This window comes from Pseudomonas sp. AP3_22 TE3818 (genome assembly GCF_053628995.1).
This window is the reverse complement of record NZ_JBRJHL010000001.1, coordinates 2475632-2704844: the sequence shown is the minus strand read 5'-3', so window position 1 is coordinate 2704844 and position 229213 is coordinate 2475632. Positions and strand designations below refer to the sequence as shown.

General features: G+C 62.1%; 205 protein-coding genes and 5 pseudogenes (1 of these 210 only partly in view). 110 read left to right on the top strand and 100 right to left on the bottom strand.

The genetic code is table 11. The features are described from left to right. Positions 1 to 68: 68 nt before the first annotated feature. Genes AB7M25_RS12290 through AB7M25_RS12280 form a run of 3 tightly spaced genes read right to left on the bottom strand, consistent with a single transcriptional unit; the run spans position 69 to position 3045 of the window. Entirely contained in the window at positions 69 to 1577 is a 1509-nt protein-coding gene (locus AB7M25_RS12290) for a tripartite tricarboxylate transporter permease (protein ID WP_104448621.1), read from the bottom strand. 15 nt (positions 1578 to 1592) lie between these two features. After that, on the bottom strand, positions 1593 to 2078 hold the full coding sequence (locus AB7M25_RS12285; RefSeq protein ID WP_429384831.1) for a tripartite tricarboxylate transporter TctB family protein: 486 nt from the start codon (positions 2076 to 2078) through the stop codon (positions 1593 to 1595). Between the two features lies 1 nt (position 2079). Further along, positions 2080 to 3045: a Bug family tripartite tricarboxylate transporter substrate binding protein gene (locus tag AB7M25_RS12280; RefSeq protein WP_429384833.1), complete on the bottom strand. Its 966-nt coding sequence runs from the start codon at positions 3043 to 3045 to the stop codon at positions 2080 to 2082. A gap of 359 nt (positions 3046 to 3404) precedes the next feature. On the opposite strand from AB7M25_RS12280, the gene AB7M25_RS12275 reads away from it, so the two are divergent. The 5 genes from AB7M25_RS12275 to AB7M25_RS12255 all read left to right on the top strand — a co-directional run bounded on the left by AB7M25_RS12275 (position 3405) and on the right by AB7M25_RS12255 (position 8674). Further along, entirely contained in the window at positions 3405 to 3662 is a 258-nt protein-coding gene (locus tag AB7M25_RS12275) for a DUF2790 domain-containing protein (RefSeq protein ID WP_429384835.1), read from the top strand. A gap of 85 nt (positions 3663 to 3747) precedes the next feature. Then, positions 3748 to 4419, top strand: coding sequence for a heavy metal response regulator transcription factor (locus AB7M25_RS12270; protein ID WP_007979096.1), 672 nt, complete (start codon positions 3748 to 3750; stop codon positions 4417 to 4419). Between the two features lie 8 nt (positions 4420 to 4427). After that, a complete protein-coding gene (locus AB7M25_RS12265; RefSeq protein ID WP_454237362.1) occupies positions 4428 to 5858 on the top strand; it encodes a heavy metal sensor histidine kinase in 1431 nt (476 codons plus the stop codon). A gap of 107 nt (positions 5859 to 5965) precedes the next feature. Further along, the gene (locus AB7M25_RS12260) at positions 5966 to 8353 is read left to right on the top strand and encodes a DUF3772 domain-containing protein (RefSeq protein ID WP_429518780.1); all 2388 of its coding nucleotides are present in this window, start codon (positions 5966 to 5968) and stop codon (positions 8351 to 8353) included. 198 nt (positions 8354 to 8551) lie between these two features. Next, positions 8552 to 8674, top strand: coding sequence for a hypothetical protein (locus tag AB7M25_RS12255; protein ID WP_454237361.1), 123 nt, complete (start codon positions 8552 to 8554; stop codon positions 8672 to 8674). A gap of 119 nt (positions 8675 to 8793) precedes the next feature. Here AB7M25_RS12255 and AB7M25_RS12250 read toward each other — a convergent pair whose 3' ends face one another. Together AB7M25_RS12250 and AB7M25_RS12245 are read right to left on the bottom strand one after the other, a co-directional pair. Further along, positions 8794 to 10284, bottom strand: a complete 1491-nt coding sequence (locus tag AB7M25_RS12250) for an aldehyde dehydrogenase family protein (RefSeq protein ID WP_429384842.1) — start codon at positions 10282 to 10284, stop codon at positions 8794 to 8796. A 101-nt stretch (positions 10285 to 10385) separates the two neighbouring features. Next, complete coding sequence (locus AB7M25_RS12245; protein ID WP_429384845.1) at positions 10386 to 10775, bottom strand: c-type cytochrome; 390 nt, start codon at positions 10773 to 10775, stop codon at positions 10386 to 10388. 283 nt (positions 10776 to 11058) lie between these two features. On the opposite strand from AB7M25_RS12245, the gene AB7M25_RS12240 reads away from it, so the two are divergent. From AB7M25_RS12240 to AB7M25_RS12215, 6 genes and pseudogenes are all read left to right on the top strand, one after another. After that, on the top strand, positions 11059 to 12381 hold the full coding sequence (locus tag AB7M25_RS12240) for a hypothetical protein (protein WP_454237360.1): 1323 nt from the start codon (positions 11059 to 11061) through the stop codon (positions 12379 to 12381). 15 nt (positions 12382 to 12396) lie between these two features. Next, positions 12397 to 13164: pseudogene (locus AB7M25_RS12235) on the top strand (cache domain-containing protein); the annotation flags it as partial. A 372-nt stretch (positions 13165 to 13536) separates the two neighbouring features. Continuing rightward, positions 13537 to 14562 (top strand): annotated as a pseudogene (locus AB7M25_RS12230) (methyl-accepting chemotaxis protein); the annotation flags it as partial. A 760-nt stretch (positions 14563 to 15322) separates the two neighbouring features. Then, positions 15323 to 16636, top strand: coding sequence for an amino acid permease (locus AB7M25_RS12225; RefSeq protein WP_454237359.1), 1314 nt, complete (start codon positions 15323 to 15325; stop codon positions 16634 to 16636). Continuing rightward, positions 16629 to 17909, top strand: coding sequence for an aspartate aminotransferase family protein (locus AB7M25_RS12220; RefSeq protein WP_454237358.1), 1281 nt, complete (start codon positions 16629 to 16631; stop codon positions 17907 to 17909). Before AB7M25_RS12225 ends, AB7M25_RS12220 begins: the two co-directional genes overlap by 8 nt. A 9-nt stretch (positions 17910 to 17918) precedes the next feature. Further along, positions 17919 to 18935, top strand: coding sequence for a phosphotransferase enzyme family protein (locus AB7M25_RS12215; protein WP_454237357.1), 1017 nt, complete (start codon positions 17919 to 17921; stop codon positions 18933 to 18935). Positions 18936 to 19111: 176 nt separating this feature from the next. Here the strand turns inward: AB7M25_RS12215 and AB7M25_RS12210 are convergent, their stop codons facing one another. Beyond that, positions 19112 to 19408 (bottom strand): DUF6124 family protein, encoded by a 297-nt coding sequence (locus AB7M25_RS12210; RefSeq protein WP_454237356.1) that lies wholly within the window; start codon positions 19406 to 19408, stop codon positions 19112 to 19114. Between the two features lie 595 nt (positions 19409 to 20003). Further along, on the bottom strand, positions 20004 to 21086 hold the full coding sequence (locus AB7M25_RS12205; RefSeq protein ID WP_429384862.1) for a sigma-54 interaction domain-containing protein: 1083 nt from the start codon (positions 21084 to 21086) through the stop codon (positions 20004 to 20006). Between the two features lie 400 nt (positions 21087 to 21486). On the opposite strand from AB7M25_RS12205, the gene AB7M25_RS12200 reads away from it, so the two are divergent. The 7 genes from AB7M25_RS12200 to AB7M25_RS12170 all read left to right on the top strand — a co-directional run bounded on the left by AB7M25_RS12200 (position 21487) and on the right by AB7M25_RS12170 (position 30690). Beyond that, positions 21487 to 21669 carry a hypothetical protein gene (locus tag AB7M25_RS12200; protein WP_454237355.1) on the top strand — a complete coding sequence of 61 codons (183 nt, stop codon included), beginning with the start codon at positions 21487 to 21489 and terminating at the stop codon, positions 21667 to 21669. Positions 21670 to 21723: 54 nt separating this feature from the next. Next, positions 21724 to 22797 carry an ABC transporter substrate-binding protein gene (locus AB7M25_RS12195; protein ID WP_429384865.1) on the top strand — a complete coding sequence of 358 codons (1074 nt, stop codon included), beginning with the start codon at positions 21724 to 21726 and terminating at the stop codon, positions 22795 to 22797. Between the two features lie 14 nt (positions 22798 to 22811). Continuing rightward, the gene (locus AB7M25_RS12190; protein WP_454237354.1) at positions 22812 to 24035 is read left to right on the top strand and encodes a lipase family protein; all 1224 of its coding nucleotides are present in this window, start codon (positions 22812 to 22814) and stop codon (positions 24033 to 24035) included. A gap of 15 nt (positions 24036 to 24050) precedes the next feature. Next, positions 24051 to 25259, top strand: a complete 1209-nt coding sequence (locus AB7M25_RS12185; protein ID WP_454237353.1) for an LLM class flavin-dependent oxidoreductase — start codon at positions 24051 to 24053, stop codon at positions 25257 to 25259. A gap of 4 nt (positions 25260 to 25263) precedes the next feature. Next, positions 25264 to 26850: an ABC transporter substrate-binding protein gene (locus AB7M25_RS12180; protein WP_454237352.1), complete on the top strand. Its 1587-nt coding sequence runs from the start codon at positions 25264 to 25266 to the stop codon at positions 26848 to 26850. Positions 26851 to 26980: 130 nt separating this feature from the next. Continuing rightward, positions 26981 to 29563: a TonB-dependent receptor plug domain-containing protein gene (locus tag AB7M25_RS12175; RefSeq protein WP_454237351.1), complete on the top strand. Its 2583-nt coding sequence runs from the start codon at positions 26981 to 26983 to the stop codon at positions 29561 to 29563. A 41-nt stretch (positions 29564 to 29604) separates the two neighbouring features. Continuing rightward, a complete protein-coding gene (locus AB7M25_RS12170) occupies positions 29605 to 30690 on the top strand; it encodes an LLM class flavin-dependent oxidoreductase (RefSeq protein ID WP_429398709.1) in 1086 nt (361 codons plus the stop codon). 138 nt (positions 30691 to 30828) lie between these two features. Here the strand turns inward: AB7M25_RS12170 and AB7M25_RS12165 are convergent, their stop codons facing one another. From AB7M25_RS12165 to AB7M25_RS12130, 8 genes are all read right to left on the bottom strand, one after another. Next, positions 30829 to 31287, bottom strand: a complete 459-nt coding sequence (locus AB7M25_RS12165; RefSeq protein WP_429519686.1) for an REP-associated tyrosine transposase — start codon at positions 31285 to 31287, stop codon at positions 30829 to 30831. Between the two features lie 371 nt (positions 31288 to 31658). Further along, entirely contained in the window at positions 31659 to 33461 is a 1803-nt protein-coding gene (locus tag AB7M25_RS12160) for a dipeptide ABC transporter ATP-binding protein (RefSeq protein ID WP_454237350.1), read from the bottom strand. Beyond that, positions 33458 to 34303: an ABC transporter permease gene (locus AB7M25_RS12155; protein ID WP_429389894.1), complete on the bottom strand. Its 846-nt coding sequence runs from the start codon at positions 34301 to 34303 to the stop codon at positions 33458 to 33460. Before AB7M25_RS12155 ends, AB7M25_RS12160 begins: the two co-directional genes overlap by 4 nt. Before the next feature lie 10 nt (positions 34304 to 34313). After that, the gene (locus AB7M25_RS12150) at positions 34314 to 35375 is read right to left on the bottom strand and encodes an ABC transporter permease (protein WP_429389896.1); all 1062 of its coding nucleotides are present in this window, start codon (positions 35373 to 35375) and stop codon (positions 34314 to 34316) included. Continuing rightward, positions 35368 to 36939 carry an ABC transporter substrate-binding protein gene (locus AB7M25_RS12145; RefSeq protein WP_454237349.1) on the bottom strand — a complete coding sequence of 524 codons (1572 nt, stop codon included), beginning with the start codon at positions 36937 to 36939 and terminating at the stop codon, positions 35368 to 35370. Before AB7M25_RS12145 ends, AB7M25_RS12150 begins: the two co-directional genes overlap by 8 nt. Positions 36940 to 36950: 11 nt before the next feature. After that, positions 36951 to 38138 (bottom strand): LLM class flavin-dependent oxidoreductase, encoded by a 1188-nt coding sequence (locus AB7M25_RS12140; RefSeq protein ID WP_454237348.1) that lies wholly within the window; start codon positions 38136 to 38138, stop codon positions 36951 to 36953. 171 nt (positions 38139 to 38309) lie between these two features. Beyond that, positions 38310 to 39056, bottom strand: coding sequence for a class II aldolase/adducin family protein (locus tag AB7M25_RS12135; protein WP_429389901.1), 747 nt, complete (start codon positions 39054 to 39056; stop codon positions 38310 to 38312). A gap of 15 nt (positions 39057 to 39071) precedes the next feature. Beyond that, positions 39072 to 40127, bottom strand: a complete 1056-nt coding sequence (locus AB7M25_RS12130) for an ABC transporter substrate-binding protein (RefSeq protein WP_429389902.1) — start codon at positions 40125 to 40127, stop codon at positions 39072 to 39074. 978 nt (positions 40128 to 41105) lie between these two features. On the opposite strand from AB7M25_RS12130, the gene AB7M25_RS12125 reads away from it, so the two are divergent. From AB7M25_RS12125 to AB7M25_RS12095, 7 genes are all read left to right on the top strand, one after another. Continuing rightward, positions 41106 to 42374, top strand: coding sequence for an acyl-CoA dehydrogenase family protein (locus AB7M25_RS12125; RefSeq protein WP_429389904.1), 1269 nt, complete (start codon positions 41106 to 41108; stop codon positions 42372 to 42374). 960 nt (positions 42375 to 43334) lie between these two features. Next, positions 43335 to 45116 (top strand): ABC transporter ATP-binding protein, encoded by a 1782-nt coding sequence (locus AB7M25_RS12120; protein ID WP_454237347.1) that lies wholly within the window; start codon positions 43335 to 43337, stop codon positions 45114 to 45116. Beyond that, complete coding sequence (locus tag AB7M25_RS12115) at positions 45109 to 46977, top strand: ABC transporter ATP-binding protein (protein ID WP_429561709.1); 1869 nt, start codon at positions 45109 to 45111, stop codon at positions 46975 to 46977. Before AB7M25_RS12120 ends, AB7M25_RS12115 begins: the two co-directional genes overlap by 8 nt. Positions 46978 to 47410: 433 nt before the next feature. Beyond that, a complete protein-coding gene (locus AB7M25_RS12110) occupies positions 47411 to 48571 on the top strand; it encodes an LLM class flavin-dependent oxidoreductase (protein WP_429389908.1) in 1161 nt (386 codons plus the stop codon). A 20-nt stretch (positions 48572 to 48591) separates the two neighbouring features. Then, positions 48592 to 49644 (top strand): ABC transporter substrate-binding protein, encoded by a 1053-nt coding sequence (locus tag AB7M25_RS12105; protein ID WP_429389909.1) that lies wholly within the window; start codon positions 48592 to 48594, stop codon positions 49642 to 49644. Between the two features lie 36 nt (positions 49645 to 49680). Then, positions 49681 to 50739, top strand: a complete 1059-nt coding sequence (locus AB7M25_RS12100) for an ABC transporter substrate-binding protein (protein ID WP_429389911.1) — start codon at positions 49681 to 49683, stop codon at positions 50737 to 50739. A gap of 385 nt (positions 50740 to 51124) precedes the next feature. After that, a complete protein-coding gene (locus tag AB7M25_RS12095) occupies positions 51125 to 53395 on the top strand; it encodes a TonB-dependent receptor (protein ID WP_454237346.1) in 2271 nt (756 codons plus the stop codon). Here AB7M25_RS12095 and AB7M25_RS12090 read toward each other — a convergent pair. Further along, complete coding sequence (locus tag AB7M25_RS12090; RefSeq protein ID WP_454237345.1) at positions 53343 to 53966, bottom strand: hypothetical protein; 624 nt, start codon at positions 53964 to 53966, stop codon at positions 53343 to 53345. The genes AB7M25_RS12095 and AB7M25_RS12090 overlap by 53 nt on opposite strands. 145 nt (positions 53967 to 54111) lie before the next feature. On the opposite strand from AB7M25_RS12090, the gene AB7M25_RS12085 reads away from it, so the two are divergent. The 7 genes from AB7M25_RS12085 to AB7M25_RS12055 all read left to right on the top strand — a co-directional run bounded on the left by AB7M25_RS12085 (position 54112) and on the right by AB7M25_RS12055 (position 61229). Continuing rightward, complete coding sequence (locus AB7M25_RS12085) at positions 54112 to 56574, top strand: TonB-dependent receptor plug domain-containing protein (RefSeq protein WP_429390024.1); 2463 nt, start codon at positions 54112 to 54114, stop codon at positions 56572 to 56574. A gap of 236 nt (positions 56575 to 56810) precedes the next feature. Beyond that, a complete protein-coding gene (locus AB7M25_RS12080; protein ID WP_454237344.1) occupies positions 56811 to 57572 on the top strand; it encodes an ABC transporter permease in 762 nt (253 codons plus the stop codon). 9 nt (positions 57573 to 57581) lie between these two features. Then, complete coding sequence (locus tag AB7M25_RS12075) at positions 57582 to 58343, top strand: ABC transporter permease (protein ID WP_429519715.1); 762 nt, start codon at positions 57582 to 57584, stop codon at positions 58341 to 58343. 11 nt (positions 58344 to 58354) lie between these two features. Then, a complete protein-coding gene (locus AB7M25_RS12070; protein WP_454237343.1) occupies positions 58355 to 59149 on the top strand; it encodes an ABC transporter ATP-binding protein in 795 nt (264 codons plus the stop codon). 57 nt (positions 59150 to 59206) lie between these two features. After that, positions 59207 to 60019 (top strand): energy transducer TonB, encoded by an 813-nt coding sequence (locus AB7M25_RS12065; RefSeq protein WP_454237342.1) that lies wholly within the window; start codon positions 59207 to 59209, stop codon positions 60017 to 60019. A gap of 84 nt (positions 60020 to 60103) precedes the next feature. Then, positions 60104 to 60826 (top strand): MotA/TolQ/ExbB proton channel family protein, encoded by a 723-nt coding sequence (locus tag AB7M25_RS12060; RefSeq protein WP_429390032.1) that lies wholly within the window; start codon positions 60104 to 60106, stop codon positions 60824 to 60826. 1 nt (position 60827) lies between these two features. Further along, a complete protein-coding gene (locus tag AB7M25_RS12055) occupies positions 60828 to 61229 on the top strand; it encodes an ExbD/TolR family protein (RefSeq protein WP_103395705.1) in 402 nt (133 codons plus the stop codon). A 96-nt stretch (positions 61230 to 61325) separates the two neighbouring features. On the opposite strand, the gene hpaC is transcribed toward AB7M25_RS12055, so the two are convergent. Next, on the bottom strand, positions 61326 to 61838 hold the full coding sequence (gene hpaC, locus AB7M25_RS12050; RefSeq protein WP_007978142.1) for a 4-hydroxyphenylacetate 3-monooxygenase, reductase component: 513 nt from the start codon (positions 61836 to 61838) through the stop codon (positions 61326 to 61328). 259 nt (positions 61839 to 62097) lie between these two features. Between hpaC and AB7M25_RS12045 the strand changes: the two genes are divergently transcribed. Then, the gene (locus AB7M25_RS12045; protein WP_007978139.1) at positions 62098 to 62727 is read left to right on the top strand and encodes a response regulator transcription factor; all 630 of its coding nucleotides are present in this window, start codon (positions 62098 to 62100) and stop codon (positions 62725 to 62727) included. 144 nt (positions 62728 to 62871) lie between these two features. On the opposite strand, the gene feaR is transcribed toward AB7M25_RS12045, so the two are convergent. The 9 genes from feaR to AB7M25_RS12000 form a co-directional block, all read right to left on the bottom strand. Beyond that, entirely contained in the window at positions 62872 to 63789 is a 918-nt protein-coding gene (feaR, locus tag AB7M25_RS12040; protein WP_454237341.1) for a transcriptional regulator FeaR, read from the bottom strand. A gap of 152 nt (positions 63790 to 63941) precedes the next feature. Then, on the bottom strand, positions 63942 to 64892 hold the full coding sequence (locus AB7M25_RS12035) for a PDR/VanB family oxidoreductase (RefSeq protein ID WP_454237340.1): 951 nt from the start codon (positions 64890 to 64892) through the stop codon (positions 63942 to 63944). Positions 64893 to 65387: 495 nt separating this feature from the next. Continuing rightward, positions 65388 to 66128 carry an SDR family NAD(P)-dependent oxidoreductase gene (locus AB7M25_RS12030; protein ID WP_102675694.1) on the bottom strand — a complete coding sequence of 247 codons (741 nt, stop codon included), beginning with the start codon at positions 66126 to 66128 and terminating at the stop codon, positions 65388 to 65390. Between the two features lie 10 nt (positions 66129 to 66138). Next, positions 66139 to 66639, bottom strand: a complete 501-nt coding sequence (locus AB7M25_RS12025; protein WP_429389991.1) for an aromatic-ring-hydroxylating dioxygenase subunit beta — start codon at positions 66637 to 66639, stop codon at positions 66139 to 66141. Then, complete coding sequence (locus AB7M25_RS12020; protein ID WP_429389993.1) at positions 66636 to 67919, bottom strand: aromatic ring-hydroxylating oxygenase subunit alpha; 1284 nt, start codon at positions 67917 to 67919, stop codon at positions 66636 to 66638. The genes AB7M25_RS12025 and AB7M25_RS12020 overlap by 4 nt, the downstream gene beginning before the upstream one ends. Before the next feature lie 23 nt (positions 67920 to 67942). Beyond that, positions 67943 to 69067 (bottom strand): amidase, encoded by a 1125-nt coding sequence (locus AB7M25_RS12015; RefSeq protein ID WP_429519455.1) that lies wholly within the window; start codon positions 69065 to 69067, stop codon positions 67943 to 67945. Further along, positions 69064 to 69549 (bottom strand): nuclear transport factor 2 family protein, encoded by a 486-nt coding sequence (locus tag AB7M25_RS12010; RefSeq protein WP_429519457.1) that lies wholly within the window; start codon positions 69547 to 69549, stop codon positions 69064 to 69066. The genes AB7M25_RS12015 and AB7M25_RS12010 overlap by 4 nt, the downstream gene beginning before the upstream one ends. A gap of 3 nt (positions 69550 to 69552) precedes the next feature. Then, complete coding sequence (locus AB7M25_RS12005; RefSeq protein ID WP_008002590.1) at positions 69553 to 69924, bottom strand: hypothetical protein; 372 nt, start codon at positions 69922 to 69924, stop codon at positions 69553 to 69555. Positions 69925 to 69954: 30 nt separating this feature from the next. After that, positions 69955 to 71112 carry an acyl-CoA dehydrogenase family protein gene (locus AB7M25_RS12000; RefSeq protein ID WP_454237339.1) on the bottom strand — a complete coding sequence of 386 codons (1158 nt, stop codon included), beginning with the start codon at positions 71110 to 71112 and terminating at the stop codon, positions 69955 to 69957. Positions 71113 to 71181: 69 nt separating this feature from the next. Between AB7M25_RS12000 and AB7M25_RS11995 the strand changes: the two are divergent. The 9 genes and pseudogenes from AB7M25_RS11995 to AB7M25_RS11955 all read left to right on the top strand — a co-directional run. Further along, positions 71182 to 71259: pseudogene (locus AB7M25_RS11995) on the top strand (outer membrane lipoprotein carrier protein LolA); the annotation flags it as partial. 187 nt (positions 71260 to 71446) lie between these two features. Further along, positions 71447 to 72919 carry a sensor histidine kinase gene (locus AB7M25_RS11990; protein WP_429519460.1) on the top strand — a complete coding sequence of 491 codons (1473 nt, stop codon included), beginning with the start codon at positions 71447 to 71449 and terminating at the stop codon, positions 72917 to 72919. Between the two features lie 395 nt (positions 72920 to 73314). After that, a complete protein-coding gene (locus AB7M25_RS11985) occupies positions 73315 to 74463 on the top strand; it encodes an amine dehydrogenase large subunit (protein WP_429519461.1) in 1149 nt (382 codons plus the stop codon). 11 nt (positions 74464 to 74474) lie between these two features. Further along, positions 74475 to 75014, top strand: a complete 540-nt coding sequence (locus AB7M25_RS11980) for a MauE/DoxX family redox-associated membrane protein (protein ID WP_454237338.1) — start codon at positions 74475 to 74477, stop codon at positions 75012 to 75014. A gap of 5 nt (positions 75015 to 75019) precedes the next feature. Next, a complete protein-coding gene (mauD, locus tag AB7M25_RS11975; RefSeq protein WP_454237337.1) occupies positions 75020 to 75640 on the top strand; it encodes a methylamine dehydrogenase accessory protein MauD in 621 nt (206 codons plus the stop codon). Between the two features lie 18 nt (positions 75641 to 75658). Beyond that, on the top strand, positions 75659 to 76180 hold the full coding sequence (locus AB7M25_RS11970) for a methylamine dehydrogenase light chain (protein ID WP_007978110.1): 522 nt from the start codon (positions 75659 to 75661) through the stop codon (positions 76178 to 76180). A gap of 228 nt (positions 76181 to 76408) precedes the next feature. After that, positions 76409 to 76960 carry a cytochrome C gene (locus AB7M25_RS11965; protein ID WP_429519465.1) on the top strand — a complete coding sequence of 184 codons (552 nt, stop codon included), beginning with the start codon at positions 76409 to 76411 and terminating at the stop codon, positions 76958 to 76960. Positions 76961 to 77011: 51 nt separating this feature from the next. Next, a complete protein-coding gene (locus AB7M25_RS11960; RefSeq protein WP_007978105.1) occupies positions 77012 to 77224 on the top strand; it encodes a DUF4287 domain-containing protein in 213 nt (70 codons plus the stop codon). A 14-nt stretch (positions 77225 to 77238) separates the two neighbouring features. After that, the gene (locus AB7M25_RS11955) at positions 77239 to 77910 is read left to right on the top strand and encodes a class I SAM-dependent methyltransferase (RefSeq protein WP_454237336.1); all 672 of its coding nucleotides are present in this window, start codon (positions 77239 to 77241) and stop codon (positions 77908 to 77910) included. 913 nt (positions 77911 to 78823) lie between these two features. Here AB7M25_RS11955 and metE read toward each other — a convergent pair. Beyond that, positions 78824 to 81112 carry a 5-methyltetrahydropteroyltriglutamate--homocysteine S-methyltransferase gene (gene metE, locus AB7M25_RS11950; RefSeq protein WP_454237335.1) on the bottom strand — a complete coding sequence of 763 codons (2289 nt, stop codon included), beginning with the start codon at positions 81110 to 81112 and terminating at the stop codon, positions 78824 to 78826. A 397-nt stretch (positions 81113 to 81509) separates the two neighbouring features. Between metE and AB7M25_RS11945 the strand changes: the two genes are divergently transcribed. The 5 genes from AB7M25_RS11945 to AB7M25_RS11925 all read left to right on the top strand — a co-directional run bounded on the left by AB7M25_RS11945 (position 81510) and on the right by AB7M25_RS11925 (position 85669). Beyond that, positions 81510 to 82493, top strand: a complete 984-nt coding sequence (locus tag AB7M25_RS11945; protein WP_429389554.1) for a FecCD family ABC transporter permease — start codon at positions 81510 to 81512, stop codon at positions 82491 to 82493. Continuing rightward, on the top strand, positions 82493 to 83260 hold the full coding sequence (locus AB7M25_RS11940; protein WP_429389467.1) for a heme ABC transporter ATP-binding protein: 768 nt from the start codon (positions 82493 to 82495) through the stop codon (positions 83258 to 83260). Before AB7M25_RS11945 ends, AB7M25_RS11940 begins: the two co-directional genes overlap by 1 nt. Positions 83261 to 83315: 55 nt before the next feature. Next, positions 83316 to 84200 (top strand): ChaN family lipoprotein, encoded by an 885-nt coding sequence (locus AB7M25_RS11935; RefSeq protein WP_429389469.1) that lies wholly within the window; start codon positions 83316 to 83318, stop codon positions 84198 to 84200. Between the two features lie 352 nt (positions 84201 to 84552). After that, positions 84553 to 85158 carry an SCO family protein gene (locus tag AB7M25_RS11930; RefSeq protein WP_429389471.1) on the top strand — a complete coding sequence of 202 codons (606 nt, stop codon included), beginning with the start codon at positions 84553 to 84555 and terminating at the stop codon, positions 85156 to 85158. A gap of 1 nt (position 85159) precedes the next feature. Continuing rightward, complete coding sequence (locus AB7M25_RS11925) at positions 85160 to 85669, top strand: copper chaperone PCu(A)C (RefSeq protein WP_429389472.1); 510 nt, start codon at positions 85160 to 85162, stop codon at positions 85667 to 85669. 85 nt (positions 85670 to 85754) lie between these two features. Here AB7M25_RS11925 and AB7M25_RS11920 read toward each other — a convergent pair whose 3' ends face one another. Both AB7M25_RS11920 and AB7M25_RS11915 read right to left on the bottom strand, forming a co-directional pair. Beyond that, positions 85755 to 86174 carry an organic hydroperoxide resistance protein gene (locus tag AB7M25_RS11920; protein WP_429389474.1) on the bottom strand — a complete coding sequence of 140 codons (420 nt, stop codon included), beginning with the start codon at positions 86172 to 86174 and terminating at the stop codon, positions 85755 to 85757. A gap of 124 nt (positions 86175 to 86298) precedes the next feature. Further along, positions 86299 to 86628, bottom strand: coding sequence for a hypothetical protein (locus AB7M25_RS11915; protein WP_429389475.1), 330 nt, complete (start codon positions 86626 to 86628; stop codon positions 86299 to 86301). Between the two features lie 181 nt (positions 86629 to 86809). Between AB7M25_RS11915 and potE the strand changes: the two genes are divergently transcribed. The 8 genes from potE (at position 86810) to AB7M25_RS11875 (ending at position 95994) form a co-directional block, all read left to right on the top strand. Then, complete coding sequence (gene potE, locus AB7M25_RS11910; protein ID WP_104448685.1) at positions 86810 to 88219, top strand: putrescine-ornithine antiporter; 1410 nt, start codon at positions 86810 to 86812, stop codon at positions 88217 to 88219. Beyond that, a complete protein-coding gene (locus AB7M25_RS11905; RefSeq protein ID WP_429389478.1) occupies positions 88216 to 90501 on the top strand; it encodes an Orn/Lys/Arg family decarboxylase in 2286 nt (761 codons plus the stop codon). The genes potE and AB7M25_RS11905 overlap by 4 nt, the downstream gene beginning before the upstream one ends. A 180-nt stretch (positions 90502 to 90681) precedes the next feature. Continuing rightward, positions 90682 to 91083: a hypothetical protein gene (locus tag AB7M25_RS11900; protein WP_015094584.1), complete on the top strand. Its 402-nt coding sequence runs from the start codon at positions 90682 to 90684 to the stop codon at positions 91081 to 91083. Continuing rightward, positions 91083 to 91622, top strand: coding sequence for an HD domain-containing protein (locus AB7M25_RS11895; RefSeq protein ID WP_454237334.1), 540 nt, complete (start codon positions 91083 to 91085; stop codon positions 91620 to 91622). Before AB7M25_RS11900 ends, AB7M25_RS11895 begins: the two co-directional genes overlap by 1 nt. A gap of 202 nt (positions 91623 to 91824) precedes the next feature. Continuing rightward, positions 91825 to 92103 carry a DUF3303 domain-containing protein gene (locus AB7M25_RS11890; RefSeq protein ID WP_116583166.1) on the top strand — a complete coding sequence of 93 codons (279 nt, stop codon included), beginning with the start codon at positions 91825 to 91827 and terminating at the stop codon, positions 92101 to 92103. 218 nt (positions 92104 to 92321) lie between these two features. Continuing rightward, positions 92322 to 93935, top strand: coding sequence for an arylsulfatase (locus AB7M25_RS11885; protein WP_429519469.1), 1614 nt, complete (start codon positions 92322 to 92324; stop codon positions 93933 to 93935). A 69-nt stretch (positions 93936 to 94004) separates the two neighbouring features. After that, entirely contained in the window at positions 94005 to 95273 is a 1269-nt protein-coding gene (locus AB7M25_RS11880) for an OmpP1/FadL family transporter (RefSeq protein WP_429389486.1), read from the top strand. Between the two features lie 46 nt (positions 95274 to 95319). Next, entirely contained in the window at positions 95320 to 95994 is a 675-nt protein-coding gene (locus tag AB7M25_RS11875; RefSeq protein WP_454237333.1) for a DUF3313 domain-containing protein, read from the top strand. Between the two features lie 67 nt (positions 95995 to 96061). Here AB7M25_RS11875 and ligD read toward each other — a convergent pair whose 3' ends face one another. Together ligD and AB7M25_RS11865 are read right to left on the bottom strand one after the other, a co-directional pair. Continuing rightward, positions 96062 to 98644, bottom strand: a complete 2583-nt coding sequence (gene ligD / locus AB7M25_RS11870) for a DNA ligase D (RefSeq protein ID WP_454237332.1) — start codon at positions 98642 to 98644, stop codon at positions 96062 to 96064. Positions 98645 to 98880: 236 nt separating this feature from the next. Next, positions 98881 to 99621, bottom strand: coding sequence for a tellurite resistance TerB family protein (locus tag AB7M25_RS11865; RefSeq protein WP_454237331.1), 741 nt, complete (start codon positions 99619 to 99621; stop codon positions 98881 to 98883). A gap of 259 nt (positions 99622 to 99880) precedes the next feature. Between AB7M25_RS11865 and pcsA the strand changes: the two genes are divergently transcribed. Further along, complete coding sequence (pcsA, locus tag AB7M25_RS11860) at positions 99881 to 100603, top strand: phosphatidylcholine synthase (protein ID WP_218484123.1); 723 nt, start codon at positions 99881 to 99883, stop codon at positions 100601 to 100603. A 2-nt stretch (positions 100604 to 100605) separates the two neighbouring features. Beyond that, entirely contained in the window at positions 100606 to 100992 is a 387-nt protein-coding gene (locus AB7M25_RS11855) for a DUF488 domain-containing protein (RefSeq protein ID WP_454237330.1), read from the top strand. A 138-nt stretch (positions 100993 to 101130) separates the two neighbouring features. On the opposite strand, the gene AB7M25_RS11850 is transcribed toward AB7M25_RS11855, so the two are convergent. Beyond that, complete coding sequence (locus tag AB7M25_RS11850) at positions 101131 to 101943, bottom strand: class I SAM-dependent methyltransferase (protein ID WP_429389502.1); 813 nt, start codon at positions 101941 to 101943, stop codon at positions 101131 to 101133. Positions 101944 to 101987: 44 nt separating this feature from the next. After that, a complete protein-coding gene (locus AB7M25_RS11845; RefSeq protein WP_218479992.1) occupies positions 101988 to 102257 on the bottom strand; it encodes a DUF4242 domain-containing protein in 270 nt (89 codons plus the stop codon). A 177-nt stretch (positions 102258 to 102434) separates the two neighbouring features. Here AB7M25_RS11845 and AB7M25_RS11840 point away from each other — a divergent pair, with 177 nt between their 5' ends. After that, on the top strand, positions 102435 to 103412 hold the full coding sequence (locus AB7M25_RS11840) for an AraC family transcriptional regulator (RefSeq protein WP_454237329.1): 978 nt from the start codon (positions 102435 to 102437) through the stop codon (positions 103410 to 103412). A 76-nt stretch (positions 103413 to 103488) separates the two neighbouring features. Continuing rightward, positions 103489 to 103950 carry a GNAT family N-acetyltransferase gene (locus tag AB7M25_RS11835; protein ID WP_429519478.1) on the top strand — a complete coding sequence of 154 codons (462 nt, stop codon included), beginning with the start codon at positions 103489 to 103491 and terminating at the stop codon, positions 103948 to 103950. A 17-nt stretch (positions 103951 to 103967) separates the two neighbouring features. Here AB7M25_RS11835 and AB7M25_RS11830 read toward each other — a convergent pair whose 3' ends face one another. From AB7M25_RS11830 to AB7M25_RS11820, 3 genes are all read right to left on the bottom strand, one after another. After that, positions 103968 to 105185, bottom strand: coding sequence for a cytochrome c biogenesis protein DipZ (locus AB7M25_RS11830; protein ID WP_454237328.1), 1218 nt, complete (start codon positions 105183 to 105185; stop codon positions 103968 to 103970). A 154-nt stretch (positions 105186 to 105339) separates the two neighbouring features. Further along, positions 105340 to 105552, bottom strand: coding sequence for a hypothetical protein (locus tag AB7M25_RS11825; RefSeq protein WP_104448699.1), 213 nt, complete (start codon positions 105550 to 105552; stop codon positions 105340 to 105342). Positions 105553 to 105600: 48 nt separating this feature from the next. Continuing rightward, positions 105601 to 105864, bottom strand: coding sequence for a DUF2790 domain-containing protein (locus tag AB7M25_RS11820; protein WP_104448700.1), 264 nt, complete (start codon positions 105862 to 105864; stop codon positions 105601 to 105603). Between the two features lie 299 nt (positions 105865 to 106163). Here AB7M25_RS11820 and AB7M25_RS11815 point away from each other — a divergent pair, with 299 nt between their 5' ends. Both AB7M25_RS11815 and AB7M25_RS11810 read left to right on the top strand, forming a co-directional pair. Further along, entirely contained in the window at positions 106164 to 106904 is a 741-nt protein-coding gene (locus AB7M25_RS11815) for a response regulator (RefSeq protein ID WP_102701714.1), read from the top strand. Beyond that, on the top strand, positions 106901 to 108211 hold the full coding sequence (locus AB7M25_RS11810) for an ATP-binding protein (protein WP_454237327.1): 1311 nt from the start codon (positions 106901 to 106903) through the stop codon (positions 108209 to 108211). The genes AB7M25_RS11815 and AB7M25_RS11810 overlap by 4 nt, the downstream gene beginning before the upstream one ends. Before the next feature lie 1294 nt (positions 108212 to 109505). Here AB7M25_RS11810 and AB7M25_RS11805 read toward each other — a convergent pair. Next, positions 109506 to 110264 (bottom strand): HvfC family RiPP maturation protein, encoded by a 759-nt coding sequence (locus AB7M25_RS11805; RefSeq protein ID WP_429561505.1) that lies wholly within the window; start codon positions 110262 to 110264, stop codon positions 109506 to 109508. Continuing rightward, positions 110257 to 111099: an HvfB family MNIO-type RiPP peptide maturase gene (locus AB7M25_RS11800; protein WP_429389515.1), complete on the bottom strand. Its 843-nt coding sequence runs from the start codon at positions 111097 to 111099 to the stop codon at positions 110257 to 110259. The genes AB7M25_RS11805 and AB7M25_RS11800 overlap by 8 nt, the downstream gene beginning before the upstream one ends. A 450-nt stretch (positions 111100 to 111549) precedes the next feature. Between AB7M25_RS11800 and AB7M25_RS11795 the strand changes: the two genes are divergently transcribed. Both AB7M25_RS11795 and AB7M25_RS11790 read left to right on the top strand, forming a co-directional pair. Continuing rightward, on the top strand, positions 111550 to 112596 hold the full coding sequence (locus AB7M25_RS11795; RefSeq protein ID WP_429389516.1) for a class I SAM-dependent methyltransferase: 1047 nt from the start codon (positions 111550 to 111552) through the stop codon (positions 112594 to 112596). A 112-nt stretch (positions 112597 to 112708) separates the two neighbouring features. After that, entirely contained in the window at positions 112709 to 113551 is an 843-nt protein-coding gene (locus AB7M25_RS11790; RefSeq protein WP_429519637.1) for an NAD-dependent protein deacetylase, read from the top strand. A 114-nt stretch (positions 113552 to 113665) separates the two neighbouring features. Here AB7M25_RS11790 and AB7M25_RS11785 read toward each other — a convergent pair whose 3' ends face one another. After that, positions 113666 to 114562, bottom strand: a complete 897-nt coding sequence (locus tag AB7M25_RS11785; protein WP_429389519.1) for a LysR family transcriptional regulator — start codon at positions 114560 to 114562, stop codon at positions 113666 to 113668. Positions 114563 to 114850: 288 nt separating this feature from the next. Between AB7M25_RS11785 and AB7M25_RS11780 the strand changes: the two genes are divergently transcribed. The 3 genes from AB7M25_RS11780 to AB7M25_RS11770 are packed head-to-tail and all read left to right on the top strand — an operon-like array spanning position 114851 to position 117444. Continuing rightward, positions 114851 to 115549, top strand: coding sequence for a CoA transferase subunit A (locus AB7M25_RS11780; protein WP_007975747.1), 699 nt, complete (start codon positions 114851 to 114853; stop codon positions 115547 to 115549). Between the two features lie 36 nt (positions 115550 to 115585). Further along, entirely contained in the window at positions 115586 to 116251 is a 666-nt protein-coding gene (locus tag AB7M25_RS11775) for a CoA transferase subunit B (RefSeq protein WP_007975748.1), read from the top strand. Positions 116252 to 116262: 11 nt separating this feature from the next. Beyond that, the gene (locus tag AB7M25_RS11770; RefSeq protein WP_104448707.1) at positions 116263 to 117444 is read left to right on the top strand and encodes an acetyl-CoA C-acetyltransferase; all 1182 of its coding nucleotides are present in this window, start codon (positions 116263 to 116265) and stop codon (positions 117442 to 117444) included. A gap of 211 nt (positions 117445 to 117655) precedes the next feature. On the opposite strand, the gene AB7M25_RS11765 is transcribed toward AB7M25_RS11770, so the two are convergent. Then, the gene (locus AB7M25_RS11765) at positions 117656 to 118978 is read right to left on the bottom strand and encodes an Nramp family divalent metal transporter (protein WP_429389523.1); all 1323 of its coding nucleotides are present in this window, start codon (positions 118976 to 118978) and stop codon (positions 117656 to 117658) included. Between the two features lie 57 nt (positions 118979 to 119035). Further along, positions 119036 to 119158, bottom strand: a pseudogene (locus tag AB7M25_RS11760) (chalcone isomerase family protein); the annotation flags it as partial. A gap of 229 nt (positions 119159 to 119387) precedes the next feature. On the opposite strand from AB7M25_RS11760, the gene AB7M25_RS11755 reads away from it, so the two are divergent. The 3 genes from AB7M25_RS11755 to AB7M25_RS11745 all read left to right on the top strand — a co-directional run bounded on the left by AB7M25_RS11755 (position 119388) and on the right by AB7M25_RS11745 (position 121799). Further along, the gene (locus AB7M25_RS11755; protein ID WP_454238348.1) at positions 119388 to 120182 is read left to right on the top strand and encodes a hypothetical protein; all 795 of its coding nucleotides are present in this window, start codon (positions 119388 to 119390) and stop codon (positions 120180 to 120182) included. Between the two features lie 182 nt (positions 120183 to 120364). After that, positions 120365 to 121036 (top strand): glutathione S-transferase family protein, encoded by a 672-nt coding sequence (locus AB7M25_RS11750; RefSeq protein WP_429389526.1) that lies wholly within the window; start codon positions 120365 to 120367, stop codon positions 121034 to 121036. 196 nt (positions 121037 to 121232) lie between these two features. Next, the gene (locus tag AB7M25_RS11745; protein WP_429389528.1) at positions 121233 to 121799 is read left to right on the top strand and encodes a DcrB/PsbP domain-containing protein; all 567 of its coding nucleotides are present in this window, start codon (positions 121233 to 121235) and stop codon (positions 121797 to 121799) included. Between the two features lie 3 nt (positions 121800 to 121802). Here the strand turns inward: AB7M25_RS11745 and AB7M25_RS11740 are convergent, their stop codons facing one another. The 3 genes from AB7M25_RS11740 to AB7M25_RS11730 form a co-directional block, all read right to left on the bottom strand. After that, a complete protein-coding gene (locus tag AB7M25_RS11740) occupies positions 121803 to 122519 on the bottom strand; it encodes an alpha/beta hydrolase (protein ID WP_429389530.1) in 717 nt (238 codons plus the stop codon). Between the two features lie 190 nt (positions 122520 to 122709). Beyond that, positions 122710 to 123822 carry a succinylglutamate desuccinylase/aspartoacylase family protein gene (locus tag AB7M25_RS11735; protein WP_454237326.1) on the bottom strand — a complete coding sequence of 371 codons (1113 nt, stop codon included), beginning with the start codon at positions 123820 to 123822 and terminating at the stop codon, positions 122710 to 122712. Between the two features lie 198 nt (positions 123823 to 124020). Beyond that, the gene (locus tag AB7M25_RS11730) at positions 124021 to 124800 is read right to left on the bottom strand and encodes an ABC transporter substrate-binding protein (protein ID WP_007975754.1); all 780 of its coding nucleotides are present in this window, start codon (positions 124798 to 124800) and stop codon (positions 124021 to 124023) included. A gap of 330 nt (positions 124801 to 125130) precedes the next feature. Here AB7M25_RS11730 and AB7M25_RS11725 point away from each other — a divergent pair, with 330 nt between their 5' ends. Continuing rightward, positions 125131 to 125772 (top strand): type 1 glutamine amidotransferase, encoded by a 642-nt coding sequence (locus tag AB7M25_RS11725; protein WP_429389533.1) that lies wholly within the window; start codon positions 125131 to 125133, stop codon positions 125770 to 125772. Positions 125773 to 125862: 90 nt separating this feature from the next. Here the strand turns inward: AB7M25_RS11725 and AB7M25_RS11720 are convergent, their stop codons facing one another. After that, positions 125863 to 126297: a rhodanese-like domain-containing protein gene (locus tag AB7M25_RS11720; protein WP_429519645.1), complete on the bottom strand. Its 435-nt coding sequence runs from the start codon at positions 126295 to 126297 to the stop codon at positions 125863 to 125865. A gap of 101 nt (positions 126298 to 126398) precedes the next feature. Here AB7M25_RS11720 and ftrA point away from each other — a divergent pair, with 101 nt between their 5' ends. Further along, a complete protein-coding gene (gene ftrA, locus AB7M25_RS11715; RefSeq protein WP_429389536.1) occupies positions 126399 to 127373 on the top strand; it encodes a transcriptional regulator FtrA in 975 nt (324 codons plus the stop codon). A 115-nt stretch (positions 127374 to 127488) separates the two neighbouring features. On the opposite strand, the gene cobF is transcribed toward ftrA, so the two are convergent. Together cobF and AB7M25_RS11705 are read right to left on the bottom strand one after the other, a co-directional pair. Continuing rightward, positions 127489 to 128244 carry a precorrin-6A synthase (deacetylating) gene (gene cobF, locus AB7M25_RS11710; protein WP_429517225.1) on the bottom strand — a complete coding sequence of 252 codons (756 nt, stop codon included), beginning with the start codon at positions 128242 to 128244 and terminating at the stop codon, positions 127489 to 127491. Further along, positions 128244 to 128816, bottom strand: coding sequence for a histidine phosphatase family protein (locus AB7M25_RS11705; protein WP_454237325.1), 573 nt, complete (start codon positions 128814 to 128816; stop codon positions 128244 to 128246). The genes cobF and AB7M25_RS11705 overlap by 1 nt, the downstream gene beginning before the upstream one ends. Before the next feature lie 563 nt (positions 128817 to 129379). On the opposite strand from AB7M25_RS11705, the gene AB7M25_RS11700 reads away from it, so the two are divergent. From AB7M25_RS11700 to AB7M25_RS11690, 3 genes are all read left to right on the top strand, one after another. Further along, positions 129380 to 130396, top strand: a complete 1017-nt coding sequence (locus tag AB7M25_RS11700; RefSeq protein WP_454237324.1) for an arginine N-succinyltransferase — start codon at positions 129380 to 129382, stop codon at positions 130394 to 130396. A gap of 55 nt (positions 130397 to 130451) precedes the next feature. Then, the gene (astA, locus tag AB7M25_RS11695; RefSeq protein ID WP_454237323.1) at positions 130452 to 131486 is read left to right on the top strand and encodes an arginine N-succinyltransferase; all 1035 of its coding nucleotides are present in this window, start codon (positions 130452 to 130454) and stop codon (positions 131484 to 131486) included. 142 nt (positions 131487 to 131628) lie between these two features. Further along, a complete protein-coding gene (locus AB7M25_RS11690) occupies positions 131629 to 132498 on the top strand; it encodes an isocitrate lyase/PEP mutase family protein (RefSeq protein ID WP_007975765.1) in 870 nt (289 codons plus the stop codon). A gap of 327 nt (positions 132499 to 132825) precedes the next feature. On the opposite strand, the gene AB7M25_RS11685 is transcribed toward AB7M25_RS11690, so the two are convergent. Beyond that, complete coding sequence (locus AB7M25_RS11685; RefSeq protein ID WP_429389546.1) at positions 132826 to 133899, bottom strand: diguanylate cyclase; 1074 nt, start codon at positions 133897 to 133899, stop codon at positions 132826 to 132828. 199 nt (positions 133900 to 134098) lie between these two features. Here AB7M25_RS11685 and AB7M25_RS11680 point away from each other — a divergent pair, with 199 nt between their 5' ends. The 3 genes from AB7M25_RS11680 (at position 134099) to hglS (ending at position 138080) form a co-directional block, all read left to right on the top strand. Further along, complete coding sequence (locus AB7M25_RS11680; RefSeq protein ID WP_454237322.1) at positions 134099 to 135553, top strand: flavin-containing monooxygenase; 1455 nt, start codon at positions 134099 to 134101, stop codon at positions 135551 to 135553. Between the two features lie 22 nt (positions 135554 to 135575). Further along, positions 135576 to 136532, top strand: a complete 957-nt coding sequence (locus AB7M25_RS11675) for an alpha/beta fold hydrolase (RefSeq protein WP_429389550.1) — start codon at positions 135576 to 135578, stop codon at positions 136530 to 136532. A 120-nt stretch (positions 136533 to 136652) separates the two neighbouring features. Further along, positions 136653 to 138080: a 2-oxoadipate dioxygenase/decarboxylase HglS gene (gene hglS / locus AB7M25_RS11670; protein WP_454237321.1), complete on the top strand. Its 1428-nt coding sequence runs from the start codon at positions 136653 to 136655 to the stop codon at positions 138078 to 138080. A gap of 1541 nt (positions 138081 to 139621) precedes the next feature. Here the strand turns inward: hglS and AB7M25_RS11665 are convergent. The 4 genes from AB7M25_RS11665 to AB7M25_RS11650 all read right to left on the bottom strand — a co-directional run bounded on the left by AB7M25_RS11665 (position 139622) and on the right by AB7M25_RS11650 (position 144531). Beyond that, positions 139622 to 140200 carry a hypothetical protein gene (locus tag AB7M25_RS11665; protein WP_429390013.1) on the bottom strand — a complete coding sequence of 193 codons (579 nt, stop codon included), beginning with the start codon at positions 140198 to 140200 and terminating at the stop codon, positions 139622 to 139624. Positions 140201 to 140317: 117 nt separating this feature from the next. Further along, positions 140318 to 141400, bottom strand: a complete 1083-nt coding sequence (locus AB7M25_RS11660) for a lipocalin-like domain-containing protein (RefSeq protein ID WP_429561643.1) — start codon at positions 141398 to 141400, stop codon at positions 140318 to 140320. Beyond that, positions 141390 to 143861, bottom strand: coding sequence for an ABC transporter permease (locus AB7M25_RS11655; protein ID WP_454237320.1), 2472 nt, complete (start codon positions 143859 to 143861; stop codon positions 141390 to 141392). The genes AB7M25_RS11660 and AB7M25_RS11655 overlap by 11 nt, the downstream gene beginning before the upstream one ends. Before the next feature lies 1 nt (position 143862). Next, entirely contained in the window at positions 143863 to 144531 is a 669-nt protein-coding gene (locus AB7M25_RS11650; RefSeq protein ID WP_429390017.1) for an ABC transporter ATP-binding protein, read from the bottom strand. A gap of 137 nt (positions 144532 to 144668) precedes the next feature. Here AB7M25_RS11650 and AB7M25_RS11645 point away from each other — a divergent pair, with 137 nt between their 5' ends. Further along, complete coding sequence (locus AB7M25_RS11645) at positions 144669 to 146642, top strand: alkyl/aryl-sulfatase (protein WP_429517213.1); 1974 nt, start codon at positions 144669 to 144671, stop codon at positions 146640 to 146642. Between the two features lie 613 nt (positions 146643 to 147255). Here the strand turns inward: AB7M25_RS11645 and AB7M25_RS11640 are convergent. The 4 genes from AB7M25_RS11640 to AB7M25_RS11625 form a co-directional block, all read right to left on the bottom strand. Beyond that, complete coding sequence (locus AB7M25_RS11640; RefSeq protein ID WP_429517211.1) at positions 147256 to 148641, bottom strand: DUF1254 domain-containing protein; 1386 nt, start codon at positions 148639 to 148641, stop codon at positions 147256 to 147258. Then, on the bottom strand, positions 148638 to 149987 hold the full coding sequence (locus tag AB7M25_RS11635; protein WP_429390022.1) for a DUF1254 domain-containing protein: 1350 nt from the start codon (positions 149985 to 149987) through the stop codon (positions 148638 to 148640). Before AB7M25_RS11635 ends, AB7M25_RS11640 begins: the two co-directional genes overlap by 4 nt. 143 nt (positions 149988 to 150130) lie before the next feature. Then, positions 150131 to 151468, bottom strand: a complete 1338-nt coding sequence (locus tag AB7M25_RS11630; RefSeq protein ID WP_429382826.1) for a DUF1329 domain-containing protein — start codon at positions 151466 to 151468, stop codon at positions 150131 to 150133. An 11-nt stretch (positions 151469 to 151479) separates the two neighbouring features. Beyond that, positions 151480 to 153306, bottom strand: a complete 1827-nt coding sequence (locus AB7M25_RS11625; protein ID WP_454237319.1) for a DUF1302 domain-containing protein — start codon at positions 153304 to 153306, stop codon at positions 151480 to 151482. A 222-nt stretch (positions 153307 to 153528) separates the two neighbouring features. Here AB7M25_RS11625 and AB7M25_RS11620 point away from each other — a divergent pair. Further along, positions 153529 to 153609, top strand: a pseudogene (locus AB7M25_RS11620) (outer membrane lipoprotein carrier protein LolA); the annotation flags it as partial. Positions 153610 to 153688: 79 nt separating this feature from the next. Here AB7M25_RS11620 and AB7M25_RS11615 read toward each other — a convergent pair. Both AB7M25_RS11615 and AB7M25_RS11610 read right to left on the bottom strand, forming a co-directional pair. Next, complete coding sequence (locus AB7M25_RS11615; protein WP_429517208.1) at positions 153689 to 155095, bottom strand: FAD/NAD(P)-binding protein; 1407 nt, start codon at positions 155093 to 155095, stop codon at positions 153689 to 153691. Between the two features lie 14 nt (positions 155096 to 155109). Next, on the bottom strand, positions 155110 to 155673 hold the full coding sequence (locus tag AB7M25_RS11610; RefSeq protein ID WP_429382832.1) for a helix-turn-helix domain-containing protein: 564 nt from the start codon (positions 155671 to 155673) through the stop codon (positions 155110 to 155112). Between the two features lie 15 nt (positions 155674 to 155688). Between AB7M25_RS11610 and AB7M25_RS11605 the strand changes: the two genes are divergently transcribed. From AB7M25_RS11605 to AB7M25_RS11575, 7 genes are all read left to right on the top strand, one after another. Further along, positions 155689 to 156690 (top strand): DMT family transporter, encoded by a 1002-nt coding sequence (locus tag AB7M25_RS11605; protein WP_429382834.1) that lies wholly within the window; start codon positions 155689 to 155691, stop codon positions 156688 to 156690. A gap of 266 nt (positions 156691 to 156956) precedes the next feature. Continuing rightward, complete coding sequence (locus AB7M25_RS11600) at positions 156957 to 159875, top strand: monovalent cation/H+ antiporter subunit A (protein WP_454237318.1); 2919 nt, start codon at positions 156957 to 156959, stop codon at positions 159873 to 159875. Then, a complete protein-coding gene (locus AB7M25_RS11595) occupies positions 159875 to 160219 on the top strand; it encodes a Na+/H+ antiporter subunit C (protein ID WP_007973781.1) in 345 nt (114 codons plus the stop codon). The genes AB7M25_RS11600 and AB7M25_RS11595 overlap by 1 nt, the downstream gene beginning before the upstream one ends. Further along, positions 160216 to 161901: a monovalent cation/H+ antiporter subunit D gene (locus tag AB7M25_RS11590; RefSeq protein WP_429561647.1), complete on the top strand. Its 1686-nt coding sequence runs from the start codon at positions 160216 to 160218 to the stop codon at positions 161899 to 161901. The genes AB7M25_RS11595 and AB7M25_RS11590 overlap by 4 nt, the downstream gene beginning before the upstream one ends. Next, positions 161898 to 162386, top strand: a complete 489-nt coding sequence (locus AB7M25_RS11585; RefSeq protein WP_116583265.1) for a Na+/H+ antiporter subunit E — start codon at positions 161898 to 161900, stop codon at positions 162384 to 162386. Before AB7M25_RS11590 ends, AB7M25_RS11585 begins: the two co-directional genes overlap by 4 nt. Beyond that, entirely contained in the window at positions 162383 to 162661 is a 279-nt protein-coding gene (locus AB7M25_RS11580) for a K+/H+ antiporter subunit F (RefSeq protein WP_007973773.1), read from the top strand. Before AB7M25_RS11585 ends, AB7M25_RS11580 begins: the two co-directional genes overlap by 4 nt. Next, on the top strand, positions 162658 to 163020 hold the full coding sequence (locus tag AB7M25_RS11575; RefSeq protein ID WP_429382841.1) for a Na+/H+ antiporter subunit G: 363 nt from the start codon (positions 162658 to 162660) through the stop codon (positions 163018 to 163020). Before AB7M25_RS11580 ends, AB7M25_RS11575 begins: the two co-directional genes overlap by 4 nt. A 123-nt stretch (positions 163021 to 163143) precedes the next feature. Here the strand turns inward: AB7M25_RS11575 and AB7M25_RS11570 are convergent, their stop codons facing one another. The 4 genes from AB7M25_RS11570 to AB7M25_RS11555 all read right to left on the bottom strand — a co-directional run bounded on the left by AB7M25_RS11570 (position 163144) and on the right by AB7M25_RS11555 (position 165484). After that, complete coding sequence (locus AB7M25_RS11570) at positions 163144 to 163581, bottom strand: DUF3995 domain-containing protein (protein ID WP_429382843.1); 438 nt, start codon at positions 163579 to 163581, stop codon at positions 163144 to 163146. Positions 163582 to 163699: 118 nt separating this feature from the next. Then, on the bottom strand, positions 163700 to 164713 hold the full coding sequence (locus AB7M25_RS11565; RefSeq protein WP_454237317.1) for an ABC transporter substrate-binding protein: 1014 nt from the start codon (positions 164711 to 164713) through the stop codon (positions 163700 to 163702). Between the two features lie 118 nt (positions 164714 to 164831). Continuing rightward, complete coding sequence (locus tag AB7M25_RS11560; RefSeq protein ID WP_454237316.1) at positions 164832 to 165035, bottom strand: hypothetical protein; 204 nt, start codon at positions 165033 to 165035, stop codon at positions 164832 to 164834. Next, complete coding sequence (locus AB7M25_RS11555; protein WP_454238347.1) at positions 165035 to 165484, bottom strand: hypothetical protein; 450 nt, start codon at positions 165482 to 165484, stop codon at positions 165035 to 165037. The genes AB7M25_RS11560 and AB7M25_RS11555 overlap by 1 nt, the downstream gene beginning before the upstream one ends. Before the next feature lie 434 nt (positions 165485 to 165918). Between AB7M25_RS11555 and AB7M25_RS11550 the strand changes: the two genes are divergently transcribed. The 3 genes from AB7M25_RS11550 to AB7M25_RS11540 all read left to right on the top strand — a co-directional run bounded on the left by AB7M25_RS11550 (position 165919) and on the right by AB7M25_RS11540 (position 166928). Next, complete coding sequence (locus AB7M25_RS11550; protein ID WP_454237315.1) at positions 165919 to 166167, top strand: hypothetical protein; 249 nt, start codon at positions 165919 to 165921, stop codon at positions 166165 to 166167. Positions 166168 to 166328: 161 nt separating this feature from the next. After that, positions 166329 to 166559 carry a hypothetical protein gene (locus tag AB7M25_RS11545; RefSeq protein WP_007973761.1) on the top strand — a complete coding sequence of 77 codons (231 nt, stop codon included), beginning with the start codon at positions 166329 to 166331 and terminating at the stop codon, positions 166557 to 166559. A 132-nt stretch (positions 166560 to 166691) separates the two neighbouring features. Beyond that, positions 166692 to 166928 (top strand): DUF2789 domain-containing protein, encoded by a 237-nt coding sequence (locus tag AB7M25_RS11540; protein ID WP_429382851.1) that lies wholly within the window; start codon positions 166692 to 166694, stop codon positions 166926 to 166928. Positions 166929 to 166933: 5 nt separating this feature from the next. On the opposite strand, the gene AB7M25_RS11535 is transcribed toward AB7M25_RS11540, so the two are convergent. The 3 genes from AB7M25_RS11535 to AB7M25_RS11525 form a co-directional block, all read right to left on the bottom strand. Further along, on the bottom strand, positions 166934 to 167137 hold the full coding sequence (locus AB7M25_RS11535; protein WP_429382853.1) for a hypothetical protein: 204 nt from the start codon (positions 167135 to 167137) through the stop codon (positions 166934 to 166936). A gap of 273 nt (positions 167138 to 167410) precedes the next feature. Then, positions 167411 to 168634 (bottom strand): methyl-accepting chemotaxis protein, encoded by a 1224-nt coding sequence (locus AB7M25_RS11530; RefSeq protein ID WP_454238346.1) that lies wholly within the window; start codon positions 168632 to 168634, stop codon positions 167411 to 167413. A 620-nt stretch (positions 168635 to 169254) separates the two neighbouring features. Further along, positions 169255 to 169659, bottom strand: coding sequence for a TraR/DksA family transcriptional regulator (locus AB7M25_RS11525; protein WP_007935965.1), 405 nt, complete (start codon positions 169657 to 169659; stop codon positions 169255 to 169257). Positions 169660 to 170041: 382 nt separating this feature from the next. Between AB7M25_RS11525 and AB7M25_RS11520 the strand changes: the two genes are divergently transcribed. Further along, positions 170042 to 170647: a glutathione S-transferase gene (locus AB7M25_RS11520; protein WP_454237314.1), complete on the top strand. Its 606-nt coding sequence runs from the start codon at positions 170042 to 170044 to the stop codon at positions 170645 to 170647. 244 nt (positions 170648 to 170891) lie between these two features. Here the strand turns inward: AB7M25_RS11520 and AB7M25_RS11515 are convergent, their stop codons facing one another. After that, a complete protein-coding gene (locus AB7M25_RS11515) occupies positions 170892 to 171821 on the bottom strand; it encodes a hypothetical protein (RefSeq protein WP_454237313.1) in 930 nt (309 codons plus the stop codon). A gap of 282 nt (positions 171822 to 172103) precedes the next feature. Between AB7M25_RS11515 and AB7M25_RS11510 the strand changes: the two genes are divergently transcribed. The 4 genes from AB7M25_RS11510 to AB7M25_RS11495 all read left to right on the top strand — a co-directional run bounded on the left by AB7M25_RS11510 (position 172104) and on the right by AB7M25_RS11495 (position 174586). Next, positions 172104 to 172226 (top strand): hypothetical protein, encoded by a 123-nt coding sequence (locus tag AB7M25_RS11510; protein ID WP_454237312.1) that lies wholly within the window; start codon positions 172104 to 172106, stop codon positions 172224 to 172226. Next, positions 172216 to 172449, top strand: coding sequence for a hypothetical protein (locus AB7M25_RS11505; RefSeq protein WP_454237311.1), 234 nt, complete (start codon positions 172216 to 172218; stop codon positions 172447 to 172449). The genes AB7M25_RS11510 and AB7M25_RS11505 overlap by 11 nt, the downstream gene beginning before the upstream one ends. A 72-nt stretch (positions 172450 to 172521) precedes the next feature. Further along, a complete protein-coding gene (locus tag AB7M25_RS11500) occupies positions 172522 to 173205 on the top strand; it encodes a response regulator transcription factor (RefSeq protein ID WP_020796732.1) in 684 nt (227 codons plus the stop codon). Continuing rightward, on the top strand, positions 173183 to 174586 hold the full coding sequence (locus AB7M25_RS11495) for a sensor histidine kinase (protein ID WP_454237310.1): 1404 nt from the start codon (positions 173183 to 173185) through the stop codon (positions 174584 to 174586). Before AB7M25_RS11500 ends, AB7M25_RS11495 begins: the two co-directional genes overlap by 23 nt. Positions 174587 to 174726: 140 nt before the next feature. Here AB7M25_RS11495 and AB7M25_RS11490 read toward each other — a convergent pair whose 3' ends face one another. Genes AB7M25_RS11490 through AB7M25_RS11480 form a run of 3 tightly spaced genes read right to left on the bottom strand, consistent with a single transcriptional unit; the run spans position 174727 to position 176980 of the window. Then, on the bottom strand, positions 174727 to 175137 hold the full coding sequence (locus AB7M25_RS11490; RefSeq protein WP_454237309.1) for an SRPBCC family protein: 411 nt from the start codon (positions 175135 to 175137) through the stop codon (positions 174727 to 174729). A 26-nt stretch (positions 175138 to 175163) separates the two neighbouring features. Next, on the bottom strand, positions 175164 to 175961 hold the full coding sequence (locus AB7M25_RS11485) for an SDR family NAD(P)-dependent oxidoreductase (RefSeq protein ID WP_429382865.1): 798 nt from the start codon (positions 175959 to 175961) through the stop codon (positions 175164 to 175166). 2 nt (positions 175962 to 175963) lie between these two features. Next, positions 175964 to 176980 (bottom strand): aldo/keto reductase, encoded by a 1017-nt coding sequence (locus tag AB7M25_RS11480; protein WP_454237308.1) that lies wholly within the window; start codon positions 176978 to 176980, stop codon positions 175964 to 175966. A gap of 223 nt (positions 176981 to 177203) precedes the next feature. Between AB7M25_RS11480 and AB7M25_RS11475 the strand changes: the two genes are divergently transcribed. The 3 genes from AB7M25_RS11475 to AB7M25_RS11465 all read left to right on the top strand — a co-directional run bounded on the left by AB7M25_RS11475 (position 177204) and on the right by AB7M25_RS11465 (position 180051). Beyond that, the gene (locus tag AB7M25_RS11475) at positions 177204 to 178100 is read left to right on the top strand and encodes a LysR substrate-binding domain-containing protein (RefSeq protein ID WP_429395422.1); all 897 of its coding nucleotides are present in this window, start codon (positions 177204 to 177206) and stop codon (positions 178098 to 178100) included. A 489-nt stretch (positions 178101 to 178589) separates the two neighbouring features. After that, on the top strand, positions 178590 to 178952 hold the full coding sequence (locus tag AB7M25_RS11470; RefSeq protein ID WP_454237307.1) for a DUF6124 family protein: 363 nt from the start codon (positions 178590 to 178592) through the stop codon (positions 178950 to 178952). Between the two features lie 178 nt (positions 178953 to 179130). Then, on the top strand, positions 179131 to 180051 hold the full coding sequence (locus tag AB7M25_RS11465) for a LysR substrate-binding domain-containing protein (protein ID WP_104447676.1): 921 nt from the start codon (positions 179131 to 179133) through the stop codon (positions 180049 to 180051). On the opposite strand, the gene AB7M25_RS11460 is transcribed toward AB7M25_RS11465, so the two are convergent. Continuing rightward, positions 179972 to 180568 carry a DinB family protein gene (locus AB7M25_RS11460; protein WP_102675765.1) on the bottom strand — a complete coding sequence of 199 codons (597 nt, stop codon included), beginning with the start codon at positions 180566 to 180568 and terminating at the stop codon, positions 179972 to 179974. The two genes, AB7M25_RS11465 and AB7M25_RS11460, sit on opposite strands and share 80 nt — an antisense overlap. A gap of 72 nt (positions 180569 to 180640) precedes the next feature. Further along, positions 180641 to 181750 carry an NAD(P)/FAD-dependent oxidoreductase gene (locus AB7M25_RS11455; protein ID WP_454238345.1) on the bottom strand — a complete coding sequence of 370 codons (1110 nt, stop codon included), beginning with the start codon at positions 181748 to 181750 and terminating at the stop codon, positions 180641 to 180643. Between the two features lie 131 nt (positions 181751 to 181881). On the opposite strand from AB7M25_RS11455, the gene AB7M25_RS11450 reads away from it, so the two are divergent. Continuing rightward, a complete protein-coding gene (locus AB7M25_RS11450; protein WP_007973734.1) occupies positions 181882 to 182202 on the top strand; it encodes a DUF2388 domain-containing protein in 321 nt (106 codons plus the stop codon). Here AB7M25_RS11450 and AB7M25_RS11445 read toward each other — a convergent pair. Together AB7M25_RS11445 and AB7M25_RS11440 are read right to left on the bottom strand one after the other, a co-directional pair. Beyond that, on the bottom strand, positions 182196 to 183188 hold the full coding sequence (locus tag AB7M25_RS11445; RefSeq protein WP_429382873.1) for a pyridoxal-phosphate dependent enzyme: 993 nt from the start codon (positions 183186 to 183188) through the stop codon (positions 182196 to 182198). The two genes, AB7M25_RS11450 and AB7M25_RS11445, sit on opposite strands and share 7 nt — an antisense overlap. A gap of 101 nt (positions 183189 to 183289) precedes the next feature. Then, positions 183290 to 184081, bottom strand: a complete 792-nt coding sequence (locus AB7M25_RS11440) for an SDR family NAD(P)-dependent oxidoreductase (RefSeq protein WP_429382875.1) — start codon at positions 184079 to 184081, stop codon at positions 183290 to 183292. A gap of 124 nt (positions 184082 to 184205) precedes the next feature. Here AB7M25_RS11440 and AB7M25_RS11435 point away from each other — a divergent pair, with 124 nt between their 5' ends. Together AB7M25_RS11435 and AB7M25_RS11430 are read left to right on the top strand one after the other, a co-directional pair. Next, complete coding sequence (locus AB7M25_RS11435; RefSeq protein ID WP_429382877.1) at positions 184206 to 185153, top strand: GlxA family transcriptional regulator; 948 nt, start codon at positions 184206 to 184208, stop codon at positions 185151 to 185153. 112 nt (positions 185154 to 185265) lie between these two features. After that, on the top strand, positions 185266 to 185925 hold the full coding sequence (locus AB7M25_RS11430; RefSeq protein WP_429382879.1) for a methyltransferase family protein: 660 nt from the start codon (positions 185266 to 185268) through the stop codon (positions 185923 to 185925). 107 nt (positions 185926 to 186032) lie between these two features. Here the strand turns inward: AB7M25_RS11430 and AB7M25_RS11425 are convergent, their stop codons facing one another. The 7 genes from AB7M25_RS11425 to AB7M25_RS11395 all read right to left on the bottom strand — a co-directional run bounded on the left by AB7M25_RS11425 (position 186033) and on the right by AB7M25_RS11395 (position 194276). Continuing rightward, positions 186033 to 186695 carry an HAD-IA family hydrolase gene (locus AB7M25_RS11425; RefSeq protein WP_454237306.1) on the bottom strand — a complete coding sequence of 221 codons (663 nt, stop codon included), beginning with the start codon at positions 186693 to 186695 and terminating at the stop codon, positions 186033 to 186035. 61 nt (positions 186696 to 186756) lie between these two features. Continuing rightward, positions 186757 to 187164: a response regulator gene (locus AB7M25_RS11420; protein WP_429382883.1), complete on the bottom strand. Its 408-nt coding sequence runs from the start codon at positions 187162 to 187164 to the stop codon at positions 186757 to 186759. A gap of 114 nt (positions 187165 to 187278) precedes the next feature. Further along, entirely contained in the window at positions 187279 to 188889 is a 1611-nt protein-coding gene (locus AB7M25_RS11415; protein WP_428607834.1) for a GMC family oxidoreductase, read from the bottom strand. A gap of 164 nt (positions 188890 to 189053) precedes the next feature. Continuing rightward, positions 189054 to 190271, bottom strand: a complete 1218-nt coding sequence (locus AB7M25_RS11410; protein WP_429382886.1) for a mandelate racemase/muconate lactonizing enzyme family protein — start codon at positions 190269 to 190271, stop codon at positions 189054 to 189056. Position 190272: 1 nt separating this feature from the next. Next, the gene (locus tag AB7M25_RS11405) at positions 190273 to 191595 is read right to left on the bottom strand and encodes an MFS transporter (RefSeq protein ID WP_429395434.1); all 1323 of its coding nucleotides are present in this window, start codon (positions 191593 to 191595) and stop codon (positions 190273 to 190275) included. A 192-nt stretch (positions 191596 to 191787) separates the two neighbouring features. Beyond that, the gene (gene aldA / locus AB7M25_RS11400) at positions 191788 to 193212 is read right to left on the bottom strand and encodes an aldehyde dehydrogenase (protein WP_429383212.1); all 1425 of its coding nucleotides are present in this window, start codon (positions 193210 to 193212) and stop codon (positions 191788 to 191790) included. 134 nt (positions 193213 to 193346) lie between these two features. Next, positions 193347 to 194276, bottom strand: a complete 930-nt coding sequence (locus AB7M25_RS11395; RefSeq protein WP_429382890.1) for a LysR substrate-binding domain-containing protein — start codon at positions 194274 to 194276, stop codon at positions 193347 to 193349. Positions 194277 to 194460: 184 nt separating this feature from the next. Here AB7M25_RS11395 and AB7M25_RS11390 point away from each other — a divergent pair, with 184 nt between their 5' ends. Together AB7M25_RS11390 and AB7M25_RS11385 are read left to right on the top strand one after the other, a co-directional pair. After that, on the top strand, positions 194461 to 195639 hold the full coding sequence (locus AB7M25_RS11390; RefSeq protein ID WP_454237305.1) for a hypothetical protein: 1179 nt from the start codon (positions 194461 to 194463) through the stop codon (positions 195637 to 195639). A gap of 206 nt (positions 195640 to 195845) precedes the next feature. Next, positions 195846 to 196712: a LysR substrate-binding domain-containing protein gene (locus AB7M25_RS11385; RefSeq protein WP_454237304.1), complete on the top strand. Its 867-nt coding sequence runs from the start codon at positions 195846 to 195848 to the stop codon at positions 196710 to 196712. Between the two features lie 112 nt (positions 196713 to 196824). On the opposite strand, the gene AB7M25_RS11380 is transcribed toward AB7M25_RS11385, so the two are convergent. The 7 genes from AB7M25_RS11380 to AB7M25_RS11350 form a co-directional block, all read right to left on the bottom strand. After that, positions 196825 to 198189: an MFS transporter gene (locus AB7M25_RS11380; RefSeq protein ID WP_429382896.1), complete on the bottom strand. Its 1365-nt coding sequence runs from the start codon at positions 198187 to 198189 to the stop codon at positions 196825 to 196827. Between the two features lie 166 nt (positions 198190 to 198355). Then, the gene (locus AB7M25_RS11375) at positions 198356 to 199789 is read right to left on the bottom strand and encodes an NAD-dependent succinate-semialdehyde dehydrogenase (protein ID WP_454237303.1); all 1434 of its coding nucleotides are present in this window, start codon (positions 199787 to 199789) and stop codon (positions 198356 to 198358) included. Continuing rightward, complete coding sequence (locus AB7M25_RS11370; RefSeq protein ID WP_104447693.1) at positions 199786 to 200820, bottom strand: aldo/keto reductase; 1035 nt, start codon at positions 200818 to 200820, stop codon at positions 199786 to 199788. The genes AB7M25_RS11375 and AB7M25_RS11370 overlap by 4 nt, the downstream gene beginning before the upstream one ends. A 10-nt stretch (positions 200821 to 200830) precedes the next feature. Continuing rightward, positions 200831 to 201343, bottom strand: a complete 513-nt coding sequence (gene fae / locus AB7M25_RS11365) for a formaldehyde-activating enzyme (protein ID WP_429517195.1) — start codon at positions 201341 to 201343, stop codon at positions 200831 to 200833. Positions 201344 to 201718: 375 nt separating this feature from the next. Further along, on the bottom strand, positions 201719 to 202012 hold the full coding sequence (locus AB7M25_RS11360) for a pentapeptide MXKDX repeat protein (protein ID WP_429382904.1): 294 nt from the start codon (positions 202010 to 202012) through the stop codon (positions 201719 to 201721). A gap of 53 nt (positions 202013 to 202065) precedes the next feature. After that, complete coding sequence (locus AB7M25_RS11355; RefSeq protein WP_454237302.1) at positions 202066 to 202851, bottom strand: molybdopterin-dependent oxidoreductase; 786 nt, start codon at positions 202849 to 202851, stop codon at positions 202066 to 202068. Then, positions 202848 to 203465, bottom strand: a complete 618-nt coding sequence (locus tag AB7M25_RS11350) for a cytochrome b/b6 domain-containing protein (protein WP_429382906.1) — start codon at positions 203463 to 203465, stop codon at positions 202848 to 202850. The genes AB7M25_RS11355 and AB7M25_RS11350 overlap by 4 nt, the downstream gene beginning before the upstream one ends. Before the next feature lie 282 nt (positions 203466 to 203747). Here AB7M25_RS11350 and AB7M25_RS11345 point away from each other — a divergent pair, with 282 nt between their 5' ends. Beyond that, positions 203748 to 204689 (top strand): class I SAM-dependent methyltransferase, encoded by a 942-nt coding sequence (locus AB7M25_RS11345; RefSeq protein ID WP_454237301.1) that lies wholly within the window; start codon positions 203748 to 203750, stop codon positions 204687 to 204689. Positions 204690 to 204710: 21 nt separating this feature from the next. Here AB7M25_RS11345 and AB7M25_RS11340 read toward each other — a convergent pair whose 3' ends face one another. From AB7M25_RS11340 to AB7M25_RS11325, 4 genes are all read right to left on the bottom strand, one after another. Then, positions 204711 to 207584, bottom strand: a complete 2874-nt coding sequence (locus AB7M25_RS11340; protein WP_454237300.1) for an RHS repeat domain-containing protein — start codon at positions 207582 to 207584, stop codon at positions 204711 to 204713. Positions 207585 to 207753: 169 nt separating this feature from the next. Continuing rightward, complete coding sequence (locus AB7M25_RS11335; RefSeq protein ID WP_429395466.1) at positions 207754 to 209091, bottom strand: MFS transporter; 1338 nt, start codon at positions 209089 to 209091, stop codon at positions 207754 to 207756. A 37-nt stretch (positions 209092 to 209128) separates the two neighbouring features. Then, a complete protein-coding gene (locus tag AB7M25_RS11330; protein WP_454237299.1) occupies positions 209129 to 210205 on the bottom strand; it encodes a C45 family autoproteolytic acyltransferase/hydolase in 1077 nt (358 codons plus the stop codon). A 147-nt stretch (positions 210206 to 210352) separates the two neighbouring features. Then, positions 210353 to 212080, bottom strand: coding sequence for an amidohydrolase (locus tag AB7M25_RS11325; RefSeq protein WP_454237298.1), 1728 nt, complete (start codon positions 212078 to 212080; stop codon positions 210353 to 210355). A 106-nt stretch (positions 212081 to 212186) separates the two neighbouring features. Here AB7M25_RS11325 and AB7M25_RS11320 point away from each other — a divergent pair, with 106 nt between their 5' ends. Beyond that, on the top strand, positions 212187 to 213098 hold the full coding sequence (locus AB7M25_RS11320) for a LysR family transcriptional regulator (RefSeq protein WP_454237297.1): 912 nt from the start codon (positions 212187 to 212189) through the stop codon (positions 213096 to 213098). Between the two features lie 4 nt (positions 213099 to 213102). On the opposite strand, the gene AB7M25_RS11315 is transcribed toward AB7M25_RS11320, so the two are convergent. Further along, entirely contained in the window at positions 213103 to 213876 is a 774-nt protein-coding gene (locus AB7M25_RS11315; protein WP_454237296.1) for a helix-turn-helix transcriptional regulator, read from the bottom strand. 110 nt (positions 213877 to 213986) lie between these two features. On the opposite strand from AB7M25_RS11315, the gene AB7M25_RS11310 reads away from it, so the two are divergent. Beyond that, positions 213987 to 215090 carry an extracellular solute-binding protein gene (locus AB7M25_RS11310; RefSeq protein WP_429382923.1) on the top strand — a complete coding sequence of 368 codons (1104 nt, stop codon included), beginning with the start codon at positions 213987 to 213989 and terminating at the stop codon, positions 215088 to 215090. Between the two features lie 154 nt (positions 215091 to 215244). Continuing rightward, a complete protein-coding gene (locus AB7M25_RS11305) occupies positions 215245 to 216375 on the top strand; it encodes a DmpA family aminopeptidase (protein ID WP_429382925.1) in 1131 nt (376 codons plus the stop codon). 298 nt (positions 216376 to 216673) lie between these two features. Here the strand turns inward: AB7M25_RS11305 and AB7M25_RS11300 are convergent, their stop codons facing one another. Beyond that, positions 216674 to 217282 carry a TetR/AcrR family transcriptional regulator gene (locus AB7M25_RS11300; protein WP_429382927.1) on the bottom strand — a complete coding sequence of 203 codons (609 nt, stop codon included), beginning with the start codon at positions 217280 to 217282 and terminating at the stop codon, positions 216674 to 216676. Between AB7M25_RS11300 and AB7M25_RS11295 the strand changes: the two genes are divergently transcribed. Together AB7M25_RS11295 and AB7M25_RS11290 are read left to right on the top strand one after the other, a co-directional pair. Next, a complete protein-coding gene (locus tag AB7M25_RS11295; RefSeq protein WP_454237295.1) occupies positions 217281 to 217451 on the top strand; it encodes a hypothetical protein in 171 nt (56 codons plus the stop codon). The genes AB7M25_RS11300 and AB7M25_RS11295 overlap by 2 nt on opposite strands. Next, entirely contained in the window at positions 217448 to 217888 is a 441-nt protein-coding gene (locus tag AB7M25_RS11290; RefSeq protein WP_104447706.1) for a hotdog fold domain-containing protein, read from the top strand. Before AB7M25_RS11295 ends, AB7M25_RS11290 begins: the two co-directional genes overlap by 4 nt. 151 nt (positions 217889 to 218039) lie before the next feature. Here AB7M25_RS11290 and AB7M25_RS11285 read toward each other — a convergent pair whose 3' ends face one another. Further along, positions 218040 to 218762, bottom strand: coding sequence for a GNAT family N-acetyltransferase (locus tag AB7M25_RS11285; protein ID WP_429382929.1), 723 nt, complete (start codon positions 218760 to 218762; stop codon positions 218040 to 218042). A 281-nt stretch (positions 218763 to 219043) separates the two neighbouring features. On the opposite strand from AB7M25_RS11285, the gene AB7M25_RS11280 reads away from it, so the two are divergent. Beyond that, entirely contained in the window at positions 219044 to 222421 is a 3378-nt protein-coding gene (locus AB7M25_RS11280; protein ID WP_454237294.1) for an Ig-like domain-containing protein, read from the top strand. A gap of 219 nt (positions 222422 to 222640) precedes the next feature. Here AB7M25_RS11280 and AB7M25_RS11275 read toward each other — a convergent pair whose 3' ends face one another. From AB7M25_RS11275 to AB7M25_RS11265, 3 genes are all read right to left on the bottom strand, one after another. After that, complete coding sequence (locus AB7M25_RS11275) at positions 222641 to 223210, bottom strand: YceI family protein (RefSeq protein WP_429382933.1); 570 nt, start codon at positions 223208 to 223210, stop codon at positions 222641 to 222643. A gap of 137 nt (positions 223211 to 223347) precedes the next feature. Continuing rightward, complete coding sequence (locus AB7M25_RS11270) at positions 223348 to 224019, bottom strand: phosphoribosyltransferase (protein ID WP_454237293.1); 672 nt, start codon at positions 224017 to 224019, stop codon at positions 223348 to 223350. A 494-nt stretch (positions 224020 to 224513) separates the two neighbouring features. Then, the gene (locus AB7M25_RS11265; RefSeq protein WP_429560893.1) at positions 224514 to 225872 is read right to left on the bottom strand and encodes an MATE family efflux transporter; all 1359 of its coding nucleotides are present in this window, start codon (positions 225870 to 225872) and stop codon (positions 224514 to 224516) included. Positions 225873 to 226312: 440 nt separating this feature from the next. Between AB7M25_RS11265 and AB7M25_RS11260 the strand changes: the two genes are divergently transcribed. Further along, positions 226313 to 226585 (top strand): hypothetical protein, encoded by a 273-nt coding sequence (locus tag AB7M25_RS11260; RefSeq protein ID WP_429517178.1) that lies wholly within the window; start codon positions 226313 to 226315, stop codon positions 226583 to 226585. A 255-nt stretch (positions 226586 to 226840) separates the two neighbouring features. On the opposite strand, the gene AB7M25_RS11255 is transcribed toward AB7M25_RS11260, so the two are convergent. The 3 genes from AB7M25_RS11255 to AB7M25_RS11245 all read right to left on the bottom strand — a co-directional run. Then, complete coding sequence (locus AB7M25_RS11255) at positions 226841 to 227113, bottom strand: hypothetical protein (RefSeq protein WP_429560892.1); 273 nt, start codon at positions 227111 to 227113, stop codon at positions 226841 to 226843. Beyond that, the gene (locus tag AB7M25_RS11250) at positions 227113 to 227403 is read right to left on the bottom strand and encodes a hypothetical protein (protein WP_218480458.1); all 291 of its coding nucleotides are present in this window, start codon (positions 227401 to 227403) and stop codon (positions 227113 to 227115) included. Before AB7M25_RS11250 ends, AB7M25_RS11255 begins: the two co-directional genes overlap by 1 nt. A gap of 466 nt (positions 227404 to 227869) precedes the next feature. Next, positions 227870 to 229213 carry the end of a multicopper oxidase domain-containing protein gene (locus AB7M25_RS11245; RefSeq protein ID WP_454237292.1) on the bottom strand. 1557 nt of this gene lie beyond the right edge of the window, so 1344 of the gene's 2901 nt are visible here — the last part of the coding sequence; its start codon lies beyond the right edge, outside the window — the gene reads right to left on this strand; it ends in the stop codon at positions 227870 to 227872.

Below are 229213 nucleotides of genomic sequence, written 5' to 3'. Positions count from 1 at the left end.
GCTTGCCCGCGAAGGCGTCGGGTCAGTTGAAAATTATTTCACTGACACACCGCTCCCACAGGGATTGCTCAATCATCCTCATGCAACTTGATGCCGCGTTTATGCAACACATGAGGCACCACCAGCACCAGCAGCGTCAGGGCGAGAAAGAACGCCGAGATCGGTTGCGTGACGAACACCGTCCAGTCGCCCTGGCCGATGGACAAGGCATTGCGCAGTTGTTTCTCGGCCATCGGCCCCAGCAGCATGCCAACGATCACCGGGGCGACGGGGAAGTCGAATCGCCGCATCAGCACCCCGCCCCAGCCAATCGCCAACATCAGCAGCAGGTCGAAGGATGAGTGGCGCATGCCATACACGCCGATCGTGGCGAATACCAGGATGCCGGCATTCAGGTATGGCCGGGGGATCTGCAGCAGTTTGACCCACAGCCCCACCAGCGGCAGGTTCAACACCAGCAGGATGACGTTGCCGATGTACAGCGAGGCCACCAGCGTCCAGACCAGGTCGGCGGAGGTTTCGAACAGCATCGGCCCCGGTTGCAGGTTGTAGTTCTGGAACGCGGCCAGGAGGATCGCCGCGGTGGCCGACGTCGGGATGCCCAGGGTCAGCAACGGCACCAGGGACCCGGTCGCGCTGGCATTGTTGGCCGCTTCGGGGCCGGCGACGCCTTCGATAGCGCCCTCGCCCTTGTTGGCGGAAAACTCCTTGGGGTACTTGCTGAGCTTGCGCTCGGTGGAATAGGACAAAAAGGTCGGAATCTCCGCGCCGCCGGCCGGAATCGAACCAAACGGAAAGCCGATCAGCGTGCCGCGAAGCCACGCGGGCACCGAACGCTTCCAGTCGGCACGGGTCATCCACAACGAGGTCAGGCGATGCCGCCCTTCGTTCGATTCCTTTTGATAGAGCAAGCTGTACAAGGCCTCGCCCACGGCGAACAAGCCGACCGCCACCAGCACCACCTCGATACCGTCCACCAGTTCGGGAACGCCCAGGGTGTAGCGGGCAATGCCCGAGGTCGAGTCCAGGCCGATCAAACCGATGGTCAGCCCGACACCCAGCGAAGCAAACCCTCGCAGCATCGAGGCGCCGAGCACCGCCGACACGGTGGTGAACGACAGCACCAGGATCGCGAAATATTCGGTCGGGCCGAAATTCAGCGCCAGCCTGGCCACAACCGGAGCAAACAGCGTCAGCAACACCGTGGCGATGGTACCGGCGACGAAGGAGCCTATCGCCGCCGTTGCCAGCGCAGGGCCGGCGCGGCCGTTGCGCGCCATCAGGTTGCCCTCCAGGGCCGTGACCATGGAGGACGATTCACCCGGGGTGTTGAGCAGGATCGAGGTGGTGGAACCGCCGAACTGCGCACCGTAGTAGATACCGGCGAACATGATCAGCGCGCCCGTGGGGTCGACCTTGGCGGTGATCGGCAACAGCAGGGCCACCGTCAGCGCCGGACCGATCCCCGGCAACACGCCGATGGCGGTGCCGAGCAGGCAGCCGATGAACCCCCACATCAGGTTGATCGGGGTCAGTGCCGCGGCAAAACCCATCGCCAGGCTTGAAAGAATGTCCACGGTGTCGATCTCCTTTCAAAGCCAGATGTTGATCAGCGATGGCAGGGAAACCCCCAGCCCGGCGTTGAACAGCCAGTAGATCGGCAGGGTCAGGGCAATGCCGATGGCCAGGTCCCGCAGCGGATGACGGCTGCCAAAACCCCGCGCCGAACAGGCGAACAACAACCCGGCGGCCAGCACAAAACCGATGAGGTTGATCAGCAGCGCCACCCCGACAAGCCCGGCGGTCACCCAGGCGGCGCCGGTTTTTCCACCGGGCACCGTGCCCGTGTCGTCGTTATCCAGCTCGCGAAAACCGCCGCTGAGCGCCTGATAGCTCAGCAACAGGCCCACACCGCCGAGAAACGCCGCCACCACATAGGGGTAAACGTAGGCCGGGAGGATGACGAATCCCATTTCCGGTGGAAACCGGTAGGCCCCCATCGCCAAGACGGCGCTGATGGCGATCAGGCCGAGGCCGACCGCCAATTGCGTCGGCACCACTGCGCGCAGTGTGGTCATCTCAAAGCAGCCCGACCTTGACCAGCATGGCGTGCAACCGCACGTGTTCTTCGTCGACGAACTTGCCGAACTCATCGCCGGTCAACACGCTGGGCGTCCAGGCGTTGGTCTGGAGATTGTCCTGCCAGACCTTGCTCTTGGTGGCGGCCACGACAGCGTCGATCACCTCTTTACGCTGTTCCGGGGTGAGGCCCGCCGCACCGTAAACGCCGCGCCAGTTGCCGATGGTCACGTCATAGCCGCTCTCTTTGAGGGTCGGTGCGTCAATACCGGGAACGCGCTCCGGTGCGCCGATGGCCAGGACACGGAACTGGCCGGTCTTGATGTACTGGCCGAGCTCGGCGAAACCGCCGGTGATCACCTTGAGCTGGCCGCCCAGCGCCTGGGCGACCACCTCGCCGCCGCCACCAAACGCCACGTAGTTCACCTTGTTGACCGGCACGTCCAGCTTGCCCGCCAGCTCGGCAATGCCGATGTGATCCACCGAGCCCTTGGAGCCGCCGCCCCAGGTGATGCTCGTCGGCTTGTCCTTGAAGGCCTTGATCAGGTCATCGAGGGTCTTGAATTCCGATTCCTTGCGCACGGCGATCACGTTGTACTCGGTGAACAACCGGGCAATGGGCGTCACATCCTTCAGGCTGATCTGCGATTTGTTCTGCTCGATGCCCGCGACCATGATCGCGCCGACCACCAGCAACGCATTCGGATCGCCCTTGGTGCTGTTGGCAAATTGCGCCAGCCCCAGGGTCCCGCCCGCCCCGCCCTTGTTCTCGAAGGTCACGGCCTTGGCCGTATTGGCTTCGACCATGGCCTTGCCCAGCACACGGGCAGTCTGGTCATAACCACCGCCCACCGAGCCCGGGGCCATGAATTTCACGGTATCGAGCGCGAAGGCGGGTGCGACAAGCACGGCAGCGGTCAAACCGGCGGCCATGCAGCGACTGAAACGACGGATCAAAGCGGACATGGGCATCTCCTGATTGCATTGTTTTTATAGGTGCCGCTGGCCCATCGAGGTGTTCGATGAACAGGGGCCTGCGAACAAGCTTAGGCCATGGATCCGCGGGTTGATCTGTTTTATGGCGCCCCCCCTGTGGGAGCGGGCTTGCTCGCGAAGAGGCCATCACATCCAACATTGATGCTGGCTGACACACCGCCTTCGCGAGCAAGCCCGCTCCCACAGGGACCTGGGTGCTCCGGCCATCCATTCATTACAACTTTGTAATCGAGTTGTTGGTCAGCTGTCCGGATCACACCGTTAGCCTGAACTCACTGTCAGGCAAATCACCGGCAGCCCCCCCTCAACCCTGAAAAGAGAGACTTGTGATGAAACTGTTAATCGCGGGTTTTGCCGCCCTGCTCGCCACCGGCTCGGCGTTCGCCGCCACCCAATCCACCTCGCCAATCATCCACGACCAGGACGGCTTCTATGTCCCGGTGGAAGTGGCCAAAGTGCTGTCCATGACCGACCTCAACGGCAAGTGCGGCGTCGTGCCCGCGCAGTTCAACTACCTCGACCACCAGGGCCGCGAGCATCAACTGGACTATCAGGTTCAGGGGGTGAACTGCCTTGGCGAGAACTGACCCGATGCCTGCCACCACCGCCGATCGGGCTACACTTGCGCCACTGATGCGCCCCCGTAGCCCGACCGAACCAGGCAGGTTTTCCATGAACATCCTCGTAGTCGAAGACGAACCCAAGGCCGGCAATTACCTGCTCAACGGCCTGCAGGAACTCGGATACACCGTGAACCTGGCGCGCGACGGCGTCGATGGCCTGCACCTGGCCCTGGAACACGACTTCGATGTGATCGTGCTGGACGTCATGATGCCGAAGATGGATGGCTGGGAAGTCCTGCGCCGCCTGCGCAAGGAAGCCGACACACCGGTGCTGTTCCTCACCGCCCGGGATGACATCGCCGACCGCATCAAAGGCCTCGAACTGGGCGCCGACGATTACCTGATCAAACCCTTTTCCTTCGCCGAACTGGTGGCGCGCCTGCGCACCCTGACCCGCCGCGGCCCTACCCGGGAAGACGAACACCTGCACGTCGACGACCTGCAGATCGACGTGCTCAAGCGTCGCGTCAGCCGCGCCGGCAACCGCATCACCCTGACCAACAAGGAGTTTGCCCTGCTGCACCTGTTCGCCACGCATCAGGGCGAAGTGCTGTCACGCTCGATGATCGCCTCGCGGGTCTGGGACATGAATTTCGACAGCGACACCAATGTCGTCGATGTCGCGGTGCGCCGCCTGCGCCTGAAAATCGACGACCCGTTCCAGCTCAAGCTGATCCACAGCGTGCGCGGCATCGGCTATCGCTTCGACACTCAACCTTGAATGCCCCCATGAATGCCATGACGCCGCTGCGATCCGCCTCCCGTCTCAGCCACTCCCTGACGCTGCGCCTGGCGCTGGTGTTCGCCCTGCTGGCGTTTGTCTCGCTGGCGCTGCTCGGTGTCGCGCTGTACCGCGACCTGGAACGCGAGTTGATCCATCGCGACGATATTGCCCTGATCACACGCATCGACCAGTTGCGCACCTTCCTCAACGACAGCAACACCCTGGACCTGATCAAGGCCAAACCCGCGCTGTTCCAGAACATGATGGGCAACCGCGAGGCCTTGTTGACCATCGGCACCCCGGGGCAACCGCCGTTGCTGGTGGTCAACCCGGGCAACCTGACAATGCCGGTGCTGACCCCGGTGGCGATGGACCATCGACTGACCCTGGACGACGTGCAGCATTTGCCCAACGTCAACGGCGTGCCGTTTTCCGCCCTGGCGGCGACCATCGACTCCGGCGACCTGGGCAGCCTGCAAGTGGTGACCGGGCGCCTGATGACCGAACGCACCGCCGTGCTCGCCGATTACCGGCTCAACGTCTACCTGTTCGCCACCGTGGCCGCGATTCTGCTGGCGTTGTCCGGTTATGTGCTGGTGCATCGCGGCCTGTTGCCGGTGCGGCGCCTGGCCCGCCACACCCAGAGCATCGACGTCGGCAACCTCAACGAGCGCCTCGACAGCCAGGGCGCGCCGCTGGAACTGCTGCCGATGATCGACGCCTTCAACGCCATGCTCGACCGCCTGGACAAAGGCTTTGTGCAATTGGGTCAGGTATCGACCGACATGGCCCACGAACTGCGCACGCCGATCAACAACCTGCTCGGCGAAACCCAGGTGGCCTTGCAGCAGAACCGCAGCACCGACGCCTATCAGCAGTTGCTGGCCTCCAATGTCGAAGAGCTCGAGCGCCTGGCGCGCATGCTCGACAACATGCTGTTCCTGGCCCGCACCGATCCGCGCAGCGCCTTGCGCCAGCGTCAGGAACTGGATGCCGCCGACGAAATGCAACGCATGGCCGACTATTTCGAAGGCCCGGCGACCGACGTTGGCATCTGCATCAATGCCCACGGCAGCGGCTTGATCTGGGCCGAGCCCATGTTGCTGCGTCGTGCCCTGGCCAACCTGTGCGCCAACGCCATCAAGTACGGCGCGCCGCATTCCGAGCTGTGCATTCACGCCAACCCGACCGCCGACGGCATCCAGGTGCAAGTGCGCAACCACGGCCAGACCATCCCGGCGCAGCATCTGCCACGGCTGTTCGAACGCTTCTACCGGGTCGATGAATCCCGCGAACGCTCGGCCCAGTCCAATGGCCTGGGCCTGTCGATCGTGGCGACGATCATGCAACTGCACAACGGCGCCTGCCATGTCAGCAGTGCCGACGGCATCACCTGCTTCGAACTGTTTTTCCCGGCGCGGCAACAGCATGAGTAGCGCCCGGGCGAAAAACGGCCGGACACTTTCGACAAAACATCGCTCAAGGCTGCGTGTCATGACCTAACCTCATTGGCTAAGTGACTAACAACCCGTCGAGCACGCCGATGTTCAATGTATGGAAGTCAATGATTTACGTCGCCTTCGCACTGCTGGTGGCGACCCCGGGATGGCTGTCGGCGGCGACCATGGCCGACACCCTTGCTCCGGCCCCCACCGCCCCGGTCATCAGCCTCTCCGACAGCGAATTGCTGGGGTTGCAAAGCCAGCTGAACAGCCTCAAGCAGCAGGTTTCCCAGGCCAGCACCTACACCCAGCTGGAAAGCTCGCAGGACCTGGTGCTGGCACTGATTCAGAATATTGAACGCCTCTCCACATCGCTGCTGCCGGGACAGGCGCAGTTGCAGGCGCAACTCAATGTGCTGGGGCCAGTGCCGCTCGACGAGAACGCCCAGGTGACGTCTGCCATTACCACCCAACGAGACACACTCGGCGAGCAAAAAGACAGGATCGACAACCAGCTCAAAACCCTGGCTGCGCTGAAAGTCAGTGCCGCCGAGCTGATCACCCAGATTGCCAGTATTCGCCGCAGCCTGCTGGAGGCGGAGGTGACCCAGCAGACCAACAGCATCCTGAACCCGAGGTTCTGGTCGCCATTGTTCGATCTTCCGCTCGATGACCGCCAACGTTTCAGCGCCCTCGTCCAGCAACTCAAGGTCACGCACCAGGCGGCCTGGCAACCCGGTCAACGCGCAATCACGGCCTCCCTGCTGGCTCTGGCCCTGGTCATCTGGACCCTGGGGCGAAAACTCGCCGGTCGGGGTCTGGCGTGGCTGTGCATTCATCGAATGCCCGAAGGCCGGTTACGGCGCAGCTCCCTGGCATTGGCCTCGGTACTGGCGACGGTGCTGAGCGCCGGCATCGCCCTGCAATTGCTGCACTTTGCCGCGACCCGGCAACTGCCCTACACGCCGCTGCTGGCCGACCTAGCGCAATACCTGGAAAAGCTGGCCTATACCTGCGTGATGATCACCGGGTTGAGCCGCGCGTTGCTGTCGACCAAACATCCTTCATGGCGCCTGCCCGATATCGCCGATCCGGTGGCGCTGGCGATAGAGCCCTACCCCAGGCGGCTGGCAAGCCTGCTGCTGGTGCTGGTCACACTGGTGCAGATGAGCAACGTCACCGGCATGAGCGCCGAAGTGGTGTTGTTCGGCCGGGGAATCGTGGCGCTGGTCGTGGCACTGGTGATCGGCGCGCTGCTGTTGCGCGTCAGCAAGACCCGCCGGGCGCTGATCGTTGCCGGAGAGACTCCCGAAGGCGTCACCACGTCCGCCGGCCTGATTTATGCGCTTGCCGGCGTTGCCGTGGTGGTGTCCCTGATCGCCCTGGCGATCGGCTACGTGACGATGGCCCGGTTCATCACCTATGAAATGGTGTGGATTTTCATCGTCTTCGCCGCGTTCTACCTGCTCACGCAGGTGTACCAGGACACCTGCGAATCGGTTTTTTCACCCAGGCAACCAGCCGGCAAGGCGATCAAACAGCTGCTGGGCATCGGTAATCCACGCCTGGAGCAGATATGCACCGTGTTTTCAGGAGCGGGCCGCGCCATCCTGATGCTGGTCGGCGTCATTGCGTTGTTTGTCGGCGGCATTGGTACGACATTCGGGCAACTGGTCACCAGCACCGCGGCCATTCTCGGCGGCGAAGGGCTGCGCAAGCTGAACATCGTCCCGGACAACTTGATGCGTGCCTTCCTGACACTGTTGATCGGTGTCTACCTGATTCGCACGCTACGCCGCTGGCTGGACGGCGAGTTCCTGCCGAAAACCGAGATGGACCCCGGCATGTGCGCCTCGCTGAGCACCCTGTTCGCCAACATCGGATACGCGTCGATCGTGCTGCTCACGCTGTCGTCGCTGGGGATCAAGTGGACCAACCTGGCCTGGATCGTCAGCGCCCTGTCAGTGGGCATCGGCTTCGGCCTGCAAGAGATCGTGAAGAATTTCATCTCCGGCCTGATCCTGCTGACCGAGCGCCCGGTAAAGGTCGGCGACCTGATCAGCATCAGTGGCGTCGAAGGCGACATACGACGGATCAACGTGCGGGCCACGGAAATACAACTCGCCGACCGCTCAATCATGATCGTGCCCAACTCGCACCTGATTTCGCAGAACCTGCGCAACGTCACCCTCGGCGGCAGCGCCCAGGGCGTGGTGATACTCGAGCTGATGTTCCCGCTGGATATCGATCCGGAACTGGTGCAAAACATGCTGATGGACAGCTACACCGAGCACGAATCCATTCTGGATAAACCGGCGCCGTTCTTGCGCTTCAGCCAGTTGAAACCGGAAGGCATCACCTTGACCATCACCGGCTACGTCGGCAGCCCGCGCACGGTCGGGGCGATCAAGAGCGAGCTACTGTTTGAAATTCTCAAGCGACTGGGTGCCGCCGGCATTGAACTGGCGAAACCGCCACCCGCAGCATGATGTAGGAGCGAGCCTGCTCGCGATGGTCGCCAACGATAACGCGAACTAACTGACAGACCGCATTATCTTGACGTTTTTCGCGAGCAAGCTCGCTGCTACAGGTTGATCAGTCGTTAACGATAACGCGTGTGAACCGGATAAACGCGGCGCACTTGAGCCCATCGCCGGCCGGCTCTTGTGGGAGCTGGCTTGCCAGCGATGGTCGTCAACGATAACGCGGGTGAACTGGATCAACGCGGCGCACTGGAGTCCATCGCCAGCAGGCTGGCTCCTACAGACGCGGTCTCCTGTAGGAGCTGGCTTGCCAGCGATGGTCGTTAACGATAACGCGTGTGAACTGGATAAACGCGGCGCACTTGAGCCCATCGCCGGCAAGCCGGCTCCTACAAGACCGCATTAACCTGACGTTTTTCGCGAGCAAGGTCGCTCCCACAGGTTGATCAATGCGCGATACACACCGACTTAAGCTCGGTGTAGGCCTCGATCACCGCACGACCGAACTCGCGGCCCATGCCCGACTGCTTGACGCCACCAAACGGCATTGCCGGGTCGAGCAACACATGGGCATTGACCCATACCGTACCGGCTTCGATGCGTGGCACCAGGTTCATGGCTTTGCCCAGGTCGTTGGTCCACAGGCTCGCGGCCAGGCCGTAGCGGTTGTCGTTGGCCAGTTCGATCACGGCGTCTTCGTCGTCGAACGGCATCACGCCCAGCACCGGGCCGAACACTTCTTCGCGGGCCACGGCCATGCTGTGGTCGATGTCCGCCAGAATGGTCGGCTGTACGAAGAAGCCGTCGCCCTCCAGCAACTCACCGCCAGTGACCACCCGCGCACCTTCCTGTCGAGCCAGTTCGATGTGCTTGAGCACGCTTTGTTGTTGCTTGCGCGACACCAGCGGGTTGATCGCCGCGTCGCCGTTCATGCCCGCGCCAATCGGCATTGCCGAGACGGCGGCGGCCAGGGCCTCGACGAATTTGTCGTGGATCGAGCGGTGCACATAGAAGCGCGATGCCGCGGCGCAGACCTGGCCGTTGTTCAGCAAGCCACCGAGGATCGCGCCTTGCACGGCTTTTTCGATGTCGGCATCGGCGAGCACGATCATCGGGTTCTTGCCGCCCAGTTCCAGGGAGAAGCGCGTCATGTTTTCCATGCACGCCACGCCGACGCTCTTACCCACGGCGGTGGAACCGGTGAACGACACCTTGCTCACCCGTGGATGCGAGGTCAGCACACCACCGACCGAGGCACCGCCACCGGTGACCACGTTGAACACGCCAGCCGGGATGCCCGCTTCCAGCGCCAGCTCGGCCAGGCGCATGGCGGTCAACGGGGTTTCCATCGCCGGCTTGATGATCACCGTGCAACCAGTGGCCAGGGCGGGCATCAGCTTCCAGGCGGCGATCAGCAGGGGGAAGTTCCACGGCACGATGCCGACCACCACGCCCACCGGCTCACGCTTGGTGAACGCAGTGAATTTGGCACCCGGTGGCAACGGAATCGACACGTCGAAGGTCTGCCCTTCGATCTTGGTCGCCCAGCCGGACATGTAGCGCATGAATTCCACGGTGGCGTTCAGGTCCAGCGCGCGGGCCATGTTGATCGACTTGCCCTGGCTCAGGGTTTCCAGCTGGGCCAGTTCTTCGGCGTGTTCTTCGACCAGGCGGGTGAAGTTCAGCAGGATGCGCTCACGGTCGGCCGGGCGCAGGCTTGACCACACGCCGGATTTGAACGCCTTGTGCGACGACTGTACGGCGCGCTCGACGATCTCCAGCGGCGCATCCAGGGTTTCGCACAGGGTTTGCCCGGTGGCCGGGTTGACCACGGCGATGCTGTCGCCCTCGGCAAACACCCACTGGCCGTCAATGAAGCAGCCGTGACGACGTTCGAGGAATGCAGCCACCTGGGGCAGGATTTCAACGTTGCTCATAATTCACCTTTCATTCAGGTGCAGGAGCCGACTCAAGGCCGTCTTCGCTGGCAAGCCAGCTCCTACAGGGGTTGGTGGTTGTCAGGCGCAAATTCGACTGATCAGTGTTGTTCTTTGAGGAAGCACGCGACCGCACGACGGTCGTCGGCGGACGCCAGGCCCATGTACGGCATGTAGGTGCCCGGCACGTAGGCCTGGGGCTGGGTGATCAATTGCGTGATGTTCTCGGCTTGCCAGCTGACGTCTTTGTCGCGCATGGCCTGGGAGTAGCTGAAGCCCGGCAGCGAGCCGGACTTGCGCCCGTACACGCCGAAAAGATTCGGCCCCATCATCCCGGTCGTACCCTGGGTCACCGCGTGGCAGACGCTGCACTCAGTGGCAAACACTGCGGCACCACGCTGGGTATCCGTGGCGCACTCGGCGGCAGACACCGCCTGAACCAGGGTGAAGGACAGCAAGCCGATGAGGGGCAAACGCAGCGAAGTGAACATAGGAAAACGCCCTTGAAAATCCACGCGCTCGCCGGCAGGCGAACGCCAACACCAAAAAATGCCGAGGCCAGGGTGCTTCGGCAGCTTGGTGGGGATTGTCGGTGGTCGCCGGCCGGCAGGTTTTGCCCTGCGTGCCAGTTATGTTGGCGGGGCTGCCAAACCGGACAATCTGGCATGCACAACCAACTAATTGGCAAACAGGGAAAAGGTCGAACGAAAGCCGCGACTTAGTATCCGGGCAGACCGCAAACCTGCGCTCAAGAACAAGAACGGATGCCACACCATGCTCAAGTCCCCCTTGCTTCGTCTCTCGACGCTCGCGCTGATGATCAGCGCCGGCCAGGCCAATGCCTATGAGCTGTACGCCGATGATGACAGCCATCTGAACGCCACCCTCGAAGCCGCGTTCGGCATTTTCCACAGCCAGGAAAACTACGCCCTGTCCGGCCGCCTCGACGAAGGTTCCTCGTCGTGGCGCGAGGGCTACATCAAATACGGTTTGAGTTTCGACAAGGGCCTGGGCGGTGCGGGCACGGCTTACGGCGCGGGCAACCTGCTCAGCTCCGGCACCTGGGGCGACGGCGATGCCGCCGGTTTCAGCGATGGCTCAGAACGCACCACCAAGTTCGAAGACGCCTACCTCGGCTGGCGTTCGGCCGATCTGTTCAGCGCCTTGGGCAGTGACGGCGTCGACCTGTCCTTCGGCCGCCAGAACATCGTGGTCGGCGATGGCTTCCTGATCGACGGCGACGCCCTGAACATGGGCAAGGGCCTGGCTGACGGCGAGTTCAACCGTGGCGGCGCCTACTACCTGGCCGCTCGCAAAGCCTTCGACGAAACCGCCGTATTGCGTCTGGGCGGCAAGGAAGGCTGGCGCAGCGACCTAATGTGGCTCAAGTCCGACAACCGCGCCCAGGCCAAGACCGAAATGTACGTCGGCACCCTGGAGCACGTGGCCGAGGCCGGCACGGTGGGCCTGACCTACATCAAGACCACCGACATCGACGAGCAGTACGCCTCGCCGATCCAGCTCGAACGCGACGGCATGAAGACCTACAGCGTGCGCGCAGCGGGCAATGCCGGAGTGAAGGACCTGTTTTTGTCCGGCGAATACGCCAAGCAGGACAAACCCCACGCCGCCACCGAAGACGCCTGGTACCTGGAAGCGGGCTGGACCTTCTCCGACGCGACCTGGACCCCGAACGTCAGCTACCGCTACAGCCGTTTCTCGGAAGGCTACGACACTTTGTTCTACGGCATGAGCCGTGGTTATGGCACCTGGTTCCAGGGTGAAGTGGCGGGCAACTACGCCGGGCCATTCAACAGCAACTCGCGGATTCAGAACGTCGGGCTGAAAGTCTCGCCGCTGGAAAACCTGAACCTGGGCGCGCTGTACTTCAACTTCGACACCATCGACCGCAGCCTGGGCAATACCGACGGCCACGAAGTCGACCTGTATGCCGAATGGCACGTCAACGACCACCTGACCGTGATGCCGCTGGTGGGCATCTTCCAGCCGGACAAGAGCGCCGAAAACGGCGGCACGCAACTGGGCAACAACGACCGGAACGTCTACGCCCAACTGCTGTTCGTCACCGGTTTCTAACCTCGGTCGTGGGCAATGGCGGCGTCATTGCCCACGTGGAAAAAGGTATTTCCAATGCACAAGAAACTCCTGACGATCCAAAGCAAGATCGCCCTCCTCGCCGGGCTCTGCCTGCTGCTGGTCGTCGGCTTGTTGATGGGGTTGTCGCTCTATCAGACCCACAAGAGCAGCCAGCAGGTGGCGCAAGCCAGCGGTGACATGCTCGCCAATGCGGCCAGGGAACACATGCAGGCCCTGGGCAAAGTGCAGGCCATGCAAGTGCAACGCACCTTCATGCAGACCCACGAATATGGCCAGGGGTTATCGCGCTACCTGTTGTACCTGCGACAGCTGCAACAACAGGGCAGCCTGACCCGCCAGCAACTGCGCCGGGAGCTGAGCACCCAGCTTCACCAGGCCCTGATCGACAAGCCCGACCTGCTCGGGCTTTATGTCATTTTCGAACCCGGTGGACTCGACGGCGACGACGCCGCTTTCGCCCACCAGGCGGACATTGGCAGCAACGAAACCGGGCGCTTCGCCCTGTATTGGGTGCAGAGCAAACCCGGCGAACTGCAAGCGGTGATCGGCGACGAAGGCCTGCTCGCCAACACCGAGCCGGGGCCCAGCGGCGCACCCTACAACGCCTTTTATACCTGCGCCCGCGACACCCGTCAGGCCTGTGTGCTCGAGCCCTATTTCGACGAGGCGTCCGGCAGCCGCAAACTGGTGACCAGCGTGGCCTTCCCGTTGCTGGAAAACGGCAAGGTGATCGCCGTGGTCGGGCTCGACATCAACCTCGCCGCCCTGCAACAGAACAGCCAGGCCAGCGCCCGTGAGTTGTTCGAGGGCAACGGTCAGATCAGCATCGTCAGCCCGCGCGGGGTGATCTCCGCCAACAGCCAGGATGCCAGCCGTCTCGGCCAACCGATGGACAGCGCCGAGGTGATGGACGCCTTGCACCAGGGCAAACCCAAAGTGTTTGTCGATGCCCGGCAGATCGAGGTGCTTGAGCCGCTGTCTCCGATTGCCGGCGCCGCACCGTGGGGCGTGCTGGTCGGCGTGCCGCAAGAGGTTTTGCTGGCACCGGTGACCACCTTGCAAAAGGAACTCGACGCCCAAGGCGTGCAAAGCACCGCGCTGGAGTTGCTCCTCGGTGGTGGTTCGGCCCTGCTCGGCCTGCTGTTGATCGGGTACACGGCGCGGCGCATTACCCGGCCACTGCAAGTGCTGACCCGCGTGATGGAGGATATCTCCCTCGGCGAAGGCGACCTGACCCGGCGCCTGCAGGTGCAATCGCGGGATGAAATCGGTCAACTGGCGATCGCCTTCAACCGGTTTGTCGAACGCATCCACCAGTCGATGCGCGAGGTATCCTCGGCAGCCCTCGGTGTCAATGAAGGGGCGCGGCGCGTGCTGAATGCATCGAACGCTTCGCTGAGCAATTTCGACGATCAATCCACCCGCACCAGCAGCGTGGCGGCGGCGATCAACCAGTTGGGCGCGGCCGCCCAGGAGATCGCCCACAACGCCAGCGATGCCTCGCATCAGGCGTCCAGCGCCCGGCAACAGGCCGAGGACGGACGCCAGGTGGTGCAGCGCACGATAGAGGTGATGAACGAACTGTCGGGCAAGATCAGTGCCTCGTGCGCCAACATCGAAGTGCTCAACGACAAGACCGTGAACATCGGGCAGATCCTCGAAGTGATCAAGGGCATCTCCCAGCAGACCAACCTGCTGGCGCTCAACGCGGCCATTGAAGCAGCGCGGGCCGGTGAAGCGGGCCGTGGTTTCGCGGTAGTGGCGGACGAAGTGCGCAGCCTGGCCGGACGCACCCAGGCCTCGGCGCTGGAGATCCAGCAGATGATCGAAGAGCTGCAAGTGGGCGCACGCGAATCGGTCACCACCATGACCGAGAGCCAGCGCCACAGCGAAGAAAGCGTCACCATCGCCAACCTCGCCGGCTCCCGCCTCGGTAGCGTGACCCAGCGCATCGGCGAGATCGACAACGTCAACCAGTCCGTCGCCGCCGCCACGGAAGAACAGACGGCGGTGGTCGAGGCCTTGAATGTCGACATCACCCGGATCAACAGCCTGAACCAGCAAGGGGTGGAGAATTTGCAATCGACGTTGCGCGCTTGTACCGAGCTGGAGCAGCAGGCCGGGCGGTTGAATCAGTTGGTGGGGAGTTTTCGGATCTGAGGTTTGGGTTGCCTGATACGCAGCCATCGCGGGCAAGCCCGCTCCCACAGTGATTTGTGGTGTACGCAAATTTTGCGCTCACCGCAGAACCCTGTGGGAGCGGGCTTGCCCGCGAAGAGGCCGGCACTTCCAACATCAATATTGACTGACACACCGCCTTCGCGAGCAAGCCCGCTCCCACATTTGGATTTCTGCCATACACAAATCTTGTGTTAACCGGAGATCCCTGTGGGAGCGGGCTTGCCCGCGAAGAGGCCAGCACTTCCAACATCAATATTGACTGACACACCGCTTTCGCGGGCAAGCCCGCTCCCACATTTGGATTTTCTGCCGCACACAATTTCCAGGTGCACCACAGATCCCCTGTGGGAGCGAGCCTGCTCGCGATGAGGCCAGCACAGCCAACATCACCGTCGCCTGACACCCCGCCTTCGCGAGCAAGCCCGCTCCCACATCTGGATCTCTGCCATGCACAAATCTTGTGTTTACCAGAGATCCCTGTAGGAGCGGGCTTGCCCGCGAAGAGGCCGGCACAGCCAACATCACCGTCGCCTGACACCCCGCCTTCGCGAGCAGGCCCACATCTGGCACCCACAACCAACCACATGGCACACACGCACACCTGCCGCGCCGCACCCCCGGCGTAGTATCGAAGCCGACCTCTGGGGCAATCCGCTCCAACGTGCCCTGCAATGCAACGCTGAACCCCTCCACATCTCACTAAAACAATAAATCGGCCTTCGGGTCGCGGGAGATTTCTGTGCTCAAGAAAAGTGCGCTGGGCTGGCCAAAGATTGCCGGCCTCGGAATTGCGTTGGTGGTGGCCGGGCAGTTTTCCGGCTGGAACTTCGGGCTGGTGGCCGGTGGCTGGCTGAACATGCTGATCGCCACGTTGTTGATGGCCCTGCTCTGTGGCGGCCTGGCCTTGTGCGTGGCGGAACTGTCCACGGCGTTGCCCAGCGCTGGCGGCGTATTCGTGTATGCGCAAAGTGCCTTCGGGCCGTTCGTGGGCTATCTGGTCGGTGTCGCCTGCGCCTTGGCGCTGACCATCGGCACCGGTGCGGCAGCGACGTTCATTTGCGCCTACACCGAATCGATTTTCGGTCTCGGTGGCTGGCCGGTGAAGACCGCCCTGTTCGCGGTGATCATCGGCATCCACATGCGCGGCGTCGGTGAGGCCATGGGCCTGACCTTCATCGCCGGCATCATCGCCGTGGTCGCCCTGCTCACCTTTGGCGTGGCCATGGCGCCCCATGTCGAACTGGCCAACTTGCTGAAACTGCCCGCCAACGTCGTCACCCCGGTCAGCCTCGGCGGCATCTTCGCCTGCGTACCCTTCGCGATCTGGTTGTTCATCACGGTCGAGCAAACCGGTTCGGCAGCCGAAGAAGCGCACAACCCCGGTCGTACCATGCCGCGGGGCATTCTGGCGGCGATCAGCACCTTGCTGGTGACGGCGCTGGTGGTGCTGGTTTGCGCACCCGGTGCCGGTGGCGTCGAGCTGGTCGGTTCGGCAGGTGATCCGCTGTACGCCGCGATGTCCGGCAACAGCGCCTTCGGTGACGGTTCGTGGCTGGCCAAGGTGATTGGCTGCGGCGCGGTGTTCGGCCTGATCGCTACCTTCTTTTCACTGGTGTACGCCGCGTCCCGGCAGTTGTTCGCCATGGCCCGCGACGGCCTGTTCCCGCAATGGCTGGGCAAGACCGGCAAACGCGGTACGCCCTGGCCGGCGCTGTTGCTGATCGGCGCCATCGGCCTGCCGCTGTCCGAAGTGGACCCGGCCACGGTGATGCTCGCGGTCGTGTTGCTGCTCAACGTTGGCTACCTGTTCATCTTCGCCGCGTACCTGCGCATCAAGACCCGCCAGCCTGACCTGCCACGGCCCTTCACCTTGCCCGGCGGCAAACTGGTTGCCTGGCTGGGCCTGGCCCTGACGCTGGTGGTGATCGCCGCCTGCTTCCAGCTCGACCTGCTGATGCTGATCGCCCTCGCCGTGACCTTCAGCCTGTGCATTTTCAACTACCTGGTGCGCAACCGTCGCACCACCGCCCTCGAGGTTCCGGACCATGCCTGAAGACACTCTGCTGCAACGCCGCCATCGCGTACTGGGCAGCGCCTCACCGCTGTTCTACGACAAACCCTTGCACCTGGTGCGTGGCGAAGGTGTCTGGCTGTTCGACGTCGACGGTCGTCGCTACCTCGACGTCTACAACAACGTGCCCTGTGTCGGTCACTGCAACCCTCACGTGACCGAGGCCATGCACCGCCAGGCCACCACGCTGAACATCCATACCCGCTACCTCGACGAGCAAGTGGTGCGCTACGCCGAACGCCTGACCGCAACCTTCGGCGAGCCACTGGACACCGCGATGTTCACCTGCACCGGCAGCGAGGCCAATGAGCTGGCGCTGCGACTGGCGCGCTTTGCCAGTGGCGGCACCGGCATCATCGTCAGTGACTACAACTACCACGGCAACTCGGCGTCGCTGGCGCAAGTCACCACCGCCCTGCCCTCGCCGGAACCCTTCGCCGCCCATGCCCGCGCCGTACCGATTCCGTGCCTTTACCGGGCACCGGCCGGCACCACCGAGGCGCAACTGGCCGAGCAATACGCGGCCAACATCGCCGCCGCGATTGCCTCGATGCAGACCCAGGGCATTCGCCCGGCCGCGCTGCTGATCGACACCCTGTTCGCTAACGAAGGCCTGCCACGGGTGCCGGCCAGCTTCGTCAACAAGGCCGCCGCGCTGATCCGCGCTGCCGGCGGTCTGTTCATCGCCGACGAAGTGCAGTCCGGCTTCGGCCGTACCGGTGACCACCTGTGGGGTCATCAGGCCCACGGCGTGGTGCCGGACATCGTCACCCTCGGCAAACCCATGGGCAACGGCTATCCACTGGCCGGGCTGATCACCCACAAGGCCCTGGTCGAATCCTTCGGTCGCCATGCGATGTACTTCAACACCTTCGGTGGCTCGCCCGTGGCGGCGGCGGTCGGCATGGCGGTGCTGGACGTGATCGAGCAACAGCAACTGCTGAAAAACGCGCAAGACGTCGGGGCTTACGTGCAACAACGCCTGCAAGCGCTGGCCGCCAGGCACTCGATCATCGGCGACGTGCGCGGCAAGGGCCTGTTCTTTGCCATGGAACTGGTGCGCGACCACGCCAGCAAGGAGCCGGCCGGCCTGGAGGCGCGCAAGGTGGTCAACGACATGCGCGAGAACGGCGTGTTGATCAGCAAGATCGGCGCCGGCGACAACATTCTGAAGCTACGGCCGCCGCTGGTGTTCGGCCGCGATCATGCCGACCTGTTTGTCGACACCCTGGACCACGCCCTGAGCGCGATTTGAGGCCCTGCCATGACTGAATTCCACACCCTGCCACACGACCAGCAAGTGGCCCGCCTGCACGAACTGGCGCGCCATGCCCTGCAACAGTGGGACGGCGAGTTCGCCGACATTGAGCTGGTGAAGTTTCGCGAGAACGCGGTGTTCTCCGCCCAGCGCCACGATGGTCAGCGGGTCGCCTTGCGCATCCACCGCAATGGCTATCACTGCGAAGCCGCGCTGCGTTCCGAGCTGCAATGGATGGAGGCACTGGCCGGCGCCGGCATCACCGTGCCGCAAATCATCCGTGCGCAGAATCAAAGCCACCTGGTCGAAGTCACCCATCAAGCCATCGGCGAGCCGCGCCACATCGACATGCTCGCCTGGCTGCCGGGCGCCACCGCCGGCACCTCGGAGAACGGGGTGCAGGCCGATACCGAAATCGATTTTCTGTTCCGTGAGGCTGGCGCGATTGCCGCGCGCATTCACTTGCATTCGGCGCACTGGCAGCAACCGGACGAGTTTGTCCGGCATGCCTGGGATGAAGAAGGCCTGATCGGCGCCAATCCGTTCTGGGGGCGTTTCTGGGAGCTGGAGCCACTCAGCGATGAGCAGCGGGATTTACTGCAACAGGCCCGGCGCACGGCGCGCAAGGACTTGCGTGAGTACGGTCGGCACCTGGGCAATTTCGGCATGATCCACGCCGACCTGGTGCCCGAGAACCTGCTGATCGAAGGCCCGCGCCTGCGCCTGATCGACTTCGACGATGCCGGGTTTGGCTGGCACATGTTCGAGTTGGCCACCGCGCTGTACTTCTGCCTGGATGACCCGCGCTTTGATCAGATCAAGGCCGCGCTGCTCGACGGCTACCATGCGGTCAAGCCGCTGACCGAGGCGGATCGCAAGACCCTGGCGCTGTTCCTGATGCTGCGTGGCACCACGTATCTGGGCTGGATTCATACCCGCCAGGGCACGCCGACGGCGATTGAAATGGCGCCGATGTTGATTGAGCGGGCTTGCTGGTTGGCTCGGGAATATTTGCAGGTCTGATACACCGCTATCGCGGGCAAGCCCGCTCCCACAGTGGACTTTGCCGAACACAAATTTTGTCTACGCTCCAGATCCCTGTGGGAGCGGGCTTGCCCGCGAAGAGGCCAGCACTTCCAACATCAATGTTGACTGACACACCGCTTTCGCGGGCAAGCCCGCTCCCACAGTGTTCGTGGTTAGCCGGGGCGATCGACCTGATCCAGCGCCCGATTCACCGCCAACTCCCCCAGCATGATCACTTGCGCGATGCCCAGCAGGGTGTTGCGGTGCGTGCCTTCCAGGAAGCCCGCAAGGTCATTGGCCATGACACTCGCCGAGGCCAGCGATTCGCAGGCGTGGGCCAGCAGGGTTTCGGTGTCGATTTGCGGGTTGATGGTGAACATCGAGGAGGGTTTGTGCGGGGTGGCCATGATATGCAGGGCCGGGTTTGGGCAGGAATCGTTGTCTGGTGGATCAGGTGTAACCTTGAGCATGACTTTCATTTCCGTTGTGATGCTGCCACGTCGTCGCTGCTAAACGAGGGGTGGCGGCTGTACGCAGGTTAGCAGACCGGGGAAATGAAGAAAGCCGGCGCGCCCGAGGGCGCCCTGCGCACAGCTGCCATCAAATGCAGGTATGGAATACCTGCCTGACGGACACTCGTACGACCTTCAAATACCACGGGCTGCTAAACCCGATCACTGGAAATCAGTGACGCGAATCAAGTTACCGATGGACCTCAAGGCGCACAAGCCGGCGGATTCTGGCGTAGCTGTAGGCAATGCCGCAAGGTGTTGTAGCTTGCAGGAAGTTACTCCTACAGCCGTTAAACAGGCTCTTTAAACTGGCACCGCCATCGCGAGCAACCTCGCTCCCACAGTGGATATCAGTGAACTCAGAACTTGTGTTCGACGGCGATCCACTGTGGGAGCGGGCTTGCCCGCGAAGAGGCCATCACTTCCAACATCAATGTTGACTGACACACCGCCATCGCGGGCAAGTCGGATCGCTGCACCGCCGCTCCCACAGGGATCTTCAGTGATCACAAGAGGTGAGTACGCCAAAATTCCACTGTGGCTGCGAGCTTGCTCACGACTCCCCGACCGACAATGGCTTATTCAGCTCCCCGATCTTTTCCAGCCGCGCCCGGACGATATTGCGGCTGATGTTCAGCAACCGTCCGGTCTGCAACTGGTTGCCATGGCAGAACCGGTAAGCCGCGCGAAAGATGGTCTCCTCGATGTGTTCGTACAGGTCTGGAATATTCTGTTCAAACAGGGCGTTGAGCGCTGCTTCCAGATCGACCGGTCCGGCAACGGCATGGCCTGTTTGAACCGCTTGCTCCTGCTCATGACGGATGCTGGAGGAACGCATGTCCACCAAGTGCAAATCCGCGGGAGCGACCCGTTGATTGCGGCACACCAGCAAGGCATGGTGAATCGAGTTTTCCAGCTCACGGATATTGCCCGGCCAGCTGTGCTCCAGCAGTTTGCGTTCCGCCTCGACACTCAACGTGGCTCGGTTGTAGCCCAGTCGCTGGCAATGTTCTTCGAGGAAAAACTCGGCCAGTGGCAAGATGTCTCCCGGCCGTTCGCGCAAGGGTGGCAGGCGAATCGTGGCGACGTGCAAACGGTAGAAAAGATCTTCGCGAAAATGCCCAGCCACCACCGCATCCGCCAGGTTGACGTTGGTCGCGGCGACAAGGCGTACGTTGATTGGAATGGGGGTGCGCGACCCTAAACGCACTACCTCACGCTCCTGCAGGACGCGCAGCAATTTGACCTGCATGTTCAACGGCAGATCACCGATTTCATCGAGGAACAGCGTCCCGCCATTGGCGGCCTCGAACCACCCGGCCTTGGTCGTGGCAGCGCCAGTGAACGCGCCTTTTTCATGGCCGAACAGTTCACTTTCCACCAGGGTTTCGGCGAAGGCACCGCAGTTGACGGCCACAAAGGGTTCACGCCCCCTGCGGCTCAAGTTGTGAATATGCCTTGCGACTAACTCCTTGCCGGTTCCGGTTTCGCCAATGATTAACGTATTGGCTTCGCTCGGGGCGAGGCGCTCGATGCGACTGAGCAATTCCTGGGATCGCGGGTCCTTGAACACCAGAACGGTGGCCCGCACCGACTTGGTCAGTTCGCGAGCGTTTGGGTGAGTGATCAGCGACATGGTGCATTCCTGGCAGTAAAAGCGCGTGCTCAATAGTGCATGAAGTTCATTAGACTAAAAAATTATTAATTAGTATTTGTATATTCCCAATATGCATATTGCATTCAATTGCTTCCAGCCTGCTGCTGGGGCAGCAACGGACAGGCATCCCCCTGCTTGCAGATCAGCACCTGCCCCTCCCTCCCCACGCCTGAAAGATCCGCCAGAAGCCCGCCACGCAAGGCCTGCAGCCTGATTTTCACGCTATGGCATGCAATCTGCTCTCTCCCCTCCCAACACAAATCCACACACCGCCGCACCGCGTGGATTTTTTGTAGGAGCTGGCTTGCCAGCGATGGCGCCCGCAACAGCGGCGCAAGGCTCAAGGGCCTCATCGCCGGCAAGCCGGCTCCTACAAGGAATGTGCACACAACGTGAAATCTGTAGGAGCTGGCTTGCCAGCGATGGCGTCCGCAACAGCATCGCAAGGCTCAAGGGCCTCATCGCCGGCAAGCCGGCTCCTACAGGGGACGGTGTACAGCGTTTGTTTTTTGTAGGAGCTGGCTTGCCGGCGATGGCGTCCGCACAGCACCGCAAGGCTTGAAGGCCTCGGCTCCTACAACGCGTGTTTCGCCAATGGCCATTTAGGGAGATTTCAATGAAACGTTTCTGGCGCAACAGCCTGGTCGCATTGACCGGTTTACTGCTCAGTGCCACCGCACTGGCCGAACAGGCTCCGGCCTCGGTGAGGATCGCCATTGTTGCCTACACGCAAGGCGGCAAGCCGGTGTTTGGCGGTATCGCTGGCCGGGTGATCGAGGACGGCTGGCTTGAACAGCAACTGAATCAGCGCGGCGTGAAGCTGGAGTGGATCGCCCTGCCCCACGCCGGCGCCGGTCCGCAGATCAACGAAGGCTTCAGCAACAACAGCATCGACTTCGCCGTGCGCGGCGACCTGCCTTCGGTGATCGCTGGCGCGGGTGGCGTACCGGGCAAGCTGATCGTCCCGGGTGGCAGCGGTAACAACATCTACCTGGTGGTTCCGGCGGGCTCCGAGGCCAAGAGCATCGAAGACCTCAAGGGCAAGCGCCTGGCCCTGCATCGCGGTCGCCCCTGGGAGTTCGCCTTCAGCAACTTCCTCGCCAGCAAGGGCCTGAAGCTCGACGATTTCAAGATCGCCAACCTCAATCCGCAAGTCGGCGCGGCGGCGGTATCGGCCGGCAAAGTGGATGCCGCCGTGCTGCTCAGCGAGGCCTATGCCCTGGAAGACAAAGGCGTGGGCAAGATCATCTGGTCGACCAAGCAAGGTGCCAACGACTGGCGCCTGGTGTCCGACCTCTGGGGCACCGACCGTTTCGTCGCCCAACACCCGGACATTACTCAGCTACTGGCGACTGCCTGGGTCAAGGCTGCCTGGTGGATTTCCCAAGAGCAGAACCAGGACGCCTATTACCAACTGTCCTCCCGCGCCGGCACGGCTGAAAGCGTGCTGCGTCGCGATGACTTGAACGATCCCGTGGCCTGGAAAGAGCGCTGGGCCCCCAAGAGCGACCAGCAACTCAAGGCGCATTACCAGGCCCTGACCGCCTACGCCCTGGCCAATCAGCTGATTCGCGACAACTACGACATCACCCCTTCGCTGGCCACCGGTTTCACCAACCAGGCGCTGATCGATCTGAAGCTCACCGACTACTGGCCGGGCCTGCGTGGCCAGGTCAGCCACAATCCATGAATAGGGAATTGCTGATGAAACTGCCGCAACAATTCGTTTTCGGTCTGAGTGTGCTGGCGCTGTCCATGAGTGCCATGGCCGCCGGTGCACACGCGCCGAAACCCGATCCGCTGCAAGGTGATGGCCGAGTCTCGGCGTTCTACACCTGGCAAGAGGTGATCCCGTCCACGCCGGGCAAGCTGCTGCGCAGCGAGCCACTGGAAAAAACCTTGAGCCTGCCCAACGCGGCCAGCGCCCAGCGGATTCTCTACAGCTCCACCGACGGCATTGATAACAAGACCCCGATCGTGGTCTCCGGCACGTTGTTCCTGCCCAAGGGCAAGGCGCCCGCCGGTGGCTGGCCGGTCGCCAGTTGGGGCCACGGCACGGTTGGCGTCGCGGACGTTTGTGCGCCGTCCTGGCAAGGCCGCTCCTATCGCGACGTGCAGTACCTCAGCCGCTGGCTGGACGAAGGGTATGCCATTGTCGCCACCGATTATCAGGGCCTCGGTGTACCCGGTGGTCATCCGCTGCTGAACAATCGCATGGCTGCCTACGGCATTCTCGATGCGGCCAGGGCGGTGGTCGCCGGCGTCCCTGGGCTGGCCAACAAAGTGTTGATCGTCGGTCAGTCCCAGGGCGGCGCGGGGGCATTCGCCTCGGCGGCCTATGCCCCGACTTATGCACCCGACCTCGGCGTCAAAGGCAGCATCGGCACTGGCGTGATTTACACCGTGGGCGCGAAAAACGTCGGTGAACAGGACCCGGACAAAGTCGATGCCTCCCTCGCCTACGGTTTCTACACCCTGCTCGCGGCCCAACAATACGACCCCAGCATCAACCCCAAGGACTTCTACACCGACAAGGCGCTGCCACTGTTCGAGCAGGCCCGCACCAGTTGCCTGGCGGCGCTGGTCAGCGATGTGGTCGGCGTCGGCCTGACCCCGGCCAATGCGAAAAAGGACTACAAGGGCGATCAGCTTGCCCTGTGGCAGAAACAAGTGTCCTACCCGACGCTGAAACTGGCCCAGCCGATTTTCATCGGTACCGGCGCCGAGGACAAAACCCCGGCGGCCTCGACTCAAGTCGCGCTGATGCAGGACGCCTGCAAAACCGGCTCGGTGGTCGAAGGTCATCTCTACAAAGGCTTGGGCCATAGCGAAACGGTCAACGCGTCCCTCAAGGATTCGGTGCCTTTCGCCCACAAGGTCATCAACGACCAGCCCATCACCCCGATCTGCAGCCCCAGCGTGCAGTGAGACGGAGCCCTCGACATGAGCATTGAATTTTTCACCCGCCTGCCGCTTCACGGTGAAACCCAGTTCCTCCCCGGCGACCCGCGCAACCGTGGCGACTGGCATCGCGGCGGCCCGAGTACCGGCGCGGTCTCGGCATTCAGCGTCGGTGACCACTTCACCTATATCGATTATCTCGGGCAGATCGCCAAGGCCGCAGAGATCAACGGCTTCGGCGGTGCCCTGATGGTCAACGCCCCCTCGGGCGAAGAACCCTGGACCGTCTGCTCGCTGCTGGCCCGGGAAACCCGCACGCTGAAATTCGTCACGGCGTTCCAGCCCTATCACTACACGCCGTGGGTGGCGGTGCAACAAGCCGCGACCTATCAGCGCGCCACCGGCAACCGCCTGGTCTGGAACATCATCAACGGTGGTTCGGATGCGATTCAGCGTCAGGTCGGTGACTTCAGCGACCACGATGAACGCTATGAACGGGCCATCGAGTTCATGGACGTGGTCAAGGGCTATTGGCACAACGAGAACTTCCACTACGAGGGCAAATTCTACAAGGCCGAAGGCGGTGGTTTGCGCGGGCCCTTGAAGAAGGCCGAACTGCCACTGATCTGCACCGCCGGCTCATCGATCCCGGCTCGGGAATTCGCCGCCAGACACGCCGACTTCTACCTGATGCGGGCCGAGCATCCGGATGAGATTGCCGCACTGATTGCCGATATTCGTGAACGGGCGCTGAAACACGGACGCACCGACATTCGCTTCGGACTGTCGATCGATGTCATTACCCGGGAGACCGAGGAACTGGCCCGCACCGAAGCCAAGCGTTTCTTCGACGAAGGCATCGCCAGGGGCGCGGTCAAGGCGGTGGCGGCCCATGCCGGATTGCGCACGGCGCGCAAGCTCAGCTACGAAAACCAGTTCGCACAAAAGACCGAGAGCCAAGGCTTCGACGACTTTTTCATCCACCCTAACGTCTGGACCGGTTTCGGCTACATCGGCATTCCGCCGGGCTGCGCGCTGGTGGGCAGTCATGAAAATGTCGTGGCGCGGATTCGCGAGTACAACGCCATCGGCATCGACCTGTTCTTCCTCGCCGGCTACCCGCACCTGGAAGAAGCCTATCGCCTGGGCGAGCACATCCTGCCGCACTTTCGCAGCGAGCGCAGCGAACTGAGCCGCCCTGCTCCTGCGCCGCTGGAACTGCGTTCCGCCAACGGCCCGGCTGGAGCCTGATGCCATGAGCGACGATCACTCATTCATCAGCCGCCGGGAGTTTCTCGGCCACAGCGCCCTGCTTGGCGGTGGATTGCTGCTCGGTGGCGGACTGCTCAGCGGCTGCGGCCCGAGCAGCGAAACGCCAACCGCCAACAACCTTGCCGACCTTGAGCCGCGTTATGGCGGACGCCTGCGCCTGGGCATTCTCGACGGCAACCAGAGCGGCAACCTCGACGCGCACAAGCCCATCGGCAGCGGCATCGTTCGTGGCTTTGCGCTGTACAGCAAGCTGTGGGAATGGGACGAACAGATGCAGCCGCGCCTGGCCCTGGCCGAGTTCGCCGAACCGAATGCCGATGCCAGCAGCTGGACGCTGCGCCTGCGCCCGGACCTGGAGTTCCACCATGGCAAGACCATCGATGCCGATGACCTGATCTTCTCGATTCGCCGTCTTACCGATCCGCAATTGGCCTCGCCCTATGCCGCGCTGTTGCACTGGGTGGACCGCGACAACCTGGTCAAGCTCGATTCGCGCACCGTGCGCCTGAACTTTCGCGAGGGCCGCAGTTACATGCCGCTGGCGGAAACCTGGGTCAATTTTGGCGGGATCGTGCCGGTGGATTATCACCCGGTGTCCAACCCGGTGGGCGCCGGCCCCTACAAACTGAAAAGCTTCACCCCCGGCCAGCGCTCGCTGTTCACGCGGTTCGAGAACTACTACAAGGAGGGCAAACCCTACGCCGACGAGCTGGAAATCATCGACTTCAAGGATCAGGTTTCGCGCCTGGCGGCCCTGCGTTCCGGGCAGATCGACATGGCCAACGTGATGCCCACCGAGCAGTTGGAAGTGCTGCAGCGCGATCCAAGGCTCAGGGTGCTCAAATCGGTGACCGGCAACTGGTTGTCGTTCGACATGAATCTCGACAAGCCTCCGTTCAACGACCCCCGGGTGCGCGAGGCATTCCGCCTGTTGGCCGACCGGGAGGAACTGGTACGCCGGGCGCTCAACGGCCAGGGCCGCGTGGCCAATGACCTTTATGCGCCGAGCGATCCGACCTTCAACCACAGCCTGGGGCCGCGCCCTCACGACCCGCAGCGGGCGGCGCAACTGCTCAAGGAAGCCGGGCATGAAAACCTTGAACTGGAACTGGTGACGACACCGGGGCCGGGGCTGACGTCGGCGCTGGTGCTGGCGGAACAAGCCAAGCGCATCGGCGTCACGCTCAAGGTCAAGCAGGTCGACCTGGCCACTTTTCAGGGACCGCTGCGCAACGACTGGACGCTGAGTACCGGCGGCAGCATCGGCGCCCCCTTCCTGGCCAGTGCGATTCACACCGACGCGCCGTTTGCCGTGTCGAACAAGACCCATTTCAACGATCCGCAGTTCAGCGAATTGTTCCTGGCGGCCATGGCCCAACCCGACCTGGAAAAGCGCAAGGCCCTGGTCCACCAGGTTCAGCAGATCCAGTACGAACGCGGCGGCCTGTTGATCTGGGGTTACGCCGATTTGCTCGACAGCGTGGCCAACCGCGTCGGCGGCGCGGCGGCCGAAGAATCGCTGTTCAGCACCTGGCGCTTTGAAAAACTCTGGCTCAAGAACACCAGCTGACACACCGCTACCTGTAGGAGCCGGCTTGCCGGCGATGGCGGTGGTGAACGTGACCACGTCATCGCTGGCAAGCCAGCTCCTACAGGTCATCGCCATACCCATTATTTTTTTGTTGCGAGGCTCATTCGCTATGCCCTCTATCGCCTTTCGTTTGCCTGTAAAACGCTCCGCCCTGGCTATGGCGGTGGTGTCGGCATTTTCGATACCCACCTTCGCTGCCGACACTCAACTGCAAACCGTCACCGTGCAAGCCAGCGCCAGCGATTCCGACGATGACGCCCTGCCCACCCGACCGGAGTCGTCGGTCTACGGCGGCCTCGAAACCAAGGTGGTCGACACCCCGCGCTCGATCACCCAGGTCAACGCCGAGCAATTGGCCAACGACCCGATCCGCAGCGCCGACGACCTGGTCAAATACGCGCCGGGCATCACTCGCGGTGGCGGGCAGAATGCCGGGATCGCGCCGCAGTTCCGCGCCCAGGGGTCTGAAGTGTTCCAGGACGGTCAGCGGGCTTACAGCGTGCGCCATCCCGCCAACTTCAACGCCTATGAAGGCGCCGACATCGTCGCCGGTCCGTCCTCGGTGACCTATGGTTCGGTGTCAGGCAGTGGCGGTTACGTCAATTACCTGAGCAAAAAGCCGAACTTCAGTGAATTCAAAACCAGACTCAGTGGCGAGGTGGGCAGTTGGGTCCCTGACGGTGAATCCCGTGACGCCGCGAAATTCAGCGTCGATAACACCGGGCCGCTGAGTGACAACCTGGCCTATCGGCTCAGTATCACCAAGCAGCGCCAGGAAGACTTCTACGACAACGTCGACAACAATTTCGACGCGTTTTACGGCGCGCTGGCCTGGCGCAATGACAACGTGCGCGTCGACTGGAATGCCAGTTACGACGACTACTACGATTACAACATCACCCACGGCTGGAACCGCGCCAACCAGAAGCTGGTGGACAGCGGCAAATACTACGCCGGGCGCGCTACACCGATCATCCAGAACGGCAACACCCTGTGGTCGCCGGTACTGGCCTCCGGCGCCGCCGATGCACCGACCCTGGGTTGGGTCAAGCGCCAGCGCAACGCCCAGGGGCAATACAGCGTGGTCGATGGCAGTTTCCAGACCGCCTCCCCCAACACCCGCAGCAACCCTGGCAGCCTGCGTGGTTGGGTGTATGACCCTTCGCTCGCCGGCAACGGCCTGACCTCCCTGTCCTCCCAGACCGGCCAGCGCGACGAAGATCAAAACACCTCGCGACGCTTCGCCACGCAACTGCGGGTGGAGGCCGATCTGACGCCGACCATCACCTTGGCCAACAATACGTTTTACCAGCGCTCACGGGACATGACCGATGCCGTCGGGTCGTTCCAGGTGCAGTCCAAGGACAATATTTTCGACAACCGCTTCGAGTTCCGCTCGCGCAATGAAGTGCAACTGGGCGGCTTGACCCTGCGTGATGACAGCAATACAGGGCTGATCTACCGCCGCGAGTTCAACCAGTCGATCGCCGCCAACAACAGTTTCGGCTCCACCATCAACGCCTATGACCTGACCCAGGACCCGTCGGGCAAGAATCCCGGGGATCTGCTGGCACTGACCGGTGCCAACCCCGCCGGCGGCAACGGTGCCTGGATCGGCCAGGCCGGCGTACCGCAGTTTTCCAACACCTATGGCTGGCTGAATCTGCCGCCGATGTACCCGGCTGGCCATGGGTTGTACGCCGAATCCGTCGCGCCCTACACCGCACAAAGCACCTGGTCCACCCAGACGCTGTTCACCCAGCACAACCTGCGTTTCGGCGACCGTGCGGGCCTGAACATCGGCGCCAGCCGGAGCTGGATCGACGCTGAAATCGACAACCCCTTTGTGCTGGCCGGCGGTAATCCCCGCAAGGACAGCGACAATTACCGACTGTTTGCGTTCCAGGTCAGTCCGTACGTCAAACCGACCGAAAACAGCACGCTGTACTACACCTTCGATCGCTCACTGGCGGTCAATACCGGGTTCTTCTCCAACGGCCTGGGCTGGGGCAGCGGCGCTGGCGCGAACCTGCTCAACCCGCTGGCGTTCGAAAGTTTGAGCGTGCTGCACGAAGTCGGGTTGAAAGTCGAACCCGTGCCCAACGAACTGTTCATGACCCTGGCCGCCTTCAAGCAGGCACGGGACCAGTCACCCGACAGCAATAACAACATTGCCCGCCTGGTGATCAAGGGCGTGGAGTCGACCCTTCGCTACCAGCCGGACAATCACCTGCGCACCGCCCTGAACCTTACAAAACTCAGCGCCTACAACGAGTTTGCCTCCCAGGCAGGGTTTGCTTCGGCGGGCTTCATTCCCGACAACGGCACGGTGTTCGGCGACAACAACAGCCTGAACCAGCGACCGTCCGGGCGCTTCGACGCGGTGCAGATCCCCGAGTACACCGCCAGTGGCTATGTCGACTATCGCTTCGATTCAGGCTTTGGTGCCGAGCTCTCCGGCTGGTGGACGAGCAGTTGGTACCTGAACCTGAGCAAGACCGTGAAGATCCCGGACGAGTACAACCTCGACCTCGCTCTGTATTACCGCCAACCGCAGTGGAGCACCACGCTGCGCGTGCTCAACCTGACCAACGAACTGAATTTCGTCAGCGGCCTGGCCGGCTCCACCAATACCTTCCTGCAACCCATGCCCGGCCGCACGTTGCTGGCTCAGGTGGATTACCAGTTCTAAGCCCGCGGCCAGCCCGCTTTACCGCCATCAGGAGTGTTCCCATGTCCATTGAATTCGTCGGCATGATCTTCCCCCGCCAATGGTCCGAGACCCGAGGCGTTCGCAGCCCGGATTTCGATCTGGAGTTTATCCGTCACCACGCCCGTGCCCACGAGCACGCCGGCTTCGACCGGGTGCTGATCGCCAGCGGCCCGGGCAGCGCAGACAGTTTGCAGATCGCCGCCTACGCCGCCGCGCACACCGAGCGCCTGGGGTTCATGATCGCCCACCGCCCGGCCCTCACCGCGCCCACCGTCGCCGCCAGGGCCTTTGCGACACTCGATCACACCACGGGTGGCGGACGGATTCGCCTGCATGCCATCACCGGCATCACCGCCGAGCCCCAGGAGGGCGACTTCCTGCTGGACAAGACCGAGCGCTATAAGCGCACCGATGAGTACCTGGAGATCGTCCGGCGCACCTGGACCGCTGAAGAGCCTTTCGACTTCGAGGGGCAGTATTTCAACATCAAGGGCGCCTTCTCACCGGTCAAGCCGCTGCAGAAACCGCACATTCCGATTTCCTTTGGCGGGTCTTCGGATATCGCCTATCAGATCGCCGTCAAGCACGCGGACCTGTATGCCTTGTGGGGCGAGCCTTTGAGCGGCGTAGCCGAGCAGATCGGCAAGCTTCGTGCGGCCGCCAGCGCGGCGGGTGTGGAGGCGCCCAGGGTCAGTCTGTCCGTGCGTTTGATCCTTGGCGCGACCGAGGAACTGGCGTGGCAACGGGCGCAACAGATCCTCGAACAGATCAAGGCCAATCCACAGTTCGCGGCAGGCAGCCCCTGGCAAAAACGCATCAAGGGTACCGGCTCCGAACGCTTGCTGGCCGCCGCGGCCCTGGGTGACCGTCACGACCGTGCGCTGTGGATGCCCACCGCCACCGCCGTCGGTGCCTATGGCGACACGACAGCCCTGGTCGGCACCCCGGAAACCGTGGCCCAGGCGTTGCTCGACTACGTGGATCTGGGTGTGACCACCTTTCTCAACCGTGGCTACGATCCGCTCTACGACACAGTTGATTACGGCCGCTGGATAATCCCGGCGGTGCGCGAAGAAGCACGCCGTCGAAAGGCGCGTGTGGCGTAACGGCGGAGCAAGGCTCATCGACGCCATCGCCGGCAAGCCGGCTCCTACAAAACCGTATTCACAACGCTCAACCGTAGGAGCTGGCTTGCCAGCGATGGCGGCGGCACATTCACCACCGCATCGCCGGCAAGCCGGCTCCTACAGCCATTTTGCGTCCCACAATGGGTAATCGTGGACACGCCTGACAAGACCTGCCCGTATCGGATTGGCAATGACGTAACGTGCCACCGCCAGCAAATCCTCTTCACGTCGAATGGCCCGGTCATGAAAGCCTTTTTGCCATAATCGTCCATTGCGTCCAAGGTTGGCATTGATTGCTCGTGCGCTACGGGATTTGGTGGGCAGCATCAACGCGGGCAAGGTGCAGTCTCTCAGCTCGACCAGCCAATGAAAATGGTCCGGCATCACTACCCAGGCCAGGGATTCAGCCAGGTTATCGGTATCTGCCTGTTGAAATTGCCGCACCAGTAATCGCCCGGTCTGCCAATTGGCAAACAACGGCTCTCGGTTTTGGGTCACAGCGGTCAGCAAATAGATTTGTCCGGATTGAGAATAACGCCCGGTGCGTAGCCGGCTCGCGTGAGGAAGATCAGGCATTCCATTGCCCTCTTGTGTTCAAGACAGAATCACAAGGCTAGAGGGCGAGGATGAATGTCGTCGCCAATGTCTGGTTCCGGATGTGTCCGTACGAACGCCATCGCCGGCAAGCCGGCTCCTACAAGGTCGTATTCGCAACGGCCATTTGTAGGAGCTGGCTTGCCAGCGATGGCGGCGGCACATTCACCATCGCATCGCCGGCAAGCCGGCTCCTACAAGGCCGTATTCGCAGCAGCCATTTGTAGGAGCTGGCTTGCCAGCGATGGCAGCGGCAAATACACCATCGCATCGCCGGCAAGCCGGCTCCTACAAGGCCGTATTCGCAGCAGCCATTTGTAGGAGCTGGCTTGCCAGCGATGGCGATGCCGGTATCACCTCAATGTCGGGGAGTTTTCGAGCAACGTACGGGTATAGGCCGCCTGCGGTTGATCCAGCACCTGGTCCACCACCCCCTGCTCCACCACGCGCCCCAGTTTCAGCACCAGCACGCGGTCGGCGATGGCGCGGACCACGCCGAGGTCGTGGGTGACGAACAGCAGGGTCAGCCCCTCTCCCTGCAATTGCTGTAACAGCGCCAGGATCGAGGCCTGCACCGACACGTCCAGCGCCGAGGTGATTTCGTCGCAGATCAGCAGCTTTGGCTCGCACACCAGCGCCCGGGCAATGGCCACGCGCTGACGCTCGCCACCGGACAGGCTGTGGGGATACAGGTCTGCCACCGAGGCCGGCAGCGAGACCCGCTTGAGCACCGCCTCCACGCGCGCCCTTGCGGCAGCGCCCTTGATGCCGAAAAAATGCTCCAACGGCGCGCTCAGGGTCTGATAAACCGATTGCCGTGGGTTCAACGCCCGGTACGGGTTCTGGAAGATGTACTGGATCTGATGCCGTTGCACCGCGTCACGCTGGCGCGCCGACAGACTCAACGACTCACCGGCATAAAACAGCTCACCCTCGGCGTTTTCGCCCAACCCGGCAACAGCACGCGCCAGGCTGGTCTTGCCCGAGCCGGACTCCCCCACCAGCGCCAGGCACTCCCCGGCGGCCACCTTCAGAGAAACATCGAACAGTACCTGGCGGTCGTAGGCCACGTTCAGATCCTTGATCTCCAGCAACGGCGCGCGCGCCGGCACCTCGATGACCGGCAACGCGGGTGTCGGGCCAACCACCGGCAACGCCTGAAGATGCGGGTCCAGGCACGCGACCCTTTGCTGTGACGACAGGTCCCGCAGTCCCGGTTCGACCACCGCGCACGCGGCGACCCGACGCGCACACCTTGGCGCGAAAGCACACCCCGACGGCCGCTGCCCCGGTGCCGGTGCATGCCCCGGGATCGCCTGAAGATCCCGGCGCTGCGCAACGTCGGGAATCGCCGCCAACAAGCCCCGCGTGTAGGGGTGCGCCGGCTGATGAAACAGCGCCGAGCGCTGGGCGACTTCGACAATCCGCCCGGCATACATCACCATCACCCGGTCCACCAGGTCCTTGATCACCGCGAGGTCATGGGACACATACACCGCGGCCACCCCCAGGCTTTTACACAAACGGCGCAACGTCGCCAGGATGTGGGCCTGGGTGGTGACGTCCAGCGCGGTCGTGGGTTCATCGAGGACGATCAATGCCGGGCGCAGGACAAAGGCCAGCGCCAGCATCACCCGCTGCTGCTGCCCGCCCGACAGTTGATGGGGAAAGCGGCGCAGAAACTGCGCATCATCGGGCAGGCCGACATCGCGCAGTGTCTCGACGATGCGCTGCTCTTGTGCGGCGCGATCGAGCTCAATCTGATGCGCCCCCAGCGTTTCGCGCAGCAGGCTGCCAATACGCAACGCCGGATTGAGGGCCGTCGCAGGGTCCTGGGCCACATACCCGATCAGGCTGCCACGGGCCCGGCGCAAGGCCTCGCCCTGCAACGTCAACATTGATTGACCGGACACCTCAACCTGCCCACCGACAATCCGCGCGCCCCTTCGTGCATGAGCCAGCAAGGCGGTCGCCAGGGTGGTTTTGCCCGACCCCGACTCGCCCACCAATCCAAGAATGTCTCCGGCCTCCAGGCTGAAGGTCACATCGGACAGCACATCAATCTGTCCCGGCAACTCGACCCGCAAGTCCCGCACCTGCAACACCTGCGCGTTCAGCACAGAGGAACGGGACTCGATCCCGGCAATGGCGTTCATGGCTGTTTTTCTCCGATCCGTGAGCTGCTGCGGCCGATGCCTTCGGCCAGAATGTTGGTGCCATAGGCAAAGATGCCAATCAGGATGGCCGGCGCCAACACCGCCCAGGGCTGTACCAGCAACCCGGCCTGGTTCTCATTGATCATCAGCCCCCAGTCGGCGGTCGGCGGTGCCACGCCGTAACCGAGAAAACTCAGCCCCGAGAGCATGCCCACGCCCCAGGTCAGCATGTTGCCGAAGTGCACCAGCAGCGGCGTGAGGATGTTCGGCAGAATCTCCTTGAACAGAATCCGTCGCCGCGAATAGCCCATCATCTGTGCGGCCTCGACGAACTCCTGCCCCGCCACCGCCACCGCGCTGCCCCGGGCCAGGCGAATGACCCCGGGGGTGAAGGCAATGGCCACGGTCAGCACGATGAGCCAGGGCGCGCGGCCCAGCATGGAGACGATCAACAGCACCAGAATCAGGTCGGGAAAGGCCAGCGACACGTCCGCCAGCCAGGTAATCAATTGATCCAGGCGCCGTCGGGAGAACCCCGCCAACAGGCCCAGAGAGCTGCCCACCAGCAACGCAATCGAGGCCGCCGCCACTGACATCCACAGCACCGACACGCCGCCGCTGAGCAAGCGCGACAACACGTCATGCCCGAGAAAGTCATACCCCAGCAAGGCCTTGTCCACGGGGGCGCCATACACCGAACCGACCATTTCTGTCGGGCTGTGGGGCGCCAGCCAGGGCCCCAAAAGCGCCAGCGCCACCACCAGCGAAGTGATCACCGCGCCCTTGCGGGTTTGCGGTTCGGCCAGCCACCGGTGCCAGCGAGCGCGTCGCGAATCAGTCATGCATCACCCCTCAAGGTGCCTTGGATGGAGAACGCCGCCACCAGGGCTGAATGCCCCGACGGTTGCGCCGGATCAGGGTGACCCGGCGGGCGGTACGAAGCTTGGGTGTCAGCAGCACCGTCAACAGGTCCGCGAACAGGTTGATCAGCACCACGCCCAGGGTGATTACCAGCACGATGGCCTGGATCATCGGCAAGTCGCGCATCTGTATCGCTGAATTGAGCGAAGTGCCGATGCCCGGATAACTGAAAATCACCTCCGCCAGCAACGCCCCGCCGATCAGGGTGCGCAGGGTCAGGGCCACCCCCTGGATCGCCGGAATCAGCGCGTTGGGCAAAGTGTGACGCCAGACGATGCGCCACTCGGGAATGCCCCGCAGCCGTGCGGCGACGACGTAGTCCGATTCCAGTGCTTCGATCATCGACGCCCGCACCATGCGCGTCAGGTACGGCAGCGCCGACAGACTCAGGGCCAGTACCGGCAACACCAGAAACTGCAATTGGCGTAGCAACGATTTGTCCGGATCGAGGATCGACACCGCCGGCAGCAGATCCATATGTGGCATGGAAAACAACAGGACCAGGCCAATCGCCAAGAGGAAACCCGGTGTGGCCTTGAGGAAAATCAGCAGCGAAAGAACCCGCCGATCGAGGCGGCTGTCACGCCGCAAGGCCAGGGACACGCCCAACAACAAGGCGGCTGGCACGACCACGGCAATCACGCCGGCGAGCAGCGCCAAGGTGTAGCCAAAGCGACCGAACAGGATGCTGCCGACCGGTGCATTGGAATCCAGCGACACACCCAGCTCACCCCTCAGGGCGTGCCCGAGCCAACGCAGGTATTGCTCCAGGATCGGCCGATCCAGACCCAACTGGCGCTGCAGGGTGAGGATGCTTTCCAGCGGTGCATCCGGGCCGAGGATCACTCGCGCAGGGTCCGAGGGCAGCGCCTGGGTGGCGATGAACACCACCAGGCTGATGACCCACGCAGTCAACAGACCGTAACCCAAGCGCCCGATGAACCAGGACAGCCAGGCCGGTGTACGCGGGGTTTTGCAGGATGGCTCAGGCATGGTTCACCCACATTTCATCGAAACGCCAGGAGGCGAACGTCGTCTGTTCCGGTTGCAAACCACCGACCCGCACCGACGCCGCGTCCAGCACGTCGTTGAAGCCCCAGATCAGCAGGCCACCACGCTCGTGCTGGATGCTTTGTGCTTCATGCACCAGGACTTTGCGCTGCTCCAGATCAGGCTGTGCCAGCGCCTGGCGGTACAACGCGCTGAAACGCTCATCGTGGAAATTGCTGCGGTTGTAGATGGCCTGCGGCGCATCGTTGTGCAGCGCCGAAGCCAGGAACCCCCGAGCCGGCGTCGAGCCTGGCGACAGCAACCAGTTTTCCCGTTGCGGGCCGTTGAACACCGAGCCATCGACCTGGGTGACCTTGATCTCGACCCCGGCCTTCTTCGCCTGTTGGGCAAACACCAGCGCCGCATTGACGCCGGGTCCCGGTGTGGTGGTCAGTTCCACCCGCAAGTCGTCGTGCCCGGCCTGGCGCAACAGCGAACGCGCCTGTTCCAGGTCGTACGGACGCTGGGCAATGCCGTGGTTGTACGTCGGGTCATGGGGCGAATACAGGTCGTTGGCGACCCGGCCGAAACCGTTGAGCCCGCGCTCGACCAGCTCACGCCGGTCGGCCAGCAGACGAAACGCCTGACGCACGCGCTGATCCTGAAAGGGTGCCTTGGCCAGGTTGAGGTTAAAACCCGTGAACGAGGTGCTCGGCGATGCATACAACCTGAGTCGCGAGTCGGCCTTGAGCAGCGCGCTGTGCTCGGCCTGCACGCCGCTCGCTACGTCGATCTGCCCGGCGCGCAGGGCCGCGGCGCGGGACACCTGGTCTTTGAACTCGATGATTTCCAGTTCATCGGCATAGGGTTGACCAGGCTTGTAGTAGTTTTCGAAGCGCTGGTAGAGCGAGCGCTGACCGGGGATGAAGCTCTTGAGTTTGTAAGGCCCGGCACCGACCGGGTTGGTGACGGGGTCGTAGTCCGTCGGCACGATGCCGCCAAAACTGATCAGGGTTTCGTCCAGCGGATAGAAGCTTTGGCCCTCCTTGAAGCGGATCTCAATGGTGCGCTCGTCGAGTTTGCGCAAGGCTTTGCGGTCGATCGCCCCCACCAGTCCGGCAAATGGCGAAGCCAGTTTCGGGTCCGTCAGGCGCAGGATCGAGAACAGCATGTCGTCGGCGCCGATGCTCTTGCCGTGATGGAACTCCAGCCCCGGCTTGATACGGATGGTCCAGGCGCTGGCATCGGCATTGGGCTCGGCGAACTCCGCCAGGGCCAGCCGCGTGCTGACGTCGGTGTTCCATTCCCAGAACTTGCTGTACAGCGCCCAGCCGCGAATGATCCCGCCGCCCACCGGTTTGTGGGCATCGAGGTTACCGGATTGATCACCGTCGATAATGCCGACCCGCAAACGACCGCCCTGCACCGGGGTGCTGGACAAGGCCGCAGCGCCACTGACCGCGTCGCCGCCGTCGCAACCCCCGAGCAGGCTGCTGCCCAGGATCAGGCCGCCACCGACCGTCAGGCCGTTGCCGAGAAACCTGCGACGGGAAAATGCCTCGCTCATCAACGCCTCCCTCAGGCTTTCTCGGCCGCGACCGTGCGCGAACTGGCGCCGAGGCGCGGTACGTCAAAACCGTGATCCAGGTCGAGCAACGGGAACAGCAGATCGGCCACCCGCTGCGCTTCATCGATCAACGGAAAACCGGAAAGGATGAAGGCCGACGTGCCTTGCGCTTCATATTCGCGAATGCGTTCGGCGACCTGTTCGGCGCTGCCCACCAGGTAGGTACCGGCAGCCGGGCCGAGGATGTTGAAGCCGAACAGGCTCGGGCCGAGCCAGACGTTGGGGTAGATCTCCAGATCACGGGCCTTGGGCAACCGACCGGCACGAATGGCGTCGACGTTGCGCCGGGTTTGCGGGTCGTCGCTGTGGAAGCTCTCCAGGGTTTCGCCTGGCGGCAGTTGCCGTTCAATCGCGGCACGCGCGGTTTGCAGCGAGGTGCGCTGCAGCAGTTTCTCGGCGTGGGCCCACGCCTCTTCCTCGGTTTCACGGACGATAATCTGCAAGCGCGTGCCGAAGGTCAGTTCGCGGCCGATCTTCGCCGCTTCTGCCGCCACTTTGCGGAACTTCTCGCCGAGTTTCGGCGGGGTGTTGGCGAAGCTCAGGTAGACGTCGAGCAATTGCACCGAATGGGCAACGCCCGGCCCCGAGGTGCCGGCACCCCACAACGGGATGCCCGGCTTCTGTTTCGGTGGATGCCAACCACCCAGCGGATGACTGGCCGCCGCCGGCGAACGTGGCGCGAGCTTGACGTACTGACCGTCGAAACCGGCGGTGTCACCGGCGTAGAAGCGCTGGAAGGCGCGCCAGTATTCGAGGCTGAAGTCGTAGCGCTCGTCATGGGGGTAATGCACGCCGAGCGTCGCGAGGCCGGCGTCATTGCCGTTGACCACGTTGAACAACAGGCGTCCGTTGGAGAATTGATCGAAGGTCAGCGCCCACTTGGCCAGCACCGCTGGCGACAGTTCACCTGGATGTTGCGCCACCAGAAAACGCAGGCGTCGGGTGACGTCGATCAAGGCCGCCGAGACCGCCAGGCTTTCGTTGGGGCTGGAGCCCAGCAGCGAGCCGTAATAGCCCAGGCGATCACTGGCCACGGCGATCTGTTTCAAATGCTCGAAGTCGGTTTTCCAGCGACCTTCGGGCTCCCATGGGTAAGGGCCGTCGGGGGTGGTGAGGTACCAGAGAATCTTTACTGCCATGGTGGTGTTCCTTGAATTATGTATCGACCGTTCGGCCGCCATCGCCCGCTCCCTGTAGGAGCCGGCTTGCCGGCGATTAGGCCCTCGAGCCTTGCGCCGATCTTTCGGGCGCCATCGCTGGCAAGCCAGCTCCTACAGGGAGGGGGTGTGCTGGCCGGAAAGGTCGGTGGATCAGCCTCGGCGGTCGATGGCGGGTACCAGGCCCAGTCCGCTGGCTTTTTCATACAGGCCGCTCATTTTCCATTGCTGGGTCAGCACGCCCGGGCCGTAAGGACGGGAGCCGCCCAGGGCGTCGGCGAGCAATTGCAGTTGCGCGCCCTCTTCCAGCAACAGGATGAACTCGGCCGTGGCGCGCAAGCCTTGCTTGCCCCACACGGTGGAGCCGCCATTGGCTTCCAGAATCGCCAGGTTGAACGGGTTCTCGGCAATCTTGTCGAGGATGAAATCGACTTCCGGCTGACGGCGGTCGATGTACACCGGCAGTTCCCGGGCCAGCTGATAACGCTGCACCGGCACGTAGTGGAACGGCAGCGTGCGATGGGTCTGCGCCCAGGCACCCAGGTACGGCGAGTGCACATGGGACACTGTGGTGATGTCGGCGTGCTGCTGGAACAGTTTGGTGTAGCGCCCCAAGCCACCCTTGCCTTTGCCGAAGATCACCTTGCCTTCAAAGTCGGTGACCGTGGCCTGCAGAGGTTTGCGGTAATTCCAGGGCCCGCCGTAGTTCACCGACACCAGCAGTTCCTGCCCCGGTACGCGCTCGATGAAACCGACGGTGCCATTGGCGGTGATGGTGTTGGTTTCACGGAACACGGTGAAGGCTTCTTCGGCCTCGACCAGCACCTTGTCGATGAAGTTTTGCAGCTCTTCGCTGATCAATTGTTCGGTGACGGGCTTTTCGTTGATAAGTACGGTCATGGCAGTTCTCCAGATTCAGGCGCGGCGCTTGGCCAACAGTTCATGGGCAGCTTGCAACGGGCGCGGATCGACCCAGTCGGCGATGGAAAAATCGCGTTCCAGGAAACCGTGCAGGTAAAGGAAATCTTTCTGGGTATCGAGAAACTCAAGACGCTGCGCAGACAGGTCCGGTGCGAGCGTGGTGTGGAATTCGCCGCGATAGGCCTCGGCGACCCCGGCGCTGCCAGCGCGGGTTTCCTCTTCGAGAATGGCGTTCAGCGCCTCCCGGTTGTTGGCAGCCCAATCAGCGGCGCTGAGGGTTTGTGCGAGAAAGCGCACCACCAGGTCGAAGTGATTGTCGAGCAGGCTCTGGTGGACGGTGATCGGACGCGGTGTGCCATTGTTGATGCGATAACGTGGCTCGGCGATCAGGTCCAGATCGATGCCCACCACCAGCCCGAGACGCCGCGCGGCATCGGCAGCGGAAGCGCCCTTGACGTACACCGCATCCACCTCGCCTCGCACCAGGTAATCGAGGCCCGACCACAAACGCTGCAACCCTTCCTGCGGGTTGGCCGCTCGCTCCTGGTCCTGCAACGCGACTTCCACCAGTTCGACATCATCGAACCCCAGCCCTGCAAGGCTCAACGCGCCTTTATAACCATGCAGGCTCATGGCGCGGGCGATGCTCCCGGGACGGCTTTCTCCCCAGGCCGGCAGCGCCAGGCGCTTGCCCTTGAGGTCCTGCGGATGACGAATGCCGGAGTCCGGGCGAACCAGGATGGTCTGCCATTCTTCGATCCAGGTCAGGCCGATCAGGCGACTCGGTGCACCGGCCGCGCGTGCCGCCAGGGCCGGCACGTTTCCGCCTTCACGAAACAGCCCCGGCAACTCGTGATCGTAGTGGTGATGACCCAGTTGACGGGCCTCCTGCAAGGTTGAAACCGGCAGGCCATCGGCGGCGAACTCCTCGCTGAGCCAGCCGAGCTTGTAGGCAATCCCGGAGGCCGTCGGCACCGGGCAACGGGTGAACCAGATCTGGTCCAGTTCATTCAGGGAAGCAGGTCGGGATTGTTTGGCAGCAAGCGTCATGGGCAGCTCCATCGGGTTGGCAAGTCAGTCGCGGTGACTGTTGCCAGGGCTATTGCAGCGCCCGTGCCAAGAGTTGAACCACCCGGTTTACCTGGCCTTGCGCCCGCCTTCGGTCGATGCGCAGCCGTTGATTGCTGGCCTGCCAGCAAGATTGCGCGGCGACTGCTGCTGTCCGAGCAGTCGCCGCCGCCCCGTTGCTTCCTCAGCAACACCCACCCGCCTTGCACTACCCCAAACGCTGCGCTGCACAGCCTTTGCAGCCCTTGGCGCAGAACTTGCTCAAGGCCCTTTCAACACCCGGGAAACGCTGACGCCCCCTCTGTAGGAGCTGGCTTGCCAGCGATTGGCCCTCGAGCCTTGCGCCGAGTTCAAGGGCGCCATCGCCGGCAAGCCGGCTCCTACAGGGTCGCATTTGCAACGTTGAACCGTAGGAGCTGGCTTGCCAGCGATTGGCCCTCAAGCCTTGCGCCGAGTTCAAGGGCGCCATCGCCGGCAAGCCGGCTCCTACAGGGGTCGCATTTGCAACGTTGAACCGTAGGAGCTGGCTTGCCAGCGATTGGCCTTCAAGCCTTGCGCCGAGTTCAAGGGCGCCATCGCCGGCAAGCCGGCTCCTACAGGGGTCGCATTTGCAACGTTGAACCGTAGGAGCTGGCTTGCCAGCGATTGGCCTTCAAGCCTTGCGCCGAGTTCAAGGACGCCATCGCCGGCAAGCCGGCTCCTACAGGGGTCGCATTTGCAACGTTGAACCGTAGGAGCTGGCTTGCCAGCGATTGGCCTTCAAGCCTTGCGCCGAGTTCAAGGGCGCCATCGCCGGCAAGCCGGCTCCTACAGGGGTCGCATTTGCAACGTTGAACCGTAGGAGCTGGCTTGCCAGCGATTGGCCTTCAAGCCTTGCGCCGAGTTCAAGGGCGCCATCGCCGGCAAAGGATTTTGTGCAGTTTTGTGGTCATCAGACATTCAATTATCAGAGGTAGAGCAATGAGCAAGGTCGAACACAACCCCGCCGGACAACTGATTCAAGAGCAGGCTCCGATCCGGTTACTCCAGAGCGAAGCGCAAGCCATCGCCGTGGCGAAGGAGATCGCCGTGGAGATCGCTGAAATCGCCGCCGATGCCGGTCAGAACGGCCAATTGCCTCGGCGTCAGGCGCAACTGTTGTCTGAAAGCGGCCTGACTGCCATCGGGGTGCCCAAGGCCTTTGGCGGGCTGGGTGCCTCGGTGGAAACCATCGTCGAAACCGTGCGCATCATTTCTATCGCCGACGGCGGCGTCGGTCAGTTGCTGCAAATCCATAACGTCATGCTGCGCGGGATTTTCACCGGTTACGCCGACGACATTCGCGACCGGCTGATCCGTGATGTGCTGGCCGGTAAACGATTCGGCAACGCCCTGGCCGAAGTGGGCGGCAAGAACAAGTTCGCGCTCAAGACCCGGGTCGAACGTCGTGCCGACGGCAAGCTGATCCTCAACGGCAGCAAGTTCTACTCCACCGGTTCCTACCTGGCCGAGTGGATTTCCCTGACGGCCGCCAGCGATGACGGCGGCGCCGGGGTGCTGCTCAATCGCAACGCCCGGGGCCTGACGCTGGTCGATGACTGGGAGGCCTTCGGGCAGAAAAATTCGGTCAGTGGCACCGTGATCTTCGACAACATCGAGCTCGACGAAGGCTTCGTCTCCCAGCGCAAGGGCCCCATGAAACGCACGGGCCTGACCTTCCCGCAGATTCTCCACGCCGCCATCGATACCGGCATTGCCGAAGGCGCGCTGTCGGCGGCAGTGGAGTACCTCAATCACAACGCTCGCCCCTGGGTGGAAAGTGGTGTCGACCACGCCAACCAGGAGCCGCACATCATCAAGCAGATCGGTGAATACGCCGTGGCCTTGCGTGGGGCGCAATCGCTGCTGCGTGACGCGGCACGGGTGTTCGACCAGCACGAGCTGGATCCGGACAACAAAGCGCTGCAGGACGAGCTGATTCTCTCGGTGGCCACCGCCCGCGCCCACTCCGACGCGGCCTCGCTGAAAATCTCCAGTGACATCTTCTCCCTGCTCGGTGCCAGTTCATCGTTGACCAAATGGAACCTCGACCGCTTCTGGCGCAATGCCCGGGTCCACACCACTCACGACCCGATCCGCTGGCGCCTGCATCACGTCGGCAACTACTACCTCAATGGTGTCGATCCGGGCGAATACACCGCGATCCTCAACGCCAAGGAGCAACAGGGCGCCACCCGTCCTGCGCAATGACCCGAGGGCTGGCCTCATCGCCGGCAAGCCGGCTCCTACAGGAATTGCGTGCAACGAACACCCTCTGTAGGAGCTGGCTTGCCAGCGAAGGCGGCCTCAAAAACGCCACAAGACTCAAGGACCCAATCGCCGGCAAGCCGGCTCCTACAGGAATTGCGTGCAACGAACACCCTCTGTGGGAGCTGGCTTGCCAGCGATGGCGGCTTCGAAAACGCCACAAGGCTCAAGGACCCAATCGCCGGCAAGCCGGCTCCTACAGGAATCGCATGCAACGGACACCCTCTGTGGGCGCTGGCTTGCCAGCGATGGCGGCCTCGAAAACGCCACAAGGCTCAAGAACCCAATCGCCGGCAAGCCGGCTCCTACAGGAATCGCATGCAATGAACACCCTCTGTGGGCGCTGGCTGGCCAGCGATGGCGGCCTCGAAAACGCCACAAGGCTCAAGAACCCAATCGCCGGCAAGCCGGCTCCTACAGGAATTGCGTGAAACGAACACCCTCTGTGGGAGCTGGCTTGCCAGCGAAGGCGGCTTCGAAAACGCCACAGGGCTCAAGGACCCAATCGCCGGCAAGCCGGCTCCTACAGGAATTGCGTGCAACGGACACCCTCTGTGGGCGCTGGCTTGCCAGCGATGGCGGCTTCGAAAACGCCACAAGGCTCAAGAACCCAATCGCCGGCAAGCCGGCTCCTACAGGAATCGCATGCAACGGACACCCTCTGTGGACGCTGGCTGGCCAGCGATGGCGGCCTCGAAAACGCCACAAGGCTCAAGGCCCCAATCGCCGGCAAGCCGGCTCCTACAGGAATTGCGTGAAACGAACACCCTCTGTGGGAGCTGGCTTGCCAGCGATGGCGGCTTCGAAAACGCCACAGGGCTCAAGGACCTAATCGCCGGCAAGCCGGCTCCTACACATTGTGACCGACGCAAATTTCCCGCGGCATCCACAAAAGGCTTTTCCATGATCGAAAAACACCCCCTATTGCGCAGCCTGGCGATCTACCGGGAAATGCCCTGGCGCTTCGCCCTGGTGGCGCTACTGTTCATTGCCGTGAACCTGGGGCTGGTCTGGCAGCAATGGCTGATCGGGCACGCGGTGAACGACGTCAGCGCCGGTCGCGCGGTCATCCGCCAAGCCGATGGCAGCCTCGACGCGAGTTTGGCCTGGTACTGGCTGTGGCTGATGCTCGCCGTCGCCCTGGGCCGTGGCGTGTTGCAATACGCTGCGAGCGTGTTGTCGCTGGTACTCAGCCAGGAACTGCTGACGCGCCTGCGTGAACGCATCCTGCAACAGGTACAGCACCTGCACCTGGGCTATCACTGGCAACACGGCATGGGGGAAATGATCACTCGCACCACCCGTGATGCCGACAAGGTTCGCGACGCCCTGATCAGCTTCTGGCGCCAGGTGGTGGAAACGCCACTGGTGGTGCTGGCGACCGTCGGCCTGCTGGGCTGGTACAACCCGTTGCTGGGCCTGGTGCCGCTCATGTTGACCGTGTTCGGTCTATGGATCTTTGTGCGCCAGACCGAGCGCCTGGTCAGCCTCGACCGGGCCGTTGGTCAAGCCTACGACCGGGTCAACCAGGACCTCAGCGAAGGCATTGGCGGCGTGCGGGTGATCAAGTCGTTTGGCCTGGAAGACAGCCGCATCCAGCGTTTCACCACTCAAGTGACGGTGTTCGCCGACCACGCCCGTCACGCCCTCGCCTACTCCAGTTCGCGAATTCCGTTGCCACAGGCTGTCGTCGCATTGGGGCATGTCTGGATTCTGGTCTATGGCGCCCACCTGGTGGCCAGCGACCAGCTCGGCATCGGTGAACTGGTCACCTCGCTGCTGATTGCCACCACCCTGGTGTTTCGCATCGAAGGCATCGGCCGCGTCATGCAGACCTTCGCCGATGCCCGCTCCAGCGCCGAGCGGATCTGGCAATTGCTGGACGAACCGACTGCGATCCGCAGTGGCGATGCCAGCCCGCCCGACTCGCCGCTGGGCTTGAAGCTGGAGCACGTCAGCATCAGTGCTCCCGACGGCGGGCTGGATATTCTGCGGGACTGTTCACTGACCCTGCTGCCCGGTGAAATCGTCGCGCTGGTGGGCGCCACCGGCACGGGCAAAAGCCTGTTGGCCAGCCTGTTGCCGCGCCTGAGCGATATCAGTTCCGGGCGCGTGCTGATCGGTTCGGACAGCGCGGGCTGGCAGGACATCCGTCAATTGAAACTGGACGAACTGAGACGCCGGGTTCACGTGGTCCCCCAGGAAAGCTTTCTGTTTTCCGACACCCTCGCAGCCAACCTGCGCCTGACCGCGCCCCATGCCAGTGATCGGCAGCTGCGTGAGGGATTGCGCCTGGCCGCCGCCGACGATGTGCTGGAGCGCCTGCCGCAAGGACTGGCCACACCCCTGGGCGATCGCGGCGTGACATTATCCGGTGGCCAGCGCCAGCGTCTGAGCCTGGCCCGCGCATTGCTCGGCGAACCGGACATTCTGTGCCTGGACGATGCCACCAGCGCGCTGGATGCGATCAGCGAACGCCAGGTGCTGAACAACATTCGCCAGTTGCGCCGCAACCAAGGGCGGGCCACCACCCTGCTGGTGATCTCCAGCAAGCTCTCGACCATTCTCCTGGCCGACCGCGTGCTGATGCTTCAGGACGGTCGCATCGCCGCCAGCGGCACCCATGCACAACTGTTGAAAACCTCTCCTGACTACCGCGACCTGCTAGGGATCGACCATGGCTAACCCAATCGCCGGCAAGGCCCTGAGCGATATCGAAATTGAAGAAATGCTGGCCAAAAAGGCCTTGGACCGCAGCATGTTCAGTCGACTGCTGCCGCTGCTGAAACCGATTCGCCGACATATTTTCGGGGTCATCGGCATTGAGCTTTTGCTGGTATTCACCGTGTTCCTGCGGCCCTGGTTCGTCCGTGAGCTGCTCGATCGCGGGCTGATTCAACAGAACGATCACTGGTTGCTCGATGAGCGCCTCGTACTCTGGCTCGGCCTGGGGTTGGCGGCCAGTTGGCTCGGGCGTTTCCTGCTCGCCGGGGTCTCACAGTACGTGGCCGGCAGCGCGGCGATCCGGGTGTTGAATGACCTGCGGGTGCAAGTGTTTGCGCATGTCCAGGGCTTGAGCGTCAGCTACTTCGACCGGACCAAGGCCGGGCGCATCATTTCCCGCGTCGACCGTGATGTCGATGCCCTTGAGCCCCTGGTGATCCAGGGTCCGCCTGAGCTGCTGGGCGCGTTACTGCGCTGCGGGCTGGCTTCGGTGATGTTGTGGCGCATCGAGCCGCGATTCTTTCTCAGCCTCGCCGCCACCGTGCCGTTGCTGGTGCTGGCCACCTGGGGTTTCAAGCGCATTTCCCAACGTAACTGGGCCAAGGTGGCGGAGAACCGTAGCCGCTTCACCGCCCATCTGGTGGAGAGCGTCAACGGTTCGCGCATGTTGCAGCAGTGCGCCCAGCAAGCGCCGAACCTGCGGCGCTATCGCGCACTGCTGGATGATTTCAACCACGCACTGATCCGTGGCAGCCTGCGCTCAAGCTGGTTCGCGCCATTCACCGCCCTGCTCAGCTCGGCCGGCATGGCGCTGCTGTTGCTGGTGGGGGCGTATGGCCTGGCACAGGCCGATGTGACCGTTGGCCAGGTCGCGGAGAGCCTGTTCTATGTGTTCCTGTTTCTGGGGCCATTGCAGGAACTCTCAGACCTGTTCGAGCGCTACGCCACCGGGTCGGCTTCGGCACAGCGGATCTTTTTGTTGCTCGACACCCGGCCGCAGATCAGCGACAGCGCCACCGCTCAGCCCCTCGCCAAGGCCCGGGGGGAAGTGAGTTTCGAGGGCGTACGGTTTGCCTACAACGCCGACAGTCCGTCGCCGGTCATTGACGATCTGAACCTGCACATTCGTGCCGGTGAGGTGCTGGCAATCGTCGGGCCATCGGGCCACGGCAAGAGCACCCTGGTGCAGTTGCTGACGCGTTTCTACGAAGTGCAATCGGGGGCGGTGAAACTCGATGGCATCGATATCCGTGACCTGACCCAGCAAGCATTGCGGCGCAACGTCGGCGTTGTCCTGCAGGACAACGTGCTGTTCAGTGGCAGCATTCTCGACAACCTGCGCCTGGCGGCGCCGCAGGCCGACGATGCCCGCCTGATCGCAGCGGCCAGGGAGCTGGGTGCGGATGAAGTGCTGGAGCGGTTGCCGCACCAGTACCAGACCGAAGTCGGTCCACTGGGCGGACACCTGAGCCATGGCCAGCGGCAATTGGTCTGTCTGGTGCGCGCCTACCTCGCAGACCCCGCGGTACTGGTGCTGGACGAAGCGACCTCGGCCGTCGACATCCATACCGAGCGCCGCATCCAGCGTGCGTTTCGCCGGCTTTGCGAGGGTCGCACGGCCATTATCATTGCCCACCGCCTGGCGACCATCCGCGATGCCGATCGCATTGCGGTCATCCGCCACGGCCGGCTGGTCGAACAAGGCCCCCACCGCCAATTGATCGATCAGGGCGGCACCTATGCGGCGCTGTACCAGACCTACCTGCGCAGCGCCGAAGCGGGCGCCTCGATTGACGACATCGTCGCCACCGCACCGGCGTAATCAAGACCGCCATCGTCGCCACCAAACCCACCGGCTGCACCGGCGTCATCAAGACCGCCATCGCCGGCAAGCCGGCTCCTACACAATCGCGTCCCCCCTGTAGGAGCTGGCTTGCCAGCGATGGCGACCTTCAGAGCACCACCAAACCCACCGGCTGCCCTCCGAACCGCCATCGCCGGCAAGCCGGCTCCTACAGAAACGCGTGCCGCCAAAGCACCACCCAACCCACCTGCTGCCCCCCGAACAACCGTTGCTGACGGACTGCTGCCACAGCAGCACCCCTCGCCTCCCGCCCTCCTCCCATCCTCGCCACCCCCCCGGCCCCGTTGGCCAAAACCCGGCGCGCCGAGCATGGCATGTCCGTTGCAATCCTCCCTGACAAGACATCCTCGCACCGGCGCGACGTATCGCGTACTTGAATCAGGAGCAACCCATGACCACCGAATTTTTCTGGCGCCTGCCACTGGGCACCGACGGTCCGCAACTGACCACCGACAAACACAACCGTGGCAATCCTCACTATCGCCCGGGCAACATCGCACCGGGGCGCCTGCCCAACGGCGAACCGGACGACTTCACCTACATCGACTACATCGCTCAAGTGGCCAAGGCCGCGGAGCTGGCAGGTTTCGAAGGGGCCTTGTTGCCCACAGGCCCCGAGCCATGGATTGTCGCAGCGGCCCTGGCCCGGGAAACCCGTCGCATCAAATTCCTGATCGCGTTCCAGGCCACCTGGACCTTGCCGGCCTACGCCGCACAACAAGCGGCCATTCTGCAAAACCTCAGCCGCGGTCGCCTGGAGTGGAACATCATCACCGGTGGCAACCCGGCCAGTCAGCGAGCCAACGGCGACTTCCTCGAACATGACCTGCGCTACAAGCGCACCGGTGAATTCCTCGACATCATCCAGGGCCTTTGGCAGAACGAGCGTTTCTCCTACGACGGCGACATCTACCAACTGGAGAACGGCGCCCTGCCCCACGGCCTGCACAACGAACGCAAACCCGGCGTGTATTTTTCCGGGTTCTCCGACGCGGCCCTGGACGTGGCCGCCAGGCACGCAGACGTTTACCTGAACTGGGCCGAGCCCATCGACAAGCTCAAGCCGCATATCGAACGGGTGCGCGAACTGGCAGACAAACAAGGGCGAACTGTGCGCTTCGGTCTCAGGGTCGACCTGTTCGCCCGGGAAACCGAAGAGCTGGCGTGGAAAGACTTGCGTCGCCAGTTCGACAAACTCGAAGGCCAGGGCAGCACGCTCGCCAAGGGTTTTACCAGCGGATCGGATTCGGTGGGGGGTGCACGGCAAACCGCCTACCACCAGAACATCGACCGTTTCGACGACTTGATCATCGGTCCGAACCTGTGGGCCGGTTTCGCCAAAGCCAAACCGGGGCCGACCGTAGGCCTGGTGGGCAGCCACCAGAACATCGCCGAACGCCTGGCGGAATACCGCGACGCCGGATTCTCGACCTTCATCCTGGCGGGCAACCCACACCTGGAAGAAGCCCTGCGCATCGGCCAGGAAGTGCTGCCGCTGGTGCACCAACGTCCTGCCGTGCAACCGGCAACTCATTTGAAGGCCAGCGCCTGAGCGCTGCGGGAGAACCCTTGATGACTCAACCCCTCGACACCCTTTGGTACACCCGCTGCCCGGTCCCCACCGGGCTGGGCATCGCCGTGCAGAAAGGCTGGCTGCAAGACACCGTCGGCGCGCTGGGCACCCAGGTACAGTCGCTGCGCGAATCCACCGACAAGGCCGTACGTGAATCGCACTTCGACCACAGCCTGCGCAACTCGGTACGCCACGGCGGCAACATTCCGGCCATCTGGGCCAGGGCCCAAGGCCGGGAGACGCGGGTGATCGGCCTGTCCTGGGCCGATGAAGTGCAACTGATCCTGACGCGTGCAGACAGTGGCATCAAAACCGTGAAGGACCTCAAGGGACGGCGTTTCGGTTTGCCCGACTGGGCCGGCGCGCAAATCGACTTCACGCGCGCCCAGGCCCTGCGCGGGCTGGAAAACGCCCTGATTCTGGAAGGCCTGCAGGTCGGCGATGTGCAACTGGTGAACTTCCGCTATGAAGGCACCTTCAGCGATCCGCAGGTCAGCACCGTAAACGGCACGCCAGTGAGCCCTCAGCGGGTCGAGGGACGCAACCTGGAGTTGGTCGGCCTGCTGCGTGGCGAGGTCGATGCCATTTTCCTCAAAGGCGCCAGCGCCGCGCGGCAGGCCCATGAGTTCGGCCTGCATACCGTCATCGACACCGGCTCGCACCCCGAGCCCCTGATTCGCAGCAACAATGGCACCCCTCGCACGCTGGCCGTGGACCTGAACCTGCTGGATAACCACTTCGATATCGCCACCGGCATTCTCGATGCCGTACAGCGCGCCGAACAGTGGGCCCACACCCATCCCGAAGAGACCCGCCGTTACCTGGCCCGCGAAACCAACAGTAGCGAGTACTGGGTCAGCGCCGCCTATGGCAACGATGCTCATCTGCGCTTGCGCACCGAACTGGATGAACAGGCCATCGACGCCCTGCAGGACTTCACCCACTTCCTGCATCGCTGGCGCTTCATCCCGACAAGCTTCGACGTGCGCGACTGGATCGACCCTCGACCGCTGCACGCGTTGCTGCAAACAAACACCGCACTGGCAGGCTAACCCGCCAGGTTTCATGGATTGGCACTGAAGGACTTTATGAGCAAACCACTCGATACGCTTTGGTATACCCATAGCCCTGTTCCCACGGGGCTTGGCATCGCCGTGCAATCCGGTCGACTGGCGCAAGCCTTTCAGCCGTTTGGCACCAATATCCAATCCCTGCGCGAGTCCAGTGAACGGGAAGTTCGCGAAGCCCACTACGACCATCACCTGAAAAACTCGGTCCGTCACGGCGGCAATATCCCGGCCATCTGGGCCTATGCCAGCGGCGTACAAACCCGGGTGCTGGGGTTGTCCTGGAGCGACGAGGTGCAACTGATCCTGACCACTGCGGAAAGCGGTGTGAAGAGCATTCGCGATTTGAAGAACCGCCGCTTCGGGCTGCCGAAATGGGCCAACGTGCAGATCGACTTCACTCGCGCCCAGGCCCTGCGCGGGCTGGAAAACGCCCTCAAGCTCGAAGGCCTGGACGTGTCCGATGTCGAGCTGGTGGACTATCCCTATGGCGGCACCTACAGCGACGACCAGAAACAGCATGTCTACGGCTCGGAGGTCAGCCTCGGTGTCACGCGCGTCAGCCGTCGTAACAACGAACTGATCGGCTTGTTGCGCGGCGACATCGACGCGATTTTTCTCAAGGGCGCACACGCCGTGCACCTGGCCAACGAATTCGGTTTGCAGGTGGTCGTCGATACTGGCTCCCACCCTGACCCGCTGATTCGCTCGAACAACGGCACGCCACGGACCCTCACCGTAGACACCCACCTGCTGCATGAGCATTTCGACGCCAGCGTGAAAATCGTCGATACCGTGCTGCGCACCGAGCAATGGGCCTGGGCCAATCCGGACGAAACCCGGCGCTTCCTGGCCCGTGAACTGAACACCAGCGAGTACTGGGTCGCCGCCGCGTACGGCGAAGACGCTCATCGGCGTTTGCGCACGACGCTGGATGCACGATCCATTGAAGCCTTGCAGGATTTCACTGACTTCCTGCATCGCTGGGACTTTATTCCACGGCGTTTCGATGTGCGCGACTGGATTGATTTCAGTGTGCTGGAAAAGGTCATCGGCTCGACCTCACGCCTGGCGGTTTGAGATTTTCATCGCCTGTGACGACGCCATCGCCGGCAAGCCAGCTCCTACAGAATACGTTCCGCTTCGACGCAAAAACCTGTAGGAGCCGGCTTGCCGGCGATGGCGTCCGCAAGGCCAATGAGTTGCTGGCCAGGCAACACTCCCCCGCTCGATTCCTGCTGCTCCAGCAACACCCGCCAAGCAACTTATGCTGAATGCCTGACAGGCTCTTCACCACCCACTGAATCCAACTAATAAATTCATGAAAAATGGCTTTTAGCCAAACTCATACAAAGATTATTTTCTATATTTTTCATCTACTTAAAAAAACTAACACATTCAAAAAAACATTTGGCACGATCTCTGCTCTACCCCCTCTAGTGAGACTTTATCGGGGGAGACTTAAATGCATAAACTTAATCCAATCACCAAAAGTATCTGGCTAACCTTGTTACTCGCCGGGGGCGGTGTCAGCGAAGGATTGCTGGCGGCAGAATCCACCGAGGTCGACAGCGGCAAGACCGCTGCCGAGCCTTCACTCAAGACCGTGACCGTCACCGCTCAACACCGGGAAGAAACCCTGCAGGAAATCCCGATAGCGGTGTCGGCGATACAGGGCACCAGCCTCGTCGCCGATGGCGTGCGCAACATGGGTGACATCACGACATTCGTTCCCAACGTTTCGGCAAAAAACCCGGACGGCGATGGCCGGCCCCGTTGGTACATCCGTGGCCTCGGTACGGGTGATACGGGCGCTGCAACCGTTTTCCCGGTGGGGATCTACGCCGATGATGTGTATCTAAACGCACCGATTGCCGGCGGCGGGCCGCTGTTCGACCTGGAGCGCATCGAAATCCTGCGGGGGCCGCAAGGCACGCTGTACGGCAAGAACACCACCGCGGGCGCGGTGAATGTCATCTCGAAAAAACCGACCTTCGACACCGACGGCTACGGCACGATCGGGTTTGGCACCAAGAACGAACGCATCGTCAGCGGCGCTCTGGGGGGAGCACTGGTGGATGAGAAACTCGCGGCGCGGGTCGCGCTTTACTCCGAGGAACGTGACGGTTACCAGGAGAACCTGGTCGACGACAACACCTATGGCGACGTGAACAAGAAAGCCGTCCGCCTGCAGTTTCTTGCTCAGGTGAATGATGATCTCGAGGCGTTGTTGAAGGTTCACAGCCGCGAATTCAAAGGCGACGGCAGCAACGGCTCGCTCACGGTCGGGCGTTACTACAACGTTGGCTACGAAAGACCCAATGGGCGCGATATCGCAATCAACGTCAATGAAGACTCCAAGCTCAATCACGACGGCACGTCGCTGACCCTGAACTGGCACCTGGGTGACTACACCCTGACCTCCATCAGTGCCTATGACTACATTCGCAACCAGGCGACCAGCGACGCCGACTACACGCCTTTTGAAGTCAACGGCGCAGCGATTACCGACAACAAATACGCTCAATATTCCCAGGAACTGCGACTGGCATCGCCGCAACAGGAAACCCTGCGCTGGCTGTTGGGCGCTCATTACTTCCATGAGGACCTCGACAGCTCGGCGCAGCGCATTGTCACACCGGGCCCGACACCTAACGGCACCGGTTCCAACCAGATCGGCGGCGTCACCGACTTTCGTGACCTGAGCTATGACCACAAGACCGACAGCTACGCGCTGTTCGGCAACCTGACCTACGACTTCACCGATGATTTCAGCGTGACGGGCGGCCTGCGCTGGACCCAGGAAAGGAAAGACATCGACCTCGACCTGACGCAACTGACCCGCATCACGGCCAACGGCCCGCTGGTGCCGCTGCGTGGCGTCGGCACCAATGGCAATCGTCAGGAAGACAAGACCTGGGACGCCTGGACCTATGACCTGACGCCCGAGTACCGGATCAACGACAACGTCCGGGTATTCTTCCGTTATGCCCACGGTTTCCGTTCCGGGGGGTTCAACACCGGCCTGTCCACCAGCCTTTCACAGCTGACCACGGTGGACCCGGAACAACTCGACGCCTACGAACTCGGCCTCAAATCCGAGTGGTTCGACCATCGCCTGACGGCCAACGCCAACCTCTTCTATTACGACTATTCGGATATTCAGGTGAACCTGCTGACGGTCAACAACGGCGTGCTCACCACGGCGCTGACCAACGGCGCCAAGGGTACGGTCAAAGGTGCCGAACTGGAGCTTGAAGCCCAGCCGACTGACTTCCTGCACCTGCGTGCCGCGGTATCGTTCCTCGACACCGAATACACCGACTTCAAGAACACCAACCCCAACACCGGGGTCGTCACGGGTGATTACAGCGGCAACAGCTTCGTGCGCTCGCCGCGCAATGTGGTCGCACTCGGTGCCGACTACACCTTCCCGCTGGAAGTCGGCGGCAAGCTGGTGGCCGGCGGCGACGTGAGTTTTCGCGACAAGGAATACTTCCTCGCTGACCGCCAGAGCAGTGTGGACAAGACCCTCAGCCAACCCCACTACACCCTGGCCAACACTCGCCTGACCTGGTTCAGCCCGGATGAAAATCTCAGCGTCACCGGTTACGTGAACAACGTCACCGACCGTCGCTATCAGGTTCACGGCCGTCCGAACGGGACACTGGGCCAATACGTCATCACCTACGGCGACCCACGTACCGTCGGCCTGAGCGTGACCAGCCGCTTCTGATCTCAACGCATAACCCTGTAGGAGCCGGCTTGCCGGCGATGGGGGCCGCAAGCCTTGCATCGCTCTGAAGTCCGCCATCGCTGGCAAGCCAGCTCCTACAAAAGAACACCGAGATCCATGCAATACCCATCGATTTCCGGGTCTCCGGTATCCACACATTCACCGTAGGAGCCGGCTTGCCGGCGATGGCGGCCGCAAGCCTTGCATCGCTCTGGGGGCCGCCATCGCTGGCAAGCCAGCTCCTACAAAAGAACACCGAGATCCATGCAATACCCATCGATTTCCGGTCCCCCGGTATCCACACATTCACCGTAGGAGCCGGCTTGCCGGCGATGGCGGCCGCAAGCCTTGCATCGCTCTGGGGGCCGCCATCGCTGGCAAGCCAGCTCCTACAAAAGAACACCGATATCCATGCAATACCCATCGATTTCCGGTCCCCCGGTATCCACACATTCACCGTAGGAGCCGGCTTGCCGGCGATGGCGGCCGCAAGCCTTGCATCGCTCTGGGGGCCGCCATCGCTGGCAAGCCAGCTCCTACAAAAGAACACCGATATCCATGCAATACCCATCGATTTCCGGTCCCCCGGTATCCACACATTCACCGTAGGAGCCGGCTTGCCGGCGATGAGGGCCGCAAGCCTTGCATCGCTCTGGGGGCCGCCATCGCTGGCAAGCCAGCTCCTACAAAAAGCCTTGTCTGAAAGGAATCTTTTTATGCTCCAACGTACTCCGTTGGCCGGCGCTATCGCGCTGGTCATTGGCAGCCTTGCCGTGCCTGTCGTGGCTGCCGACACCCAACCCGCCGCCAGCAGCGATCCCCTGGACACAGTGGTCGTGCTCGGTACGCGGCGCAGCGATCTGACCGCGCTGGAAAGCGCCGCACCGATTGACGTGCTGTCCGCTGAACAGCTCGAAGAAACCGGTGCCAGCGACCTGTCCGGCGCCCTCACCGCCCTGTCACCGTCATTCACCTATCCGCAGTCGCCCCAGGGCGCCTTTGCCGGTTCCATCGCCCAGGGTGCGTCGTTGCGGGGCCTGGCATCCGATCAGGTGCTGGTGCTGGTCAACGGCAAGCGCCGCCACACCAGCGCCAACGTCACCCGCCAAAGCCTGGTCAACGGGCGTGGCGCGGCAGCGGTCGACCTGAGCCTGATTCCCCTGAGCTCGATCCAGCGAGTGGAGATCCTGCGTGACGGCGCGGCGGCCCAGTACGGCTCGGACGCCATCGCCGGGGTCATCAACATCGTACTCAAAGAAAACGACAACGGCGGCAACCTCGGTTATCGCTTCGGCGGCTACGACAAGGGCGACGGCATCCAGCGCAAACTCAGCGGCTGGAAAGGCGTCGCCCTGCCCAATGACGGCTTCCTGACCCTGAGTTTCGATGCCGGCAATCAAGACCCGGCCAGCGACACCAACCCGGACAACCGGATTTTCTACCCCGGCTCCACCAGCATCAACACGCCCCGCGAGCAGAACAACCGCTATCGCACCTGGCGCTGGGGCTCGGGCAATGTGTCGGACCAGTACAACGTCGCCGCCAACAGTGAAATCGGCATTGGCGATGGTTTGACGGCCTACGGCTTTGCCACCTATTCCCACAAGAACACCGACGCCGAAGGCTTCTTCGACCCGCCCACGACCTTGCGCAACAACTACAGCAGCACCGCATTGCAGCGTTTCCCGGACGGCCGTGTACCGATCACCCGTTACTCGCTGGAAGACTATGCGTTGACCGGCGGACTGCGCTACGACGATGAGCAACTGGGCACGTTCGATTTCGCCGTCAACCATGGCGACAATACCCTGAAGTCCACCGACCGCAACGCCATCAACCCCAGCTGGGGTGTGAACAGCCCGGAAAAGATCTTTACCGGCGAACGCGACGCCGACCAGAGCAACGTCACCCTCGATTGGGTGCGGGATTTCCCGACCGACCTGTTGTTCAAACCACTGACACTGTCCGCCGGCGTGGCCTGGCGACGGGAGAACTACGAGCTGAGCCCGGGCGAGGCCGCTGGCTGGCAAAACGGCCCGCTGTTCAACACGGTCGACCCGGTTACCCGCCGACGCATCCCGGGCTACTACTCGGGCATCACCCAGGTCGATGCCGCCTCACTGGACCGCAACGTGGCGGGCGCCTATGTCGACGTCGAAGGCCAGATCACCGAGAAATTCCAGGCCGGTGTCGCCGTCCGTTCCGAGCACTATTCGGACTTCGGCGATACCACCAACGGCAAACTTTCCCTGCGCTACGACTTCACCCCGCAGATCGCCGCCCGGGCCACCGCCAGCACCGGTTATCGCGCGCCATCCCTGGTGCAGAGCGGCTTGTCCTCGTTCAGCGTGCAAGTGGTCGAGCAACCGCCTGGCAGCGGTAACTTTGTCGAAGTGCAGCAACGGACGTTGCGCGCCGACAGCCCGGAAGCCAGGCTGCTGGGTGGGACATCGCTCAAACCGGAAGAATCCACCAGCTATTCCCTGGGCCTGGTCTGGCGTCCATTGGCCAATGCATCGGTGACGCTGGACGCCTACCGCATTGACATCGACAACCGCATCACCCTTTCCGACCAGTTGCCCGCGTCGGTGGTGTCGCCCATCTTTGCCGGAACGCCCTACGCGAATATCCAGAGTGCGGCCTTCTACACCAACGTGGCCGACACCCGCACCGACGGTGTCGAACTGGCCGGCAACTATCAACTGGACCTGCAGCAATGGGGACGCCTGAACCTGAATGCCGGCGTGAGCCACAACAACACCCGAATCACCGCCCTGCGTGACGTCGGCAACATCAAGGGCTCGCAGATTGTCGGCCGCACCACCCAAGGCCTGATCGAGGATGGCACGCCCGACTCCAAGCTGATCCTCAGCGCCAACTGGCTGTATGACGGCTGGGGCGTCACCCTGTCACAGCGCCGCTATGGCGAATGGAAAAGTCTCAACTCGACCAACCCGAACCTGGACCAGACCTACAGCCCGCAATGGGTGACGGACCTGGACTTGTCGTACACCTTCGACAAAGCACTGAAGGTGTCCGTGGGGGCGATCAACCTCTTCGATACCCATCCGGACAAGGCTGACGGGGCGCAGTTGTACGGCGTGCCGAAGTATTCGATCACCAGCCCTGAGGGTGCCCAGGGCGCGTTCTACTACACCAGCGTCAGTTACGACTTCTGAGTGGACTGCTGCCGGGGTGTTGCCCTGGCAGCAGCGGGTGTTGGTCAAGCACCAATTTACCTTCAACTCACCCTGTAGGAGCCGGCTTGCCGGCGATGCGATCCGTGGGATTTGCGGCGCCACACACACCGCCATCGCCGGCAAGCCGGCTCCTACAGATTTAAACCGCCCGATTCCACCGCGCTGGCACAGCTCTTGCGATACCCCTTGGGTACTTCGCCGAAATAAGAACTGCCATGCGTACTCAACGTCTGTTGTCTTGCCTGACCTGGCTCATCTCCCCTGTTGCCCTGTTGTTGCTGTGGGCAGTGGTGGCCGACGCCGGGATTTTTCCGCGCAACCTGCTGGTTCCTCCCGCTCAGGTGTGGCGGGCCTTCGAAGCGCTGTCGGCCAGTGGCGAGCTGCTCGAGCACCTGCTCAACAGTCTGTCGCGCCTGGGGCTGGGGTTCGGCATCGGCTCACTGTGCGGGCTGGCATTCGGCGTGCTCATGGCCTTGTCGAAAAACGTCGAGATCTACTGCTCGCCGCTGTTTCACACCTTGCGTCAGATCCCCAGTATCGCCTTGATCCCGATGTTCGTGCTGCTGTTCGGCATCGATGAAACCTTCAAGATCATCATCGTTGCCAAAACCGCCTTCTTCCCGGTCGCGCTGGCCGCCAGCGAAGGCGTGAAAGCCATTCCGCGCAGCTATTTCGAGGTCGCGGATGTGTATCGCCTGCGCTGGCCGACGTTCGTTCGGGAGATCGCCCTGCCCGCTGCCGCCCCGCCGATCATCACCGGTTTTCGCATCAGCCTGACCCGCGCCTGGGTGGTGCTGGTGGCCACCGAGTTGCTCGCCGCCGACAGTGGCCTGGGACAGATGATCGAAATGAGCCGGCAGATGCTGCGCATCGATGTAGTGATGGTGGGGATTGTGGTGACCGGACTGATCGGTTTCGCCCTGGATTTCAGCTTTCGCCAACTGGAACAGCGACTGTTCCGCTGGCAGACCCGCTAGGAGCCTTCGATGTCTGGACTTATTGCCAAATCCCGCGGCCTGTTGCTGCCGCTGTTGTTGATCGGCGGCTGGGAGTACCTGTCTCGCCAGGGCGCGGCGGGGGCTTACGCCTTTGTGCCGTTGTCGACCATAGGCGCTGCCTTGCTCGAGTTGCTGGCCAACGGCGAACTGCTGGTGAACCTGTTGGCCAGCCTGACGCGCACCAGCGTCGGCCTGGCGCTGGGGATTTTTTTCGGGGTTCTGCTGGGCGTGCTGATGGCGCTGTCAGGACCGGCCAATCGGTTGATCGGGCCGCTGTTTCATTCGATCCGCCAAGTACCGATGCTCGGCTGGATTCCGCTGATCGCCATGTGGTTCGGCAACGGCGAGTTTTCCAAGGTGCTGATTGTAAGTCTGGCGGCTTTCTACCCTATGGTGCTCAACACGTACCAGGGCTTCAGCCATGTGGAGCAGCGCTATCGCGAGGTCGGCCAGGTGCTGGTGCTGAGCCGCTGGCAACGGTTGCGTCATGTGCTGTTGCCGGCGGCGCTGCCGAGCATCGCCACCGGGGTGCTGCATGCGCTCGCGTTTGCCTGGGTCACGGCGGTGGGCAGCGAGTTGTTCCTGTCGTCCGGCGCCGGCCTGGGCAACCTGATGATGAACGCCGAAGCCGGCTCACGCATGGAGGTCATTGTCCTCAGTGTGCTGTGCATCGGTCTGTGCGGTTACTTGATGACCCTGCTATTCACCCTTCTTAGCCGCCATTTGCTGCGCTGGCGCAACATTCGTTGAAAGGCCACTCCATGAACGCAATTGCCCAACCTGTCCTGCCACACAGCACCCCGACACAGTCCGGTGCGCTGCACATTCGCGGCCTGAGCAAAGTCTATCGGATCGAAGGCCAGCCCTTGCCAGTGCTGCGCAGCATCAACCTCGACGTACGCCCCGGCGAGTTCGTCAGCATCGTGGGGGCCAGCGGCTGCGGAAAATCCACGCTGCTGCGGCTCATCGTCGGGCTGGAGGCCGACTATGAAGGTGACATCCTGCTGGATGGCAAACGGGTCGTGGCCACCAGCCTGGAACGCGGGATCGTGTTTCAGGATCACCGTTTGTTTCCGTGGATGACCTTGCGCCAGAACATTGCCCTGGCCTTGAAAAACCATCCACTTTCACAAACCGAAAAGGACCGGCTGGTGGCCGAGCACATTGCCCTGGTCAACCTGGATGGCTTTGAAAATGCCTACCCGCACCAGTTGTCCGGCGGCATGGCGCAACGGGCAGCCATTGCCCGGGCACTGATCAACAAACCCAAAGTGCTGTTGCTCGACGAACCCCTTGGTGCGCTCGACGCGTTGACCCGGGTACGCCTGCAACACGAGTTGCAGCGCATCTGGGTGCAACAACGCTGCACCGTCATCATGGTCACCCACGACATCGAGGAAGCCCTGTACCTGGGTGACCGGGTGATCGTGATGGACGCCCATCCGGGGCGGATCAAACACGAAATCAGGGTCGACCTGCCCCATCCCCGGGACCGGGCGTCAACCGTGCTGCAAGCCTACAAGGAACAACTGCTGGAAGAGCTGGTGGGACATTGAGACCCGGACCGCTCCATCGAGGCATGGAAAAAACACAGGATTCACAGGAGTAAACAAATGGGCAATGTCCAAAGCCCCGCCAGTCTGCCGCGGGTATTGCAGAGTCCGGCCCTCGGTGAGCTGCTCAACCTTGGCCGGGTATTTCGAGAGCCCCTGGCACTGTCGCGCCTGCACAGCACCCCCAAACGGGTGTTGAGTCGTCGCGAGGTGGTCTTGCTGGGAGTGTTGGCGCTGGTGCTGCATGGCGCGGTGATTGTCTGGGTCAGCCAGGTACCCACGCCGCAACTGCCCGTCGTGCCCCCGGAAATTCCGCCGATGACCATCGAGTTCTCGCAGCCGGCGCCACCCGTTGTCGAACCCCCTCCGCCCGAGCCGGTTGTGCAGCCCGTGGTGGAGCCGCCTCCTCCGGTGGAAGATGAACTGGCCGTGAAGCCGCCACCGCCCAAGCCGATCCCCAAGCCCAAGCCTGTGGTCAAGCCTGTGCCTAAACCGGTGGCCAAACCCGTGACGCAGCAGCCTGCCCCACCCGCGCCGCCACAACCCGTGGCCGCTGTGCCAACACCGGCGGCACCGCCTGCGCCTGCGCCGGTCACTCCGGCTTCGGCAACTGCCGGTTACCTGCATAACCCGGCCCCCGAATACCCGTCCCAGGCCATGCGCCGTGGCTGGCAAGGCACGGTGTTGCTGCGCGTGCATGTGTTGGCCAGCGGTAAACCCGGTGAAATCCAGATTCAGAAAAGCAGTGGCCGCGATTCACTGGACGACGCCGCACTGGCCGCCGTGAAACGCTGGAGCTTCGTCCCGGCCAAGCAAGGCGACGTCGCCCTGGACGGCTGGGTCAGCGTGCCCATCGACTTCAAAATCAAGTGATACAACCCTCTCGAGACCCCGCGGGCTACCTGACAAAAGGCGCATCGCTACAACCGATCTACTGCCTTGTTGGAGCACCCGACCATGAATCTACTCACCTCCCCCTTCGAATCCATCGAACACGCCGTCATCTGGCTGTTGATCGTCTTCTCCGTCGCCACCTGGGGTCTGGCCTTGCTCAAGGGCTTGCAGTTCACCCGGCTCAAGGCGCAGGACCGCAAATTCCACAAGCAATTCTGGGCCGCTTCGAGCCTTGAATCGGCCGCCGATTTCGCCCACAACCTGCCTGGCGCTGCCGCCCGCGTCGCGCTGGCCGGTTACCACGCGATCCAGACCGGTGACAGTCAGAACGCCGACCTCAGCCAGTCGATCAATCATCAGGACCGCCTTGAGCGCGCCTTGCGCCAGCAGATCGTGCGTGAACGGCGCTCGCTGGAAACAGGGCTGGCAATCCTCGCCAGTATCGGCAGCACCTCGCCCTTCATCGGCCTCTTCGGCACCGTTTGGGGGATCATGTCCGCGTTGAAAGGGATCAGTGCGGCAGGCTCGGCAAGCCTGGAAACCGTGGCGGGCCCCATCGGCGCCGCACTGGTCGCCACTGGCGTCGGTATTGCGGTCGCCGTGCCGGCGGTGCTGGTCTACAACTATTTCCTGCGCCGCCTGAAGCTGACGGCGGCAGACCTGGATGACTTCGCGCACGACTTCTACAGCCTGGCACAGAAACACGCGTTCCGTGTGCTGCTGAGCCCGGTCGCGGGCAAGTCCGGCGCCCACACCGCCGGGCAGAAAATCAAGGAGGCGTCCTGATATGGCCTTCTCGACACAGGACAACGATGAAGTACTCAGCGAGATCAACGTGACGCCCCTGGTGGACGTGATGCTGGTGCTGCTGGTGGTGTTCATCGTCACCGCGCCACTGCTGACCAATGCGATTCCGATCAACTTGCCCAAGACCGAAGCCGTGGCGCCGGTTGAGCAGAAAGACCCGCTGGTGGTGAGCATCGACGGCGCCGGCAAGCTGTTCATCAACAAGGATGAAATCCAGCCGGACTTGCTGGAATTCAACTTGCAGGCGGCAAAGGCCAAGGACCCGGAAGTCCGCGTGCAATTGCAGGCCGATGACGGCGTGAACTACGGTGAAGTGGCGCGGGCGATGGCGTCCATTGAGCGGGCGGGGATTACCAAACTGTCGGTGATCACCGCGAGGTAAACCGCGCACGGTCACTGCAGGCGCCCGGCTTGCCGGCGAGAGCGGTCTACAGGGCCTCATCGCTGGCAAGCCAGCTCCTACAGGTATGGGTGGCGTTCAGCAATGGGCGCCGGCATGTTCCAGGCGATGGAACAAGCGGTTGAAATACACCAGGCTGTCGCGTGGTTCGCGCACGCCGACCTTCGTCAGCTCCACGAACATCACCGAGTGCGAGCCCACTTCCTTGCACTCGCTGATGCGCCCTTCCAGCTGCACCAGGGCATCGCGCAGTACCGGCACGTCGGCCGCGCCGTCGTCCCACAGGTCCCAGGCGAAGCGCTCGGCCATCGGCACCTTCGTCATGCCGGCGAAGTGTCGGGCCAGTTCTTCCTGTTCACCACACAGCACGTTGACGCACAGGTGGCCGTTGGTGCGGAACACGTCGTGGGTGGCGCTGTTTCGGTTGACGCACACCAGCACGGTGGGCGGCGAGTCGGTCACCGAGCACACGGCGCTGGCCGTGATGCCGCAGCGCCCGCCGGGGCCGTTGGTGGTGATGATGTTCACCGCCGCAGGCAGCTGCGCCATGGCGTTGCGAAAGTCGATTTGCTGCTGGCTCAGGTCGGCCATGTCGATGCCCCTTTCTTCAGGAGGACCGCCATCTTGCGGCCCGTAGGTGATGGAACAAGACTAAGGCTGCGGGCGCGGCACAACCATTCTGACGATCCCCATGGCGGGGTTGGGTTTCCGCTAGTCGACTAGGTGGTTTCTTTATCGCAAGGGCCGGCCACAGTGGGTATTCTGCTTACTGGCTCCTGAAAGACGAGCCGATGCGTGCCGCGCGTTCGCGTGCGAAAACAATAATTAGAAAACTTTCGTGGCAGCCCCGATGGAAACCCGCAAACCGATTGTTTATATCGTTGACGACGACAAGGACCTGCGCACTTCGCTGGCCTGGTTGCTGGAGTCGGTCAGCGTGCAGGCGCAGTGCTTTGCCGGCGCCGAAGAGTTCCTCAGCCAGTACGACCCCAGACAGCCCGCCTGCCTGGTGCTTGACGTGCGCATGCCGGAGACCAGCGGTTTCCAGTTGCAGGAAATCCTCAACCAGCGCGGCAGCACCCTGCCGACCATCTTCGTCTCGGCCCATGGCGACATTCCGATGTCGGTCACGGCGATGAAGAACGGCGCGTTGGACTTCGTCGAGAAGCCCTACAACCCGCAACAGATGATCGACCGCATCCAGGCCGCGCTGAAGACCGCCGTGCACGCCCAGGCCGATCAGCAACAGCGTCAGAACCTGCAGGGCAAACTGGCACTGCTGACCAGCCGTGAACGGGAAGTGTTGATGCTGGTGATCGATGGCAAGGCCAGCAAGGTGATCGCGCGGGAGCTGAACATCAGCGTGAAGACCGTTGATGTGCACCGCACCAAGATCAAGGAAAAGATGGGCGTGACCAGCATCGCCATGCTGGTGCGCGAGGTGCTGCATTTGCCGGTGGACGAGCCGGTGCGGCATTGATCATCCGGTATTTACCGTCAGGCCCCCATCGCCGGCAAGCCGGCTCCTACAATGATCTTCATTGCACATAACATCCGTGTACGACAAAAAATCCCTGTAGGAACCGGCTTGCCGGCGATGGGGCCAGCCCATTCAACATCGAAATCAGCAGCTGTAGCGCTTGCGATAAGCCCCCGGCGAAACACCAAAACGCGATTTGAAGGCCGACGAGAAGTAGCTCGAATCCGAGAAGCCCCAGGCATAACACAGCGCCGACAGCTTCTGCTCGACATCGGCGCGGCGCAGGTTTTGCGCGCAGAAGTCCAGGCGACGATGCTTGATGTACTGCGCCACCACCAGCCCGCGCTTGGAGAACATCCGATACAGGCCGCGCACGGATATCCCGACTTCACGGGCGATCAGCTCGGGGCACAGTTCCTCGTCGCTGAGGTGCGCATCAATGAACGCGATGATCTTGCGGAACTGCCGCTCATGGGGATCGGCCGCGCTGTCCCGGGCGCTGATACCCGGCAGCAACAAACTGGCCAGGGCATCGAGCACGGCCTCGCTTTCCTGCATGTCCAGCCCTTCCTGCTGGCGAGTCTCCAGCACCAGCCTGTTGGCCATCGCCGCCAGGGGGTTGCTGGCCGCGATGCGCGTGGCGCAGTTGACGGCATTGAAGTGCGAACCCCGCTCGACCACCTGGCGCGGAAGAATCAGCGACAGCTGTCGGCAATCGTCATGGTAGGTCATGTCGCTCGGACGGCTGGCGTCGATCAGCGCGATGTCGCCACAACCCAGTTGCGCGCGGTTGTCGCCCTGCTCCAGCTGTGAACTGCCACGCATCTGGAACACTGCGTAGTAGTGGCCGTCGTTGCTGGTGCTGACGTCCTTGCTGGTGCGATACAAATGCACGTGCGCCATGTCGACCACACTGAGGTTGATTGCACCGCTGCGAAATTCCGCCAGTTCGCCGTAGAAATCAGTGTCCAGCGCCCGCGCGTCGAAACGCCCACAGGCCTGGTTCACCTGGCTCAACCAACTTTCGAACGCCTCGTTGCGCACCGTCGATGCTGTAATCATGTCCGCAAAGCCTCACGTTTTTGTTGTTATTTTTCGACCGCTTCACCGAGCGGTTCGTCAAAACCGTTGTTTCTGTAGCCATCGCCTCCCTCGACGGCCGCCGGGGGCCCATTCAACAGGCTCCGGCGCACGCTTTCCAGCCTTCCCGAGGCTTAAATGTCCAATACCAGACGAGCGGAAAGCGCCCGTGACACACAGGCGCAGATCTGCTTGTTGGACGCCTTTTCCTTGTTCGACAGGCAGTTGTCGCGGTGTTCCGGTACGCCGTCCAGCACCTCGACGATGCAGGTACCGCAAATGCCCTCACGGCATTCGGTGTCGATGTCGCAACCATGGGCCTGCAGCACGTCGACCAGACTGGCGTCGGCCGGCACGTGCAGCACCACGCCGGAACTGGCCAGCTCCACTTCGAAACCGCCGGCCGGGGCGCTGTTGGCCGCCGGGTCCGCCGTGAAGTGTTCTAGGTGAATGGCCTCATCCGGGCGACTGCGTGAAGCCACTGCCACCACGGTGTTCATGAAGGGTGCCGGGCCGCAGGTGTAGACATGCGCGGCGCTGCCGGCACGCTCCAGGCATGCGCTCAATGCGCCGTCCAGGTCCGCGGGCTCGACACCGTAGTGAAACTCCACGTGATCGGCAAAACGGGTCGCCAACAGCTCGGTAAACGCGGCGTACTGCGCCGAACGGGCGAAATAATGCAAGCGATACGGCTGGCCGCTTTCCGCCAGTTTGTAGGCCATGCTCAGCAGCGGCGTGACACCGATACCGGCGGCGAACAACAGGTGTTCACAGGCACTTTCATCGAGACGGAACAGGTTGCGCGGCGCGCCCATTTCCAGCTCCATGCCCTCCTCGACCTGCTCGTGCAACGCCAGCGAACCGCCGCGCGACTTCGCTTCTTTCTTCACCGCCACCAGGTACGCACGGCGATCCTGCGGCGGGCTGCACAGCGAATACTGGCGGGTCACCCCGGTCGGCCCGGTCAGGTCGACGTGGGCACCCGGCTCATAGGTGTCGAGCGGCTGGCCGTCACTGCGCACGAGGCGAAAGGAGCGGATATCCAGCGCTTCGTCGACGATCCTTTCGATCTTCACCTTCATCATTGCATCACCTGAATACTGTTGTTTTTGGAGGGGGCTTACTCACCCCTTGTAGGAGCTGGCTTGCCAGCGATGGCGGCCTTGAATATCGCGTCGCCAGTCCGGCCGTCATCGCCGGCAAGCCGGCTCCTACAAATCGGGATTGCTGTGCCAACGTCTAACCTTGTAGGAGCTGGCTTGCCAACGATCGCGGCCTTGAATATTGCGTCGCCAGTCCGGCCGTCATCGCCGGCAAGCCGGCTCCTACAAATCGGGATTGCTGTGCCAACGTCTAACCTTGTAGGAGCTGGCTTGCCAACGATCGCGGCCTTGAATATTGCGTCGCCAGTCCGGCCGTCATCGCCGGCAAGCCGGCTCCTACAAATCGGGATTGCTGTGCCAACGTCTAACCTTGTAGGAGCTGGCTTGCCAGCGATCGCGGCCTTGAATATTGCGTCGCCAGTCCGGCCGTCATCGCCGGCAAGCCGGCTCCTACAGGATTATTTTTCGGCCATGAAATCAGCGCATGAACAAGCCGCCGTTGATGTCCCAGCACGCACCCGTGACGGAGGCGGCGTTGTCGGCGATCAGCAGCAACACGCTGTCGGCGATGTACGACGGGTCGCCGAGGGTGCCGGCCGGGATCATTTTCAGGATCTGCTCCAGACGCTCAGGCGCCACGGTTTCGCGCACCACCGGCAAGTCCAGCGGACCTGGCGAGATGCTGTTGACCGTCACCCCTTGCGGCGCCAGTTCACGGGCGAAGACCTTGGTCAGGGTCGCCACGCCGCCCTTGGCCGCCGCGTAGTGCGCGCCGGTGGCGGTGCCGCCGTTCTGCCCGGCCAGCGACGCGATGTTGACGATGCGCCCAAAGCCACGCTCGGCAAAGTGCGCGCCGAACACCTGGCAGGCCACGAAGGTGCCGCGCAGGTTGATCGCCATCGACTCATCGAACTCTTCGGGCGTGATGTCCATCAGCGCCGCGACTTTCGACACGCCGGCGTTGTTCACCAGAATGTCGGTGCCGCCCCACTGCTCAACGAGCAGGTCGCGAGCACGCTGGAAGTCGGCCTTGCTGCGCACATCCAGCTCGATGGCCATGGCGCTGGCGCCGCTGCCATCGAGTTGCAAAGCCAGTTGCTGCACGCCGTCGAGGCGCACATCCGCCAGGGCCACGCGATAACCTGCCGCGTGCAGACGCCGGGCGATGCACTCGCCCAGCCCGCGCGAAGCACCCGTTACGAGGGCTACTCGACTCATGTGGGTGTCCTCACAAAAGGAAGCCGAGCGCGCTCAGGCTGTCGGTGGAGTTGATCAGGCGCACCACCTTGCGTTCCAGGGTCGGCACGCCGTCGGTGAAGCGGATGCGGTGGTTCAGCTCGGCCACGAATGGCGTATGCACACCGCGCTTGTAGGCGTACAGCAACTGCGCGGAATTGACTTCGACGATGTCACCGGCCGCTTCCACCAGACGGAAACGCGAGACGGTGCGAATGGTTTTCGCCGCGTCCACCGCCGACGGCGAGAAGCCGGCGCTCAGTCGTTCGATGCGCAGGGCACGCATGCGTGCATCGTCGTAGGCGTAGTTGAGGGTCGCTTCGAAATCCTCGGTGTCCGGGTCGATCGGCACGATGTACTTGCCTCTGTCGCTCCACAGGGTCGCCCATTCGGCATAGTGCTTGTGGTCGAGCAGTTCGGCTTCGCGCCAGATGAATTCAATGGCCTGGGCCAGGGGACCTGCAAAACCGTTCAGGGTGTCGTGATTGCTCATTGGCTCATCATCCTTTTCCACATGTCGTAGGCACCGCGCATGCCGCCTTCGTCGGTGGCGTGGCTGACCTTGTCGCCGTTTTCAGCGGTGATTTCGCGGTTCAGGCCGCGGTTGACCAGGATCGGCGCGTCGACGCCGGCATACGAGCCGCGCTGCACGCGGTCCCAGGCTTCGGCATCGTCAGGGCTGCCGAAACCGAACGGGCCCTGGAAGTGTTCGTGGATGCGCATGCGTTCGCGGTTGGCGATTTCCGGGCCGCCGTCCATGCCGAGGGCCACGTGACGGATCTCGGTTTCAGTGACCGACACCGGGCGCAGTACACGGAAGAACGACATCGACATCGCCACGTTGGGGAACAGGTTCAGGTTGAAACCGGCGCCGTGCAGCGAACGCACGATGCGACGGACCTGATCGGCCGGCAGGGTCTTCGACAGTTCTTCAGTGACGTGGGCGAAGCGTTCCTGCAACTGTTCGGTGCCGTCGTCGTGATCGAGGTCGACGTGCTCCGGCACCATCACCATCACGCTGTGGCCGTTGCCCAACGAGTGGGTCACGGCTTGTTCGTCGGTCATGAACGAGAGCATTTCCGAGGTTTCTTCATCCACCGACGACATGAACGACTTGTGCACGATCGGGAAGTGGTAACCGTCGGTGGTGTTTTCCAGCTGGATCTTCCAGTTGCCCTTGAAGCTGAACTTGTGTTCGCCCTGGGTCTTGATCGGGTAGCCGGCGCCCTGCTTCATGAACAGGTCCATCCAGTGTCTGGCGCCGCCGAGGAAGTCTTCCAGCGGTTCGACCTCGTCGTTGTAGCTGGCGAAGACCATGCCGGCGTAGCTTTCGACGCGCAGGCTGGTCAGCGGCAGTTCGGACTTTTCCAGGATGCCTTCGTAACCGTCCGGATACGGCAGCGCCCGCAGCTTGCCGTCCAGGCCATAGGACCAGCTGTGGTACGGGCAGGTGAAACCGGTGGCGTTGCCCTTGTGCTTCTCGCACACGGTGGCGCCACGGTGCCGGCAACGGTTTTCCAGCACGTTGATGGTGTTCTTCTTGTCGCGCACGACGATCACCGGGCGACGGCCGATGGTGGCGGTCTTGAAGTCACCGCTGTTGCGCACCTCGCTTTCGTGGGCCACCCACACCCAGGTGCGGTAGAAAATCTTTTCCAGCTCGGCTTCGAACAGCGCCGGATCGTTATACAGCGAGACGTCGACGCGGTCGTGACTGACCAGGTCTTCGGGGCTTTTCGACGTTGCGATCAGCCGGTATTCATGAGTGCTCATGCGGTTCTCCTCATGGCTTTTTTTCAGATTTGGGTTGTAGAGGCTTGAAGTTGCGCACCAAAGGCGCAGACCAGCTCGTCCTGGCCTTTACGGCCGACGATTTGCAGGCCGACTTTCAATCCGCCGCAATCGAGCTCCACCGGCACCGTCAGCGCCGGGTGGCCGCTGAGGTTGAATGGCCGTACCAGCGGGGTCATGCCGGCCACGGCCTTGCTGCCGGCGCGGGCTTCGCTGAGGGTTGGCGGCAAGGTCGGCAGCGTCGGCAACAGCAACACGGCAAAGTCTTCCAGCGCCGCATCCACCTGTTGCGTAAAACGCCTGCGCACGGTTTCAGCCTCTGCGAGCTCTTCACGCGTAGTACGGCTGGCCGCCAACAGGCGTGTCTCGACATCGGCGCCGATCAGGCCTTTGCCGGTCAGGTGGCCGAACGCCGCCCAGTTTTCAAAATTGATCACGGTCAGGCCGGCGGCGAACGCGGCTTCGAATTCGCTCAGGTGCAGGTGGCTGCGACGCCAGCCGGCACGGTCGGCCGCGGCACCGAGACTGGCTTGCAGATGCGCGTCACAGGCCACGTCGACGAAGCCGACTTTCGCGCCGTCTGCGGGTAGTCTCTGCACGCCAAAACCTGGGCAAATCACCTGCATGGCGGCGATCAGATCGTCCATGGATCTGGCGAACGGCCCGACGCAATCGAGGCTGGATTCCAGCGGATGGGCACCGATGCGGCTGACACGGCCATAGGTCGGCTTCAACCCGGCAATGCCGCAGCACGCCGCCGGCACCCGCACCGAACCGCCGGTGTCGGTGCCGATGGCGATATCTGCCAGGCCAGCGGCGACCGCCGAAGCCGAGCCGCTGGAGGAACCGCCCGGCACCCGGTCCGGCGCCTGTGGGTTCACCGGTGTGCCGGTCCAGTCGTTGATGCCGGTGACGCCGAAGGCCAGTTCATGCAGGTTGGTCTTGCCGACGATCTGCCAGCCGGCGTCGAGGATCGCGTCGACCACTTCGGCGTTTTTCGTGGCAGCGGGTGCATCGGCGAAGGCACGGCTGCCCGAACGGGTCGGGTGACCGGCGATGTCGATGGAGTCCTTGATGGCGACGCGCTTGCCGTTGCCACCGAGGAGGAATTCGCTGATGAAAGTACTCATGTGCCCGCTCCCAAGGTGAAGAGCTCCGTGTTGAACAGCCGTTGCGTGCGGAAATGGGCGATCAGCCAGGTGCCGTCGACGCAGCGGAAATCGATGTTCAGCCGCGTGCCGAACAGCTCGTTGCGGCCATCGGCGTAGGTGGAAATCTGCTGCATGATCCACTGCCCCTGCGCCCGATCACCGTCGACCACGATCGACTCGCTGGTGAGGTAATGCAGGTTCAAGCGAAAGTGCTCCGACGGCGGCAGGTAACCGCCGACAAACGCGGCCACGGCATCACGCCCACGGTGCTGACCAAAGGTCTGCGCGGTCTGGCTGCCGATGCCTTCCCAGATCGCATCGATGCAGAACAGCTCAGCCAATTCGCTGACATGGGTAAGCGCCCTCGGCACATCGCACAGGTCCATGTAGCGCGCCATCAAGCGGCGCACCGCGCTTTCCCCTTCGAGCGTCTGAAGACGCTGCAGCAAGGCCTCGTTCATGGCTTACACCCTGGCCGCGTCAGGGATGGTCAGCGGGCGACCGATGCGCGCTTCGACCCTGGCGTAGCGCCACAGGCTGTACTCGCCCACCGGCGTGGTGCGGAACAGGTTGCAGGCGTCGATCACCGACTGGTGGCAGTCGACGTCGGCCATGATGTAGACGGTCCAGGGCGAGGTGGTCGACGGGCCGACCATCAGGCGGTCGTCGTCCATGGCGCCGAGCACGGTGATGCCGGGCATGGCGCCGAGGGAGCCCATCATCTGGCTGAAGCCCTTCCACACGCTCAAGCCTTCGCCGGTGGGCAGGTCGAAAAAGTTCTGGGTGATGCCGATGCAGAAGACGACGCGCAACGGTTCCTGGGTAGCTTGGGACATGCTGTTGATCCTTGAAAAAGTAATGAAAAATCAGATGTAGCCCGGGAACGGCGGCACGCCGAGGAGCACCGAGCCGGCGCCGTCGTACAGCCCTTCGCTGAGGAAGGCGTGCTGGGTCACCACCATCGAATCGCGCAGGTAGCGTTGCAGTGGATGACGCAGGTAAATGGCGGTGGTCCCGGCCAGGCTGTAGGCGCTCTGCACCACCTCGGCACCCGCCTGGGAGACATGGATCGCCGACAGGCGCAGCAGGCTGGTCTGCTCCGGCGTGACCGGGTTGCCGGCCAGGATCGAGTTCCACACCTGTTCGGTGGCGTTGTAGAAGAAACCCCGCGCGGCCATCAGCTTGGCTTCGGCCCTGGCGATCTCGATGCGCACGTAAGCGCGGTCGGCCATTTTCGGCGCACCGGTAATGCCGCCGGCGCCGGCCATGCGGCTGATTTCATCCAGCGCTGCACGGGCCAAGCCAAGGTTGACCACCGCCAGCACTTGCGCGGCGTAGGCGATCGACGGGTAGCGGAACAGTGGTTCGTCGATGGTTGCAGCCCCGCCACGGATGAAGGTCCAGCGCTCCTCGACGAATTTGTCGGTGACGCGCAGGTCATGGCTGCCGGTGCCCTTGAGGCCGACCACATCCCAGTTCTCGACGATCTCGACCTGACTGGCCGGGAACACCGCCGTGCGCGGTTTGCCGCCCGCCGCACTGGCGCCGATGCCGACCCCCAGCAGGTCAGCGCCTTTGCTGCCGCTGGCGAACTTCCAAGTGCCGTTGACCTGCCAGCCGCCTTCCACCGCCTCGGCTGGCTGCAACGGGAACAACCCGCCGGCGAACACCAGGTCCGGGCTCTGGGCGTAGATTTCAGCCAGGGTTTGCGGCGGCAAGGCCGCCAGGTAGACACCGGCGCTGCCAAAGCTGGCGACCCAGCCCGCCGAGCCGTCGGCTTCGGAGATGCGCTCGATCATGTGCAGGAACAGCGCCGGCGCCAGGGCGTCGCCGCCGTAGCATTTCGGCGTGGCGGCGCGATAGATGCCCAGCTGCTTGAAGCGCTCGATCATGTCCCGAGGCACGTGGGAGCCGGCGTCGAATTCCTCGCGGCGTTGGCGAACCTCATCCAGCACCTGCTCAAATAGCTGACTCTCGACCATTGGCACGACCGGGCCGGACACAGGGTCTTGTTGCCGCAGCATGGGCTAGTTCTCCGTTTTGATTATTGTTAGAGGGCTACACCGCTCCTTGTAGGAGCGAGCTTGCTCGCGATGGTCGTCAACGATGACGCTGGAAACCTGGCACCCCGTGGCGCTCTCAGGTTCATCGCGAGCAAGCTCGCTCCTACAAGGGTCGGGTCGTTGCCCTTGCATTGGGGTCCAGTGTAAAAACCGCATCCGCCCGCAACTATTGGGGCGTGCAGCCTCCTCGCTAAAGAAAACCCCTAGGTCCACGCCGGTTACCTCTGAGCGCATCGCGCTGTGCGAGCAGGTATAAAACGCCATACTGCAAACCTCTACCGCCAAGGGCCGTGCGATGTACCTGCCAAAACCGAACGACTTTTTTGCGCTGATCGAAGCCATGCCGCTGTGCATCATTCTTCATGACGCGCACACCAAGGAGATTCTCTGGGCTAACGCCGCTGCCCTGGCGGCGCTGGGTTTTACCCTGGAGGAACTGACGCCGCTCAAGGCCCCGGACATGACCCGCGATGCGCCGAAGTACCGACGTTCGGTAGGCTTGCGCTGGCTCGAAGGCGCCGCGCGCACCGGGCAGCGCGCCATCGAGTGGTGTTATCGCTCCAAGCAAGGGGTGGAGATTCTGTCCGAGGCGGTGGCGACCCTGGTGCACCTGGACGGTCGCGATGTGCTGATGGTGCAGTTCCGCGACATCTCCAAAGAGGACAAGGTCAAGCGCGACCTCAAGCGGTTCGAGAGCCGGCTCAAGGCCTTCATGCAGGACCTGGCCGAAGGCGTGGCGGTGCTCGGCCCCGAGGGCGACATCCGCTTTATCAGCGACTCCGGCGCGCACTTGCTCAACAGCGAAGTGCACCAACTGATGGGTGAGAACTTCCTGGCCTGGTGCGACGACGCATCCAGCCAGCGCCTGCTGCAACAATTTGCCCATGAAACGCCGGAGCACGCGCCGTTCAACGTGCATTACAAGGTGCAGCGCCGGGATGGCGAATGGCGCTGGCATGACGCGACCTGCCGCTACATCGAGATCGAGGATGATCTGGTCGGCCATCTGCTGCTGTTCCGCGACGTCACCGAACAGGTCCAGGCCGAGGAAGCGCGGCGGGTCAGCGAGCAGAAGCTCGAGTACCTGGCGCGCTACAACGCCATGGGCGAAATGGCCGTGGCCATCGCCCACGAACTGAGCCAACCCTTGGCCGCCACCCGCAACTTCATTGAAGGTGCGGTGATTCGCCTGGGCAACGCAGGGGAAACCGATCAGGGCGTCGCCTGGGGTTTGCAAAACGCGGTACGGCAAATCGAGCATGCCTCGGTGATCATCAAGAGCGTGCGCGATTACGTGGTCAAGCTGGAGCAGACCGAAGAACTGATCGACCTTAATGAGCTGCTGCGCGAAACCCGCTACTTCATCAGCCTGCGCGCCGACCCAAGCCGGGTGCGCGTGGAAATCATCGCCTCGCCCGAACCGCTGATGGTGAGTTGCGAGAAGGTGCTGATCGGCCAGGTGATCCTCAACCTGGCCTTCAACGCCATCGAAGAAATGGCCGACCTGCCCGCCGAACGCCGCGTGTTGCGTATCCAGGCCAGCCGCGACAACGAGGTGGCGCTGGTGCGGATCGAAGACTGCGGCCGTGGCATCCAGGCCCAGGCGCAAGAGAAGCTGTTCGACGGTTTTTTCTCCTCCAAGGTCAGCGGCAACGGCATTGGCCTGGCGCTGTGCAAGAACATCATCGGCCGCCACCGGGGCGACATCTGGGCGCAAAACCTGGCGCCGTGCGGCGCGGTGTTCAGCTTTTCCCTTCCCCTCGCCTGACCAGCACAACTCCTGTGGTCTGACATACACAAACCCTGTGGCCTTACACAAACCCTGTGGCGAGGGGGCTTGTCGGAACGCCGCATCGCCCCGTTCGGTGGCGAAGCCGCCGCAAAACCTGCTGGCGTGGTGTGACTGGAAAATACTGGGGCCGCTTCGCGACCCAACGGGGGCAAGCCCCCTCGCCACAAGTGCAGCGTCGCCCTCCCCCTCTCAGACCATTCAACCCCCTGCTTTATCACCTTGTGCAGCCAGTTTCATGACACTGGCACAGACACACAAACACTTGGCAGGCAGGGCAATTCTCCTGATCGCAGGGCACGGCAGAATCAAAGGGTAAAAATCTGCCAAAGCACCCGCGATCCGCGTTACCAACAATTCAGGAAGTTCCCCTTATGCGAACAAACAGGATCTCCGTACAGTCAGCGCTTGGCCTGAGCCTGCTTGTACTCGGTTTGAACAGTGCCCGCGCGGACTTGCCCGCCGGTACGATTGGCCAGACCGTTCTGGCGTTTCCACCCGAAGCTCACCGCGCGTTTGTCATCGACGTCGAGTTCGACAGTTTCGTCGCTGGCCGTGTGACTGTGGTCGACCCGGACCAGAAGCGCATCCTCGGCATGGTGCCGACCGGTTTTGCCGCGCCGTCGACCCTCAGCCATGACAAGAAGACCCTCTACAGTGCCGACATCTGGTATTCGCGCGGCACCCGCGGTACCCGTACCGATGTGCTGACAGCGTGGGACAGTTCGACCCTGTCGCCAGCCTGGGAAGTGCTGATCCCGAACAAGCGTGCCGAATCGCTGACCCAGCGTTACGCGCTCAAGCCGAGCGGCGACGACAAGTTCGTCTACGTCTACAACTTCACGCCGTCGACCTCGGTAACCGTGGTCGATACCCAGGCCAAGGCCGTTGCCACGGAAATCGCCATTCCCGGTTGCGTGCTCAACTACCCGATCGGCAACCGCCGCTTCGCCTCGCTGTGCGGCGACGGCAGCCTGCAAGTGGTGACCCTCAACGATCAGGGCCAGGAAACTGCGCGCAGCCGCACGCCGTTCTTTGATCCGAACGCGGAAAAACTGGTGGAGCGCGCGGTCAACGTCGGCGACACCTACTACTTCACCACCACGACCGGCACCGTGCGTCCGGTGGATTTCGCCGGTGACGCGCCGAAGATCCTGCCGTCCTGGTCGCTGGTTAGCGACGAAGAAAAGAAGGCCGGTTGGGCACCGGGTGGTTGGCAGTTGATGGCCGTGGCACCGAAGCTGGACCGCCTGTATGTGCTGATGCACGACGCCCACGAAGCCATGAAGTGGGAAGACCCGAGCCCGCTGATCTGGGCGTTCGACCTCAACACCCACAAAAAGGTAGCGATCCTGGAAGCCCCGGTTCCGGTGTGGAGCATGCAGGCCACCGGTGACGACAAGCCGCTGTTGCTCGGCACTGATGTGGAAGGCGGTTTGCAGATTTTCGATCTGAAGACCAACAAGCTCACCGGCAGCATGCCGAAAGTCGCGAAGACCGCGACTCAGGTCCTGAGCTACTAAGAGGTTCGGCCATGCACACAGATCCGATCTTCATCATTGCCAGCGCCATCGCCATCGCGGTGTTGCTGGCCAGCGCCGCGACCCACAAGTTGCGTGCGCCGGCCCGCTTCGCCCGGCAACTGGCGGACTACCAACTGCTGCCCCAGGCGCTGGTGCGCCCGACGGCACGACTGGTGCCGCTGCTGGAACTGGCCATCGCCTTTGCCCTGCTGGTACCGATCAGCCGTGGTTACGCCGCGGTGAGCGCCGCCAGCCTGTTGGCCCTGTACGCCGCCGCCATCGGCATCAACCTGTGGCGCGGTCGCGCGGACATCGATTGCGGTTGCGCCGGTCCCGACCAGGCACAACCGCTACGCCCGGCGCTGCTGGCGCGCAACAGTGCACTGGTGCTGCTTGCGCTGGTGGCCAGCGTGGCGCCGGTGGCCCGCGACCTCAACCTGTTCGATGGCTTCGTGACCCTGGCCGCCGCCCCGGTCGCGTTGCTTATCTACGCCGCCGCCGATGGCTTGCTGGCGAACTCCCCTCTTCTGCTCAAATTGATTGGTAGGTAATCGAAATGGAAGGCTTGATTGTTTCCAACGTTCTGCTCTGGGTGCTGCTGGTGGCCGTGGCGTTTGTCGTCATGGGCCTGGTGCGGCAGATTGGTGTGCTGCACGGGCGTCTGGCCCCGGCCGGCGCGCTGATGGTCGACAAAGGTGTGGCGGTCAATGAACCCGCACCACAGATCACTGCCAGCGATCGTCACGGTCGCCCGGTGAACTTCGGCTATGCCGGTGAAAAATCGCAATTGCTGTTCTTCCTCTCGCCGACCTGCCCGATCTGCAAGTCGCTGCTGCCGGCGATCAAATCCATCGCCAAGGAACAAGCGGGCAGCCTGGACGTGGTGTTCGTCAGCGATGGCGACATGGACGCCCAGCACGCGCTGATCCGTGAACACAAACTCGAAGACGCCACCTACGTGGTCGGCCCGCAAGTGGGCATGACCTACCAGATCGGCAAGCTGCCGTACGCCGCGCTGATCGACAAGGCCGGCACCCTGCGCGCCAAGGGCCTGGTCAACTCTCGCGAGCACCTGGACAGCCTGTTCGAAGTCGAGCACCTCAAGCACGCCACGCTGCAGCAGTACCTCAATGCCCAATCCCACACCCACGACCACAGCCACGGCCATAGCCACTGATAAGGCAGGGAGACGTTTATGAAACTGCTGGATCTGTTGTTCGAGCGCTCGACCCGCCGTGTGGCCGACACCACCTCGCGCCGTAAACTGCTGTCGCGCATGGGCTCGCTGATGGTGGCCGGTGCCGCCCTGCCCTTGCTGCTGCCGCTGGACCGTACCAGCAAGGCCCTGGCCGCGGAGCCGGCGCAGGCTGGCGATCCGGGTGATCCGAACAGTTGCGACTATTGGCGCTACTGCTCCATCGACGGCTTTCTGTGCAGTTGCTGCGGTGGTTCGGTGACCTCCTGCCCACCAGGCACCGAGGCCTCGCAAGTGACCTGGATCGGCACCTGCCGCAACCCGGCCGATGGCAAGGACTACATCATTTCGTACAACGACTGCTGCGGTAAGCAAAGCTGCGCCCAGTGCGCCTGTACCCGTAACGACAGTGAAGAACCGGCTTACCGCCCGTTCAACAACAACGACGTGAACTGGTGCCTGGCCGCCAAGTCGCACATCTACCACTGCACCGTTTCGGTGATCCGCGGCGTCGCCGTCTAAACGCGCACTTTGCGCCGGTTGCTCGCGCAACCGGCGATTTTTTTCTGTGGCTGCTGTTCTTTTTTTACTGCTTTTTTTTGTGTGTGTACCTGTAGGAGCGAGCTTGCTCGCGAAGAACGTCAACGATAACGCGGGCTATCTGGTTTAACGCGGCGCTCTTGAGTTCTTCGCGAGCGAGCTCGCTCCTACATACAGGTGCCAAACCGGTCATCAGCGGAGGTTTGTTTTATGCGTAGGTTGATCTTGCTCGGAGTCGTCTTTGCCCTGAGCGCCCCGCTCGCGTTCGCCCGGGCTATTCCCGACCCGGCGCAGGGCCATGCACCGGGCAACGAAGAGGTTCAAAAACCGATTGCCCAGGCCGGGTACGGCGTCGGCGTCAACTATCAGCTGCAATGCGCCGGTTGCCACCTGGGCGACGGTACGGGTTCCGCCGTCAATGACACGCCACGGATGAAAGGCTTTGTCGGCAACTTCCTGAAGGTACCGGGCGGCCGCGAATTCCTCGTGCGGGTGCCGGGCATGTCGCAGTCGGCGCTGAACAACGCGCAACTGGCGGACTTGCTCAACTGGCTGATGCGTAAAGACGGCATGGCGGGCGAAAGCCTGCCGGCCGACTATCAGCCTTACACTGCCGAAGAAGTCACGGCGCTGCGTGCCCAGACCATGCTCAACCTGCCCGGCACCCGCAGCGAGTTGATCAAGGCCATGCGCGCCCGGGGCATCGCGATCGATGACGGGATGACCGCTGGAACGATGGACTCGCCGACGGCAAATCAGTAACGTAACCGGTGCGGCTTTCGAACCCACAAAAGCGAAAAGGGAGTTTGCATCGTGACCGAAGAGACAAAACCCAAAGGACCGGCTTCGTACTTCCCGTCAATCGAGAAGAAGTATGGGCAGCCGATCAGCCATTGGCTGGACCTGCTTAAAACCCTCAGCGACAAGAAACACATGGAGCTGGTGGCCTGGCTCAAGACCGAACACGGCATGGGTCATGGCCACGCCAACGCGTTGGTTGCCTATCATTTGGCAACGGCCACCTAGCGCCGGACAACGCCATGCCCGCCCCCGAATCCACCCTCCTCGACAGCTGGCACCACAATGCCCGGGCCTGGATCGACGCCATCCGCACGGGCACCATCGAAAGCCGTCTGAAGGTCACCGACCAGGCCATCCTGCTGGCGGTGCTGGGGCGCCAGCCCGAGCGTGTGCTCGACCTGGGTTGCGGCGAAGGCTGGCTGTTGCGTGCGCTGACGGACCGGGCCATCGAGGCGGTCGGGGTGGATGGCGATGCGACGCTGGTGGCGGCGGCGCGGGCGGCGGGCGCTGCCCCGGTGCATCTGGCGAGCTATGAACAGTTGGCAGAGGCAGCCGTCGACATCGGTCGCGACTACAACCTGATCTGCGCCAACTTCGCCCTGCTGCATCAGGACATCATCCCCCTGCTCGGCGCCATGAACAGCCTGCTCGCCCCTGGCGGCGCGCTGGTGATCCAGACGCTGCACCCGTGGGCCGTTGCCGCGGGCGACTATCAGGATGGCTGGCGGGAAGAGACTTTTGCCGGGTTCAAGGGCCAGTGGCAGCCCATGCCGTGGTACTTCCGTACCCTGTCCAGTTGGCTCAATGCGCTGGATATGGCGGGTTTTGTACTGGCCGGCTTGCAGGAACCGCAGCACCCGCAAAGCCCTGTGCCGCAGTCGTTGCTGCTGGTGGCCGAGCCAAGGCTGTAGGAGCGCGGCACCGCGCCCCCTGTGGGAGCGGGCTTGCTCGCGAAGGCGTCGGCACAGCCAACATCATCAGCGATTGATCGACCGCTTTCGCGGGCAAGCCCGCTCCCACAAGGTTCTTCAGTGTTCACAAAACCTGTGGGAGCTGGCTTGCCAGCGAAGGCGTCGGCACGGCCAACATCATCAGCGATTGATCGACCGCCTTCGCGGGCAAGCCCGCTCCCACAAGGTTTTTCAGTGTTCACAAAACCTGTGGGAGCTGGCTTGCCAGCGAAGGCGTCGGCACGGCCAACATCATCAGCGATTGATCGACCGCCTTCGCGGGCAAGCCCGCTCCCACAAGGTTTTTCAGTGTTCACAAAACCTGTGGGAGCTGGCTTGCCAGCGAAGGCGTCGGCACGGCCAACATCATCAGCGATTGATCTACCGCCTTCGCGGGCAAGCCCGCTCCCACAAGGTTCTTCAGTGTTCACAAAACTTGTGGGAGCTGGCTTGCCAACGAAGGCGTCGGCACAGCCAACATCATCCGCGATTGGTCTACCGCCTTCGCGGGCAAGCCCGCTCCCACAAGGTTCTTCAGTGTTCACAAAACCTGTGGGAGCTGGCTTGCCAGCGAAGGCGTCGGCACGGCCAACATCATCCGCGATTGATCGACCGCTTTCGCGGGCAAGCCCGCTCCCACAAGGTTCTTCAGTGTTCACAAAACCTGTGGGAGCCGGCTTGCCAGCGAAGGCGTCGGCACAGCCAACATCATCCGCGATTGATCGACCGCTTTCGCGAGCAAGCCCGCTCCCACAAGGTTCTTCAGTGTTCACAAAACCTGTTGGAGCTGGCTTGCCAGCGAAGGCGTCGGCACGGCCAATAAAAAAACCGGAGCACAGTGAAATGCTCCGGTCAGGGTCATGCTGCTAACGCGTCAGGCCCATTCTTTACGCAACTGACGCGCAGCGTTGACCATGTGCACCAGCGCCGCTTCGGTTTCCGGCCAGCCGCGGGTTTTCAGGCCGCAGTCCGGGTTGACCCACAGGCGTTCGGCGGGAATGCGCCTGGCGGCCTTGCGTAACAGGTTGGCCATTTCCGAGGAGTCCGGCACCCGTGGCGAGTGGATGTCGTACACGCCGGGGCCGATGTCGTTCGGGTAGGCGAAGGCTTCGAACGCGTCCAGCAACTCCATGTCCGAGCGCGAGGTTTCGATGGTGATCACGTCGGCATCCATGGCGGCGATGGACTCGATCACATCGTTGAACTCGCTGTAGCACATGTGGGTGTGGATCTGGGTTTCGTCACGCACACCCGAGGCGCACAGGCGGAACGCTTCGGTCGCCCAGTCCAGGTAGTGCTGCCACTGCGCCTGGCGCAACGGCAAGCCTTCGCGGAACGCCGCTTCGTCGATCTGCACGATCCTGATCCCGGCGGCTTCCAGGTCCACCACTTCGTCGCGAATGGCCAGGGCCAGCTGACGGGCCTGTACTTCACGGGTCACGTCTTCGCGCGGGAATGACCACATCAGCATGGTCACGGGACCGGTCAACATGCCCTTCATCACTTTGTCGGTGAGGCCTTGGGCGTAGCGGATCCACTCCACGGTCATGGCTTTCGGGCGACTCAGGTCGCCGAAGATCACCGCCGGTTTCACGCATCGCGAACCGTAGCTCTGCACCCAGCCAAAACGCGTGAACGCATAGCCGTCGAGTTGCTCGGCGAAGTATTCGACCATGTCGTTGCGCTCGGCTTCACCGTGCACCAGCACGTCCAGGCCCAGGCATTCCTGCACTTGCACGGCGTGGCGAATCTCGCTGTGCATCGCTTCGGTGTATTCGGCTTCGGTGAGCTTGCCTTGCTTGAACGACTGGCGCGCCAGACGGATCGACGCGGTTTGCGGGAACGAACCAATGGTGGTGGTCGGGAACAGCGGCAGGTTCAGGCCGGCGCGTTGCCTGGCGATGCGCTGGGCAAACAGCGATTGACGCTGGCTGTCCCTGGCGGTGATCGCGGCCACACGCGCCTGAACAGCCGGCTTGTGGATGCGTGGCGATGCAGCCCGGGCAGCCTGAACGACGCGGCTTTGGCTCAGCGCCTTGAGAACGTTCGACGCTTCGGGTTCGTTGACCGCCTGAGCCAGTAGCGCGACCTCTTCACACTTCTGCACGGCAAACGCCAGCCAGTTTTTCAGCTCGGCATCGAGCTTGTCTTCGCGGCCCAGATCAACCGGACTGTGCAGCAACGAGCAGGACGGCGCGACCCACAGGCGATCACCCAGGCGTTCGTGAGCGTGCTGCAAGGTGGCCAGGGCGTTTTCCAGGTCGCAGCGCCAGACGTTACGACCGTTGACCACACCCAGCGACAGCACTTTATAGGCCGGCAGGCGGTCGAGAATGGTCGGGTACTGTTCAGGCGCACGCACCAGATCGATGTGCAGGCCATCCACCGGCAGGTTGGCGGCCAGGCCCAGGTTCTCTTCCAGGCCACCGAAGTAGGTGGCGACCAGCTTCTTCAGCGGGTCGCGCTGGATCAGGTTGTAGGCGCGTTCGAAGGCGTTTTTCCAATCCTGAGGAAGATCGAGGACCAGGATCGGCTCGTCGATTTGCACCCACTCGACGCCCTGCGCCGCCAGGCGCTGGAAGATCTGGCCGTACAGCGGCAGCAGGCGTTCGAGCAGTTCGAGCTTGTCGAACCCGGCGCCCTTGGCCTTGCCCAGCCATAAGTAGGTCAGCGGGCCGATGATCACCGGCTTGACGTTGTGCCCCAGTGCGCGGGCTTCTTCGACTTCTTCGAACAGTTGATCCCAGCCAAGCTGGAACTGCTGGTCGGCACTGAACTCCGGGACCAGGTAGTGATAGTTGGTGTCGAACCACTTGGTCATTTCCTGGGCGTGGGCGCCGCCGCAGCAGCTGTCGCTCACACCGCGCGCCATGCCGAACAGGGTCTGCAGGCTGGCCTTGCCATCGTGCGGGCGGAAACGCTCAGGGATCACACCAAACATCAACGAGTGGGTCAGGACCTGGTCGTACCAGGCGAAGTCGCCAACCGGCAGCAGCTCGATGCCGGCCTTTTTCTGCAAGTCCCAGTGGGTCTTGCGCAGGTCACGGCCAACGGCGCGCAGGCCGGCTTCGTCCAGCTCGCCCTTCCAGAACGCCTCTTGGGCCTTTTTCAGTTCACGGTCGCGACCAATGCGCGGAAATCCAAGGGAATGGGCCACAGCCATGTCAAATAACTCCAATGCGTTCAATGGAGCCATTGTCGACAGTACCGATGAGTGAGACAAACTCATTTTAATCGTGATGATCACAAGTTCTTCTCATGATCCATAGCGCTGCGCAACCGGCGCTGGATGGACACCGGGTTCAACGCGCTCGTCCCCAATGTCCAACCTGCACCGTGGCGTGTGCGTAAGCCGGGCGTCGATGGCATCATCACCCGCCAGGAAGTTTTCGATGTCCGCCCTCTCTGATCGACCAAGGAATAGTCCCGATGCGTATCAAAACACGGCTGGCCTGTGCCACGGCGCTCTACCCGGACGCCACAGCGCAGACCGCCTGGATCAACCCATGACGGCCATTTTCCGGCCGCGTCCGACCTTGAACTGTTTGCTGGTGGTGCTGGTGCTGGTGTTCTGGCTGTCCCTGGCCCTCGGGCCGGTCAGCCTGCCGCTGGGCGAGACCTTGCTGGCCGGGATGCGCCTGCTGGGGTTGCCGCTTGACGGGGGCGACACGCAGCAGGCGGAGCTGATCCTCGGGCAGATCCGCCTGCCGCGCAGCCTGCTCGGCATCGCCGTGGGCTCGGTACTGGCGTTGTCCGGCGTAGCGATGCAGGGGTTGTTCCGCAACCCCTTGGCGGACCCGGGCCTGGTCGGCGTGTCCGGCGGTGCCGCGCTGGGTGCCGCCCTCGCCATCGTCGGCGGCAGCCTGCTGGGCGGCGTGCCACCGGCCATCGAACCTTATCTGCTGTCGGTCAGCGCCTTCGCCGGTGGCTTGATCGTCACGGCGGTGGTGTATCGCTTCGGCCGCCGCAACGGGCAAACCGACGTTGCCACCCTGCTGTTGGCGGGTGTGGCGATGACGGCCATGGCCGGTGCCGGCGTGGGTCTGTTCACCTACCTGGCCGATGACGCGACCCTGCGCACCCTGACGTTCTGGAACCTGGGCAGCCTCAACGGCGCCAGCTATCCGCGCCTGTGGCCGTTGCTGATCGTCACCCTGGGCGTGGCGCTGTGGTTGCCACGTCGTGCGGCGGCACTCAATGCCATGCTGCTGGGCGAATCGGAGGCCCGTCACCTGGGCTTCGACATCGAGCGGATCAAGCTTGAGCTGGTGTTGTGCACGGCGCTCGGCGTCGGCGCGGCCGTGGCGGCAGCCGGCCTGATCGGCTTCATCGGCCTGGTGGTGCCGCACCTGATGCGCCTGCTGGTCGGCCCGGATCACCGGGTGTTGCTGCCCGCGTCGTTGCTCGCCGGTGCGAGCCTGCTGTTGCTGGCCGATCTGGCCGCGCGCCTGCTGTTGGCACCGGCCGAATTGCCGATCGGCATCGTGACCGCACTGATCGGCGCGCCGTTCTTTCTCTATCTGCTGGTACGAGGGCGTTCCTGATGCTGCGGGCAAACAACTTGCTGGTACGTCGTGGCAACCGCACGGTACTGGCGAACATCGATATCCAATTGCGCCCCGGCGAAGTGCTCGGCGTGCTGGGACCGAACGGCGCCGGCAAAAGCACCCTGCTCGCCGCCTTGTGCGGCGAACTGCCCACCAGCGAAGGCACGGTCAGCCTCGATGAGCGTCCGCTCGCCGACTGGCCGGGCCAGGAACGGGCCAGGCGCCTGGCCGTACTGCCGCAGAGTTCAAGCCTGAACTTTGCGTTCTCGGTCAATGAAGTCGTGGGCATGGGGCGCCTGCCTCACGCCAGCGGCCGCGTGCGCGATGGCGAAATCGTCGCCGAGGCGCTTTCAGCGGCCGATGCGCTTCATCTTGCCGGGCGCAGTTATCTGGCGCTGTCCGGCGGTGAACGCCAGCGCGTGCATCTGGCGCGAGTGCTCGCTCAACTCTGGCCGGGGGCCGAAGGGCAAACCCTGCTGCTCGATGAACCGACGTCGATGCTCGATCCGTTGCACCAGCACACCATTTTGCAAGCCGTGCGCGACTTCGCCGAGCGCGGTGCAGCGGTGCTGGTGATACTGCACGACCTCAATCTGGCTGCACGCTACTGCGATCAACTGCTGTTGTTGCAACAAGGCCTGCCCCAGGCCTACGGTCCACCGGCACAGGTGCTGACCGCCGAGGCGCTGGCGGCGGTGTATGGCCTGGAGGTGCTGATTCATCAACACCCGGAACGCGGCCACCCGTTGATCATTGCGCGCTGATACCGTCCCCCTCCTTCGTTGATCGAGGGAGCTTCTGTCTATTCAAGGAAAACCGATGCGCTTTCTGTTGCTGTGTGCGTTCAGCCTGTTGGCTGCCTGCCAAACCCATTCTGTAACGCCGCCCCCGGCGCCGATTGCCCCGCAAGGGCGCGATCACGCCGATCTCGGCGTCATCCGCGAACTGGCCAGCGGTCGCACGCTGACCCCGCTGGAACTGGTCGAACGCCTGGCCGTTGCACCGCGGGTTCTGGTCGGTGAACAGCACGACAACCCGGACCACCACGCCCTGCAATTGTGGTTGCTGCGCGAGCTGGCGGCACAGCGTGCCCAGGGCAGCCTGCTGATGGAGATGCTCAACCCCGATCAACAGGCCAAAGTCGATGCCGCGCAAGCCGCGACCCGCGCTGGCCAGCCGCCGGCCGATGCGTTCAAGGCGCTGGCCTGGCAGGCCAATTGGGACTGGAGCGTCTACGGTGCCCTTGTCACCTACGCGCTGCGCCAACCCTATCCGCTGCTGGCGGCGAATCTGGACCGCGCGCAGATCATGCAGATCTACCGACAGCGCCCTGTGTTGAATGGTGAAGCGTCCACCACCCGACAGGTGCAGGCGACCTTGCTGGACGACATCCGCCAATCCCATTGCGGTCTGCTGCCCGAATCACAAATGCCGGCCATGCTCGCCGTGCAGCAACAACGCGACCGGCACATGGCCGAGCGCCTGATGGCCGCGCCGACGCCGGCGTTGCTACTGGCCGGGGCGTTTCATGTGCGCAAGGACCTGGGGGTGCCGCTGCACTTGAAAGACCTCGGTGCCGGTGCAGGCAATGCGGTGCTGATCCTCGCCGAAGCGGGCAAGACCGTGACCGCCGAGAGCGCGGATTACGTGTGGTACACGGCCGCACAGCCGGAACAGGATCATTGCGCGAAGTTGCGTCGTTAAGCCCGGCTGAAACATTGTGGTGAGGGCTGTCTGTGGCAAGGGGGCTTGCCTGTGGCGAGGGGGCTTGCCCCCGTTGGACTACGAAGTAGTCCCGAACCCGGGTAATGCGGTATGTCAGGTAAACCGCATGCAACTGTATTGCGACCGCTTCGCGGTCGAACGGGGCAAGCCCCCTCGCCACAAGAACACTCTCGCCCTGACGGCGCGACACTATGTCACGCCTCTGCGCCGGTCCAATGGTCGTATCCACCCCGCCGCCACCGGCACAGTTTGTTAAGATCCCCACGTTTTTTTTCGTCTGTACAGTCACCACGCTGTCAGTTTCAGCCTGTTCAACAGGATGCTTTTTTCCATGAGTACTTTGTATACCCGCCGAACTGTCCTGCAAGGCATGGGCCTGTTGAGCCTGGGCCTGCTCGCCGGTTGCGACGACAGCAGCAAGCTGTCGTTCAAGTACGGCAAAGACCTCAGCGACAAGATCATGGGGCGTAACTTCAAGCTCACGAACACCGAGGGCGAAACCAGGATGCTGGGCAGCTATCGCGGCCTGATGCCGTTGGTGTTCTTCGGCTTCACCCAGTGCCCGGCCGTGTGCCCCACCACGCTGGCCCGTGCCGCCCAGGCCAAAAAGCTGATGGGCCGCGATGGCGAAAGGCTGCAGGTGATCTTCATCACCCTGGACCCGGAACGCGACACGCCAGAGCTGCTCGACAAGTACGTCAAGGCCTTCGACCCGAGTTTTGAAGCGCTGTACGGCACCCTGGAAGAAACCGCCGCCACCGCCAAGGAATTCGGCGTGTTCTTTGAAAAAGTCCCGAGCGGCGATACCTATACCCTCTCCCATACCGCGACCAGTTATGTCTTCGACTCCCGGGGCAATCTGCGCCTGGGGCTGTCCGCGTCCCTGACGGCCAAAGAGTGCGCAGAGGACCTGCTCACCGTGATGGAGGTTTGCTGATATGAATGCCCCGCAGGCTAAGAACCGTTTCGCGCAACGTTGCAAGCAACTGGCACTGGGCTTGTCCCTGGTCGGACTGGCGTTTCAAGCGTCGGCACAAACCCGGGTCGACGACGCCTGGGTCCGCGCCACCGTAGCCGGCCAGCCATCGAGCGGCGCCTTCATGACCGTCACCGCGAGCAGCGACAGCAAACTGTTGAGCGTGCAAACGCCGGTGGCAGCTCTGGTGCAGATTCATGCAATGAGCATGAAAGATGACGTGATGAAAATGCAGCAGGTGGACGCTGTGGCACTGCCGGCCGGTAAAGCGGTGAGCCTGGACCCCAATGGCTACCACATCATGCTCATGAACCTGACGGGCCAGATCAAGGAAGGCGACAAGGTGCCGCTGACCCTGACCGTCGAGGACGCCAAGGGCGAGAAAGAGTCGATCCAGGTTGAAGCCGTTGCCAAGGCGATTGGCACCATGGATCACGGCAACATGGCGCATGATCACAGCAAGATGAATTGATGCCCGCGTAACACTGTAGGAGCCGGCTTGCCGGCGATGGGAACCTGCATCGATCTTGCGGTCCTCATCGCTGGCAAGCCAGCTCCTACAAAACGAGCTTGAGCACGACGTTGATGTTGTTGCGCGTGGCTTTCGAATACGGGCAGTACTGGTGCCCGGTGTCGACGATTTTCTGTGCGGTCTCACGGTCCAGCCCCGGCAGGCTGACATTGAGCCGAGCCTGGAGCAGGTAGCCGCCTTCATTCGTGCCCAGGTCGACTTCCGCATCGACCGCCACATCCTTGGGCAACGCCACTTTCATTTCCCTGGCTGCCACTTGCATGGCGCCGATAAAGCAGGCAGACCACCCGGCAGCGAATAATTGCTCGGGGTTAGTACCGCCACCGCCCGCACCTGGCGACGAAAGCTTTACATCGAGTATTCCGTCGGAACTGCGGGAGGCGCCGTCACGCCCGCCGGTGGTGTGGGTCTGGGCGGTGTACAACACTTTATCGATCTGGTTCATGTTGACCTCCTGATTGAGTTGTAGGAAACCGGTTTTAACACCCCATCCGATCGCCGGGATGGTCAGTCAATATAGACGTCACCGGCCCGCGCCGCGGTCGATCCGACCAGCGCCCACCTCTTCTTTACTTACGCGCCAACTTGTACCTGACGCAGTCCTCATAAAAGCTTTGCCGCACGGCCGTCGGTTTCAATCGCGACGAACTGTCATAAGTTTGCTCTGTAATGCCAAGTGCCATCATGCGCATCCATGTTTTTGAGAACTTGTAGGCCTGGATTTTCTGCCGCGCGGCGTATAGAGAAACGCCTGAAAGCTTGAGTTCCTGTGCCCTTGCAGCGGTGCCCGCGCCCCAACTGCACATGTATTGATCCTGGGTGGCCAGTTCTTTGGCTTGCGTCGAATTGGTGATACCCGCAACAACTAGCGGAATTAACGCGATCCATATCTTGCGCATCTCGACCTATCTAACTAGTTGAAAATGAACTAATTTTGCGGGGGATTTTTTAACTTGGGGGCCAGCATCGTGCCTTTTTTGCAAATGAGTGCAAAAACGAGATGGCTGAGGCCATTTCTTGCGAGTTTTCAATCCTTTGCTATAGCTAGACTCTCAATCGCCAACTAAGTGAGGCAACGGAATGTCAGTCGCAAAAAAAATGAGTGTGGGGCAACTGACAATGTTGACCGCCGTCAACATGTTGGGCTCAGGCATTGTGCTACTACCGACGAAACTAGCGGAAGTCGGTGCAATTTCGATACTTTCCTGGCTGGTGACGGCCACCGGCTCCCTGGCTCTGGCCTACGCCTTTGCGCGATGCGGGATGCTCAGCCGCAAGACCGGCGGCATGGGCGGCTATGCCGAATACACGTTCGGTAAAGCCGGTAACTACATCACCAACTACACCTACGGCCTCTCACTGTTGATTGCCAACGTGGCGATCAGTATTACCGCGGTTGGCTATATACAGACGTTGTTCGGAATAAAACTTGATTCACTGCAAGTAGGTCTGGCGACCATTGCCTTGTTGTGGATCACGACCTTCGCCAACTTTGGCGGCGCGAGCATTACCGGCCGGATCGGCGCGATCACCGTCTGGGGTGTGATTGCACCGGTGGTGCTGGTGTCCACGGTGGGTTGGTTCTATTTCGACAGCAGCGTCTACGCCGCTGGCTGGAACCCTCATGACAAAGGCTGGTTCGAAGCGGCCGGCGCCTCGGTGGCGATCACCCTGTGGGCCTTCCTTGGGCTGGAATCGGCTTGCGCCAACACCGACGCGGTGGAAAACCCTGAGCGTAACGTACCGATTGCCGTGCTGGGCGGCACCCTGGGTGCGGCGGTGATCTACATCGTCTCCACCAACGTCATCTTCGGTATCGTCGGCAACGAAGAACTGGTCGCGTCCACCGCGCCGTTCGGCCTGGTGTTCGCCAAGATGTTCACCCCGATGGTCGGTGACATCGTGATGGCGGCCATGGTGCTCGCCTGCATCGGTTCGCTGCTGGGTTGGCAGTTCACCATCGCCCAGGTGTACAAAAGCTCGGCCGACACCGGTTACTTCCTGTCGATCTTCGCCAAGGCCAACAAGGCGGGTACCCCGATTGTCGGCATGCTGGTGCTGCTCGCTGCACAGACCGCGCTGGCCCTGCTCACCATCAGTCCCGACCTGAGCAAGCAGTTCGACACCCTGGTCAACCTCGCGGTGGTGACCAACCTGGTGCCGTACATCCTGTCCATGGCCGCGCTGATGACCATGCAGAAAGTCTCCAACGTGCCCGAAGGCAAGGCGCTGGCCACCAACGTCATTGCTCTTATCGCGGCGGCCTACAGCTACCTGGCGCTGTACAGTTCCGGTGAGCAGGCCCTGATGCTCGGTGGCGTCGCCACGATCTTCGGCTACACCCTGTTCGGCTTCGTCAACAACCGCCTGATCCGCCTCGAAGCACTCAACAACAGCGTACCGACGCAAACCGTCAGCGCGCAGCACCTCACTGCCGAGCCAGTGCCGGTGAACAATCTGAATAAAGCCACTCTGGAGGTTCAAGCATGACGGACTATAAACACTCGCTGGGCATGCTGGCGCTACTGGTCAGCAGTCCACCGGACAAACGAACGGTGTTTGGCCGCGCCCTGGATCATCTGGTCCACGATGTGGAGGGACGTGGCGTCAGTGTTCTGGCCTCGGAAAGCCTCTCGGATGCCGCATCGATCCTGCGTTCGGACCCTGCCGTTCAGTGCGTGCTCATCCGCTGGGAAATGGACACCAGCGAAGGCCACGCCGACTGCATCAAACTGCTGGTCAAACTGCGCGAGCGCAACACCCGGGTGCCCGTGTTCCTGATCAGTGACCGTACCACCGCGTCGAGCATTCCGTTGCTGGTCATGCAACACGCCGACGATTTCATCTGGCTGCCCGAAGACACCACAGGCTTCCTTAGCGGGCGCATCCTGGCCGCCATCGAACGCTATCGTCAGGCGGCCCTGCCGCCGATGTTCGGCGCGCTGGTGAAGTTTGCCCGCACCTATGAATACTCCTGGCACACCCCGGGCCATGCCGGCGGCACTGCGTTTCTCAAGAGCACCGCCGGGCGCGCCTTCTACGAGTTCTTCGGTGAAAACCTGCTGCGTTCCGACCTGTCGATCTCGGTCGGTGAACTGGGCTCGCTGCTCGATCACAGCGGCCCGATCGGCCAGGGCGAACGTTATGCCGCCAAGGTCTTCGGTGCACACCGCACGTACTACGTGACCAACGGTTCGTCGATGTCCAACCGCGTCATTCTCATGGCCAGCGTCACGCGCAATCAGATCGCCCTGTGCGACCGCAATTGCCACAAGTCCGCCGAGCATGCGATGACCCTGTCCGGGGCGATTCCGACCTACCTGGTGCCGACCCGCAACCGCTACGGCATCATCGGCCCGATCCTGCCGCAGACCCTGAGCGCCGAAGGCGTGAAAGCCGCCATCGCCAACAACCCGCTGGTCAAGACAGGCATCGACCCGACGCCGGTGCACGCGATTGTCACCAACTCGACCTACGACGGCCTGACCTACAACGTCACCCGCGTCGAAGAGTTGCTGGGCGAAAGCGTCGACCGCCTGCACTTCGACGAAGCCTGGTACGGTTATGCGCGCTTCAACCCGCTGTACAGCGGACGCCATGCCATGCACGGCAACCCGGCCGACCACGACAAGTCCAAGCCGACCGTGTTCGCCACCCAGTCGACCCACAAGTTGCTGGCCGCCCTGTCCCAGGCCTCGATGATCCACGTGCGCGACGGCCGTAACCCGATCGAACATGCGCGCTTCAACGAGTCGTACATGATGCACGCCTCGACCTCGCCGAACTACGCGATCATGGCGTCCTGCGACGTCAGCTCGGCCATGATGGAAGCGCCGAGCGGACAGATCCTCACCAGCGAGTCGATCGAAGAAGCCATCAGCTTCCGCCAGGTTCTCTCGCGCATGCACAACGAAATGCTGAGCAAGGACGACTGGTTCTTCACCTGCTGGCAGCCGCCGACCGTACAGGTGGGCGCCGCGACCGTGCCTTTCCATGAGGTCGACCCGGCTACCCTTAAAACCGACCCGAACTGCTGGGTCCTGCACCCGAACGCGGTATGGCACGGTTTCGGTGACATCGAAGACGGCTACTGCATGCTCGACCCGATCAAGGTATCGGTACTTGCCCCGGGCATGGGCGACGACGGCAACCTGCTCGCCTCCGGCATCCCGGCCTGTGTGATCACGGCGTATCTGGGGCGCCAGGGTATCGTGGTCGAGAAAACCACCGACTTCACCATCCTGTTCCTGTTCTCCATCGGTATCACCAAAGGCAAGTGGGGCACGCTGCTCAACGCCCTGCTCGACTTCAAGCGCGACTACGACGACAACGCCGAGCTGGAGCTGTGCCTGCCCGACCTGTACAACGCCAACCAGCGACGCTATGCCGGCATGGGCCTGAAGGATCTGGCCGACGAAATCTTCGCCGCCATGAAGAAACACAAGACCACCGCCAACATGTCCCAGGCCTTCGGCACCTTGCCAAAAGCCGAGTTCAGCCCGGTGGAGGCCTACGAAAAGCTGGTGCGCAACGACATCGAACTGGTGACGCTCGAGCAAGCCGCCGGACGCCTTGCCGCCACCGGTATCGTGCCGTACCCGCCAGGCATCCCGCTGCTCATGCCAGGTGAGAACGCAGGCCCCGCGGACGGTCCGCTGCTGGCGTATCTCAAGGCACTGGAAGCCTTCGACAAATCCTTCCCCGGCTTCACCCATGACACCCACGGGATCGAGGTTGAGGATGGCGTTTATCGGATGCTGGTCTTGAAGTGAGTTAGCCAGGTTCACCGCAACCTCTGTAGGAGCGAGCTTGCTCGCGAAGGTGTGTCAGTCGACATCGACTTAGCTGACACTCCATCGCGAGCAAGCTCGCTCCTACAATGGATCGCACGCGCCCCCCCCAAAAAAATCCCTATGGGCAAACTCAATCACAGCGCTCTATGATTGATCCCCATGACCACCACCGCTCCAATTCGCTCACCCTGCCCGCCCGGCGCCTGCGACTGCGGGCGTGACCCGCTGCTGGAAACACCGGGGGCGGACCTGCGCATTCTGTTTCTGACCCGCAATGAAGAAAAACGCCTCATCGAACGCCTGGAGAATCTGCAGAGCCTGAGCGATCTGGAGCACCTGCAACGGCGCATGCTCGAACAGTTGGGCATCCGCGTGGACATCGCCCCCGGCTTCAATGAGGTGCGCACCATGCGCGGCATCGGCATCCAGATCGGCGAACTGCCGGGGCTGTGCCGCAAGACCCGCGCCAACATCCCGGCTGCCATTCGCCGTGCCATGGAAAAGCGCCCGGAGATTGCCTACGAGCTGCTCAATGCCAACGACCTGTTGCGTGACGCCTGATGAAGCCCATTCTCGAATTCCCCCTCACCGACGAGATTCTCACCTCGTTCGCCCTGGCCATCGGTGCCGACCTGCAGGGCTACCGCAACCACATTTACCGGGTGCTGAATTTCCATGCGGCCCTCAGCGGAAACGAGGGCTTGCCCTCGGATGCCGTACAGATCGCAGCGGCGTTTCATGACCTGGGTATCTGGACCGATGACACCCTTGACTACCTGCCGCCCTCCATTGCATTGGCCACTGAATATCTCGACAGCCGACATCGCCCGCAACTCAAAGATGAAGTCAGTACGTTGATACTCGAGCACCACAAGCTGCGCCGGTATCGCGGCGCTTGTGCCGACAGCGTCGAACCCTTCCGCCGGGCCGACCTGGTGGATGTGTCCCTGGGCCTGGTCCGCTTCGGCCTGCCCCGAAGCTTCATCAAAACCGTGCAGTCGACCTTTCCCGATCACGGTTTTCACTCGATGCTGATGAAGCTTTCCGCCCGCCAATTACTCCGCTCGCCCCTACGGCCGCTGCCCATGTTTCGCTGGTGAAACAGGCGTCTGTTACCCCCTCGAAAATGCACCGGAACAGGATCAGCGGTCGTACGTGAATCGCGGGGCACTGCTATGCCTTCCTTGGGAGATTTCGCTGCAAGCCAGCCAGGACGGAACTGGGAACCCAAGCGTGGCCACGGCCCCGGCGCCAGCCAGGTACGCGCAACAACAGGTGCCGATGCGCAACAGGAGGTGGCCGATGTTATTCATCGTCAGTTGGACAATCAGCCCGGACAACCGTGATGCCGCAATCGCACGTTTCCTCAAGACCGGTGGCGCGCCGCCCGCAGGCGTCACCATGCACGGACGCTGGCACGCCGTAGGAAGTTCGGCCGGCTTCGGCATTGCCGAGGCGAGTGATTTGGTGCCGATTCAAAAATGGGTGCTGGAATGGAACGACCTGATGAGCATGGACGTGCACGCCGCATTGACCGATGAGCAAATGGCACCCTTGCTGGCCGCCACTGCCGCCCGGTAATGACGATGAAGGCGGCGAGTATCGCTCGCCGCCCGATTCGCCCCGCGCATTTACCGGTCCGCCATTTCGGTAAAAAGTGCCTGAATCGCTGACTTTCTGACTATTCACTACTGGATATTTTGCCATTCAAACCTACGCTCTTCGCGGGGGGTTACGAATTTGGATTGCGTCTGGGGGCGCGTCTCTCTGTACTCACGAAAAGTACGCAGGAGCTCGACATGAACCGGACAACCTTATCCTCGATCTTCGCTATCCCCCTGTTGCTGCATGCAATGGCGTTTCCCGGCGTGACCCTGGCCGCCGACAAAGCCCCCAACATCCTGGTGATCATGGGCGACGATATTGGCTGGTCGAATATCGGCGTCTACAACCAGGGCATGATGGCTGGCAGAACACCCAACCTCGACCAACTCGCCGCTGAAGGCATGCGCTTCACCGACTATTACGCCGAGGCCAGTTGCACGGCCGGGCGCGCGAACTTCATCACCGGCGAACTGCCGATTCGCACCGGCATGACCACCGTCGGCCAGGCCGGCTCGCCTGTGGGTATTCCCGCCGAAGCCGTTACCATCGCGACCGCGCTCAAGGCCATGGGGTATGCCACCGGCCAGTTCGGCAAGAATCACTTGGGTGACTTGAACGAGTTCCTGCCCACCGTGCACGGCTTCGACGAATTCTTCGGCTACCTCTACCACCTCGACGCCATGGAAGACCCGGCGCACCCCAACTATCCGCAAGACCTGCTCGCCACCGTTGGCCCGCGCAACATGGTCCACAGCTGGGCCACCACCACCGATGACACGACCGTGATGCCGCGCTGGGGCAAGGTCGGCAAGCAGAAAATCGAAGATGCCGGCACGCTCTATCCGGAGCGGATGAAAACCGTCGACGACGAGATTCGCGACAAGGCCTTCTCGTTCATCGACAAGGCCAAGCAGGACAACAAACCGTTCTTCGTCTGGCTCAACCCGACCCGCATGCACATCGTCACGCACCTGTCCGACAAGTACGAAGCCATGCGCAACTCGCAGAATGGCTGGTCGGAACAGGAAGCCGGCATGGCGCAGCTCGACGACGTCGTTGGCGATGTCCTGGCGAAACTGAAAAAAGACGGCATGGACGACAACACCATCGTCATTTTCACCACCGACAATGGCGCGGAAAACTTCACCTGGCCGGACGGCGGCACCACGCCGTTCGCCATGGGCAAAGGCACGGTCATGGAAGGTGGCTTCCGGGTGCCGGCGATCATTCGCTGGCCGGGCAAGGTGCCGGCCAACCAGGTCGCCAACGGCATCATGTCCGGCCTGGACTGGTTCCCGACCCTGGTCGCAGCGGCGGGTAACCCGAACATCACGGCAGAGCTGCTCAAGGGCAAACAATTGGGCGACACCACCTACAAAGTTCACCTGGACGGCTATGATCAAACACCCATGATCACCGGAAAAGGCCCGTCGAACCGGCATGAAATCTTCTACTTTGGAGAAAGTGCCCTGGGTGCAGTGCGCATAGACGACTACAAATATCGCTTCATTGACCAGCCGGGTGGATGGATGGGGGCTAAAGTTGCCGTAGACGTGCCGATCCTGACCAACCTTCGACTCGACCCGTTCGAGCGCATGGGTTGGCCGGAAAATCAGGCCGCGCAGGGTTCGCAACAATACTTCGACTGGTTCAAGTACCAGTTCTGGCGCTTTGTGTTCGTGCAGCAGCAAGTGACCAAACTGGCTGAAACCGCGATCGAGTTCCCGCCGATGCAAAAAGGTGCGAGCTTCAACCTTGACTCGGTGAAAGCCAAGATCGCAGCAGCGCGAGCCGAGATGGCCAAGTAAACAGCCGAATCCACGGGTGGCCGGCACCGTCCACCCGTATTCGAAATGGACATTTGCTGAGGTAGATACATGCCGACCAGAACATTTGCCCGATCTGCATCCGCGCTACTCGCCCTGTGCTGCCAACAGGCCTGGGCCGGCGGCATCATGCTTTACGAAATCGGCACCGATAACGCCGGCCTGGCCAACGCCGGTGCCGCGGCCCGTGCCCAAGGCCCCTCGACCATCGCCAGCAACCCCGCGGGCATGAGCTACCTGCCCGGCACGCAAATCACCGCCGGCTTGCAGGTTCTGTACGGCGACTTGAGCTTCGACCGCGACGCCGGCACCAACACCCCGGGCAGTGGCAGTGGCAACGCCCTCGACCCGATTCCCGGCGGCAGCTTTTTCATCAGCCATGAACTGGACGAGCACTGGAGCGTCGGTTTCGGCCAATACGGCGACTTCGGATTGGCAGTCAACTACGACAACGACTGGTCCGGTCGTTACTTCGCGCAAAACTCCAGTCTGCTCGGCCTGTCGCTGGTACCGAGCGTGGCTTATCGCTTCAACGAGCAGTGGTCGGTCGGCCTCGGCATCAAGGCCATGTACGGCATGTTGCAGGCGCAAACAGCCATCGACCGCTCGCCCTTGGGCTTCACCGATCGCACCGACGGCCAGTACAAATACGAGGACGGCACCTGGGGTTATGGCGCCAACGTGGGTGTGATCTACGCCCCGCAACCCGGTACGCGCATTGGCCTGACCTACACCAGCCAGGTCGATCTGGACTTCGAGGACCGGCTGGATGTGAAAGGCGATGGCCGACTGCTCGAGCGCGTCAACAACACCAAAACTGAACTCGATATGAAGGTGCCGCAAACCGTCACCCTGAGCCTGTTCCAGCAACTGGACCGGCAATGGGCCTTGCTGGCCTCGGTCAACTGGCAGGACTGGTCGGAATTCGGTGACATCGGCGTGCAGGTCGACACCACCGCGGTGGGTGCGCAATCGACAACGGTCGACGCCGGCTTCAAAGACACCTGGCACCTGTCCCTGGGTGCGCAATACCAGGCCACCGAGCAATGGCTGTGGAACGTCGGAGTGGCGTACGACAGCAGTGCCGTGTCGGACAGCAACCGCAGCGTGATCGTGCCGATGAACGAATCCTGGCGCATTGCAACAGGGGCCACCTATGCTCTGAACAAGGACACCGATGTCAACGTCAGTTGGGCCATGGTCTGGATCGGCGACATGCCGGTTGACCAGGCCAAGTCCGTATCGGGCAATCAAATCTCCGGTGAATTCGACAATGCCTGGATTCAAGCTATAACCGGAAACATGACCTGGCGATTCTGATGTCCGGCTCAAAAAAGACGATTTCTTCCAAGGAGTACACACCACTATGAATCTGTCCCGAAAACTGCTCGTCGGCGCTACGCTGGCAAGTCTGTTGCTTGGCGGTTGCACCTCGAAAGTGACGGAGAAGGAACAGTACTCAGGCTTCCTGTCCAACTACAACAACCTGCAGGAAGTCCAGACCCCGAGCGGTGGCGCCGCGATGCGCTGGGTCAGCCCTTCGTGGAACCCGAATGCGTATGACACCGTGGTGTTCAACAAGCTGGAGCTGTACCCGGCCCCCAAACCCAATGAGCGGGTCAACCAGCAGACGCTGACCGACATTCAGAACTACATGACCAACAAGGCCAAGGCCACGCTGGGTCAGAGGTACCGCGTGGTGTCGAACTCCTCAGCAGCTCCGGCGGGTTCCCGGCCCCTGATCATGCGGGCGGCGATTACCGGGGTGAACGCCGAGAACGAAGGCATGAAGTGGTATGAAGTGGTACCGGTCGCGGCCGTTGTCGGGGCAACCCAGGCAGCCACCGGTCACCGTGACCAGGACACCACCCTGTTCATCGAAGCCGAGTTCATCGACGCGAAGAGCAACCAGACCGTGGCCAAAGTGGTGCGCAAGGTGTTTGGCACTACCCTGGAAAATGAAAGCCAGAAGATTACCGCCAAGGACTTCAAGGCGGCGATCGACAAACTGGGTACCGACTTCCAGGCCTTCCTCAAGTAATACCCCTCCCGTGTGGCAAGGGAGCTTGCCCCCTTGCCACCCTGGATTCCCTCTCTGGCTGTACCCCTCATTTTTTCATTCCCACCCGCCGGCGCATTTCGACAGTGATCGCCTGCCGGGTCTTGCGCATGTCCGCCCAGGGCTCATCGCCGACTTCAGCCAGGCGTTCAAGCGCGTTGTGCAGGTTCCACTGATTGCCGCCCCTGAGCTCGGCAACCTCTTGGCGAAAGATCGGCATCGACACCGGCAGGCCCTCGCGGGTACGGACGGCATAGGCGCAGATGGTGGTCGCGCCCAGGCCATTGCGCAGGTAATCGATGAAGATCCGCCCGACCCGGTTCTTCGGTCCCGACACCGCCGAAAAACGCTCGGGCAACAGCCTGGCCATGTGGCTGACAATGGCATGGCTGAAGTCCTTGACCTCATCCCAGCCGAGCTTGCGGGTCAGCGGTACCACCACATGGATACCCTTGCCGCCGCTGGTTTTCAGAAACGCCTTGAGTCCCAATTCATCCAGCACCGACAGCGTCAGCTCAGTGGCCTCGATCATGCGTTTCCATGGCAGCGCCGGGTCCGGGTCAAGGTCGAGGACAAAACGGTCCGGCTTGTCGAAGTTGACCGACGTGGCATTCCAGGTGTGCAACTCCACGGTGCTCATCTGCACCGCGCCAATCAGCGCCTCGGCATTGTTGATGAGCATCATCGGCTGACCGGTGAGCTGCTTGTCCAGCGTGGCGATGCCGGGGATCGCCAGGTGCTCGGCATTCTTCTGGAAAAACAACTCGCCAGCGATACCGTCCGGCGCACGCACCAGCGCCACCGGGCGATCCTTGAGTTCGGGCAGGATCCACTCGGCGACACTCGCGTAGTACTGCGCCAGTTGCAGTTTGGTGGTGCCGCTGCCGGGGTCGATCACCCGGTCCGGGTGAGTGATGCGCACCTGGCCCTCCTCCAGGCCGATTTGCGAGGGTGCGGGGTCGGGCTTCTTTTGCCTGGCAGCGGGTTTTGCGGGGGCGTTTTTTTTCGCAGTGGAGGTTTTCACGGTTTTCGCGCGCTCCTCGGTGATGTCGTGTGCCGGTTTGTCATTGCGCAGGCCATGGAACACGGCGTGGCGCACCGAACCGTCCCGGGTCATTTCAGCGAAAGCCACTTCTGCCAGCAGCTTGGGTTTGAGCCAATGCACATCCCTGGCCTCGGCACCGCCGGGTGGATTGACCACCGGCGGTTTTTTCACCTGCAACGGCTTGAGCTGCTCATGGAGGCTGCGCAGCGTCGCCTCGTTGAACCCGGTGCCGACTTTGCCGGCATAGCGCAACTCGCCACTGTCGCGGTCATGCAGCCCCAGCAGCAGCGCGCCGAAGGCATGGCGCGAGCCTTTAGGCTCGGTGAAGCCGACGATGACGAACTCCTGCCGATGCTGGCATTTGAGCTTGATCCAGTCGCTGCTGCGCCGGGAGACATAGGGCGACCCCAGACGCTTGCCGATCAAGCCTTCCATGCGCATCCGGCAGGCGCTGTCGAGCAAGGCATGCGGCTCCTCGCCAAACGATTCGGAGAAGCGCAGCAGCGGCTGGTCATTGGCCTTGAGCACAGTCGCCAGCGCGGCCCGACGTTCTTCGACCGGCACTTCGCGCAAGTCCACGCCATTGAGGTACGGCAGGTCGAACAGGTAGTAGAGAATGCCGTCGCTGCGCTGCGCCTCGAAGGCGTTTTGCAGCGCCTGAAAGTCCGGCACACCCTGGTCGTCGGCCACCACCATTTCGCCATCGAGCCACGCCGATTCCAGGCCAAGCGCAACCAGGGCCTGGGCCTGTTCTGGCAGTTTGTGGGTCCAGTCGTGGCCATTGCGGGTGAGCAGCCTGACGTCACCGTGGTCGATGCGGGCCATGATCCGGTAGCCGTCGAACTTGATTTCGTAGCTCCACGCGCCGTCCGGGACCCTGTCCACCAGCGTCGCCAATTGCGGCTTGAGCAGGTCCGGCAACCTGGCTTTGCGGGCGCCGGTCAGTGGCGACGATTTTTCCTTGCGGGCGCTGGCTGCCGGTTTCCTGAAGGGTCTGGCGGCCGACTTCGAGGAGCTGTCGACGATGCTCCGGTCACTGAGCACACTGTCCGGTTCGGCGCTGAGCACGTCGTAGTCGCGTTGCGATCTGGCGGCGCCGTCCTGGTGTTTGATCAGGAACCATTGCTCCTGCTTGCCCGGCATGTGCGTACGCACCAGGTTCCACAGGCCGCCAAGCTTCTCCCCTTGTAACTCGAACTTGAGTCGCCCCTTGGCGTAGGCCTTGGCGGGATCATCCTCGGGAATCCAGATGCCCCGGTCCCAGACGATGACGTCGCCGGCACCGTAATGCCCCTCGGGAATGCTGCCTTCGAACGTGGCGTACGCCAGCGGGTGATCTTCTACATGCACCGCCAGGCGCTTGACCGACGGGTCCAGCGACGGACCTTTGGGCACGGCCCAACTCTTGAGCGCGCCGTCGAGCTCCAGGCGAAAGTCATAGTGCAGGTGGGAGGCGTTGTGTTTTTGAATGCAGAACTGCAAGGCATGATCCCTGGCAGTTTTCTTGCGCGGGCGCTTGTCGGCAGCAGGCTCGGAAGTCGCCGAAAAATCACGCATGCGGTTGTAGTCATCGAGGTTGCGGGGCATGGCTCACCTGCTTCGCGCCAGGACGTCGAATGCAAACGTCTCTTAACCAAGCAGAGCCGGCGAGCGGCGCAATAATTCAATCGGCGTTGAAAAGGCCCGGACGGACGGGCTTGTGGCGCGTGCTCACTCACAAACCTGTAGGAGCTGGCTTGCCAGCGAAGAGGACGGCATGACCAGTATTGAGGTTGCCTGACACGCCGCCTTCGCTGGCAAGCCAGCTCCTACATTTGGATGTGTCATGCAACCGGTAAGGCAGTGCCCTTGGCCTGCTGCTCCAGATGCAATTGCAACTCCGGCTCGATCCGCAATGCCGCGGCCAGTTCATCCAGATAGTTGCGCTCGGCGTCCTGCTGGTCGTCCACCAGCATCACGCTGGCCAGGTACATCTCCGAGGCCATGCCGGGGTCGGTGGCCGACTGCGCCACTTCATTGGGGTCCAGCGGCTTGGCGACCTCATCGTCCAGCCATTGCTGCAATTGCGGGTCGTCGGTGTGACGGCCGATTTCAGTGCTGATCATCTGCTTTTCGGACTCATCGATCCGGCCATCGGCCTTGGCCGCGGCAATCAATGCCCGCAGGATCGCATGGCTGTGTTCCTCGGCTTCCGGGCCGGCCAGCAAGTCGACGGTGCGCGGCGCTTCCTGCGGGGCCGACGCCTGGCTGCGTTGCCAAGCCTGGTACGCCTGGAACGCCATCATGCCGAGGGACGCCAGCGCCGCATAATTGGTGCCGCCACCGGAACGGCTTTGCGGTGCACCACCCATCGGCGAACCGCCGCCCAACAAACCACCGAGCAAACCGCCCAACCCTGTGCCACCACCACCCGCACCCGCACCGGCGCCACCACCCAACAACCCGCCGAGCAATCCGCCCAGGTCGCCGAGCCCACCCTGTGCCGACGCGCCACCGCCGCCCCGTTGCGCCATCGAGCCCTGGCCGGCGCGCAATAACTGTTCGAGCAGATCGCTGGTGTTCATGACGCTTGTCCTCTTTGGAAGGGTTCTGTCCAGACAGGCAACGATAGACCTCGCAGACGAATGTGCCAGCGCCGTTGGGCTGACGCACCCGCGTCACTGCGGATTGCCCGGGGTATTTTTTTTCAGCACGGCTAAGATTCATAGGTGGTGAACCTTATCCGCGGATACCCGGTCGATACCTGCAACCCGACCCGGTTGCCACCGCCCCCCCTTACGTGGGGCGTCAACTGGCTTGCTTCATTCACTGGAGAACGCCCCTGTGATTTCAACCCTGTACATCGCCAGACTCAAAGCATGGGGCGCCCATGGTTTTACGGCCACCGGCGTGGTCACCGCTTTCCTAGCCACCCTGTCCCTGCTGGATAACCAGCCGACCCATTGTCTGCTGTGGCTGGGTGTCGCCCTGATCGTAGACGGACTGGACGGCGCACTGGCGCGCAAGGTCAACGTGCAGTCGGTGTTGCCTAGCTTCGATGGCTCGATCCTCGACCTGGTGATCGATTACCTGACGTATGTGTTTATCCCGGCGCTGTTCATCTATCGCTACATCCCGTTGCCGGACTACACCCTGCTGCTGAGCGTGTCGCTGATTCTGGTGTCGTCGCTGTTCTGCTTCTGCAACGTCAACATGAAGAGCAAGGACAACTACTTTCAGGGCTTCCCCGCCGCCTGGAACGTGGTTGCCCTGTGTCTGTACATCATCGCCCCGTCGCCGTGGATCACCTTCCTGACCATCATTGGCCTGGCCCTGCTGACCGTGACCCGGATGAAGTTCCTGCACCCGTTCCGCGTGCGCCGGTTCATGCCGATCAACATTGCGGTGACGGCCATCTGGTTGCTGTGCAGCTTGTCGCTGGTGCTCAACCATCCGCTGATCAACCCGATGGTGATGGGGCTGTGGCTGCTGATGTCGGCGTATTTCCTCGGTATCTGCTTCTGGCGCACGGCGCTGGAGTGGTTCGACGAATCGCGGCTCAAGTAGCCATGGCGGTCCATATCGTTCAACTGGGTTCGCCGCGTCGACCCGACGAAGGCTTGCGCCTGGGCACGGTACGCCGCCCTCCCCGTGGCGTACCGAAAGCTGAATTCGCCAGCCGGGATTTCTATGATGTCTGGCAGCCCTTGCTGTCACCCAGCGCGGAACTGGTGGCCGAGGCCAAGGCTGCGCAGGATGCCAAGGCCTGGGAGGTGTTCCGGCGCAAGTTCAAGGCCGAGATGAACCAGCCCGCTGCCAGCCAGATGCTGGACCTGCTGGCCGCGCTGTCCCACCGGACGTCCCTGGCCGTGGGGTGTTATTGCGAGGATGAAGCGCATTGTCATCGGTCGGTGTTGCGCGAGTTGCTGGAGGCGCGGGGGGCGAAGGTGGTTTAGCGTGTCTGAACACAGCCCCCTGTAGGAGCGAGCTTGCTCGCGATGGTCGATAACGATTACGCGTGATTTCTGGATGCACGCGGTGTTTTCGAGTCCATCGCGAGCAAGCTCGCTCCTACAAGGACTTATGCAAGGCCATTAACGCCGCGTGATCACCACCTCCAGGTATTCACTCGGCACCACCAGCGACTTGTCGCCCGCCCGGTTCATCCGGTTGATCAGCTCGGTCAGGTCCGCTTCCAGCGCCTTGGCGCCGTCCGCGGGCAGTGCGGCGAAGGCTTTGTGCACCGGTCCGTACCACTGGCGGAAGGTGTCGATGAAATGCGCCGCCGAGCGATAGCGGAAATTGAAGGTGCGGCGCGTCACCTGCAGCAGGAACTCCTGCTCGTCGAAGTGCTCGTGCAACCAGGCTTCGGTGCCCCAGCGCGAGGGCGGATTCGCTCCCGGCGCAGGGGGCAGGTGCTGGCCCAGGGTCTTGAACATCTGGCCGACGAAGCCTTCCGGTGTCCAGTTGGCCAGGCCGATCCGCCCGCCCGGGCGGCAGACTCGTGCCAGCTCCGCAGCGGCTTTGGGCTGGTCCGGCGTGAACATCACACCGAACGTGGAAAGCACGGCGTCGAAGCTGCCGTCGGCAAAGGGCAAGGCTTCGGCATCGGCGACCTGGAAGGAGACGTTCAGGCGTTCTGCCCGGGCCCGTTCTTCGCCGCGTTCGAGCAAGGCGGCGACATAGTCGGTGGACGTCACCTGGCAGCCACGGCGCGCGGCAGCGAGGGTCGCGTTGCCGTTGCCGGCGGCGACGTCGAGCACGCGCTCATCGCACAACAGGTCGCAGGCTTCGGCCAGTTGCTCGCCGACGATTTGCAGGGTGGTGCCGATCACGGCGTAGTCGCCGCTGGCCCAGGAGGCCATCTGGCGGTTTTTCAGGGCAGTCAGATCAATGGGTGTACTCATGGAGGCAGTCTCTGGGTTGAAACACGAATCGGGCCTGATCGCGGTTACTCCGCTGTCGTCGGGTCGATGATGTTCATGACCCGGGAAATGCGGTTGGCGGGAAAACCACTGATCCTCGCGTGTTCCTGGATCTGCTCCTCGTTCGGCGAGATGTACACGCAGTAGAGCTTGTCACCGGTGACATAGCTCTGCAGCCACTGCACCTCTGGCAATTCACGCAAAGCCTGGCAGGACTTTAGCGAAGCGGCTTTCAAATCCCTTTCCGACAGAGCTCCGGCGCCCTGGATCTCACGTTCAATGACGAACTTAGGCATGGCAACCTCTCTTTATTGTTCTGGATGGCAGGGCGCATTCACCCTGTGATCCAACTATCGTCCTGACGGGCGCTGGCGTCCTGCCCGATCGTCGCCCAAGCCTGCCCGATCGTCCGGAGATTCCACACGGCGCACCGACGCGTTCACAATCAGGAATCCTGTCACGGGGAAATCCCTATGGACGCTCTGTCACAGACCCTGCGGGTGGTGCACCTGGTCGGCGCGATCTTCATCAACGCCCGGTTCACCGCACCCTGGTGCTACCAGTCGCCCAGCGCCGACACGGCAGCGCCATTCCTGGAGCCCGATGCGGAACGGGTGGTGATCTTTCACCTGATCACCGAGGGCGAATGCTACGTCGAGCTGGGCGATGGTCCGCCGCTGCTGCTGAGCGCTGGCGACGTGGTGATCTTCCCTCAGGGCGACGCCCATCGCATGTGCTCCCGACCGGGATTGCCCCCGGCCACGGGTGCGCGGCTGGATGCGGTGCTGGCGCGCCGGCCCCGCCAGCTCAGCTATGGCGGTGGGGGCGCGGTCACCCGCCTGGTGTGCGGCTACCTGGCGTGCGACACGCGCCTGGCGGGCATGTTGCTCAAGGGTTTGCCGCCCGTGGTGCGGGTCAACGTGCGCGGTTCGGATGCCGGTATCTGGCTGGAATCCTCCGTGCGCTACGCCCTCGCCGAAGCCCGCTCGCCCCGCCCCGGCGGTGAAGGGGTCCTGGCCAAACTCGCCGAAGTGCTGTTCATCGAAGTACTGCGCCTGTACATGAACGAACAGGGCGAAGGTCGCACCGGCTGGCTGGCCGGAGTACGCGACCGCATCGTCGGCGCCGCCCTCAACGCCTTGCACAAAAAGCCCTGCCACGCCTGGACGCTGGACGAACTGGCGCGCACCGCCAGCACTTCAAGATCGGTGTTGGCCGAGCGCTTCCAGCAACTGGTGGGGGTGTCGCCGATGCAGTACCTGACGCAATGGCGGATGTTGCTCGCCGCCAACCTGTTGCGCAGCAGCAACAACTCATTGACGCGCATCGCCGAGGAAGTGGGTTACCAGACCGATACCGCCTTCAGCCGCGCCTTTCGGCGCGAGTTTGGTGCACCGCCGGCGGCGTGGCGGCGCGGTCAGGCGGCCTCGAATCACTTGAGCGGTCGCTGAACCGGCAGGGGCGACAGCACCGCCCGGGCCCGCTACTCTCGCTACCCAGCGACTGAACTTGGAAAGGACTCATCACATGGCACCCCGCCTGGACTGGCTTGCTCGACATATGCAGTACAGCAACACATTCGCTTCGTGGATCCACCGGCAGTTCCACTACGAATACGCCGGACAACCCCTGCCCGACTGGCAACGGGAATTCGCCGAAGGCCAGGACAACGGCGACTGGAAGTGCCTGATCGCCCTCGACCACGACCAACTGTTGGGCGGTGCAGCACTGGCCAGGGCTGACCTCGCCCATCGCCCGGATCTGGGGCCCTGGCTCGCTTGTGTGTTCATCACTCCCGAGGCACGCGGCAAGGGCTTGGCGGAGCGTTTGATCGAAGGGATTTGCGCGCAAGCCAAAGCCAACGGCGAGAAGAGGATCTACCTGCACACCCAGGACCAGAGCGCTTATTACGCCAGGCGTGGCTGGGTTGTGCAGGAGCGTTTTCAGGCATGGGAAAAAGATCAATGGCTCATGGCGCGAGACCTGTGAGCCATTGATCGAATGGTTCAAGCCGCTGGCGCGCTGGCCTTGGCCTCCTCCAGCAACTGCTGGATCACTTTCTCCTGCGTGTCGTAGCTGCCTTCACCGAAGTGGGTGTAACGCACCTGCCCCTTGGCATCGATGATGTAGTGCGCCGGCCAGTACTGGTTGTCGAAGTTGCGCCAGATCGCGTAGTTGTTGTCGATCGCCACCGGGTAGGTGATGCCGTATTCCTTCACCTTGTCCCGTACGTTGTCGATGATGCGTTCAAAGCCGTATTCAGGCGTGTGCACACCGATCACCACCAGTCCGTCCTTTTCATATTTCTTCGCCCAGTCCTTCACGTACGGCAGGGTGTGCTTGCAGTTGATGCAGTCGAAGGTCCAGAAGTCCACCAGCACCACCTTGCCTTTGAGGGCTTCGTTGGTCAGTGCCGGTGAGTTGATCCAGTCCACCGCGCCGGACAGCGACGGCATCGCGCCCTGGGCGTTGCCCATGGTGCTGTCGGCCTGGACCTTGCTGACCAGGTAATCGACGACTTTCGGCACGGTCTCCAGCACGCCTTTCTCGATACGGCTGACACCTTGAGATGAGGTGTTGGCCAGCAACAGGTCATTGGCCCCCGTTGCGATCACCGCCGCACCGGCCAGCACCGCAACCCCGGCGCCCCGGCGCAGCCAGCCAGTGACCGGAATCGACGGTTTCAAGCGATTGACCAGGCCGCGACCGGCAAAGATCAAGACGCCCAGGGACAGCGCACTGCCCGCGCCATAGGCCACCAACAACAGGCTGGTACCGGCGTTCGCGCCCTGCAGCATGGCGCTGGTGAGAATCACCCCGAGGATCGGCCCGGCGCAGGGTGCCCAGAGCAGCCCGGTGGCGACACCGATCATGATCGACGCCAGCGGCCCGGAGATCTTGCGCGAGTCCGGGTCGATGCGATTGCCCAGCAGTACGAAGGGGCGCGCCAGCCAGTCACCGACTCGGGCGGAAATCAGCGACAGGGCGAACAGCACCATGACGAACAAGGCAACATGGCGCCCGGTGTTGCTGGCCTGTATCACCCACTCGGTGCTGACCACGGCCAGGCTGGAGACCAGGGCGAAGGTCAGGACCATGCCGCCGAGGGTCAGCAGGATCGAGGCGCGTGTGCGGTCGGCTCCGGCGAACAGGAAGGGCACGACCGGCAGGATGCACGGGCTGAGGACGGTCAGTATGCCGCCCAGGAAAGCGATGAGTAACATGGGATCACCTTTGAAAAAATGGGGAGGCATCCACCCCCCCCTGTAGGAGCTGGCTTGCCAGCGATAGCGGACTGACTGTTACACCCACGTCGATTGGGCCGCCGTGATCGCTGGCAAGCCAGCTCCTACAAAGAAGCGGTAGTTTTTTTGGAATTCAGGCCGTCTGGCTGTCCTGCATCTGCCCTTGCGGCGTACGGCTGGAGCCGTCTTGCGCCAGCAAGCCCTGGGTGCCTTTCTCTGCCACGGGCGTCAGCTGGAAGCAGGTGTTGCTGCCGCAGGCGCTTTGCTCGACAGAGGCGTTGGCATGGGCTGCCGCACCGGCGACGGAAAAGGCGATGGCGGTGAGAAAGCGGGATACGTTGTTCATGATGTCCTTCCTGATTCAATGGGATTAAGCGGTCGTTGATCGCAGCACTCAGTTTTCCGAGTTGCAGTGGTCGGCGAACTTGCTGTAATCCAGCACCTGGGTTTTCGACTGGGAATCGAGGTACGTCAGCCGTGCATTGACCACGCCGCAGGAAGGCGTAGCGTCCTCGGTCAGCGAAACCACTTTCCTGATGTCAAGATGGGTGCCGTAGGTGTAGGTTTTTGGCGCAACATCGGCTTCGGCGCGGGCCGACAGGGTGCAGATGTTCAGGGCGGCAAACAGGCAAGCGGCGTAGACGGCTTTGGTGTTCATGGCGAGTTCCTCAAGGTTTCAACAGTTCGTTGGTCCGAGGCGGTCTGGTTTGCCTCGATGGAACCTATTAAAAGCCTGCGAGGTATCTCGTCTGTGTCGGGAATCGACGGGAATCAATCGGTACGTATCAGAACCGGGCGCAGATACAGAGCAATACAAAACCCCCGGAAAATCGGCTTTTTTGCCTTCGTGTGTATCCGCAGGCAGGCCGGATACACTGCAATACAATGGGCGGCAGGCGACTCCGCCCGGGCTCGATAGACTGTGTGGCATTCCCCATTTATCAGAGGTTTGGCCCAATGGATCACGTTGATCACATCCTCATCGTTGACGATGACCGCGAAATCCGCGAGCTGGTAGGCAACTACCTGAAGAAGAACGGCCTGCGCACCACCGTCGTGGCGGATGGACGGCAGATGCGCGCGTTTCTGGAAACCACCCCGGTGGACCTGATCGTGCTGGACATCATGATGCCGGGGGACGATGGCCTGCTGCTTTGCCGCGAATTGCGCGCCGGCAAACACAAGACCACGCCAGTGCTGATGCTCACCGCGCGCAACGATGAAACCGACCGCATCCTCGGCCTGGAAATGGGCGCCGACGACTACCTGGTCAAACCCTTCGCTGCCCGTGAACTGCTGGCGCGGATCAACGCGGTGCTGCGACGCACCCGCATGCTGCCGCCGAACCTGGTGGTGACCGAAGCCAGCCGCCTGCTGGCCTTTGGACGCTGGCGCCTGGACACCTCGGCCCGTCACCTGCTCGATCAGGACGGCACCATGGTCGCCCTGAGCGGCGCCGAATATCGATTGCTGCGGGTGTTTCTCGACCATCCGCAACGGGTGCTCAACCGCGATCAATTGCTCAACCTGACCCAGGGCCGCGACGCCGATCTGTTCGACCGTTCCATCGATCTGTTGGTCAGTCGCCTGCGCCAGCGCCTGCTCGACGACGCCCGCGAACCGGCCTACATCAAGACCGTGCGCAGCGAAGGCTATGTGTTTTCCCTGCCGGTGGAAATCCTGGGCGATCAATCATGACGCGGGCGTTGCATTGGCCGCGGACCCTGGCCTCGCGGCTGTCGCTGATTTTCCTGATCGGCCTGATCCTCGCCCAGGCATTGTCCTTCGGCGCGCAGTACTACGAACGCTACGAGTCCTCGAAAAACACCATGCTCGGCAACCTGGAAACCGATGTGTCCACCTCCATTGCCATCCTCGACCGCTTGCCCGCCGATGAACGAGCCGCCTGGCTCAAACAACTGGAACGGCGCAACTACAGTTACCTGCTCAACGAGGGTTCGCCGGGCACGCCCATCCGCACCGACATGCCCGATGCACCCATTGCCATAGCCTCGATCAAGGACGCCATCGGCCACGATTACCCGATGGCCTTTACCGACATCCCCGGGCCGAACAAACACTTTCAAGTGCACCTGAACCTGGCGGATGGCAGCCCGCTGACCATCGACGTCCGCCCGGCGATGGTGCCGCTGTCGCCCTGGCTGCCCATCATGCTGCTCGGGCAACTGGCGCTGATGCTCGCCTGTTCCTGGCTGGCGGTCAGAATCGCCATCCGCCCCCTCACCCGCCTCGCCGACGCCGTCGAAACCCTGGACCCCAACGCCCACCCCGTGCTCCTGGACGAAAAAGGCCCGACCGAAGTCGCCCACGCCGCCAAGGCCTTCAACGCGATGCAGGCACGCATCGCGGCGTACCTGAAGGAACGCATGCAATTGCTCGCGGCGATCTCCCACGACCTGCAAACCCCGATCACCCGCATGAAACTGCGCGCCGAGTTCATGGACGACTCCAGCGAAAAAGACAAACTGTGGAACGACCTGGGCGAGATGGAACACCTGGTACGCGAAGGTGTCGCCTACGCCCGCAGCATCCACGGCGCCACCGAAGAAAGCCGCCGCACCGACCTCGACTCGTTCCTCGACAGCCTGGTGTTCGACTACCAGGACATGGGCAAGGACGTTCAGCTCACAGGCAAGAGCACCACCGTCATCGACACCCGCCCCCACGCCCTGCGCCGGGTGCTGGTCAACCTGACGGACAACGCATTGAAATTTGCCGGGGCTGCCGAAATGCACGTGGAAAAACAGGCCGACGGCAAGCTGTCGATCAAGATCCTCGACCGCGGCCCGGGGATCGCCGAAGAAGAACTCAAGCAAGTCATGGAACCCTTCTACCGCGTGGAAAACTCCCGCAACCGCAGCACCGGCGGCACCGGGTTGGGGTTGGCGATTGCCCAGCAACTGGCGATCGCGATTGGAGGGTCGTTGACCTTGAGCAATCGTGAAGGTGGGGGGTTGTGTGCGGAGCTGAGATTGCCGGGGTAGGAAGGATTGGTTGCGGGGTGAGGATGTTGGGCCAGCTGTTGAAAATGGTCGGCTGGCAGGCCGCCTTCGCGGGCAAGCCAGCCCCCACAGTGGTTCGGCGTATGTCTGTGAGAATTTGATCGGCTGGCAGGCCGCCTTCGCGGGCAAGCCAGCCCCCACAGAGGTTCGGCGTATGTCTGTGAGAATTTGATCGGCTGGCAGGCCGCCTTCGCTGGCAAGCCCGCTCCCACAGTGGTTCGGCGTATGTCTGTGAGAGATTGATCGGCTGGCAGGCCGCTTCGCTGGCAAGCCAGCTCCTACAGTGGTTCGGCGTATGTCTGTGAGAGATTGGTCGGCTGGCAGGCCGCCTTCGCGGGCAAGCCAGCTCCCACAGTGGTTCGGCGTATGTCTGTGAGAGATTGGTCGGCTGGCAGGCCGCCATCGCTGGCAAGCCAGCTCCTACAGTGGTTCGGCGTATGTCTGTGAGAGATTGATCGGCTGGCAGGCCGCCATCGCTGGCAAGCCAGCTCCTACAGTGGTTCGGCGTATGTCTGTGAGAGATTGATCGGCTGGCAGGCCGCCATCGCTGGCAAGCCAGCTCCCACAGTGGTTCGGCGTATGTCTGTGAGAGATTGATCGGCTGGCAGGCCGCCATCGCTGGCAAGCCAGCCCCCACAGTGGTTCGGCGTATGTCTGTGAGAGATTGATCGGCTGGCAGGCCGCCATCGCTGGCAAGCCAGCCCCCACAGTGGTTCGGCGTATGTCTGTGAGAGATTGATCGGCTGGCAGGCCGCTTCGCTGGCAAGCCAGCTCCTACAGTGGTTCGGCGTATGTCTGTGAGAGATTGGTCGGCTGGCAGGCCGCCTTCGCGGGCAAGCCAGCTCCCACAGTGGTTCGGCGTATGTCTGTGAGAGATTGGTCGGCTGGCAGGCCGCCATCGCTGGCAAGCCAGCTCCTACAGAACAGCAGAGTTGCGAACACCCGCTTCTCACCACTCAACAGGCCGAGCGTTAGCTCGCCTGCAGCTTGTGATCTTGATCCACCCGCCCCCTCGGCAGGCTGAGCGGAGGTGTTCATCCGGGGATGGGCGCGCAGCGCCGTTCGACGCAGTCGAACTCATTGCATGTAGGTCGAAGCGAAGCCGACCGGAGGGCAATGCCCCCGGATGAATGCCGGAGCGAAGGAACCCCGAGCCTCAGCGAGGGGCCGTACGTAAGGGGCGAGCGCTTTTGGTTACTTTTAAGGCGCTTGTTAAAAGTGACTCGCCGTAAGGGCGAAACCGCCAGCCGCCGTTACCGAAGAAACGGATATGTACTCAATCAACAACCCCCAAAACCCCCTCCCCATGCATCTGCCGCAACAACCCCACCCCACCGTCCAGAAACTCCAAAGATCCCACCGCCCCAGCCTCCACCGCCAACCCCTGCAACAGCTCACGCCCGGTCAACTCGGGAAACTCGCCAACAAGCAGCAACAACCGCCACGCCAACGGACTCAACTCGGAAAACTTCACACCCCAGTCCTCGGCACGACGCACCAGCAACAACGTCGGCTGAGCCGGCAAAACGTCCGGCTGATAACCCGGCCCCACCCGTTGCACCGGCCAGGCATACGCCAACGGCCAGGCCAGCGGCGACACCTGCAAGGGCCGATCCAGCAACAACGCCGCATCACCGGCAGCCACAGGCTCGGCGTCGGACTGTTGCAGCACCATTTCCACCCACTCGTAATGCGCCAGTTCCACCATGAACGGCGGCCACGGCCCATCGGCCAACGCCAGAGGTTCACTGGCAAGAAACTCGACAAACTCCTGGGCGATCTCACCGAATTTCGGCGTGCGGGCGCGGTAGTCCCGCAGAAAAATCCGCACCAGCGAACGCCAGTGTTCATCGCCCAGAATCTTCACCAGGACCGGAAAGGTTCCACTGAGCAATGAAGACAGGTTGGCGAACACCAGATCGCGGTAAACCTGTGCTCGCGCCGGGTCCATTTCAGTGGGTGGCGCGTTGTGCTCAGGGTCGCGCAGGTACAGGCCCATGGTGGTTTGTTGCTGCACAAGGCTCGACTTATCCACGGCTCATGCCCTCCTGTTGCAAGCGGCGAATGGTCTGCAATTCCGCCACCAGTTCGGCGAATGCCGGAAAATTGAAATCGCGCTCCAGCAAGGTCGGTTGAGCACCGAAACGGGCATAGGCCTGGGCCAGCAACGACCACACCGCCGGCTTCACCGAAGCGCCATGGGTATCGATTTTCAAGGTATCGGACTCATCGAAATGCCCGGCGATATGCATGGCCACCACCCGTCCCGCATCGATACCGGCGAGAAACGCCTGGGGATCGAAACCGTGGTTGATCGAGTTGACGTAGACGTTGTTGACGTCCAGTAACAGGTCGCAATCGGCCTCGCGCAACACCGCATTGGTGAACGTCACCTCGTCCATGTCCTGTTGGGGGGCGGCGTAGTAAGAGACGTTTTCCACCGCCAGGCGCCGACCGAGGATGTCCTGAGCCTGACGGATACGCGCGGCGACGTGGTGCACCGCTTCTTCGGTAAACGGCAGCGGCAACAGGTCGTACAGGTGACCGTCATCGCTGCAATAGCTCAAATGCTCGCTGTACAGCGGCACGTGGTAGTGATCGAGAAAACCCCGGACTTCCTGCAAAAAACCGACGTCCAGCGGCGACGGCCCGCCCAGGGACAGGGACAACCCGTGACAGGACAACGGATAACGCTCGGCCAGTGCCCGCAGCGCCGCACCATGGGCGCCGCCAATGCCGATCCAGTTTTCCGGCGCGACCTCCAGAAAGTCAAAATTGCCTGCCGGTGCGGCCTGAAGGTCTTTGAGTAAACCGCGACGCAGGCCAAGCCCTGCGCTGGCCTTGGCTACGGGGGGAATGGATGTCTGCATGGTATCGATCTCGCCTGTGTCCAAGGGCGCGGGCCGGTGCCCGCCTTGAGACACAGTTAATCGAAAGGGTGTATCGGGACTGTGTTTGGCTGAAGCCTGAAGTTGCGCAGGACTGTATCGAACGGCGGGCGAGATACAGTGAGATACACGATCCTTGCGGGCACTGCCGATACCTGTGGGAGCGGGCTTGCCCGCGAAGGCGGTGGGTCAGTCAGCATCTCTTTTGAATGTGCCGGCCTCTTCGCGGGCAAGCCCGCTCCCACAGGGTCCAGTGTCAGTCAGGAACATATTGCTTTCGTCGCGCCAGGCCGCGCGATACAAGACCCGAACTAGACTTAATGCACACAGGACCGGCTCAGTGTCCTGCACATCCCCACGACCACCGCCCAGCGGCGCATGCCTCGCCAAACGATGCCTCTGGACCGTGATCCTGCCAAAGGAGCACACGTGATGGACGAGGCCAGACTCAACGACTTCATGGGCAAACTGGTGAATGACATGGGCGGCGCGGCGATGCTCGCCAACGTCATCCTCGGCGAAGAGCTCGGCCTGTACCGGGCGATGGCCGACAGCCAGCCCATCACCCCCGAAACCCTTGCCGAGAAAACCGGCTGCAACACCCGCCTGCTGCGCGAATGGCTCAGCGCCCACGCCGCCTCCGGCTACATGGAACACCGCGACGGCCAGTTCCGCCTGCCCGAAGAGCAAGCCCTGGCCCTGGCCATCGAAGACTCTCCGGTCTATATCGCCGGGGGCATAGGCGTGGTCGCGTCGTTTTTCCACGACAAGGACAAGCTGGTCAACGCCATGCGCGGCAACGGCGCCCTGCCCTGGGGCGAGCATCACCCGTGCATGTTCAGCGGCACCGAGCGTTTCTTCCGCCCCGGCTACAAAGCCCATTTGATCGCCGAATGGTTGCCGGCCCTCGACGGCGTGGTGGCCAAACTGGAAGCCGGGGCCAAAGTGGCGGACATCGGCTGCGGTCACGGCGCCTCGACGGTGATCATGGCCCAGGCATTTCCGGATTCGCGCTTCGTCGGGTTCGACTACCACGCGCCGTCCGTCACCGTCGCCACCCAAAGGGCCGAAGAAGGCGGTGTGTCCAGTCGTGCCCGGTTCTTCCAGGGCACGGCGAAAAGCTACCCCGGCAGCGACTATGACCTGGTCTGCTACTTCGACTGCCTGCACGACATGGGCGACCCGGTGGGCGCGGCCAAACATGCCTATGAATCGTTGAAGGACGACGGCACGGTGCTGCTGGTCGAGCCCTACGCCAATGACTTGCTCGACGACAACGTCAACCCGGTCGGACGCCTGTTCTACGCCGCCTCGACCTTCATTTGCACGCCGAACTCGCTGTCCCAGGAAGTCGGCCTCGGCCTCGGCGCCCAGGCCGGTGAAGCGCGGTTGCGCAAGGTGTTCAGCGAGGCCGGGTTCAGCCGTTTTCGTCGGGCCACGGAAACACCGTTCAACCTGATTCTGGAGGCACGTAAATAACCCCCGGCGCCCGTCTTCTGTAGGAGCGAGCTTGCTCGCGATGGTGTATCAGATACATTGGTTGCGACTGACACACCATCGCGAGCAAACTCGCTCCTACAGGGTTCCCGGCATGCTCGACAGCATGATCCATGAGCAAATCGACCGCCTCCATCAACGCATGGCCGACGCGCCGTTTGCAGTGCTGACCGGTGCCGGCATCAGCACACCGTCGGGCATCCCCGATTATCGCGACAACCAGGGTGTGCGGCGGGGCCGGCAGCCGATGATGTACCAGGAGTTTCTCTCCGCCCCGGAGTCCCGGCGACGCTATTGGGCGCGGGCGATGCTCGGCTGGCCACGGGTGCGCCTGGCGCAGCCGAACGTGGCCCACGACACCCTGGCCCGGCTGCAGGGCACGCGACAGATCAGCGGGTTGATCACCCAGAACGTCGACACCCTGCACGACCAGGCCGGCAGCCATGACGTGATCGAACTCCACGGCAGTTTGCACCGGGTGTTGTGCCTCGATTGCGGCCGGCGCTGCGAGCGCGATTCGATCCAGCGCTTGATGGAAACCCGCAACCCGTACCTGGCCGGCGTCGACGCGGTACAGGCGCCGGACGGCGACACTCTGCTCGACCCGGCCTTCGAGGCACGTTTCCAGGTCCCGCACTGCCCGCATTGCGCCGGGGAACGGATGAAGCCGGATGTGGTGTTTTTTGGTGAAAACGTCGCGCAGGCCACGGCTGCCAAGGCGATGGCGGCCGTTGAACAGGCTGCCGGGTTGTTGGTGATCGGGTCTTCGCTGATGGCCTATTCGGCGTTCCGCTTGTGCCGGGCGGTGGTGGACCAGGGCAAACCGTTGATCGCCATCAACCTGGGCAAGACCCGGGCGGACGACATTCTGGATATGAAGATCGAGGGGTCGTGCGAGCAGCTGTTGCCCTTATTGGCAGAACGCCTCACTTCCTGACCCCAATAACGTGTAGGAGCCGGCTTGCCGGCGAAGGGGCCAGTACATTCAACATGGGTATTGGCCGACAGACCGCCTTCGCTGGCAAGCCAGCTCCTACAGGTTCCGTTCAATTCAAGTCAGTCGCTCGCCCAGGTTTTCCTCCTTCAGCACATCAAACAACGCCTGCGCCGCCGCCGACAGCTCTCCCCCCGGCAACGTCAACACCCCAAGCGCCCGCTCCACCACCGGATCGCGCAAGGTAAGGCAGCGCGCCCCCAGCTCACGCATCTGCCCGGCACACAAGGCCGGCACCGCGCTCACGCCCAGGCCGCTGGCGACCATGCGCCCGACCGTCGCCAGTTGATGGCTTTCAAACTCCACCGACAGCTTCATGCCGCGGGCCTGCAGGTGCTCTTCAAGCATGACCCGCACGGTGGAAGGTCGCTGCAAGGTAATGAACGGCTCCTTGAGCAGGGTCTGCCAATCGATGTCATCGAGTTCGGCCAGCGCCGAATCCAGGGGCACCACCGCCACGAATCGATCGATGTACAACGGCGTGAATTGCAGCGGCGAACTCTGGGTCGGCTCGAACGCCACCCCCAGTTCAACCTGGCGGTCACGGACCATTTCCAGCACCTGCTCGTTGATCACGTCATTGACCGTCACGTTGACGTTCGGGTAACGGGCGCGGAAGGTCTTGAGGATCGGCGGCAGCAGGTTGCCGGCGAACGATGGCATGGCCGCCAGGGTCACGCGACCGCGCTGCAGGGTGAAGCGTTGGCGCAACTCGTCCTCGACATTGTCCCAGTCGGCGATCAACCGGCGCGCCAGCGGCACCAGGGCTTCGCCTTCGGCGGTGAGCGCCACGTTGCGCGTGTTGCGGGTGAACAGGCGCCCGCCTAGGCCCTCTTCCAGCGCTTTGATGGTCAGGCTCAGGGCCGATTGCGACAGGTGCAGGCGTTCACAGGCCACGGCAAAGCTCAGGCTTTGGGCCACGGCCAGAAAGGCACGGATCTGTTTGACGGTCATAGGTCGCTTCGCTCCGGTTGCAAGCAGCAGATTTCAAGTCTCAAGATAAAATCAACAGCCAAGGGACGACCTGTAGGAGCCGGCTTGCCGGCGATAGCGATTTGGCAGGCGACATGGATGTTGATCGATCCGACGCCATCGCTGGCAAGCCAGCTCCTACAGGATTGTCGTTTAATGATCTTTATCAATCAATCCGCTCTAAAAAACAACTTAACAAATGAATCTTCCGGCGCGACACTCAACTCCATTCGGCTAGCCAGCCGCCCACAAAGAATAAAAGAGGTGCATATGGCAGGTTTCGACAAGCGCGTGAGTTCCTACGAGGAAGCTCTGGCAGGTCTTGAAGACGGCATGACCGTGATCGCTGGCGGCTTCGGCCTGTGCGGGATCCCGGAAAACCTGATCGCCGAGATCAAGCGCAAGGGCACTCGCGACCTCACCGTGGTCTCCAACAACTGCGGCGTCGACGGTTTCGGCCTTGGCGTACTGCTCACCGACCGCCAGATCAGCAAAGTGGTGGCGTCCTACGTCGGCGAAAACAAGCTGTTCGAAGAGCAACTGCTCAAGGGCGAAATCGAAGTCATCCTGACCCCGCAAGGTACGCTCGCCGAGAAAATGCGCGCGGGCGGCGCCGGCATTCCGGCCTTTTTCACCGCCACCGGCGTGGGCACTCCGGTTGCCGAAGGCAAGGAAGTGCGCGAATTCCATGGCCGCAAGTACCTGATGGAGGAGTCCATCACCGGCGACTTCGCCATCGTCAAAGGCTGGAAAGCCGACCATTTCGGTAACGTGATCTATCGCCACACCGCCCAGAACTTCAACCCGCTGGCCGCCACTGCCGGCAAGATCACCGTGGTCGAAGTCGAAGAAATCGTCGAACCCGGCGAGCTGGACCCGGCGCAGATCCACACCCCTGGCATCTACGTCGACCGGATCATCTGCGGCACGTTCGAGAAGCGCATCGAACAGCGCACCGTGCGTAAGTGATCCCCTGCCCCCGGACCGAATGAAGGAATAACGACAATGGCACTTTCCCGCGAACAAATGGCTCAACGCGTCGCCCGCGAAATGCAGGACGGCTTCTACGTGAACCTGGGCATCGGCATTCCGACCCTGGTCGCCAACTACATCCCTGAAGGCATGGAAGTCATGCTGCAGTCGGAAAACGGCCTGCTGGGCATGGGGCCGTTCCCTACTGAAGAAACCATCGATGCCGACATGATCAACGCCGGCAAACAAACGGTGACCGCGCGCATCGGCGCTTCGATCTTTTCCTCGGCCGAGTCCTTCGCGATGATCCGCGGTGGCCATGTCGACCTGACCGTGCTGGGCGCCTTCGAAGTGGACGTGCAAGGCAACATCGCCTCGTGGATGATCCCCGGCAAGCTGGTCAAGGGCATGGGCGGCGCGATGGACCTGGTGGCCGGCGCAGACAACATCATCGTCATCATGACCCACGCCTCCAAGGACGGTGAGTCCAAGCTGCTGTCCCAATGCAGCCTGCCGCTGACCGGCGCCGGGTGCATCAAGCGCGTGCTGACCGACCTCGCCTACCTGGAAATCGAAAATGGCGCATTTGTCCTCAAGGAACGCGCACCCGGCGTCAGTGTCGAGGAAATCGTCGCCAAGACCGCTGGTAAACTGATCGTCCCGGACCACGTTCCGGAAATGCAGTTCGCTGCCCAGTGAGGAATCATTCCATGCAAGAAGTCGTCATTGTTGCCGCCACGCGCACCGCGATCGGCAGTTTCCAGGGTTCCCTGGCCAATGTTTCTGCCGTTGACCTGGGCGCTGCGGTGATCCGTCAGTTGCTGGCGCAAACCGGCCTGGACCCGGCCGAAGTCGATGAAGTGATCATGGGCCAGGTGCTGACCGCCGGCGCCGGGCAGAACCCTGCGCGCCAGGCCGCGATCAAGGCCGGCCTGCCCTTCGCCGTACCGGCCATGACCCTGAACAAAGTCTGCGGTTCGGGCCTCAAGGCCCTGCACCTGGGTGCCCAGGCGATTCGCTGCGGCGATGCCGAGGTGATCATCGCCGGCGGCCAGGAAAACATGAGCCTGGCCAACTACGTCATGCCCGGCGCGCGCACCGGCCTGCGCATGGGCCACGCGCAGATCGTCGACACCATGATCAGCGATGGCCTGTGGGACGCGTTCAACGACTACCACATGGGCATCACCGCCGAGAACCTGGCCGAGAAGTACAGCCTGACGCGCGAGCAGCAGGACGCGTTCGCCGCCGCCTCGCAGCAGAAAGCCGTAGCCGCCATCGAAGCCGGGCGCTTCGTCGATGAAATCACCCCGATCCTGATCCCGCAGCGCAAGGGCGATCCGCTGTCCTTCGCCACCGACGAGCAGCCACGGGCCGGCACCACCGCCGAATCCCTGGGCAAACTCAAAGCGGCCTTCAAGAAGGACGGTTCGGTGACCGCCGGCAACGCTTCGTCGCTGAACGACGGTGCCGCCGCCGTGATCCTGATGAGCGCCGAAAAGGCCAAGGCCCTGGGCCTGCCGGTACTGGCGAAAATCGCGGCCTACGCCAACGCAGGCGTTGACCCGGCGATCATGGGCATCGGCCCGGTGTCGGCCACCCGTCGCTGCCTGGACAAGGCCGGCTGGAACATCGACCAGTTGGACCTGATCGAAGCCAACGAAGCCTTCGCCGCGCAATCGCTGGCGGTGGCCAAGGACCTGGAATGGGACTTGAACAAGGTCAACGTCAACGGCGGCGCCATTGCCCTGGGCCACCCGATCGGTGCTTCGGGTTGCCGCGTGTTGGTGACCCTGCTGCATGAAATGCTCAAGCGTGACGCCAAGAAAGGCCTCGCCACCCTGTGCATCGGTGGCGGTCAGGGCGTGGCGCTGGCGCTCGAACGGGCTTAAAGCGTTCAACAGACGGCGCGGGGACCCACGAAGATCCGTCGCCGTCTGGACAAACACCCGGTGCGATGCAAGTCGCACCGGGTTCTTTTTTGCCTGCGTTTTTTCAAGTGGACTGAGTCATCGTTTATCGCGGGCAAGCCCGCTCCCACCATTGTCCAGACGAGCGCGGTCCACTGTGGGAGCGGGCTTGCCCGCGAAGGGGCCGGAACTGTCACCCCAGAAACTGCAGAATCAGCCAACTGTTCGCCCCACTGATCACCACAAACAAGCCCCACGCCAGCACCCGAGTCGGCAGCCGGTTCACCAGCGGCCCCATGAGTGAGTGATCGTTGGTCATACGAATCAACGGGTACAACGCAAACGGCAATTGCAGGCTCAACACGACCTGGCTCAACACCAGCAACTTGCCGATGGCGTCATCGCCCATCAACCACACGCCGATGAACGCAGGGATCAACGCCAGCCCGCGCGTAATCAGGCGTCGTTGCCAGCAGGGAATGCGCAGGTTCAGGAACCCTTCCATGATCACCTGGCCGGCGATGGTACCGGTGAAGGTCGAACTCTGCCCCGAGGCCAGCAGCGCCACGCCAAACAACACACTGGCCAAGGCCCCGCCCACCAGCGGGTCGAGCAAGTGGTAGGCATCCTGTATGTCCACGACATCGGTGTGCCCGGTCTGGTGGAACGCTGCCGCCGCCAGAATCAGGATCGCCGCGTTGACCAGCAACGCCAGTGCCAGGGAGCCGATGGTGTCGATGCGCGCCAGTTTGACCGCGTCCTGCTTGCTGGCCAGGTCCTTGCCGATCAACCGGGTTTGCACGATGGACGTGTGCAAGTACAGGTTATGCGGCATGACCGTGGCCCCGAGGATGCCGATGGCCAGGTACAGCGGCGCAGCATCGCCGATGGCCGCCAGCGACGGCGTGAAGCCGCGGGCGACATCGGGCCAGTAGGGTTTGATCAGCAGCAACTCGACAAAAAAGCACACGCCAATGGTGCCGACCAGTACCAGCATGATCGCTTCGAGCCGACGGAAGCCACGGTTCTGCAAGGCCAGCACCAACAAGGTGTCGAACGCCGTGAGGGCAATGCCGAAAGTCAGCGAGCAACCGAGCAACAAATGGAACGCCAGCGCGCAGCCAAGTACCTCGGCCAGGTCGGTGGCGATAATGGAGATCTCCGCCAGAAACCACTGCGTGCGAGCGGTGCGCGTGCTGTAGCGCTCCCGGGACAATTGCGCCAGGTCACGCCCGGTGGCAATGCCCAGGCGCGAACACAGGCACTGCACCACCATCCCCGCCAGGCTTGCCAGCAACACCACGAACAACAGGCTGTAGCCGAACCGCGAGCCAGCCTCGATGGCGGTGGCCCAGTTGCCCGGGTCCATGTAACCGATGGACACCAACAACCCCGGCCCGGCAAAACGCAGGACACGCTTGAAGAACGAGGCGCGCGGGTCGACGGCGACGCTTCCAGCCACTTCCGGTGGGCAAAACGGCGCAGTCGCGGTTCTAGGCAAAAAACTGAATTTCACACGATGATCCATCAACAGGTGGCAAGGCTCGCAAACAGGTTGCGATCATCGCAAAGTTCAGGGGGCCATGCCCAGCAACTGCTGTCGCAGCTCGGGGTTGCTGGTGCGCGGATCGAGCCAAATGGCAAAAAAAGCCTGGGCGAATTGCAGATCCTTCACATCACGCAGCATCTGCTGCCCTGGAAGCCTGGCAGCTCAATACAAGCAACCACAGACCATGGCGCAGCGGTGATCGTGGGTGGTTCATGGCAGGTTGGCCTCATCGCAGGATGCCCAGGAAACGCAGGCGCAAAAGATCCTTTCGTACAAATTCAGAAGGGCTTTATGTATACAAAATCCGCATACAGATAAAGCAATCTAGCCGATGCAATGTTACCGTTGCCACCTCACACAGGTCGGAGACATGCGCGTGTTGATCCTCAAACTGCTGGTAATCCCAGGCTTCCTGCTACTGATTTCCCTGGCTGGCAAACGCTGGGGACCGAGCGTGGCCGGTTGGCTGTCGGGGTTGCCGGTGGTGGTCGGACCGATCCTGTTGTTCCTTGCCCTTGAGCAAGGCCAGGCGTTCGCTGCGCAATCGGCCACGGCGGCGCTGTCGGCCATGTTCGCGATGATTGCGTTTTGCGTGACCTACGCCCGGGTCGCCCAACGGGCCGGATGGCCACTGGCGTTGCTGATCTCGCTGTCGGTCTGGGCGCTGGTGGCGGTTGTCCTGTCGCTGATCCCGGGATCCCTGGTGTTTTCCCTGTGCGCCGCCGCGACCGCGCTGCTCGCCGCGCCCTATCTGTTCCCCGCCGTGCAACCGGTGCTCAGTGGCCCGGGGCCGAAATCCGACAAGCTTGTGCTGCGCATGGTGGCCGGTGCATTGCTCACCCTGGTCGTGACGCTGCTGGCCAGCACCGTCGGCGACCGGTGGAGCGGTCTGCTGGCGGTGTTCCCGGTATTGGGCAGCGTGATGGCGGTGTTCTCCCAGCAAACCCGTGGCCCGGCCTTTACCGCCGCGTTGCTGCGCGCCACCGCCACCGGCATGTATTCGTTCGCCGCGTTTTGCCTGGTATTGGCCCTGGCCCTGCCGTCGATGGGGATGAACGCCTTTGTCCTGGGCGTTGCGGTGTCGGTGGCCATGCTGGGGGTGACCAAACGCTTGCTGGCGCGGCCGGTCGGCCCGACGACGGGCACTGGAGGAGCGACCATCAAGCGCTAAGCTGCATGATGTCAGCGGGCCAGGATGTTGCCCGCCCTCACCGTAGGCATCCCGCCCTTTGAAGCACCCGCAACCCGTTCGATGGTTTCGCACGAGTAGAACAACTGCCCCGTACGTCAATCGAACGGGTTTGCGTCAACATCAGCCTCAGCTCCCCCCACGACCCAACTGAGGCCTGCACCATGAAATTCTTCTTCCACCCTTCGCCGAACCCGATGAAAGTTGCCCTGCTGCTCGAAGAGCTGCAAACGCCCTACGAATTGATCGGCGTTGACACCTTCAAGGGCGAGCAACACCAGCCAGCCTTCCTGGCGATCAACCCGAACGCCAAGGTTCCCGCGCTGGTGGATGGCGATGCCAGCGTGTTCGACTCCCAGGCGATCCTGCTGCACCTGGCGCACAAACATCAGCGCTTTGTGCCGACGTCCGTTGCCGGCCAGGCCGAAATGCTTTCCTGGCTGATGTTCATCGGTACCGGCCTGTCGCCGTTCTCCGGTCAGGCGGTGCACTTCCGGCACCACGCACCGGAAGATCTGCCTTACGCAAAAAACCGCTATCTCAAGGAAGTCGAACGCCATTACCGCATACTCGACGAGCGCCTGGCCAAACATCAGTACCTGGCCGGCGACACCTACAGCATCGCCGACATGGCCCTGTGGGGCTGGGCCAATTACGCGCCATACATCCTCGGTGAGAACGGTCTGGCGGCGTACCCCAACGTCAAGCGCCTGTACGATGAAATCAGCACCCGCCCCGCCGCCCTGCGCGCCCATGGCCTGAAGGAGAAACTGGTGCTCAAGGCCGAATTCGACGAAGAAACCCGTCGCAACCTGTTCCCGCAAAACCAGGCCTGATCCGCCGGTTCCAGCCTGTGAGGGTGATGAAATGAGTGATCAATGTGGTGGGGGTTGCCTGTGGTGAGGGGGCTTGCCCCCTCACCACAGGAAAGTGATCTCACCGCAAGTGACCACTCGTTAGGGCACGCTGGAATGCAGCACAACCTCCGTGGGATGATCGCGCCCCACCGCGCGCCCATCCCTGGAGATTCCGATGTCTTTATTGAGTAAAAAAGCCCTTGTCCTGCTGCTGGCAGCCGCTACCGGCCTGGGGGCTTTGAATGCGCAGGCCGCCAAGGCCACTTCCAGCGATGCGCCCGCCCAGAAAGTCTCGATGCTCGGCGGCAAGTTCACCTTCAACCTGCCCAAGGGGTTCATCGCCAACCCGCTGCCCGCCAGCCCGGACGGTGCCAGCGGCACCCTGTACAGCAATGAAACCACCAAGACCGTAGTGATCGCCGCTGAAAACACCCTGCCCAACGGTGTCAGCGTCAAGGACAACGACGGCGGGTTCCTCGACGGCACCGTGGCCGACTTCGATGCGGCGCAACACAAGTCCCTGCCCGACTACAACAAGCTCAGCGAGAAAACCCTGACCCAGAAATCCGGGCTGGGCTTGCGCCAGGTCGACGGCACCGCCACCCAGGGTGGTGGCCTGACCCTCACCACCACGCTGATGGCCGCCTCCGGCACCCGCATGGCGGTGATCCAGGTGATTTCCCGCCCCGGCGACATGGCGGCCCATGAAACCCTGATCAAACAGATCGTCAGCGGAAAATAAGACTCAGGGGTTAAGACGCTGCAACCAGGCGCTCAAGTCCTGAATCTCTTCGGCGCTGATGGTGTGGCCGACACCGGGGTAGCCGTGAAACTCGGGTTCGAGTGACACACTCTGCAAGAGGCTGTTGGCTTCAGTGCCGTCGCTGTAGGGAAGGCGTTTGTCCTGCTCGCCATGACCAATGAAAATCGCCAGCGACTGGCGCTTTTCATCCGGTTTGAGCTCGGCCTTGAGCACCGGCAGAATCCGCCCGCTCAACGCCGCGATCCCGCCGAGCGCTTCGGGGTGCCGCAAGCCCACTTCGTAAGACATGATCGCGCCCTGGCTGAAACCGACCAGGAACACCTTCTCGGGTTCGGTGTGATATTTCTTCGTGGCCTGTGCGACGAAGTCCAGCAACACCTGGCCACTGGACTTCAGATCATCGGTCTCGCCGTTGTAGGCCCCTTCGCCCTTCTTGCGAAACCACTGATAACTGCCCGCCTCCATTACCAAAGGTGCCTGCACCGACAGGTAGGTGTAGGACGCGGGCAAGTCATCCTTGATGCCGAACAGGTCCTGCTCGTTACTGCCGTAACCGTGAAGGAAAATCACCAGGGGCTGAGGGTTCGAATCGGTGGTGGCCTGCGCCAGGTACTTGAGTGGCAGGTCGGTTTGCAGCGGGGTTTGGGCGTGGACGGCAGTGGATGCCAACAGCGTGAGCAGCGCGAGAATCTTCAACATGGGTCTTCCTTCACGGAATGCAGGATTCGCGCAAGAGCCTAACACTGTGCAGTAGGCAGGAACATCTCGGGCGTGGCTGATGCCGCCTTCGCGAGCAAGCCCGCTCCCACACTGGATGTGTGGCGTTCACAAAACCTGTGGGAGCGGGCTTGCCCGCGAAGAGGCCCGAACAGACTGCAAATCCTTCGGATCAGTCGTTGATCAGCTTCCCCACCCGAATCGGCTCACGCCCGGCGACTTTCGCCTGCCAGGTGCCAGGCTGGGTGTAGCGCCCACGATCGATGGCGAACAGCACGCCACTGGTGCCGGCCTGCACGGTGGTGACCTTGTCGTTCAACGGGTCGACCACCTCGAACAGCGCATCGCCCTTCTCTACCCATTCCCCGGCTTCACGCAGGAAACTGACCACGCCGTGATGCGGTGCGAACAGGTATTGGGTGCCTTCGAACGGCATGCCTTCACAGCAGTCGGCCGGTGCCGCCGGCCAGGTGCCGGAGATGAAACCCTGCTCGGCGAGAAAGCCGAGAATGGCCTCGCCATTGGCCCGGGCCTGGTCGACCCGGGTGTCCCCCATGCTGCCCAGCTCCAGCGTGGTCGCCAGGTTGGCCGGTGGAATCGCCGCCGCCGGGAACGCCCGAGCCAGGCGCAACCAGGGTGAAGAACAGGACTCGTCGAACGAGCTGCCACCGGAGTCTTCACACAACAGCGCCACGCCGGCCTGCAAACGCGCCGCCAGGGATCGCCATTGTGGCCAGTGCTGCGGCAACGCATAAATGTGGATCGCCGCGTCGAAATCGCAATGCAGGTCGAGGGTGATGTCGGCGTCGCAGGCATGGCGCAGCAACAGGCGATGCATGGCTTCCAGCTGCGATGTCGCTGCCGGCAAGTCGTCAAGCACCTGGCCCATGGTCTGGCGAATCAACGCGATGTTGGCCTGGGCATCGCTGCCGAGGCGATCACCGACCCGCTCGGCCACCGGCGCGCTGAGTTCGACGAACGAGCGGTTGAAGTTCTTGCCGCTGCCCAGCTCGAAACGCCCCATGTGGCTGCCTTGCAGGTGCTGGTCGAGGCCAATGGGATTGGCCACCGGCACCAGTTCGATCACACCGTTCAACTGTCCCTGTTGTTCAAGTTCGGTCAGGCGCTTCTTCAACTCCCAGGCCGTGCGCATGCCCGGCAATTCGTCGGCGTGCAGGCTGGCCTGGATGTACACCTTGCGCGGGCCCGCGCCATAACGAAACACGCTGAGGGTGCGCTCAGTGCCCAGGTGGCTCCAGGGCAGTTTGTGGTCGATGCGTTGCATGGGAACTCCGAATATTGAACGGCGAAATCACCTGTGGGAGCGGGCTTGCTCGCGAAGGCGTCGATACATTCAACATCCATGCTGCCTGACACGACGCCTTCGCGAGCAAGCCCGCTCCCACAGGTCTCTCTGCTGAAAATGATTGCACAAAAAAAGTGGCAGCCGCGTCAACGGCTGCCACTTTCTCGAACGGCTGGATTACTCGCCGTAAACGTCAAACTTGAAGTACTTGTCCTGCACTTGCTTGTACTTGCCGTTGGCGCGGATCTCGGTGATGGCTTTGTTGAACTGCTCGGCCAGGGCGGTATCGCCCTTGCGCACGGCAATGCCGGCGCCGCCACCGAAGTACTTCGGATCGTTGTACTCAGGGCCGACGAAGGCAAAACCTTTACCGGCATCGGTTTTCAGGAAACCGTCGTCCAGGTTGACCGAGTCGGCCAGCAGCGCGTCAATGCGGCCGGAGACCATGTCCAGGTTGGCTTCCTGCTGGGAGCCGTAGCGCACCAGGACAATCCCTGCCGGTTGCAGCACTTCAGTGGCGAAGCGGTCGTGGGTACTGGCGCGCAGTACACCGACTTTCTTGCCCTTGAGCTCGGTCAGCGGATCCTTGACGTCGGTGCCTTCCTTCATCACGAAGCGCGCCGGGGTGTGGTAGTACTTGATGGTGAAATCGACGTTCTTCTTGCGGTCGTCAGTGATGGTCATGGACGACAGGATGGCGTCGATTTTCTTGACCTTCAGCGCAGGGATCAGGCCGTCGAACTCTTGCTCGACCCAGGTGCACTTGACCTTCATCTGCTCGCACAGGGCATCGCCGATGTCCACGTCGAAACCGGTGAGTTTGCCGTCAGGGGTTTTCATCGAAAATGGCGGGTAGCCGGCTTCGATGCCGATGCGGATCGGCTTGGCGTCGTCAGCCACGGCGGTCAGGGACAACATCGACAGTGCCAGGGCACCGAACATCACTAGCTTCTTCATTTATAACTCCTGTGTGCGGAGGCTTTTATTGGCAGCTTCGATTGGCAGCGTCCGGTCTTCACTTTGTGAGCGGGAACCGAAGTGGCCGGCAGTCTAGAGCGGCCACAGGAGGGTAAATTACGCCAAGGCGACAAATATTTATAAAAAAGTGGCGCCAGGATCGAGTCATTGCGGTGAACGTGCCATGACGGCGCAACGTCCGTCGGACAGATCGCGCTTTCAGGCCAGGACTGCAGCTCTTTCGGCGCCAACGGACGTACCGGGTCGACTGGCGATACCGGGTGTTTTACGGCACATTGGGCACCCTTGCGTCCCATCGAGAGTAGCCCGATGCCCACGTTGAACCTGATCCAGCACCACCCCGCCGAAGGCCCGGGTGCCATCGCCTTTTGGGCCGAGTCCAGAGGGCTGACGCTGAAGGTGTTTCGCGCCGACCTGGGGCAGTTGCCGCCCGTCAACGCCGATCCGGTGATCCTGTTGGGCGGGCCTTATGAATCCAATGCCGGTCCGGGCTGGCTTGCGGCCGAACGGCAATGGCTCAAAGGCAGTCTGGATCTGGGCGGGGCCGTGTTCGCCATATGCCTGGGGGCTCAGTTGCTGGCGTTGAGTCTGGGCGGCCATGTACGGCGCATGGACCGGAGCGAAACCGGATGGACCACGGTGAGCTTTATCGATGGGCAAGCGCTGAAGGTACTCGAGTGGCACGAAGACGCCATCGACCTGCCGCCTGGCGCGCAACTGTTGGCCAGCAGCGAGCACTGTGTGCAACAGATGTACCGCGCCGGGCCGGCGCGGCTGGGGTTGCAGTTTCACCCGGAGTGGAACGCCGAGTCGGTGGCCATGCTCAATGCGCATTTTGGCGATGAGTCGCCGTTGCCACGGGGGTCGCAGGACGGTGCGGATTACGCAGCGGTGGCCGTGTGGCTGGAGGCGACACTCGATGAGTGGTGGGCGGCCGCTGCCTGTCGCTGATCCAGATCAAAGCACATTCCTGTGGCGAGGGGGCTTGCCCCCTCGCCACAGGCAAGCCCCCTCGCCACGGGGATCAACAGTGTTTGAAGGTCAGCATTCGCAACCGATCACTTCACGGGCCGACCGCTGCTCAGTGGCACTCAACTCAAACCCTTCATCCAGCCACCCGGTCACGCCGCCGATCATCTCCTTGACCGGATAACCCAGGGCCGCCAGCTTCACCGCGGCCTTGTTGGCACCGTTGCAGTGAGGCCCGGCGCAATAGACCACGAACAAAGTGTTTTTCGGATAACCGGCCAAACCTTCGGCGGTCAGCAAGCGCCCGGGAATGTTGATCGCTCCCGGTACATGCCCGCGCTCGAACGCCAGCGGGCCACGCACATCCACCAGAATGAAATCGACTTCGCCAGCCTGCTGGCTGCCGTAGACGTCGGAACAATCGGTTTCGAACGTCAGACGGTTGCTGAAATGCATCAGGGCGATGGCCGATGGGGCGGCGGGAATTTCGCGAACCAGACTGGTCATGGGCTGTACTCCAAAGAGGCGGTGGGTGTGGGGAGACTTTATCCGCCCGGCACTTGCGGCTACAGTGGCGCACAAGACACCGATCGGGAATTTTCCGCCAAATGCATCCCAACCCAGCCATGGTCGCGATTCTGGCCTACGACGGCCTCTGCACATTCGAGTTCGGCATTGCCGTGGAGATCTTCGGCCTGCCACGTCCTGAGTTCGATTTCCCGTGGTACGAACATCGTATCGTCGCCGTCGATCAAGGCCCGATGCGTGCCATGGGCGGCATCCAGGTCCTGGCCGACGGCGGCATGGAATTGCTCGCCGATGCCCGCACCATCATCATTCCCGGCTGGCGCGACCGCAGCGCCACGGTCCCCGCAGAGCTCATCGACGCTCTGCGCCAGGCCCATGCGCGGGGCGCACGGTTACTGTCGATCTGCTCCGGGGTGTTCGTCCTCGCCGCCACCGGGTTGCTCGACGGGCACGGTGCGACCACGCACTGGCGCTACACCTCGGAACTGGCCGAGCGGTTTCCCGGCATCCTGGTGGACCCGGACGTGCTGTATGTCGATTCCGGTCAATTGATCACCTCCGCCGGCAGCGCGGCAGGCATCGATGCCTGCCTGCATCTGGTGGCCCGGGATTTCGGCACGCAAGTGGCCAATTCCGTGGCCCGCCGTCTGGTCATGTCGCCACAACGCAGCGGCGGCCAGGCGCAATTCATTCCGACGCCGGTGAGTCCCACACCGCGCAACGATCTATCCCGCGTCATGCAGTGGGCACGTGAGCGCTTGCACGAACCGCTGGAAGTGCGCGACCTGGCCAGCGAAGCCGCCATGAGCGAACGCACGTTCCTGCGTCGCTTCACCGAAGCCAGCGGCCAGTCACCGAAAACCTGGTTGCAGCAGCAACGCCTGGGGCGCGCCCGCGAACTGCTGGAAAGCAGCGACCAGAACACCGAGCAGATTGCCGAACGTTGCGGTTATCGCTCGGTGGAAAGCTTCCGGGTGGCCTTTCGCACCGTGGTTGGCGTGCCGCCTTCGGTGTATCGGGAGCGGTTTGGGCGTGGGGGCAGTGCTGGTTTTTGAGGTGTACTCGAGGGCCCCTTCGCTGGCAAGCCAGCTCCTACAGGTTATTTGAACACCGCATAACCCTGTAGGAGCTGGCTTGCCAGCGAAGGCGCCAGCCGGGGCAATTCAAGTCTCAAGGCTTGCGCAACAGATAGGTATCCATGATCCAGCCATTGGCCAGCCGCGCCGCCTTGCGCACCCGTTCGATTTCATCCGCCACATCCTTGAGCTTGCCGCTGATCAGGATTTCGTCCGGCGTCCCCAGATAGGCTCCCCAGTAAATCTCGGTGTCCTGATCCGCGACCTGATGGTAGGCATCCTGAGCATCGAGCATCACCACCAGGCTGTCGGCATCGCTCACCTGCCCTGCCGCCAACCGCCGGCCCGTGGTGATTTCAACGGAGCGGCCAATCTGGTTCAGCGGCACCTTGTGCTGTGCCGCCAGGGCCTGGACGCTGGTAATACCGGGGATCACCTCGAACTCGAATCCACAGGCGCCCGAGGCCTGGATCGCCTGAAGGATACGGATTGTGCTGTCGTACAGCGCGGGGTCGCCCCACACCAGGAAACCACCACACTGGCCGTCGCACAGTTCTTCATTGATCAGCCGTTCGAAGGTCTGCTGTTTGGCCCGGTTCAAGTCGTCGACACTGCTCCTGTAGTCCAACTCACCGCGCTCGCGCTCGGGGCTGTGGGCCTGGACAAAACGGTAATCATGGTCGGTGATGTAGCGTTCGCAGATTTCGCGCCGCAAGTCGATGAGCTTGTCTTTGCTCTCGCCCTTGTCCATGAGGAAAAAAACGTCGACCTGATTCAGCGCCTTCACCGCTTGCATCGTGATGTAGTCGGGATTGCCGGCGCCGACGCCGATGACCAGGAGTTTTTTCATCACAGCAGGTCCTCGGGGTCGGTGCCCGGCAAGCGCAACCGCCAGCGGCCATGGAACCTCAACTCGACCGCCGACAGGGGTTCGACGTCGATCATGTCGGATGCCGCACCCTGCAACACCTGCGTCAGTGCGGCGCGGATGACAAAGGGGTGGGTAATGGCAACGATGTGTCCCGGCGCCGACTGCAACGCGGTCAACCACGCCCCCACCCGCTCGCCCAGTTGCAGCAGCGACTCGCCACCGTGGGGTGCCGAAGCCGGATCCCCCAGCCAATGCTCGAGCGCCCCAGGGTCGGTTTTTTGCAGATCGCCGATGCGCTCACCGCCCCAACGCCCGAAGTCGCAGTCCTTCAACGCATCGACAATTTCCGGTGCACTGCTGAAAAGCTCAGCGGTTTGCCGGGTGCGCAGTTCCGGACCGCAGACAAGACGCGGAATGCCCTTGAGCTGATTGCAACGGGAAAGCCTGAGCGCTTGCCAATCCATCTCCAGAGGTTCGTCCAATGGAAAACGCGCCAGTTTCTGTGCGACGGTTCGAGCGTGACAAATCAGGGTTAAACGGGTCGCCTGCACCGGCAATCACTCCAGGGATGGAAAGGAACAACGGCGTCAGGGGAGCGCCATCGGGCAATTGTGCCGCAAGAAAGCAGGCCTTGGGGGCGTTTAATTTTCCTGTTTGAAACGGACTCCGTCAGGCATTTCCCGGCTGATTTTCTGTTATCGCCGACTGCAACTCAGGCAATGGCCTACAAGACTTTGCGACATCGGCGTAGCCCCTTGCTGAAGGCATTTCGCCCCTTTTTCGGGCACGGCCGGACCACGCGAAAATTAACTAGACAGGCAGCACGCGATAATTAAATACTCTTTTCAACGGACTGTTAAAACATGTGCCACGCTCATCCAGCAGGAGCCCGGATGCCCTTTCTCCAATACCCGATCAATGTGCCTGGCCAGGCAACGCCTGCGGCCGAGCCGTCCGTTCCTCGTTTAACGCAGGCAATCCCAAGCAGCATCTGACAAGAAAAAAGTGGCGCCTGACAACGATCAGATGTCCACCGAATAAATGTGTGGAAAAACCGACAGTGATAGTCAGGTTCGGCTCAACCCGCCGGATCATTTGATACAGGAGTATCTCCATGCTGGTCTTGCGTCCAGTCGAGTTGGCCGACCTGCCAAGGTTGCAGAAGCTGGCTCGTGAAAGCCTGGTGGGTGTCACATCCCTGCCCGACGATAGCGAACGGTTGCGCGAAAAAATTCTCGATTCCTCTGCCTCGTTCGAGAAAGACGTCGAAGGTCATGGCCCGGAAAATTATTTATTTGTCCTCGAGGACTTGACGACGCAACACTTGGTCGGCTGCTCGGAAATCCTCGCCACGGCGGGGTACGGCGAGCCGTTCTACAGCCTGCGCAACCGGCACTTCACCAGTGCCTCTCGGGAACTGAACATCGAGCACGGTGTACCGGCCTTGTCATTGTGTCACGACCTCAGTGGCCACACCTTGCTGCGCGGCTTCCATATCGATGCCGCACGGGTACGCACTGCACATTCCGAACTGCTGTCACGGGCGCGCCTGTTGTTCATCGCGGCCCATCCCGGACGTTTTTCCGCAACGGTGATCACCGAAATCGTCGGTTTCAGCAGTGATGAAGGGCACTCGCCATTCTGGGATGCCGTGGGCAAGCATTTCTTCGACCTGCCCTACGTCGAGGCCGAACGGCTTTGCGGCCTGCAAAGCCGCACCTTTCTTGCCGAACTGATGCCGCAGTATCCGATTTACGTGCCCATGCTGCCGCAAGCGGCACAGGACTGCATCGGCAGCATCCACCCCGATGGCCAGGAAGCGTTCGATATCCTCGAGCGTGAAGGCTTCGAAACCAACAGCTACATCGATCTGTTCGATGGCGGCCCGACGCTCTATGCGCGCACCTCGGGCATTCGGTCCATCGCCCACAGCCAGTGCGGCCTCACGCGGCCTGGCCCGGTGAACGATGCGCGGGGCAGCTATCTGGTGAGCAACGAGTCCTTGACGGACTATCGGGCCATCGTCGCCGATCTTGATTACATCGCCGGGCAACCCGTCACGCTGGACGCGGCCATGTGCACGGCGTTGAAGGTATCCGAAGGCAGTCCGGTCAGGCTGATTGCCCTGTGAGTGCCCGCCTGGGTCAACGCCAACGCCCGAACCCCTATGAACAAGGAACAGCCGCATGATTGTCCGTCCGGTCCAGATCACCGACCTGCCCGCCTTGTTCACGCTGGTGCGTCAAGCCAGCCCCGGACTCACCAGCCTGCCGGTTGACGAAGAACGCCTGGCCTACCGGATCCGCTGGGCCCAACGCACCTTCGCCGGGCAGGTCGATCGGGCCGACGCCGATTACCTGTTCGTGCTCGAGGACGACGAGCAGCAAGTGGTGGGCGTCAGCGCCCTGACGGGTGGAATCGGTCTGCGCGAGCCCTGGTACAACTACCGGGTCGGGATGACGGTCAGCGCTTGCGCGGACCTGGGTATCCAGCGCCAGATCCCGACCCTGTTTCTGAGCAATGAATTGACCGGGCAATCGGAAGTCTGCTCGTTGTACCTGCGCCCCGATCAGCGCCAGGGAAGCAACGGCCGTTTGCTTTCGCTCGGGCGTTTGTTGTTCGTGGCCGAGTTTACGCAGCTGTTCGGCAACCGGCTGATCGCCGAAATACGCGGCAGTACCGACGAACGAGGCGGCTCCCCGTTCTGGGACAGCCTCGGCCGGCATTTTTTCAAGATGGATTTCAGCCATGCCGACCACTTGTCCGGGCTGGGCAACAAATCGTTCATCGCCGAACTCATGCCACGCCAGCCGCTGTACACCTGCCTGCTCACCGAACAGGCCCAGGCGGTGATCGGCAAGGCCCACCCGAACACCGAGCCGGCCCTGAAAATCCTCAGCGCCGAAGGTTTTGCCCACAACGGCCATATCGATATCTTCGACGGCGGACCGGTCATCGAGGCCCCGGTTTCCGGTATCCGCACCGTGTGCGACAGCCGAGCGCTGCAACTGGCCCTCGGCTCGCCGGACGCTAGCGATCCGCTCTGGCTGATTCACAACCGGCGCCTGGAAAACTGCCGCATTACCTGCGTCCAGGCCCGACTGGCGGGCAACAGCCTGGTGGTCGATCGCCTGACCGCCAAGCGCTTGCAGCTGCAGCCCGGCGACTCGGTGCGCGCCGTACCGCTGCTCGACCAGCGGCAAAAGGCTGCAGCGGCGTGACTTAGCAGCTTGCTGCCTCAGGCGTCAATCCGGCTTACCCAGCAAATTCGTCATCATTATCCCCCTGCGCGCGTGATAGCCTTTTATTTCTTCGGCGTTGACACTTTTGCTCAAGCCCTTCCATTCCATTGGTGGAACTCATATGTCCAGGCTTTCCCATCAAGATTTGCGCCGCAATTTTCGCCAATTGTTCGCCTCCAACACCTGCTACCACACGGCCTCGGTGTTCGACCCGATGTCGGCGCGCATCGCCGCCGACCTGGGCTTCGAAGTCGGGATCCTGGGTGGTTCGGTCGCCTCGCTGCAGGTGCTGGGCGCCCCTGACTTTGCCCTGATCACCCTCAGCGAGTTCGCTGAACAGGCCACCCGCATCGGCCGCGTTGCCCAGTTGCCGGTGATTGCCGACGCCGACCACGGCTACGGCAACGCGCTCAACGTCATGCGCACCATCGTCGAGCTCGAACGGGCCGGCGTCGCCGCGCTGACCATCGAAGACACCCTGCTGCCCGCGCAGTTCGGCCGCAAATCCACCGACCTGATCACGGTCGCCGAAGGCGTCGGCAAGATCCGCGCGGCACTGGAAGCCCGCTGCGATAAGGAAATGGCGATCATCGCCCGCACCCACGCCGGGATTCTGCCGGTGCAGGAAATCATCAGCCGCACCCGGCAATACCAGCAAGCCGGGGCCGACGGGATCTGCATGGTGGGCGTCAAGGACTTCGACCATCTGGAGCAGATCGCCGAGCACCTGAGCGTGCCGCTGATGCTGGTCACCTACGGCAACCCGCTGCTGCGCGACGACAAGCGCCTGGCCGAACTGGGCGTGCGCGTGACCATCGACGGCCATGGCGCCTACTTCGCCGCGATCAAGGCGACCTACGACAGCCTGCGTGAACAACGCCAGATCCTCACCCAGACATCGGACCTGAGCGCGACCGAACTGACTCACACCTACACGCAACCTGAGGAATACATCCGCTACGCGGAAGAGTTCATGAGCGTGAAGGAGTGATGGTTTAACCCGATACACCACCTTCGTCGGATCGCCGCCCGGAGCAGGCTCGCTCCCACAGGGATTCGGAGTGAATACAAGATTTGTGTCCAACAGAAACCCACTGTGGGAGCGGGCTTGCTCGCGAAGGCGTAGTGTCAGTCGATATAAATGCTGAATGACACACCGTATTCGCGAGCAAGCCCGCTCCCACATTTGGATTGCGGGTGTACACAGGTGATGGACTCGCCACAAATCCACTGTGGGCGTAGTGTCAGTCGATACAAATGCTGAATGACACACCGCCTTCGCGAGCAAGCCCGCTCCCACAGGTCATGCGGTGGGCGGTCACGCCGAGTCAAGCAGTTCGCGATGGGGTTTGCCATTGCCGCAACAGATCACGCGGTTACGACCGGTGGTCTTGGCTTCGTACAGCGCATGATCGGCGTCGTTGAGCCAAAGCGTCGCGTCGGTGTGCGCCGGGTCGAATGACGCCAGGCCAATGCTCAGGCTGACTTTCAGCGCCGGACTCTGCTCGTAACCCAAGGTGGCGAAGCGATCACGCAAGGCATCCATGACCATGGCGGCGCTGTTCAGGGGCAAGTCCGGAAGGATCACGCAGAACTCGTCACCGCCGTAGCGCCCGGCCACATCGGTCGCTCGCAGGTTCTGCTTGAGCATTTTGCTCAACTGACGCAGGACGATGTCACCGGCAACATGGCCGTAGGTGTCGTTGATGGCCTTGAAATGGTCGATGTCGATCAGGGCAATCGCCCCGCCTTTTTGCTGGCGTTTGCAGCGCTGGAACTCGACTTCCAACTGGTCCTTCCAGGTGCCATGGTTGAACAGGCCCGTCAGGCTGTCGGTGCGGCTCAGTGCCAGCAGTTCACGCTTCTGGCGCCCGAGGGTATGGGCCTGGCGGAAGCAGATCCAGCCCAGCGCCAATGGATACAGGCACAGCAAGGGCAAACAGGCGTAGAGCTGCAGCGGGCTGGTCGCTGGAATGAACGCCGGGGCGAAAATCTGCAAACCGACGCCGATGCCCAGCACTTGCGCGGCCGTGCCGGCCAGCAGGAAGCGCATGCCGCCGATGGCCACGTTGTTCATGGCCATCATGGAAATGGTGGTCGCGCTGGGCAGTGGATTGAAATGCATCGCGGCAATCCAGAAGCCGCCGAGAAAGGCATCGATCAGCAGATTGCGGTGTTCGGCGTGATAAGGCCTTTTCGCCCGGCGCGCCCATTGATAAGCCACGTGCGGCCAGACCAGGCCATTGAACCACATGAAACCCCAGACCCAGGGCGCCGGATCGAGTGGATACATCGCCGCGCTCACACACACCAATCCCAGGGCCACTCCCAGGATTCGCGATGTATAGAGCCTCCTGGCCAATGAGAATCCCTTTCCTCCCGCTTTTTCCATAAGGCCTCTGTGCCACTCGACGGAATGCGATAACAGCCTGTGCCTGTGCGCTGGAGTCTATCAGGGCGAGATTAAATAGCCGTCACCGGCTGGCGGGCTGAATATCGCGACATCACCCTCACATAAAAGCAAAAGCCTCGCCTTCAGAAACGGCTATACATGAAAGAAGGGGTTGATCAATGACCATAAGAGGAGGCCCATGCAGACCTTTCAAGTATTGATCATCGGCAGCGGGTTTGGCGGCCAATGTGCTGCAATCAATTTGCTCAAGGCCGGCATCGACGATTTTCGCCTGCTGGAGCGGCGGGATTTCTTCGGCGGCACCTGGTGCCAGAACACCTACCCCGGCGCGGCCGTCGACGTGCCCTCGCCGCTGTATTCGTTGTCTTTCGCGCCGTATCGCTGGACGCAGATGTTCGCCGAACAGGCCGAGTTGCATCGCTACACCCGCCATGTAGTGGAACACTTCGGCCTGCGCGACAAAGTGGAACTGGACGCGAATGTCGAGCGCATCGAATGGGACGACACCGGCAAGCGCTGGACCGTCTACACCGCCGGAAAGGGCACGTATTGCGCGCAGTTCCTGATCAACGCGACCGGGCCACTGAGCCAACCGGTGGTGCCGCGCTTCGAAGGACAGGAGCGTTTCCAAGGTAAAACGTTTCACACCAACAACTGGGATCATAACTACGACTACCGGCACAAACGCGTGGCCATCGTCGGCAGTGGCGCCAGTGCGGCCCAGGTGATACCGGCCATCGCCCCGGACGTGGGGCACTTGCATGTGTTCCAGCGCACGCCCCACTGGGTGTTGCCCCGGGCCGACCGCAGCTTTGGCCGTTTCCAGCGCTGGCTGCTGGGACTCAAGCCGGCCTACAAACTGCTGCGCTGGGGGATCTACTGGCAGTTCGAAACCCGGGTGATTGCCTTCAAGTATTCGAAGCCGGCGATACACATGGTCCAGCGCCAGGCCCTGCGTTTTCTCAAACGCCAGGTGCCGGATGCCGAACTGCGGCGCCAACTGACGCCGGACTACACCATCGGCTGCAAACGGGTGATCCTGTCCAGCACGCTGTACCCGGCACTGGCGCGGCGCAACGTGACGCTGCACAGCCGCGAGCAAGGCATCGCGTCCATCGACGAAACCGGCATCGTCACCCAGGACGGCCAGCACATCGACCTGGACCTGATCGTCTGGTCCACCGGCTACGACGCCACCGACGGGGTGATTTCCTACCCGGTCACGGGAAAAAACGGCACCCGTCTCAAGGAGGTCTGGGCGCAATACCCGCGGGCCTACCTCGGCACCGCCCTGCCCGACTTTCCCAACCTGTTTATCGTCACCGGGCCGAACACCGGGATCGGCCACACCTCGGCGCTGTTCATCATCGAATCACAGATGAATTACATCCTCGACTGCATTCGCACCTTGAAGGCTCAAGGTTTACGCAGCATCGAAGTTCGCCATGAGGCGGAACGTACCTACACTGAAATGATCCACCGGGAAATGGAACGTACCGTGTGGAAGTCCGGTGGTTGCCACAGTTGGTATCAAAGCAAGAGCGGTCATGTGATTGCGATGTTTCCGGGATTCAGCTTCAGCTTTCATCGCTTGACCCGAGCGCTGAAACCCGCCGATCACATTTTGTCCTGAGCTGATAGAAGGGAGACGCGTGATGCTTTTGTTGTTCGTGGTTCTCGCAGTGTTCGTCGCCTGGAGCTGGCTGACCTACCCGGCCATCGGCTACTGGCTCTATGACTTGAGCATGGCGGCCGAGGCCAAGCTGTACCGGCTGCACAAGATCGTCGTGCCCATCCCCGAGATGACCGTCTCGACCTGGCAAGGCGGGCCGTACGAGGCCACCAGCAGTGTGCTGATGCTCCATGGCTTCAGCGCCGACAAGAACCTCTGGCTGCGTTTCGCCCGGCACTTTGTCGGCAGCCACCGGGTGATCATCCCGGACATCGCCGGCCATGGCGAAACCGGCTTCAAGGCCGGCGGCGGCTACGACATCCCGTTGCAGGCCAAGCGCATGATCCAGCTGCTGGACGTGTGCGGCGTCGAGAAAGTCCATGTCATCGGCAACTCCATGGGTGGCTACATGGCGGCGTGGCTCGCGGCCACTTATCCGGAACGCATTGTGTCCCTGGCCCTGATCGACCCGTCGGGGGTCACCTCGCCCGAGCCCAGTGACCTGGAGCGGCATTTGGCCAAGGGCCACAACCCGTTTCTGATTCACTCGCGGGAAGAATTCCAGCGTTTCTACGCCATGACCATGGCGTCCCCGCCCTGGGTGCCGAAGCTCGTACTCGATGCCGTCGCCCAGCGTTATGAACAGTCCCGCGAGGAGCTGGAAGAAATCTTCCGCGATTTCCGCGCCAGCCCGCCGATGGAACCCCACCTGCCCGACATCAGCGTCCCGTCGCTGTTGCTGTGGGGGCGCAAGGACCGGCTGATCGACGTCAGCAGTGTGGCGGTCTGGAGCAAGGGCATCGCCGACCTGCGCGTGCATATCTGGGACGCCATCGGGCACATGCCCATGGTGGAAGCGCCCTCCGGTTCGGCGCGCCTGTATCGGGAGTTTTTGGCATCACTGCGTTCGGAGAGTCCACAGGATCAACGGCTCCACTAGGTTTGTAGTCGTTTGCAGTCGTTTGCAGAATGAAGTTCGTCAGAAACTTCGTTTGTCGGCGTCGCTGAAGGCTGCGATCTTTTGCCCATCCTTTACGTCACCGCGCCAGGAATCCTGTTCATGAACCACCCGAGCTTCGTCAGCCCTGACCTGATCCGCCAACGCTTCTCCAAAGCGATGTCCGACATGTACCGCGAGGAAGTGCCGTTGTACGGCGCGTTGATGGAGCTGGTGGAGCAGACCAACCGTCACGTGCTGCAAAACGATCCGGGGATCCTGCAACAGCTCACCAGCACCGGCGAAATCGAGCGTCTGGACCTGGAGCGCCATGGGGCGATTCGCGTCGGTACGGCCGATGAACTGGCGACCCTCGCCCGCCTGTTCGCGGTGATGGGTATGCAACCGGTGGGTTACTACGACCTGACACCGGCCGGCGTGCCGGTACATTCCACGGCGTTTCGCGCAGTGCATGAAGCGTCGTTGCAGATCAGTCCGTTCCGGGTGTTCACCTCGCTGTTGCGCCTGGAGTTGATCGAAGACCTGGAACTGCGAGCGTTCGCCCAGTCGATGCTCGACCGGCGCTCGATCTTCACCGCCAAAGCCCTCTCGCTCATCGAGCGTGCCGAATCCGAGGGCGGCCTGACCGAACCACAAGCCCTGGAATTCGTCGAACAGGCCCTGGAAACCTTTCGCTGGCACCACAGTGCCACCGTCACCGCCGAGCAGTATCAGAAGCTCAGCGCCCAGCATCGGCTGATCGCCGACGTGGTGGCGTTCAAGGGCCCGCACATCAACCACCTGACTCCACGGACCCTGGACATCGACATCGTCCAGGCGCAAATGCCCGCCCACGGCATCACCCCCAAAGCGGTGATCGAAGGTCCGCCCCGCCGCCAGTGCCCGATCCTGCTGCGCCAGACCAGTTTCAAGGCCCTCGACGAGCCGATTGCCTTCACCGATCAGAACGAAGCTCGCGGCAGCCACAGTGCCCGCTTCGGCGAGATCGAACAGCGTGGTGCCGCCCTCACGCCCAAAGGCCGCGCACTGTACGACCGCTTGCTCAACGCCGCGCGGGACGAACTCAAGGACTTCCCCAACGAAGCCAACGCCGCGCGCTACAACGCCCTGATGGCGCAGCACTTCAGCGAGTTCCCCGACACCTGGGAAGGCATGCGCCAACAGGAGCTGGCTTACTTCCGCTACTTCGTGACGGAAAAAGGCCTGGCGGCGGGCGACCTGAAAAACGTTGCCCTGGACGACCTGCTCGGCAGCGGTTACCTGCGGGTTGAACCGCTGGTGTACGAAGACTTCCTGCCGGTCAGCGCGGCGGGGATTTTTCAGTCGAACCTGGGGGACGCGGCGCAAACCCGTTACGGCGTGCACTCCAATCAGCAGGCGTTCGAAAAGGCCCTGGGGCGTTCGACGATCGATGAGTTGGCGTTGTATGCCGAGAGCCAGCGGCGCTCGATCGAACAGTGTTTCGCCATGTTGGCCGATGTTGTTCAAGCCAATGAAAAAGGCTCTTCACGCAATCCCGGGAAACACTGATAACGCAACACCTGTAGGAGCCAGCTTGCTGGCGATGGACTCCAGTGCGCCGCGTTTATCCAGCTCATACGCGTTATCGTTAACGACCATCGCTGGCAAGCCAGCTCCCACAAAGGACCGCATCCACGTCGTTTTTCATGCAATAGCTGTAGGGGCCAGCTTGCTGGCGATGGACTCCAGTGCGCCGCGTTTATCCAGCTCATACGCGTTATCGTTAACGACCATCGCTGGCAAGCCAGCTCCTACAGGGGACCGCGTCCGCGTCGTTTTTCACGCAATAGCTGTAGGAGCCAGCTTGCTGGCGATGGACTCCAGTGCGCCGCGTTTATCCAGCTCATACGCGTTATCGTTAACGACCATCGCTGGCAAGCCAGCTCCTACAGGGGACCGCGTCCGCGTCGTTTTTCACGCAATAGCTGTAGGAGCCAGCTTGCTGGCGATGGACTCCAGTGCGCCGCGTTTATCCAGCTCATACGCGTTATCGTTAACGACCATCGCTGGCAAGCCAGCTCCTACAAAGGACCGCATCCACGTCGTTTTTCATGCAATAGCTGTAGGAGCCAGCTTGCTGGCGATGGACTCCAGTGCGCCGCGTTTATCCAGCTCATACGCGTTATCGTTAACGACCATCGCTGGCAAGCCAGCTCCTACAGGGGACCGCGTCCGCGTCGTTTTTCACGCAATACCTGTAGGAGCCAGCTTGCTGGCGATGGACTCCAGTGCGCCGCGTTTATCCAGATCACACGCGTTATCGTTAATGACCATCGCTGGCAAGCCAGCTCCCACATGGGACCGCGTCCGCGTCGTTTTTCACGCAATACCTGTAGGAGCCAGCTTGCTGGCGATGGACTCCAGTGCGCCGCGTTTATCCAGCTCACACGCGTTATCGTTAACGACCATCGCTGGCAAGCCAGCTCCCACAAAGGACCGCGTCCGCGTCGTTTTTCACGCAATAGCTGTAGGAGCCAGCTTGCTGGCGATGGACTCAAGCTCACCGCGTTTATCCAGCTCACACGCGTTATCGTTAACGACCATCGCTGGCAAGCCAGCTCCTACAGGGGACCGCGTTTATCCAGATCACACGCGTTATCGTTAACGACCATCGCTGGCAAGCCAGCTCCTACAGGGGACCGCGTTTATCCGGTTCATACGCATTATCGCTAACGACCATCGCTGGCAGGCCAGCTCCCACAAGGGCGCGTGCCCACGCTGAAACCCCAAAAAAACGGGCAACCCGCAGGTCGCCCGTTTTTTTTATATCCGAAACTTTCAATACAACCAATAAAGTGTTCGCCCAGTGCAATGGCCTCGGCAATCCATGCACTGGTAAAGAGCCGTACACTGGGCGAACGGAAGGTATTTTAGTAGATGAGAATCAATATGTCCGCACTGCAAAGATGAAATTTATCGACACAATATTTAAGAAAATGACGACTTGAATAAGACGCCGCACAACGCTTTAAACGCGCCCGTTAAACGCTACGAGCTGATTATTCCTGTACAAGACTTCTACAAAAACAATCAGCCCATATAACTCATTCTCAGTGCTTGCTGGTCACCGTCAATATGTCGGTGTAAACCACGTTAACGCTTTGTCCGACTTTCAAGTCCTTGAGTTTGGCCTGGACTTCAGGTCGCTTGACGTCAACCGTCTTGGACTTGCCTTCCGGGTTTTCAAAAGTCACCTGGTGTTTTTTCAGGTCGATGTGGGTGATTTTCAACTGCACTTTCACCTGACGGTAAGCTTCGCCGCCCGGGTTGGCGCTACCTGGCGCAGCACGCACTTCACCGGTGGCTTCGGCAGTGCCCGGCAGGCCTTTGTCGACATCGGTGTCAAGGTAGGCGGCAACGGCGCTGGTGACCCTGATGTCGACCTTGTCGCCGGCCTTGAGGTTGTCGAGGTTTTTCGCCTTTTCGGTCAGTTGCACAGGGAATTCATTACCCTGCGGGCCTTTGAGGACCACGATACGGTTGGCCGTATCGACCGAAACGACTTGGGTGGCGACCTGATCGACCACCACAACTTCGGACAACGGGAGTTCGGCGGCAATCGCACCGAAACTGGCGGCAGACAGCAAGGTGGCGAGGGTGATGGCTTTGGTCAGTGCGTGGCGTTTCATAGGCAGAACTTTCCCTGTGATGAATGGCAACAGACGGCGTTGACGCAAAGCGCAATGCCATGTGTGCGATGAGCATAGACGCTGTTCAGCAAGTGGTCGCAGCAGGCCGCTGATTTTCTAATACCCGGTCATTTCCAGATAGCCGTTCCCTGCATGACTGCCACTGAGGCGCACCGGGCCTTCCCAGTACGGTATGCGCAAGTCCATCCACGCCTGGGGATTGAGCGCAGTGATGGCGATATCGAGGTGTCTGGCGGGGATTTTGATCGACCAGCGCACGGGCATCTCGCGCCCGGCTACGCTGGCCCTGTCTTGCGGTGTAAGGCTGATGTCGCCGGCGTGCAGCAACTGTGTCTGCCCCCGGGCGTCGATCCAGGTGCCGGTGAGGTAAGGCTCGCCGTCTTTTTGCCGCATGCGATACAGCATCACCTGCTCGCCGCTGTCCAGGTGCAGGGAGAACCAGTCCCAACCGCTCTGGTTGGCCGTCAGGGGCTGGCTGCTCCATTCACGGTCGAGCCAGGCCGGGCCACTGACCTGAAAGGTCTGGCCGTCGATTTCCAGGGTGCCGCTGGCCTGGAAAAACGGCTGGCTGTAGTAGTAAGAGGCCTGCCCCTGTTCGGACTTCTGGCTGAACCCCTTGTCGCCTTGCAGCACCAGCGGACCTGTCGAGGTCAACCGCAGCTGGTAGCTGAAACGCTTGTCGCGGGCGCTGAGCAGCAGGTCGGCCAACGGATCGTCGACTGTCGCCTGACTGCTCAGTTGCCAGTCGTCGATCCATGCATTGAACGGCGCAACGCTGACACCGGCCTGACCGACGCCGCCACGGGCGTAGCGTTCAGCCGCGTGATGCACCGTCGCCGACGTCACCGCCGCGTGACCGAGCCAGATCGTCTGGTTCTGCCAGCCTGCCCCCTCGGGGGTGGCTTTCAAGGCGCTGCGGAACAGCGTCCATTGCGCGCCGAACTCATGCCCCTGAGCGTCCTGCAGGTTGGCGGTGATGTACCACCATTCGATGCGAAAGCCATCGTGCGGGCCGTGATCCGCCGGGAAGCTGAACACCCGGCCGGGCACCACCGGGGTAAACGCAGCGGCCTGGTTGCCCAGCCCGGCAAAACCCTTTTCTACCGGCGCCGGTTGATCGCAGCCACTCACCAGCAGCACCAGGAGCACCAGCAGCAAGACGCCGAGATTAATCTTCATGGGTAAACGTACGCAGCAAGTCCGCCGGTTGCGTGCGGTACAAATGGAACAACGGCCAGGCCGAAGCCAGCAATGTCGCCACCAGCGCCAGGCCCATCAACTGCAACAGTTGCAACGGGAACAGCCGCAACGGCAGGCGCCAGCCAAAGGCCTGCACATTGATCACCGTGTCCAGGCACCACGCCAGACCGATGCCCAACGGCAACGCCAGCACCAGGGTCAGCAGCGCCAGCAACCAGGTTTGCCCCAGGTTGAGCAACATCAAATGCCGGCGCGTCACGCCCAGCGCCCACAGCGGCGCCAGCTGCCCGAGACGGCTCTGGCTTTGGGTCAACAGGCTGATGAACAGCGCCACGCCAGCCACGCACAACGTCAGGCTGTTGAGGGCGGCGGTGGCGGCGAAGGTGCGTTCGAAGACTTGCGTGGACCAGCCCTTGAGCCGCGCCTGATCGACGATGCGGCTGTCCTCCAGGGTAAAACGCGCCTGCAGCGCCGTGACGAACGCCGGGATCGACGCCGGTTCGATGCGCAGGTTGAAGCGGTTCGGAGCCAGTTGCGGCCAGCCGCGCAGCAGGTGGTTGATGTTGACCAGAAGGTGACCCTTGGGATTGCCGTAGTCGGCGTAGATCCCGACGATCCGTGGCGACCACGGGCCAGTGGGCGTCGGCAGCGTCAGGTGATCGCCCAGTTGCACGCGCAGGCGCCGGGCCAGTTGCTCGCTGAGCATCACCGCATCGTCCTTGGCCAGTCGCTCCCAAGGGTTGTCGCCCAGGGCTTCAAGCAACGGCCAGTGCTGGCGGTAGGTCGGGTGGTCGACGATCCCGGACAGGTCCGTCGGCCAACCCTGCAACTGAATCGACACCTGCCAGTTGGGCAACACCGCCGCCAGTTGCGGCTGCTGGTCGAGCCAGCTGTGCAGCTCCCTGGCCTGGGCCGGATTCTGTGGGTTGAGATAAAGCTCGGCCGTCAGCCGTTGCTCGAGCCAGTCGCTGAAGGTCTGGCGAAACCCTGCAGTCATGCTGCCGGCACCGATATTGGCGGCCATGGCCAACAGCAGCGCCATCAACGCCAGGCTCAACGCCGGAAGTTGCTGGCGGCAATCGGCGACAAACCATTGGCCCAGTACCGAGCGACTGCGCTGTGAAGCGAGACTGAGCAGCGAACTGAGCACCACCGGCAACGCCAGTGCGGCACCGATCAACAGCCCTGCGATCAGCACGAAGCCACTGACCAGGCTGTCGCCGAAGGTCAGCGCCAGCAGCGCGATCCCCCCGGCCATTGCCGCCACCCAAGCCTGGCGTCGCAACCAGCGTGCATGGGCCTGATGCCAGGCCTGCGGGTCGGCCAACGCCAGCAATGGCAAACGCGCCGCCCGCAGCAGACTGTTGACACCGGCCAGCAACGCCCCCATCAGACTCAGGCCGATACCACTGAACCACCATGACAGGCCGAGGTTCAACTGCCCCGCCACTTCGGCGCCATACAAGCCACGCAGGCTGGCGGCGACATCCGGCAACAACACGGCCGCCAGCAGGTAGCCGCTGACCACCCCGGCCGCCCCGCCGACCAGGGCCAATCCACCCAACTCGACGGCGAGACAAGCGATCAGCATGCGCGCACTCACCCCACAGGCACGCAGGGTCCGCAGCAAACCCCGGCGTTGCTCCAGCGCCAGCCCGATGGCGGCGTGCACGATAAACAGACCGACCACGAACGACAGCACCCCCAGGGCCGCAAGATTCAGGTGAAAGCTTTCGGTCAGGCGTGTGAGGTTGTTTTCTTCGCCGGCGCTCTTGAGTTGCAGCTGGCCCTGCAAGGCGTGCGGCAGCGGCGCAGTGAAATCCTTCGGTAGCAGCAGGCGCGACAGTTGATCCGGCAACCCGAGAATCTGCTGGGCAAAACCGATGTCCACCAGCAGCACACCGGGCGCCATGTCGGCCTGCACCTGCAGCGGCGGCAGTGCCACGCCTGCCAGGTTCAGTGGCCGGTCACCTTCGCGCAAGCCCAGTGCCTGCAAGGTTTGCGACGATATCCAGGTACTGCCCGGCGGGCTGAAAAAGCCGACCACCTGCTCAATCGCCAAGGCCTGCCCCGCCACCGCCGCGCCCGTCGGCAGCGACACCGGCTCAATGCCCATCAACTGCAGGCGCTGTTCTTCATGCCCCTTGAGCGTGACCCGCCCCTGCAGCACGGGTGACACGGGCCACCCCGCGCGGCGCAGATCGACAAACCATTGCTGCGCGAAGGTGCCGCCACCGGGCGCACTGAGACTGGCCTGAGGCTCGCCGCCGATCAACTGACTGGCGCGGGCATAGCTGTCGCGGGCCTGGCTGTTGAGTGCCTGGACACCGGTCAACAGGCCAGTGGCCAGCCACAACCCGGTCAGCACACTGAAAAACTGCACCGGATGCTGCCGCCAATGGCTGAGCAGCGCGCGCAGGGTCTGGTCAAAGATGCGCATGTCAGCGCTCGCCCACAGCGGCCAGGCGACCACCGCACAGCAAGGCCTTTTCCGCCAGCCGCGCCGCCACGCCGGGACTGTGGGTGACCATCAGCAGGCTGGTGGGACTGTCGTCGAGCAGTTCCAGCAGCAACTGCAACACCTCGGCGCCGGTGGTTTCATCGAGGCTGCCTGTGGGCTCGTCGGCCAGCAGCAATGGCGGGCGCGACGCCAGCGCCCGGCCCAGCGCGACCCGTTGCTGCTGGCCGCCGGACAGTTGCTCCGGATAGCGCCGCAACAGCTCGCCCAGGCCCAGGCGCCGCACCAGATGGGCCTGCCAGCGTGGATCATGACGCCCGGCCAGACGCGCCTGAATCGCCAGGTTGTCTTCGACCCGCAGGCTGCCGATCAGGTTGAATTGTTGGAACACCAGGCCGATTTCCGTACGACGCCAGTTTGCCAGCTGCCCTTCGTTCATCTGTTCCAGGCGATGCCCGCCACTGCGGATGCTGCCGCGATCGACCTTGTCCAGCCCGGCGATCAGGTGCAGCAAGGTGCTTTTGCCACTGCCCGACTCGCCCATCAGCGCCAGGCTGCTGCCGGGCCTGAGCGTCAGGTCGACGCCTTGCAGCACCGGCAGCGGCCCCTGCGGTGTGGCGTAGCTTTTGAAAACGCCATGGACTTCAAGCATGGGTCAACCTGCTGGATATGCGTGGCTCAAGGATAGCGGCCCTGAATGTTTTTTGTCCGTTGCCGATGATCGCCCTGCCCGTGCCCCGCCCTACCCTCGAAGCTGGTCTAGCCATAACGATAAAAAACGGAGACACCATGCCTCGTTTCACCTTGAGCCCTCGTGGGCTGCTCGCTTGCCTGATCACTGCCTGCCTGGCGCAAGCGGTGGTCGCCGCCGATGCACCGGTCGCGGCCAGCCCGCAAACCACGGCCAGTAACGCCGCCGTGCTGAAGCAACTGCCCTTCACCGACCGCACCGACTACGAGTCGGTCACCAAGGGCTTGATCGCGCCCTTCAAAGGCCAGGTCAAGGACGCCTCGGGCAAGGTCATCTGGGACATCCAGGCCTATGACTTCCTCGCCAAAGACCAGGCCCCGGAGTCGGTCAACCCGAGCCTCTGGCGCCTGGCCCAGCTCAGCGCCCATGCCGGACTGTTCGAAGTCAGCCCGCGCTTGTATCAGGTGCGCGGCCTTGATCTCGCTAACATGACCATCATCGAAGGCGACGACGGACTGATCATCATCGACCCGTTGACCATGGCCGAAACCGCCAAGGCGGCACTGGACCTGTACTACCAGAACCGTTCGCACAAACCGGTGGTGGCGGTGATCTACAGCCACACCCACGTCGACCACTTCGGTGGCGTGCGCGGGGTCATCGACGAAGCCGACGTCAAGGCCGGCAAGGTCAAGGTGTTCGCCCCGGCCGGGTTCATGGAACACGTGATGAGCGAGAACGTCTACGCCGGCAACGCCATGAGCCGCCGCGCGCAGTTCCAGTTCGGCAGCCTGTTGCCCCGTGGCGAAAAAGGCCAGGTCGATGCCGGCCTGGGCAAGAGCACGCCGAGCGGCGGCACCGTCACCCTGATCCCGCCCACCGACCTGATCGACAAGGCACTGGAGACCCGCACCATCGCCGGCCTCGAGGTGGAATTCCAGTTGACCCCGGGCACCGAGGCGCCCGCGGAAATGAACCTGTACCTGCCGCAATTGCGTGCCTTGTGCATGGCGGAAAATGCCACGCAAATGATGCACAACATCCTCACCCCGCGCGGCGCGCAAGTGCGGGACGCCAAGGCCTGGGCCGAGTACCTGGACGGCAGCCTGGCGCGATACGGCGACAAGAGCGACGTGCTGTTCGCCCAGCACAACTGGCCGACCTGGGGCGGCGAACGCATCCGCACCTTCCTTGCCGACCAGCGCGACATGTACGCCTTCCTCAATGACCGCACCCTGCACCTGCTGAACCAGGGCCTGACACCACTGGAAATCGCCGACTCGATCAAGAAACTGCCCGGCAGCCTGGACCAGAAGTGGTACACCCGCGGCTACTACGGCTCGCTGAGCTTCAACACCCGTGCGGTGTATCAGCGTTACATGGGTTTCTATGACGGCAACCCGGCCAACCTCAATCCGCTGCCACCCGTGGAAACGGCGAAGTACACGGTCGAGGCCATGGGTGGCGAAGCGGCGGTACTGGAGAAAATGCGCGCGGCGATGACCAAGGGTGAGTACCGCTGGGCCGCGCAACTGGGCAATCAATTGCTGTTCGCCAACCCGGACAACGGCGACGCGCGCAAAGCCCAGGCCGAGGCGCTGGAGCAGATGGGCTATCAAAGCGAAAACGCCACCTGGCGCAACATGTACCTGACCGGCGCCATGGAACTGCGCAACGGCGTGCCGACCCATGCGGGCACTTCGGTGTCGGTGGACATGGTGCGGGCAATGAGCCCGCAGATGTTCTTCGACTTCCTGGCCGTGCGTCTGGACAGCGAAAAGGCCGCAGGCCATGACCTGACCCTGAACTGGACCTTCGAGGACCTGAACAAGGACTTCAACCTGACCCTGCGCAACGGCGTGCTGACCCACCGCGCTGGCCTCAACGCCCAGGCGGATGCCAGCGTGACCATGAGCAAGGCCACCCTGGAACAGATCAGCCTCAAGCAACTGGATATCCCCACGGCGATCCAGAAAGGCCTGATCAAATTGCAAGGCAATGGCAAGAAGCTTGGAGAATTGATGACCAGCCTCGATACGTTTGCGCCGCAGTTCAATATCGTTACCCCGTGACAGATCCCCTGTAGGAGCGAGCTTGCTCGCGATGGAGGTCAACGATGATGCGGGGAGCCTGACACCCCGCGGTGCGCTCAGGTTTTTCGCGAGCAAGCTCGCTCCTACAGGGGACGTGTGTTTAGCCGAAAGAGATTGGTCGGCCAAAAGGCCGCCCGCGTACAACCCCACCACTCAACAGGCCGAGCGTTAGCTCGCCTGCAGCTCTTGATCTTGATCCACCCGCCCCCTCGGCAGGCTGAGCGCAGGCGTTTATCCGGGGATGGGCGCGCAGCGCCGTTCGACGCAGTCGAACTCATTGCATGTAGGTCGAAGCGAAGCCGACCGGAGGGCAATGCCCCCGGATGAATGCCGGAGCGAAGGAACCCCGAGCCTCAGCGAGGGGCCGTACGTTCGGGGCGAGCGTTTTTTGCTTCCTTTTTTAGGCGCTTGTAAAAAAGGGAGTCGCCGTAAGGGCGAAACCATAAGCCGCCGTTACCGAAGAAACGGATATGTACACCCGTAGAAATCCACACCGCCTGACACTCCGCCTTCGCGGGCAAGCCCGCTCCCACAGGGATCCAGGTTGTCCACAACAGGTGTGAACGACACAAATCCGATGTAGGGGCGCAGCTCAGGCAGACACCACCTCAACCACCGGCATTTGCCAGCGCTGATTGACCACCTGCTGCCCAGGCCCATACAGGCGCAGGACCAGCGTGAACGCCCCGCTCGCTGGCGTCGGCAACCAGTTGCTCTGCTCCGGCGGCGTGGCGTTCTGCAGGATCAACGTCAACCCGCCGTCCGCGTCCATCTGCATATGATCCCGGCTGCTCAGGCAATAACGATTGATCGGGTTGGCTACCAGCTGCCGGTCCGGCAAGTCATACAAGGTCAGCGACCAGAACTCGCTGGCAGGCGGCAATTGACCCGGCGCGAAACGCAGACGATAGCTTCGCCCGCCCTGCAAGGGTTGCCCCTGATTGTCCACGCGAGTGCCGGTGTAGAAGGCCTCCTCCACACTGTTGCCGTAAATGCCGACATTCGCCGCGACAGCGCGGTTGAGGTAATTGCCGTCCATCGCTTCGCGAGTGCCGAACAGGCCGAGGGTGGTGCGGACCTGGCTCACCGCGGCTTGCAGTTGCGCCTGGGCGTCCTGAATCCCGGCGAGCAGCGCCTTGCGTGTGGCTGGCGGCAACGTCGCCGGGTCGAAACCCTGACCGGGCACGATGCCGATCCGCGCAAAGCGTGCGCGCAAGGCTTGCTCGGACGGTTGCGTCGGACACAGGCTGAGGATCTGGTTCAACGCCGGGATAAACCCAAGCCCCAACCCGGTCTTGCTGTCCCAGGGTTGCCAGTTTATGGCTGGCGCAGCCACGGGCGGTGCACTGCCGATGTATTCATGCAACGAACGCAAACCGTATTGCTGCTGCAAGGCACGCACCGCCGGCAGGTCCTCGGCGTTTTTCAGGGCCGTTCGGCCAAGCACCATGACGATTTCGGTTTCGCTGCGCAGCACGGCCGTGACGCCGTCCGGTATCTGTCCTTGCCAGTCGGGTCCTGCAATCAGGTAGTTTCCCGCATCGCGCCCGGTGCTGAGCACGCCGACATAGGCAAAGTTGTGGGTGTACTGGTCGACCAGTTGCAGCACGTAATAGCGGTCGTCAGGCACGGCCGGCACGCTCAGCACTTGCGGCTCGCTGCGCAGGTCGAGCCAGGCCCAGGAATACGGCGTGTCATTGTTCGGCGTGACGATGTCGCGATTGCTCGGGGTGAACAACTCGCCGTAGTGACGCAAACGGTTGAAGCCGCCGACGAACTCCGGCGCAGACGCGTTGAGCGCCTGCTTTTCCATGGTCTGGTAATGCATGAGCATGGGGTACGCATAAATCCACGCCTCTTTGGCAATCTGGCGAAGGTCATCGGAATCAGCGGCCAGCAACCAGCGCGGAAACATCAGACTGCCTCCCAATACCCCCATGCCGCCCAACACCCGGCGGCGACTGAAAATCAGGTTCACGGTTCGATCCTCGCAATCGTCGGCAACTGATAACTCCCGTCCAGTGCCCCGCCCTTGGGCAGGTAAAGGCGCAACAGCAGGTTGAATGGACCTTGCGGCGTCGGCAGCCAGTTGCCCTGCGGCGCATCCTTGGGCGCGTCGGCTTGCAGGCTCAGGGTCAAGCCGCCGTCGGCATCGTATTGTAGACCAGGGCTGCGGTCGCCCAGGGCATAACGCTGGATCGGGTTGGCGGCGAGCAGTTGGGTTTTGCCGTCGTACAAGGTCAGCGACCAGAACGCATTCACCGGTGGCAATTGCCCGGCGGGGAAATGCAGGCGATAGGCGTGCTGGCCGCTGAGCATCTGCCCCTGGGCATCGTGCAGTGCCATCGGGTACAGCGCTTCCACCGCATCGTTGGCGTAGATGTAACGCCAGGCGACCGCGGCACGGGTCAGGTCGTCGTCACCGAACTTGCCGACGTTGGACGGCGACGGCAACCAGCCCTGCTGTTCCACCGACAGCTGGCTGGACGCTGCGCGCACTTGCTCACGACCGGCTTCGGCGCCCTGGGCGACGGCTTCGTGCAAATCCGCCGGCGCCTGGAAGGTGGCGCCCGGCTTCACACCGATGGCGGCGAAACGAGCCAGCTTTTCCTGCTCGCTGGCGCTCCACTGATGCAGCGGCGCCAAGGCGTTGAAGGTGCTGAACAGCCCCTGCGCCGGCCCCTGTTTGGTGTCCGCATACGCTGGAAGCTGCAGCGCTGCCAAAGGTTCAGGCGCCGCGCCGCCGCTCACGGTGGACAGTGGTTGCAAGGCGTAGCCCTTGAGCACTTGAGCGGCGTCTTTCTGATCGTCTTCGCCCTTGACTTCGGTGCGCCCCAACAGGAACACCAGGCGGCTCGGCGAGCGAATCACGCCGCTGAAACCCGATGGCACTTCCCCCTTCCAGTCCGGCCCGGCGATCAGGTAGCGCCCCGCTTTATCACCCGTGGCGCGGGTGCCGATGTAGTCGAGGTTGTCGGTGCGCATGTCGACCAGTTGAAAGCTGTAGTAGCGACCTTGCACGGCCGGCACGTCCAGCACCATCGGTTCGCTGCGCAAATCAAGCAGGGCTCGGGAATAGAAGGTGTCGTTGTTCGGCGACACCACTTTGTTGTCCTGCGGGCCGAGCAAGCGCGGTTCGCTGTAGAGCCGGTTGAACGGCAGCTTCGCGGCGATGGCGCTGAGCACTTTGTCGTGCTCGACGGTGGCGTAGGCGAACACGTAGGCCTCCTGGGCCAATGCCTTCGCCTGGGGTTGATCGAGGGTTGCAGCGTGAACGGTACCCAGGCTTGCGCCCAGGGCAAGAGCGGATATCCAGTAGCGCACGGTAGATCTCCTGGCAAATAAAAGCACAGCACACACCACAACCTTGTAGGAGCCCGGCTTGCCGGCGATGGCGGTCTCAGTGGCGCCATCGCCGGCAAGCCGGGCTCCTACAGAGGATATGCGGGGTGCCAAGGGAAGACGGGTTACTTGGCCCAGCGCCGCAGGTCCGACGGGGTGTAGTCGTCGGTCTTGGCGGCGAAGCCCACGCGCATCGGTTCGGTCTCTTCGTTGGCCAGGCCGCCGGCGTAGTAGCGTCCGGAGATCAGGTCGTAGGAGGTTTCCAGCACGTTGTAGGTGAAGCCGTGGTCGTACTGCTGAATCGCATGCAGTTCACCGCTGCGCCACAGTTCACCGCGGCTGTCGTACTGGTCCGACTGGGCGATCTGCCAGCTGTCCTCGTCCACATAGAAGCGGCGCTTGGCGTAGATGTGCCGGGCACCCGGCTTGAGGGTTGCTTCCACCACCCACACCCGATGCTTCTCGTAGCGGGCCAGGTCCTGGTTGACGTGGTTGGGCTTGATCACGGCGTCGTACTTGAGGTCGCGGCTGCCGATCCTATAGCTGTTGTAAGGAATGAACAGCTCTTGCTTGCCCACCAGTTTCCAGTCGAAACGGTCCGGTGCGCCGTTGTAGCCGTCGACGTTGTCGGCGGTGATCAGGCCATTGCTGTAACGGGCGCTGTTGTCATAGGCGATCATCGGCGCACGCCGCACGCGACGCTGGCCCGGCAGGTATTGCCAGGCCGAACGCGGCTCGGCGACCTGGTCGACCGGTTCATGCACCAGCACCGCCTCGCCGGACAAACGCGCCGGTTCCAGGACCCGACTCTTGAACATGAACAGGATGTTGGAGCCTGGCTCCAGGCCACTCACGGTGTCGGCGAAGTTGATCAGCGACTGGTTGCGCACGTAGCTGGTGGCGCCGTTTTCACGCACCAGTGCGGCGCTGCTGATGCGCTCGTAGCTGCCGCCGCGATAACGGGTCATGTGGTTCCACATCACCTCCAGGCCTTCGGTGGGCAACGGAAACGGAATGCCCCGGGCGTAGTCATGCAGGCCGTTGCCACCATCGGCCATGCTGGTCCTGGCCACGTTGTCGCGGCTTGCCGCCAGCACCTCCTTGGGCAGGTTGGCGCTGCGATGGGTCGGGTAGATGTTCATCTTGTAGGTGTCGGGAAAACGCTTGAATAACGCGATTTGCCCGGGGCTGAGAAACTTCTCGTACTGCGCCACATTCTTCGCCGTGACGGTGAACAAGGGCTTCTCGGCTGCATAAGGGTCGCTATAGCCGCCCTTGCTGTCGACGGTGCCGGCGTTGCTCGCCAGGCCACCGGTCCAGGCCGGAATACTGCCGTCGGCATTGGCTGCCATTTCCGAGCCCATGGGGGTCAGGGTCTTGCCCAGGGCCGCCGAATCAGTGCCTTTGGCTTGAGCCAGGCCGACGGTGCAGGCCAGGGCCAGCACGCACAATTGCATACGCATAACGGTTCTCCTTAGAAGTCTGCCTTGAAGCTGACGGATGCGAAATCGCGGTCGTCGAGGGTGCTGTAGTCGTTGGTACCAAAGAAGGCGTTGTAGGCCAGCTCCACGCTGTAATCGTTCATGTAGACGCCGGTCAGGCTCACGCCCAGCGCTTGCTGGCCTTCCTGGAACGGCCCTTGCGGATCGTAGGAATAACCCTCGACGTCATGCCGCCAGTTGACGGCCGGGATCAGGTTGATGCCCGGCAACACATCGCTGTATTCGAGGCTGGCGCGCAGGCGATAACCCCACGACCACTCGGTGGCAAAGCCTTTGTCGGTGCAGTACTGGTTGGTGACGCCGGAGGCCACGGTGTTGCACGGCGTGCCGTTGCGCGGAACACTGCGGCCGAACGCGGCGCTACGGCCCAGACGCTCGTCTCCCAGATCCTCGATGTGCACGACACCGGCTTCAGCGAACAGGCTCAGGCGCGTGGCGCCCAGCACGTTGTCGATGGCCTGGGTGGCCGAACCGGTCATCTGCCAGACACCCTTGCGTTCCCAGGCATCGAACTGGCTGCCATTGGTGGTGCTGAAGCCGTCCGGCAATTGCACCCAGGAGCTGCCCCCCGGTCCGGAAATCACGGCGACGTTGACGTCGGGTGCGTTGATCGCCAGTGGCATGTTCGGCCGGTAGCTCAACTCGCCGGCCAGGGAAATCCCGGTGACCGGTTCGACGCCGTTGAGGCTGATGCCGTACAGGTGAATGTTTTCCGGGAAGGCCGCCGCATAACTCGGCGCCTGGGTGCCACCGGGAAAGGTGCCAGGCAAGGAAGTGTTCCTGGCGTTGAGGGTGAAATATGGCAACCGCGAGTGATAGTTGATGTAGTAGATCGCGGCTTCAGCATCGTTCAGCGCCGGGATCATCTGGCGCAGGGCGAAGCCGAACTGACCGTAATCGGACGGCGACTCATTGCCCCGGGAGGTGGCGTACAAACCCGCGGCCTGCATCTGTTCATCGGTCTGCACCTGGCTCAGGTACAACGGCCCGCACCCCGGCTGAATCACGTCACTGCTGGCGAAGAAAGTGCCGCAACCGTCAAGGACACTGGGTCGCCAGTTGTACTGATAGAAACCTTCGAGGTTGGTGGTGTCGGTCAGGCCGAAGCTGAAGGACACCATCTCCACCGGCAACTGGCCTTCCTTGATTTCCACGCCGGGACGGTTGAACGCCGAGATGTCCAGCGGGTTGATCACGTTGATGCCGTTCTGGATCAACAGCGCCTCGCCCCAGGACAACACCTGGTTACCGACCTTCACGTTCAGCGGATGGTCGGCCACCTGGAAGTCTTTCCAGACGTAGGCGTCAAGGACCTGGAAGCCCTTGAACTTCGACAAGTCGTCCCAGCCCGAATCGTCGAAATCCTTGAAGCGGCCATTGCCGGTTTCATAGGCGTGGTCGTACCAGTATTTGAAGCGCAGGAACGCGCCCTGGCCCTGGCCATCGAGACTGAAATCGGTGAGGCCCTTGAAAAGCTGCGAGATGGGGTCCCCCTTCTCGAAATTCAGCCGGTTGTCATCGGCGCTGACGCTGCTGCCATTGGCATTCACGCCCTGGGCCTGCAAGGCATTGGCGCGGGTCATCAGGCTCTTGTCGGGGTTTTGCGTCGACCAACTGCTGCCCAGGCTCAGGCTGGTCCTGGTCGACAGGCTCCAGTCTTCGTTGAGGTCAAAGGTGGTGGCGCAGGCCGGCCCCGTGAGTACGGCAAGAATCGCCAACGCAAGCGGTTGCGGGCGGGTATGGCCAGGCCGGTGAAGTCGTTGGCGGACTCCGGCTGTGGCCGAGCTTTTTTTTATCATTATTGGGCTCCGGTCAGGTTTGCTCAGCCCGGACACGGTGCCCAACTATCGACCGCTACACGCAAGCGATGGCCGACAAAAAATAATCATCGGGGGGATCTGCGGGGCGGGTGGTATTTTTTGAAGGTGTACAGGTAACGGCGACTATTGGTTCCGCCCGTACGGCGGGTCACTTTGGAAAAACGGAACGCCGCCCGGCCTGCAGGAGCGAGCTTGCTCGCGATGGAGGTCAACGATGATGCGGGGAGCCTGACACCCCGCGGTGCTCTCGGTCTTTTCGCGAGCAAGCTCGCTCCTACAGTGGGTCGGCGTACACAAAGCTCTTCACCACTCATCAGGCCGAGCGTTAGCCCGCCTGCCGCTCTTGATCTTGATCCATGCCTTAGCGCACCAGTCGCTCGGCGAGCGCCTTGGCCTGGCTCGCCACATCAGTAACGGCCGTGCTTTCCCACCACATGCCGCGCAATGGCGGACCCATGGCAAACAGACGGCTGGCGGGCAGCCCCTCGACGTTCAGGACCGCGCCATCGACGTCTGCCGCGATGCCCAGGGCCAACGGTCCCGGCTGCACCAGCCCACGGGCGAGCAGTTGCCGGGGCAGCGGTCGCGCGACCCGGCGCCAGTCGTATTCGATACCGCTGGAGTTGATCAGGGCAGCACCGCTGACCACACAGGCCTGCGCCTCGCCGCGTCGTCGAAGGCGGATGCTCACCCCGCCACTCATCGAAGGCTCCAGACCCTGGTATGACGCTGCGTGAATACGCAGCCGTCCTTCTTTATACAAGCGCTCGACCAGTTCGGCACTCAAGGGTGGCGAGCGGTGGTGATGGCTTTCCCACCAGGGTCGCACATGCCGCACGAACTGCCGACGCTGCACATCCGTTGCCTGATGCCACAAGCGGCCAATGTGTGCCCGTACCGTGTCCAGTGGCGCCTGCCAGTCGATGCCTTGGGCGATGGCATCCCGGCAGTGTCGACGCAATTCGCGCAGCAACTGGCGAGGTGTGCGGATGCTCGGGTCCTCAGCGAGAAAATCCACCCAGGCCGGTGGCTGGCGGCGCACATGGGGCAGCAGCCCATGGCGGGAAAACACTTCGATCGGCCCGCGATGGCCGGCCTGTTCGAGGGATACCACGGCGTCGACCATGGTCAGGCCCGAGCCGATGATCATGACCGTCGCTTGCGCATCGAGCTGCTGCATCGCCGCCACGTCCCATGGATCGAGGGCGGCCGCATTCAAGCCGCTGGATTGGGTTTGTGGCGTGCGCGCGGCGGGGAACATCCCGGTGGCCAGTACCGCAAACGCTCCCTGCAAGCATCGGCCGTCGCTCAAGGTCAACCGCACGGCGTCTGCATCGACTTGCAAATCGACCACTTCGGCCTGCACATGCTCGACCGTCGAACCGACCAACGCACCCACCGCCTGCGCTTCTGCAAGGCGCTGCCTGGCGTACAGACCGAAGATTCCCCGAGGCGGAAACAATTCGCTGATCGGCACATGCTGCTGGTCCGACTCCGGCCAGCCGCCGCCGGCAATGTAGTCGGTGAGCCATTGGGTCAGGTCGTCGGGGTTGTCCGGATCGACACTCATGCGCGCCGCGTTGCCGTTGAGCGTATGGCCCAACTCCACCGCGCTGTAGGCTTCGCCGCGCCCCAACTCGGCCCGGGGCTCGATCACCAGCACCCGACGCCGACCGGGCAATCGCATCAACTGCGCCGCCAGCATCGCGCCACTGAGGCCGCCACCGACAATCAGGACATCGGCGTCATTGATCAAGGTCTGGCCCATCCTGCTCTCCCTGTTCAGATCACCACATTACGCACAAACCGCGCCGCTACCGCCCCGTCGTTGCGATAACAGTGCGGCTGGTTGCTGGCGAACATGAAGAATTCACCCGCCGCAATATTCTGCGGCTGGTCGCCGAGCATAACGGTCAGGCAACCTTCGAAGACATAAATCTGTTCGCTCCAGCCATCGGCGTCCGGCTCCGAGGGATACACCTCGCCCGGTTGCAGGCACCATTCCCACTGCTCGACTTCACGGCTGGCGCTGGCCTTGGAAAGCAACACCGCTTTACTGCCAGGGATCGTGCCGGTCCAGGCCAGCTCATTGATACGGCTGGGATCGCGGGCGTCGGGGGCCTGGATCAAATCACTGAAGGCAACGTCGAGGGCTTCGGCGACGCGGTCGAGGGTGGTCAGGCTGACATTCTTTTCCCCTGCCTCGATCGCCACCAGCATTCGGCGACTGACTCCGGACTTTTCGGCCAGCGCGGTCTGGCTCAGATCGGCGGCATGACGCAAACGACGAACATTTTGACTGACGTGCTGAAGGACCGAAGCCCGTTGGGTAGAGTCTTTGTGCACTATATTGCTCACTGAGTGGGGTTGGGCAGTATACTGCGCAACATTCGGCGCATTGTGCGTCCCCCTCCAGTAGCGTGCAAGGTCATGACGTCGGTGAATTCCCCAAAGGCTTCTTCCCGTTTCACAAGGCTCAGCAAGGCCGAATGCGTGCTGGTGCTGATCACGATGGTCTGGGGCGGAACCTTCCTGTTGGTTCAGCATGCGATGACCGTCAGCGGCCCGATGTTTTTCGTCGGCCTGCGCTTTGCCGCCGCCGCGAGCATCGTCGCCCTGTTTTCCTGGCGTCACCTGCGCGAGCTGACCCTGTTCGAACTCAAGGCCGGGTCGTTCATCGGCGCGGCGATCATGCTCGGCTACGGCTTGCAGACGGTCGGGTTGCAGAGCATTCCCAGCAGCCAATCGGCATTCATTACCGCCCTGTATGTTCCGTTCGTGCCATTGCTGCAATGGCTGGTGCTGGGGCGGCGTCCGGGGTTGATGCCGAGCATCGGCATCATGCTGGCCTTTACCGGGTTGATGCTGTTGTCCGGGCCGTCCGGTGCGTCGTTCAACTTCAGCCCCGGTGAAATCGCCACCTTGATCAGCGCCGTGGCCATTGCGGCCGAGATCATCCTGATCAGCACCTATGCCGGCCAGGTCGATGTGCGCCGGGTAACGGTGGTGCAACTGGCGGTCACGTCGGTGTTGTCGTTCCTGATGGTGGTGCCGACCAACGAGGCGATTCCGGACTTCTCCTGGTTGCTGCTGTGCAGCGCACTGGGCCTTGGGGCGGCGAGTGCGGCGATTCAGGTGGCGATGAACTGGGCACAGAAAAGCGTGTCACCGACCCGCGCCACGCTGATCTATGCCGGCGAGCCGGTATGGGCCGGGATTGTCGGGCGCATCGCCGGGGAACGCCTGCCAGCGATTGCCCTGGTCGGGGCCGGGTTGATTGTCGCGGCGGTGATTGTCAGTGAGCTGAGAACCAAGGGTAAGGCTGCGGCTGAGCGGGAACTGGAGCAGGAAACACAGCGATAAACCGCCGGTTCCGCATCGCCAGATAAATCGCCTTCGCGGGCAAGCCCGCTCCCACAGGTTCAGAGGCGTTCACATAACTTGTGTACGACGCGGACACTGTGGGAGCGGGCTTGCCCGCGAAGGGGCCGGTCCAGACACCCCCTCTCTGAAACAATGTTAAACAGGGTTTTTCCGTCTACCGTGTAGGATTCTGCGACAGCTTGGCGTTTGGCGATCCGGGAGCTGGCACGTATGATGCTTCACAAACTTCCGCAGATTAGAAGCCTATGTCCCTGATAGTTCTACTGCTTCTGCCATTCATAGGCAGCTGTTTGGCGGCCGTGTTGCCGCACAATGCCCGTAACGCCGAATCCCTGCTGGCTGGCCTGATCGCCCTGATCGGCAGCATTCAGGTCGCATTCCTGTACCCGCAGATCGCCCATGGCGGCGTGATTCGCGAAGAGTTTTCCTGGCTGCCCAGCCTGGGCCTGAACTTCGTCCTGCGCATGGACGGTTTCGCCTGGCTGTTCTCCCTGCTGGTGCTGGGCATCGGCACCCTGGTGTCGCTGTACGCCCGCTACTACCTGTCGCCGAACGATCCGGTGCCGCGCTTCTTCGCATTTTTCCTGGCCTTCATGGGCGCCATGCTGGGGCTGGTGATCTCCGGCAACCTGATCCAGATCGTGTTTTTCTGGGAGCTGACCAGCCTCTTCTCGTTCCTGTTGATCGGCTACTGGCACCATCGCGCCGATGCCCGGCGCGGTGCCTACATGGCGCTGATGGTGACCGGTGCGGGCGGTTTGTGCCTGCTGGCGGGGGTCATGCTGCTCGGCCATGTGGTCGGCAGCTATGACCTGGACAAGGTCCTGGCCGCCGGCGACCTGATTCGTGCCCATGCCCTCTACCCCATCCTGTTGCCCCTGATCCTGATCGGCGCCTTGAGCAAAAGCGCGCAATTCCCCTTCCACTTCTGGCTGCCCCACGCCATGGCCGCGCCGACGCCCGTGTCGGCGTACCTGCACTCGGCGACCATGGTCAAGGCCGGGGTGTTTCTGCTCGCGCGGCTATGGCCGTCGCTTTCGGGCAGTGAAGAATGGTTCTACATCGTCAGCGGCGCCGGTGCCTGCACCCTGTTGCTCGGGGCGTATTGCGCGATGTTCCAGAACGACCTCAAGGGACTGCTGGCCTACTCGACCATCAGCCACCTCGGCCTGATCACCCTGCTGCTCGGCCTGAACAGCCCGTTGGCCGCCGTCGCCGCGGTGTTCCACATCCTCAACCACGCAACGTTCAAGGCCTCGTTGTTCATGGCCGCGGGCATCATCGACCATGAAAGCGGCACCCGCGATATCCGCAAGCTCAGCGGCCTGTACAAGCTGATGCCGTTCACCGCCACCCTGGCCATGGTCGCCAGCGCCTCCATGGCCGGCGTGCCGTTGCTCAACGGCTTCCTCTCCAAAGAGATGTTCTTCGCCGAAACCGTGTTCATCAATGCCACGCGCTGGGTCGAACTGAGCCTGCCGATCGTGGCAACGATCGCCGGTACCTTCAGCGTGGCCTACTCCCTGCGTTTCACCGTGGATGTGTTCTTCGGTCCGCCCGCGACCGACCTGCCTCACACCCCCCACGAGCCACCGCGCTGGATGCGCGCGCCGGTCGAGCTGCTGGTGTTCACTTGCCTGCTGGTGGGGATCTTCCCGGCGCAGGTGGTCGGCCCGCTGCTCGCGGCGGCGGCACAACCGGTGGTCGGCGGCACGCTGCCCGAGTACAGCCTGGCGATCTGGCACGGCCTGAACGCGCCGATGATCATGAGCCTGATCGCCTTGTCCTGCGGCACCGTGCTCTACCTGCTGCTGCGCAATCAATTCAAGCGCGGACGCTTCAACCGCCCACCCGTCATCGGTCGCCTGGACGGCAAGCACCTGTTCGAATGGGCACTGGTCGCCAGCCTGCGCCTGGCCCGTCGTCTGGAATCGCGGATGGGCACCCGGCGCCTGCAGATGCAGTTGTTCCTGGTGGTACTCGCCGCCGTGCTGGCCGGCTTGATTCCCATGCTGCACAGCAGCCTGCACTGGGGCGACCGGCCGAAGATCCCCGGCTCGATCGTCTTCGTCACCCTGTGGTTGCTGGCCATCGCCTGTGCCCTTGGCGCGGCGTACCAGGCCAAGTATCACCGTCTGGCAGCCCTGACCATGGTCAGCGTGTGCGGCCTGATGACCTGCGTCACCTTCGTCTGGTTTTCGGCGCCGGACCTGGCCCTGACCCAACTGGCGGTCGAAGTGGTGACCACGGTGCTGATCCTGCTGGGCCTGCGCTGGCTGCCACGACGGATCGAAGAAGTCTCGCCGTTGCCGGGCAGCCTGCGCCGCGCGCGGGTGCGGCGGATACGCGACTTGCTGTTGTCGTCCTCGGTCGGTGTCGGCATGGCGTTGCTGGCCTACGCCATGCTGACGCGCCAGACCCCCAACGACATTTCCTCCTTCTACCTGAGTCGCGCCTTGCCCGAAGGCGGCGGCAGCAACGTGGTCAACGTGATGCTGGTGGATTTCCGTGGTTTCGACACCCTCGGTGAAATCACCGTGCTGGTGGCCGTGGCCCTGACCGTGTACGCCCTGCTGCGCCGTTTCCGTCCGCCGAAAGAAAGCCTGCAATTGCCGGCCCAGCAACGCTTGCTCGCACCGGATGTGGTCACCGACCTGGTCAACCCGCGTCACGCCAGCGACACCGCGCTCGGCTTCATGATGGTGCCGGCGGTGCTGGTGCGCCTGCTGTTGCCGGTGGCGCTGGTGGTGTCGTTCTACCTGTTCATGCGCGGGCACAATCAACCGGGCGGCGGCTTTGTCGCCGGGCTGGTGATGTCGGTGGCGTTCATCCTGCAATACATGGTCGCCGGCACACAGTGGGTCGAGGCGCAAATGAGCCTGCGACCGCTGCGCTGGATGGGCACCGGACTGCTATTTGCCACGGCCACCGGCCTGGGTGCGATGCTGGTCGGCTACCCGTTCCTGACCACCCATACCTGGCATTTTTCGTTGCCGCTGCTGGGTGACATTCACCTGGCCAGCGCGCTGTTCTTCGACATCGGCGTATACGGCGTGGTGGTCGGCTCGACCCTGTTGATCCTCACCGCCCTCGCCCACCAATCGGTGCGTGGTCACAAAACCGCTGCCCAACCTAAATCCGTTGCCGCCAAGGGAGCCGTCTGATGGAAGAAGTCATCGCAATCGCCATCGGCGTCCTGGCCGCGTCCGGCGTCTGGCTGATCCTGCGCCCACGGACGTTCCAGGTGGTCATGGGCCTGTGCCTGCTGTCCTACGGTGTCAACCTGTTCATTTTCAGCATGGGCAGCCTGTTCATCGGCAAGGAACCGATCATCAAGGACGGCGTGCCGCAGGATCTGTTGCACTACACCGACCCGTTGCCGCAAGCACTGGTACTGACGGCGATCGTCATCAGCTTCGCCATGACCGCGCTGTTCCTGGTGGTGCTGCTGGCGTCCCGGGGCCTGACCGGCACCGACCATGTGGATGGCCGGGAGCCCAGGGAATGATGGCGATGACCCACCTGATCGTCGCGCCCATCCTGCTGCCGTTGCTGACGGCCGCGATCATGCTGATGCTCGGCGAGAAGCACCGGCCGCTCAAGGCCAGGATCAATCTGTTCTCCAGCCTGCTCGGGCTGGGCATTGCCGTGGCGTTGTTGCAATGGACGCAAACCACCGGCGTGCCTGGCTCCATCGGCGTGTACCTGCCGAGCAACTGGCAAGTGCCGTTCGGCCTGGTGCTGGTGGTCGATCGCCTTTCGGCGCTGATGCTGGTGCTGACCGGCATCATCGGCGTCAGTGCCCTGCTGTTCGCCATGGCCCGCTGGGACAGCGCCGGTTCCAGTTTCCACGCGCTGTTCCAGATCCAGTTGATGGGGCTGTACGGCGCATTCCTCACCGCGGACCTGTTCAACCTGTTCGTGTTCTTCGAGGTATTGCTGGCCGCCTCCTACGGCTTGATGCTCCACGGCTCGGGCCGTGCGCGAGTGTCGTCGGGGCTGCATTACATCTCGATCAACCTGCTGGCCTCGTCGCTGTTCCTGATTGGCGCGGCGCTGATCTATGGGGTGACCGGCACGCTGAACATGGCCGACCTGGCGGTGAAAATCCCGCTGGTGTCCGACGCTGACCGGGGCTTGCTGCACGCCGGCGCGGGGATCCTGGCCGTCGCGTTTCTGGCCAAGGCCGGCATGTGGCCGTTGAACTTCTGGCTGGTGCCGGCCTATTCCTCGGCCAGCGCGCCGGTGGCGGCGATGTTCGCGATCATGACCAAGGTCGGCGTGTACACCTTGCTGCGCCTGTGGACGCTGCTGTTCTCCGCCCAAGCCGGGGCATCGGCGTTCTTTGGCGGGGCGTGGCTGATCTACGGCGGCATGGCGACCATCGTCTGCGCCGCCCTTGCGATCCTCGCCGCACAACGCCTGGAGCGCATGGCCAGCCTGAGCATTCTGGTGTCGGCGGGCATCCTGTTGTCGACCATCGGTTTCGCCCAGCCGAACCTGGTGGGCGCAGCGCTGTTCTATCTGTTCAGCTCGACCCTGGCGTTGAGCGCGCTGTTCCTGCTGGCCGAATTGATCGAGCGCTCGCGCTCGGCCAACGAGATACAGCTCGAAGATGAAGCCGGACTGCTGCCCCGCCCCCTGGAATCCCTGCATCCACCCAAAGGCACCAACCTCGACGACGACCAGAAAGTCGTGGTCGGCCAGGTGATCCCGTGGACCATGGCGTTTCTCGGCCTGAGTTTCATCGCCTGCGCCTTGCTGATCATCGGCATGCCGCCGCTCTCCGGGTTTATCGGCAAACTCGGGTTGATCGGTGCCCTGCTCAATCCGCTGGGCCTGGGCAACAGCGGCGACGCGCCGATTTCCAATGCCGCGTGGGGCCTGCTGGTGTTGTTGATTGTGTCGGGGCTGGCGTCGCTGGTCGCATTCTCGCGCCTGGGCATCCAGCGCTTCTGGACGCCGGCGGAACGACCATCGCCCCTGCTGCGACGCCTGGAATGCGTGCCGATCTTCGCGCTGTTGGGCTTGAGCATTGCGCTGACCTTCAAGGCCGATCCGCTGCTGCGCTACACCCAGGCCGCCGCCGATGCCTTGTACAACCCGCAGCAATACGTGATGGCGGTACTCGACACCCGCGTCGTACCGAACCCCACGGCCCAGGCGATCCCGCAGGAGGTGCAACCATGAAGCGTCTGTTTCCCGCACCCTTGCTGTCGCTGGCCTTGTGCCTGCTGTGGCTGTTGCTGAACCTGTCGACCAGCCCCGGCAACCTGCTGCTGGGGGCGGCGCTGGGGTTCTGCGCGCCGCTGATGATGCGCAGGCTGCGTCCGCTGCCGGTGCGCATCCGTCGTCCGGGGGTGATCCTGCGCCTGGTCCTGCTGGTCGGGCGCGATGTGCTGGTGTCCAACCTCGCCGTGGCCTGGGGCGTGCTCAATGCCGGTCGCCGTCCGCCCCGCTCGCAATTCATCAAGGTGCCGCTGGACTTGCGTGACGCCAATGGCCTGGCCGCGCTGTCGATGATCACTACGGTGGTGCCCGGTACGGTCTGGTCGGAGCTGGCGCTGGATCGCAGCATTCTGCTGTTGCACGTCTTCGACCTGGACGACGAGGCGCTGTTCATCCAGCACTTCAAGGCGACCTACGAGCGTCCGTTGATGGAGATCTTCGAATGAGCCCCTTGCTGGCGAATGCGATCCTGCTGAGCCTGTTCCTGTTTTCCCTGGCGATGATCCTGACCCTGATCCGCCTGTTCAAAGGGCCGTCGGCCCAGGACCGGGTCCTGGCGCTGGACTACCTGTACATCGTCGCGATGCTGATGATGCTGACGCTGGGTATTCGTTATGCCAGTGACACCTACTTCGAGGCGGCGCTGCTGATCGCCCTGTTCGGTTTCGTCGGCTCCTTCGCCCTGGCGAAATTCCTGCTGCGTGGTGAGGTGATCGAATGAATGCGCCCTTGTCGTTGTGGGTGGAAATCCCGGTGGCGATCCTGCTGTTGCTCGGCAGCCTGTTTGCCTTGATCGGCGCCACGGGCCTGCTGCGCATGCAGGATTACTTCCAGCGCATGCACCCACCGGCCCTGGCCTCCACGCTAGGTGCCTGGTGCGTGGCGCTGGCTTCGATCATCTATTTTTCGGCGCTCAAGTCCGCGCCGGTCTTGCACGCCTGGCTGATTCCGATCCTGTTGGCGATTACCGTGCCGGTGACCACCTTGCTGCTGGCCCGGGCGGCGCTGTTTCGTAAGCGCATGGCCGGGGATGATGTGCCGGCTGAGGTGAGTAGTCGGCGGAGTGAGAGCGGCAGTTAGATCAGAGATTTTTAGTGCCTGGGCGGGCCTCTTCGCGAGCAAGCCCGCTCCCATAGTGGATTTGTGGCGCACACAAAACCTGTGGGAGCGGGCTTGCTCGCGAAGGGGCCAGTACTGTCACAATCAAATCCAGGCCACCGCCAACAACCCTGCCCCCAACACCACACACAAGGGTGAATAAACCCAGGTGTCGAGCCGGGCAAATTTCGAGCCCTTGACCTCTTTGAAAAAGCCCACCAGCTCCGAATCGCCAATGGCCCGGGCAAACAGCAAGATCGCAATGGCGCTGATCACCCACTGCAACGACCAGTGGTGCAAGGGCCGCAGCCACCAGCCCACCCGCCAGCACACCAGCACGGCGATCAACAGCAATGCCCCGGCCACCACCAGCGTGATCCAGCCTCGTGGCTTGAACGCCGGTCGCAGTTTTGTGCTGCCCTCCTGCGGTACTTGCGGGACCGCCGCCACCGCCGCCCACTCGCCACCCAACGCCCAATACACATGCACCAGACTGATCACGGCGAAGATCGTCACCAGCGACTGAGCCAACAACAGGGTCATGGTTCAGAGATCCTTGAAAGGGATATGAACCGAACATTGTAGGAGCTACCGCAGGCTGCGATGTCTTGATTTTGCTTTTTCATGACAAAGATCAAAAGATCCCGACCTGCGGCAGCGCCTACAGGGCGGCGGAGACTTTGTCCGCCACGTCCTTGGGCAGCCAGGCCCGCCAGACGTCCGGATGAGCCTTCATGAACACCTGCGCCGCCTGGCGCGGCGGCGTATGTTTCTCGCTCATCTCGGCCAGCGCCTTGTTCAGCGGGTCGATCGGAAAGTCGACCTTGGCAAAGAACTCGGCTATCTGCGGATATTGCTTCTGGAAGGGAGTGGACACACCGATCGACAGCTTGGAGGCCAGGGAACGGGTCGGCCGTGGATTGGGGTTGTCGGCGTCGGTCAGGGTCTTCCAGGCTTCGGCGTCGAACGGTGGCTCTTCCAGTTGAATCAGCTTGAAGCGGCCGAGCAACGGCGTGGGCGACCAGTAGTAAAACAGCACTGGCTTGCCACGATGAATGGACGAACTGATCTCTGCATCCAGGGCCGCGCCCGAACCGCTGCGGAAGTTCACGTAGCTGTCGTCCAGCCCGTACGCCTTGAGCTTCTGCTTGTTGACCACTTCCGAGGTCCAGCCGATAGGGCTGTTGAGGAAACGTCCCTTGGTCGGAGCTTCCGGGTCCTTGAACACGTCTTTGTAGCGCGGCAGGTCGCTGACGCTGCGCAGGTCCGGCGCCAGCGGCTTGATGCCCTTGGCCGGGTCGCCCTTGATCACGTATTCCGGCACCCACCAGCCTTCGGTCGCGCCCTTGACCGTGTCGCCGAGGCTGACGACTTTGCCTTCGGCTTCGGCCTTGACCCAGACCGGGCTGCGACCGGCCCACTCTTCGCCAATGACCTGGATGTCATTGTTGGCCAGCGCGGTTTCCAGGGTGATGGTGGTGCCCGGCAAGGTATCGGTGGGCAGCCCGTAGCCCTTCTCGACAATGATGCGCAGGACATCGGTAATCAGGCTGCCGCTTTCCCAGTTCAGGTCGGCGAAGTGGATCGGCGCCTGGGCGGCAAACGCCGGGGCGGGTGTCGCCAGCAAACCGAAAGTGGCCAGGACAGCAGCCAGCAACCGTCGAAATCCGTTCATGCTTTTGCACCTCGTGCTGTTCACAGCAATAGCAGGATGGCCTGGCAGTAGACCGCGAAGCCTCTGAATACTCAGTCCAATGACTGTAGTAGAGGTTCCCGTTTTCGAGGTGCGGAGATCAGTTTTCGGAAGCTTCCTGCAAACGCGTCAGCTCTCGTCTGACCATGCTGGCGTATGGCGCCGGTTGCAGTTGGTAAAGCTGTGACGCCACCCAGTTCAGCCAGGCTCCCTGCAGAAGGGTCTTCTGCCCGAACAGCCGCCGCGCTTCGTCTTGAGCGCTGGCCAGGTTCTGTTCGTGGAAGTCGGCGCGGGTCAGGGTCATCACTCGCTGGCCTTGAAGGTCACCAGCTCGCCCTTGCGCCACTTGGCCGCTTTGGCGGTCACGGCCTTGAGGGTCTTGGTCAGGCCTTCCTGCAACTGTTGGTGGGCGGCAAACACCATCACCACGCTGTGACCTTCCTTGAACACGATCCCCTGACCGTCGGCCGTGGTCACGAAGGCGTAATCGCCAATGCCGTAAACCGTCAGCTTGATGTCGCGGAACCTGATGTCCAGCTTGCCGCCTTCGCGACTGGGCAGCACGGAGGCGCTGAAATGATCGCCGACCTTGAGTTTGAGTCCGGGTTTGTCGTCCACCACCAGGGCTGATTCAGTGTCGATTTCGGCAATGTAAATGCCTTCAGCGCTCTGTTCGGTGATGTAAACGAAACGTGACTGAAACTGCTTGACCAGCTTTGCGCGCAAATCGCCCAGCACGAACAAGGCATGCATATCGAGATTACTTACTGCCAAGGAAACATCCCCACATCTGAAAAATGGTGCCGTACGCGAAAAATAATCGCACAGCCAAAAAAGCGGCAATGCCGAAGGTGTAGCCAGAGAACCCGGATTGAAGTCCTGAATGAGCAGTGCACTCATTCATCACGAAGCTTGAGAAGACTACTGGAACGTCACTCGCGTCGTCCTGACTGGCGTTCGTCACAGGCTGAAGGAAAACGCCCTTCCTGCTGCCAGAAAATTATGGACTATCAACTTCGGGGAAAAATCTCACCAAGAGAACAAATTTTCCTACATATCATCAGCAAAAAATTGCTTTAGATAAACATCATTCACCCGCCAGTAAGGGTGATTCTAGAGCAGCGATGCTCCTGGAGACTAGCCAAAACGACGTACATACGTCGGTAAAACAATGAAAAGGACTTCATATGTGCACACTGACACACTTTGCCTATCCCTTGGTGCCTGACTCGAAAACAGCAGCGAACTCGCAGCCGATGGCCTTCGGCCGTTCTGTACCGCTTCCCGATGTCCCTCCCCGCCCGAGATTTCAGGTGGTGATGGCGGGCATTGCCTTCTTTCACATCAAGGATATTTCTACAGGCTGCGTAAGAGGTTTCCGAGCCAATCATAACGAAGCCTGCGCCCTCGCCCGGTTTCTTGAATCACAGGGTTGACAGGCCCGCCGCGCTCATTTTCATCGACGTTTGGTCTGCCCGTCGACTTATCTCAGCCGTCGACGGGCAACTACTGCCATACTGCCCGCCCAATAAAACGGATCCGCAACCAATCGGATTGCGTTGACAACAACAATGTATTTCCAGGGGAAGTCTGCAACGTGACGGAATTTGATATCGGCGAGTTTTTTATCCGGGGTGAAGCCAGAGAAGTCGAGGGTGAATTCCAGGCCGTGATTGTCATGCGCGCCAAACCTCCGCTCAAGACCGTGACCTATCACCAGGTCGAAAAGGATCGCTGGTTCAAAACCCCGGATGTCGCCGCCATCGCGGCCCAGGAATCGGCCAGGGAACTGAAGGCGGCGGTCGATGCCGGGGCACTGAAAGCCTGATAGCCGGATTGGCGGTCTATGCTCTGTGTTGCGTTTGAACATCGTGATCGAACTCCACCCGTGCGGCGCCCTCGAAACCAGGAGACCGCACGTCGCCCCTCGACCCGACTGATGACCTGCAAGGAGATGAAGATGGAATCACCGACACACGACCTGAAAGGCCTGTTCGACCAGCTCGGCCTGGACTCGAGCCAGAAAGCGATCGACGACTTCATTGCCGGCCATTCCCTGCCTGACGACAAGAAGCTCATCGACGCCGAGTTCTGGACACCGCAGCAGGCCGGCTTCCTCAAGGAACAACTACGCGAAGACGCAGACTGGGCGCGGGTGGTCGACGACCTGAACCTGCGCATGCATCAGACCCACTGACCACTTCAATGCAGGCTGTCCGGTCGTTCGGCGTTCAATTGCGCCAACCAGGCAGCCTTGCACTCCTCCGCTTCGTCGCGACTGGAGAACGCCGTGCCCCGCCGTTCGCCATTGAGCAAAACCACCCAGCAAACCTTGCGTCCCATGGAGCGCAGATTGGCAGGTACGCCACTGCCGATCATGACCGCGACATCAACTTTGCCTTGCATGCCGACCTCGAACTTCATTAGCAACCTAATTAATAGGTATGCTAGTTAAATTTTCGACGAGGAAACAGCGAAACGCTGCACAGGTTAGTTGCAGTATTTGTAACAATCACCCGGCAACCCGATCCACTGTAGGAGCGAGCTTGCTCCGGGCGGCGTTCCGACGATGGTCGTTAACGATGCCGCGTGTTTACTGACTAAACGCGGCGCTCTTGAGTCCATCGCGAGCAAGCTCGCTCCTACAGTTGAACAGCATTACCCGGCAACCCGGGGTTTCTAGCGCGGTTTTTCCGGCTTGTAGCCCAGGCGCAAACCGCCCCAATGCCGGCCCTTGAGCAGGATCGGCACCGAGAGATCGTGCATCAACTCGCCGGTGTCGCGGGTATAGGTTTGCAGCAGCACGGCCTTCTGATGGCTGCCGCAACGGATCCCGGTGCGGTCGGCGAACTTGCGTTTGGTCCGGTTCTGCAAGGCATCGACCTGCGCGTCCCCCGTCAGCGGCTGGCTGAACGCATGGTTGTGGGTCGGCACATAACCCTGCTGGGTGCAGGCGATGGCGAACACCAATCCTTCGTGACGCGGCAACAACGGTTCCTGGATCGTTGGCAAGACCTGATCGGTGTAGCGGTCGAAACGCGTCTGGTACTTGGCCGGGCTGGTATTGGGGATGACCTGATAGTTGCGGTCGAACAGATCGTCCAGGCTGATTCGACCGGCATCGATATCCGCCTCGAAACGCTCTGCAATCCGGCTCGCGCCTTCCCGGGCCAGGTCGTAGATCCGCTGGTGATAATCATCCAGCCCCACCTCGGCCAGTCGCTCGCTGATGGTTTCGGCCTGCCCTTCCATTTGCACCGCCGCCTGGGCCAGACGCTGAGTCTGCTGGTCGCTGACCGCCAGGTCGCTGCGCATCTGTTCGATGGCGTGGAACAGGCTGTCGAGCTGTTCACGGTTGGTGTCTGCGCCCTGGGCGATTTCCCCGACCTGGGACTCGACACTGGCCGCCAGACGGGCAATGTTCTCCAGGTGCTGCCCCGTGCGCTCGACCTGCTCGACGCCGGTGTCGAGATCGCTGGACAGTTGGCGGATCTGCTCCACCACCTGCGCCGTACGTTGCTGGATATCGGCCACCATATCGCCGACTTCGCCCGTCGCGGTCGCCGTGCGCGCGGCAAGCCCGCGAACCTCGTCGGCCACCACGGCAAACCCGCGACCGTGCTCCCCCGCCCGCGCCGCTTCAATGGCGGCGTTCAATGCCAACAAGTTGGTCTGGCTGGCGATGGACTGAATCACCAGGGTCACGCGCTGGATATCATCGCTGCGCAGGCTCAAGGCTTCGATCAGTTCACGGCTGTTGCTGGCGCGTTGGCTGAGCTGGTGCATGCGGGCAATGGACTCGATCAGTTCCGTACGCCCCACCGCGCCGCATTGATGAGCCTCGCTGGCGGCGCTCAGCGCCTGGCGACTGAGCAGTGAGGTGGCGTGTTCGGTGGTAATCATGACCTCGGCGTTGCTGACGATCTGTGCCGCCGCCGAGAGCTGCGATTGCAGTTTTTCCGCCAGCTGCCGAACCGAGAACGCCACCCCGGCGGCCGAGAGCGCGTTATGGCTGGTGGTGTAGGAAAGATCGCGAGTCAACTCGCCGATGGCATCGGGGTTGTCGGAGAAAGCCGCCTGTGGGGTCGCGCGCGAACGCAAGCGCGGCAGCCAGATGATCAATATGGCCAGGGGCAGGCCAAGGTAGAGCGACCCACCGCCCAACGTCATGCCACATAACAACAGCATCAGGGCGATGCTTTGCAGCGTCGGTGTCAGCCAGCGGTTTTTCGGCAACAGCACTGGTGCAGGCACTGCCGCAACCAGAGACCCGTCTCTTGTCATCATCGTCACCCCCGGAAAACTTCTAATTGTTGTCATCGCATTAAACGCCGGCATAAGGCCATTATCCATGAGCCTTTAGTCGCGAACGTTGCAGCAGATCAATAGAAGAATCGGGAAATCGCAGACGGCAGAAAACAAAGATCGCAGCCTGCGACAACGCCCTACTTCAATTGCGTAGGAGCTGCCGCAGGCTGCGATCTTTTCAAAGGCAGTCCATCTTGCTGGACTGCCTCACAGAATCAGGCCTGACGCTGGTGCTTGTCGATTTGCTCGTGACGCTCTTGAGCTTCGATGCAGTACTTGGTGGTCGGGCTGATCAGCAGGCGCTTGAGGCCAATCGGCTCGCCGCTGTCGTCGCACCAGCCAAAACTGTCTTCCTTGATGCGCTCAAGGGCTTGTTCCAACTGAGGCAGCATGCGCTGGTCGCGATCGATCGCGTTCACCAGCCAGGTGCGCTCTTCTTCGACCGAAGCCGCGTCTGCCGGATCGGCCGGGGTGTCCAGGCTTTCGATGGCGATGCGGTTCTGTTCGATGCGCTCATGGGTTTCGACTTTCATGTTCTGCAACAGCTCGGAGAAAAAAGCATGTTGCTCGGCATTCATGTAGTCATCCGCCGGCATGGCCAGCAACTTGTCCTTTGTCATTGATATCTCTATAAAAAAACGTGCATTAAGGCGAATAAGGGAGCGTTCCGGCAGACCTGGGAAGGCCATCGGAAAGGCGCCGTTTGTTCCAAGCGCCACCCGGCACTCAATTTACGAGGGGCGGCAGTCTACGGCCGACTTGAGGCCTCAGCAACTGAAAAGACAGCGAATTTGTCCGACAAAGCCCTGAAAATGCTCTACGGCAGGCTTTGAGGCGGTAATCGGAGTGCGTTTATAGCAAGAAATTCAATCGAGCGGCTGTATATAGAAGACAAACGGCCTGCACGGGGCCATTTTCCCCACCTTTTTCCCTGCCATTTGCACGGCTGCGAACCTCAGCTAAGGTTGTCCCTCCCGAAATGGCCATATAAAGGAAAGGACCATGAAACTGATCGGTATGCTGGACTCGCCCTATGTCAGGCGCGCCGCCATTTCTGCCAAATGCCTGGGAATCACGCTGGAACATCAATCGGTCTCGGTGTTCCGCCACTTCGAACAATTCCGGCAGATCAACCCGGTGGTCAAGGCGCCTACGCTGGTGCTGGATGATGGAGAGGTGTTGATGGACTCGACGCTGATCATCGACTACCTGGAAACCCTGGCCGATAACAGCCTGATGCCTGTCGAACCGGCTCAGCGTCTGCGCGCGTTGCGCCTGATCGGCCTGGCGCTGGCTGCCAGCGAAAAAACCGTGCAGCTTTACTACGAGCGCAACCTGCGACCGGCGGAAATTCAATTCGAGCCTTGGGTGCAGCGGGTCGAAGGACAGCTGGTGGCGGCCTGGTCGGCACTGGAGCGGGAGCTGGAAAAGCAGCCGCTGAAGACTGACGGTGTGATCGAGCAGGACGGCATCACGCTGGCGGTTGCCTGGAGCTTCACCAACCTGGTGGTGCCTGACCAGGTGAGTGCGGCGCAGTTTCCGCGAATTGCCGCGTTCACGGCGTATGCCGAAGGGCTTGAGGTGTTTGTCAGTACGCCGATTGAATGACGGATTCATTTCGACTCATCGACCGCCATCGCGAGCAAGCTCGCTCCCACAGGGAATCACGCTTCCTGTGGGAGCGACGGTGCGGCGATCCGACTTGCTCGCGATGGCTTAAGCAAAAGCGCCGCTTCACCCAAAGGCAGAAGCGGCAGTCGAATCAATGCACAAACAACGCAATCAAGATAATGATCGGGATCGGCACGCCGAGAAAGAACAGCAGTAATGAACGCATGGTAATTCTCCTGGATTAACGAATCGGTGCAGCGGTGACGTAGGTTTCGGTTTCCAGATACACAACCGCATCCCGACGACGACCGCCGAAGGTGGCGGCAAGGCTGGCGAAGAACGCACCGGCCAACAGCGCAACGAACATCCACAGCGTGGTCCACGCCGCCACTTTCGCAGCGGTGTCAGCGGCTTGTTGAGCGGCCAGCTTGGCGTCGGCCACGGCTTTCTGGGTGCGGGCATAGACCTCATCGACACGACGTTCGGCGTCGGCCTGAGTGAGGTTGGTCCGCTGCGCGACCAGTTGCGCCAGGTAAGTCCGGTCTTCGGCGGCCAGCTCCCCCCTGCTCAGGGAACGCACAAAGATCCGGGTGACGGTGCCCCGGGCCGCATCATCGCTGACGGCAACCGGGCGATCATCACGGAACAGGCTGTCGACGAAGTAACCGTACTCATCGCCTTGGGTATTGCCTGCCGCCGTGCCCACGGCTTGCGTCGCGGCACTGGCGGCACCGCCAACCATGTTCGCCCCGGCCTGCACGCCACCGCCGACCAGACTGCTGACCGAACCGGCGACCAGCGTGGCCGTCACCAGCGTCGCCACGCACCAGGCCAGAAAACCATGGGCCGTGTCGCGAAAGTAAACTTCATCGCCGTGCATGTACGCCCACTTCACCCGCAGTCGCCCGGCGATGTACCCGCCAAGTCCCGATGCGACAATCTGGGTGAAGGCCAGCCAGACAATGGTCGAAATCCCCAGGCCTTTGGCGCTCACGCCTTCATTGGCCCAAGGCGATACCGCCGAAAAACCCAGGCCAAAGCCGAGCAACACCAGGATCAGCGACAACGCCGCCGCGGCAGCGGCACCCGCGAAAATCGCCCCCCAGGACACACCGGACAGCGTGGTGGACTCATCCATGGCGGGATAGAAACCGTCAGAGGATCTATTCATAGTTGTATCGCTCCAGGCAGAAAGATGGTGTTACAACTCTTCGAGGAAGGAATTGCAGTCACCGTGCCAGTCACGCCCCACTGAATAAATCGTTGCGCTTCAATTGCTTAGAAAGTTTGAACTTCCCAGCCCCATGCAAACTGCAAGGAACAGGTTGATCCAACGGGTTTTATGCATGGGTTATTTGCGTTGCCACTGGGGGTCAGACAACCTTTTTTGGGGGGGTCGTTCACTGGTTTTTCGATTCGGACGCGGTCTTTTGTAGGAGCTGGCTTGCCAGCGATGGTCGTTAACGATTACGCGTGTGAACTGGATAAACGCGGCGCACTTGAGTCCATCGCCAGCAAGCTGGCTCCTACAGACGCGGTCTCCTGTAGGAGCTGGCTTGCCAGCGATGGTCGTTAACGATTACGCGTGTGAACTGGATGAACGCGGCGCACTTGAGTCCATCGCCAGCAGGCTGGCTCCTACAGACGCGTCTACTGTAGGAGCTGGCTTGCCAGCGATGGTCGTTAACGATAACGCGGGTGAACCGGATAAACGCGGCGCACTTGAGCCCATCGCCAGCAGGCTGGCTCCTACAATTCCCCGAGAATGCGTGAAGCGACCCCGTCCAGATGAAAGTTAATTTATTAACTCGCGGTTTTTTCTTGGCAAAATGCTCGCAACTTCGTATTGAACTGCAAATCAGGCCAGCCTTATGACCCGCATCTTGACCATCGAAGACGACGCCGTGACCGCCCGGGAAATTGTCGCCGAACTGAGTAGCCACGGCCTCGACGTCGACTGGGTCGACAATGGCCGCGAAGGGCTGGAGCGGGCGGTGAGCGGCAACTATGACCTGATCACCCTCGACCGCATGTTGCCCGAGCTCGATGGCCTGGCGATCGTCACCACGCTGCGGACCATGGGCGTGGCGACCCCGATCCTGATGATCAGCGCACTGTCCGACGTCGATGAACGCGTGCGCGGCTTGCGCGCCGGCGGCGACGACTACCTGACCAAGCCCTTCGCCACCGATGAAATGGCCGCCCGGGTCGAAGTCCTGCTGCGCCGGCAGAACACCGTGACCGCCCAGGCCACCACGTTGCGGGTGGCGGACCTGGAGCTGAACCTGATCAGCCACGAAGCGAGCCGCGACGGTCAACTGCTGACGCTGTTGCCCACCGAGTACAAACTGCTGGAATTCCTGATGCGCAATACCGGGCAAATCCTCTCGCGGATGATGATTTTCGAAGAAGTCTGGGGTTACCACTTCGACCCCGGCACCAACCTGATCGACGTACACATCGGCCGTCTGCGCAAGAAAATCGACCCGCCTGGCAATGTCCCACTGATTCGGACCGTGCGAGGCTCCGGTTATGTCATTGCCGAACCCGTCTAAAGGCTGGCGCTCTTCCAGCAGCCGTTTGCTGGCGCTCTACAGTTCGCTGTTCGTGATCTGGAGCGGGATCCTCATGGGGGTCATGTACTACGAGGTTTCCGCCTACCTGGACAACCTGGCCAAGCATTCACTGATGCAGCGCCAGCACCTGTTTTCGCGCTTCTCGGGCGAGCAACTGGTGGACGCCCTCGCCGTCAGCATGACCTTCGACATCCGCGGCATAGACGCCTACGGCCTGTTCGATGCCCGGCACCGTTACCTCAGTGGCGCCCTGCGCTATATTCCGGACGGCCTGCCGCTCGATGGCAAGATCCACATGCTGCGCGACTGCGATGCCTCCGGCGACAATGATGACCAGACGCTGCCCGCCGACAGTTGCGACGCCGTGGCGACCCGCACCCTCGACGGCCGCTGGCTGGTGCTGGTGCGCGACAACGGCTCGCTGTTCGCCGTGACCCGCATCATTCTTCACGCGCTGTTCTGGGGGGTGACCCTGACCATCCTGCCGGGCATCGTCGGCTGGTATCTGCTGCGGCGCCGGCCATTGCGCCGCATCCGCGGGATCCAGGCCAGTGCCGAAGCCATAGTCGCCGGCGACCTGAGCCGGCGTCTGCCACTGTCCAATCGGCGTGACGAACTGGACATGCTCGCCGCCATCGTCAACGCCATGCTCGAACGCATCGAGCGCCTGATGCACGAGGTCAAGGGTGTGTGCGACAACATCGCCCATGACCTGCGCACGCCCCTGACCCGTCTGCGCGCGCAGCTTTACCGCATGCAGCAGCAAGCCGGCGAAGGCTCGCCGCAGGCCATGCAACTGGACCTGGTGCTGGCCGAGGCCGATACGCTGATGGCGCGTTTCCGTGGCCTGCTGCGGATCTCCGAACTGGAAGATCGCCGGCGCCGCTCCGGTTTTGTGCAACTGGACCCCGTGGCGTTGCTGCAGGAACTGCATGAGTTCTACCTGCCCCTGGCGGAAGACGATGGCCTGGTTTTCCAGCTGCACCTGCCCGCGTCATTGCCCCCCCTCAATGGCGACCGGGCGCTGCTGTTCGAAGCCGTGGCGAACCTGCTCAGCAACTCGATCAAATTCACCCCGCCCGGTGGCGCGGTGATCTTGCGCGGGGTCAATGCTGGCGGGCATACACGGATCGAAGTGCTCGACTCCGGCCCGGGCATTCCCGAGGCGGAGCGTGAAGCGGTATTCCAGCGTTTCTATCGCGCCGAGGCCGGCAATCAAAAGACCGGTTTCGGGCTGGGCCTGTCCATCGTCGCGGCGATTGTCAGCCTGCACGGATTTACGCTGGAGGTGGGCAGCAGCGAACTGGGTGGCGCGCGGCTGGTGCTTGATTGTCGGGAGAGTTTGATACCGCAGGCCTAATGTTCATCCGAAGATCAAAACAGATCCTTTGTGGGAGCGGGCTTGCTCGCGAATGCGGTTTCTCATTCAACAAATATGTTGGCTGACACTACGCTTTCGCGAGCAAGCCCGCTCCCACAGGGGGATTGGTATTTTGACGGTCAGGCCGGATAATTGGCCCGCAAGGCCTCAAGCCCACCCTGATAGATACTGGTAAACAACGCCTCCACTTCCTCATTGCTCACACCCACCGGTTCAAACCGCCCGGACCAGCTCACCCGCGCGCCCTCGCCTTGCGCCTCGACCTTGATCGTCGCCAGATAATCAGTCGCCGGAAACGGTGCCTGCACAATCGAGTAGCTGTAGGTTCGGCCCGCATTGTCGAAGGTTTGCAGGCGTTCGATCACCACCGCGCCATCCGCCGTTTGCAGGCTGCGCACGCGCCCGCCGTCACTGAGCTCGCTCCTGGGAATGAACGGCAGCCAGTCCGGCAGCGAGTTGAACCCGCCAATCAATTGCCAGACCTGTTCGGCCGAAGCCGGGATGTCGATAAAGGCTGTTGCAGTTGCCATGAAATGCTTTCTCCAATCAATAAGGTTCAGATGGCCAGGCTGTCGACGACACCGCCGTCGACCCGCAAGGCAGCACCGGTGGTGGCCGAGGATAACGGCGAAGCGATGTAGGCCACCAGATTGGCAACCTCCTCGACGTCCGCCACGCGCTGGATGATCGATGTCGGCCGGGCCTTGCGCACGAACGCATCGGCTTCGTCCCGGGCGCTGCGCCCGGATTCGGCCGTGGCGTCCTTGAGCATCTCTTCCAGGCCATCAGTAAAGGTCGGGCCGGGCAGGATCGCGTTGACCGTCACCCCGGTGCCGGCCAGGCGTTTGGCCAAGCCATGGGACACGGCGAGGTTGGCGCTTTTGGTCACGCCATAGTTGATCATGTCCGCCGGTGTCGCCACGCCGGATTCCGAAGACAGGAAGATCACCCGCCCCCAACCCTGCTTGACCATGCCCGGTGTGTAGTGCCGGGACAGGCGCACACCGGAGATCACGTTGACCTCGTAGAAGCGCGTCCACTCACTGTCCGGGGCGTCGTAGAAATCCACCGTATTGAAGATCCCGAGGTTGTTCACCAGGATGTCGGCCCGTGGTTCGGCGGCGAACAGTTTTTCGGCGCCTTCGGCGGTGCCCAGGTCGGCGGTCACGCCACGCAATTGCGCAGCAGGAACACGCTGACGGATGCTCGCCAGTGCCTGCTCGACCTTGGCCGTATCGCGGCCGATCACCACCACCGTGGCGCCCGCCTCGGCCAGTGCCTGGCTGATGCCCAGGCCGATGCCGGCGGTACTGCCGCTGACGATTGCCAGTTTTGCGCTCAAATCAATCTTCATGTTCAAGCTCCAGTGAGGGGCAAGGGTGCGCGCTCGGAAACCAGCTTCGCCTCACGCAACGCCTGCCAGAAAGCAGCGGGAATCACCGCCGACAACGCGGCCACGTCTTCGGCAATCCGCTGCGGACGGCTGGAACCCGGAATCACCGCGGCGACTGCCGGGTTAGCCAGCGAAAACTGCAATGCCGCGGCCTTGACGTCGACGCCATGGGCCGTCGCGATACGCTTGATCTGCTCGACTTTGTCGATAATCGCCGGGCTGGCCTGCTGGTATTCGAAGTGCGCGCCACCGGCCAGGATGCCCGAGCTGTAAGGACCGCCGACCACGATTTCGACATGCTGCGCCAGGGCGGCGTCCATCAAACGCTGCAAGGCGCGATCATGGTCGAGAAGAGTGTAGCGACCCGCCAGCAGAAAACCGTCCGGTTGCGCCTCGCTCAGATCAAGGGTCAGCTCGCAGGGTTCGACCTTGTTCACGCCCAGGCCCCAGCCCTTGATCACGCCTTCTTCGCGCAAGCGTGTCAGCACTTTGAACGCGCCGGTGCGGGCCTGGTTGAAGTACTCCAGCCATTGGTCGCCATAGAAATCCTGGGCGATATCGTGGACCCAGACGATGTCCAGGCGATCGGTTTGCAGGCGCTTGAGGCTGTCTTCGATGGAGCGCAGGGTCGCGTCGGCGCTGTAGTCGTTGACGATTTTGTTCGGCAGGCCGTGCTCGAACACCCCGCTTTTCTCGCCCAGGTCACGGGCGGCGGTGTCTTCGACTTCGTCGAGGATCACCCGGCCGACCTTGCTGCTCAGTACATAGTCGTCGCGGTTGTAGCGGGCCAATGCGGCGCCGAGGCGAATTTCCGACAGGCCGGAACCGTAGAACGGCGCAGTATCGAAGTAACGCACGCCGGCGTCCCAGGCGGCATGGACGGTGGCCATCGCCTCGTCTTCGGGAATGGCGCGGAACATGTTACCCAGTGGTGCGGTGCCCAGGCCCAGCGCGCCGGGCAGTTTGTCTTTCAAGCTCATGGATGAGTCCTCTTGAGTATCAGGTCAACCTGTGGGAGCCGGCTTGCCGGCGATGGCGCCGGAACAGCCGAAGCAGGTGTCGCCTGACGAACCGCTATCGCCGGCAAGCCGGCTCCTACAGAGGGGTCACCTCGTTGCTAGTGACCGTTGAGCCGATCCTAGATTGCGAGCATCGGACCGTCCAAGACATAATGTGCAGCATTTGAGTCCTTGAAGGTCTGATATGATCGACATCCGCCAATTGCGCTACTTCGTCGCCGTCGCCGAGGAAGAACACGTCGGGCGCGCTGCCGAACGCCTGCATATTTCCCAGTCGCCCCTGAGCCGACAGATCGCCCAGCTCGAAGAGCGCCTGGGCCTGACCCTGTTCGAGCGCAGCCAGCAACGCATCCGCCTGACCCGCGACGGCCAGACTTTCCTCGCCGAAACCCGCGCCCTGCTGACCCACGCCAATCGCCTGGAATCCCTCGGCAAACGCCTGGGGCGCGGCGAGGAAGGCGGCCTGTGCATCGGCTACATCGAAAATGCCATGCACGCCGGCGTGCTGCCCAATGCCTTGCGCGTGCTGCGGGTCAACCGGCCGAACGTGCACGTGGCGCTGTACAACCTGCGCTCGGCCGAACAACTCGAAGGCTTGCGCCAGCGTAGCCTGGACATCGCCCTGGTCAGCGAACCACCGACCGAAGACGACCCGGACCTGCTGGGTTTTCAGGTGCTGGACGACCCGATGCTGCTGGCCCTGCCCGAGCACCATCCGCTAGCACAACAGACCGTGCTGACCCCGGCAGATCTGGCCGATCAGGAGTGGATTGGCGTGCAACACCAGAATATCGCCAGTCGCGAAAACTTCGTCAGCGCCTGCATCCGCGCCGGCTTCACCCCGGATATCCGCATGGAAGCCACCGGCCCGTTCACCGCCATGGCACTGGTGGCCTCGGGACTGGGCATCGCCATGATCCAGAAAGGCTTGAGCCGCAACGCACCGCCGGGCGTGGTGCTGCGGGAAGTGCCGTGGATTTCCCTCACCCGACCGCTGTGGGCGGCGTGGCACCGGATCAATTTGCGGCCGTTGGTGGAGACTTTCCGCAAAATGTTGACCGAGCCTGAGTCCACCCCATGAACCTGTGGGAGCGGGCTTGCTCGCGAAGGCGTCGGCATTGCCAGCAATGTTGTCGACTGACACACCGCTTTCGCGAGCAAGCCCGCTCCCACAGGTTTCGTGCTCAGCCCAAAGCCATGTTTTTGTCGTGACAACCGCACATTAAACATCGACCGACCGCCCTTGTTTAACGGCTGTCAGCGTTACTTGATGAAAGCTACAACGCCTTGCGTCATTGCCTACGGGTACGCCAGAATCCGCCGGCTTACGCGTCTTGGGTCCGGGCTTTATCGTTAGCCGGTCGCTGAAAAACAGCGATCGGGTTTGGTAGCCCGGAGTACTGCGCGTAGCGCCACTTCAAGCAGTTGCTGCTTTTATGGTCGTCATGCGCAGGGCCTCTTCGGGGGCGCCGGTTCCAGTACTCCGGTCTACCAACCTGTGCATGGCCACCGCCCTTCGTTTGGTAGCGAAAGTGATGGCTCCAATTTTTACAGTACTGGAGTTCTATCGATGATCAAACCAACACCCAACCCGCCAGAAACCGATCCAGCCTCCCCCTACGAAAGCCCCGACTCCAAGCAATTCCACGAAGCCGCCGAACGCGCCCTCAATCACTACCTCAACCCCGCCGCCAACATCATGGCCACGCCCCACAAACCGTCCACGATGTTCACCATCAACCCCGACATCGACACCGAGACCCTGTTGGCCCACGCCTGCGAATCGCTGGCCTCGGCCAATGTGATGACCAATAATCTGGCGGGTTTTCTGGAGGGCTCGCATCGCAACACGCTGCTGGGCATTGCTCAGGTCATCATGCTGGGTGAGTTGGCAGTGAACCGGGCGCTGGATCGACTCGATCCGCCTGAATAAAACGCCGAACCTGTGGGAGCGGGCTTGCTCGCGAAGGCGTCGGCATTGCCAGCAATGTTGTCGCCTGACACACCGCTTACGCGAGCAAGCCCGCTCCCACAGGTCATCAGCGAATTCCAGATTGCACAGGATTTGGTGCTTTACTGAGAAGACTCAAGATCCCACCGAGAACCCCGGCATGAATCGCAACGACCTGCGCCGCGTGGACATGAACCTGCTGGTGATTTTCGAAACCCTGATGTTCGAGAAGAACCTGACCCGGGCCGGGGAAAAACTGTTCCTCGGTCAACCCGCTGTCAGTGCGTCGCTGGCCAAGTTGCGCGATCTGTTCGACGACCCGTTGCTGGTGCGTAACGGTCGAACCCTGGAGCCGACCCCGCGGGCGTTGCAGATTCTCAAGGAGTTGCAGCCGGCGATGGACACCATTTCCGGGGCGGTCAGCCGGGCCAAGGATTTCGAGCCCTCCACCAGTCGCGATGTGTTTCGCATCGGCTTGTCCGACGACGCCGAATTCGGGCTCTTTCCGCCGCTGCTCAAGCAGATTCGCGAGGAGGCGCAGAACGTTGTGGTGGTGGTGCGCCGGGTGAATTTCCTGCTGATGTCGTCGATGCTGGCCAGCGGCGAGATTTCCGTCGGCATCAGCTACACCACGGAATTGCCGGCCAATGCCAAGCGCAAGAAATTGCGCGACCTGAGCGTGAAGATCCTGCGCGGCGATGACCGTCCCGGTCCGTTGACCCTCGACGAGTTCTGCGAACGCCCTCACGCACTGGTGTCGTTTTCCGGGGATCTGAGCGGTGCCATCGACAATGACCTGGCCCGCATCGGCCGTTCGCGCCGGGTGGTGCTGGCGGTGCCACAGTTCGCGGGCTTGCGGGCGTTGCTGGCGGGGACTGACATGCTCGCCACGGTACCGGATTACGCGGCCAGTGCGCTGATCGAAGGCAGCAACCAGTTACGGGCGGACGATGCGCCCTTTGAGATCAACCTGTCCGAACTGTCGATGGTCTGGAACGGGGTCAACGATAACGATCCGGCAGAACGCTGGTTGCGTTCGAAAATTGCACAGCACATGGCGGCGCCACCGTCGGGGCATTGATCGACTGCAGGAGCACCGGCTCGGATTCGCGCAGGTACACCGGCATGTCGGTCACCGGTGGCATGGCGGGAATCTCGAAGTACATCTGCACCACCCAGCCGCGGTGGTAGCTGGCGTGGTTGACCACATGCATCAGCATCGCGCCGGCGCTCATGGTGCCGCTTTCGCCCGAGACAAAGGTGAACTCCACCGGTTTGTCCAGGGAGGCATCGGTTTGCCGGGCGCTCCAGTCGCAGTACCAGCGATCGATCTCTTTTTGCGCCTGGCGCAGTTCGGACAGGTCGGCATGCAGCAGATCGTGCGAGGTCTTGAAGCCATGTCCCCGGCCTTCAAGGTGCGCCCGCCAGATGCAATCCACCACGTAGACATGATTGAGGGTGCCGATCATGTTGTTGAACACCGACACCCGTTGTTTTTTGACTTCGCCCGGAGGAAGCGCCGCAAGGCTGTCAAACAGACGCTGATTGGCCCAACGTTTGTAATCGGCCAGCAGGCAGGCAGTGCGTACGGTGATCATCAGAGGTCTCCGATGGCAGTAAGCGCACTCCCTAGCATAGACCCGATGCCCGCAAGGCAGGGCCAGCACTGATCATCGGTCGTCGAGGCGTTTCACCACGTACTCGGCAAGCGCCAGGCAACTGGTCAGCCCCGGTGACTCGATGCCAAACAGATTCACCAGCCCCGGCACGCCATGTTCGGCACATCCGCTGATGAGAAAATCGGCGGCCGGCTCGGTCGCCCCGCTGATTTTCGGACGAATGCCGCTGTAGGCCGGTTGCAGGCTGTTGTCCGGCAAACCCGGCCAATAACGGCGGATCGCCTGATAGAAGCCCTCGGCCCGACGGGGTTCGACGCGGTAATCAATGTGCTCGACCCATTCGACATCCGGCCCGAAGCGCGCCTGCCCGCCCAGGTCGAGCGTCATGTGCACGCCCAGTCCCGCACTCTCCGGGGCCGGATACACCAGGTGCCGAAAGGGTGCCCGGCCGCTGAAACTGAAATAGCTGCCCTTGCACAGATGCGCCTGGGGAACGCACTGTTCAGGCAGGCCGACGATAGCGCGCGCCACCTCCGGAGCGGACAGCCCCGCGCAGTTGATCACTTCGCGGCAGCGCAGGGTCATGGGTTGGCTGCCGCCCATGTGCAGCTCGAAGCCCTGGTCGATGCACCGGGCCGACAGCAACGGCGTGTTCAAGGCCAGCGTCGCACCGAACCGCTCGGCGTCGCCCTGAAGTGCCAGCATCAGCCCGTGGGAATCGACGATGCCGGTAGAGGGCGACCACAGTGCCGCGACACAGGACAATGCCGGTTCAAGTTCGCGGACCTGTGCGCTGTCGAGCCATTGCAGGTCATCGACACCATTGAGTCGCCCTTGCTCCAACAGACGCTGCAACGCCGAGCGCTGTTGCGCATCGGTGGCCACGATCAGCTTGCCGACGCGCCGGTATTCAACGGCGTGCTCATCGCAAAAAGCGTAAAGACGCTGCTTGCCCTCCACGCACAGTTGCGCCTTGAGGCTGCCTTCCGGGTAATAGATACCGGCATGAATCACCTCCGAGTTGCGCGAACTGATGCCCGTGCCGATACCCGTCCCGGCCTCGACCACCAGCACGTCCCGCCCGCTCATGGCCAGGCGCCTGGCCACCGCCAACCCGACGACGCCGGCCCCGATCACCACGCTTTGAATATCGACGCTCAACGCCCCTGCCTCCCACACCTGTTCTTGCCGGCGATGCCTCAGAACTCTCATCACGGAACTCTCGTCGACTGCCACGTATCCTAAACTATGTGGTACATCCCTTATGCTTCATGCTGTCGGAGGACACCGTCATGCGCCGCCTATTTATCATCTCTGCACTGGTACTTTGTTTGCCCGCAGGTTCGGCTCTGGCCAAAGTGGATGCCGGTGACGTCGCCACTTCCGCAGGGGTTTCCGCCTCGCTGTACTCAACGTTCAAAGACCACAAACTCATGATTCCCGCCCGGGATGACGCCTCCAGCTTCGTCGCCAGCGGCGGTGCGATTCGTGGTGCTTATCTGGAAGCGGTATTGAAAAAAATCCGTCAGGACAATCCCGCCCTCAACAACGCAAGCGACGAAGACCTGGCCCGCGCCATCCTCGTCCAGGAAGGCGTTGCCACCGATCACTGAAGACCGTCATCGCCAGCGGTAGGGCTTGTGACACCGGGATAGCGTTTCCAGCCCTGCCTTGCGTGCGTGCCAGTGGACAGGCGTGCCCACCCGGCCACGAGCTGCGCGTTGATACTCACCCCGCCGCACACCACGATCACCACGTCATGGGCGTCGGCAATCGCCGGGTGATCCAGGTAGGCGATCGCCAATGAAACGCCGCACGCCGGCTCGACCAGCTGACGCAAATCATTGGCGTAACGCACCACGCCCATGATCGCCTCATCATCACTGAGCACCACGCACTCATAGGGGAAATCGCCGATGTGCCTGACCGGCCAGGCGGCCACTTGCGCGGCGCCCAGGGACGTGGCAACCGTATCGATTTTCGGCAACCTGACCGGGTACCCAGCCGCCACCGCCGCGGCGAATGACGCCGCGCCTTCAGTTTCGCAGGCGACGATGCGGCAATCGGTGTGCCGATGACGAATCAGCCCGGTGAGCAACCCGGCCAGCAAGCCACCGCCGCCCACCGATGTCACCAGCACATCCATTGGCGGGCAGTCGGCAAGGATTTCATCGACCATCGTGCTGTGCCCTTCCCACAATACCGGGTGGTCGAAGGCCGGCACGAATTCACTGCGTGGGTCCTGGGCGAGCTCCCGGGCCCATTGATTGGCCTCGTCCCAGACCTTTCCGTACTCGATCACCTCGGCGCCGGTCTTGCTGATCCGCGCCCGGGTGCTGTGCGGGGTGGTGTGCGGCACCACGATGCAGGCCTTGAGCCCCAGGCATGCCGCGGCCATGGCCGTGGCCAGTCCCGCGTTACCGCCGGAGGGACAGACCACCTTGCGCTTGCCCTGCTGCGCCGCCCGGCTGCACAGCAAGCCAATGCCGCGTATTTTGAACGAGCCGCCAGGTTGCAGGTTTTCCAGTTTCAGCCAGATACGGCGGGTCGGGGTCGACAGGCCGGGGTGCAGGATCAAAGGTGTGCGGATATGAAGCATGTCGGTTCCTGTTACACGCCACCGGCTCGCCGAACAAGTCGACGAGCCAGCGGTGAACGGTCCTCTCATGCAAGTTTAGTTCACCCGGTCCGGGGACAGTCTCAGCGATAACGCGGCGCCGCCACGCTATTGCCAAACAACCCGGAAAGCGTCTTGCGCTGGGCTTCGTAACGATCCCACTGGCCGCCATCGTGCAGGCCCGGGATGGTCACCGTTTCACCGGCCGCCAGGCCCGCGAGCGCGGCATCGACCATGTCTTCGGCGGACATCACGATTTCCTGCGGCAGGTTTTCCACCGGGTTGCCGGCCTCGCTCCAGAAATCGGTGGCGGTCGCCCCCGGCAACACCGCCTGGACGCGTACGCCTTTGTCCGCCAGTTCATGCTGCATCGACTGGCTCAGGGCCAGGACGAACGCCTTGGTCCCGCCGTACACACCGTTGAGGATTTCCGGGGCAATGGCGACGATGGAGGCGATATTGATCACGGTGCCGGCGCCCCGGGCAACGAAGCCGGGTACAGCCGCGTAGGCCAGGCGCATCAATGCCGTCACGTTGAGGTCGACCATCGCTTCCATGTCGTCCACGGGGCTGGCGAGCAGCGGCATGACACCACCGACCCCGGCGTTGTTGACCAACAAGGTGATGCTGGCGTCGTTGCGCAGGATCTGTTCGACCCGCAGCGAGTCCGCCTTGTTCGTCAGGTCGGCGGCCACCACCTCCACGGTGCGCCCGGTCTGGTCGCTCAAATGGTTGGCCAGGACATTGAGTCTGCCCCGACTGCGGGCCACCAGGATCAGGTCGTAACCCTGGTGGGCCAGGCGGTCGGCATACACCGCGCCAATGCCCGAAGACGCGCCGGTGATCAGTGCAGTGCCTTTGGATGAGAGAGCCATGGTGCAATTCCTCTAGGGTGAGGCGAGAGATTCGCCGGGTGCACACCGTTATAAAGGCACTTTCGCTTGTCTCAAATGACGTTTAAAGTACGTTTTTCGGACACAACCGTTTGAGGACAGGCCGATGATCAGCGTGGCGTTCGTGGTTTTCGAGGGTTTCCAGTCCATGGCGCTGGCCGCCATGCCGGTGTTCGAGTACGCCAACTTCAGTGCCGCACAGACCCTGTATGACGTGCGCGTGCTGTCGGAAAACGGTCACAACCTGCGCGCCTCGGGGGGCTTGAGCGTTTGCACCGAGGCCTTCGACGGGCGCGTGTTCGACACCGTCATCGTGGTCGGCGGCGACTCGATCGTCGAACAGGCGCCCGAGGCCGTGCTGGAGTACCTGAAGGCCAGCATCCACAGCGCGCGCCGCACGGCGTCGATCTGCTCCGGGGCGTTCGTCATGGCCCAGGCCGGCTTGCTCGACGGACGGCGGGCCACCACCCACTGGGCCTACGCCCGGGAACTGCAGGCGCGGTTTCCGGCGATCAAGGTCGAGGCGGATCGCATCTACGTGATCGACGGTTCGATCTGGACGTCCGCCGGCATGACCGCGGGTATCGACCTCGCACTGGCGATGGTGGAAAAGGACCACGGCGCCGAGCTGGCCCGGGCCGTGGCGCAGAAACTGGTGATGTACCACCGCCGCGCCGGCGGCCAGTCGCAGCATTCGGCGCTGCTGGAACTGGCGCCGAAATCCGACCGCATCCAAACAGTGCTCGGCTACGCCCGGGAACACCTCGCCCAGCCCCTTTCAGTGGAGCAACTGGCACAAGTGGCCAACCTTAGCCCGCGGCAATTCAGCCGGGCGTTTCGCGCCGAAACCGGGCAATCGCCGGCCAAGGCCATCGAGAACCTGCGTCTGGAAGCGGCGCGACAAATGCTCGAGCGCGGACGCCTGACCCTCGACCAGATCGCCCTGGAAACCGGGTTCACTGACCGCCGCCGCATGCGCGAAACCTTCCTGCGGGTGTTCGGACAACCGCCCCAGGTGATCCGGCGCAATGCGCGGGCGGAGATGTCCGTGTAGGAGCCGGCTTGCCGGCGATAGCCTCTGGAGGATGTGTTGAGTCTGGAAACGCCATCGCTGGCAAGCCAGCTCCTACAATAAGTGAATGCGCTATGCCGTATGTGAGGTACTTATGAAAATCTCGGCCAAACTGGCGTTTTTCGCCGTCGTCAGCACCCTCGCCTACCTCGCCCTGGCGATCTGGGGACTGGGCGGCTTCGCGGCTTACTTCAGCCACGGCTCACTGGTCGTCGTTGCCCTGGCCACCCTGGTCATGGCCGTCGCATCGCTGTTCACCGAGGTCAACCTGAGTTCGGGAGAACGCGAAGACCGGGCCAATCGCTGGGTCCTCCCGGTCTTCGGTGTAATCGGTGTGCTCAGCGGCTTTGTGCCGGCCTATACCGACCGCATCGACTTCTGGACGTTTGGAGGTGAAGGCGTGCGCTGGCTCGGGGCACTGTTGTTCATCGCGGGCGGCGCGCTGCGATTGTGGCCGGTGTTTGTGCTGGGCAAGCGCTTCAGCGGGCTGGTGGCGATCCAGCCGGGGCATCGTCTGGTCACCGAGGGCATTTACCGGCGCCTGCGCAACCCCAGTTACCTGGGGATGATGGTCATTGCCGTGGGCTGGGCGCTGGCGTTTCGCTCGGGGGTCGGTCTGCTGCTGGCGGCGTTGACCCTGATCCCGCTGATTGCCCGGATTCACTCGGAAGAGGCCCTGCTCAGGGCGCAGTTCGGCAGCGAATACGATGCCTATTGCGCCCGCACTTGGCGGTTGGTTCCCGGGCTTTACTGACTGGAACACTGATCCCCTGTGGGAGCGGGCTTGCTCGCGAAGGCATAGTGTCAGTCGAGATCTGTATTGCCTGACACACCGCTTTCGCGAGCAAGCCCGCTCCCACATTAGACGGCGTGCAGGCGCAGACCTTCGGCATCCACCTGAACCCGGACCAGGTCATAGTCAACCAACGTCCCATGCGCCGTCTCGATCGGCTGCTCATGGGTCGCCGTGACAATAACCAAATCCGCCCCCGCCGCTTCAGCCGCCAGAATCCCCACCGTGGCATCTTCAAAAACCAGGCACTGCCCAGGCTCCACGCCCAGGCGCCGGGCCGCGAGTCGATAACCCGCGGGGTCAGGCTTGCCGGCCGTGACGTCCTCGGCAGTCACCATCACCCCAGGCTCGGGAATCCCCGCCGCCGCCATCCGCCGCAACGCCAGCTCCCGAGGGGCGGAGGTGACGATGGCCCACTGCCTGGCCGGCAAGGACCGCAGGAATTTCGCCGCGCCAGCCACTTCGAATACCCCGTCGACGTCGTCGATTTCCGCTTTGGTGATCCACGCGGCTTCGGCCTCGGCATCCACCCCGGGCAAGCCCAGGCGCCTGATGGTGTCGATGGCGCGGGCGCCGTGAATGGTCGGCAGGAAGGATTCGACATCGACCCCATGGCGCACGGCCCAGGTGGTCCAGACCCGCTCGGCAGCGGCAATGGACGTCAGGACGGTGCCGTCCATGTCGAACAGAAAGGCACGGTAAGTCGAGTTGAAGACGGGGTGATCGGACAAGGAAAGGAACCTCACGGATGCCGGACGGGTTTGCCCGGCAAATGTAGCATCTGCGAACGGTTCAGTTGAGTCGTTTGGACTTGAAGGCCTGGCTCACACAGTCGAGCAGCCCACCGATCATCCAGGGCTTCTTGATGAATGAGACCGCGTGCCGCACGCCTGAGCTTGCAGGGGTTTCGAAACCGGACATGATCATGATCGGCTTGTCCGGCCAGCGATCGCCGAACTGGTTGGCCAGGTCCGCACCATTGAGCGTGCCGGGCATGGTGATGTCCGTCAGCAGCATGCCCACCTGCGGCGCATGCTGTTCCAGATAGATCGCTGCCGCGTCCGCACTGATGTGCGGCTCGACGACAAAACCCTCCTCCTGAAGAATCTCGCAGAGAAACTCCAGGATCAGCGGGTCGTCCTCGACCACCAGAATCAACCCGCCAGGACGATGTCCGTCCGTCGTCGGTACTCGACTCATGACCGTGCCGCTCCCTGAATGCCTCAATGATTTCGCGGAATTGGATCCGCTGCCTAAAGGTATGAGCAGCGCAAACCGCGGAAATTCATTTTTGATACAGTCAGGTGACCGGCATCACGCGTCCTGCAGGATCAGGTCGGCGCCCTTTTCCGCCACCATCAACACGGCGGCGTGGGTGTTGCCCGACGTCACGTTGGGGAAAATCGACGCATCGACGATGCGCAAACCGTCGAGCCCGTGGACCTTGAGGCGCTTGTCCACCACCGACTTCTGCTCGTCCTGGCCCATGGCGCAGGAACCGCACAAGTGGTAGATCGAGCCGCTGTTTTCGCGGAAGTACTGCAGCATCTGCTCGTCGGTTTCGACCACCGGTCCCGGCAACACCTCTTCGACGGTGATGCCCTTGAGCGCCGGCGCCTGCATGATCTTGCGCATCAGGCGACTGCCCTGGATCACCTCGTCGATGTCCTTCTGGGTGCTCAGGTAATTGGGGTCGATCAGCGCCGCATCCCGCGGGTTTTTCGAGGCGATTTCGATATGCCCGCGACTGGTCGGCCGGCACGGGTTGAAGCACAGCAGGAAGCCTGAGTACGGCTCGGGCTTGAGACTGGCCTTGTTGTTCTTCGGGATCTGGTACGACAGCGGGTTGAAGTACAACTGCAAATTCGGGTTGGTCTGCTGCGCGTCGCCACGGAAGAACCCGCCGGCCTGGTTCACACTCATCGCCAGCGCGCCCTTGCGGGTAAACAGGTACTTCAGGCCCAGTTTGAACTGGCCGAACAGCGAACTGAGCTGGTCGTTCAGCGTCGGGATGTTGGCCTTGTAGTAGTAACTGGCGCACAGGTGATCCTGCAGATTCTGCCCCACCGCCGGCAGGTGCTTGACCAGCGGGATGTTGTGTCTGGCCAGCAGCGCCTGATCGGCCACGCCGGACAGTTGCAGGATCTTCGGTGTGTCCACGGCACCGGCGCAGAGGATCACTTCCTTGTTGGCGCTGAAGGTGCGCACCACGCCGTGCTGGGTGATGGAGACCCCGGTAGCGCGTTGCCGGTCGTCGAACAGTACCCGGTCCACCAGGGCAAAATGCTCGACCGTCAGGTTCGGCCGGCTTAATGCCGGGTGCAAATGGGCGAAGCTGCTGGAGCAGCGCTGGCCGTCGCGGGTGTTGACGTCGTAGATGCCCGCACCTTCGAATTTCGGCCCGTTGAAGTCGTCGCTGATGGGGTAGCCCAGTTCGTCGCAGCCCTTGAGGAACACATCGCAGATCGGATGGGTCTGGCCCTTCATCGGGGTGATGCTGATCGGGCCGCTGCCGCCGTGGTAATCGCTGTCACCCAGCGGGTGGTTTTCCAGCTTGCGAAAGTACGGCAGCACGTCCTTGAAACCCCAGCCGTCGTTGCCGTTGGCCGCCCAGTCATCGAAGTCATGGGCCTGTCCACGCACGTAGATCATCGCGTTGATCGAGCCCGAACCACCTTGCACCTTGCCGCGCGGGGCATAGATCTCACGGTTGTTCAGTTGCTTTTGCGGGCGGCTGTAGTACATCCAGTTGAAGGTCGGGTTGTAATACATTTTGGCGAAGCCGACCGGGATCTTGAACCAGAAGGACGAGTCTTTCCCGCCCGCTTCCAGCAGCAGCACCGTGTGTTTCCCGGAAGCCGAGAGGCGATTGGCCAGAACGCAGCCTGCTGCGCCGGCGCCAGCGATGATGTAGTCGTATGTCATGCACGGTTACCGCGTAAGTCGTTGTACAAAAAAAGCCGGAATGGGTAGAGCCCTGTAGGAGCGAGCTTGCTCGCGATGAACCTGAGAACACCGCGGGGTATCAGGCCCCCAGCGTTATCGTTGACGATCATCGCGAGCAAGCTCGCTCCTACAAAAGTCTCCCGTCAGCCCCTGGCCGGCGAAGTGTCTTTGACATCCGCCGGAGTCGGCGCCATTTGCAGGTGCAACCGCTCACCGGTGTACGGCGAATGCTTGCGCACCACGTTCATGTTCAACTCCACGCCAAGGCCCGGCTCGGTGGACGGGATGATGTAGCCGTCCTCCCACTGCAAGGGTTTGGTCAGGACTTCGGCATGAAAACCACCCCAGGTCATGATGCTTTCCTGGATCAGGAAGTTCGGCGTGCAGGTCGCCAACTGGAAACTCGCCGCCGCGCCGATCGGCCCGTTGTAGAGGTGCGGGGCGATCTGCGCGTAATAGGCTTCGGCCATGCTCGCGATCTTCTTCGCTTCCAGAAGGCCACCGCAGCGTGCGACGTTCATTTGCAGGATCGACGCGCCGCCGGCCTGCAGCAACTTGAAGAATTCGTACTTGGTGGTCAGGCGTTCACCGGTGGCGATCGGGATGCTGGTCTTGGCCGCGACTTGCGCCATCGCATCTTCCTGGCCTGGTGGCACCGGCTCTTCGAACCACAGCGGGTCGTACTTCTCCAGACGCTTGGCCAGGCGAATGGCCGAGGACGGCACCATCTGCCCGTGGGTGCCGAACAGCAGGTCGCACTTGTCGCCCACCGCTTCGCGGATCTTGCGGCAGAAGGTTTCGCAGCGCTCCAGCACTTCCAGGGAAATCTGGTGACCGGAGTACGCGGTGTACGGCCCGGCCGGGTCGAACTTCACGGCGGTGAAGCCTTTGTTCATGTTTTCGATGGCACACTCGGCGGCCAGGTCCGGGTCGTCGTAGTCGTACTCACCCTTGCTGTTGACCGGGTACAGGTAGGTGTAGGAACGCAGCTTTTCGTGGACCTTGCCCCCGAGCAACTCGTAGACCGGTTTGTTCGCCGCCTTGCCGATGATGTCCCAGCAGGCCATCTCCAGACCGCTGACCACGCCCATCATGGTCAGGTCCGGGCGCTGGGTGAAGCCGCTCGAATAGGCCTGGCGGAAAAAGCGTTCGATGTGGTGCGGGTCCTGGTTCAGCAGGTAGCGCTCGAACACGTCTTCGATGATCGGCAGCATGGCCTTGGGGCCGAAGGTCGCGGCGTAGATTTCGCCGACGCCTTCGATGCCGCAGTCGGTCTTGATCTTGACGAACAGCCAGTACATCCCACCGATGTGCGGTGGCGGAACGGCAACGATATGGGTTTCAAGGGCGACGATTTTCATCTCAGGCACCTGTTTTCTTATTCATGGATTTACGATTGATGCGCGCACGCAGCGTGAGGGCCGCCAGGGTCCCGAGCAGGCCGACGAACGCGATGTAGCCGAAATACAGCTTGTAGCCAAAGGCACCGGGGAAATGCTCGGTGAGGTAGCCGTTGATCAAGGGAATGAAGGCATCCGGCAGGTAACCCACCACCGAGACGATGCCGATGGCCAGGCCGGTGATGCGCAGCGGAATGTTGCAGGTGTCGAGAATCGCCCAGTACAGCCCGCGAATGGCGTAGGTCATCAGGCCGATGAAAATCACCGTGCCGATCAGCAGGCCGAGGCTGTTGAGGGCCGGGAACACGATCAGGCCGATCATCGCCAGAGAAGCGAGGAACAACGCGACGACCAGTACCGAAATGTTGGAGAACCTGTCACCCAGCCAACCGCCGCCGATGCCGCCGATGGGGCGCATCCAGAGCTTGATGGTGGTGATGGTGCCGGCCATCACCGCGGTCATGCCGCCGCCCTGCAGGTAATCGGAGAAACTGTAGGTGGCCCAGAAGATGTGGTAACCGCAGAACACAATGGCGGTGACCAGCCACAGTTCAGGGATTTTCACCAAGGTGGTCAGGTCGCTGAGCAGGTTGAACTTGCCCTTCTCCACCGCCGGCGTGTCTTCCATGGCCTTCGGGTCCTTGATCAGCACCAGCACGCAGCCGATGGCGATACAGGTGAAGGAATACAGGTAGACCACGTGCTTGAAGCCTTCGGCCACCGACTCGCCACGGGTTTCGGTGGCGAAGGCGAACAGCGCCAGGGCGACGGTTGCCAGCAGGGCTTCGACCAGACCGCGACCGCCGTCGAGGATGCCGAAGAACCGACCCTGCTCGGTGTGATGGGCAATCATCTTCACCCGCTTGAGCACCGAGGCCCAGAAGGTCAAACCGGTGGTCAGGCCCCAGCAACCGAAGATGATCATCAAACCGGTCATCGACGGCGCGGTGGAGTACCACAGGCCCAGGGCGCCGGTGGCCACCAGCGAGAAGAAAATCAGGAAGCGTGGTGCAATGCGATCCGCCAGCCAGCCGCTGGGCAAATACGAGAGCAGGAAGATCGTGCCGAGCATCGAGTACAGGTAGCCCAGCTCGCTGTGGCTGATCTGGAACACTTCGAGCATGGTGGTCTGGTAGACCTGGCGCAGGTACAGGATCGGATAGATCGCACCGGCGGCGAGCACCAACAGCATCAGTTGGAAATAACGACTTCCCTTGTCGCTTTGGCTTTTTGAACCCGCGTTCGAACCCTGAACAGCGGCAACAGTGGTTGCAGGCTTTGACATCGAGTAGACCTCTGGCACCCGGTGGTCCGGGCGCTCGAATAATTGTTTTTATATGGCTCAGGTGTACTCAGGCCAATGTGGGAGCGGGCTTGCTCGCGAAAGCGGAGTGTCAGGCACCATCAATGTCGACTGATAAGACGTCTTCGCGAGCAAGCCCGCTCCCACATAAGCGAGAGGGGTACTCCGGGTAAATCAGTACTTCATCACCACCAATCGGGTCTGGGTGAATTCGAGCATGCCGTGCTTGCCGTCATCGCCGCCCAGGCCCGAGCGTTTCCAGCCGGCGTGGAAGCCCTGGTACGGGTCGGCCGGGGTGCGATTGACATACAGTTCGCCGGCCTCGATGGCGTTGGCGACTTTCTGCGCGGTGCGATAGTTCTCGGTGTACAGCACCGACGACAGGCCGAACTGGTGGTCGTTGGCCATGGCCAGGGCTTCGTCGATGTCGCGGTACTTGAGCACCGGCAGCACCGGGCCGAAGATTTCTTCCTGGATGATTTCCATGTCCTGGCGGCAGCCACTGAGCAGGGTCGGCGGATAGAAATGGCCCTTGCCTTCCGGCAGCACACCACCGGTTTCCAGCACCGCGCCGTCGGCGATGGCGCGCTCGACCATGGCATGGATGTTCTGTTGCGAACTGGCATTGACCAGTGGTCCCATCAGGCCGGCATCGGTGGCGCGGTCACCGTATTTCACGGCGCTGATTTTCTCTTTCAGCAGGCCGAGGAATTGGTCGTAGATGCTTTCCTGCACATAGACCCGCTCCACCGCCGTGCACAACTGGCCACAGTGGGTGGTCTTGGAGGCGACGATCGCACTGGCGGCGGCTTCGAGGTCGGCGTCGGCCTCGATGATCGCTGGGGTCTTGCCGCCCAGTTCCAGGGACGGCTTGGCGATGTTGGCCTTGCAATAATCGAGCACGATGCGCCCGGCATTGACGCTGCCGGTGAGGGTGATCAGGCCCACGGCTTTGTGGGTGCAAACCGTGGCGGCGGTGGCGTGATCCATGGTCAGGATATTGATCACGCCCGCCGGCATGCCGGATTGCTGTACAGCCTTGGCGATTTCGAAGGCCGAGGTCGGCGTGTTGTTGCTCGGGCGTACGACCACGGTGTTGCCGGCGATCAGCGCCGGAGCGATTTTGCGCAGCAAGGTGTAGACCGGGTAATTGAACGGGATCAGGCAGGCGACCACGCCAATCGGCTCGCGATGCAGAAAGAGGTTTTCGTTCGGTGTGTCGCTGGGAATGATCTCGCCTTCGATGCGGCGCGCCCATTCGGCGTGATAACGGGTGATCTGCGCAGCGTAACGGGCTTCGTTGCGGGCATCGCTCACGCTTTTTCCGGACTCGGCGGCCAGGGCCTCACCAATGTTCTCGGCGCAGGCTTCCAGGGCATCGGCGAAGGCGCGCAGGTGTTCGGCGCGCTCGATGCTGGTCAGCTTGCCCCAGGTTTTCTGCGCCGCTGCAGCCGCTTCGACGGCAACCGTGGCTTCGTCGCTGGTGGCGGCCGAGACGTGGCCTATCAGCGCTTCGGTGGCCGGGTTATAGACGGCGATCAACGCAGCGCTGGCCGGCTCATTGAATTGCCCGTTAACAAAGTTTCGCTCGAGTCGCATGTGCATCGCCCATCGTTGTTTTTATCCAGTTCGAGCAGTCTTGACATCCGACGCAAGTTGGACAAACGATTTATTGAGCGAGATAACATTCAAAAAACGCACGTTACCCTGTAGGAGCTGCCGCAGGGGGGGGGTCAGGTGACGGCGGTGGAGGGTTCGAGCTGCCTCTGCGCCAGCCAGATTTCTTCCTGCAACCACTGGCTGAACACCTGCAACTGCGGCAGTGACTGTTCCGGCCGGGTCACCAGCCAATACGACTGATGGCCTTCGACATGCACGTTAAGCACCTGGGTCAGCTGCCCGCTGGCCAGCTCCGGCGCGACCATGTGCCAGTCGGCGATGGTGATGCCCAGGCCATCGATGGCCGCGCGGATCGCCAGGTCGAGCAAGTCGAATTCATAACCGCCCTGGGTGTCCACGCCGCTGATGCGTGCCGCGTCCAGCCAGTGTTTCCAGGTCAGGTAGCGCTGGTCTTCCCGGGCCAGAACATGCAGCAGCGTCAGGCGATTGAGGTCGATACCCTGCTCGCTCCACTCCCGCGCATACAGCGAGGGCGCGCACACCGCGATGTGCCGCTCCTTGAAGAGTAACGAGCTGTCCAGGCCATCCCATTCGCCGTTGCCGAACCGGATCGCGCAGTCCAGCGTGCTGGTTTCCGCCAGGCTGTCCTGCAGGCGCGTGGTGATGCTCAATTCCAGCTCTGGATGCTTCTCGCGCAGGCGCCCCAGGCGCGGCATCAGCCAGCGGTTGGTGAAGGTTGGAGGCGCGTTGATGTGCAGGCGGTTGGCATGGGACTTCTGCTGAATACTGCGCACCGTCAGCTCGATCTTGTCGAAGGATTGGTGCAATGCCCGCAGCAAAACCCGGCCGGCGCTGGTCAGTTCGAGGTGATGGTGACGGCGCTCCAGCAGGTGTTCGCCCAGTTGCTCTTCCAGCTGCCGCACCTGGCGACTGACCGCGCTCTGGGTGACGTTGAGCAGTTCGGCGGCACGGGTGAAGCTGCCTGTGCTACCGGCCACTTCGAACGCTTTGAGCGCATTCAGGCCGGGCATTTTGCGTTTCATGAAAGGCTCTCAAGGACCAGTGACAGGGCACAAGGATCCCATGACGGCGATGCATTGTCCTACAGGATTTTTTCAGTAACATGCGTTCGAGGAAGGTTTCAGCGGATTTTTAATCGTTTGTTCATCGCAGCTCAGATCGCAAGACTGGCCGGCATCTCAAATAAAAATAACCGAGAGCTGCCACATGCCCTTCCCTGTTTCCCTGCGCTTCAGTCCTTTGTACCTCGCTCTACTCTGCACCTTTGCGGCCCCGGCCATGGCCGTGCAAGTCACCGACAACCTCGACCTTGGCGGCGCGGTGCGGGCCCGTTGGGACTACGACCCGGATCGCGATATCCAGAAATTCGGCCTGGACACCGTATTCCTCAGTGCCAAGTACAACTCCGACACCTGGATCGGTGAGGCCCAGTACCGTTTCTACGGCCGCTCCTATCCCTACCAGTACACCAGGAACTACGGCGACATCCAGTTCGCCAAGTACGCGTGGGCCGGCTACAAGTTCAACCCCGACCAGCAGGTGCAAGTGGGCCTGAACTCGGTGCCGTTCGGATTGCAGCCGTACTTCGGCAGCACCTTCTACGAAACCCTGGGCAACGTCATCGGCCTGGAAGACGTGCAGCAGGTCGGCGCCAAGTACATCCAGCAAAGCGGCGACTGGAACGTCCAGGCCGGTTACTACCTGCGTCCGGCCTGGCAAGGCAAAGGCACCAGCAATGGCGTCACCTACTCCAGCGTGGTATCGGAAGCCGACAGCTACGTGACCGACGGCAGCGACAACCAGGAACGCCACACCGTGGTGCTGCGCGTGGCCAGGGCGCTGGACATGGGGCCATGGAAATCCGAGGTCGGCCTGTCCGGCCTGACGTCGAGCATTCAAAACCGCGACACCGACAATGACGGCCGGCGCAATGCCGTCGCGCTGCACTACCTGGGCAAGAACGGCCCCTGGGGCGTGCAGTTGCAGGCAGCGCGCCAGCAGATGTCTCCACGCAACCCCGGTACCGATGAACTGGTGACTTTCGGCGGTTACGACGGCACCTACAACGTCGCCAGCCGCGGCAACCTGTACGTGGCGGACCTCAGCTATGACGTGGCCGGCAAGTACCTGTTCGACCAGATCAGCGGGGTCAAGCTCTACGCCAACTACAGCGCCTTCGACAAATCCGCCGATGACTTCAAGACCTCCGAGCGGGCGATCCTCGGTACTTCGTTCTCGTTCAGCAAATTGTGGATCGCCACGGAATGGATCTTCGGCAAGAACGATCCGTACATTGGTGGCAGCAGCTGCACCCAGAGTCTTGGAGCGGGTGGGACGGATCATTGGGAGAATCAGTTGTACATGAACATCGGGTACTACTTCTGATCCGGAGGTTTTGGCGTCCATGAGGACGCCTTCGCGGGCAAGCCCGCTCCCACAATGTCCGCGTCGTACAAAAAAATCTGTGCACACCAAAGAACCTGTGGGAGCGGGCTTGCCCGCGATGGCGTCAGCCCAAACAACACTTGCATCGGCTCATTGCCAATAGTCAGATAGACGCTACAAAACACATCAGAAATGAGCCCCCTCCCATGCGTCAACTGCCCTCGCTCAACATGCTGCGCGTCTTCGAAGAGGTCGCGCGGCATCGCAGTTTCAGCCAGGCAGCCCTGGAACTGAACGTCACCCAGGGCGCCGTCAGCCGGCAGATCAAACAGCTGGAAGACTACCTTGGCGTGGCGCTGTTCGTCCGCACGCCCCAGGGCCTGACCCTGACCGAAACCGGCACCGCCCTCTCCCCGCACCTGGCGCAAGCCTTCGACCACATCGAGCGCGCCCTGCAAGCGGTGCGCGTGCCCAATCTGCGCCAACGCCTGCGCATCGTTGCGCCGCCAACCTGGGCCACACGCTGGCTTTCCGCTCACCTGCGCGCCTTCGTTCAGCGCTACCCCGATATCAGTCTGAGCGTGACCAACCAGATGGGCCACGAGAGTCTTGCGGAAATCGACTGCCATATCCGCTTCGGCCTCGAAGCCGCCAGCCATTGCAGCAGTCGGTTACTGGTGATGGAACGGCACATCGCCGTGGCCAGTCCGGAGTTGTTCAATGGCGAGCAGCCACCGGACCTGCGGCAATTTCCATTGCTGCATATCCTGCACGACGGCAAGCGCCTGAAGGTCTGGGAGAACTGGCTGGCGGCCATGGGCCGGGAGGATGTCGATGCCCGGCAGGGGCTGGAATTCAGCACCCTGGACCAGGTGATCCACACCGCGCTGGCGGGCGGCGGGCTGGCGGTGATCGACCGGCAGATGATCGAAAAGGAACTGGCCAATGGCAGCCTGGTGCCGATCACCCCTGTGGAAGTGGTCGGGCCCTATGGCTATTGGCTGGATGTGGCGAATGACAAGCAGGGCTTGTCGAAGGTGCGGTTGTTTACCGAGTGGCTGGGACTGGTGTAGGAACTGCCGCAGGCTCGGGCCGCGTTCGGACGATCTTTTGATCTTGTTTTTGAAAAATCAAAATCAAAAGATCGCAGCCTGCGGCAGCTCCTACAGGGGGCGTGCCAATCTGTCAGATGGGTGTTGCGGCTTTCACCGATACCACCACGCTCTCCTCCACCGGACTCTGCGCCTTGCACGCCTGGCTCAAGGTCAGCGACTTGGTCTCCGGCGCCCAGGCCCACGACAACAAGGCACCCAGCGCCAGAATCGCCGCGAGAATGCCCATGGTCGGGCTCAAGCCAATCCCCGCCACGCTCACCGGCAACAGGAAAGTGCTGATCGCCGAACCCAGGCGACTCACCGCCGTGGCCAGGCCGATACCACTGGCGCGCACTTCTGTCGGGAAGCTCTCGGCCGGGAACACGCCCACCAGATTGCTCACCGCCGACAACACCAGGGTGAACACGCCGAACACCAGCACCATCAGCCACGCCGCGCTGCCCGGCAATACCGCCAGCAGGAACAACGCCAGCGCCAGAATGATGAACGAGTTGATCAGGAACCCGCGCCGGGTGAACTTGATGGTGCACCAGATGCCGATCAATGCGCCGAGGATCAGCAGCATGTTCAACATCAGTTCGGTGCCGAAGCCCTCGGCCAGGCCCATCTTCTGCAGGATCGACGGCAGGAAGGTGTAGATGGCGAAGTACGGCATCACGATGCACACGAAGAACAAGCAGTTGAACGCCGTGCGCTTGCGGTATTCACGACTGAACAGCACCGCGTAGCCGGAACGGGTTTCGGTGGACGGGGTTTCGTCGAGTTCGACGTGCTCGCCCAGGTGTTTCCTGACGATGGCCCGGGCCTCGGCGATGCGGCCCTGATTGACCAGCCAGCGCGGCGATTCCGGGGTGCCGATACGGGCGATCAGGATCAACGCCGCCGGGATCGCCGACGAGGCCAGCATCCAGCGCCAGGCGTCGTCGCCGAGGCTGAGCATGGCGGTGCCGACGAAAGTCGCGGCGACATAGCCGAAGGTCCAGATCACGCTGAACGAACCGAGCAACACGCCACGGTGCTTTCTCGGTGCGAACTCGGCGAGCATGGCGTGGCCGACACTGAAGTCACCGCCCAGGCCGATGCCGATCAGCACCCGGCACAGGAACAGCGCCATGGCCGACTCGACGTAGAACTGCATGACCGAGGCGAGAGTGATCAGCACGAAGCTGACCAGGAAGATTTTCTGCCGGCCGACCTTGTCGGAAATCCAGCCGAAGAACAGGCTGCCGAGAAACAGGCCGATCAGGGCCGAAGCGCCGATCAGGCCCTGCCAGAATGCATCCAGCTGCATCTGCGGGCTCAGCAAGGTGAATGCGATACCGATCAGGCCGAGGATATAGCCGTCGGTGAAGTGTGCGCCAAACGTCAGGCCGGCGATCTTGATATGAAAGCGGCCGATGGGCAGGTCGTCGATTTTTACCGGTTGTACGGACATGTAAATCTCCAATTGTTGTTATTGACGGAGAAATGAAGCGTGTAACTCCTGTAGGAGCGAGCTTGCTCGCGATGGACTTGAAAACTCCGCGGGGTGTCAGGCTCCCTGCGATATCGTTGATGTCCATCGCGAGCAAGCTCGCTCCTACAAGGGGCGGCGTGCGTCCTTACAGACCGCCCATCAACAGGTATTTGATTTCCAGGTAGTCATCCAGGCCGTACTTCGAACCCTCGCGACCCAGGCCCGATTCCTTGATGCCGCCGAACGGCGCCACTTCCGTGGAAATGATCCCTTCGTTGATCCCGACCATGCCGGCTTCCAGGCCTTCGGCCATGCGCCAGACGCGGCCGATGTCGCGGCTGTAGAAGTAGGCGGACAAACCGAATGGCGTGTCGTTGGCCTTTTGCAGCACCTCGGCTTCGTCCTTGAAACGGAAGCAGGCAGCCACCGGTCCGAAGGTTTCATCCTGGGCAATCAGCATGTCGCTGCTGGCTTCGGCAAGAATCGTCGGCTCGTAGAACGTACCGCCCAAGGCATGACGACGACCTCCGCACAGGACCTTGGCGCCCTTCTCCACCGCATCGCTCACGTGCAGCTCGACCTTGGCCAGTGCGGCACCATTGATCAGCGGGCCTTGTTCGGTTTCACCGTCCAATGCACTGCCGACGCGCATGGCTGCAACGGCTTCGGCGAGTTTGCCGGTGAAGGCTTCGTACACACCGTCCTGAATGAAGAAGCGGTTCACGCAAACGCAGGTCTGCCCGGTATTGCGGAATTTCGAAGCCATCGCGCCTTTGACCGCCGCGTCCAGATCGGCGTCGTCGAACACAATGAACGGTGCGTTGCCACCCAGTTCCAGCGAAACTTTTTTCAGGGTGTCGGCGGCCTGGCGCATCAGCAATTTGCCGGTGCGGGTCGAGCCGGTGAACGACAGCTTGCGCACGATGTTCGACGCTTGCAGCGCGCCACCGATCGCCACGGCATCACCGGAAACGATATTGAACACACCGGCCGGAATCCCGGCCTGCTCGGCCAGCACCGCCAGGGCGAAGGCCGACAGCGGGGTTTCTTCCGAGGGCTTGAGGATCATGGTGCAACCGGCGGCCAGCGCCGGACCGACCTTGCGGGTGACCATGGCCAGGGGGAAATTCCACGGGGTGATCGCCGCGACGACGCCTATGGCTTCCTTGACCACGATGATCCGCGCATCGGCCTTGTGGCTCGGGATCACGTCGCCATAGGCACGCTTGGCTTCTTCAGCGAACCACTCCAGGAAGCTCGCGGCATACACCACTTCGCCCATCGCTTCCGCCAACGGCTTGCCTTGTTCGCGGCTGAGCAGCGTGGCCAGATCCTTCTGGTTGCCCAGCATCAAGTCGCTCCAGCGCTTGAGGCGCTGGCTGCGTTCCTTGGCGGTCAGCTTGCGCCACGCCGGCAAGGCGCGGTTGGCCGCCTCGATGGCCAACCGGGTCTCTTCAGCGCCGGCCTTTTGCACCTCGGCGATCAGCTCGCCGTTGGCCGGGTTCAGCACCGGATAAGTCTGCCCGCCGCTGGACCATTGGCCATCGATGAAATTGCCGTGACGAATCAACGCGCTCATGCCACGGCCTCGGTCAGGTTGAAGCGCTCCAGCCCCGGACGGGCGGTACGCAGGATGCGCTTGCCGGCGGTGTAATCGTTGATCACGTCGCACGGCGTGTAGTTGCGCTCCAGTTCATGCAGTTCTTCGGCGTCGAGCCTGGTCTCCAGGGCCGCCAGGGCACTGTCGAACTGCTCGGTGGTGTCGGCGCCGACCAACATGCAATCCACGCCCGGGTGGTTGGCCACCCACGCCTGGGCGATCTGCGCGTTGGACACGCCACGGGCACGGGCTACACGTTGCACCGAATGGGCGATTTCGAACGAGGCTTCGTCGCTGTACATCTGCTGGGTGAAGAAGTCCGTCTGGTTGCGGGTCGACTGCGCATCGCCGGTCAACAGGCCACGGGCCAACGGGCTGAACACCGACACACCGAGGCCCTGGTCGCGGCAGAACGGGATCATCTCGCGCTCTTCTTCACGGTAGGCGCAGTTCAATTGCAGCTGCATGTTGATCGGCTTGACCCAGCCATTGCGCTCGCAGGCCATGAGGATTTTCGCCAGTTGCCCGGTGAGCATGGTCGACACACCGATGTAGCGGGCCTTGCCGGAACGCACGATGTCATTCATCGCGCTCATGGTTTCTTCGACCGGGGTGTTGACGTCGAAGTAGTGCAGCATGAAGACGTCGACATAATCCATGTCCAGGCGTTTGAGCGAAGCATCGATGCTGTCCATGATGTGCTTGCGCGAGTGGCCGCTGGCGTTGATACCGCTGCGAGTGCCGTAGCCGACCTTGGTGGTGATCACCAGGTCTTCGCGCCGGGCCAGGCGCTTGACGATGCGCCCCACCACTTCTTCGCCGACCCCGGCGGAATAGAAGTCCGCCAGGTCGATGAAGTTCACGCCGTTGTCCAGCGCGTGCTTGACGATCGGTTCGCTTTTCTTCTCATCGAAGATCCACGGTTTCCAGTCCGGGGTGCCCATGTTCATGGTGCCCAGGCACAGGCGGGAGACTTCGAGGCCGGAGTTGCCCAAACGAATGTATTGCATGGCGCGGACCTCAGGCTTTTGGCGTGTAGAAAGGGTTGCTGATGTGATCGACCACATCCTTGAGCTGAGCGGTTTCCGGCTTGCCGGTGAGGGCGGCACGGATCGCGGTGCGGCAGGCGTTGTAGTTGTTCAGGTACACCGCATCGAGGTTGTCGCAGGCCGGGTTGACCCAGTTGGCGGTCACGATGGCCCACTCGTCCTCGGCTTCCGGCGGCAGGGTGCCGTCGAGCAGCGCTTCCAGAACGGCCTTGGCGATACCGGCCTGGGACGCGCCCCAGGTCGCATTGCCGTGCAGGTCGCTGCCGATCGCGGCCTTGTTCACATACAGGGTCATCGGCTTGACCGGGATGTTCGGCTGGGCGATCACCATGAACGGGCAGTGACCCTGGCTTGGCGACGCCAGGCTATTGGCGAACGCCTGCCCTGCCGGGCCGTTGCGCGGGCCGATCAGGATGTTGATGTGTGCGGCGTTCACGCCAGGGCCTTCGAAGCCTTCACCGATGTACAGGTCGAGTTCTTTCATGAGTCGTTACTCTTCAGGGAGTTTTGGTTGATCAGCAGCGCACGCAAGCACGAGGCCTGGCGTGGCAGATGTCTGGGTTCGAAGAGCGCAGCAGATCGCTGGCGAAGACGCGGCAGTGATGATGAGTCATGGTTGCAAACGCTCTTTTTTGTTGTTGATGAGCTGGTTTGCGATTTTTTAACACCGGGGGTTGACGGGGCTGTAACCATTAAAACTCATGGGGATATGACTTCAAGTCATACCCTTGCGACTCATACAAAAAACCTATGGGAGCGGGCTTGCCCGCGAAGGCGGCAGTCCAGTCAACATTGATAGCGACTGACACTACGTCTTCGCGGGCAAGCCCGCTCCCACAGGGTCCGAGGTTGCTTGGGATTACTGCGACATGGCGTCCTTTTTCATCGCATCTTTGCTCATGGCGTCCTTGGACATGGAGTCGCCTTTTTTCATCGCGTCCTTGGACATCGCATCGCCTTTTTTCATGGTGTCCTTGGACATCGAATCGCCTTTTTTCATGGCGTCCTTGGACATCGAATCGGTCTTCTTCATCGCATCCTTGGACATCGAGTCCTTGCTCATGCTGTCGTTGCTCATCGTGTCAGCTGCGAACACAGAGGCGGCGCCAACAGCCAGGCACATGGACAGTACAACGGTGGTCAGTTTTTTCATGATGAAACTCCTTGGAGCGTGGGGTGTGGAGGTGTGAAATGGCCAGGCATCCGTCAGCTGCCACCGAACCAGTTGTAGCCCTGGTCTTCCCAGTAGCCGCCGCTGTAGGTGTTGCTGACGAAAATCGCCTGAATGTGTTTGGGGTTCTTGTAGCCAAGCTTGGTCGGCATGCGCAGCTTCATCGGGAAGCCGTATTCGCGCGGCAGCACCGCGCCGTCCCAGGTCAGCGCCAACAAGGTTTGCGCGTGCAGCGCAGTGGCCATGTCGATACTGGTGTAGTAGTCGTCGGCGCATTTGAAGCCGACGTATTTGGCGTCGGTGTCGGCGCCGATGCGCTTGAGGAAATCGCTGAAGCGCACACCGCCCCACCGTCCGATCGCGCTCCAGCCTTCGACGCAAATGTGCCGGGTAATCTGTTCGGTCTGGGCCATGCCACGCAGCTCTTCGAGGCGCCAGCTGCGCTTGTCGGCAACCAGGCCGCTGACCTCCAGGCGATAGCTGTCCTCCTCCACTGTCGGTGCCTCGTCGATGCCGTAGAAGGCATTGAAGGGAAACGGCCGGGTGATCATCGATGCGGGATAGGTCGGCGCCATGGCGTTGGGGTTGAACAGCCAGCCCTGTACCCGGTCGTTGAAGCGCGACATGGAGGACAGCGCGGTGTCGACGCTTTCGTTGTCGGTGATGTTGCAACCGGACAACATGGCCACGCCGCCGAGGGTCAGGCCGCGCAGCAGGAACGAACGGCGCGAGCGGTCTTCGATTTGCGGGGCGAGGATCTTGCGGGCGTCGGTGAGGATCGAGGATTCGTCCAGCCCGGGGATCTGAATACGCTTTTTCATGCTTGCTCCTTGCGGCCGACGATCATGGCCAACAACGTTTTCGGCACCAGCGCGACCATCAGCAGATGGACCGCCACGAAAGCCACCAACAGCGCCATGGCGAAGAAATGCACACGGCGTGCGCCTTCGTAACCGAACATCAATTCACGCAGCAGCGGAAACTGCACCGACTTCCACAACACCAGCCCGGAGAGCACCAGCAGCGTGATGTCGACCATCACGAACAGGTAGGCGACGCGTTGCACCTGGTTGTAATGACTGAGGTCGGCGTGTCCGAGTTTTCCGCGCAAGGCGGCCCACAGGTCATGCAGCACGCCTTTGGGCGACACTGGAAAGAAGCGCCGCTTCAGGCGCCCGCTGAACAGGTTGAAGGCCAGGTAAATCAGGCCGTTGATCGCCAGGAACCACATCGCCGCGAAATGCCACTGCAGCGCGCCACCGAGCCAGCCGCCGAGGGTGATCGACGTGGGAAAACTGAATTCGTAGAGGGGCGAGGCGTTGTAGATGCGCCAGCCGCTGGTGACCATCACCAGCACCGCCAGGGCGTTGAGCCAGTGGGTCAGGCGTAGCCAGCGTGGATGACTGGCCTTGGGTGAAGCAGTTGACTGCGACATGTCCGGCTCCCGTGTGTTGTTGTTCGTTGGGGCCGAGTATGGGAGCCGGAAGATCGCCAAATCCTCACGTAAAGTTAAATTAAACGTGATAACTCGTACTCAATAACCTGTCGCAGAACCTGTGGGAGCGGGCTTGCCCGCGAAGAGGCCGTCAGCTTCAACATCTACATTGACTGACACACCGCTTTCGCGGGCAAGCCCGCTCCCACAGGGTTCTGTGGTGGTCCGTCGGTTGTGCAATTATGGTTAAATGCCGCCCCCGCAAATTGCCGACCCAGACCCATGAACGCAGACGCCCTCTCCACCCTTCACGACCACCTGCTGACCGCCTTGGCAGCCGCCCCCGCCGAAACCCGTCGCCTGTTCCACGGCCGTGGTCGCTGCTGGCCGGGGCTGGAACAAGTGACCGTGGACTGGTTGCAGGGCGTGGTGCTGGTGGCGTTGTTCAAAGAGCCTGAGGCCGGGCAACTGGAAGACCTGAAGCAGGTGCTGATGGCACTCACCCAGTCTGATCAGTGGGCACAATCCGGCGCCCATACGCTGTTGCTGCAACATCGCTACCTGCTGCAAAGCACCACCGAATGGCTGCTGGGCGAAGTCATCGAAGAAATGACCATCACCGAGGGTGGCCTGAAGTACCGGGTCGACCTGGGCCGCAAGCAGAACACCGGGCTGTTCCTCGACATGCGCTACGGCCGCGACTGGGTCCGCGCCAATGCACAGGGCAAGCGAGTGCTGAACCTGTTCGCCTATACCTGCGGCTTCTCGGTGGCGGCCATCGAAGGCGGCGCGAGCCACGTGGTCAACCTCGACATGTCGAGCCCGGCCCTGAGCCGTGGCCGCGACAACCACCGGCTCAACGGCCACGACCTGGGCAAGGTCACGTTCCTCGGCCATGACCTGTTCAAGTCCTGGGGCAAGGTGATCGGCAAAGGCCCGTACGACCTGGTGATCATCGACCCGCCGTCGTTCCAGAAAGGCAGTTTCTTGCTGACCAAGGATTACCAGCGGGTGCTGCGTCGCCTGCCAGAATTGCTCAGCCCTGAAGGCACGGTGTTGGCCTGCATGAACGACCCGGCATTTGGCGCCGACTTCCTGATCGATGGCGTGACTCGTGAGGCGCCGAGCTTGCGGTTCGAGCAGCGGCTGGAGAATCCGCCGGAGTTTCCGGATGCCGATGTTGAGTGTGGGTTGAAGGCGTTGGTGTTCAAACTGGAAGGCTAACGGTTCAAAACCGGCACACGGCTAATGCGGATTAAATATCCTCTCAACCTTGTAGCGAGCACCACCTTGGTGACTCAACATAAGGCGCTGTGCTCCCCGTCCAGTACTTCCGGAAAAACCGCTCAGATCCACAGACCACAAACCATCCTGATGCCGATGCCAGTGGACCGCCGCCATGCGCCCTTCACGCAAACGGTTGATCGCTGAAAAAACACTCTTGTGACTGGGGTCAGACGGGTTTTCCAGGATTTCATCTACTTCTTGCGTATCGATTACCAGATGTTTAACCGATTCAGTAGCTGTTTGCTGCGCCTGTGACGGCATCGTAACCGTACTTGAAGTTTGAGCTCGTCGACGTTGGTTAACGACTGATACAGGGCTGCCTACGTCAAATTGAGCAGACTGACCACTTTGCGGGGATGCAGATGATTGCTCCCTTTCAGGACTCCGAATTAACTGCACACTGAAGCCCAGTCGTTTGAGCCCTTTTACAGGATTTCTGTCTGAGCCAAGCACGCTTTGCGCCTCGTTCTTTTTTTCTAAAGGCCCTACATATGCATAGACCCCTGCGTCTGTGCTTTTAACTGAAAACGTTACATCTCTATGAGTTGTGGCCCAGCCACTCACGAATTTCAGATATCTTTCCGTTTCGTCTGCAGTCAGACCTAAACTTGCAGAGCGCTCCATAATTCGGTTTCTCACTCTCTCGTCATATTGTCTTGTCCACATTTCCTTTTGTTTAGCAATTGCCTTCGGACGCTGGTAGGCGCGCCATAGATCCGATCCCGCCATAGCGCCACCCACCAGGGCGCCACCCATTGCACCTTCGCCACCATGACCTGCTAACCAACCCAATCCATATCCAACAACAGCCATAAACAAGGTCAAGACGGCGGTCTGAAACAACAGCCTTGTGCCTGAAGTTTGCTGTCCCGCCAAACCAAACCTGTCAAAAAAATTGATCGGGTTATTACCCACCATCGCATAACGATTGAGTCCCTCCACTTCCCCCGCAGGATCGGGACAAATCCATCGCTGCAACCACGGGGCGTAATACCGGTAGCCATAGTAATAAAGCCCCGTCGCATCCCGCTCCTTGCCCGAATATCGAAGGGTCTTGTACTTCCCCACCAACGCACTTTTCCCCGCCCAGCACGCCGTGCCACCAAAGGGGTAATAGTGCTCCTGGGTCAGCACACCCGCCTCATCATCCATTTCCAGCGTGCTGGAGCCGAGGTGATCGCCGAGGCTGTAACGCAGTTGGTCACTGTGCGTACCCTGGGGCCAGTGCAGCGCCCGCACGTTGCTGCGCCCGACTTCGACGCTGATGACGTGATGTTCTTCACCATCGGCCTGACGGTGGATTTCCAGACCGGGGAGGTAACGGACCTCGCTGCGCAGGGTGCGGCCGCTGCTTTGGGCGAATCCCATTTTGCGCAAGCGATGGCCGGGGCGATCGTAGCGGTAGCATTCGTAGTCGTCAGGCCCGGTTTCGCGTTTTACCAAGGTTACTTGGTGCATTTGATTGCGACTGTCCCAGAGCATGACTTGCCCGCGTTGCAGTTCCCGTTGATTACCACAGGCATCGAAACCCAAAGCGATTTCAGGCTCGCCTGGCAGCGAGCCGTCTTCACGTTGCGCCAGACTTCGATTACTCCGCGCCGAGGTGAACATCGAGAATCCCGGTGCGCCGCTGTGCTGACGGGTGATCAGGTTGCCACCCCGGTCGTATTCAAATTGCTGGGTGTAATTGCGCCGCTGGTGGGGGTCCAGCGGTGTGGGCAACAGCGCCGGCAGTGCCGGACCATGGCTCGGCTGGCTGACCTCCCAGCCCTGGGCTTCGACCAGTTGGTACAGGCTGTCGTAGCGGTAGCGGTTGATCGGTTCGATGCGCTGGTTGTTGAAATGGGTCACCGGTTGGGCCAGGTCTTGCAGCTCGACGATGTTGCCCACCGGGTCGTAGACATAGTTCAGATCCTGCAACGGCTTTTGACTGCCGAGCGCGGCCTGCAACCGGAGCAAGCGACCGTCATCCGCCGCGTATTCGACACGGGTTACCACGCCATTGCCGGCGGTTTCGCGTTCGACCTGATCGAGAGCGTTGTAGCGAATAGCGCTGACCAGTCGTTGCGGTGGTTTCCCCTCCCCGGCCACTTGCAGCCAGGCTTCATCCGGTTTGCCCGCGAGGTCGTAACCGAAAGTGCGGAGATTGCCCATGGCGTCGGTCTGCTGCCGTAATTCGCCCGTGGGATTGAAGGTGTGGCAGGTGATGAACGACTGGGGTTCCAGCAACTCATCGCGGGCCTCGGGTTCGAGAGGCCAGTCCGGCGTTTCAAGCTCGGCAAGAAAGCGCCGCTCTTCCCGCAACACCCCAGCGGCCATTCCATACTCGGGATAAATCTGACTGCCGGCCGGATCGTCATGACGGATCAGTTGACCGCCCTGGTTGTGCTCGGCATAAGCAGGACCGCAATCTCCGTAGGTGAAGCGCTCGACCACGCATGGCAGTTCTCCCGCAGCCTGTTCGGTAACGGTGATCGGCCGCTGTTGTTCGTCGAACCGGGTGTGACGCTGGCTGCCGCGAGCATCCCAGAACGAACAAGGCGAACCCGCCTGATCCGGCAAGCTCAACTGCCATCCGCCATCGACGCTGTCCGTCAGTAACGGTTGACCACTCAAGCCGTAGACCGTGGTCAGGTTCGGCTTCGAGGTGCCCAACAACCGTGGGTCCCAGGACTCGATCAAGTGACCTGCCGCGTCGAAGCGTTGCCGGGTGATGCGTGGATCAATCCCGGCGCTGTCGGGATGCCGGCAGTAACCCACGCCGCGAATCGCCAGGGCGCGCGGATCGATGACTGAGAGCGTCGGTGTCGCAGCGTGTGGGTGAGCGTTCACGGCATCGTCGGTCCTTCGCTCGGATCGTGAACAGCGTGAGCCTTTTTTGCGCGGGCCGATACTGTAAGAAGTAACAGGTCGGCGATTTCCCCTGTAGGAGCTGGCTTGCCAGCGATGACGTCATTGCACTCACCACCATCGCCAGCGAGCCGGCTCCTACGGACGCTGCTTAGCCCAATTTTATCTGCACGCCACGCGGCACCGACGCCCCACTGTCCTCATCGATCTGCGCCATGCTCAAATGCGCGGTTTCCTTGAGGAACAACGAGCAGACCGCGACAATGGCCAACGCCAGCGAGCCATACACGGCCACACCGAGCGGATTGTGATCGGTGGCAATCAGGATCGCCGTGGCTACGCTCGACGCGGTTCCCCCGCCCAGTGCCGCGCCGATCTGGTAGGCGGCGGACATGCCCGAATAGCGCATGTCCCTGGGGAATTGCTCGGCCAGGAACGCCGGGATAGGTCCTTGTGTGGCGCCCATGAAGGCACCGACGGCGATATACGCCAGGGTCGAAATCAGCAGGCTTTTCAGACCGACCAGCGCAAAGAACCCGAAGAACCCCAGCGCCATGATGATCGCCCCCAGCACCATCACTTTGCGGCGGCCGATCCGGTCGGACAGCAGGGCAAACAGTGGCGCGGTCACCACGATGGCCACCGACAGCGAAAAATCGAAGATCAGTGCATCGGTGCTGCCGTAACCGATCTGCGTGGCGTACGACAAAAAGAACGTGCTGCCGATGTAGGCAATGGTCACGTAGCCAAACGCGATCCCCGTGCACAGCAGCATTTCTTTCGGCCGCGCCCGCAGTGCCGCGATCAGTGGCATACGCACCGGCGTCTTGTGTTCGACGCGCTGTTCAAGCGGTTTTTGCAGCCGCGCATAGAGCCCGATCAACACCAGCACACCGCCCAGCCAGAAGGGAATGCGCCAGGCGAAATCAGCGAGATTATCGTTGGAGGCGACGCTGACAATGCCGAACACTGCCGCGCCGAGGATCCCGCCGATGCCGATGCCCATGCTGGTGAAACTGCCCCACAACCCTCGCCGTCCGGGCGGCGCCGACTCGATGCCGAACAGCGCCGCCCCGCCCCACTCACCACCGGCGGCGAAGCCTTGTATCAACCGCAGCAACACCAGCAGTGCCGGCGCGGCCAGGCCTATCGACGAATAGCCCGGCAGGCAGCCAATCAGCAAGGTACTCAAGCCCATCAGCAACAGGGTGATCACCAGCATTTTCTGCCGGCCGATCCTGTCGCCGTAATGCCCGAACACCATGCCGCCCAATGGTCGGGCAAAAAAGCCCGCACCAAAGGCGCCGAAGGCAAACAGCGTGGCGGTGAGCGGGTCCATCTGCGGGAAGAACACCTTGGGAAACACCAGCGCCGCCGCCGTGCCGTAGATGACAAAGTCATAGAACTCCAGCGCGGTGCCCATGCCGGAGACGAAGAAGGTTCTGAGGGCGGATTGCGAACCCGCCGGGGAATGACCGTAACTAGCCATATCGAGTGCTCTTTTTGTTGTTATGGAGGACGTCGTTTCAGAAGCGCTGGAAGCCGTCGCGGGCCAGCAGCATCGGATTGCCGGCGGCGTATTCGAGGATCCCGTTTTCGCTGTCGATGCCGAGGGTCAGCAGGGTTTCCCAGCGCTCGGTGGCCGGCATGCTCAGGTCCGGATGGAAACAGATCGGCGCCTCGTCCCCGGCGTCACCGCACATGGCCGCGGCCCGGCGATTCAAGTCGCCATGGATCATCTCGACCCGGGCCGCGTTGACATGGGCCAGGCGTGCGTAGGTGGTCGATGCATCCGGCGTTCGCTCGCCAATGCTCAGCACCGGGTCAAGGAAGTGATTGGTGTGGGTGATCCAGCCGTCTTCGCCGGGCAGGACCACGGCGGTGCCCGCGGCGGACATTTCAATGCTCGCCGCCCGTGGCGCCGTATCACGGCTCGAGAATACGGTCAGGACGGTCGACGCACTGACCCGTGCCGACCGCGCCAGGGCAATGGCCTCTTCAACGCTGGTCGCCTCCTCCAGGATCCGTCGGGCAACGGCGTGCACCGGCACGCCGGCTACCGCGTTGTCGCTGGCGTGGTGGAGGATGTTGAAGTGCAGCCCGAGGCCGGCGCTGTTCACGCCGATCTTGCCCAGCATGCCGAACTCGGTGAACAGCTTGACGGTCATGCCGCAACGGTTTGTCAGTTGCAGCAGCATGCCGTGGGGCACCAGCGAATCGTGCCAGTCCCAGGTCTGGATGGTCTTGGGTGAATCGGCCCCCACCGGCGCGAAGACCGCTGTCGAGCATTCGCCCTCAAGCGAGGCAGGCATCACCGCGAGGATTTCCGTGCGGGCGTTCAGGCTCGCCAGTTGCCACAGGGGAATCCCGGCGCCTTCTGCCGTGGCTTGCAGTTCCTGGGCCAGGCTCGGGCTCCAGTCGGTGAGTGCTTGCAGGCTGGCTTCGCCCAGGGCGCGCACCTGCTCGGGCGCCACGCCCACCTGATTGAAAAAGTCGAGATAGAGCGCCACCGTCTGGCCGATTTGCGCCGCCCAGGTTTCGCCGATTTGCTGGCCTCGGATCTGTGGGTTGTGGGTGTCGGTGACGAAGCAATGCAGTTTCACGGAAGGGTTCCTTTTTACGTTGATGATGTTTGAGAGCACCAGGTCTCTGTAGGAGCCGGCTTGCCGGCGATAAGGATTTGGCAGGAAACATCGGTGTTGATTGATCTGCCGTCATCGCCGGCAAGCCGGCTCCTACAGGTCCCGGCGTTAGGGATTGCGGGTGTAGATTTCGCGGCCGGCGAAGAAGGTCTGCAGCACCCGGGTATCGCGCAGGGCCTCGGGCTTGACGGTGAAGACATCCCGGTCGAGGACGATCATGTCGGCCTGTTTGCCCGGCTTGAGCGAACCGATCTGTTCTTCAAGGCGCAGGGTGCGGGCGGCGTTGAGGGTGTAGGCCTGGAACATGGTCTGGCGATCGATGTCTTCGGCGGCGTTGAGCACGCCTTTCGGGCCGGTGCGGCTGACTGCCTGGTAGATCGCCTTCCACGGATCCGGCGTGGTGATCGGCCAGTCGCTGGCGCCGGCAATGGTCGCGCCGTGCTTGAGCAGCGAGCGGGCCGGGTACGAATACAGGAAGGCCATGGCGCTGACATAGGGCTTGACCAGGTCCATGCTCGACTCATCGGCCATGGCCCAATACAGCTGCATCGAGGCAATCACGTTGAGGGGTTTGAACCGGGCGAATTCCTTCGGGTTGACCATTTGCAGGTGCGTGATGGAGTGGGGAATCCCGCTTTGTCGATCCTTGCGCGCCTGTTCGATGCCGTTGAGCGATTCACGCACCGCGCGGTCGCCAATCGCGTGGATGTGCACCAGCCAGCCACGGGCGTCGGCAGCGCTGACCAGTTCGCCGAAGTGCGCCGGATCGATCAGCAATTCGCCGGATTTTTTCGAGTTCTTGTAGGGCTCCAGCATGGCGGCGCTTTGCGCCGGGACTTCCGCCACACCGTCGGCAAACACCTTGATCCCCGGCAGGGTCAGGTTGGGCACGCCGAGGAACTGCTGGCGGACCTTGTCCAGTTCATCGAGATCCGCCGGTGTGGCTTTCGAATCGGCCATCAGCAGTGCGGCGACATGCGCGGTCAGCTCGCCGCGTTCGGCCAGCGCCTTGTAGATCGGCAACACCCCCAGCGATTGATTGTTCACATCGCCGCCGGGAATTTCATTGGCGATGGGGTCCATCCAACCGGTGATGCCCAGGCTTTTGTAATAGTCGAGCGCTGCACGCGCGCCCGCCATCAACTCCTCGGTGGTCGGCGGTGGCAGCAGGGCCTGCACCGGGTACAGTCCGGCGTCGACCAGGAAGCCATTGGGCCGTCCATCGTCGTGATGCCCGATCGTGGCCTGCTCTTCGTCCTTCAACGCCTTGACCCGCGCGGCATCCACACCGGCACGCTGGAGCATCGCCCGGTTGGCCCACCCCGTGTGCAGGTCCCAGCCCAGAAAAAGAATCGGCGTATCCGCCCATTCGCCCTGATTGAAGCGCTGCTCAAGCGCCTCGACCTGGCTCCAATAAGTCGAGGGCAAACCGCCGACGCTGAGGAGGTCACCGCGTTTGGCCTTGCCGTCTTCGCGCCACTGACGCAGGCGCTTTTCCAGCTCGTCGAGCGCCAGCAACTCGCCGTCCAGATTGGCCTGACGCAATTGCAGGCCGCCCTTCACCGTGTGTGAGTGCGAGTCGATAAACCCTGGCATCAGCACCTTGCCGCCCAGGTCGACGATGCGCGTGCCCGGCTGTTTGAGCCGCAGCACCTGGGCATCGGAACCCACCGCCGAGACCTTGCCGTTTTCGACCGCGATGGCCTGCTGCAAGGGCTGGCCAGGTTCGGCGGTGTACACCCTGGCGTTGTGCAGGATGAGATCGACAGCGGCCATACTTTCCATTGAGGAACAGGCCAGAACAAGTGACGCGGCCAGGGTCAGAATCGGTTTCATTGGATGGCTCTTTATTTTTGTTGGGCTGTAGCCAAGACTATCCAAGCCGAATCGAGAACTGAATGCCTGCTCCCGCACAACTTCTGTGCCTATCAGGAATAGATAAATGGATAAAATGAGTGCCCTGACCATGTTCGTCGCCACCGCCGAACAGGGTAATTTCAGCCGCGCCGCCGACCTGCTCGGCAAGACCCCGTCCGCCCTGACCAAGGCCGTGGCCCAACTGGAGGAAGAACTCGGCACGCGCCTGTTCGACCGCACCACCCGGCGCATGGCGCTGACCGAAGCCGGTCGCATCTACCTGGAAGGCGCACGCCAGGCGCTGATGCAACTGCAACTGGCCACCGAGGACGTGGAGCAGTTGCAGCATGAGCTGCGCGGCGACCTGCGGATCACCGCCCCGCCCTCCTTCGCGCCGGCGTTTCTCAATCAGGTGTGCTGTCGTTTTTTGACTGCGCATCCGCAGGTCAAACTGGAAGTGGACCTGAGCGATAACTTCGAAGACCCGGTGGACGGTGGCTACGACCTCGCCCTGCGCGACGGCCCCATCGACCTGCCTGGCGTGATCGCGCAGCCGTTGGTGGAAAATCAGATGTTGCTGTGCGCCAGCCCGGCTTATCTGGCCCGCAAAGGCGAAGATGTGTCACTGGACAATTATCAGCAGCACGACTGGCTGATCTTCCGCCACCCGCTGCTCAACCGGCACTTCTGGTGGGTCAAGCAAGGCGAACAACGGATTCGGCTGACACAACCGACGCCGCGGGTGGCCAGTGACAACTTTGATTTTCTCCTGGCCTGCCTGCTCGATGGACAGGGCTTGCAGTTCATCCCGCAATGGAGTGTCGCACCCTATCTGGCGCGTGGCGAACTGGTCGAGTTGATGCCGCAGTACTGGCGCGAACCCAGTGCGTTCGGGCCGTGGATCTACGTGCTGTACCTGGCCCACCGGCGCAACACGCGCAAGGTGAAGGTGTTCATCGAATACCTCAAGGCGCATTGGCAACCGCAGGCTGGATGACGATTCAACGCGGCTGCAACACCAGCGCAAACAACTCGCCATGCCCGTTCACGTTGAGCTTGTGATAGAGGTTGCGCCGGTGCACTTTCACCGTCTCCGGGGAGATGCCCATTTGCTGGGCGATGGCCTTGCTGGAGAAGCCCTGGAGAATCAGGCGCGCGGTTTCGATTTCCCGCACGGTCAGGCGGGCGTCGAAGCGATCGAGCAAGGTCGCCAGATCGCCGGCCGGCGGTTCGGCGACCGGCCCTTCCGGGGGCAGCAAATCCAGGTGTCGGCGCATCGCGGACAGCACCCAGTCCCGCACGCTCAGCAGGCGCCCCTGATCCTCAAGGCCAAAGCGCGTCGAACGCCCAAGGGACAGGCCGAGCACGGCACCGTCGAGGTTGACCATGAATTGCAACTCGTCGCCACCGACCACGGTGCTGAAATAACTCAGGTAGTACTCGCTGTGCTGGAACTGGTCGGGGGCCACCGATTCGAGGCTGTGCAAGCCGTCGGCGATGCCGGCGCAAACGGCTTGATAGAACGGATCGAGCAGGTACATGCCGGCGCGGTAGTCCGCCAGTTCTTCCTGCTCGGCACTGTTGCCCTTGGCATCGAAATCAATCAGCAGGCGCGGCACGTGGCCCGGGCGCATCAGCGCCACCAAGGCGTTGTCCAGCGGCACCAGCAGCCGCAGGGTATCGACCAGCGCCCGCCAGAAACCGTCCCGCCCCACCGTCGTGAAGACCCGCGCCAGCCCCTGGTGCACCGGCAACTCTTTCAACAACGCGTCCACGCACTACCCCTTTTGAGTAACCCATGATGGGAATGGGTGAAGGCCACCCCGGTCGATACGCTGCAAACTCCTGATTACCACCGGCCGCAACAGGCCAGGAGTGCCGCATCATGAGTCGTCACCGCTTGTATTTCAATCTGGGGTTTGGCGCCTGTCTGGCGGTGTCGCTGTCGGCGCAAGCCGTCGAAGCCCCGACCGTGCACGTGTACAACTGGTACGACTACATCGGCCCCACGACCCTGCAGGACTTCAAGCGTGATACCGGGATCGCGCCGGTCTACGACACCTTCGACAGCGCCGAAGTGCTCGAAGGCAAGCTGCTCACCAGCCGCAGCGGCTACGACGTGGTGGTGGCCAGCAACTTCAGTCTGCCCACCCTGATCAAGGCCGGCGCCCTCGCCCCACTGCCCCGGGCGCAGATGCCGGACTTCAAGAACATGGACACCGATCTGCTGGCGAAACTGGCCAGCAACGATCCGGGCAACCAGTACGCCGTGCCGTATCTCTGGGGCACCAACGGCATCGGCTACAACATCGACAAAGTGCGCGCGGTTCTGGGCGACAAGGCGCCGGTGGATTCCTGGGACCTGGTGTTCAAGGAGGAGAACCTGGCCAAACTCGGCGAGTGCGGCGTGGCCATGCTCGACTCGCCGTCGGAGATGCTGCCGGTCGCCCTGCACTACCTCGGTCTGCCGCCCAACAGCACCAACCCAGAAGACTACAAGAAAGCCGAAGCGCTGCTGCTCAAGCTGCGGCCGCACATTGCCTACTTCAACTCGTCGAAGTTCATCAGCGACCTGTCCAACGGCAACATCTGCGTGGCGGTCGGCTGGTCCGGCGCCATGCTCGAAGCCAAGACCACCGCCGAGCAGGCCGGCAACGGCGTGAAGATCGCCTACAGCCTGCCCAAGGAAGGCGCGCCGGTGTGGTTCGACACCCTGGTGCTGCTCAAGGACGCCCCGCACCCGGAACAAGGGATGGCCTTCATCGACTACCTGATGCGTCCCGAGGTCATCGCCCCGGTCAGCGACCACCTCAACTACCCCAACGGCAACCGCAGCGCGACCACGCTGGTGGCCGAAGCGACCCGCAACAACCCGGCCGTCTACCCGTCAGCCGAAGCCATGGCCACCCTGTTCACCCTCCAGCCCCTGCCGCCGGCGACCGAGCGCGTGCGCACTCGAATCTGGAGCAAGGTCAAGAACGGCCAATAACACAGACACCACAAAACCCTGTGGGAGCTGGCTTGCCAGCGATGGGGCCATCACATTCAACATTGATGTTGGCTGACATGACGCCATCGCGGGCAAGCCCGCTCCTACAGGTGCAATCCACCTTTTCTGCCACGAATCGAAGATGAGAAAACCCATGAAACCACGCGCCCGCGACCTGAACATCCCGTTCGGCCAACTGCAACCCGGCCCGCTCAATGCCATCACCGACGTCCCCGGCGTGCGAGTCGGCCACTGTGATGTACGAGGACGCACGGCCAACGGCCGCGACATCCTCACCGGCGTCACCGTCATCGAACCACGCGCCGGTTCCACCAGCCAGCAACCGTGCTTTGCCGGCGTGCATGTACTCAACGGCAATGGCGATGCCACGGGGCTGGAGTGGATACGCGAAGCGGGCTTGCTGACCAGCCCCATCGCCTTCACCAACACCCACAGCCTGGGCGTGGTGCGCGATGCGCTGATCGTGGTCGACCGCGAGCAGCAGGCCGATGACGGGCGCCTCTACTGGAACATGCCGGTGGTGCTGGAAACCTTCGACGGCTTGCTCAATGACATCAACGGCTTTCACGTGAAGCCTGAACACGTAGCCCAAGCCGTGCGCTCGGCGGTCGGTGGCCGGGTGGCCGAAGGCAATGTCGGCGGCGGCAGCGGCATGATCTGCCACGAATTCAAGGGCGGCATCGGCACCGCGTCGCGACGCTTGAACAGCGCCCAGGGCGGCTGGACAGTGGGGGCGATTGTCCAGGCCAACCATGGCATCCGCCATGAACTGCGCGTCGACGGGTATCCGGTCGGGCGCTACATGGAACAGGTCGATTCGCCGTTCCTCAAGGCCTCGCTACCCCATCCGGGCATGGGCTCGATCGTGGTCTGCCTGGCCACCGATGCGCCGCTGCTGCCGCACCAGTGCACGCGCCTGGCCCAGCGTGCCAGCCTCGGCCTGGCCCGCACCGGCGGCGGCAATGAAGACCACAGCGGCGACATCTTCATCGCTTTCGCCACCGGTAACGATCACGTGCCACCGGCTGCGTACGAGAGCAAGAAAGCGCCGACCACAAACAACCTGAGCATGGTCAACAACGACCACATCAGCGAGCTGTTCCTGGCCGCCACCGAAGCCGTGGAAGAAGCCATCATCAATGCCCTGCTCGCCGCCGAAACGGCCGAAGGCAACGGGCATGCGGTGCCGGGGCTGGATGCCGAAACCCTGCTCAAGGCGTTGCGCCGCGCCGGCTGGCCGGGGGATGCGACTAGCGGTACTTGAGTGAAACACTCGGTCTTTTTAGGATGAACTTACGCAGTCGCTTGCTTGTGCAAGCCGCTGCGTAGGTGGTGAGTGAACTGAACCCCTACCAAGCTCACCGCCTGTTTCATGCGCATCTTGAGCCTCAAGGGCTCTACTTCCTCCCCATCAAAGAGCTTTGAGGCTCTTTTTTTGCCTCTGAAAAACCAACACAACGCCCGCTGTAGGAGCTGGCTTGCCAGCGATAGCGGTCTGACTGTCACACCCACGTCGAATGGACCGCCGTGATCGCCGGCAAGCCAGCTCCTACAGTGAATCGTCATTGGCACAGCGACCGCCACGCCGCCTGCGCCAGCATGTCCCGGTACGCCCTCGGGCTGCCCTTGACCCGGCCCGATAACCAGGCGCGGCAGTAACTGTCTGCCTGGCCGATGATCAACGACAGTATCAACTCTGCCGGAAAGTCACCCAATTCATCGCCGTGAGCGCCCAGCCATGTCAGCAACTGCTTGTTGCGCGCCTTGTTGCGGGTGGCGAGTTCGTCCTTGAACGGCCCCTTGGTGACGGCAAATCGCGCGTGGTACTGGAACCGCGCCCAGTCCGGCTGGCTATCGACCCAATCCACATAGCTGTGCACCAGCGCGTGCACACCCGCCTGGGTGGTTTGTGCATCCGCCAGGTAGCTGTCGCGCAAACGCGCCTGATCATCCAGGGCGGTAAAGAACAGCGCCGCCACCAGACCTTCCTTGTTGCCGAAGTGGTGATAGATGGCGCCGACACTGGTATCGCATTCGGCGCGGATCATTTCGATGGTGGTGGCCTCGATCCCCTGTTCGTTGAACAGGCACAGGGCCTTCCTGAAGATGTCGCGCTTGAGTTCGGCGCGTCGTCCGGGGTAGCAGCGTTCGAGCAGATCGGCGGTATCCATGCTGAAAAACAGTCCGGAAAAATCATGGGTGGAAGCTGACGGTTGCCAGCGAACAGGTGCCGCTAGGTTGACAGATTTCCCTTCGACAGAATACTGTTCCGTAACAGAACATTATTCTGTTAAAGAAGAATATTCTGCAAACCGTCATCCTCAAGAGGCAAAAAAATGAGTCAGTTCCTCAGCATGTTCAACAGCGCAGGGCCAGAAGGGTTCAGCAAAATGGCCTGCCAGGTGGCGCCCTACTTCTCCACCATCAACCCGCTGGTCCAGGATTTGCGCAAAGGCTCGGCCACCGTGCACGTGCCGTTTGCCCGGGAAATCACCAATCATTTGGGTACGGTGCATGCGATTGCGATGTGCAACGCCGCGGAGCTGGCCGCCGGGATGATGACCGACGTGTCCATTCCCGCCGGCGCCCGCTGGATTCCCAAGGGCATGACCGTGGAATACCTGGCCAAGGCCAAGAGCGATGTGACGGCGGTAGCCGAAGGGGATGCAGTGGACTGGACCACCGAGGGCGACAAGATCGTGCCGGTGGACATTCACGATGCCGAGGGCAAGAAGGTGTTCACGGCGCGGATTACCATGAATGTGAAGCTGGCTTAAGCGCTGACGGGGGGATCTCGCGAACAACTCAATCCCTGTAGGAGCCGGCTTGCCGGCGAAGGCGTCTGCAGCCAACAGCGCATGACGTGAGGCAGCCTTCGCTGGCAAGCCAGCTCCTACAAGGGATTTGGGGGTGTTGAATCGCGCAGGGTCAGACCAGGCGCAACCGGGGGCCAGACGCCGGTACCGCCTCATCACCCAAGCGCTCGCGCACACATTCATTGGCCTTGTGCGTCAACTGGTCCAGATGCCGGTCGCGCTGTTTTTCCGCGTCGGTCATGGCCCGCTTGCCGTGCTTTTGCAGCAGGTAGGTATGAATCTGCCGCACTTCCAGCGAGCTGTAGATCGACGCCACGTCCAGCAGCGCCATCAAGCCACCGGTGCTGTGGTCGCGGGTGTTCATCAACACCTGGGTCGCACGCACGCCCACCACCTGAAAACCCATCGCCTCGAAATACGGCACCTTGGTCACCGCGCAGGTCAGCTCGGCATGGGGATAACGGCCGACCATTTCCCGCAGCATCCGTCGGGCCACACCCTGGCGCCGATACTCGGCCTGTACCGCCATGTACGCCACGCCACACGCCTCGGGGTCGTCCTGCACCGGCAGGTACAGCACAAAGCCCAGCACCTTCTGCGGATCGTCTTCATCCGTGGCAACGATCAACTCCACGGCAATGCCTTTTTCACCGTTCAACGCCTCCAGGTACAGGTGCACCTCATAGCCGATCGCGTATTGATAGAGGTTGTACAGCAGGTTGCTGGGCGGGATCGCGACCATGCTGATGTCGGTCAGGTTGTCGACCACCATCTGCAGGATCTGGCTATTGATGTGCTCGGGGCACGGGGTCTTGAAGTGGCTGATCAGGGGCATTGCGGTGACAGGCTCCGGAAGGCAAGGGCCGCCTATCATACCGCGCCTGACACTTGCGGTCCGAAGGGTGATGGGGGTGTGGCAGGTGATTGGGGGAAGTGGGTGGGTCAAGGCCCCCGAACTTGAGGATTGCCACCCACTTCGGCGCTACAGAAAAGTCTTCAATGTTTTGATACAAATCAACCGCCCATACCCTCCGAGACTCCCTCGTGATTGGCGTAGCTCTTGCATCGACCGCATTGCGTACGTCAGCCACATCGGCGCGCCCCGAGGGAAACACCATGAAAAGCCTGCCTGACCTCAAACCGCTCGGTTTCAGCAAACCGGGCATCGCCGCTGTGATGCTGATCAACATCAGCCTCGGCACAGTCAACGCCGCACCGCTTGACGATGTCAGCTATCCGCCTCCAACGGATCCTTCGGCTTATACCAACCCGCCTGCTGACCCCCAGGCCGCGCTGGATGCCATTCTGACCATGCCACCCACCTACCAGGGCGCCATCGCCCTGCCCAATGGCATGTACGGCACCCGCACCACGCCAACGACCGACAACGTGCTGCAGCCAGCCCAGCAAACATCATTCAAAATCCCCACCAATGGCAAGCCCAGCCCATTGTTCGGGGCCCAGCCGTACACTCAGCAACTGCTGCTGCTCGAAGAATTCGGCACGGAAAAACTCGACCCCACACTGCCAGCACCGCCCCTGACGTTCCCGCCTCCGACCGTCGGCCCGGCCCCCGTGCAGGACCCGAACAGCATCGCCCGCAGCGGCCCTTCGGCTGCGTCGCTCGAAGCTTTCATGCGCCAGCCCGGGCTGTACCCGTTTCCGTCACAGTATTCCAACGCGCTGGACCGCAACCCGTGGCAAGCGCAGATCGAAGCTTTCCTCAACCGCCATCCGGTCGGCTCGCCGGCCGAGGGGCGTCCGCCAGGAAAAGGCTGGTCGCACCAGCGCTGGAACGAGTTCTACCCACAGGTCGCCTTCAAGACCGCTCAAGCGGGCGCCAAGCTCAACGGCGGCATGCGCGACCGCCGCCAGTTGCACAACTACGCCGTCGGTGAGTTCGGGCCGGGCGGCCTCTACAACCAGACGTCGGACGCCCCGGTCATCGCGGGCACCACCAAAGGCATCGACACGCGTTTTCACCCCAACATGCCGATTCAGAACCACAAGGCGCTCTGGACCTTCGACGGCACCTTTCCGCCAAAACTGTTGATGGTGCGCTACGGCCAACCGGTGCTGATGCGGCACTACAACGCCCTGCCGATCGATCCGTCGGCCAACATGGGGTTTGGCCTGCACACCCTCAGCACCCACGAACACAACGGCCACTCCCCGGCCGAAAGCGACGGCTACGCCAATGCGTTTTTCTTTCCGGGGCAGTACTACGACTATCGTTGGCCGGTCCAGTTGGCCGGTTACGACACCATCAACACCACTGCGCAGGATCCGCGCGCGGCGTTCCCCTGCGCCCCAGGTGAAACCCTGTTCGTCAACGATGCCTCACCAGGCCTCAAGACCTGCAACAACGGCAGCATCAAGATCCGTGGCGACTGGCGCGAAACCATGAGCACCCACTGGTTCCACGACCACATGCTCGATTTCACCGCGCAGAACGTCTACAAGGGCAACGCGGTGATGATGAACTACTACAGCGCCATGGACCGCGGTAACGAAGCCTTCGAAGACGGCGTCAACCTGCGCCTGCCCAGCGGTTCGGCGTTGCCCTGGGGCAACCGTGACTACGACGTCAACCTGATAGTGGCCGACAAGGCCTGGGATCAAAACGGTCAGCTGTGGTTCAACCCGTTCAACACCGACGGCTTCCTCGGCGACCAGATTCTGGTCAACTGGCAGTACCAGCCGCGCCTGAACGTGCGGGCGCGCAGCTATCGCTTCCGCATCCTCAACGGCTCGGTGTCGCGTTACTTCAGGTTCGCGCTGGTGCGTGAAGTCGTCGGCACCGGTGGCGAATTCCCCGGCCCGGCAGGTTCGGGTGTGTCCTATACCCGCGTGCCGTTCCACATGATCGGCAACGACGGCAACCTCATGGAACACGCCGTACCGTTCGACGGCAGCATGGACCTGGACGGTGACGGCGATGTGCAGGACCACAACGCCATCCTGCCCACCATGGGCATTGCCGAGCGCTTCGACATCATCGTCAACTTCGCGAAAAACGGGATCTCTGTCGGCGACAAGCTGTACTTCGTCAATTTGATGGAACACCAGACCGGCAAGGGTCCGGAGAGTGTACCGCTGAGCCTGGCCGACGTGCTGTCCGGCAAGTACAAAGCGGTGCTCAAACTGGGCAGCAAGGGGCTGGAATGGGACGCCGGCGACCCGGTGGTGGGCAAGTTCATGCAGATGGTGGTCCAGCCTTATGCCGGCCAGGACGTGAGCATGAACCCCGCCGACTACGAACCCGCCAAACCGGGTAAACCGGTCGGCAAGGTCATGATTCCGCTGACGGTCAACCGCGACGATCCAACGATGCAGGCCAAGCTCAAGACAGTGCGGCATCGCGAGTTCATCTTCGGTCGCTCCGACGGCACCGACCTGGCACCCTGGACCATCAAGACCGACGGCGGTTTCGGCTACCACATGGACCCACGGCGGATCAGCGCTGCGCCGCAACTGGCCAACGGCCCGACCGATGCCGGGTTCTCCGGCGACGGCACCCTGGAAGTGTGGAAAATCAAGAACGGCGGCAACGGCTGGAGCCACCCGGTACACGTGCATTTCGAAGAAGGCGTCGTTCTCAGCCGCGACGGCAAGGCGCCACCGGAATGGGAAAAATGGGCACGCAAGGACGTCTATCGCATCGGCGAAGGCATCGACAGCTCGCAGGAAGTGGAAATGGCGATCCGCTTCCGTGAATTCGCCGGGACCTACATGGAGCACTGCCACAACACCCAGCACGAGGACAACGCCATGCTGCTGCGCTGGGATATCGAGCACCCCGGCCAGTTCCAGTTGATGCCAACGCCCCTGCCCGGCTGGGACGGCGTCAACTACGTGAACTCCGCCGCGCTGCCAACCTTCCGCACGGGCGATACACGCAATAACGACGGCGATAACAAAAAACCGATCGCCAATCCCGACAGCGCCGCCAGCAACGGCCAACCCGTGACCATCAACGTGTTGGCCAACGACAGCGACCCTGACGGCAATGTGCCGCTCAAAGTGGTGGGCCTGGAGCAACCGGACTCCGGCAAGGGCACGGTCAGCACCGATGGCGTGCGCGTGATCTACACACCACCGGCCACGGTCCCCGCGCCGTTCACCGCGACCTTTACCTATAAGGCCGCCGATGCCAAGGGTGCGGAATCGGCACCGGCAACAGTGTCCGTGGCGGTCTCGGCAGCGGTCGTCGAGAACCTGATCGTCACCAGCGCTACCGTCACCGCCCGCAGTAACAACCGCTGGTATTGGGTGCTGTCCGGCACCACCTCGCGTGGCACGGGCAATACCATCACCGCGACGGCCACGACTACAACCGGTACGGCGAACCTTGGCACCGCCACCCTGACGCCTACGGCTACAGGCGCGCGCTGGAATATAGCCGTGACGACCGTCGGCAGTGCCCCCTCACCGAGCCCGACAGCGACCATCAAGTCGGCCTTCGGCAAAACCGTGACAGTGCCAGTGCACTAGAGCGGATTGATCGGCGCCCGGCCCATGCAATGTGGACCGGGCGCTTTTTTTGGATCGTGCGGTGGGACCGAGGGCCTTCGTATTGACTGTTACTACGCCTTCGCGAGCAAGTCGGATCGCCGCACCGCCGCTCCCACAGGGATCTTCAGAGAGCACAGAAATTATGCTCGACGCAGATCCCCTGTGGGAGCGGGCTTGCTCGCGAAGGCGACCTCCCAGTCACCGCTGCGGCGCCACCATCCGAAAGCGGATATTGATCTCGTTGGACACCATACTGTCCGCCCACTCGCCCTCGCCCATCTTGAAGTCGTCACGCTTGAGCACCAGTTGGCCATCGAAGATGCCGATGGAGCTCTCCGACTTCAGCAGCACCGGCACACTCACTTCCCGAGTGAGCCCGCGCAGGGACAGTTTGCCGGTGATGGTGTAACGGTTATTGCCCAGGGCCTTGATGGACGTCGATTCGAACGTCGCCACCGGATAAGTCGCCGTGTCGAACCACGCCGGTTTTTGCAGCTCGGTGTTGGCGTCGCTGCTGCCGGCGTCGATGCTCTTCAGGTCGATGGTCAGCGCGGCATGGGCGGCGCCCGGGTTATCGGTGTCGAAGTCGAGATTGGCCTTGAACTTGCCGAAGGTGCCGTAGATTCTCGAGCCCATCTGCTCATAGGTGAAACTCAAGGTACTGGCCTTGGCGTTGACTTCCTTGTATTCCACGGCGTCAGCGAACGGCGTCAGGCCGAGCACCAACGTGCCGGCCAGAGCGATGCAACGCGCGGATTGAAGGTTCATGGCACTCTCCGGGAGGACTCCCGTCTTGAGTTGGCGTGCCGCACACGAAGGCCGGCACCAGATGGACTAAAGCAAACAACCGGCGTTTATTCCACCTCACCCGTTGATTTGCGACCACCTGCCGATGACCGCCAGCGCTACCCGCACGCCTCGCGTTGCCACGCCCGCCGCAACAGGTCGATCACCTCGGCATCCGCAGTCTGGGAAAAGTCCATGTACCAATGGCCAATCGAAGTGAACCACTCGGGCATCAGCGGGCAGACCAGTTCATCCACCTCGCGGCGCAACGCCTCCACCGTCTCGATCGGTGCCACCGGCACCGCCACCACGATGCGCGCAGGCTCCTGCACCCGCAGCGCCTGGATCGCCGCCCGCATCGAAGCGCCGGTGGCCAGGCCGTCGTCGATCAGGATCGCCACCTGCCCCTTGAGCTGCACCGGCGGCCGCGTGCCGCGGTAGACCTGCTCGCGGCGCAGCAACTCGCGGCTTTCCCGTTCGACCACGGCGTCGAATGCAGACTTGGCAATCGGATGCACCCGCAGCGCCTCTTCATTACGAATCCGGATGCCACCGCTGGCAATCGCGCCCATGGCGTATTCGGGGTGGGACGGCACGCCGAGCTTGCGCACCAGCATCAGGTCCAGGCGAACCTTCAGCGCCGTGGCCACCTCGTAAGCCACCGGCACGCCGCCACGGGGCAAGGCCAGGACGATGACATCGGGGCGATTGGCGTAAGGCAGCAGCGGCTCGATCAAACGCCGCCCGGCCGCTGGCCGGTCTTGCAGGATGGAATGGGACAAGGGGCTCATGTGAAAACCTCCCCAGGCGATTGCGCCTGTCGGTGAGTCCTGCTCCCACTGATGAGGTTCCTGATTTTCAGTGTGCACAAGACTACAAACACCACCGTCCGTGTGGGAGCGGGCTTGCCCGCGAAAGCGTCAGCACAGTCAACATCTACACCACTGAACCACCACAACCGCGAACAGGCAATCAAAAAACCAACTAAACCAACCGCTCAATCTTCTGATGCTGCCACACCAGCTTGTAATACAGCGTCTGCAGCACCAGCATCCCCGGATACGCCACCGGAAACGCCATCCACACCCCTTGCAGCCCGAAGGATGGAATGGGACAGGGGCTTATGTGGCAGAGGCTTTTGTGGCGAGGGGGCTTGCCCCCGCCGGGCTGCGCAGCGGCCCCAAAATCTCATGACAAACTCAGATCTTTGTGAGCGCTTCGCACTCAAACGGGGGCAAGCCCCCTCGCCACAGGGTTCAGTGAACAGCCTCCCGACGCGTCCCGCCTACACCAACCGCTCAATCTTCTGATGCTGCCACACCAGTTTGTAATACAGCGTCTGCAGCACCAGCATCCCCAGATACGCCACCGGAAACGCCATCCACACCCCTTGCAGCCCGAACTTCGCATCCAGCAGATAGGCCGCGGGCAACTGCACCCCCACCACGCAGACAATGGAAATCGCCACCGGCACCATCACCGTGCCGCTGGCGCGCATGATGCCGCCGATGATCGCCTGGAAGCCGAACACCAACAGGCTCCAGAGCATGATGTGCAACAGGTGCTGGGCCATGGTCCGCGTCGCTTCTTCCGTGAGGAACGAGGCCAGCAGCCAATGCGACAGCAGATACCCAAGCACCACCAGACCACCGGTCAGGCACACATTGATCATCAACCCCGTGCGCAGAATCGGCCCCATGCGCTCGATGCGCCCGGCCCCAATCGCCTGCGCCCCGAGGATCGACGCGGTAATCGCAATCGACAACGCCGGGAACTGCACGTAATTGACGATCTGCGTCACCGCGCCATAGGCCGCCGTCGCCTGGGAACCGTGCTGGTTCACCAGCGCCAGAATCACCAGCTCCGACAGCGACAACACCACCATCTGCAACCCGGTGGGCAAACCGATGCGCAGCACCTTGCCGAGAATCGCCATGTCCAGCTTCATCGCCGCAAAGAACTCACGGTCCGGCGCCAGCGGATGGCCCTTGCCAATCAAGCGCCACGCCAGCAACCCCATCGCCACCAGGTTACCCACCAACCCGGCAATCGCTGCACTCTGAATCCCCATCGGCGCAAAACCCAACCAGCCGCGAATCAACGCCGGCGTCAGCGCCAACCCGACCATGGTCGACACCACCAGCGCCAACAATGGCGACAAGGTATCGCTCACGCCGCGCAGCAGTTGCGTGAACAGCACAAACACCAACAGCGACGGCATGATCCACAACATCACATGGGCATACGCCACCGCATCGTCCAGCACATCCGCCGGCGTCCCCAGCCCGACCAACGCCGACCGCGCAAACACACTGCCCACCACCGCCGCCGTCAACCCGATCAACACCCCCAGCAACAAGGTTGCCCCGGCAATCGCCTTCACCAGATGCGTCTGCCGCGCCCCCCACGCCTGCCCGATCAATACCCCCGCGCCGGCACCGAGGCCGATCACCAGGGCGATGAAGAAAAACACGATGGGGAACATCCCCGACACCGCCGCCAGTGCCTGGGTGCCAAGCATCTGGCCGATGTAGATGCTGTTGACCGTGCCGGACATGGATTGCAGGAAGTTCGACAGGACCATCGGGGCGAGGAAAAACAGGTAGGTTTTCCAGAGCGGGCGTTGGGGGTTGGGGGTTTGCATGGGCGAAGATCCATCTCGACGGCAGGAGCGATGATTAAGGATAGCGTGGGTGGCTGAAACCAAGGGGCGATGACCATCTCAGGTCTGTGTCTGGATTTCCAGCGACCTGAGGTGAAAGGTCTGAAGTTTCATCATCACGGATCTTACGTCAGCCTCGGAATTCCTCACCTTGCCCATGACCTTGATGAAGCTTATAGTCCGCCCCGTCGCCCAAATGGCGACCAGGTTTGGCGACCTGTTCGATCGGATGCAAAAGCACTGTGCTTTTTTGCAGATGCTGTTGCACCTACGCAAAGCTGTCTTTATGGCAGCTGTGCGCGGGAGACCTTCGGGTCTGCCGGTTTTCCGATCCCGGTTCGCCAACCTGCGTACAGCTGTCACCCATTCGTTTGGCGACGAGTGAGAGACAGTCAACCTTTACACTGATCGGAGTTTCATCTATGGAAAGATACATGCCCCTCACCGGAATCGACCTGGTTCCGGCCTCCCTGCTCATCGACACCCAAGCCCCACTCGACGTCCTGCAAGCCATGGCCGATTACCGTATTCGTACAGTCACGCAGGTGCTGGAAAACATCGCCTACCGTTCCGAGCTCGGTTGCGACACCGTGGTGCTGGAAGACTTTTCCAAGCTGCTGGTCATTCCGTTGCGCGATGGTTGTGACTTGATGGATGTGATTGGTCGGCGGCTGCGGGCGCAGGCGGCGGAGTAAAAAAAAACGGGTGCTCTCGCGCCCGTTTTATTGCTACTCCAGAAAGGGGTTACCCGTCAGCTTGATTCGAGGCCGCGAAAAACCAATCAGGCGAAGATACTCAATATGCCCATAACAAAGAGAAGAGCCGCCGGGTAGCGGCTCAACCTGGGAAACCTTCGATGATTTAAACGACTGGACAAGGGAACCGGACGGCCACGAAATGATGGCTACGGTCACCGTTCTCTGGCACCTGCGTTCAGGCACTTGGTGCTGTCAGTCAAAGCTATATTTGCCTTCGAGCATGAATGCCGGCTCTCTCCAGTTGGGTCCTCTCACAACTCCGCACCCACTATATTTGATAAACCCGGCATCACACATTTTATGGACAAGGTTCAATAGCCCTATGTTGTTCTCCACATGCGCCCAGTTAGCCAGATTATAAAGACCATCAAGCTGAGGAAAGGAAATACCTAATTGATTTTTGGTTACAAACAGAATTACTTCTTCAGGTTTTTCGTTAAGTACGATGGTTGCAATGATGCTCATTATTTTACCCCTCCAAGTTCCTTGTACTCTCGCTCCCTTTGCTTTTCATCCGCGTCTATAGCATCAGGTGTATAGAGCAGCTCAAAAGCATCCTTGACTTTGTAGTCCTCCAGCGTCGTGGCGTGAGTGTTGCTCCAAATAACACCGTCGTCATTCGGGCACGTTGGGACAAACCCATCCCAAAACAAAATACTATCGAAGCCTGAAGGAAAAATTGGGGCTTCCGTAGCTTGAACCTGCCGAGATTCAGACGTTATTAAAGGTGAAAAATGAGTAAGTGATTCTTGCATATAGCGCTCCATGCAGCATTATGAATTCCATATAACGGACAGCGCAAAAGCCATACAAAAACAACTTATAAATTTCAACACTTAAATATTAACCACATACGTCATGCGCGAAAAATCATATTAACCCAAACAATCTCTGCAGCTTCCGACAAAATCCTCCATATATATGCGAGCTACCAAAATAAAGAAACCGATTTATTTTTACGATGTTTTTCAAACAATGGCGAATGTCGTGTTCGGACGGTTACACAGGTGTTGGAGAGCATCGCCTACCGATCCGAGATCGGTTTCGACACGATGCGTTGTAGGTTTTTTTTCAAACTACTAGTCATTCCATTGCGCGATGGGTGTGACTTGATGGATGTGATTGGTCGGCGGCTGCGGGCGCAGGTGGCGCAGTAAATGAAAACGGGCGCAGAAGGCGCCCGTTTTTTGTCCGACGAGAAAAGTGGCTTGATAGACGACGCTAACCTTTGCCTCCGCTAACACTTCCACTTCCACTTCCACTTCCACTGCTACTCCCACTGCCACTGCTACTTCCCTGGTCATTGTTGACCTTGACCTGTGGCCCGACGCCATCCCCCGTACGGAAGGTCGGTAACGCCACCGAGCCCACGAATTTCACGCCGTCCCAGCTGGGCAATGGCGTGGGCATCAACTGGATCTGGCCCGGGTGCTCAGAGTCCCAGCGCAGCAGCATCGAGGTGTCCTCATGCTGTGTGTTGTGGCAGTGCTCCATGTAGGTACCGGCAAACTCACGGATGCGTATGGCCACTTCGACATTGTCGCCGCTGTCCGGATCGGGGCCTATCCGGTAGATATCCTTGCGCGCCCCTTTTTCCCATTCCGGTGGGGTTTTGCCACCTCGAGTCAGAATGACCCCTTCCTCGAAGTGCACATGCACCGGGTGATCCCAGCCATTGCCGCCGTTCTGGACTTTCCAGACTTCCAGCGTGCCCTCCCCCTTGAACCCTGCCGGTGTCGGCCCGGTAGCCAGTTGTGGCGCGGCCGAGATCCGCCGCGGGTCCATGTTGAAGCCTGGGCCGCCATCGGTCTTGATGGTCCAGGGCGCAAAATCGGTGCCATCGGAGCGGCCGAAGATAAAGGTCCGGTGCCGCGCTTGGGCAAGCCGGGCGATATCGGCAGGGTCATCACGGTGCAAGGGTAGCGGGATCATGAACCTGCCCTCGGGCTTGCCAGGCTTGGCGGGCTCGAAGTCGACCGGATTCATGCTGATATCCTGGCCGGTGTAAGGCTTGACGTTCACTTGCATGAACACGCCCACGCCCGGGTCACCGTTGATCCACTGTGGTCCGTGGCTGGTTTGCCTGACCACAGGCAGGTACCTCTCGGAAAGTACATCCGCCAATGGAATGTCACGATTGGGACGCTTGCCGTTTTCATGCTCCTCGATGTTGACGAAGAAAATCCTGTCGCCCGGCTTGATGCCGTTTTTCGCGAAGTCGACGACGAGGTCATAGCGTTCGGCAACCCCCAGCATCGGCAAAATGGCATTGTTGTCCTGCCTGTCGCCGTCGCCATCCAGGTCCAGGCTGCCATCGAACGGCACCGCGTGTTCCATGATATTGCCGTCGTTGGCAATCATGTGGAACGGCACCCGGTTATAGGAAACCCCGGAGTTTTTCGGGCCGGGAAACTCGCCACCATTACCATTGACCTGACGCACCAACGCCAGCTTGAAGTAGCGGGAAACCGAGCCATTGAGAATGCGCAGACGGTAGCGGCGGGCACGTACGTCCAGGAAGGGTTTGTACTCCCAGTTGGTCAGCACCTGGTCACCGAGAAAACC

Coding starts and splice junctions, on each gene's coding strand:
- AB7M25_RS11530 (WP_454238346.1), bottom strand. CDS start 168,634: ATGATTACCACCGAACACGCCACCTCACTGCTCAGTCGCCAGGCGCTG.
- AB7M25_RS12075 (WP_429519715.1), top strand. CDS start 57,582: ATGTCTGGACTTATTGCCAAATCCCGCGGCCTGTTGCTGCCGCTGTTG.
- AB7M25_RS11895 (WP_454237334.1), top strand. CDS start 91,083: ATGAAGCCCATTCTCGAATTCCCCCTCACCGACGAGATTCTCACCTCG.
- cobF (WP_429517225.1), bottom strand. CDS start 128,244: ATGAAAAAACTCCTGGTCATCGGCGTCGGCGCCGGCAATCCCGACTAC.
- AB7M25_RS11830 (WP_454237328.1), bottom strand. CDS start 105,185: ATGTTACTCATCGCTTTCCTGGGCGGCATACTGACCGTCCTCAGCCCG.
- AB7M25_RS12095 (WP_454237346.1), top strand. CDS start 51,125: ATGCATAAACTTAATCCAATCACCAAAAGTATCTGGCTAACCTTGTTA.
- AB7M25_RS11730 (WP_007975754.1), bottom strand. CDS start 124,800: ATGAAGAAGCTAGTGATGTTCGGTGCCCTGGCACTGTCGATGTTGTCC.
- AB7M25_RS11650 (WP_429390017.1), bottom strand. CDS start 144,531: ATGCTTGAAGTCCATGGCGTTTTCAAAAGCTACGCCACACCGCAGGGG.
- AB7M25_RS11940 (WP_429389467.1), top strand. CDS start 82,493: ATGCTGCGGGCAAACAACTTGCTGGTACGTCGTGGCAACCGCACGGTA.
- AB7M25_RS12275 (WP_429384835.1), top strand. CDS start 3,405: ATGAAACTGTTAATCGCGGGTTTTGCCGCCCTGCTCGCCACCGGCTCG.
- AB7M25_RS12035 (WP_454237340.1), bottom strand. CDS start 64,892: ATGATGAAGGTGAAGATCGAAAGGATCGTCGACGAAGCGCTGGATATC.
- AB7M25_RS11320 (WP_454237297.1), top strand. CDS start 212,187: ATGGATAAAATGAGTGCCCTGACCATGTTCGTCGCCACCGCCGAACAG.
- AB7M25_RS11355 (WP_454237302.1), bottom strand. CDS start 202,851: ATGAAAAAGCGTATTCAGATCCCCGGGCTGGACGAATCCTCGATCCTC.
- AB7M25_RS11665 (WP_429390013.1), bottom strand. CDS start 140,200: ATGAAACGCCACGCACTGACCAAAGCCATCACCCTCGCCACCTTGCTG.
- AB7M25_RS11585 (WP_116583265.1), top strand. CDS start 161,898: ATGAAGCGTCTGTTTCCCGCACCCTTGCTGTCGCTGGCCTTGTGCCTG.
- AB7M25_RS11795 (WP_429389516.1), top strand. CDS start 111,550: ATGGACGAGGCCAGACTCAACGACTTCATGGGCAAACTGGTGAATGAC.
- AB7M25_RS11700 (WP_454237324.1), top strand. CDS start 129,380: ATGCTGGTCTTGCGTCCAGTCGAGTTGGCCGACCTGCCAAGGTTGCAG.
- AB7M25_RS11855 (WP_454237330.1), top strand. CDS start 100,606: ATGGCGGTCCATATCGTTCAACTGGGTTCGCCGCGTCGACCCGACGAA.
- AB7M25_RS11770 (WP_104448707.1), top strand. CDS start 116,263: ATGCAAGAAGTCGTCATTGTTGCCGCCACGCGCACCGCGATCGGCAGT.
- AB7M25_RS11420 (WP_429382883.1), bottom strand. CDS start 187,164: ATGAGTCGAGTACCGACGACGGACGGACATCGTCCTGGCGGGTTGATT.
- AB7M25_RS11300 (WP_429382927.1), bottom strand. CDS start 217,282: ATGGATACCGCCGATCTGCTCGAACGCTGCTACCCCGGACGACGCGCC.
- AB7M25_RS11290 (WP_104447706.1), top strand. CDS start 217,448: ATGAGTCAGTTCCTCAGCATGTTCAACAGCGCAGGGCCAGAAGGGTTC.
- AB7M25_RS11815 (WP_102701714.1), top strand. CDS start 106,164: ATGGATCACGTTGATCACATCCTCATCGTTGACGATGACCGCGAAATC.
- AB7M25_RS11800 (WP_429389515.1), bottom strand. CDS start 111,099: ATGCAGACATCCATTCCCCCCGTAGCCAAGGCCAGCGCAGGGCTTGGC.
- AB7M25_RS11550 (WP_454237315.1), top strand. CDS start 165,919: ATGTGCACACTGACACACTTTGCCTATCCCTTGGTGCCTGACTCGAAA.
- AB7M25_RS11440 (WP_429382875.1), bottom strand. CDS start 184,081: ATGGCTCTCTCATCCAAAGGCACTGCACTGATCACCGGCGCGTCTTCG.
- AB7M25_RS11490 (WP_454237309.1), bottom strand. CDS start 175,137: ATGGCAACTGCAACAGCCTTTATCGACATCCCGGCTTCGGCCGAACAG.
- AB7M25_RS12025 (WP_429389991.1), bottom strand. CDS start 66,639: ATGAGCAATCACGACACCCTGAACGGTTTTGCAGGTCCCCTGGCCCAG.
- AB7M25_RS11505 (WP_454237311.1), top strand. CDS start 172,216: ATGGTCGTTAACGATTACGCGTGTGAACTGGATGAACGCGGCGCACTT.
- AB7M25_RS12200 (WP_454237355.1), top strand. CDS start 21,487: ATGTGCACACAACGTGAAATCTGTAGGAGCTGGCTTGCCAGCGATGGC.
- AB7M25_RS11775 (WP_007975748.1), top strand. CDS start 115,586: ATGGCACTTTCCCGCGAACAAATGGCTCAACGCGTCGCCCGCGAAATG.
- AB7M25_RS12070 (WP_454237343.1), top strand. CDS start 58,355: ATGAACGCAATTGCCCAACCTGTCCTGCCACACAGCACCCCGACACAG.
- AB7M25_RS11250 (WP_218480458.1), bottom strand. CDS start 227,403: ATGCAAGAATCACTTACTCATTTTTCACCTTTAATAACGTCTGAATCT.
- AB7M25_RS11750 (WP_429389526.1), top strand. CDS start 120,365: ATGAAATTCTTCTTCCACCCTTCGCCGAACCCGATGAAAGTTGCCCTG.
- AB7M25_RS11305 (WP_429382925.1), top strand. CDS start 215,245: ATGAAACCACGCGCCCGCGACCTGAACATCCCGTTCGGCCAACTGCAA.
- AB7M25_RS11390 (WP_454237305.1), top strand. CDS start 194,461: ATGCCCTTCCCTGTTTCCCTGCGCTTCAGTCCTTTGTACCTCGCTCTA.
- AB7M25_RS11590 (WP_429561647.1), top strand. CDS start 160,216: ATGATGGCGATGACCCACCTGATCGTCGCGCCCATCCTGCTGCCGTTG.
- AB7M25_RS11270 (WP_454237293.1), bottom strand. CDS start 224,019: ATGAGCCCCTTGTCCCATTCCATCCTGCAAGACCGGCCAGCGGCCGGG.
- AB7M25_RS12255 (WP_454237361.1), top strand. CDS start 8,552: ATGGTCGTCAACGATAACGCGGGTGAACTGGATCAACGCGGCGCACTG.
- AB7M25_RS11410 (WP_429382886.1), bottom strand. CDS start 190,271: ATGAAAATCGTCGCCCTTGAAACCCATATCGTTGCCGTTCCGCCACCG.
- AB7M25_RS11470 (WP_454237307.1), top strand. CDS start 178,590: ATGATCAAACCAACACCCAACCCGCCAGAAACCGATCCAGCCTCCCCC.
- AB7M25_RS12090 (WP_454237345.1), bottom strand. CDS start 53,966: ATGGGTATTGCATGGATATCGGTGTTCTTTTGTAGGAGCTGGCTTGCC.
- AB7M25_RS11985 (WP_429519461.1), top strand. CDS start 73,315: ATGCGAACAAACAGGATCTCCGTACAGTCAGCGCTTGGCCTGAGCCTG.
- AB7M25_RS11405 (WP_429395434.1), bottom strand. CDS start 191,595: ATGTCAAAGCCTGCAACCACTGTTGCCGCTGTTCAGGGTTCGAACGCG.
- AB7M25_RS11780 (WP_007975747.1), top strand. CDS start 114,851: ATGGCAGGTTTCGACAAGCGCGTGAGTTCCTACGAGGAAGCTCTGGCA.
- AB7M25_RS11890 (WP_116583166.1), top strand. CDS start 91,825: ATGTTATTCATCGTCAGTTGGACAATCAGCCCGGACAACCGTGATGCC.
- metE (WP_454237335.1), bottom strand. CDS start 81,112: ATGGCTGTGGCCCATTCCCTTGGATTTCCGCGCATTGGTCGCGACCGT.
- AB7M25_RS11820 (WP_104448700.1), bottom strand. CDS start 105,864: ATGAACACCAAAGCCGTCTACGCCGCTTGCCTGTTTGCCGCCCTGAAC.
- AB7M25_RS11280 (WP_454237294.1), top strand. CDS start 219,044: ATGAAAAGCCTGCCTGACCTCAAACCGCTCGGTTTCAGCAAACCGGGC.
- AB7M25_RS12115 (WP_429561709.1), top strand. CDS start 45,109: ATGGCTAACCCAATCGCCGGCAAGGCCCTGAGCGATATCGAAATTGAA.
- AB7M25_RS11485 (WP_429382865.1), bottom strand. CDS start 175,961: ATGAAGATTGATTTGAGCGCAAAACTGGCAATCGTCAGCGGCAGTACC.
- AB7M25_RS12285 (WP_429384831.1), bottom strand. CDS start 2,078: ATGACCACACTGCGCGCAGTGGTGCCGACGCAATTGGCGGTCGGCCTC.
- ftrA (WP_429389536.1), top strand. CDS start 126,399: ATGCATCCCAACCCAGCCATGGTCGCGATTCTGGCCTACGACGGCCTC.
- AB7M25_RS11690 (WP_007975765.1), top strand. CDS start 131,629: ATGTCCAGGCTTTCCCATCAAGATTTGCGCCGCAATTTTCGCCAATTG.
- AB7M25_RS11955 (WP_454237336.1), top strand. CDS start 77,239: ATGCCCGCCCCCGAATCCACCCTCCTCGACAGCTGGCACCACAATGCC.
- AB7M25_RS11685 (WP_429389546.1), bottom strand. CDS start 133,899: ATGGAAAAAGCGGGAGGAAAGGGATTCTCATTGGCCAGGAGGCTCTAT.
- AB7M25_RS12130 (WP_429389902.1), bottom strand. CDS start 40,127: ATGACGCTTGCTGCCAAACAATCCCGACCTGCTTCCCTGAATGAACTG.
- AB7M25_RS12135 (WP_429389901.1), bottom strand. CDS start 39,056: ATGACCGTACTTATCAACGAAAAGCCCGTCACCGAACAATTGATCAGC.
- AB7M25_RS11580 (WP_007973773.1), top strand. CDS start 162,383: ATGAGCCCCTTGCTGGCGAATGCGATCCTGCTGAGCCTGTTCCTGTTT.
- AB7M25_RS12010 (WP_429519457.1), bottom strand. CDS start 69,549: ATGAACGAGGCCTTGCTGCAGCGTCTTCAGACGCTCGAAGGGGAAAGC.
- AB7M25_RS11790 (WP_429519637.1), top strand. CDS start 112,709: ATGCTCGACAGCATGATCCATGAGCAAATCGACCGCCTCCATCAACGC.
- AB7M25_RS11310 (WP_429382923.1), top strand. CDS start 213,987: ATGAGTCGTCACCGCTTGTATTTCAATCTGGGGTTTGGCGCCTGTCTG.
- AB7M25_RS11970 (WP_007978110.1), top strand. CDS start 75,659: ATGAAACTGCTGGATCTGTTGTTCGAGCGCTCGACCCGCCGTGTGGCC.
- AB7M25_RS11255 (WP_429560892.1), bottom strand. CDS start 227,113: ATGAGCATCATTGCAACCATCGTACTTAACGAAAAACCTGAAGAAGTA.
- AB7M25_RS12125 (WP_429389904.1), top strand. CDS start 41,106: ATGAGCAAGGTCGAACACAACCCCGCCGGACAACTGATTCAAGAGCAG.
- AB7M25_RS11435 (WP_429382877.1), top strand. CDS start 184,206: ATGATCAGCGTGGCGTTCGTGGTTTTCGAGGGTTTCCAGTCCATGGCG.
- AB7M25_RS11935 (WP_429389469.1), top strand. CDS start 83,316: ATGCGCTTTCTGTTGCTGTGTGCGTTCAGCCTGTTGGCTGCCTGCCAA.
- AB7M25_RS11540 (WP_429382851.1), top strand. CDS start 166,692: ATGGAATCACCGACACACGACCTGAAAGGCCTGTTCGACCAGCTCGGC.
- AB7M25_RS11345 (WP_454237301.1), top strand. CDS start 203,748: ATGAACGCAGACGCCCTCTCCACCCTTCACGACCACCTGCTGACCGCC.
- AB7M25_RS12045 (WP_007978139.1), top strand. CDS start 62,098: ATGGAAACCCGCAAACCGATTGTTTATATCGTTGACGACGACAAGGAC.
- potE (WP_104448685.1), top strand. CDS start 86,810: ATGTCAGTCGCAAAAAAAATGAGTGTGGGGCAACTGACAATGTTGACC.
- AB7M25_RS11920 (WP_429389474.1), bottom strand. CDS start 86,174: ATGAACCAGATCGATAAAGTGTTGTACACCGCCCAGACCCACACCACC.
- AB7M25_RS12000 (WP_454237339.1), bottom strand. CDS start 71,112: ATGCTGCGGCAACAAGACCCTGTGTCCGGCCCGGTCGTGCCAATGGTC.
- AB7M25_RS12205 (WP_429384862.1), bottom strand. CDS start 21,086: ATGTCGCTGATCACTCACCCAAACGCTCGCGAACTGACCAAGTCGGTG.
- AB7M25_RS12240 (WP_454237360.1), top strand. CDS start 11,059: ATGCTCAAGTCCCCCTTGCTTCGTCTCTCGACGCTCGCGCTGATGATC.
- AB7M25_RS12185 (WP_454237353.1), top strand. CDS start 24,051: ATGAGCATTGAATTTTTCACCCGCCTGCCGCTTCACGGTGAAACCCAG.
- AB7M25_RS11645 (WP_429517213.1), top strand. CDS start 144,669: ATGCCTCGTTTCACCTTGAGCCCTCGTGGGCTGCTCGCTTGCCTGATC.
- AB7M25_RS12160 (WP_454237350.1), bottom strand. CDS start 33,461: ATGAACGCCATTGCCGGGATCGAGTCCCGTTCCTCTGTGCTGAACGCG.
- AB7M25_RS11840 (WP_454237329.1), top strand. CDS start 102,435: ATGGACGCTCTGTCACAGACCCTGCGGGTGGTGCACCTGGTCGGCGCG.
- AB7M25_RS12110 (WP_429389908.1), top strand. CDS start 47,411: ATGACCACCGAATTTTTCTGGCGCCTGCCACTGGGCACCGACGGTCCG.
- AB7M25_RS11835 (WP_429519478.1), top strand. CDS start 103,489: ATGGCACCCCGCCTGGACTGGCTTGCTCGACATATGCAGTACAGCAAC.
- AB7M25_RS11395 (WP_429382890.1), bottom strand. CDS start 194,276: ATGAAACGCAAAATGCCCGGCCTGAATGCGCTCAAAGCGTTCGAAGTG.
- AB7M25_RS12020 (WP_429389993.1), bottom strand. CDS start 67,919: ATGAGCACTCATGAATACCGGCTGATCGCAACGTCGAAAAGCCCCGAA.
- AB7M25_RS12250 (WP_429384842.1), bottom strand. CDS start 10,284: ATGAGCAACGTTGAAATCCTGCCCCAGGTGGCTGCATTCCTCGAACGT.
- AB7M25_RS11625 (WP_454237319.1), bottom strand. CDS start 153,306: ATGATAAAAAAAAGCTCGGCCACAGCCGGAGTCCGCCAACGACTTCAC.
- AB7M25_RS11495 (WP_454237310.1), top strand. CDS start 173,183: ATGTCATTGCCGAACCCGTCTAAAGGCTGGCGCTCTTCCAGCAGCCGT.
- AB7M25_RS12260 (WP_429518780.1), top strand. CDS start 5,966: ATGTTCAATGTATGGAAGTCAATGATTTACGTCGCCTTCGCACTGCTG.
- AB7M25_RS11680 (WP_454237322.1), top strand. CDS start 134,099: ATGCAGACCTTTCAAGTATTGATCATCGGCAGCGGGTTTGGCGGCCAA.
- AB7M25_RS11500 (WP_020796732.1), top strand. CDS start 172,522: ATGACCCGCATCTTGACCATCGAAGACGACGCCGTGACCGCCCGGGAA.
- AB7M25_RS11360 (WP_429382904.1), bottom strand. CDS start 202,012: ATGAAAAAACTGACCACCGTTGTACTGTCCATGTGCCTGGCTGTTGGC.
- AB7M25_RS12055 (WP_103395705.1), top strand. CDS start 60,828: ATGGCCTTCTCGACACAGGACAACGATGAAGTACTCAGCGAGATCAAC.
- AB7M25_RS11720 (WP_429519645.1), bottom strand. CDS start 126,297: ATGACCAGTCTGGTTCGCGAAATTCCCGCCGCCCCATCGGCCATCGCC.
- AB7M25_RS11785 (WP_429389519.1), bottom strand. CDS start 114,562: ATGACCGTCAAACAGATCCGTGCCTTTCTGGCCGTGGCCCAAAGCCTG.
- mauD (WP_454237337.1), top strand. CDS start 75,020: ATGGAAGGCTTGATTGTTTCCAACGTTCTGCTCTGGGTGCTGCTGGTG.
- AB7M25_RS12165 (WP_429519686.1), bottom strand. CDS start 31,287: ATGCCTGATCTTCCTCACGCGAGCCGGCTACGCACCGGGCGTTATTCT.
- AB7M25_RS11725 (WP_429389533.1), top strand. CDS start 125,131: ATGCCCACGTTGAACCTGATCCAGCACCACCCCGCCGAAGGCCCGGGT.
- AB7M25_RS12210 (WP_454237356.1), bottom strand. CDS start 19,408: ATGCTCAAGGTTACACCTGATCCACCAGACAACGATTCCTGCCCAAAC.
- fae (WP_429517195.1), bottom strand. CDS start 201,343: ATGAAAGAACTCGACCTGTACATCGGTGAAGGCTTCGAAGGCCCTGGC.
- AB7M25_RS11560 (WP_454237316.1), bottom strand. CDS start 165,035: ATGACCCTGACCCGCGCCGACTTCCACGAACAGAACCTGGCCAGCGCT.
- AB7M25_RS11630 (WP_429382826.1), bottom strand. CDS start 151,468: ATGCGTATGCAATTGTGCGTGCTGGCCCTGGCCTGCACCGTCGGCCTG.
- AB7M25_RS12180 (WP_454237352.1), top strand. CDS start 25,264: ATGAGCGACGATCACTCATTCATCAGCCGCCGGGAGTTTCTCGGCCAC.
- AB7M25_RS11745 (WP_429389528.1), top strand. CDS start 121,233: ATGTCTTTATTGAGTAAAAAAGCCCTTGTCCTGCTGCTGGCAGCCGCT.
- AB7M25_RS12015 (WP_429519455.1), bottom strand. CDS start 69,067: ATGAGTACTTTCATCAGCGAATTCCTCCTCGGTGGCAACGGCAAGCGC.
- AB7M25_RS12190 (WP_454237354.1), top strand. CDS start 22,812: ATGAAACTGCCGCAACAATTCGTTTTCGGTCTGAGTGTGCTGGCGCTG.
- AB7M25_RS11565 (WP_454237317.1), bottom strand. CDS start 164,713: ATGAACGGATTTCGACGGTTGCTGGCTGCTGTCCTGGCCACTTTCGGT.
- AB7M25_RS11350 (WP_429382906.1), bottom strand. CDS start 203,465: ATGTCGCAGTCAACTGCTTCACCCAAGGCCAGTCATCCACGCTGGCTA.
- aldA (WP_429383212.1), bottom strand. CDS start 193,212: ATGCGACTCGAGCGAAACTTTGTTAACGGGCAATTCAATGAGCCGGCC.
- AB7M25_RS11285 (WP_429382929.1), bottom strand. CDS start 218,762: ATGCCCCTGATCAGCCACTTCAAGACCCCGTGCCCCGAGCACATCAAT.
- AB7M25_RS11535 (WP_429382853.1), bottom strand. CDS start 167,137: ATGCAAGGCAAAGTTGATGTCGCGGTCATGATCGGCAGTGGCGTACCT.
- AB7M25_RS11380 (WP_429382896.1), bottom strand. CDS start 198,189: ATGTCCGTACAACCGGTAAAAATCGACGACCTGCCCATCGGCCGCTTT.
- AB7M25_RS11265 (WP_429560893.1), bottom strand. CDS start 225,872: ATGCAAACCCCCAACCCCCAACGCCCGCTCTGGAAAACCTACCTGTTT.
- AB7M25_RS11385 (WP_454237304.1), top strand. CDS start 195,846: ATGCGTCAACTGCCCTCGCTCAACATGCTGCGCGTCTTCGAAGAGGTC.
- AB7M25_RS11475 (WP_429395422.1), top strand. CDS start 177,204: ATGATCGACATCCGCCAATTGCGCTACTTCGTCGCCGTCGCCGAGGAA.
- AB7M25_RS11880 (WP_429389486.1), top strand. CDS start 94,005: ATGCCGACCAGAACATTTGCCCGATCTGCATCCGCGCTACTCGCCCTG.
- AB7M25_RS11810 (WP_454237327.1), top strand. CDS start 106,901: ATGACGCGGGCGTTGCATTGGCCGCGGACCCTGGCCTCGCGGCTGTCG.
- AB7M25_RS12175 (WP_454237351.1), top strand. CDS start 26,981: ATGCCCTCTATCGCCTTTCGTTTGCCTGTAAAACGCTCCGCCCTGGCT.
- hpaC (WP_007978142.1), bottom strand. CDS start 61,838: ATGGCCGACCTGAGCCAGCAGCAAATCGACTTTCGCAACGCCATGGCG.
- AB7M25_RS12105 (WP_429389909.1), top strand. CDS start 48,592: ATGACTCAACCCCTCGACACCCTTTGGTACACCCGCTGCCCGGTCCCC.
- AB7M25_RS11930 (WP_429389471.1), top strand. CDS start 84,553: ATGAGTACTTTGTATACCCGCCGAACTGTCCTGCAAGGCATGGGCCTG.
- AB7M25_RS11965 (WP_429519465.1), top strand. CDS start 76,409: ATGCGTAGGTTGATCTTGCTCGGAGTCGTCTTTGCCCTGAGCGCCCCG.
- AB7M25_RS12195 (WP_429384865.1), top strand. CDS start 21,724: ATGAAACGTTTCTGGCGCAACAGCCTGGTCGCATTGACCGGTTTACTG.
- AB7M25_RS11430 (WP_429382879.1), top strand. CDS start 185,266: ATGAAAATCTCGGCCAAACTGGCGTTTTTCGCCGTCGTCAGCACCCTC.
- AB7M25_RS11325 (WP_454237298.1), bottom strand. CDS start 212,080: ATGAAACCGATTCTGACCCTGGCCGCGTCACTTGTTCTGGCCTGTTCC.
- AB7M25_RS12065 (WP_454237342.1), top strand. CDS start 59,207: ATGGGCAATGTCCAAAGCCCCGCCAGTCTGCCGCGGGTATTGCAGAGT.
- AB7M25_RS12145 (WP_454237349.1), bottom strand. CDS start 36,939: ATGAGCGAGGCATTTTCCCGTCGCAGGTTTCTCGGCAACGGCCTGACG.
- AB7M25_RS11615 (WP_429517208.1), bottom strand. CDS start 155,095: ATGGGCCAGACCTTGATCAATGACGCCGATGTCCTGATTGTCGGTGGC.
- AB7M25_RS12270 (WP_007979096.1), top strand. CDS start 3,748: ATGAACATCCTCGTAGTCGAAGACGAACCCAAGGCCGGCAATTACCTG.
- hglS (WP_454237321.1), top strand. CDS start 136,653: ATGAACCACCCGAGCTTCGTCAGCCCTGACCTGATCCGCCAACGCTTC.
- AB7M25_RS12120 (WP_454237347.1), top strand. CDS start 43,335: ATGATCGAAAAACACCCCCTATTGCGCAGCCTGGCGATCTACCGGGAA.
- AB7M25_RS12150 (WP_429389896.1), bottom strand. CDS start 35,375: ATGCCTGAGCCATCCTGCAAAACCCCGCGTACACCGGCCTGGCTGTCC.
- AB7M25_RS11900 (WP_015094584.1), top strand. CDS start 90,682: ATGACCACCACCGCTCCAATTCGCTCACCCTGCCCGCCCGGCGCCTGC.
- AB7M25_RS11990 (WP_429519460.1), top strand. CDS start 71,447: ATGTACCTGCCAAAACCGAACGACTTTTTTGCGCTGATCGAAGCCATG.
- AB7M25_RS11660 (WP_429561643.1), bottom strand. CDS start 141,400: ATGAAGATTAATCTCGGCGTCTTGCTGCTGGTGCTCCTGGTGCTGCTG.
- feaR (WP_454237341.1), bottom strand. CDS start 63,789: ATGATTACAGCATCGACGGTGCGCAACGAGGCGTTCGAAAGTTGGTTG.
- AB7M25_RS11445 (WP_429382873.1), bottom strand. CDS start 183,188: ATGCTTCATATCCGCACACCTTTGATCCTGCACCCCGGCCTGTCGACC.
- AB7M25_RS11335 (WP_429395466.1), bottom strand. CDS start 209,091: ATGGCTAGTTACGGTCATTCCCCGGCGGGTTCGCAATCCGCCCTCAGA.
- AB7M25_RS11510 (WP_454237312.1), top strand. CDS start 172,104: ATGGTCGTTAACGATTACGCGTGTGAACTGGATAAACGCGGCGCACTT.
- AB7M25_RS12245 (WP_429384845.1), bottom strand. CDS start 10,775: ATGTTCACTTCGCTGCGTTTGCCCCTCATCGGCTTGCTGTCCTTCACC.
- AB7M25_RS11655 (WP_454237320.1), bottom strand. CDS start 143,861: ATGCGCATCTTTGACCAGACCCTGCGCGCGCTGCTCAGCCATTGGCGG.
- AB7M25_RS11450 (WP_007973734.1), top strand. CDS start 181,882: ATGCGCCGCCTATTTATCATCTCTGCACTGGTACTTTGTTTGCCCGCA.
- AB7M25_RS11570 (WP_429382843.1), bottom strand. CDS start 163,581: ATGACCCTGTTGTTGGCTCAGTCGCTGGTGACGATCTTCGCCGTGATC.
- AB7M25_RS11520 (WP_454237314.1), top strand. CDS start 170,042: ATGAAACTGATCGGTATGCTGGACTCGCCCTATGTCAGGCGCGCCGCC.
- AB7M25_RS11600 (WP_454237318.1), top strand. CDS start 156,957: ATGTCCCTGATAGTTCTACTGCTTCTGCCATTCATAGGCAGCTGTTTG.
- AB7M25_RS11905 (WP_429389478.1), top strand. CDS start 88,216: ATGACGGACTATAAACACTCGCTGGGCATGCTGGCGCTACTGGTCAGC.
- AB7M25_RS11875 (WP_454237333.1), top strand. CDS start 95,320: ATGAATCTGTCCCGAAAACTGCTCGTCGGCGCTACGCTGGCAAGTCTG.
- AB7M25_RS11740 (WP_429389530.1), bottom strand. CDS start 122,519: ATGTTGAAGATTCTCGCGCTGCTCACGCTGTTGGCATCCACTGCCGTC.
- AB7M25_RS11370 (WP_104447693.1), bottom strand. CDS start 200,820: ATGCAATACATTCGTTTGGGCAACTCCGGCCTCGAAGTCTCCCGCCTG.
- AB7M25_RS11525 (WP_007935965.1), bottom strand. CDS start 169,659: ATGACAAAGGACAAGTTGCTGGCCATGCCGGCGGATGACTACATGAAT.
- AB7M25_RS12100 (WP_429389911.1), top strand. CDS start 49,681: ATGAGCAAACCACTCGATACGCTTTGGTATACCCATAGCCCTGTTCCC.
- AB7M25_RS11275 (WP_429382933.1), bottom strand. CDS start 223,210: ATGAACCTTCAATCCGCGCGTTGCATCGCTCTGGCCGGCACGTTGGTG.
- AB7M25_RS11850 (WP_429389502.1), bottom strand. CDS start 101,943: ATGAGTACACCCATTGATCTGACTGCCCTGAAAAACCGCCAGATGGCC.
- AB7M25_RS11925 (WP_429389472.1), top strand. CDS start 85,160: ATGAATGCCCCGCAGGCTAAGAACCGTTTCGCGCAACGTTGCAAGCAA.
- AB7M25_RS12085 (WP_429390024.1), top strand. CDS start 54,112: ATGCTCCAACGTACTCCGTTGGCCGGCGCTATCGCGCTGGTCATTGGC.
- AB7M25_RS11735 (WP_454237326.1), bottom strand. CDS start 123,822: ATGCAACGCATCGACCACAAACTGCCCTGGAGCCACCTGGGCACTGAG.
- AB7M25_RS12060 (WP_429390032.1), top strand. CDS start 60,104: ATGAATCTACTCACCTCCCCCTTCGAATCCATCGAACACGCCGTCATC.
- AB7M25_RS11295 (WP_454237295.1), top strand. CDS start 217,281: ATGCTGAAAAACAGTCCGGAAAAATCATGGGTGGAAGCTGACGGTTGC.
- AB7M25_RS11515 (WP_454237313.1), bottom strand. CDS start 171,821: ATGAATAGATCCTCTGACGGTTTCTATCCCGCCATGGATGAGTCCACC.
- AB7M25_RS12265 (WP_454237362.1), top strand. CDS start 4,428: ATGAATGCCATGACGCCGCTGCGATCCGCCTCCCGTCTCAGCCACTCC.
- AB7M25_RS11415 (WP_428607834.1), bottom strand. CDS start 188,889: ATGACATACGACTACATCATCGCTGGCGCCGGCGCAGCAGGCTGCGTT.
- AB7M25_RS12140 (WP_454237348.1), bottom strand. CDS start 38,138: ATGGCAGTAAAGATTCTCTGGTACCTCACCACCCCCGACGGCCCTTAC.
- AB7M25_RS12215 (WP_454237357.1), top strand. CDS start 17,919: ATGACTGAATTCCACACCCTGCCACACGACCAGCAAGTGGCCCGCCTG.
- AB7M25_RS11825 (WP_104448699.1), bottom strand. CDS start 105,552: ATGAACAACGTATCCCGCTTTCTCACCGCCATCGCCTTTTCCGTCGCC.
- AB7M25_RS11885 (WP_429519469.1), top strand. CDS start 92,322: ATGAACCGGACAACCTTATCCTCGATCTTCGCTATCCCCCTGTTGCTG.
- AB7M25_RS11465 (WP_104447676.1), top strand. CDS start 179,131: ATGAATCGCAACGACCTGCGCCGCGTGGACATGAACCTGCTGGTGATT.
- AB7M25_RS11480 (WP_454237308.1), bottom strand. CDS start 176,980: ATGAGCTTGAAAGACAAACTGCCCGGCGCGCTGGGCCTGGGCACCGCA.
- AB7M25_RS11845 (WP_218479992.1), bottom strand. CDS start 102,257: ATGCCTAAGTTCGTCATTGAACGTGAGATCCAGGGCGCCGGAGCTCTG.
- AB7M25_RS11865 (WP_454237331.1), bottom strand. CDS start 99,621: ATGAACACCAGCGATCTGCTCGAACAGTTATTGCGCGCCGGCCAGGGC.
- AB7M25_RS11595 (WP_007973781.1), top strand. CDS start 159,875: ATGGAAGAAGTCATCGCAATCGCCATCGGCGTCCTGGCCGCGTCCGGC.
- AB7M25_RS12005 (WP_008002590.1), bottom strand. CDS start 69,924: ATGTCCCAAGCTACCCAGGAACCGTTGCGCGTCGTCTTCTGCATCGGC.
- AB7M25_RS11375 (WP_454237303.1), bottom strand. CDS start 199,789: ATGAGCGCGTTGATTCGTCACGGCAATTTCATCGATGGCCAATGGTCC.
- ligD (WP_454237332.1), bottom strand. CDS start 98,644: ATGCCCCGCAACCTCGATGACTACAACCGCATGCGTGATTTTTCGGCG.
- AB7M25_RS11555 (WP_454238347.1), bottom strand. CDS start 165,484: ATGCATGCCTTGTTCGTGCTGGGCGATTTGCGCGCAAAGCTGGTCAAG.
- AB7M25_RS11675 (WP_429389550.1), top strand. CDS start 135,576: ATGCTTTTGTTGTTCGTGGTTCTCGCAGTGTTCGTCGCCTGGAGCTGG.
- AB7M25_RS12280 (WP_429384833.1), bottom strand. CDS start 3,045: ATGTCCGCTTTGATCCGTCGTTTCAGTCGCTGCATGGCCGCCGGTTTG.
- AB7M25_RS12080 (WP_454237344.1), top strand. CDS start 56,811: ATGCGTACTCAACGTCTGTTGTCTTGCCTGACCTGGCTCATCTCCCCT.
- AB7M25_RS11260 (WP_429517178.1), top strand. CDS start 226,313: ATGGAAAGATACATGCCCCTCACCGGAATCGACCTGGTTCCGGCCTCC.
- AB7M25_RS11575 (WP_429382841.1), top strand. CDS start 162,658: ATGAATGCGCCCTTGTCGTTGTGGGTGGAAATCCCGGTGGCGATCCTG.
- AB7M25_RS11980 (WP_454237338.1), top strand. CDS start 74,475: ATGCACACAGATCCGATCTTCATCATTGCCAGCGCCATCGCCATCGCG.
- AB7M25_RS12170 (WP_429398709.1), top strand. CDS start 29,605: ATGTCCATTGAATTCGTCGGCATGATCTTCCCCCGCCAATGGTCCGAG.
- astA (WP_454237323.1), top strand. CDS start 130,452: ATGATTGTCCGTCCGGTCCAGATCACCGACCTGCCCGCCTTGTTCACG.
- AB7M25_RS12030 (WP_102675694.1), bottom strand. CDS start 66,128: ATGAGTCGAGTAGCCCTCGTAACGGGTGCTTCGCGCGGGCTGGGCGAG.
- AB7M25_RS11915 (WP_429389475.1), bottom strand. CDS start 86,628: ATGCGCAAGATATGGATCGCGTTAATTCCGCTAGTTGTTGCGGGTATC.
- AB7M25_RS11460 (WP_102675765.1), bottom strand. CDS start 180,568: ATGATCACCGTACGCACTGCCTGCCTGCTGGCCGATTACAAACGTTGG.
- AB7M25_RS12155 (WP_429389894.1), bottom strand. CDS start 34,303: ATGACTGATTCGCGACGCGCTCGCTGGCACCGGTGGCTGGCCGAACCG.
- AB7M25_RS12220 (WP_454237358.1), top strand. CDS start 16,629: ATGCCTGAAGACACTCTGCTGCAACGCCGCCATCGCGTACTGGGCAGC.